This window comes from Mucilaginibacter sp. GW822-FHT03E02 (assembly GCF_058801545.1).
Genome location: NZ_JBXANJ010000001.1, coordinates 2824437 through 3055122, shown reverse-complemented (window position 1 = coordinate 3055122; position 230686 = coordinate 2824437). Strand labels below are relative to the sequence as shown.

Below are 230686 nucleotides of genomic sequence, written 5' to 3'. Positions count from 1 at the left end.
TAGGTACAGCAAAGCGGTTAACACCTTTGCTGTATTCCGGGTAATAGGTTTGGCTGGTATGGTCGGCTGTTATAACAAAAATAGTATTGGCAAACCAGGGTTGCGTTTTAGCATAGCTAAAAAATTCGCGCAGCGCATTATCCGAGTATTGCACGCATTTATCAATGGCAAGCGGCCCGCCTTTAAACCTGGCCTTATATTTTTCGGGCAGTTGATATGGGTCATGCGATGACAGGCTGAACAAAGTAGCCATAAAGGGCTGTTTTTGGGTGCTGAGGGTTTTGCCCATAAACTGAAAAAAGTGTTCATCCCAAATGCCCCAGATGCCGTCAAAATCCCGGTCGTTATTGTATTCTGTTCTGCCGTAGTAGTTTTTAAACCCTAAAATGCTGCCAAAGCCCTGGAAACCCATCGACCCATTTGCCGCGCCATGAAAAAATGAAGTTTGATATCCCATGTTGTTACATACTGATACCATAGATTCGATTTTTTGCTTGGCAAAAGGCGATGAAGTAAAAGCCGTTTGAAATGAAGGAATGCCAGCCAAAACTGACGACATAGCATGGATAGACTGACGGCCATTGGCGTAGGCGTTGGTAAATATCAAGCTATTATCTGAAAGCGAATCTAAAAACGGGGTGTACGATACAAAGCCGGGGATGTTGGCCCCCCTGTTCATGCTGCCCCAATACTCTTTGGCCATGCTTTCCAAAATAATAATTACAACGTTGGGTTTTGCAGCGGGCTTACTGTTGTACTGTTTTATAGGTTTAATGTTAGCGTTAATATAATCGGCAGTTGTCCAGTGCTGAATTTTGAAGTTGTTGCTGCTGATTGTGCGGATAATGGCGAAGGGGGTATTTAATACCACATCGCCCTGGTTGGGCACAGTAACGTGTTTATAGGCATCAACCATGTTGATGGGCCTGGTACTGTGCGCAAAATCGCCCCGGATACCGCCTATAACCAGCGCCACGGCAACAAGCAGCGAAACTACAGATGTTATAAAGTAGGGTTGCAAATGCTTTACAGGTCGCGGCTTAACTTTTACGCGGTAATACAGCCAAACCCAGCACAAGCAGCACAATATAAATATTGCCAGGATATACCAATAGGCCCAGGTAAAATGCTCGAGCAGCGCTTTTTTATTGGTTTCATCGGCCAATACATCAAGCACTGCTTTGGTTGAGCGTACCTGGCTGAAGCGATAGTAAATGATATCGACGAAATTGGTGGCGTACGCCAAAAAATTGGTAATAAAATATAAAATGGTGATGCCCTTTTGGTATCCCGGCCGGGTATTGATGGTTAAGGGCAGTATGCTTAATAAAATAAACAGGCTGTTAAGGTATAGCAGGGCAGTGGTATCAAAGGCCATCCCGTAATAGCAAAGTTTTAACAGCGTGGAAAGATTATCAACGGCCAACAGGTGCGTGTTATAAGCAAAAAATAAAACCCGGGCTATAAAATAGAACAGGTAGCCTAAAAACATTCGATATATAAGAACCTTATACTCGGATAACCTAAATTTATCTTCCATGAAAGTGTTGTTTTGGCTACCCCCAAATTGTGTAAGGCGAAAGGTGATTGTCCCCGGTTAAGGAACAATGGTAAATTTATCGTCGTTTAAATGCAGGGGTGCTTGTAAAAGCAACGAATGTAATAAATAAGCAAAAATCTTATTTTAATTTTTTGTCATAATTTAAAATAACTTGTGGGTTTAGTTAATGTTATAAAATTATGAATTTTTATGGTAACCTGTGTCCTCACCGGAAGCTATTCTGGCGGCTTATGGGATGTCGAAAATATTTGAGGAAGGCGTCTGTGGGGACACAGACGCCGGAGGTGCTCAATCTAAAAAAACTTTTCCGCTGCCTGTGTCCTCACAGGCAGCTATTCCGGCGGCTATTCAAACAGTTCCATGTAATGCGATAACCATTTAAATTCCATATCGTCTTCCTCGTAAAACGAGCAAGATGAAAAATAATATTTATTGGGATCGTCGGTTAAATTCCAATGCGCTTGTAAAGGGTTCAAATGAATGTAATCCAATTTTTGCTCTAGCATTTTCCGGTCAATAATTCTTATTGGCAACGAGTTGCGTTGCCAAAATTGGTGGCTCCGGTTGTTAATGTCTGTTTTAAACCGGGCCAACAATGCTTCATCAGTATTGCGTAACTCATCTAAAAACTGGTGCCCTGTGAATTTCATAAAGCTGGCGGATGGGCTTTCCTTACCATTCATAGTCAACGGTGACCAAATTAAATGGATATGGTTAGGCATGATAACAAAGCCGTACACTTTCAGTTTCTTATGCTCAATAAGATATGCTAAACTGTTTACGATGATCATTTTAAATTTGTCTGGTCTTAGTAACGGTATCCAATCGGTTATGGTAGCAGTAAAAAAATAAACTTCGTTTAATTCCATTTATGAAAATAGCAAAAAGGCATAAATTATTTAAGTGGTGGTAATAATATTGTGTTGGGTTTAGGAATTAGTGAGCGAAAGGGTAGGTCATGGGCGACCGACAATGTTTGTGAAAGGTGCCTGTGGGGACACAGGCACTGGAAGAGAGTTTTTTTTCTTTGTTTTCCGCGGTCTGTGTCCTCACAGATAGCTATTCCGGGTTGCTTATGAGATGGCGACAATGTTTGCGGATAGGTGCCTGTGTCTCCACAGGCACCGGAAGGCGCGTAAAACAAAAAAGCCGCGGTTAGCGGCTTTTCCAATATTGTCAGTCGTTCGTTATTCCTCAACCATTTCGCTGTTGGGGCTTGCTGCCTCTGGTACTTCATGTTTGAAGTAGCGCTTTTGATATAAAAGTATCATGATAACGCCCACGCATATGGCAGAGTCGGCGAGGTTAAAGATGGGCCTGAAAAACTCAAATGACTCTTTGCCCCAAAAAGGAAACCATGACGGGTAGGTGCCTCTGAGCAGGGGGAAGTAAAACATATCAACTACCCGGCCATGAAATAGCTTGCCGTGTTGAAACCAGATACCGTAAAAAGTAGAATCAATGATATTACCAACAGCGCCTGCTAAAATAAGCGCCACGTTCATGACCAGCCCGCGGTGATATTTATGTTTGATGAGATATATCAAGCTGTAAATAATACCTGCAACCGCTGCAATACGGAACAGGGTTAATGCCAGTTTGCCGGCTTCGCCCCCCCACTCCATACCAAAGGCCATGCCGTTATTTTCAGTGTAACGCAGCATGCCGTAGCTACCCAGAAAGTGAATCTCCTCGCTCGTAAACATATGTTTCCATACCCAGATTTTAATAAGCTGGTCGGCAAGGATAATGATAAGAGCGGTAAAAAAAGGTTTGGTGTAAGCAGCCTTCATTTATTGCCTCAATTTTGCTTCCATGGTCATGGTCGTGTGCGGCACCGCGCGCAAACGTTCCTTAGGTATCAGTTTACCGGTTTCGCGGCAAATACCATAAGTTTTGTTTTCAATGCGTACCAATGCAGCTTCCAGCTGATCGATAAATTTTTTCTGGCGGGCAGCTAACTGGTTAATTTGTTCTTTTTCCAGTGTGGCCGAGCCATCTTCCAATGTTTTATAGGTGCCTGCAGTATCATCGGTTCCGTTCGCGTTTGGCGAGCTTAAGGATGTTGCAAGCGAGTTTAATTCTTCTTTAGCAATACGCAGTTTATCCAGGATTAGCGCTTTAAATTCCTGCAGGTCTGACTCAGAATATCTGGTTTTTTCGTTTTCTACTTTCATTTATATTTTACTAATTACAATCAAAATTTCATGTCCGTCAATGGTTATTAAATCGCCTTCATTTAGCTGGTTATCAAGCACTATATCCACGGCCAAAACTTCGGCGCAAATATAAGCTAAATTGTTTTTCACCGCTTCGCTGATGTAAGGGTGATCAAACAGCTTAATATCGATTTTATCCGTTACTTCAAACCCTTTATCCTTACGCAGGTTTTGGATACGGTTAATCAACTCTCTTGCTATACCCTCCTGTTTTAACTCGTTGGTTATGGTAACATCCAAAGCAACAGTTAGTTTGCCCTGGTTTGCAACCTGCCAGCCGGGTACGTCTTCGGCGATAATCTCTACGTCGGTGGTGAGTAGTGAGTAGTGAGTAGTGAGTGCGTTGGCGCCAGCTACTTCTAAATCAATGCTGCCATTCGCTTCCAGCTCAGCTATCTGCTCATTTGTAAAGTTATTTATCGCCTCGGCTACTGCCTTCATGTCCTTACCTACCTTTTGGCCAAGGGCTTTAAAGTTTGGCTTTATCTTCTTTTTGATGAAGCCTGCGGTGTCGGTAATATACTCAATATCCTTAATGTTGGTTTCAGATAATATCAATTCTTTAACCAGCTCCACGTGTGCTTTAAAGTCCTTATCTAATATAGGTAAAAGGATTTTACTTAGTGGCTGCCTTACATTAATTCCTATTTTTTTACGTAATGATAGCACCAAAGATGAAATGTCCTGGGCCAGTTTCATACGCTCTTCCAGGTCGGTATCAACCAGGTTGGCGTTATACTCAGGGAAGTAAGCCAGGTGAACAGATTCATAAGCTTCTTTGCCCGTAACACTGTTTAAATCGCTGTATAACCTATCGGCAAAAAACGGCGCTATAGGCGACATTAGCTTACTGATGGTGATTAAACAGGTATATAACGTTTGATATGCCGATAACTTATCATCCGAATTATCTGACCTCCAGAAACGGCGGCGGCTTAAGCGGATAAACCAGTTACTGAAATGGGCATCTACAAATTCCTGTATGGCGCGGGCTGCTTTGGTTGGTTCAAAGTCGGCATAAAAACCGTCAACCTCCTGGGTTAAGGTGTTTAGCAACGAAATGATCCAGCGGTCGATCTCCGGCCGTTTGCTGATCTCTATTTCGACCTCGCTGTAAGTGAATTTATCAATGTTGGCATACAGCACAAAGAATGAGTAGGTATTGTAAAGCGTACCGAAAAACTTACGGCGGACTTCGTCAATGCCCTCTACATTAAATTTCAGGTTGTCCCACGGTGATGCATTGCTAATCATGTACCAGCGCGGCGCGTCGGCACCAAACTGCTCGATGGTTTCAAACGGATCGACACCGTTGCCCAAACGCTTAGACATTTTGTTGCCGTTTTTATCAAGCACCAAACCGTTCGAGATCACGTTTTTAAAGGCTACGCCGCCGTTGCCAACTTTCTGGTTTACTGTCTTTATCTCATCGCTGCACTCGCTTAGCATCACGGCTATGGCATGCAGGGTAAAAAACCAGCCGCGGGTTTGGTCAACCCCTTCGGCAATAAAATCGGCAGGATAGGCCTTCGCAAATTCTTCCTGATTTTCGAACGGGAAATGCCATTGCGCGTAAGGCATGGCACCGCTATCAAACCATACGTCAATCAGGTCGGGTTCGCGGAACATCTTGTTGCTTGTTGATGAGGTTAATATCACATCATCAACATAAGGGCGGTGCATGTCTTCCAGTGCGAAACCAGCAGGCATAAAGCCAGCAGCTATCGATTTTTCAATCTCAGCATTTAACTCAGCTATTGATCCGATGCATTTTTCTTCACCGCCATTTTCCTCGCGCCAGATAGGCAGCGGGGTGCCCCAGTAACGGGAGCGGGAAAGGTTCCAGTCAACTAAATTTTCAAGCCAGTTACCAAAACGGCCGGTACCGGTCGATTCTGGTTTCCAGTTGATGGTTTTGTTGAGCGCTACCATCTTATCCTTAACGGCAGTTGTTTTGATGAACCAGCTATCCAGCGGATAATAAAGAATAGGCTCATCAGAACGCCAGGAGTGCGGGTAGCTGTGCTCGTATTTTTTTACGTCGAAGGCTTTGTTCTCGGTTTTTAGTTTAATCGAGATCTGTACGTCGGTGGCCCTGAAACCTTCTACGGCGCGCTCTTCGGCTGAATAATATTCTTCTTTAACGTATTGGCCTGCAAAATCGGTAACCTCGTCAACAAAACGGCCCTGCTTGTCTACCAAAGGAACCTCCTTGCCATTCTCGTCTTTCACCATTACCGATGGTACGTTGTTTTCTTTACAGGCCCTAAAGTCATCCGCGCCAAAAACTGATGCGGTGTGTACGATGCCTGTACCATCCTCGGTAGTAACAAAATCAGCAGGGATAACGCGGAAAGCGTTTTTCTCCAGGTCGTCATTGGTTACGTAAGGCATTAGCTGTTCGTAGTGAATGCCTAACAGATTGCTGCCTTTAAATTCGGCGGCTAATGTCCATGGGATAATTTTATCGCCGCCTTTGTAATCTTCAAAAGATGCGTTTTCGCCTTCGGCCTTGAAGTATTTTTTTACCAGGTCCTTTGCTAAAACAACGCAGATTGGTTCAAAAGTGTAAGGATTGAACGTGTTTATTTTAACGTAGGTGATATTTTCGCCTACGGCAAGGGCACAGTTTGAAGGCAGTGTCCACGGTGTAGTGGTCCAGGCCAGGATAAACACATCGGTATTTACACCCTCAAACAAAAAGGCCGAATCCTGGTCGCGTTTTACTTTAAACTGAGCAACAATGGTGGTATCTTTCACCATTTTGTAAGTGCCCGGCTGGTTAAGTTCATGCGAGCTTAAACCGGTACCCGATTTTGGTGAATAAGGTTGTACAGTGTACCCTTTGTATAAATAGCCGGCTTTATAAAACTCCTTCAGTATCCACCAAAGGCTTTCAATATATTCGTTTTTGTAGGTGATGTACGGATCTTCCAGGTCGACCCAGTAACCCATTTTTTCGGTCAGGTCGTTCCATACATCGGTATAGCGCATTACCTCCTTACGGCAGGCATCGTTGTACTCTTTAACGGTGATTTTTTTGCCGATATCGTCTTTGGTTATTCCCAAAGCTTTTTCAACGGCCAACTCAATGGGCAGGCCATGAGTATCCCAGCCGCCTTTACGTTTAACCTGGTAACCTTTTAAAGTTTTATAGCGGCAAAAAATATCCTTGATAGACCGTGCCATTACGTGGTGAATACCGGGCATACCATTGGCGCTCGGTGGCCCTTCGTAAAAAGTGTAAGGGTTATCTTCCGGGCGATTGCTGATACTTTTTTCGAAAATGTTGTTCTTTTTCCAAAATTTAAGTACTTCTTTGCCTGTTTGCGATAAATTTAACTGCTTATATTCCTTATACATGTATATCTTTTACCTTTTATCACCTCTTTTTTAAGAGGTTGCAAAAATACGGAATTTATAAATCATTTTTTTAATTTAGACGGGTGAAAAATAATAAAGTAAAGCGCACGATATTAATGTTGTTGGTAGCCGTGATGCTGTTTTCGGCTACTATGGTTATCCCGGCTTTACAAGGCTCCAATTGGAAAGTTTACATGCAGGGTGCCGCCACCGGTTTAATTATGGCCGCGATAGTGAGTATTATTACTTTGATTATTGATTATTTGAAGGATAGCAGGAAGTAAGCACGATTTTCAGGATTAGACAGGATTTACAGGATTTTGATTGTACGCTTTTAGTCTGAACTCGGATTAAGCGGATTTATCAGATTTTTTGGATTTTGATTGCAAATTGGTGAACTTGAATCAGATTATTCCGCTCCGGACAATCAAAAAAATCATGTATAATCCCATAAATCCGCTTAATCCGAGTTCAGAAAAAAAAAGAAAAAATCCTTTAAATCCTGTTAAAAGATAGCCCTGTTCGCCCCGCCATCAACCTGTATAGTAGTCCCGCTAATGTAAGCTGCCTGTTCCGATGCTAAAAATGTAACCAACGCCGCAAGCTCTTCAGGTTTGCCTATTCTTCCTAACGGGATGGTTTTTGCTTTGTCTTTTATAGCTTGTTCCGGGTCAACATCTTTAGGGAGTGTGTGCTTAATGCGGTCGGTAAGGATTAAGCCGGGAGCCACATTGTTTACCGTGATATTGTATGGGCCAAATTCATCGGCCATGAATTTGGCCATACCCACAACGCCCATGCGCATGGTGGTAGATAGTACGGAATTACCCAATACTGCTTTTACCGAGCCACTGATGATGTTGATGATTCTGCCGCTACCCGTTTTTTGCATATAGGGCAATACCAGTCTGCTAAAGCGGGCAACGCTAAGCAGGTTAAGCTCAAATGCTTTTTGCCATTGCTCATCGTCAAAGTTTTCAAACTTATCAAAAGGTGGCCCGCCGGCGTTGTTCAGTAAAATATCTATCTGCCCGAATGTGGCCGCGGCTTGGGCAACAAAGGTTTCTATTTCATCGGTTTTGGAAACATCAACAGGTATAGCCACAACTTCGTTGCCGGTTAGCTGCCTTATTTCTTCGGCAGTTTTACTTAGTTCCGCCTCATCGCGCGAGCCGATAATTACTTTGGCGCCTTCGGCAGATAGCGCGGTGGCTATTGCTTTGCCTAATCCTTTACTGGCTGCCAGCACCAGGGCTACTTTGTTGTTGAGTTTAAGATCCATGTCGATGTTATTCGTTTGCAAATTAAAAGAAAGTTGTCATTTCGAATGAGCCGGGCAGGCCAAAGTGGAGTGGCGCGAAGAGAAATCTTATACGCCCTGCATCCCACGATGCAAAGTTCGAAATGCAGGTTGTAAAAGATTTCTCCTCACCCCATGCTCAATCCCTGCCCCGGTTCGTCGAAATGACATTTTTCATTATAAGTACTTACATAGTCAAGACAGAGGCCAACTACTCTTCTATATCCGGTCCCTTTAATTTATTCCTGTCTGTCCCTTTTTCCAAAGTCAATAAAAATGCCGGCAACAAGGTAAGGTTGCTGATCATCGCCACCAATAATGTAATAGATAGCAGGATGCCCAGGGCTTGTGTACCGCCAAATTTTGATACCACAAACACACCAAAGCCAAAAAATAGTACTGTTGCTATAAATATCATGCTCACCCCCGTTTCGCGGATGGTATCGGATACAATTACCGATATGCTTTTGCCGGTGTTGCGCAGCTCGTGGCGGTAACGGGTGATGAAATAAATGGTCTGGTCGGATGAGATACCCATGGCTATACTGAAAATGAGGATAGTTGATGGTTTAAGCGGAATGCCAAAAAAACCCATGATGCCGGCTGTAATAATCAGCGGCACCAGGTTGGGTACTAATGATACAGCTATCATTTTAACGCCCCGGAACAGTATCCACATCACTATAGCAATCAGGAAAATAGCCCAGGCCAAACTTTCATACAGGTTGGTAAGCAGGTAGTTGGTGCCTTTAATGAATATGATGCTGCTGCCGGTAAGCTCTACATGGAATTTTTTGGGGTTGAAGATAGAATCGATGCGCGGTTGCAATTCGGCCAGCACTACATTCATTTTTTTTGACCCTGCATCAATCATTTCAAACGTTACGCGGGTTACCTGTTTGGTGCTATCTACATAACTGTTTAACGCGCTGGTGCCTTTCCCCGTAGAGTTACCTGCATAGTTCAGGATGAAATTTTGTTCCAATCCATCGGGCAGCCGGTAATATTCTGGTGCGCCGCCGTAAAATGCCTGGGTGCTGAATTTTAAAACCTGGATAAGCGATATCGACCGGCTAAACTGCGGGTACGACGAAATTAATTTTTCCAGCTTCTCAACCTTGCGGATTACGCCAAGGTTTACCACACCGTTTTTACGTTTGGTATCAATACTTACCTCTAAGGGCAGTACGCCGTTAAAGTTGGCCTCAAAAAATTTAAGGTCTTCAAGCGTGTTGTTATGCTGGGGCAGGTCATCAACCACAAACCCGTTAATATTTATTTGATAAATGCCCACGCACGATATGGCAATTAATGCCAACGTGCCTATGTAAATAGTTTTGCGCCGGGTATGCACCAGTTTATCAAGGCCGCTTAGTAAGCTCGCCATCAGCTTGCTATCCTTAATGCCGGCCTTTTGTGGTTTGGGCGATGGCAGGTAGCTGAAAATAATGGGCACTAAAATTAAGCTTAATGCAAAAGTAGCAATAATGCTGATGGAGGCTACCAGGCCAAACTGTGTAAGCAGCTCGCTGTTGGTAAAGCATAATACGCCGAAACCTATGGCGGTTGTAATATTGGCAATAAAGGTAGTTATGCCGGCTTTTTCAATAGCCAGGTGCAACGCTTTCATTTTATCGCCGCACAGCTCATATTCGTGGTAGTATTTGTTAAGGATGAAGATGGTATTAGGAATGCCGATAACCACAATAAGCGGCGGAATGATGCCGGTGAGGATAGTCATTTCGTAATGCATCAGTACCAGTGTGCCCAGGCTCCAAACTACCCCAAGTACAACAATGATAATGGGAAACACCACCGGGAAAAACGAGCGGAAAAATGCCAGCAGAATGATAGCAGTAATTAACACCGATAGGCTCAGGAACATGGAAAACTCATGCGCCACCAAATCGCCAACTACGGTACGGATAAGTGGCAGACCCGAGTAGTGCACTTTAATACCATGCTTTTGTTCAAATGCTGCACCCAGCTTTTTTATTTTGTTGATAATGGGTACACGGTATGGGGTGTTGATGATCTTATCGTCAAAAGTGATAGCCATCAGGGTAGATTTGCCATCATTGCTCAATACCACCCCTTTATAAAAAGGCAGGCTGGCCAGCTTTTGTTTTATACTATCAACCGCCTGCGCTGTTGGCAATATGCCGGTAACCAATGGTTTGATGATAAAACGGTGTTTGGCGGTATCCTTTTGCAGGTTATAAACATTGGCTACCGAAATAACCGCTTTAACACCTTTTACCTGCCTCAAATCGTTCCCTATCTGGTACCAATCGTTAAATACATCCTTGTCAAAAATTTTATCCGATTTGATGCCGATAACCATGGACGAGGCATCCTGGCCAAACATTTTTTTAAACTGGTTATACCTGATGTAGGCCGAATCGGTAACGGGCAGTACCTTACCGCCGTTAAAGGTTATTTTTACTTTGGATGCTTCATAGCTCATAAAAACACTCAACGCCACAACGCTTATCAACACAAGAAGCCTGTTTTTAAGAATAAATGATGCCGTTTTTTTCCAGAACATGAACAGTAAATTATGACCGCCGCTAAACTACGAATTTAGATTTAACCACCCATTGAAGATATTGACTTTGTGACAATTGGAGGTCGCCGCAAAATAAGTCGTAAGAAATATCAATCTGGCAGATGAAAGCCTGCTAATGAGGTTGCCATAAGCTGTATATAACCGCAATTTGTTAACTTTTATTTAATACTTCGGCGCATATAAAATGGGCTATCGCAAAATACCGGGTTAATTATCCGTACCTTTAAAGAAATTCTTTAAGCTCATGATCCTTTTTTCGAAGCGAAACCTGCATTATACCGATTACAAATGGACGAATTATACCCAAAACGATCCACGCGTAAACGGCAAACCAGATGCAACCCCGTTTGCAAAAGATGAAGGCAACGAAGTTGTTTACCTGATAAACAAACTGATGATATTGTGGGATTACCGTTTTGCGAATACGGGCAACAAAATGGAGAAACTTATTCACGATAAACTGCCCGCCGAAATATTTACCCAGGAAGATGTACAGGTTTGGCTTAAGTCGAATTTGAAGTTTTAAGTGAGTGGTGAATAGTTGATTGGGTGAGTGGTTGATTAAGTGATTGAATTTGCTATTCAAGCCGGTTAATATCTTCCGATCTGATCCAACCTTGAGTACTGTGGTTATTTACGTCGGTAAAGGTGCAATGAACCCAATTGTTCTTTTCCTCATCGATGTAAATAATATTCCCTTTTACTAAATATGCTTTTCTTTTGGTTTCCAATCGGGCATCCGTATAAAAGAATGCTTTGGTGGCGGTGATATATTTAATAGCTATCCAGTTTTGTTTTTTACTAATAGCAAAAATCACCGGCTCATCTTTAAAATGTTGCACCATAGCGCAGCCACCGTGCTCTTCGTCTAACTTTAAGGATAGTTTATTATTGGCGATTGGAATAAGCGTGCCCGCTATCAAGTCGTTATTATCAGCTGGAAAACTATCCAACGGAGAAAATGACTTGACTTTTGCCTGTTTATCTGTCAGTTTTCCTTCGATATAAAAAATACAAGAAAATTGTGGGCTCCCGCTGGCAGCATCTTCACCGGTACCACTTTCAAAGTAGCCGGTTACCTGGTTGTCTACTGGGTTGAAAGCTATTTTCAACTCATCATATTCGCCGGATAAAACAAGAGGGTCATTAAAACTCGATTTTTTAGGGCCTTGTTGGCAAGCTGTAAAAATTACTACGATACCGGTAACCAATAATGCTTTTTTCATTGTGAAGATTCAGGATCGAAAGATATAAAAATCTACACCCAATCACCTCACTCCTTCTTAAAATCATAAGGATTATACTCTACAAAATCGGCTACTTTAACCCGTACGCCGGTTACCCGGCCGTTTTGAACGGTGAAGGGGAACACTGCCTTGCCTAAAGTAGGATCTGAAAAGGTTACGTAGTAACGGTTGCCACCTAAAGGTTGCAATTTGGCAAACATTTTAGGGTGGTGTTCAAAACGCATCTCCAGGTCGTTATTCTCGCCCTGGGTTACAGTCATGCTGCCATAAAGGCTATTGGTATATTTGCCGGTGTAGTTTTGGGCGGGTAGGGCCGGGCGCAAGTTTAGCAGTACCGAATCGCGCAGTTTTTTATCTGTGGCCTGGTCGGCAGTGGCGCGGGTTTTGTAATTAGCCAGGTAAGCGTCACTATAATTTCGGTATCCCTGGCCAAAATAAGCATCTAATATTTCCCAGCGCAGGGCTTCAAAAAACTGATTCTGATCGGTATTGGTTAAGATGATAATACCCAGGTGATCTTGCGGAGATAAGGTTACCGATGATAAATAGCCATTTACCCCGCCATCGTGCATGACCAGCCGGTGGCCCGAGTAGTCCTGTAAAAACCAGCCCAGCCCGTATAACTCAAAGTTGTTTTCGCCGTTCAGGTGGTGGATGCTGCCTACAATATCCTGTGGCTGGCGGGTAGCCTGTATGGCTGCCGCGGGAATTACCTGCCTGTTGCCAACTTTGCCGTCATTAAGTAACGCCATCACCCACTTGCTCATGTCATTTACCGACGAGCTGATAGCCCCGGCAGGCGCAAGCCCATCAATCTGGCAATAAGGTATAGCTGTTAGCCTGCCATCATTTAAGGTATGTGGTACGGTACGGTTTATTGATTTGGGCATTTCGGCCGTAAGGGCCAATGTGTTGCTCATGCCCAGGGGGGCAAAAATGTTTTCTTTCACGTAAGCTTCCCATGACCTGCCGGTAACCTTCGGGATAATCTGGCCAGCCGTTAAAAATGCCGAATTGGTATAACCCCATTTGGTGCGGAAAGCATAAGGCGCTTTAATTTGCCCCAGCTTTTGAATAATTTCTTCGCGGCTAAGGTTGGTATTGTAAAATGTAAAATCGCCCTGGAAGGTTTGCAGCCCCAGCCGGTGGCACAATAAATCGCGCACAATGGCCTGCTCGCCCGCAAGTTTATTATCAAGCTTAAACTCCGGGATGTATTTGGTCACCTTATCATCTAACGAAAGTTTGCCGCTGCTTTGCAGCATAGCCAAGGCAGTAGCCGTGAAAGCTTTGGTGTTGCTGCCTATCATAAACAAGGTGTTTACATCCACCAGATTTGGCAGGCCAAGTTCCTTAATGCCGTAGCCTTTCATTAATACTATCTTATTGTCTTTAACAATACAAACAGCTACGCCCGGGATGCGCCAGTTGGTGAGGGCTCGGCTTACATATAGGTCAAGGCTATCGCTTATAAACTTGCTCCGGTTGGCGCGTTGGGCCTGGGTAACAGTAACTAATGAAACAAAAAGGATAATAAGTAGAAGTATTTTTTTCATTACACTGGTTTTATGCTTGGCGAATGTGCTAATTTAACGCAAAATTTACGGCGGCATTGCTTATTTTTTAAATAATGCCGCATTCATTATTCAAAGCATTTTATATGAAATTTTACCGTTCAGGCTGGTCGTTCCTGTTAATCGTTCTGTTTATTTTAAACAATAACCCGGCTAAAGCGCAACGCGCACCTACACACTGGGCCAATGATGGCTATCAGTATTATAAAACAACGGGCGGCGAAATTACCGTTTACGACACCCGCGATAGCAGCAAAAAAACAGTTTGGATAAGCGCAGCCATGCTTACACCCAAAGGCAAAACACCTATTGGTGTAAAAAGGTTTACCATATCTGACGATGGAAAAAAAGTGCTCATTAACACCAATACCAAAAAAGTATGGCGCTATGATACCCGTGGCGATTATTGGGTGTTTGATACCGGTACGCAAAAGCTATGGCAATTAGGCAAAAATCTGCCCGAATCGTCATTGATGTTTGCCAAACTATCGCCCGATGCAACTAAAGCTGCTTATGTAAGCGGCCATAATATTTATGTTGAGGACCTGGCCAGCGGCGATGTTAAGCAGTTGACTACCGATGGTAGTACCCACGTTATTAACGGTACTTTTGATTGGGCGTACGAAGAAGAGTTTGGCTGCCGCGATGGTTTTCGCTGGTCGCCCGATAGCCGCAATATAGCTTATTGGAAGATAGACGCTACCAAAATTAAAAGCTATTATATGCTGAACACAACCGACTCGATATATCCGTTTGTGGTACCGGTTGAGTATCCTGTTGCGGGCGAAGACCCGAGTTCGGCAAAAATTGGGGTGGTTGATGTCAGCACCGCTGCTACCAAATGGATGGATATCCCCGGCGATAACGTGCAACACTATATCCCCCGTATGGAATGGACTTTAAGCCCTAACGAACTTATTGTTGAGCAACTGAACCGCGCCCAAACAGAAAGCCGCGTATTTATCGGCAATATATCAAACGGCACAACCCGCCTTATCCGTGAGGAAAAAAGCAACTCATGGATTGACGGCAAAGAGCGCTGGAACAATGGCGACCCGATTGGATGGGAGTGGATAAATAAAGGAAAGGACTTTTTATGGGTGAGCGAAAAAGATGGGTGGAAACACGTCTATCGTGTAAGCCGCGAGGGCAAAGAAACCCTGCTTACCAAGGGCGATTATGATGTAATTACCGTAAGCCTTATTGACGAGGCAGGAGGCTACATTTATTTTATGGCTTCGCCGGATAATGCTACCCAGAAATATTTATACCGCATAAAACTGGCAGGTGGCAAAGCCGAGCGTGTTTCGCCTGCTGATCAGCCGGGTACCCATGGTTACGATATTTCGCCTAACGGAAAAGTGGCGCTGCACAATTTCAGCAATAGCTATACCCCGCCTGCAAGCGAGGTGGTAAGCCTGCCCAATCACAAGCATATTGGCGGTGAAATTATTGCCGTTAATAAGAATGCTAAAAACAAGCCCGAGTTTTTCAAGGTAAAAACAGTTGACGGTATTGAAATGGACGGCTGGATGATGAAGCCAACCAACTTTGACCCGAACAAAAAATACCCTGTTGTATTTACCGTTTATGGCGAACCCGCCGGCCAAACCGTAACAGATACCTGGGGCACAGGTCGTAATGGCTTATATGTAGGCAGCATGGCCGACGATGGCTACATTTATATGTCTGTTGAGGGGCGTGGCGCACCGGCCCCCAAAGGTACAGCCTGGCGCAAGGCTATCTATAAAAATATTGGCATCATCAACATTCGCGACCAGGCTATGGCAGCCAAAGAGATCCTGAAATGGCCTTTTGTTGATTCCTCCCGCATAGCAGTACACGGCTGGAGCGGCGGCGGTTCATCAACTCTTAACCTGATGTTCCAATACCCCGACATTTACAAAACAGGGATAGCTGTAGCTGCCGTAGGCGATCAGTTAACTTATGATAACATTTACCAGGAACGCTACATGGGCGTGCCGGTTAATGACGAAGGCAGGGCGGCATTTATCAAAGGATCGCCAATTACCTACGCCAAAAATCTGCGCGGTAACCTGCTATACATACATGGCACAGGCGATGATAACGTACACTACAAAAACGCCGAAGAATTGATTAACGAGCTGGTTAAATACAACCGCCAGTTTGAACTAATGGCATACCCCAACCGTACCCACGGTATTTTTGAAGGCCCGGGCACCAGCCTGCACCTGCATACCATGTTCACCAAATATTTGAAAGAACATTGCCCGCCGGGTGGGAGATAGGATTTAAGTTTGATAATAGATAGGCCTCTCGTGAAAATGAGGGGCCTTTTTTAATTTGCGCGTGTGGTGTTTTGCCCCTCTGGGGCAGATGAGTTGTGTGGCGTGGTTCTACAAAGCTTTTGTCCCTCTGGGACAGGATACGCCAGAATTCATGTAGGGGAATTTTATTTAAATTAAGAAAACAACAAAACACAAGTGTGTCATTACAAACCACGAACGACTGAAGTCCTCTCCCTCTGGGCAACTTGTGCGCCTGAAATCAATCTTAGCGGGAATCCTATTTAAGAAAACAACAAAAATCAATTCTACCGTTATAAACCAAGAACCATCGCCGCACCTGTCCCAGGGGGACAAAAGCTTTGCCCCCCTGGGACAAGACATACGCCAGAATTCATGTAGGGGAATTTTATTAAAATTAAGAAAACAACAAAATGCAAGTGTGTCATTACAACGACTAAAGTCCTCTCCCTCTGGGCAACTTGCGCGCCTGAAATCAATCTTCGCGGGAATCTATTTAAGAAAACAACAAAAACCAATTCTATCATTATAAACCAAGAACCATCGCCGCACCTGTCCCAGGGGGACAAAAGCTTTGCCCCTGGGACAAGACATACGCCAGAATTCATGGAGTGGAATTTATTAAAATTAAGAAAACAACAAAATGCAATTTTGTCATTAGAACGACTTAGGTCGTCTCCCTCTGGGCAACTTGTGCGCCTGAAATCAATCTTAGCGGGAATCTATTTAAGAAAACAACAAAAATCAATTCTACCATTATAAACCAAGAACCACCGGCGCACTTGTCCCAGAGGGACAAAAGCTTTGTAGCAACCCCACGTGTGTCCTTTTTTTTGCCCCAGAGGGGCAAAACTTAGCTAAGCAGTTATTCAGGAAGTTTGAAAATGTATTGCTCATCATACGGAATATCAAAATGCTTTAATAATTGCCGGTATTCTGTTAAGAACGTTTTCTCTTGATGATGCTCCTTTTGATTTAATATGTATTTGACCACCTTATCAACCTCCGGTTTGCTATGGCTAAAAGCGCCATACCCATCCTGCCATTGAAATTTGCCGACGGTTAAATTCTCTTTGTTTACCCATTCAGAAGAGTCGCTTTTTAACACCCGTATCAGGTCGGCGATTGCTTGTTTGGGATTTAAACCGATAAGCAAATGAATATGATCTGGCATGTTGTTAATGGCGATCATTTTATGGCCGTTGTTTTGAACAATTGCGGTCATATACAAACGCAACCGCTCGTCCCACTTTTCGGAAATTAATGCTGCACGATATTTCACTGCAAATACAAAATGGATATATAACTGGGTGTAGGTATTGTTTGTAGCCATAGCTTGTTCGGTAAGGAGTGGTCAAAAAGTTGAGTCCCCCTGGGACTCTAAAACAGGTGTATATTTATTTCTACAAAGCTTTTGTCCCTCTGGGACATAATACGCGCGTGTAGGGTTGTAGGTGGAATTTTAATATTATATAATTTCTTCTTTAGATAGTTAGTATAGAAAAAGAACTTTCCTTACTGCCTCGTCAGTAACATCCCATCCACATTAACGGTACTCACTTTACCCAGTTCATCAATGTTAAACGTAGCGCCAAGTTTGCCGTACTCCTTGCGGGCGTATGGCCCAACAAAAGTGTCATAATTCCAGCAGGTTGCCTCGGCGGTTATAAAATTGTTGATGTTGAAGCTTAGTTTATCGCCGGCTACGGTTATTATTACTGTTCCGTAAAGCGGATCGGTGTAGGTACCTGCATAAGCTTTAAGGTCCAATGTAGGATGGGTGCCCATAACCCGTTTAGCTTCATATTCTTTGGTTGATTTTTGCCGTTTGGCAAGGATATCTCCATAAAGTGTTAAAAACTCCTTGCTCCAGTCGCGGTTGCCGCCTAATGCAAAAAAATCAAAGGCTTTAAACATCAGGGCGTGGCGTAGTTCGGCGTGGTCAAGGTTGGCCAGTATGTATACGCCTACCTTTTTATCTACAATCATCCCGTTTATGGCAATCAGGCCTGTTAAACTGCCTGTATGGAAATCAATTTTTTGTCCCTGGTAATCCTGCTGAAACCAGCCCAGCCCGTAAGTTATCCAGTGCGGTTTGGTAATGCGGGCGGTAGGGTAAAATTCGCTTTCGGGTACAAATGTTTGCGGTTTGAGCAGCATGGCCCAGCTTTCGGGTTTAAGCAGGCGCTGGTTGCCGTTATACTTAGTGCTATCCAGCATGCAATTAACCCATTTGGCCATATCCTCTGCGCTCGACCATACGCCGCCCGCCGGGCCAATGGCATCCGTAACATCCTTTTGGGCCACAACAATACTGCTATCAACCTTAATGTGTGCTGATGATTGATTAGGTACCCCTTTGATTTTGCTGAAGGTAGGAACAGAGCGCGTCATTTTTAGCGGAGTGAAAATCCTTTTCTGCACAAAGTCTTCCCAGGGCATGCCGCAGGCTTTTTCAATTACTTTACCGGCGGTTACATAAAATAAGTTCTGGTAAACAAAGCCTGCCCTGAAACCATATTCTGGTTTTACCAGGCGCAAACGGCGAAGCATGTCATCAGCCGGAATGCTCATGAAGGCCCATAAATAATCTGTATTGCCTACGCCGGTATCGTGCAAAAATAAATCGCGTACGGTTAGTTCGCGGGTTACGTAGGGGTCATATAGCTGAAAACCGGGCAGGTAATCTGTTACCTTATCATCCCAGTGCAGTTTGCCTTCGTCAACCAGTATGGCGGCACAGGCGGCGGTCATGGCCTTGGTTGTTGATGCAATGGCAAAAACAGTTTGTGCATCAACCTTATCGGGCTTGCCCAGTTCACGTACGCCATAGCCTTTGGCAAATACTACCTTGCCATCTTTAACTACTGCTATGGCCAGGCCCGGTACATGCCAGTCGGTAACGGCCTGTTGTACGTAGTTGTCAAACTCCTGAATATTCGGGTTGGTTTGGGCTAACGCTATGGCGGGGGTAAGGCATATAAATAGCAGGCATTTTAAAAGTTTCATGATTTTGGGCTAAAGGTTTTCTGCACTCAATATAGCGATAAAATATAACTTGGCCCCGGCGCTGCTATCTAAATAAAAGGCACAAAAAATACCCCTTGCTTTAAGTGCAAAGGGTAGTGATTATAATTTGGCTAAAATGTTGATTTTAGTATGCAGCTGGCAGGTCGTCGCCGTCTACGTAAGTTACCTGTTCGCCCTGTTTTATAGGCTTTGGCCCCTCGGCCTCAAAATCACTTTTACGGCCAAGCATAGTAAAATTTTCGGCAACCACTTCGGTAGTGTATTTCTTGATGCCGTCTTTATCTTCAAATGACCGGGTGCGCAGTTTGCCTTCTATATAAACCAGCTTTCCTTTTTGTAAAAATTTTGCGGCCATATCTGCAAGGCCGCGCCACATTACAATATTGTGCCACTCGGTTTGCTCTATCTTACGGCCATCCTTGTTAAATGTTTCAGAAGTGGCTAACGGAAAGCTTGTTACCGATACTCCGCCATCTAATGTACGCAATTCAGGGTCCTTGCCTAAATGGCCAACAAGGATAACTTTATTAATTCCAGACATGCCATAAAATAACGGAAATTATTTTATAAATTAAAAATATTTTTTATTAATATAAAAACGATCTTCGGAAGTGCCAGTTCAGGTAGGTTGTCAATGGAGATAAACGTCCAGTTTTCTTTCAAAATAAGTGGAGTATTGGTGGTTTTAACCATCCGCACAAATAGCCGTTGATGGGTAAGGATGTGTTTTATTACGGCGGTATCTTCTATAATGTTTAGTTCGTTCCCAAAAATGGCAGTTACTTCAGGGTGTTTTGCCAATTCATGCGCCGGTAGCATCCTATGGGTTTCAACCACTGGTAAGTCATACATATTGGCCCAGATGTCTTTATCTCCCCTTTTATTCATTAAAACGGTGTCCCCATCCGTAACTAAAAAGTAATTAAAAAAGCGTTCGCGCACTTTTACAGTTTTTAATTTTACGGGCAACGCGGTTGTTGCATTGTTTAAAAAAGCAGCACAACCTACATGTACCGGGCAAATACCGCATGCCGGATTTTTAGGTTTACAAAGCATCGCCCCAAATTCCATCATGGCCTGATTATGCAATGCTGCATTTTGCCTATTAAGCAAATTTGTTGCGAGTGATTGGAAGGTCTTTTTGCCCGTGGTGGAATTAATGGCGTCATAAATTCCAAAATATCGAGCCAACACCCTGTACACGTTACCATCAACAACGGCTCTTGCTTCGTTTGACGAGAAAGATGAAATGGCAGCCGCTGTGTATTCGCCAATACCTTTAAGTTTAATCAATTCGTCATAGCTTTCGGGGAATACGCCGTTGTACATTTGCTGCACCAGTCGCGCGGTTTTAAGCATATTGCGCCCGCGGGAATAATAGCCAAGCCCCTGCCAAAGTTTAAGCACTTCGTCTTCATGTGCGGCTGCAAAATCGCTCACTATTGGGTATTTTTCAACAAAGCGGTTAAAATATGGCAGCCCCTGTTCAACGCGGGTTTGCTGTAAAATAATTTCTGACAACCATATCGTATAAGCATCGGTAGTATTGCGCCAGGGCAGGTCGCGTTTGTTGGCAAGGTACCATTGTACCAGTTCGTCGGTAAAGTTCATTGGGAGTAAAGGTAGCGAGGTAAATGGTAAAAGGTTGCATCAGTGGCCTGAAGTTTATTAAGCGGCACTTTAATAAATAGCGGCTTAATTTATGCCCGATTCCTCAAACATGCGGAATAGGCTTGTTTGCCAAGGCAGTCAACGAATGTTTATTATCGCATCTCCGCATCCTTTTATATATTTGGGGTAAATGCAACACCTCTCTATCGGCCAGCATATTATCCAGGGCATTAAACAAACTAGCTACCTGGAGTGGGTTGGGGCCGTTACTACTGTTGCCTGCGTTTACCTGGCTGCGCGGCAAAACATTTGGAACTGGCTGGCCGGCATCATTGCAGTAATAGCCTACATGGTGGTGTTTTTTGAAAGTGGTTTATTTGGCGATGCCTATTTGCAAATTTACTTCCTGGGTACAGGCATTTACGGGTGGTATTTTTGGCTCCGTAAAAAAGAGCGGGATGAAAAACCGGTAGTTAGCCTCAACAGCAAGGCGTATGCTGTGGTAATATTGGCTACTCTTGCCCTATCTGGATTGCTTGGTCTTTATCTTCAATATTTTACATCAAGTACGGTGCCTTATATCGATGGTTTTTGCACTGCGGTAAGTTTTATGGCCCAATTGCTAATGACCCGGAAAATTCTGCAAAACTGGGCGCTTTGGGTATTTGTAGATATTTGCTATGTACCGTTATATATCTACAAAAACCTGTACGTTACTGCCGTTTTATATGCCATCTTGCTGGTTTTAGCTACTATAGGATACATTGACTGGTATAAAGAATATAGAGGTAAGTCTCGAGCCAAAAGTTTTAAGTTCTAAGTCAGGGAAATCGCATTTACATTAAAACAAGAGGGGCACCTACCGGGAAAAAAAGGACTTGGGGCTTCCGGCTTAAGACTTTCGACTTAACTGAATACCATTTCGTCATCAGCCCAGCCGTCTAACTCCTGTGGATTGTGGCTTACTATGATGGTGGTTATATTTAATTCTTTCAGCAAAACTTTCAATTCGGCTATCAATTCCGTTTTCATTTTTGTATCGAGAGCCGAAAAGGGCTCGTCCATCAAAAGTAACCGGGGTTTGGTAGCCAATGCGCGCAAAATGGCCAGGCGCTGTTGCTGGCCGCCCGATAGGTAATCGGGTTTATGCGTTTGCAGCGATTCTAATTTGCCCAGCAATAGGAGTTTGTTTATCCATTTTTCATCGTCGGTAGCATATTTAAGGTGCTGCCTCACCGTCATATTAGGGAACAGTGCGTATTGTTGGAATACAAAACCAATATTTCTTTTTTGTGTTGATAGGCTGATCTTTGTGTCTGAATTAAACCATGTTTCGTTATCTGCTTTAATAAAGCCTTTTTCGGGGTTAATGAGCCCCGCAATTACCTTTAAAAAAGTTGTTTTACCCGAACCCGACGGTCCATGTATTTTGGTGACACTGCCCGTGGTAAATTGTTTATCAATGCGTAGCACCTGCTGCCCGTGATAGGCCTTTAGCTTCTTTTCGATATTGATGCTGATCATCCTAAGGGGCTTTTGGCTTGATATTTATTAAACACAAAAACAGCTATAACCATCACAAACGTTATGGAAAATAAAATGAGCGAGTAGTTGTTGGCCGACGCGTAATCCATTTTTTCCACGGCATCATAAACCGCGATGGAAGCTACGCGGGTAACGCCGGGGATATTGCCACCTATCATCAGCACCACTCCAAATTCGCCCAGGGTATGCGCAAAGCTAAGTACAACGGCGGTTAACAGTGATGGTTTGATATTGGGCAGTAACACACTTTTAAATGTTTGCCAACGCGATTTTCCTAAAGTGTAAGAAGCCTCGGCCAAAGCAGCGGGCAGCTGTTGCAATGCCGATTTTACCGGGCCAACCATAAAAGGCAAGCTATAAATTACGGATGCCAATACTAAACCAGGGAACGAAAACACCAACTGTACGTCAAAGCGATCATGCAGCCATTTGCCCAGCCCGTGCTGCGGGCTAAAAGCCAGTAACAGATAAAAACCCAATACCGATGGCGGCAACACTAATGGCATGGTAATGATGGCTTCCACCACGATTTTGAAAAATGACCTCCCTCCAGATAGCCACCAGGCAAAAGGCACCCCTACAATAAACAACAACGCTGTGGTAACGCCTGCCAGTTTTAAAGTAAGCCATATCGGAGATAAGTCCATCAACAAAAATAGTGGTTATTGTATACGGTAACCATAGCTTGCAAAAATACTTTTGGCTGCCGGGCTTAATATATACTGGTAAAATCTTTCGGCGCCGGGGTTATTTACACCATGTTTCAATAGCACCATGCCCTGCAAAATAGGTTTATAATATTTAGGGTCGATAACCTTGTAGTATAGATCTGTTTTAGAGCCGGCATCTTTTACCAGCGATTGGGTGGTAAAACCAATATCGGCCACGCCGGTAGTGATATAGGTGTTTACCTGCGATATGCTTTCGCCATAAACTGTTTTAGATTTTACTTCGTCTAAAATACCTTTGTGTTTCAAAAGCTCTTCGGCGGCTTTACCATAAGGAGCAATTGCCGGGTTGGCTATAGCTATTTTTTTTACGCGTGCGGTCAACAACATCCGTTCCCAATTCTCGAACCCAATGTTTTGCGAACTACAAATGATAAGACTTCCCCTTGCATATTCCACCGGCTGTTTGATAGCAAAGCCACTCTTAAAAAGCGTTTCAGGGAAGCTCATATCGGCAGATAAAAATACATCAAAGGGGGCTCCGTTGCTTATTTGCGCCACGAGCTTACCCGATGAACCAACTACCGGTTCAATGCTTATTCCCGTTCTCTGCTTAAAATCTTTTTGTAAAACTTCAATAACCGATTGGAGGTTGGCCGCAGCCGCAACCCTCACATTTTGTGCAAAAGCAGGTAAATGTACCATAATGCAAATGGCCATAAAAACAATTTTAAATGGCTTGCTATTGTATTTTTTATGCTTCATTTGTATCTGTTTTATTTGTCAGGTAAAGCCCAGGTGCATTAGCATTTTTTATAGGTTAACCGTGTTGTCGGGCCTCCTAAACACTGCAAATATAAACTTGTTACTCGGTTAATTGATTGATGCCGGCCGAATGAAAATTTACAAAGCGTATGGTTGCCGCGGAGGTGATTTTTATATATGTTAGGTAAGTTTGTTTACTTTATAAAAAACTATAAAAAGATGGGCAATAATGACGTTTAAACCTGATAAAAATCACATTAAATAACTGTATTATATACCTTTAATAGGATTATAAATAGAAATGTACTATCATTGTATCCGGCCTGACGCTAACCAAATTAAACAGCTTTCGTGCCCGCAAAACCAAGCTGCGGGTACGAAAGATACTTACCCCTTTTACCTGCGTATGTGTAAACTTTTAACGAGATTTTTTTTCGCCGTTATACTATCTTTTTTTTCCTTAATTATCCCTGTTTCCGCCCAAACTATTGTCCGGTTGGATGACCATGTTAAGCAGCATATATTTGAATACAAACAGGTTTATTATTTTGAAGATACTACCGGCCGCCTGCAGTTTACCGGCAATGGCCTGCCCGCTTTTGATAACCGTTTTAAAGTAAACCCCGAGCCAACTCCTGTTACCCGGAACGTAAATTCCACCTATTGGTACCGGGTTAAAATTGGCGGGAACCCCGGCACCAAAAATAGCTGGCTGCTGGAATTTTTTGATCAAACTATTGATAGTATTACCGTTTATTCGCCTATCGGCGCTAATAAATATGTACCCATTCTTTTGGGGAGCAGCCGCCCGTTTTCTGAACGGTTTTATCACCATAAAAACTTCAGCCTTAATTTAAATAACCCAGGAAGGGGCTATGCAATTTATTACGTCCGTATCAGGTCGCACCACTCAGTTAACGTAATTATGGTCTTGCGCACTGTTAGCTGGTTTATTAGTTACGCGTTGGATGAGTATTTCTTTTTCGGTGTTTTTTATGGGATGATATTGGTTTTTGGCCTGTATAACCTTATGATGTTTATTGCCATGCGCAAGGTGCAATACCTGTATTACATTGCCTACAACCTTAGCATTGGCCTTTATGAAATGTGTGCTGATGGAATTGCCTACCAATACATATGGCCTAACAACCCGGGGTGGAACCAGTATGCTTACGGTATAGCTTTATTTGCCGCCAGTGTTTTTGCGGTGCTGTTTACCCAAAGCTTGCTTAATTTAAAAGTGAACGCACCCCGTTTATATAAAGCTACCAGCTGGGTTATCGCCCTGCGCTGCCTGTTTTTTATGGCCTGTATCACCATCAACAACAGTTGGTTTAATTACAAGATCATTGAGTTTATACCGTTGCTGCTGGCATTTTATGCGGGTTGTTATACCTGGGCCAAAGGGTACAAGCCGGCTCGTTTTTTTGTTATCGGGTATTTGTTTTTACTCACGGGGTTTATCATCAAAAGCTGCATCGCTTTAAACATGTGGTGGCTGCCGGTTACCGAGTTTGACTATTACAGCCTTAGCGTTTGCTTTATTACCGAAATGCTGTTCATCTCTTTTGCTATTGGCGACAAAGTACGCATCCTGAAAAAAGAAAAGGACGACGCTCAGGTGGCAATGATTAAGCAAATGAAGCAGAACGAGGAGTTGAAAGACGTGCTGAACAAACGCCTGGAAGAACAGGTGCAGGAACGGACCAAAGAACTGGTTGAAAAATCATCGATGATAGCCGATCAGAACGAGGAACTGCGATCTGTAAACGAATTACTGCAGCAACAGGCCGAAGAAATTTCGCGCATGAATGTGTTGCTGGAGAAAGATAATGTTACGCTGCATAACGATATTGAGAAGGTAACGCACGATAGGGTAATGTCGGCCGAGGTTGATTTTGAGGAGTTCAGTAAGATCTATCCCGACCGGGAAACCTGTTTTAAATTCCTGAGCGACCTGAAATGGGAAAATGGCTATGCCTGCCGCAAATGTGGCGGTACGCATTACGGGGGCGGGCATTTGCCGTACAGCCGCCGCTGCTCCAAATGCGGCTACGAAGAATCGGTGATTGCCTACACCATTTTACAAAATACCCGCATTCCCATCAACAAAGCTTTTTACATGATTTTTTTGATGTATTCCACAAAAGGAAAAATATCGTCCCATAAATTATCCGAAATCCTCTCCATCCGCCAAAGTACCTGCTGGGCCTACAGCACCCGTATTAAAAAAGCCATGGAGGCCCGGAAAAAGGAAATAAAAAACGCCGGCTCAAAGGGCTGGAGTAAGTTGGTGATTGATAACTCGCCAGAATAAATATCTTTACCTCATGAAATCACCAGACGAAAAAGAGAAACGCAGGGAACTGCAGCTTCAATTTCAGCAACAACAAAAGCAAACGTTTATAACCTCACTTCCAATGGAAGCGGTAGCCTTTACCAATCTTTTTGATTACCTGGATAATAAGCTGGAAGAAGAAGGGTGCGATCATTCGTTAAGATTTACCGAAGAATATTTACAGCAATTCAACCTCCCTAAACAACAAACAATTGCATGGTTAAATGCAAACGGTGGCTTTTGCGATTGCGAGGTATTGGCTAATGTGGAAGATCATTTTGAAGGATTGTAGCGTAAATGAAATTATACCTCGGAGAATTGATAGATAAAATCACCCCATAAATACAAAAGCCCGGCAATCACCGGGCTTTTGTATTATAATCTGCATATCTGAAATCTGCACATCTGCATATCATCCAGCTTACTGCACCTGGAACATGTTGTTAAAGTTTGTGCCATCCGGATAGTAGCCCGATATCACGAGGTTACCATTGCGCAGATTGGTGATCACTTTATCAATATCAGCTACGCTGTTTATTGGCGATTTATTGATACTGGTAATGATAGAGCCCACAGGAATTTCGAAACTATCAAACACCCTGCCTTCACGTACCTGGGTTACCACAACACCCGAGTTTACATGGAATTTGGCTTTTTGGGCCGGGCTTAATGGCTGGAAGCTTGCGCCCAGTTTGTTAAACAATTCCTCGGCCGATTTTGATACGGCCGCTGTACGTGGCGCTACCGGTGTGGCATCCGCCTTAAGCGTTACGGCAACGTTTTTCTCCTTACCATCGCGCAACACAGTCATGTTTACCTTATCGCCGGGTTGTAAGCGGCCCACGTGCTCCTGTAGGTCAGATGATTCATACACAGGTATGCCTTCCACTTTCTCAATAATATCACCTTTTTGAATACCGGCAGCTTCTGCACCGCCGCCCTCAACCAGGTCATTAACATATAAGCCGGTTGTATTGTTAATATTCAATTTTTGCGCTACATCGGGATTAAGCTCGGTAAAGCTTACACCAATAAAGCCACGTTTCACGGTACCGTATTTTTTAATATCGTTCAGTACCTTTTTTGCCAGGTTAACCGGAATAGCAAAGCCATAGCCTTCATATGAGCCGGTGTGCGATGCTATCGCAGCGTTGATGCCTATCAGCTCGCCTTTGGTATTTACAAGGGCCCCGCCGCTGTTGCCTGGGTTAATGGCAGCATCTGTTTGAATGAACGATTCAATTGCCTTGTTTAACTTAGGCGTGGTTTGCTGGTTGCGGGTACGGCCAAACGGATTGCTTTGGTCCTGGTTGTCCTCGCTGCCAATAATGCCTATGTTACGGCCCTTGGCGCTGATAATACCGGCTGTAACGGTTGAATTAAGGTTAAAAGGGTTACCTACCGCCAACACCCACTCGCCAACACGGGCATCATCTGAGTTGCCCAATTTTACAATTGGCAGGTCGGTAGCGCTTATCTTGATCAGCGCAAGGTCGGTACTTGGATCGGTACCAATCACTTTAGCCTGGAAAGTGCGGTGATCATTGGTAGCAACCGTAATTTTATCGGCTTTTTCAACCACGTGGTTGTTGGTTACAATGTAGCCATCATTGGAAATGATTACACCCGATCCTGATGCCATTTGCGGGCCCTGGGGGCGTACACGCTGGCCAAACATATCGCCAAACATCTGTTCAAACTGGTCTTGCCCGCTGCCGCCCGATTGGCTGCTGTAGGTAGTACGAATGTAAACCACGGCAGGCGTTACCGCTGCGGCAGCTTCTGTAAAATCAAGCGCACCGGTTGAAGATACTACCGGGGCCGACGGATTACTGGTAAAATAAACTTTCTGTTTGTCTTCGAAGCTCAGGTTGTCGGCATACTTGCTCTCGATAATCTTGTAAGTGCCTAAAGCCATGGCTCCTCCAACAAAAGCGGTTAATAATGTTAAACCAATCTTTTTCATCTTTATATTTGCCTTTCTTTATTTTGTTTATAATTAACAAATCAAATTTAATACCATTAAGACGACATAAGCAACGATAAGTTATTAGGTTTTTTGTTAAAATTTGTTAAAATGATTTTACTTAATCACAACCATACTTAATAACTATTTGTTCGAGGTAAGTAATTGATACTAAATGACATTATTGTGAAGATACGATTTTATAAATACCAGGGTGCCGGTAACGATTTTATACTGGTTGATAACCGCGAAAATATAGTTGATCATAACAATCCTAAGCTGATTGCCGGGCTGTGCGACCGCCGTTTTGGGATTGGCGGCGATGGTATGATGTTTTTGCAAAACAAAGAAGGCTTTGATTTTGAGATGGTTTATTATAATGCCGATGGCCAGCCCAGCAGCATGTGCGGCAACGGTGGCCGCTGCATTGTAGCCTTTGCAAAATTTTTAGGAGTGATTGACACCGAAACTGAATTTTTGGCGGTAGATGGCCCTCATTATGCCAAAATTTCATCGGAAGGGGATTGGGTAAGCCTGCAAATGATAGATGTAAAAGAGCTAAAAACCGACCTGGATGCCTATGTACTCAACACCGGATCGCCGCATTACGTTAAATTGGTTGATGACCTGGCCCACCGCGATGTTTTTCATGAAGGTAAAGCCATCCGTAACAACGCTACCTACCGCGAAAAAGGCATCAACGTAAATTTTGTTGAACCAACCGATGACGGGTACTTTGTACGCACTTTTGAACGGGGGGTAGAGGATGAAACCTTTGCCTGCGGAACAGGTGTTACCGCGGTAGCGCTCGCTATGGCAAGCCACAACCAGCAAACCGGGCATATTGATACCCCGATAAAAGTATTGGGCGGCAACCTTAATATTCGTTTTGATTACGATGGCAAGGTTTTTACCGATATATTTTTAGAAGGCCCCGCAGTGCAGGTATTTGATGGAGTGGTAGAGGTATAGCTTTAATTGGATGGCTCCGGGCTTACTGACAAGCTGTTTTGTTTTTAGGAAACTCATTTTGCCAAAAACTCATCTATCGCCTTTACTGCGCTTTCATACCTATCAGCTCCGGTGCCTGATATCAGCACATAATTGGCATTTAAGGCTTGCAGTTCTTTATGCCAAACATCCATAAAATACTCCCGCTTGGTAGGGAAGTTCCGCAACGGATCGTCTTGCCAGGGCAGATCGATGTTGAGCAGGAGGTATAAATCGTAAGGGTGCCGGGGCAATTCGTCCAATACTTCCTGGGGCGAGCGGCCAAACATTTCTTCGCTCCATATTTTTACGGTGATAAAGGTGGTATCGCAGATTAGGATTTTGTTGGCCATAGGCAGCAACTGTTCTTCCAAAGCCAGTTGGCCGTAAAACATATTAATCTCATCCTGCCAGGTGCAAGGCTCCGTCAGCTTTTCGCAATAACCACGCGCGTACTCAGGTACGGCAATGGTTTGATAATGCGCTGCCAGGTAATCAGACATGGTCGATTTTCCTGTCGATTCGGGACCTACTATCGCTATTTTGAATACGTGGGACATTGTGGAACCTAAATATTGAAGCTAAATTCCCTCCCTGGGGAGAGGCGCTGCGATTTGTGCGGTGGCAGGGAGGGGTTTCGCCGCCTTACTTATCAGTGGGCTAAACCCCTTCCTCCCCCTTCCCCGAGGAAGGAATCGCACAGGCCTTTTTTTCTTGATTGTTTGCGAAATCTACTACCTCTCCAGCTTTGCTATCCTTGTTGGGGTATCTGTACCGGCAACAATACTGCGCGAGCTTAGCGCAATTGCCCTGATGGTTGAAGTAATATTACTTACATCTAACGAGCTAAATTCGTCTTTTACGGTATGGTATAACTTGTCGATATCTATCTGATCGGTTGATATGGTGTGCGCCGGTACGCCAAGCCTGGCCAGTGTTGCATTATCGCTCCGGTAAAACAAATCCTGCTCAGGATATGGGTCCGGGTAAAATTTAAAAGCGGTGCCATCCAGGTTTTTTTGCAGGATTTTGCCAAAATCCGAACGCTCATAGCCGGTTATAAATGCCGAATTTTGGCCGAATTTTGATGCCTTGCCAATCATTTCGATATTAAACATGGCTACTGTTTTATCTGGGTTTACCTGGCCCGAGAAGTATTGCGATCCATAACCGCCAATTTCTTCGGCACAAAAAGCAACAAAAATGAGGGTGCGGGCATTATTGTTTAGCTTTTTGTAATATTTGGCCAACGATATAACAGCAGTTGTACCCGATGCATCGTCGTCTGCGCCGTTTGCAATGCTGTCGCCTTCCATCGGTTTAAGGATACCCAGGTGGTCATAATGGCCCGAAAATACTACAAACTCATCCGGTTTGGTTTTACCGGGTAGCATGCCTGCAACATTAAACAACGGAAGTTTTTCACTTTTGATTTCGTAGCGCGCATCAAATGCGGTTACTTTATCAAAATTCCCCAGCACAAATACAACAGGCGGCGTTGTTTTACCTTTAAATATTACACTGCCCCTGCCGGCAAACCCGCGTACGCGGGTAAACAAATCTTTAAATTTAGGATCTACCAGCACCAGCGATTTTTTTCCGCTGCGTGTAATGGCACCGTACTCCTGCCTGAAATTTTTATCGCTGGTTACCTGTACCACCTGTACATCGGCGTTGGTGGCCCAGCTAAATGACTCGCTTCCGGTTGCAAAGGCGCTATCGGCCGCAATGCTTTTGCCGTTAATGCTCAGTGTTAATTTAACGGGGGTAGAACGAATCATTTTAAAATCCTGCCTGAAACCGCTGTTCCCTGCCAGTGGCGTTAGGCCAATGCTTTTAAATTCGCCTTCAATAAATTTGGCTGCTTTTTCGATGCCCGGCGTAAAGGTTGCACGGCCCTGCATATCATCGGCCGATAGGGTTTTAATAATACGGCCAACATTTTTTTCTTTAATCAGCTTATTTACATTTTGGGCAAAACCCAACGCGGTAATTGCTGATAATGCTACGGTTACTATAAAGATCTTCTTCATTTATTATTTAACTTTTGATTGCAACCAATTGCTGCGGAATGTTTCCTGTTCTTTTGATAACGGCCTGCCTGCTTTTTCAAAGGTAACTACTTCAAAATTAGGATTTGCCTCTAATACAATGGTTGTTTCGTGGCTGCCGGTGCGGCTTTTATAATTTACGGTAAGCTTGTCGCCCGGTTTTTTATCGTTAAGCTGGTCGTCAAAACCTTTCTGGTCTTTAATGTCAACGCCGTTTACCTTTAATATCACATCGCCTGCATCAAGACCGGCCTTGTATACGGGCGAGCCAATAATTGTGCTTGAAAGTATCGGTAAACCTTCGGCATTACCCGCGCGCGGCTGGCCCGCTCTGCCACGGCCGACAGTGGTTGCTAATGATCCTGCCCAGCCTTTTTCGGGGTTAATTTTGCGTAAAACCAAGCCCGCTTTGGCCAATAGTTCCTCGTAGTTGTTTTTCTCAATACCCGTAATGTATTTCCTGAAAAAGTCGGCAGCAAATTTCGGGTTGGTTACTTTGCCCAGGTCGGTTTGCAAATCGGGCACGGTATAGGGCTTCATTACCTTACCACGGCTTAGCCAAACCTGGCGCATGTAGTCGTCAAGCGTAATATTAAAATCGCTGCGCAGGCGCAAGTCAAGTGCAAGGGCTATAGCGCCGCCATAGGTGTAATAGCTGGTAAAATCGTTGGCGTTGTTGTTAGGATCGATAGAAACACCGGCATCGGCGTATACCGAATAACGGCTCATTTGGGTTGCAGGATATTTAGCGGCGGCAGGGGTGTTTAATACCTGGTTTACCAGGCCTGCTACTGTGCCGGTGTAATCGTCAAGATCAACAAATCCCGATCGTACCAGCAGCAGTTCGCCGTAGTATTGGGTAAAGCCTTCGGCAAACCAAAGCTCGCTGCTCATGTTGGCATGCTCAAAATTGAAAGGCTCCAATGATTTTGGGCGGATGCGTTTCACATTCCAGCTATGGAAGTATTCGTGCGCATAAACTCCTAACAGCCTTTTTTCCAAACCTTCAACCTTAGGGGCAGGTATGGTGATGCAGGTTGAGTTACGATGCTCCATCCCATCGCCTGATGTGGTTGGATGAATGTCGCTGATAAAAGTATATTCGCCATAATCGTAGGCCGGGAATTCGCCAAATACAGCTTTTTCTTCCTGTACCATCCGGGCAACCATTTTGCCAAAATTATCTATCACGGCCTGGCTGTCATCGGAGTGAACGGTAAGGTTTATCTTTTCTTTTTTATTATCATAATTAACCACGTCCCAGCTGGCAATTTTATAATCAGACAGTTCGGTTGGGCAATCCATCATGTATTGCAGGTTGGGGGCGCTGTACACGTTTTTATCCTCGTGTTTTAGCTGGGTAGCTACATGCCAGCCATAGTTATCCAAATCGTTAAACTGGAAGGTAAGCGGCCTTCTATCCTGCCCTACAACCCACATAAAAGTGGCGGGCATGTTCAGGTGGGCGTGGCTTGGGTCGATGCTGGCGTAAGTGCCATCTGTCCAGTTGCCAAAAAGGGTATAGCTTACTTTTACGGTAGCCGGGTGTTCTTCTATAGAGTACACATCACCTTCAACCTGCTTCAATTCAAGGGCCTTGCCGTTTACATCGGTAGCGGCAACGTTATAAATATTTTTACCAAACTCATGCGTGGCATAGCGGCCGGCAGATGAACGGCTCATCCTAACCAGCAAAGGGCCGGTTGGGGCCTGCGGAATGGTGATGGTAATTTCGGCCTCGTGGTGGGCGGCATTAGGGAACGATATGGAATAATAAATAGCTTTTGGTGCATCCTGCTGGGCCATAGCAGCTGCCGAAAACAGGGAGGCAAACGCGAGTAGTAATGTTTTTTTCATGTATTATGATTAGCAGCGATGAAATTACAACTAATCGGCCAATTGTAATATATCAATATCATTACAGATGTTGCAGGGCCCCACTATTGTATTTTAAAGCATAGAGGCAAAGCCGCCAGGAGTTAAGCCTTTTTACGCTGAGCCTTTTCTGGCTTTGCGTGAAAGAATCTTTAATATATCAGTTACACCAATTACACGTATTTTTGAATTATGAAAAGACTGATACGCAGTTTTGGTTTTGCTTTTAAAGGATTAAGGTATGCTGCGGCAACGCAACCTAATTTCAGGATACACCTGGTATTGGCTTTCATCGCGGTGATGCTGGGGTTTTCGCTCCATATCTCTTTTGCAGAATGGCAATGGATTATGCTGGCCATTGCCCTGGTACTGGTAATTGAGCTTTTAAATACAGGGATTGAAACATTAACCGACCTGGTATCGCCGGATTATAATGAAATGGCGGGCAGAGTTAAAGATGTTTGTGCCGGCGCAGTGGTAATTGCGGCCTTATTTGCGCTTTTAACAGGCATTGTAATATTTTTACCTAAACTTATTTTACTGGTAAGGCATGCTGCATAAAACCCGTGGTATAGTATTTAAAGCCACCGATTATGGCGAAAGCAGTGTAATTGTGCAAATTTTTACCGAGAAGTTCGGCTTGCAATCATACATCATTAATGGGGCCAAAAAGCCAAAGGCAAAAATAGGCCGCAATATGCTGCAACCCCTGCACCTGCTTGATTTGGTTGTTTATCATAAAAATACCGGTAGCGTACAGCGCATAGCCGAGCTTAAAAATTCGCCTGTATTACAAAGTATCCCTTATGATGTAATTAAAAGCTGCATCGCCATTTTTTTAAACGAGGTGCTATACAAATCCATCAAACAGCAATCGGCCGAAGAGAATATTTTTGATTTTGTTTTTAGCGCAATAGAGTGGCTCGATCATCAGACAGGCAATGTAGCCAACTTTCACCTGCTGTTTTTAGCCCGGCTTACACGCTACCTGGGCTTTTACCCTGATAGGGCGTTGATTGACCATGCAGACTATTTTGACCTGAAGAACGGCACGTTTAGCAAATATAAGCCGGATACGGTAATGTACCTTTCGCCGCCGCATACGCAAAACTTTAGCCGGCTGCTTAAAAGCAGTTTTGACAGCATGGATGAGCTGAAACTAACCAACGACGAGCGGCGTTACCTGATCCAAAAATTAATGGAGTATTATGCCCTACATATTGAGGGCTTTGGCAATATCCGGTCGGGCGATGTGCTGGAGGAGGTTCTTTCTTAAGCCTTGAGTCGGAAGTCTTAAGTTCTAAGTAAAAAAAAGACCTTCTTTATAAACCAATGCCGTTGAGTTGAAAGTTCTTTTCTCTCCTAAAAGATGGGTTATGATATGGCGTTGGTGAATATTATTATTGCTGGTTGGATGCTTTATTTAAGTATAAATACAGGCCTAAAATAAAAAAAGAGATAGCCAGGTGGCTCTCTCTTTTTTTTTAAGTTGACTGACCTCATTATTTACCATAAAGAACTAATTGGTTAGATCGATAATAACAATTAGGACAAATATAAGCACTATAGGGTTAGTAGACTAATTTTTGGCAAAAAAAGCTTCATTTTTATGAAAAAACGCCATATTTTGATTAAAAAAGCGTGTTTTTTGAAAAAAAGGCCCTTATTTTGCCATTTTTTCAATCAAAATGCTCAAAAAATGGCCCGATTTTTACCCGGGCTGGCCCGTGGTTCGCAGAGTAATACGTCCCATAATGCAATTAAGTCATGCGAAATATTAAAGTTTCAATTTCGTAAAATGGCCGCCAAAAGGCTAAGAAAAAATAAGTTAGCCAAGTCAGCTGCCGGATCGTTATGGAGGTTGTGTTAATAATGATTGATGTTCGGTTTACATAAACATCCTTTTGAACGCTGGTCACGACTCACCCCGGCTACGCTGCGCTGGCCGACCCTCTCTCCGGCTGCGCCGCATAGAGGGTTAAGCTCAATTTTTTATATCTTTTGCCCCTCTATGCGACGCAGTCGGAGAGAGGGCCAGACGGGCGTAGCCTCGTCGGGGTGAGTCAAATCGCCGCCCAATCACTTTGCAGCTCCACGATTTTTGCGCGAAAAACTTCGTAACATGCAAACACTTTTCAGAATTACATTGCTCCCAAAACCAACAAATCCGGCCTGTTTTGCAAGCCGGATTTGTTGTTATGATTTGGGCTGGTTATTTCAGTGAGTATACCCAGTTAACTATCTGTTTAATCTCGGCTGGCTTAAGATTAGGGTGCGCGGGCATATCCACATCGCCCCAAACGCCGTGGCCGCCGGTTGCTATCTTTTTAACCAGGTGATTGGTTGATGCCGGGGTTTTTGCATACTTTTTAGCAACATCGGTAAATGCCGGGCCTACAGACTTTTCGGCTACTTTGTGGCAAGCTTTGCAATCTAACGACATCATCAAGGTCATTCCCGCGGCGTTAGCCTTGATGTTTGCCATTTTTAGTTTCGTATCGGGCGAATCCTGGCCAGCTAATACCGGTGTAGTTTTACTTAACGTGGCTGCGCCTTCATCATCTTTAACCTCAACCGATACATTGTAGTTGCCTTTTTTGGTGTAGGTGTAAACCAGCTTTGGCAAGGCCGTTGTTTTTTTGACGCCATTGCCCAGGTTCCAGGTGTAGGTCATTGTGTTATTTTCCGGATCGGTTGCTGTTGCGGTAAAGGTTACCGCTAAAGGCAATTTACCAAAAGCTTTGTTTGCTGTAATGCTTTTTACTTCGGGCGCGCGGTTACCGGTGTTGTAATCAATACGGGCCAGGCCGGCATCTTTGTTTTTGGTAAACCAGCCCGAGCCATATTCAAGCACGTAAATTTTGCCATCGGGGCCGGTTTCCATATCAATAGGCGAGTTGAATTTGGCAGTGGCCATAAACGGTTCCATTTTGTCCAGGTCGCCGTTTGGTTGCAGGGTAAGTACCTTTATCCAGCCTCGGATCCAATCATAAAAAAATACCTTTTTGTTATAATAATCGGGCAGGCGTGTTGCCTTGGGGTACATATCGGAATAATAAATAGGGCCAGCCATAGTGGTACGCCCGCCAGAGCCAACTTGTGGAAAGTCTTTCGATTCGCCATAAGGATACCATATAAATGCAGGTTGCGCAGGCGGCAGTTCTCTTAAGCCTGTATTGTTCCTGGAATCGTTTAGCGGGTGCAGCGGATCAAAAGCGGGGCCCGATTCGCCGGTTTCATAGTTATAAGGGTGATACGGGATATTGGGGCCAATAAACAACGGCCATCCGAAGAAGCCTGCCGCCTTAGCCTGGTTAAATTCGTCATAGCCGCGGGGGCCGCGGGTGGCTAAGCTGTCGTTATTGGCATCAGGGCCAACTTCGCCCCAGTACAGGTAGTCGTTCTTTTTATCAACGGCTATACGGTATGGGTTCCTGTCGCCCATTACATAAATCTCCGGGCGGGTGCCTGCGGTGCCCGGTTTAAACAGGTTGCCATCGGGGATGGTATAAGTACCATCACTTTTTATTTTTATCCTCAGGATTTTGCCTCTTAAATCGTTGGTATTCCCGGCAGAGCGCCTGGAATCATGATTGATATGTTCCGGGCGATCATCCAATGGTGCAAATGCGTGCGTATCATGTGGCAGTTTTTTGCCTTCGTCAAATGGCGTAGTATTATCGCCGGTAGATACAAACAACAAATGATCTGGCCCAAACGCTATGGAGCCGCCTGTATGGCAGCAAATTTCGCGCTGGGAGTACAGCTGCAATACAACTTTTTCTGATTTGTTATCGATGGTGTCACCCGTAAGCGTAAAGCGAGATAAACGATTTACCGAAGTATCTGCCGGGCTGTAGTAAATATAAACGTAATGGTTGGTTTTAAAATCAGGGTCGGCCTGGATGCCTAAAACGCCCTCTTCGGCATTTACCCCTTTGGTGTGCAGCGTTTTAAAGTAGGCGTTCAGGAAACCAACCTGTTTAATAGTTTTGGTGGCGTTTTTAAAAAGCATAATTTCGCCGCGGCGCTGGGTTACTAATATATCCAGATTGGGTAAAATAGTCATTTCGGTGGGCTCGTAAAAAGTGCCCTGAATAAGGGATGTTCTTACAAAACGGTTTTCCTCGGGCACACGCAGCGTGGTGCATTTGGAGTAATCGAGTTTTTTATTGTCGCCAATGGCATATTTAATACCGCCCAGCAGGTGGCCTAAGTATACCGGGTCGGTGTACGATTCATCAGTATGACCAAGTTCGGTATAAAAAGAGCGCCCGTTTTCAAAATTGTGATACCAGGCCATTGGGTGGTTATCGCCGTTGGTGCCGCCTTTGTAGCTATTTTCGTCAATTTTAATAAGCACATGCAGGTTTTTGCTAATCTTTTTAAAGTTGTACCACTCATCTGTTCTTTTCCAGTCATCGGGTAAAGCGCGGGTTGAGGGATGGTTTTTATCCACCACTTTTAATATGGCCTCCTGCATAGCAGGGTGGCTGTCAAAGTAGGCGCCCACCAAACGGCCATACCATTGCCAGTCGTACTCGGCGTCGGCAGCAGCATGCACACCAACAAAATTGCCGCCTGCCTGCATATAGCGTTCCAGGTCGGCCTGCTGGTAATTATTAAGCATATAGCCGGTAGTGCTTAAAAATACAACCGCAGTGTATTGGCTAAGATTGGCTTCGCTGATTTTTGCAGCGTTGGATGTAGTATCAACCGAAAAATCATTTTCGGCGCCCAGTTTAATGATAGCTGCAGAGCCAGCAGCGATGGATGCATGGTGATAACCGGACGTTTTTGTAAATACCAGAATTTTGGGCTTAACAACTATTTTGCTGTAGTTAAATGCAAGCATAGCAAGTGCGAGCAGTAAAGTAATTTTTAATCGCATATGAAATTATTGATAGGTTTTGTTGGTTGTTTTGGCTTAATAGTTTTATGCTTAAGGCGGGCTAAATGTAAGCATTTCCATCGATTGCGTAACTTGGGTATCGCAAATATTACAAGCCTATAACAAGTTGTTTTGACGGGTAGAAAAATGAGTATTTACCTGCAGTTGTTTTAAAAAGAGAAGTATCTTCAGAGCCAAAAGAAAAGATGCTTTTTGAAGAATCAACCTTGCTTATTTCTCAACCAGGGCCAGCCAATCCAGCACTACTTTTCTTATCGCGGACTCTTTGCTTTTTAAATCATCCATATCCTTAATGTATACCAGGCGGCGGCCGTCTGTGTAATCGCCAGTTAACAAACCGCTGGTGTCATTAACTTTTGCCCCGCTGGGGAAAACGAGCAGAATGCGTTTATGCAGGTTCATCACAATGATATACCTTTTATATTCTTTAGGGTTAAAAGGCTTCATTTCGCCCTTGTATACAAAGCTGGGGGCGTTCCATTTTATCTCTTCGCCAATTTCAGGGTCTATGCTTAAAACCATTTGCCTGATAGCCTGTACAATTTGGGCAACCGGGGCATCCAGTTTTTCAATGTATTCGGTTACCAATTGGGTGTTTGTTTTGGGCGGTAATTTGGCCATGGTTGTTTGCAGGTTAATAAGGTTATACAAATATGTTGAATATCGGGGAGGATTATTAGCATTTAATTTACTTTGACGGAGCTAATGAGGGTTTCGCCGTTTAGTGGAGGCTTCTCCTTCATTTTTATTTCATACTGTATGTCAAAAAAACATATACCTTAGTTGTGTATTTTAAACCTTAGTTAAGCAAAATTCGCGGTGGTTTTCGTAACAATTACGCAGCCAGCTTGTCAATATATAAATACATTTTACAATGGCTATTAATCTTCAAAAAGGACAAAAAATAGATATCGGACTGTCGAAAATGACAGTTGGTTTGGGCTGGAACCCAAATGAAGGCACAGGTTATGATTTCGACCTGGATGTATCGGCTATCATGATAGATGGCAACAGATTTGTACCCGAAGACGAGTTCTTCGTTTTTTATAACAATGTAGATTCGCCGGATGGGGCGGTTCACCACACCGGCGACGATCCTTCGGGCGGCAACAGCGATGGTGGCGATGACGAATCCATCAATATTGATTTAACTAAAGTTGACGCTAAAATACAGGAGATATTGTTTGTGGTAACCATCCATGAAGCGCAACCCCGCAGGCAAAATTTTGGCCAGGTGCGCGATTCATATATCCGCATTATTGATGAGCAAACCGGCAGCGAAGTTTGCAAATATGAGTTGGGTGAGGATTTTTCTATCGAAACAGCTATTGAGTTTGGTCGCTTGTACCGCCGCAGCGGGGCCTGGAAGTTTGAGGCATCGGGCGTGGGCTATAAAGAAGACCTTGCCTTCTTTTTAAGCAAATATTTTAAAGGGCAAATCATTAAGTAAGCAAGGCTATGGCAATAAATTTGGTAAAAGGTCAAACAATTGACCTTCGTAAAAATGATAAAGGCGAAAGCTTCGATTTGTCGTCGGTAACCATTGGCTTAGGCTGGGATGTAAGGAAAAGTCATGGTGGCAGCGGTTTTTTAGGTAAACTATTTGGCGGCGGCGCCGAAGAGGTGGAATACGACCTGGATGCCATAGCTTTCCTGCTTGATAAAAACGGCCATGTGGCCAACAGGGGGCGCACTTTTCAAAAACCCAACGGCAATAAAATAAATTTATATGAGGGCGATGTGGTGTATTTTAACTCCATGCGCCATCCATCGAACCATATCTGGCTAACCGGCGATAACCGTACAGGTGCGGGCGACGGCGACGATGAGCAGATCATCGTAAAATTAGATTCGCTGGACCCAAAATACGACCGCATTTTGTTTATCGTAGCCATATACCAGGGCCAGCGGAAAAACCAGCATTTTGGCATGGTCGAGAACGCGTTTATTCGTGCAGTTGATAATCACGGTAAGGAGATAGCCAAATTCAGCTTATCCGGCGATGCCACCTACAACGGCATGTGCTCCATGAAATTTGCCGAAGTGTACCGCAAAGACGGCACCTGGAAATTCCGCGCCATTGGCGAACCGTTTGCAACGGATAATTTTTTAGAACTACTTAAACAATATTGAATTGGGTTGTAGGTTGTACGTGATACGTTGTACGTGCGTGTTGGATAAAAAACGTATAGCTTACAACATCATATCGCGTACAACCTTTATTTAGAACTGCTAACAATATTGAATTTTTGTTGTACCTGTATATTTGCCAATTCGGGCAAAACGTATAACTTACAACGTATCACGTACAACCTACACAGCCTGCAATGTACCAACACTACTCCTTCGACCTCTGGCTTACGCTGATTAAATCAAACCCTTATTTTAAAATAGAGCGTACCAAAATCTTCCACCGGGATTTTAACCCGATGGGTAAAAGTATTGACGAGGTGGCTAAAGCCTTCAGGCAGGTGGATTTGATGTGCAACGCTGTAAACGAAAGTACAGGCAAAAACATTGATGCCGACGAGATGTACCTGATGGTAATCAGCCTGATTAATGACAACCAGCTTAGCTTATCGGATATTGATACCGGCAAACTGTACCTGGATATGGAGAAGCTGTTGTTCTATTACATGCCGCTGGTATACTCGCCTGTAACAATTTCCACGTTGCAGCATCTAAAAAATAAAACAGGTAGTACATTTAGTTTGTTAAGCAATACCGGTTTTATAAAAGGGGCAACCTTAAGAAAGGTACTGCCGGAGTTAAAGATGAGCGATTACTTTGATTTTCAGCTATACTCGGATGAGGTGGGTTTGTCGAAACCAAACTCTGCCTTATTTAATTTAATGCTGCAAAATATCAAACAGGTCAATATAAATAAGGATATTCGTTTAAGCGATATCATTCATATAGGCGATAACCCTAAGGCTGATATTGAAGGCGCCCATGCAGCGGGCATAAAAAGTTTGCTTATCAACTCAAACAACCAATCTATTTTAGCCTTATTAAGTTAATGAACACTACCTACTCATTACATCATATCAGCAACGATAGTAACTTCGGCTTTTGCCCGGATGGCTACAGCCGTTTCAAATTTGGCGATGAAGCGGTAGCCCGTGAATTTGGCAGCGCTTTGGTTGATGGTTTTATAGCAGAAGTATTGTTGGTACAACCTATAACGCAACAAATTGTGGTGATATCGAGCCCTTATTCGTTTATCCCGACGGCTACTTTTGCCATGAAAACATGGTTTGTTTACGGGCTTAACCGCTGGCTGGCGCAACATGGCTACCCGGTAGTGCAGGAAACCAAGGTACACCGAACTATTACTTATAAAGAGGATTATGGCGAACTGGATGCTGAGCAAAGGATGAACCTGATAGGTAACGATTCGTTCCATATTGATAAGGATTTTTTGACCGGTAAAACGCTGATATTCTTGGATGATATTAAGATAACCGGCAGCCACGAGCGCATGATCATGAAAATGGTGAACGCATACGGCCTAAGCAATGATATTTACATGCTGTACTTTGCCGAACTGGTGAATAAAAACATACACCCCAACATCGAGAATTTTTTAAACTACCACCTGGTAAAAACTATATTCGACCTGGAGCCTATTATTCAAGGCGGCAGTTTTGCCATTAATACCCGTATAGTAAAATACATATTAAATTATAATCCCGATTGCTTTGGCATTTTTATACAAAACCAAACGATGGATTTTGTAAACTTGCTATATGATATGGCTTTGGGCAATGGTTACCATACTATTGATGCCTACGCCCAAAACCTTAATTTTATTACCCAAAACCTATTTATAAACAATAAAAATCTGATTAAACATGGCAATTAATTTGCAAAAAGGCCAGCGCGAAAGCATCCATGCCCCCAAATTCACCATCGGGCTGGGCTGGGATACCAATAGCTCATCAACAGGCAGCGCATTCGATTTAGACGCCTCTATTTTTATTTTGGGCGACAATAAAAGATTAGTCGCCGACGAGTATTTTGTTTTTTACAATAACCTGGTATCGCCTGACGGCGCAGTTGAGCATACCGGCGATAACCTTACCGGCGCCGGCGACGGCGACGATGAGCAGGTAAAGGTCGATCTATCAAAGGCTGATGCTAAAATCTCGGAAATTTGCATCGTGGTAACTATTCACGAGGCCGAGGCGCGCAAACAAAACTTTGGCCAGGTACGCAACTCCTTCATCAGGATATTTGATGCCGAAACAGGTGCCGATATTTTGAAGTATGAGCTGGAAGAAGATTTCTCGATAGAAACCGCTGTTGAGTTTGGCCGCATCTACAAAAAAGATAACAACTGGAAATTTGAAGCTGTTGGCGTTGGCATGAAAGGCGGCCTGCAGGATTATTTAAACAAATATCAATAACAGCTATGGCAATTAATCTTCAAAAGGGACAACGCATCAGTCTCGAGAAAAGTAACGGCAGCAAATTAGAAAGTGTTTGCGTGGGCATTAACTGGGGAGCCATTGAAAAAAAAGGCCTTTTTGGCTTTGGCGTAACCAAAGAAGCGGTTGATCTTGACGCCAGCTGCGCCTTGTTTGACGAAAGTAAACGCCTGATAGATGTGATCTATTTCGGTAACTTAAAATCAAAAGATGGTTCGGTAAAACATAGCGGCGACGACCTTACCGGCGATTTAAATGGCAACGACGGCATTGACAATGAAGTAATCACCGTAAATCTTCCGGGTTTGCCTGCATCTGTAACTTATGTGGCATTTATGCTTAACAGTTTCCGTGGGCAGGATTTTGGTACCATCCCGTTTGCATCTATCCGCATTTATGAAGGTACACCAACCCGCGTAAACGAAGTTTTTGCTACCTATGATATTGCACACAGCAAAGATTTTGCCGGCCACGTTGCCATGGTGATGGGCGTTTTTTACAAAAAGAACGGCGAATGGAAATTTAACGCCATTGGCGAACCCACCCGTGACCGCAAACTGGAAGAAACCGTTAAAACAGTTACCAATAATTATTTATAATATTCTGTGGCCGGTGATCTGAGGACTGTGGCCCGAGATCGGACCTCAGACCTCAGAAATCAGACCTCAGATTATAACTTAAAACTCAAGAAAATGGAAGGCGCACCAAATAATAACCCGATAAACATAACCCCGGTTACCCTGGATATAACTCCGGCACCGGGAACAACTACTCCTGTAAAATTGCTGGATAAGGAAGGTAATGTAGATTTAGCTAACATTACGCCTACCGAAGTTCAAAAATATAGTGAGGTGGCCAAAGCCCTCGACCCCAAAGATGTTAACTCCATCCTTAACTACGGCACCGATGTGCAGGCATCGATGGAGAAGTACAGTAATAACTTTTTAACTTCGGTACGTACCTATAACTCCGGCGAAGTTGGTTTACTGATAAACGACCTGCTTACCGAACTGAACTATATTGATGTAGATGAGCTGAACCAAAACGCGTTCACCTCATTTATTTCTCATATCCCTTTCATGAAAAAGCTGGTGTTTGATGCCAAAAAGCTTTTTCAGAAGTACGATACGGTGATCAACAACATCGATAAGATAACCAATAAGATCAAGGCTGGTCGTGTTAACTCGCTGAAAGATAACAGTTCGCTGCAAACCATGTTTGACAGCAATGTAACCTACATCCATCAAATGGAGGAATTGATCATCTCGGGCCAGTTAAAGTACAATGAACTAAACGAGCAGCTGGCGCAAATGGATGCCAACCCATCGGCCTACAATGATTACGAAATTGCCGACCTGCGCGATTTTGTGAATCGCTTGGATAAACGCCTTGCCGACTTGAAAGTAGTCAGGTTTATCATGATGCAATCATTGGCGCAAATTCGCGTGGTGCAAAGTAATAACACTACTATAGCCGAGAAAGCGCAATCCATCGTATCAACCACCATCCCGGTTTGGAAAAATCAGCTTACAATAGCTGTTGCCCTAAACCGCCAGAAGGAAAACGTGGAGATGCAGAAAAAAATCTCGGACACCACCAATACCATCCTCCAAAAAAATGCCGAGCTGCTTAAACAAAACAGTATCGACGTTGCCCGCGAGAATGAGAAAACGGTAGTATCCCTGGATACACTGAAACGCACAACTGCATCGCTGATTGAAACCCTTACCGAGGTAAAACGTATTCACGATGAAGGTACTGCCAACCGCAAAACGTTAAACACAGAATTGCAGAACCTGGAAACAGAGTTGAAAAAGCATGTGACTAACGCGTAAGCAAAGCCCCTCTAAATCTCCCCTGAAGGGGAGACTTTTAACGATCTTTCGAAAATCGCCTGCATGACACAGGCGATTTTCTTTTAAAGCCCGCCCCTTCAGGGGAGGGTTTGGGTGGGGTTTCTTTTTTCGTAAATTTGTACTTGATTCATGGACGAAAACAGGTTAAATATTTTAAATCAGAGTAACCGGATGCTCAGCAAGCTGCAACTGCTTTCTGTATTTTTTGGCGACGATATGATTTATAAAATTTACCTGCGTAGCCAGGTGATCCATAAACTGTTTGAGGCCAACCCCGAGCTGGACACCAATAAACTCGATCTGTTCCACCTCCAGTTTACCCAGAGCCTAATAGATTTACTCCGCAAGATCAAAAAGAACAATGAGACCAACGTAAGCTTGTTGTTTGACGAGATTCAGATTAACCGCGAAATGATTGAACGGCTGAACGACCCTACTTATACCCTGGCAAACTTCAACCTCGAAAAGCAAAGGCAGGCACTCAAGATCAATTTATCGTTGCGCAAGCTGTTCCAGGTATTGTCTGATAGTTCAACAGAAAACCCACTGTCTAAAAACATCAACGCATTTAGTTCGCGGTTTGCGGCTGATTTTTTTTACACTATTAGTACTGACCTGATGGAAGAAGTTACGGCCTTTAATCTTGCGGACGTTTACAAAAATGAATACGCCAAAATTCAGCGTAAGCTAATGGGGGTGTTGTGCAAATATGATTTTAAAACAGAATTTTATTGCGGTTTAAAGTCGGGCGCCCAGGTAATAGAGGTTTACAAGTTTATTGATACCGACAGGTATTTTATATATGCCCCCGGCGATAACCTGTTTGTGTTTTTTGACGTTGCAAAAATAGCCGGGCTGGATATGACTACCAACATGTCGAAAAAAGAGCGACTGATGTATGAACTGAAAGACAAGAACGACAGGCTTGAAGGCAATGCCGCCGCAATGAAAGCGCACATGCCGCCGGAAATTGCCGCCCTGCTTGCCGACAATTATAAAAAGATCTCGGATATCACCTTCCTGGATAATATCAGCAATATTGATGTGCAAGCCAATATTTTAAAAAGCATGCTCAATACCGATTTAATTTAGTTTATTTAACCTTAACAAAAATACATTACCTGTTTATATGGATTTACATACAATATTAGGCCCCGACATTAAAGCAGGCCTCCTCGTTATTTTAAACCTGATCCTGATAGAGAGTTTGCTATCGGTAGATAACGCCGCCGTGCTTGCAACTATGGTGCTTGATCTTCCGAAAGATCAGCGTAAAAAAGCTTTACGTTATGGTATCATTGGCGCGTACGTACTACGGGGTGTTTGCCTTTTCCTGGCCGCGTGGCTGGTAAAAATATGGTGGCTAAAACCCATTGGTGGCTTATACCTGTTATACCTTTGCTTTGATTATTTTAAAGGTAAAATTCAGGCAGCAAACGCGGGCGGCGAAGAGGAAGAAGTTGACAAAAGCAAAAACTGGTTATATAAATCGACAGTAGGCGTGTTTGGCGTGTTTTGGGCTACCGTGGCATTGGTTGAGTTGATGGACCTTGCCTTCTCTATCGATAACGTATTTGCGGCTGTAGCGTTTACAGATCATGTGGTTTTGATTTACATAGGTGTATTCATCGGCATACTGGCCATGCGTTTTGTTGCCCAGGCTTTTGTTAAGCTGATGGAGAAATTTACCTTCCTGGAAACCGTAGCATTTATTGTGATAGGGGTATTGGGCTTAAAATTATCAGCATCATTATATATCCACTTTTACCCCGAAACAGGTTTCTCTAAGATGATGGAAGGCGAAGGCGCCGATATAGTTACATCAATATTTACCGTAGCCATATTCATTATACCTGTATTAACATCGCTGTTATTCAACTTTCCCAAACGCCACACCATCGAACCGGAGGTAGCCGAGGCCGCGGAAGATGTTTTAGATAAGCAGTAGTTCAGTTGGCAGTGGGCGGTTTTCAGTTAGCAGTTGGCAAAAGTGGCAGGCAATAAGTTAGTCTAACAAACTACGCACCAATGAACAAATGAACCAGTGAACAAATGAACGAATACCAATGAACTTCAATAAAATAATAGCTTCCATATTCGGCATCGGTTTTTTAAAAGGTGGCGGCACTTACGCGGCCATAGTTACCTGCGGCGGCATTTGGCTGTTATGGCAATGTCCTGCTTTACAAAATCCGTTTTATTTACTGGCAATAACCATCGTTATCACCCTTTGGGGTGTATATGTGAGCAACAAGGTTGAACCTGATTGGGGCGAAGATAGTTCGCGCGTGGTGATAGATGAAGTTGCCGGTATGCTTATCTCGGTGTTGTTTTTACCACAAAACCTTTACATTTTATTGGGCGGGCTGGTACTGTTCCGCTTTTTTGATATTGTTAAACCGCTTGGTATCCGTAAAATGGAAGTCCTGCCCAGCGGTACCGGTGTAATGATGGACGATGTGCTGGCCGGCGTATATTCTAACGTGGTACTTTGGATAGGCTATTTTATATGGCTGAAGTTTGGTCGATAATTAAAAATACGTGTTAATGCAAAATGCCGCTTGTTAACAACTTGCGGCATTTTTATTATGATAAGAATTACAGTGGGTTATCCATTTTTATTCCCGCTTTCAGCCTTAAGCCTTCTGCTTTCAGCTTATTCGTATCGCAGGGCTTCAACCGGGTCTAACTTTGCGGCTTTTTTAGCCGGGTAGTAACCAGATATCAACCCGATGAATGTACATAGTACAACCGCGAATATTAGCCATCCCCATGGCACGGCAAAAGTTCCGCTTATCTGAACCGCGATAACATTTCCGGCAGCCATACCTAATACAATACCCGCGGCCCCGCCTATAAGGCATATTACTATGGCCTCGATTAAAAACTGTTTACGTATTACGGCAGGTGTGGCTCCGATGGCTTTACGCACTCCAATTTCGCGGGTGCGTTCGGTTACCGATACCAGCATAATATTCATGAGGCCTATGGCGGCACCAATCAGCGTGATGATACTAATGGCAAATCCGCCGGCAGTAATCCCGGCCAGCTGACCGGATAGTTCTTTCTGGATCGAATCGCTTCTCGAAATCTCAAAATTATCCTGGTTGGCCACGTTTAGGCTGCGCACATTTCTGAACAACGATGTTGCCTCGCCAATGGTAGCATCCAAAGCGCCAGGGCCTTTCACTTTAACAGTAACTGTGTAGGAAGCATTTTTATTGGTGTCAATTTGCTTGGCTTTTAATATCGGGATAATGCAAAACTTATCGCCACCAAATGAACTTGAACCTTTTGAGGCAATTACACCAACTATTTTATACTTGTTGCCGCCAATAAAAACGTTTTGGTTAACCGGGTCGGAGTGTTTAAAAAGCTTCTGCTTAATCTCGTCGCCAATAAGTACCACGTTTGAACCATGCTCCAACTCTGAAGTTGAAAAGTTACGGCCGAAGGATAATTTTTTACCACTGGTGGCCAGGTAGTTTTCGTTTGAGCCGGATATGGAAATATTCTGGTTTGTTTTTTCGCTGCCAAATTTTGCAACTGCGATGCCGGTAACATCGATATTTACGGCAATAATAACAGGCAGTTTAAAAGTTTTTTTAAAGCGATCGGCCTGGTCATAAGTAATGGGCGGGTACATCTTTCGGTGGCCGCCGTTACCAAAATTCAACCCTTCGCCACGGTTTTGAATGGTAAAGGAGTTGGCGCCCAAATCGGCAAAGGCATCATTGGTAAACTGCCGTATCCCCTCAATAGCCGTTAAAATACTAACCAGCGCCATTATACCAATAGCAATAATTAAAGCCGTAAGCGATGTACGCAACCTGTTACCGGCAATGGATTGTAACGCTATCGAAATATTTTCTCTGTAGGAGGTTTTTACCGGCATGGGCGTAATTATGTAATAAGCAGTTATATGACTAACAAGCCTACCGGTTTGTTACAGCAATATAAAAATAAGAGACAGTACGTGAAATGAGCTTAAGAATGAAAAGACAAAAGGATAAACAACGGTGTCGTGTATAAGGCCATCTCCGTTTTGGCACCATTGAAAAAGGCAGCCATTGGGCTGCCTGTATATCTACTTAATACGATATAAGTCTGTCTTGCGGCTTACTCCGGATAGATTTCTTCGTCTTAACTCTTGATTCTTAACTCCTGACTCTATTTACACCGAGAATGATGTTCCGCAACCGCAGCTGCTCGCTGCGTTAGGGTTGTTAAATGTAAAGCCACGGGCGTTTAAGCCATCCTGAAAATCAATCTGCATACCCATCAGGTACATACCATGGGCTTTGTGCATAAATACTTTTATACCATCTATAATGAATTCCTGGTCGCCATCCTTTTTCTGGTCAAAACCCAGTACATAGCTCATACCCGAGCAGCCACCACCCTCAACACCAACACGCAGACCAAATTCATCGCCAATCTCTTGCTGATCCTTCAACTTAAAAAGTTCCTTAACGGCGCCCGGTGTAAATGATACCGGTAAAATTTCAACAGCAGTACTCATCTTATTTTATATTTAACTATACAAATATAAGGTAAAATGTGGATTTTTACATCCACAGCTATTTTATGACCTCTGTATAACATTTTAATAACCATGCTTACAACCCAATATTTACTTGATATTTTAAAGTTTACCGTAGCCGGCGCCGGTGTTATATGGATAGCCTTTTACCTGGTGAAACCATATCTTGATAAACAAAACCAGGTGCAGCTGCTGGAGCTTAAGCGCAGTGTAAGCAGTCAAACCCTGCCTTTACGGTTACAGGCCTACGAGCGTGTTGTGTTATTTATTGATCGTATTAATCCGGCCAACATGCTCATTCGCCTTAATGCGGGCGGCCTTTCGGCTGCCGATTTGCATATCGTTATTGTTAACGAGATCCGTACCGAGTTTCAGCATAACGTTACCCAGCAAATTTATGTAAGCAGCCGGGTTTGGGCTGTGATGAAAAGAGTAAAGGACGACACCCTGAGCCTGGTAAACAACGCCGTAAAAGGCCTTCCCCAAAACGCCACCGCCATGGATCTGAGCAAAACCGTGCTCATCCACCTAAGTCAGTTGCAAGATGATCCGTATGAGATAGCCATTAACCTGGTGAGGCAGGATTTGGAAGAGTTATTTTAAACCATGATGGCTAAAAAATTCAGCACCACATCGGGTATCGAAATAAAGGAGGTTTACACCGAACCCTCCAAAATGGACGAGCTACCGGGCCAGTTCCCCTTTACGCGAGGCATTCAAAAAGACATGTACCGTGGTAAAGCCTGGACAATGCGCCAGTATGCCGGGTTTTCAACGGCTGAAGAATCAAACAAGCGGTATCACTATTTATTAAGCCAGGGAACAACAGGCCTTTCGGTAGCTTTTGACCTGCCTACGCAGATTGGTTATGATAGCGACCATGAGCTATCCGAGGGCGAAGTAGGCAAGGTTGGCGTCGCCATCGATTCGCTGGAGGATATTGAGATATTGTTTGATGGCATCCAGCTTAAGGATATTACCACCAGCATGACTATTAATGCAACCGCAGCTATTTTGCTGGCCATGTACATCGCGTTAGCAAAAAAACAGGGGGCAGACCTGAGCCAGATTTCGGGCACCATTCAAAACGATATATTAAAGGAGTATGCGGCGCGGGGTACCTATATATATCCGCCAACTCCATCAATGCGGTTAATTACCGATGTGTTTGAGTACTGCAGCAAGGAGGTGCCTAAATGGAATACCATATCCATTTCGGGCTACCACATCCGGGAAGCCGGTTCAACTGCGGTGCAGGAATTGGCTTTTACACTGGCCAATGGCAAAGCCTATTTAAAGGCTGCGCTTGAAAAAGGGCTGGACATAAATGTATTTGCCAAACGCCTTTCTTTCTTTTTTAACTGCCATAATAGCTTTTTCGAGGAGATAGCCAAGTTTAGGGCTGCAAGGCGAATGTGGGCGCATATTACCAAGGAATTGGGAGCAACCGATGCCGGGGCGCAGAAACTGCGTTTTCATACCCAAACCGGGGGATCAACCCTAACCGCACAGCAACCACTTAATAATATTATAAGAGTAAGTAACCAGGCCCTTGCGGCAGTATTAGGTGGCACACAATCGCTGCATACTAATGGTTATGACGAGGCATTATCCCTGCCAACGGAAGCTGCCGCTAAAATAGCCCTGCGCACCCAACAGATCATCGCTTTTGAAAGCGGTGTTACCGATACTGTAGACCCACTGGCAGGTTCATACTTTATAGAAGCCCTGACCGACGAGGTTGAAGCCGCCGCGCAATTATATCTGGATAAGATAGAAGCCATGGGCGGTGCTGTTAAGGCTATTGAACAGGATTACATCCAACAGGAGATAGCAGCATCAGCATATCAGTACCAAAATGATATTGAAAGTGGTGAAAAAATCCTCGTTGGCGTAAATAAGTTTACCCAGCATGAAGATGCCCCATCGGGTATGTTCAGGGTTGATGACTCCATCCGCAAAATGCAGATAGAAAAAATTAAAAAACTCAAAAACAAAAGAGATAACCAAGCTGTTGAAAGAACTTTACAACAATTAAGAATAGCAGCAAAAGGCACAGAAAATTTAATGCCTTTTATAGTATCTTCGGTTGAAAATTATGCTACCTTAGGAGAAATCGCGGATATACTGCGGGAGGTTTTTGGGGAATATTAGTATCGCGGGTGTGGCTTCAGGATTTGTGCGGGTATCGTGCCATAATTAACAAAAGAACAGCTTTTATTTTTAATAAGCATTAAACCAGTGCTTTAGTTTTTAGTGCAACGCAAAAGGCTAAAATGGCTAAACAATTGCCTTTATTTTACCATATAGCTGCAAAAAAAAACGGTGCTATTTAGGTGGTTTTTAACGGATTAATCAAAAAAGCCGAAAATTAATTTTTAAATAATTCAATTGCGTTTTTTATTACAAAACATTGCGTTATATACAAATTTTATACTTAAAAACAACTTTTGTTGATAACTTACAAAATGTTAAAAAAGTGAAAAATTAATTTTTTTATACACTTTTTTTGGACACATTTGATGTTCCGTAACAGTCCCGAAAGAAGTTGACTGAGGGGTTGGAAATCAAATAATTACTTATATTTACTATGGAAAAAACTTGTACTAACGTTTGGAATAGCTGTCTTCAGATCATAAAGGACAACATACCGGCACAGAGCTTTAAAACCTGGTTTGAGCCGATAAAAGCCTTAAGAATGGAAGGGAGTGTCTTGACGATACAAGTACCAAGTTTGTTTTTTTACGAATGGCTTGAAGAGCACTACGTAGGGTTATTGCGCAAAACAATTAAAAAACAATTGGGCGATGAAGGGCGTTTAGAGTACAATATTGTTGTTGAGCAATCATCATCAAGTAAACCCTATACAACGAATATGCCCTCGAACGGAAATGGAGCCGAGTCAAAAAATCAATCGATGCCGATCCCTATCTCTATAAATAAGGACATTAAAAATCCTTTTGTGATACCCGGCCTCAAAAAGTTAAATGTTGACCCGCAACTGAACAGAAACTACACCTTCGAAAATTTTGTTGAAGGCGACTGTAACCGCCTGGCACGGTCGGCAGGATACGCTGTGGCCGCGAAACCGGGTGGCACCTCATTTAACCCATTGATGATTTATGGCGGCGTTGGGTTAGGTAAAACACACCTTGCCCAGGCTATCGGTAACGAAATAAAACGTTCACTGCCCGATAAACTGGTACTTTATGTATCGTGCGAGAAATTTACACAGCAATTTGTAGACGCACTTAAACATAATAACATTAACGATTTTGTTAACTTTTACCAGGCTATTGATGTGCTCATTATGGATGATGTGCACAACTTTGCCGGTAAAGAAAAAACACAGGATTTTTTCTTCCACATTTTTAACCACCTGCATCAAAGCGGCAAACAACTGATCATTACATCAGATAAAGCGCCAAAAGATTTGGCTGGTTTAGAAGAGCGCCTGTTATCACGGTTTAAATGGGGCCTGTCGGCCGATTTGCAGATCCCTGATCTGGAAACCCGTATGGCTATCCTTAAAAATAAGATCTACCAGGATGGTATCGAACTATCAAACGATGTTATTGAGTATGTAGCCCATAATATTGATAACAATGTGCGTGAACTGGAAGGCGCCATGGTATCGTTACTGGCACAATCAACCCTTAACCGCAAGGAAATTGACCTGAACCTTGCTAAACAAATGTTGAAAAACTTTGTGAAGAACTCCTCAAAAGAAATTTCGATGGAGTATATACAAAGCCTGGTTTGCGAATACTTTGAAGTACCTATCGAAATGGTAAAATCGCAAACCCGCAAACGCGAAATTGTGCAGGCCCGCCAGATATCTATGTACCTGGCCAAAGCACATACTAAAAGTTCATTAAAATCAATAGGGAATTTCTTTGGTGGCCGCGATCACTCTACTGTGATTTATGCCTGCCAAACAGTAGAAGATTTGATTGATACCGATAAAAAGTTCAAAGGCTACGTTGCCGACATCCAAAAGAAGCTAAAAATGTCTTAACCGACCTGTTAATCATATTACTAAGAGCCTTGCATCAACATGCAGGGCTTTTTTTGCAATTGTTTTCTCCATCCACCCTTTCATTTACCGATTGAAATAGCCAGTTAATCGATACATCGAGGTAAATATGCCGTTGTTACAACATCTTTAGTACAGATTGGCTGCTTGCTTACTCAGCTGTGCATTGTTGCGCCAATTCACCCATAATTAATTGTGCTTATAGATGTTGTTTACTTTAAAGCCTGGCAAACTGCTTGCCCTTATCGCCTGTTTTCTGTTCACCCTGTTTTCATACCGCCAGGCTGGGGCGCAAAGTCTGGGCGATCCGGTTGTTAAAATAACCTTTGGCTCGGGCACTGCCTCAAGGGCCGGCGCGCTTTCGGCCGACTCGGGATACACCACTTATGTTTACAGCGCAAGCGGGCAAATAGGCGAAAACTATTACACCATAACCAACCAAAGCAACACCACTGTACACGGCGGCTTTGTAGCCAGTTATGATCACGACTACGAAACAACGGGCAATACCAACGGCTATATGATGGTGGTAAACGGCAACGTACAGGCCGGCACAGTTTATACCCGAACCGTACCCGGACTATGCGGCAATACCCAATACCAGTTTGGCGTTTGGATAAAAAACGTATTATCAACCGGCGGCATACTGCCTAATATGGTTTTTCATATTTACGCCGCTGACGGCGTAACCGAATTAGGTACCGGCGTATCAACCGGCGATGTTCCTACCGGTAATGTATGGCATAATTATACCGCAAACTTTACCTTACCAGCGGGCACAGGCGACGTAGTAATTAAACTGGTAAGTAATGCCAGCGGCACTCAGGGTAACGATTTTGCGGTAGATGATATTACCTTCAGCCCATACGGTTCAACCGTTTCGGCTGTTTTCAATGGTTCAACCGCAGGTACCGAAACCACCTGCGCGGGTTCGGCACAAACCTATACCATTAATGCCACCAGTACGCTGGCCAGCGGCTATGTACAAAAACTACAGATATATACCAATGGTGCATGGACAGACCTCAGTACCGCCGGCACAGCAACTACTTATACTATAACTGCCCCTACCACGGCGGGCACTTACTTGTACCGCCTGGTTTCGGCTATAACAGCAAATATCACATCGGCAAGCTGTGTTGTGGCATCCAATAGCCTGACACTGGTAGTTACGCCAGCGCCGGTGGCCGCATTTACCGTTGCCAATCAAACCTGCCTGGGCACAGCAAATGTATTTACCGATGCCTCGGTAACCAACGGATCAACCATACAATCATGGGCCTGGAACTTTGGCGACGGGCAAACGTCGGCGTTGCAAAGCCCTACACATACCTATGCTAAAACAGGTACTTATACGGTAACACTTACTGTAGCCGGCAACACCGGGTGCACACCATCGGTTGCTACCAAAACGGTAATCATCAATGCATTGCCTGTAGCGGCATTCGGCTTTACCACGCCCGATTGCTTAACCCAGGCGGTTACCATTACCGATCAATCAACAACAGGCACGGGCACAATTACCTCCTGGCTTTGGGATTACGGTGACGGCACAACCGAAACCAAAACCACCAATAGCGCCTTCACTCACCTGTATGCCAGCGCCGGTACATATAGCTTAAAGCTTACCGTCACCAATTCGGGCGGGTGTACAGGAACGCTCACCAAAAGCCTTGCGGTAAGCCCGCTGCCGGTTGCCGCTTTCAGCATGCCCGATGTTTGCCTGGCCGATGCATCTGCCACCTTTACGGATAACAGCACTATTGCCGACAATACCACAGGGAATTTTACCTATTTGTGGAATTTTGGTGATGCCAACGCAACCAGCGCAAATCCCAATACATCCACCCTGAAAAATCCATCGCATAAATATACCCAGGCAGCCGTGTACCAGGTTACGCTTACCGTAACATCGGCAAGTGGCTGTACATCTACTATTACCCAAAGCTTTACAGTAAATGGATCTATACCCGTAGCATCATTTACCGTAGCCAATACCTCAGCACTGTGCAGCGATCAGCAGGTAAGCTTCACCAATACGTCTACAGTTGATTTTGGCAGCATCACCAAAGTAGAGTGGTACTATGATTATGGTAATAACCCGGGTGCAGTTGAAACCGACGAAAGCCCAAGCTATGGCAAAATATATTACCATACCTACACGGCTTTCCATACGCCGGCCTCGCAAAACTACCAGGTGCGCATGGTTGCTTATTCCGGTGGTAGCTGCGTATCCATTATGGATAAAACCATTACGCTGCTTGCCGTACCCGAAATAACTTTTACTGCGCCATCGGCAGTATGTGTTAATGGCGGCACTGTACAATTAGCGGCCCAGGAAACCGCAGGGGTAGCTGGTACGGGTGTATATTCCGGCACTGGGGTAAGCAGCACCGGTTTGTTTGACCCAACTGTATCAGGAGCCGGTACTTTTACTATAAACTATGTTTACACGGCAACAAATTCCTGCCCGGTTTCGGCAAGTCAAAGTATTACCGTAAATCCCATCCCCGTTATTACCACTGGTCCAGATATTACGGTATTATCGGGCGGAACCGCCAGGCTGCCGGCTACTGCAACGGGTACAGGGCTTACATATTTATGGTCGCCGGCAACTTACCTTGATGATGCTACCTTGTTAAACCCAACAGTTACACCTACCGACGATATTACCTATACACTCACGGTAACCAACAGCTCGGGTTGCCCGGTAAGCGGGCAGGTGAATGTTTCGGTATTGCAGGGGCCGGTTGTACCTAATGCTTTCTCGCCCAATGGGGATGGCGTTAACGATCAATGGAACATCAAATATTTGAATACCTACACTAACTGCACAGTCGAAGTTTATAACCGTTATGGTGCCAGGCTATTTGCCTCTGTAGGCTACGCGGTTCCATGGGATGGCACTTACAATGGTACCGCCGTGCCTGGCGGTGTATACTACTACATCATCAACCCTAAACATGGGCGGAGTACCATGTCGGGGGCGTTAACAATAATCAGGTGATTTGTGTACAAAGCGTTCGCTTTTTACATACACTGTTCGGGTGTTCGGGGGTTAATAGCTATTGTGTTTGTAATCAGGTGTTTAAGTGTTCGGGTCTTGTTTTTTGTTGAACGCCTGCCGTCGATCATAATTTATTTCTTCCTAACTCTTTTTGCCGTACCTGCTACGAGATCAGAGTTGGACTGGAAATAGAAATATTAATTTTAAAAAAAGACAATAACAGCGGGGCGCGTGCCATTCTCCCCGCTGTTTGAGCAATTTACCCCCTTTTGCCGATGCTAAAAATGAATGATATTTGAAGTCCGGGAATAGGCAACGGAGTAGTATTGCTATAGTGCGCTCTGGGTACTATAAGCTCTGCAAGCCATAACCCCTAATAAAAGCAACTTAATTAAATATGTATAACTACAAATCGAGTAAAAACTTCTTTATCACGCTGCTATTAATAGTACTAAGTGGGTTATGTTATGCGCAGCAGCCGGGGGGTAATCCGGTTATCCCGGATTACTCGGCAGATCCATCGGTAGTTACGTTCAATGGTGTATATTATCTTTACGGAACGTCGGACATTGACCAGAAGCTTGACAGGATGGGCCCGCCGGTGGTATGGAAATCGCCCGACCTGATTAATTGGAACTACAACGGGAATATATTACCGGTTATTGACTGGAGCAAGCCTTATCCTTACAAAGACCGGAATGGCACGGATAAAACCGGTTACTTTCGTTTTTGGGCGCCAGGGAAGGTATTTAAAAAGGATGGTGCATACCAAATGTTTGCTACCATTGTTAAACCCGACGGGCAGGTGGGTACCTACCTGCTGGCAGCTACGGTACCCGAGGGGCCGTTTCATTTTACTAATGGCACGGGTGTTTACTTTAACGAACCCGAAAAAGCCGGCAAAGAGACTAAACCCGTAGCGAATGATATTGACGGCGACCCGTTTGTTGACGATGACGGGTCGGCCTACCTGGTGTGGAGGAAAAGAAATATATCGAAACTTAGCCCCGACTGGAAAACCCTGGCAGGAGATAAAATAGTTATACAAACCTCACGGTCCGGCTACTCTGAAGGCCCGTTCCTGTTCAAGCGCAAAGGGATTTATTATTATGTTTATACGCTAAGCGGCGGCTCCAACTATGTGTATGCTTATATGATGAGCAAAACCGGCCCCCTGGGGCCGTATTCGGCCCCTTCCGGTCCTGATATTATACTACAGTCAGCTATCGCCGCCAACGTTTGGGGGCCGGGTCATGGCAACGTATTTGAAATGCCGGGCACCGGGCAATACGTTTTCTTTTACCTGGAATATGGTAATGGTTATACAACCCGGCAGGTTTTTGCCAATAAACTGGAATTTAATGCTGATGGCACGATTAAACCCGTGAAGGTAAATCGCGCCGGCATCGGCGTGCTGTTGAAAAACAGCTACCCCGCGGCCATAAAGCCAGTGGCTGTTAAGGCATCGGGCTTCAAGCCAGATTCTTTAATCAAGTCTATTATCGATACCGCGATATCCGGTATTGCAGGCATTGCTCCCCGCGATAAGGGCGAAGGCGTTGTTGCTGTTGAGCGCACGATGAATGGTAAGCCCGAAAATGCGGCGGATGGCAACTACGGAACTTTTTGGATGGCATCCGGGAAAGATAGCCAGCCCTGGCTTGAAGCCGACCTGGGATCGCCTAAAAAGATTAACAGGTGCGAGTTGTATTTTGTGGCCTCCGCCTTAGGGCATACCTGGAAGCTGGAGAAATCAACTGACGGAAAAAAGTGGCTCACGGTTAAAATAAATACCGAACCAGCAGTGCGGTCGCCGGAGGTTGCCGCTAAAATAGGATCGGCAAGGTATCTTAGGGTAACCGTGCTGTCTGGTGTGCCGGGCCTGTGGGAAATGAAGATATATTAATGCCATCGTGCTGAAAAGATGAACCAACATATAAAAGATTATATTTTACAAATATTCAAGACCGTCGCCCTCGTTTCCAGCCTGGTGCTATTAACTATATTTTGGGGATGCGGCAACTTGCGTGCACAGAACCGGCAAAAAGCACAATACACCATATGTAACCCGCTGGACCTGAACTATAGGTTTTGTCTTGACACACCTTCGCGCAGAGAGGCTGCAGACCCTGCCGTCATCGTTTTTAAAGGCGAGTACTATCTTTTTGCTTCCAAATCGGGAGGATATTGGCACTCGTCCGACTTGAAGCACTGGAAACTTATAAAAACGGATGATTTGCCGTTAGAGGATTATGCGCCAACCGCCGTGGTGATAGGAGATACGGTTTTGTTTATGGCATCTACCGGAAAGGATGGAGGCAAGATCTACAAAACGGGTAATCCGCAAAGCGGAAAGTGGACAATTGCCAATCCGGCGTTTCCGATTAGCCTGGTAGACCCGGATTTGTTTTTTGATGATGATAACCGGCTTTATCTTTATTATGGCTGCTCAAATATCAATCCCATTTTTGTTGTAGAGCTCGACATGAAAACCCTGATGCCGAAAACACCGCCGGTTCCGCTTATCAACAGCGACCGCGCTTTTAATGGCTGGGAACGCTCGGGCGAGCGTAACGAGATGACCGCACGGCCATGGATTGAGGGGGCGTGGATGACAAAAATTAAGGGGAAATATTACCTGCAATATGCTTGTCCCGAAACAGAATTTAAAAGCTACTCGGATGGGCTTTACACAGGCGATTCGCCCGTAGGCCCTTTCCGCCTTGCCCCGAATAATCCGTTTTCTGCCAGGCAGGGGGGCTTTATAGGCAGCGTGGGCCATAGCAGTACCTTCCAGGACAAGTATGGTAATTATTGGAGAATCTCGACAATGACCATATCGGTGCATCACCGGTATGAGCGCCGGCTGGGAATCTTTCCGGCTTTCTTCCGGTCCCCGGAGGATGCTTATACCTACACCGGTTATGGCGACTATCCTTTTTTTGTACCTGATAGCCGGATAAGCGGCCCCTCAGATCTCTCTACAGGATGGGCGCTGCTATCTTATAACAAGCCGGTTTCGGTTTCGTCCCAAATCAAGGGGCATGAGGCCTCATTGGCGGCAGATGAGGATATCAGGACATACTGGAGTGCGGCAACCGGCGGGGATAAGGAATGGATAAGTATGGATTTGAAAGCCAAGTGCCGAATTAATGCGATACAAATAAACTTTGCCGATCATAATGCCGGGATATACGGCCGGAAGCCCAATGCTGCTTATGATTATTTATTAGAAGTATCGGCCGACAATGCCCATTGGAAATTAATAAACAATACATGGCTAACAGCGCAGGATAACCCACACCCCTATATTGAATTGACTAAACCCGTATATGCAAGGTATTTGCGTATCAGGAACGTGAGCCTTCCCGGCGGCACTTTCGCATTATGGGGACTGCGGGTATTCGGGAAGCAATTACAGCAACTGGCCAAAGAAAAAATTACATTTACTGCAGTAAGGGACAGCACCGACCGCTGCCGTATCCGTTTAAAATGGCCTGCCAGTCAATCTTCAACGGGTTATAATATCAGGTATGGTATAGCACCCGGCAAATTGTATCAGAACTACCAGGTAAATGGAAAAAACGGCGCCGAAATTGGAAATTTAAATAGCAAACAAAGCTATTACTTTACTGTAGAGCGTTTTAACGAAAACGGCATCGTCAAAAGCGGTCATGTCTTATTCATTAAATGACACCATGGGCAAAGGCGGATTTATCCTGAACGATGTTGCCGCCGGGTAACAACACAAAATAACTGTATTGACAGATTTTAACCAACAATAAAAATGATGAAAAAAACGGTACTTATTCAACTGATCGCCTTGCTGACAGTGTGCGCTGGCATAGCTAATGCGCAAACAAAACTTGATACCAACGCAAAGCAATTTTTCCTTTTTTCGTATTTTGTTGAGCAGGACGTCGGTGTTAACCTTGCTATAAGCACAAATGGTATCAATTGGCTGCCCGTTAACCACGGAAAGGTTGTAGCAACACCACAGGTGGGCGAAAAGCTGATCAGGGACCCCAGCATCAACCTGGGAACAGATGGAATTTTCCGGATGGTATGGACCACCGGCTGGAAGGGAAAAAACATTGGTTATGCCGAATCCAAAGATCCAGCAAAATGGGGAGATGAAAAAGCCATTCCTGTAGGTTCAGGTATAGATAGTACCAACAATTGCTGGGCGCCCGAAATATTTTTTAACCCTCAAAAGAAAAACTACATGATCTATTGGTCGTCAAATATCGGTCCGTGGAAAAAAGAAGGAGAAGGCAGGATATATTTTGTAACTACAAAGGATTTCAAGGTATTTAGCAAACCCGCTGTTCTTTTCCGTAACGGATCGCCGGCGGGCGGTGCAGCCGGCAACCAGGGGCCGATAGATGCTTTTATTTATAAGGATAACAAACGCTATCTTTTATTTTATAAAAAGGACGATAACACCCATATCCCTAATATTTATTATCGGGCCAGCCAAAGCCCGGAAGGGCCCTGGGGCGATGAACATGGGCCGGTGACCCCATCAACAGGCGATGAAGGCCCGTCGATAGTAAAAATAGGCCCAAACTATTGCATGTTTACAGATCCATTCGAAAGCGATTTTGCTTACATGTTTGTATCTAAGGATCTGAAAACATGGAAACGCCAGGCAACTGATCTTAAAATGGCCCACGGAACGGTCATTGAAATTTCTAAACAAACAGCACTTAAGTTATTGAATGAGTAAATCCTTGTTGTTTAATATAATTGTCAAAATAACAATAATAAACCTCCAAAGTGTCTTAATTACACTTCAAGTGTAGAATTAAATAAAGATTGAAAGGTTTTTATTTATCATAAAAAGCTATATATTTGTTAATAATTGTTCTTTACACAATTATTAATTGTAAACCTCAAAAAATTAAACCTGATGTCTGTTAAGCATGTTTGGCCTGGGCTATGCCTGGCCCTGTTGTTTGTTGTTGATTTGGCCAGTGGCCAGGGTACCGCTTCTTTAGGTGCGCAAAAAACTAAAATTCCGGGTGCCAAACCCATTAGTAAGGATCTGTTTGGAGTGTTTTTTGAAGACCTGAGCTATGCGGCCGACGGCGGCCTGTATGCTGAGCTTATCCAGAACAGGTCATTTGAGTATAGCGCCAGCGACAGGAAAACATGGAACCCGCTAACCGCCTGGGAGTACACTACCGAGGGCTATGGTTACGGTACCATATCTGTAGAAACAGCTAAACCCCTGCATCCCAATAACCCGCACTATGTGCAGCTGAATATCGACGACGCCGGGCAGCAGGGTGTGGGCATTACCAATGCCGGGTACGATGGCATCAACATCATAGCCGGTCAGAAATATGATTTCTCTATCTACGTTCGGCAAATATCGGCCAACCCTGTTGATATGCAGGTACAGCTGCGCGGAGACAAGGGCGCTATATATGGTACATTTTCGTTCCAAACCGAGGCTGGCCGGTGGAAAAAATACACCGGAACCATTGTTGCCACAGCAAGCGCCGATTCGGCAGGCCTCACGGTACTTGCCCGGCAGCGTTCGGTATTGGCTATCGACGAAGTTTCCCTGTTTCCGCACAATACTTTTAGACATGAGCCGAATGGATTGCGGGCCGATCTTGCCCAGGCCGTTGCCAATCTTCAGCCTAAGTTTCTCCGTTTTCCGGGTGGCTGCCTGGTGCATGGCGATGGCCTCAATAACATTTACCGCTGGAAAAATACCATTGGCCCTGTAGAGCAGCGCATACAGCAGCGCAACATCTGGAATTATCACCAAAGCACAGGCCTGGGCTTTTACGAATATTTTAGATTTTGCGAGGACATTGGCGCCAAACCGCTGCCGGTGGTGGCGGCCGGTGTAAGCTGCCAAAATTCGGGCGGTACCTGGCGCATAGGAGGCACGGGCCAAAAAGGTATCCCTTTACCCGAAATGAAAAGTTATATCCAGGACATCCTCGACCTGGTAGAATACGCCAACGGCCCCGTTACCTCGGTTTGGGGCTCCAAACGGGCGGCAGCCGGCCACCCAAAACCTTTTAACCTGCAGTATGTAGGCATTGGCAACGAGGACAAGCAAACCAACGATTTCAGGGACCGATTTAAAATGATATATGACGCCGTACGCGCAAAACATCCCGAAATTACCATCGTGGGCACGGTAGGCCCCGCACCCTCGGGCGAAGATTACGACCTTGGGTGGAAGTTTGCCGACCAGCTTTCGGTACCAGTTGTTGACGAACACTTTTACGAAAAACCCGAATGGTTCCTGAAAAACAATAACCGGTATGACAGCTATCGCCGCCCGAAATCGAAGGTATACATCGGCGAATATGCATCATGGGGCAATACCCTCATCAACGCGCTTTCGGAAGCCGCCTTTATGACCAGCCTTGAACGTAACGGCGATATTGTGCAAATGGCATCCTACGCGCCGCTGCTGGCCAATCTTAAACATACCTCGTGGAACCCCAATCTCATTTATTTTAATAACAAAACCCTGGCGCCCACGGTAAATTACTATGTACAGCAGTTATTCTCGGTTAACCAGGGCGATGCGTACATTCCCGATGTAATATCACTTAACCAGGCCGGTGCCCGTGCCGATTCGACCCTGGTTGCATCATGCGTACAAAACAGCAAAACCGGCGATATTATTTTAAAAATAGTGAACGCCGGCCCGCAGGCTGCAACCGCCCGGGCAAACCTTTCGGGTTTGGGTATAGTAACCGCTAAGGCCACAATAGAGGTGCTGCAGGGGCAGCCATCTGACAAAAACACCATCGATCAGCCCAAGAATATCGTCCCGTCACACGCCGAAATCAGCGTAGCGCAACTCGGCAGTTACACCGTACCGCCTTATTCATTAAGTGTGATACGTATTAGTTTAAAGGGGAATTAAAGTATGGTTGAAATTTATGCGAGAGGCCATAAACTTAGGAAGGTTTATTTTTTTAGAGAGGCACGGTAGAAGGGGGGCTTAACTTTGTGCTTATACTGTATCGGGCTTAGCCACAGGGGCAGATATATTCGGGGTACAATTGCATTAAAAAAGAATCGGGTGCCCTCAAAATAAGTTCTTACTGTTGTAATTAGTGTTACGGATCATAACTGGAAGATATGTTGTAATGCACAGGCCGCCTATCTCCGGCCCCTCTGGGCGACCGGTGCTAAATTACATGATATACGGCTTGGCAGTAGCCATTGGTGTGAGATCATGTAAAAGGAACATGATGGCAATAATTGTGAATGTGCTTGCTCAAAAAAATAGCCACCCGAAAGGGTGGCTATTGGGTTAGATAGGTTTAGGAAATAATATTATGGCCATACAATGCCCGATTGGCTGTCGCTTAGCCATGGCTTACCGTCGCAGCTGGTGCCGGGGTGTGCTGCAAGGCAGGCTTTAACAAATTGAGCGCCTACGGTATGGCTTTTTAGTTTTTTGGAACTGCAATAGGTGTTGCCGGCGTTATCTTTATAAAGCTGATAGGCAGGGTAACCTAATTTTGCTGCTATCTCGAAATTGTTTGGCGTTGCACCAGGGTAGCTGGTTTCTACACCAAGGATCCAGCCGGTTGAGCTTTCGTTGGTTCCGGCTATCATGGATGCAGGCGGATCAAGTGTAATAGTGACCGTTGATGTAGAACTGTTGGAGGTAGCGTTGTGCGAATAAGTAGACTCGGACCCGCCGCCCAGCGAGATACCCAGGAAGGAAACACCTACCGATACCGACTGCTCTATGGTAGTCTGAATGCTTTGGAATGACTCGCTGGTTACCGTGATCTGGATAGATGGGTAGTTACTGATAGCAACGCCAGTTGTAAAGCCAAAGGGGCCGGCATCAGAAAAATCGATACCTGGTTCTGGCGAGAATACAAAGCCCGAAACATCTGATGAGCCGTTGGCAATGGCTTCGGTAATTGGCTGCATCCAGTACCAGTTCAAACCGGTGGCCAAATCAAATATTATCGGGCCGTAGTTTACCAGGGTAATACCGGTAAAGGTCATGTTAACGGTAATGCTATTTGATGATGTGGCTATGCTGTCGCGAAAATAGCTGGCGCTGGCATCAACAGATACGGTTAAAAAATCATCTACAGGGATTTCAAAGCTGGTTTCGCCGTTGACGCTTATAGTTAACTCGCTTTCGCTGGTGCGGGTAACGGTCATGCTTAAATCGATACTGTTGCTGGTTGTGGCCAGGCCGTTAATGATTTGTGATAGCGGGGTGCTTACCGCGTAAGCCGGGTTGTAAACGGTAGTGCTGTTATCCAGCAACATACCGCCATTTGTACCCGAAGCCGATTGTACGTTACCTAACACTGTAGTAAGGTAGCCGGCATTCATGGTAACCGCGTTTTGTAACGATACGCTGCTGCCCAGCGCGTTCAGGTAGTTGGCCAATATTGGTAAAACAGGCTGACCGCTGGCCGGCGTGTTATTGAGTAAACCGTGCAGGTTTTTGCTTTGCGAAATAGCATACAGGTTGGTAGCAGGCTGTGCCCAGGTAGTGGCAATAGTGCTCATGATAATATCAATTGGCTGCTGGGTAGCTGTAGCAGGAGGCAGCTTAGTGTAAATGGTTTTCCAAATGTTTAGCAGTGCCATTTGCTGGTTAGTAGCAGCTGTTTGGGCATTGTTAAGTGCAATTTGATCAGCGCTTGATAATTTGTACTGTACTTTTGAAATAGCTTCGATGTAATAGTTAATAAATGAGGCATCCAGTTGTACCGGGGTTGCGCCGGCAGCCAGGTTTGACGATATCCAGCTGTAAGTGTTGGCGTTAAACTGGAGGTTGCTTGGGTTTTGAAAATAGTAGGGGAAATTGCCCGGGCTGGTTACGGTAAAATCGGTAAGCGGCTCGGTTAATACCGATGATAGAATGCTTACTGCCTGTCCTCTCAAATAATCGATGATTTGGGTTGCTTCTGATTCAGAAGTTACTAATTCTGTACTCATGGTTGTAGATTTTTTTGATTGTGCTAAGTTTACCTACTCTGTTTAGGCTTTTCGGTATCGGCCTTTTTGTCATCCAGGATTGAAAGCGCTTTCAGTGTTTCGACAATTCAAAGTAACGGGATACTTATGGGCGGCTCAAGCGCAGTAATGCGGCTAATATAAATCAGGTAGTAATACGGGGTATTAAAGTAATTGTACGTATGCGGGGGTTACATCACCTCTATAAGCTGGTGCTTTACGGCGTACAATACAAGGCCTGCGGTATTGCGGCTTTGGGTTTTAAGGAGCAGGTTGTTGCGATGGCCTTCTACAGTGCGGATGCTTAAAAATAATTTTTCGGCAATTTCGGAGCTGGCATATTCTTTACAAATAAGCTCAAGCACTTCTTTTTCGTGGTTGGTAAGCTCAAAAGGCGAGGTGCTGAAAACGTTTGTGGTTTTATTACGCCGGGCCGCAGCATTTTGTATGGCGGCCAGGGTTTGCCGGTTAATGTAAAAGCCGGTATGATGCACGGTTTGGATTGCCGTTATTAATTCTTCCTTATCGCAGTTTTTAAAAAGATAGGCGGAAGCGCCTGCCGAAACCATTTTGGCGATAAGCCTTTCCTGCGAGTGTACAGATAGTACCATCACTTTTATTTGGGGGTACTGTTCCTGTAGCAGCTGGTTAAGTTCGATGCCGTTCATGCCGGGCATATTCATATCCAGCAACAGCACCTCGGGAAGCGAAGGGATGGTTTTTAAGATGCCGAGCAGGTCTGCTGCGCTTCCGGCATCGGCAACCAGCTCAAAATTGGGTACGCTGTTGATGAGTACTGCCAGGCTTTGCCTGAAAATATTCTGATCGTCTACAATGGCTACCCTTATTAGCTCCATTTTATATGTTATCTGTTTTGAGCCGGATGTTCATGTTAAATCCTTTGCGGTCAGGGAAATCAGTTTCGTAAGCTGCGCCTATAATGCTCAGCCTGCTTTCGATGTTTTGCCTGCCCATTCCTTTTTTTGTTTTATCGGCATCAGCAATACCTTGCCCATCGTCCTGGTAGCTCATCAGCAGGTAATTGTCTGCTATATCAAAATTAATATTTACCTGGCTGGCATTGGCATGTTTAATAGTATTGTTTAGTAATTCTTCAAAAACCCGGTATAAGGATAGGGACACATCGGTGCCAAGCTGGTCGGTTAAGGAGTTGGTGTTATCGGTAATGTTTACCTTTAGTTTGCCGGTGGCGGTGATAAACTCGGCCAGTTCTTCTAAAGTTCCCATAAAACCGTACAGTTCGAGCCCCGGCGGCGATAGGTTATGAGAGATATGCCTTACGTCCTGTACAATTTTATCTATCTGGCGCTTACAGGTGCCCGAAAACTCGCCGCCCGCGGCTGTAGCTACATTATTAAACATTTCGATAGTGATGCGCAGGTTTGACAAGGCCGTGCCAACATCGTCATGCAAATCCTGGCCAATGCGTTTGCGCTCCGCCTCCTGCGATACGATAATTGTTTTTAACAGATCCTGTTGATGTCTGAGTTCTGCCTGTTGTAATTCGCCTTGCTTTTTTAACAGGTTGTTTTGGTTGCGGATAAAAACAAGCACAAACGATACTACCAGCATGAACACGCCGCCCATGCTGATCAGTAATAAAACGTAAATATTATCCTTCATTTTTTTACCTGTAAAAAGCCAACTGCTACCATTAGGTACATTAGTAATACAAGTGTAGCATGGACCCCGCCGAAAATGAAATAGAGATTGTCACTCGCTTTTTGAGTAATAAGATTTAAAAAAGCAAAATAAGCGAATGAACTGGAAAAGTATATTAATAAGCCGGTTACAATCCAGTTTGCGGGTATTGTTGTCCAGTGCGTTTTGTTTTCTTGATTACTGTAATTTAAAAAATAATACATGCACAAGCCAATTATAATTAGAGCAGAAATTGGCCTGGGATAAGAATTGTATTCGTATATGTTTTGTATAAAAAGAAAATCAAGCACACTCAACAGCGGGAATAAAATAAATAAGGCCCAAATTATCCAGGAGACTCGGCGTTTACGTATGGACAGTTGAAAGAATCTAAGTATAAATAAATATTCTGCAATAGTATAAAAGTGCAGTAGCGGTAAATTATTGATGTTATGCAACCCCATTATTCGTTCAGCAACATCTGTTACACCTGCAAATAGCAGGTATAACAGTATTACTTTTGATGGGTGGTTTTTGTAAACAGTTTTTGCAAAACCAGTGCTTATAGGAATTAAGACAGCCGCGGGTACTATCACCGATTCAAATACGTGTTTCATTTACAGAACATAACTTATTATGAAACGGGTAAATACAATTCGCTGCTTTGGTCGCAATATTTGGGGCAAGGCGTAGTAAAATCATAAACATTGGTATCGTTCGGGTTAGGATTGCTTGCGTCTTTATGTACAGCATCGGTATGCGGAGCCGAAGGATGAACCTTTAAAACAGGTACCACAAGACCGCGCATATCGTCGGGCGTTGCCGAGATCGGCATCGTTTCGCCCGCTATTCCGAAATATACCCTGATGCCAACCAAAGTGTCTTTTGAATAGTATTGCTCACATTCTTTTTTTAATGCGTCAATGTCATCAAAAGAGATGTAAATAGCTCGCGGAATGGAATCTGGATTCTTTTTAAAGCCAGGTATTTGCAGCATGGCATTCAGCCACCTGTCGATACGGATTTTGGCAAGCTCAAGGCTGATGGTTGTTTTTGAGGGTTCTTTTTTGTGTTCGGTTTTGTGTGTCATGGTACTTAGGTTGAAATTGTTATTGATATTATTCGATAGAAAAATCAGGTAATAAATAACTGGCTTTTATGTAATAAAAAGGTGGATTATTGCATATGATATCTGGGCTAAATTAATATATATATTCATATAATTATTAAGGTAGATGATATTAAAATCCAGGGCTGCTCATGTTAAAACTAAATTATTTATAAGTTATCAAATCTGTTCGCTCTAAGTTTTACGAATCCTTGTTTTTAACTTTAAGTAGAATTTTGGGCATTGGTTTTCGTGCCGATTTTTGTTAACAGAAAATTTTATGAAAAGGAATTTTAGCTTAGTTATTACCGGGCTTTTGTTGGTTTGCTTAAACTCCTGTAAAAAGGATAATTCGGCTAAACCTGTAACCGGTGCTCAGGGTACAAGTGCTACCACAGGCAGTACCTATTCGGTAACCGGCAAATGGTATATCACTAAAGATAGTGTTCAAACGCTCGATTTAAAAACCGTTTTACCCAACCTGGTAGCGCCCAATAGTTTTACCCAAAACGATTTTGTTGTATTTAACAGCGACAGCACCGCAGCAATTTCAAATACGCATGCCTTTAACGCCTTTTATACCGATTATGAGGCTTCAAATACCGATAGTAAGCTGCGGGTAAATACCAATATCATACCCAACCTGGGGTTTAAATACCATGTTAGTTTTGAGGGTTATTCCATTACAGCGGCTGCATCGCAAAATTTGCCGCAGCCGGTTTATGCTTTAGAAGCCGAAAACCTGGTGGCGGTAAAAAGCATTGGCTACAACATTTATATGCCTTCGGCAACTACAATGATATTAAAGCACGACCTGGAAATTCCAACGCTGCAGCATGATTACCGGATAAAAGAATATGTTTATCTGAAAAAGTAGGTATTCATTGCATGGTTTTTGGAAATGCAGATGCAATCCCTCCGGTTGGTAAATTGCCCCTGGCTGGTTACCATGGCAATCAATCTTAGCGCTTGTTGTTCAACCTCATACCGCCAACCTTTCACCTTTCACCTTTCGCCTTTTACCTTTTTCAAAAAACACTTTCCAGTTATGGTATTTTTCCATACATTTGCGGGCTAATTGTTGCTCATTGAAATCGCTTAGAACATATTCGATTCCTTTTACGGGATTAAAACTGGGGAAACACCGGTTTGATTTTACTGTTGATGATGCTTTTTTTGACGAATTTGAATATTCGCTGGTTAAAAAGGCTAACTTGCAGTGCGTTGTTGAATTGGATAAACAGGAGACAATGATTATCCTGAACTTTGACATTAAAGGCACCGTTGATGCAAGCTGCGACAGGTGTTTGGCCCAATATCCGCAAACGCTGGATATAACCGAACAGCAAATTGCCAAGTTTAGCGAGGAACCGGTTGATGAAGATGACGAAATTATTACCCTGAGCAAAAATGATCATGAGATTAATATTGCCGGGCTGATATATGAATACATAAACGTTGCCATGCCATTTATATCGGTGTGCAGCGATGAGGGTAACACTTCATATTGTGATAAAGAAATGCTTGACAGGTTAAACAGCCTGGCCGGAAACGAAGAACAAACTGAGGATACAGACCCACGGTGGGATGTACTCAAAAAAATAAATAAATAATAAAATAGCAGGATCATGCCACATCCAAAACGTAAAATATCCAAATCAAGAAGAGATAAGCGCAGAACACATTACAAAGCTGAAGCTCCAACTTTAACCACTTGCCAAACTACCGGCGCTATACACTTGCCGCACAGAGCTTATACTGTTGATGGTAACGTTTACTATAACGGTAAAGTACTTATCGAGAAAGCAGCAGTAGCCTAAGTTTATTTTCTGAAAATGAAGATTGGCTTAGATATTATGGGCGGTGATTATGCTCCCAAAGCAACTGTTTTAGGAGCAATCGAAGCTTATAAGGCTTTATCTGCCGACCAAAAACTGGTACTTATAGGAGATAAAGACACTGCGGTTACTATTCTTCAGGAAAACAATGTTAGCCCCGATCATTTCGAGTTTGTGCATACAACCGAAGTGATTGGCATGGGCGAACATCCTACCAAAGCAATTGTACAAAAACCAAATTCGAGCATTTCGGTTGGCTTTCAGTTGCTTAAGGAAGGTAAAATTCAGGCATTTTCATCGGCAGGAAACACCGGCGCCATGCTGGTGGGTTCTATGTTTAGTGTAAAAACTATTCCGGGCGTTGTGCGCCCGGCCATGACTACCATTGTACCCAAACTTAAAGGAGGTTTGGGTATTTTGTTGGATGTAGGCGCCAATGCCGATTGCAAACCCGAGGTGTTGCTTCAATTTGGCATACTGGGCAGTTTATTTGCCCAATCGGTATATGCTATCCAAAACCCAAGGGTAGCCCTCATGAACATAGGTGAGGAGGAAGAGAAAGGCAATATCCTTTGCCAGGCTACCTATCCTTTAATGAAAGAAACCAAGCTGTTTAATTTTGTTGGTAATGTTGAAGGCCGCGACCTGTTTAGCGAAGGGGCCGATGTTTTTGTATGCGATGGTTTTACAGGTAATGTAATATTAAAGCTTGCCGAAACGTTTTATGTTATTACACGCAAAAAACAGTTTAAAGACGAGTTTTTTGATAGGTTTAACTATGAGCAATATGGCGGCAGCCCCATCCTTGGTGTAAATGCCCCCGTAGTTGTTGGCCATGGGATATCAAGTCCCGAGGCTATAAAAAACATGGTGCTTTTATCAAAAAACATGGTGGAGAGCGGCCTGGTTGATAAAATTAAACAAGCTTTTCAGTAAAAATATAAAGATGAGTAAAATTCATGCCGCTATTACTGCTGTACATGGTTACGTGCCCGACTATGTATTAACCAACCAGGAACTGGAAACATTGGTTGATACAAATGACGAGTGGATAGTAAGCCGTACCGGCATTAAGGAGCGCCGTATATTAAAAGGCGAAGGTTTGGGTACATCTGATCTGGCCGTTCCGGCGGTACAGGCGCTGCTAAAAAAACGCGGCATAGGTGCCGAGGAAATTGACCTGATTATTTTTTGTACTACTACACCCGATTATGTTTTCCCGGCTACGGCAAATATTTTAGCTAATAAAATAGGTGCTAAAAATGCCTGGGGATATGATCTTTCTGCCGCTTGCTCGGGTTTTATTTTTGGCCTGGCTACCGGCTCACAGTTTATCGAGAGTGGTAAACACAAAAAGGTATTAGTGGTTGGCGGCGATAAAATGTCGTCGATAACCAATTACCAGGATCGTGCTACCTGTATTATTTTTGGCGATGGCTGCGGCGCCGTATTGCTTGAGCCAAACGATGAAGGTAACGGTATCATGGATTCTATATTAAAAAGCGATGGCTCGGGAGTTACTTACCTGCACCAAAAGGCAGGCGGTTCTGTAAAACCCGCATCGCATGAAACAGTTGACGCCCGCGAGCATTTTGCTTACCAGGAAGGGCAGGCTGTTTTTAAATTTGCTGTTACCAACATGGCCGACGTAGCCCACGAGGTAATGGAACGCAATGGCCTTACCGGCGAGGACGTTGCCTGGCTGGTACCACACCAGGCCAACAAGCGTATTATCGACGCTACCGCAAGGCGCACAGGCTTAAGCGATGATAAAGTAATCATTAACATTGAACGTTACGGCAATACAACAAACGGCACCATCCCATTATGCTTATGGGAGTGGGAAAGTAAATTTAAAAAAGGTGATACCCTGATACTGGCAGCCTTTGGTGGCGGCTTTACCTGGGGCAGCATCTATTTAAGATGGGCGTATTAATTAGATGTGCAGATGAAAAAGGAATGTGCAGATATGCGGATTTCAGATGTGCAGATGAAAAAACGAATTGCCGGTTTTAACGGTGTAGGCGACGAAATAGCAAGTCGAAAAAATTAAAACATCTATCTGATAATAAACGTTAATTTTACCATAAGATAAATAATAGTAAATAAGAATCTGCACATCTTGAATTTGCATATCTGCACATCAAAACCGCATATTTGCACATCTGAAATCTGCACATTTGTATAACTTTAGATATAAAATTTGTCCCCAACCAATTAATCCCAACTATGGATATTAAACAAATTCAGGACCTTATTCGCTTTGTGTCGAAATCTGGCGTAAACGAAGTGTCAATTGAGCAAAAGGATTTTAAGATTACGATAAAAACCAACGAAACACAGCCGCAGGTTATCCATGCCAGCATACCGGCGCAAACTGCGCCTGCCGCATTGCCACCCGCACCGGTTGCAGCTGAACCCGTTGCCCCGGCAGCACCTGCCGGCCCTGATACATCTAAGTATCTGACAATCAAATCGCCAATGATTGGTACTTTTTACCGCTCGGCAAGCCCTGATAAGCCATTGTTTGTAAACGTTGGCGACGAAATTAAAAACGGCAGCGTGGTTTGTATCATTGAAGCCATGAAGCTTTTCAACGAAATCGAGTCGGAAATTTCTGGCCGTATTGTTAAAGTATTGGTTGATAACGCATCACCTGTAGAGTACGACCAGCCTTTATTTTTAGTAGAACCAGTTTAATTGATTTGAAAATTTGAGAATTTGAAGATTTGAAAATACGCCTCTTAAGTAGGTGGCTATTTAATAATTTTAAAATCCTCAAATTGAAAAGATGTTAAAGAAAATATTATTTGAAAATTTGAAGATCTGAAAATGCACCTCTTAAATGGGTAGTGATTTAATAATTTTCAAATTTTCAAATCCTCAAATCTTCAAATTGAAAAGATGTTTAAAAAAATATTAATAGCTAACCGGGGCGAGATCGCTCTGCGAATTATCCGTACCTGTAAAGAGATGGGTATTAAAACCATAGCTGTATATTCAACTGCCGACCGAGATAGCCTTCATGTACGTTTTGCTGATGAAGCTGTTTGCATAGGCCCCCCACCAAGCCGCGATTCGTACTTAAATATCCCAAACATTATTTCGGCTGCCGAGCTAACCAATGCTGATGCGATACATCCTGGCTATGGTTTCCTTTCGGAAAATGCCAAATTTTCGGCCATTTGCGCGGAGTACGGTATTAAATTTATTGGCGCTACAGCCGATCAGATCAACTCCATGGGCGATAAAGCTTCGGCTAAGGAAACTATGAAGAAGGCGGGCGTGCCTATCGTGCCTGGCTCAGATGGTTTGTTAACCGATATTAAATCGGGCATCGCGATAGCTAATAAAATAGGCTACCCTGTAATATTAAAGGCAACTGCCGGTGGCGGTGGCCGCGGTATGCGCATTGTTTGGAAAGACGAAGAATTTGAAAATGCCTGGGATTCGGCCCGTGCCGAGTCGGGTGCTGCTTTTGGTAACGATGGCTTGTACCTTGAAAAATACGTTCAGGACCCACGCCATATCGAAATACAGGTAGTAGGCGATCAGTATGGCAAAGTTTGCCACCTGTCTGAACGTGATTGCTCTATCCAGCGCCGTCACCAGAAACTGGTTGAGGAATCGCCATCGCCTTTCATGACCGAGAAACTGCGTAAAAAAATGGGCGAGGCCGCTATTAAAGGTGCCAAAGCTGTTAAATACGAAGGCGCCGGTACGGTAGAGTTTTTGGTTGATAAAGACCGCAACTTTTACTTCATGGAAATGAATACCCGCATACAGGTAGAGCACCCGGTTACCGAAGAGGTAATTAATTTTGATTTGATTAAAGAACAGATTAAAGTGGCTGCCGGTATCCCAATTTCGGGTAAAAATTACGAGCCAACCATGCATGCCATTGAGTGCCGTATCAACGCCGAAGATCCTTACAATAACTTTCGCCCATCACCGGGTAAAATCACCAACTTTCACTCGCCGGGTGGCCATGGTGTGCGCATAGATACCCATGTATACACAGGATATGTGATACCGCCAAACTACGATTCGATGATTGCCAAAGTAATTTGCTGCGCCCAAACCCGCGACGAAGCTTTAAGCACCATGGAGCGTGCCTTAAGCGAATTTGTGATTGAAGGTGTAAAAACAACCATCCCGTTCCATTTAAAATTGTTAAAAGATCCAAACTTCAGGGCCGGTAATTTTACCACCAAGTTTATGGAAACGTTTGAAATGTAAAATAAATTCAAACTATCTTCATTCAATAAAACGTACTTAGCACAATAGCGTTTATACAGCGGTATTTAACATACAATGAGCGACAATAAATTAATTAAAGCCATAAAAGATAAAGGTAAAACGATGGAGGCCGAAATGTCCTTCTTCGACCACCTGGAAGCTTTAAGATGGCATTTGATACGATCGGCTTTAGCCATTGTAGTAATTACCAGCGTTGTGTTTTATTTTTATGATTGGATTTTTGACACCATTATCATGGGGCCAAGCAAACCAACCTTCTGGACATACCGGATGCTTTGCGCATTGGGCGACCTTTTGCACCGCCCGGGTTTTTGCATCGATAAAATAAATATCCAATTAATTAATACCGAGATGGCCGGGCAGTTTACCCTGCAAATCAACTCGTCATTAATTATTGGCCTTACATTGGGTTTTCCGTACTTATTGTTTGAAGTATGGCGTTTTGTACGCCCGGCCTTGCATGAGAAGGAACGTAAAGCCGCATCGGGTTTTGTGTTTTATGCAACCGCTTTATTTATTATCGGTGTTTTGTTTGGCTATTACGTTATTACGCCCGAGTCGATTAATTTTCTTTCGGGTTACACGGTAAGTGCAACTATCAAGAATTTATTTGATATCGATTCGTACTTGTCATCTGTATCCACCTTAACGTTGGCAACAGGTATCGTGTTTGAGCTGCCAATTTTGGTATATATCCTATCAAACCTGGGTATCCTTACCGCTAAATTTATGCGCGAAACCAGGCGGTATGCTATCATCGTTATTATGGTTGTTGCTGCGGTTGTTACACCAACACCAGATATGATGACTATGACCGTAGTAAGTATCCCGTTGTTTGCTTTATACGAAGTAGGTATCCTGGTATCGGCCGTAGTTGAAAAACGGAAACTGAAACGCGCACAGGAAGACGGGTTAGTGTAGATTAATTAGCTGAAAGCTATTAATCTACACTAATATAACTTAGCTGAAAGATATGCTAATTGACTTGACCCGGTCGTTTACTATAACGGCTGGGTTTTTATGCAAATTAAATATTCTTGATGTGTCCTTAGTTAATTTAAATTATTCTCCACTGTTTTTATTATTAATAATAATTATTATCATTGAGAAAATATGGTTTTGAAAGAATATATTGATACTTTAAGAAACGATTCTATCTATATCAAATTGCAATCCGAACAGAAATTTGGTGGTGCAGTGGATATAAATAGTCTTGTTAAGGCTTTAAATTCACTTAATCAATCGTATAAAAACTTTTTGTCAATTGAATTGTGTAAAAATTCAAATGTAAAAAGTGCTACCAAAAAAGGAAAGAAAGAGCTCAATGATTTTATTGCTGACTCCGAATTACTTATAGTAGACTTGGATTTTGCCAGTTTTGGCGCGGCGATTACGCCCAATATTATTACATCTCATCACTATAGCACTATTAAGGATAGTTTAGATCTGAAGAAGAAATCTTTTGAGGAGTATAAACAAGATGTTTTTTATGCTGATTATACAGATGAGGCTTTTTTGGAACGTATTACGACTAAATATACAGAAGAGGAAAGATTGGAAATATATAAGCCGATCATAGATAATTTAATCAGTACAGAGAAATTCAAGTTTTTTTATGGTTCGAATAAAGAGCACTTAAAAAGCATGTCTAAAAATGTTTTAAAAAATAAAGCAATAGATAAATTTATACCAAAGCTTCTGCTTGAAGAGAACGTAAAGGACGAAGGTATGTATGTGATTTACGTTACAAGCAGTGATGAAATGGATTTATTTGGAAGAAAACCCAAATTCTCGAAAATACTTGCAACTACTAAGCTTGAAAAGCCGACTTATCCGTATCAATTACACGAAATAAAAACTGATAAAGCAGTTTATGTTTTTAAAAAAACAGTAAGCGCTAATGTATCCTTTGATGAGGGAATGTTTTTTATTGAATATCCGGATTTGAATATTGAGGTTTGGGGTGATAATAGAGCAGAGGCGGAAGACGCTTTCAATTTTGCGTTGAAGTCAATTATCAAAAATATTTATCTGGCGGAAGATGCGAGTTTAACAGATAAGGCTATAAATTTAAAGTCACATCTTCATACAATAATTAAATAATGCGACCAAGAAAACCTTTAGATATCGAGAAAGCACTTTAAAAAAAAGGTTTTATCAAAGAAAGCGATTCACATCATAATTATTATTTTTTAACTATAGATGGTAAAAAGACTGATTTGTATACTTATTTAAGCCACGGTAAAAACTCAACAGACTATGGTCCAAATCTTATGAATAAAGTAAAGAAGCAGTTGCGATTTCTTGATACTCAAAAAGCAGAACGTTTTTTAGATTGCCCTATGACGGAATCTCAATACATAGAAATGCTAAGAGAACTTGACGTTATATAACTTTCAAAATCTTAGTTTCTTCAGTCAACTTTATATCCGACAAACAAATTTCTGTAGTTAATATAATTTACTAACTTTCTTGGGGTCTGGTGATTTTTTCTGAATTTTACCATATGACCAACCTCCCACCATTAGCCGAACGGATGCGCCCAAAATCGCTTGATGATTATGTGGGGCAAAAACACCTGGTTGGCCCGGGGGCGGTGTTGCGTAAAGCCATCGAATCGGGCGCATTGCCGTCTATGTTGTTTTGGGGGCCGCCAGGGGTAGGTAAAACTACATTGGCTTATATTATATCACAATCCTTAAATCGCCCTTTTTTTGCGCTCAGTGCCATTAACTCGGGGGTGAAGGATGTGCGGGAGGTTATTGAAAAAGCATCCCTGTTAAAACAAGGCGGCCAAACGCTGCCGATTTTGTTTATTGATGAGATCCATCGCTTCTCTAAATCGCAGCAGGACTCGTTGCTGGGTGCTGTTGAGCGCGGCATTGTTACGCTGATTGGCGCCACTACCGAGAATCCATCCTTCGAGGTTATTTCGGCTTTGTTGTCGCGATGCCAGGTTTATATTTTACAACCCCTTGCCGAAGAAGATTTGCTGAACCTGCTGGAGAAATCGATGCAGGAAGATGTGGTGTTGAAAGAAAAGCATATCACCATAAAAGATCATGAAGCTATTATGCGCCTCTCCGGCGGCGATGCCCGCAAGCTGCTCAATATTTTCGAGCTGCTGGTAAACGCCTTTGACAGCCCTGAAATAGTTTTAACCGACGAAATTGTGCTGGAACACGTACAGCAAAATATGGCGCTGTATGATAAAACCGGCGAGCAGCATTATGATATCATTTCGGCCTTTATCAAATCCATGCGCGGCAGCGATCCTAACGGAGCAGTGTACTGGCTGGCGCGGATGATTGCAGGAGGGGAAGATCCATTGTTCATTGCCCGCCGTATGCTCATCCTGTCATCAGAGGATATTGGCAACGCCAACCCCAATGCCCTGTTATTGGCCCAAAGCTGTTTTGAGGCAGTGAACAAGATAGGCATGCCCGAATCGCAGCTGATATTATCACAAACGGCAATTTACCTGGCCACATCGCCCAAAAGCAATTCGGCCACAACGGCTATTGGTGCTGCCATGGCATTGGTAAAGCAAACCGGCGATTTGCCCGTACCCCTGCACCTGCGTAACGCGCCCACCAAATTCATGAAAAACATTGGCTACGGTAAAGATTATAAATACGCCCACAGCTACGAAGGCAATTTTACCGACCTTGACTTTTTACCCGACGCCCTCCGTGGTACAAAAATTTATGAGCCCGGTAACAATGCCCGCGAAAACGAATCAAAAGAGAAGTTGAGAAAACTTTGGGGCGATAGGTATAAGTATTGAAGAAGAGTCAAGAATTAAGAGTCAAGAATCAAGATGGATTTTGATTTCGAATAACCGATTAACTTTCTTGAAACAAAATTCCCGGTTTAAGTACTTTAAATTTTATCTTGCCTCACAATCTTTTTACAACACTTTAAGCATTTGTCTTAATTCTTGATTCTTAACTCTTGATTCTATTTCTATGGTTACATCCTTTATCGGTCATGAATTAAAAGCTTTCTGGCGATCAAAAAATACAGGGAAAAGTATTGCCATCCGGGTGGTAATGGGCGTTTTGATCCTTTACCTGTTCATAAACGTGCTTTTCATCGGTTTTTTACTGGATAAATTTTTGGAGCATGCCTACCCTAATGAGGAGCTGGTGATTCCCTTTTGCGGTATCATCCTCATTTATTTCCTGTTTGATTTATTGACCCGGCTGCAGTTTCAGGAATTGCCAACGCTTAGGGTACAGCCTTATCTGCATTTGCCCATAAAAAGAAATTTTCTGGTAAAATACCTTGCGATAAGTGCAACGCTATCGGTATTTAACTTATGGCCCTTTGTGCTGTTTTTGCCCTTTATAATAAAAGTGCTGGCGCCCGATTCGGGAGCGGTTATTGTTTTGGCTTTTATAATCGCGATAGCTGGTTTTACGGTATTTAATAATTATTTGGCCCTGTATCTTAAAAGGCGATCAAATATCAATGGCTGGGTATTCCTGGTTTCGGCGGCTGTCTTGATCCTCATCATTGCCTGCGATTTTTTATGGCATCTCATTTCGTTGCGCGCTATCTCGTTTGCTTTCTTTGGTAAGCTGCTTACCATGCCTGCTTTGGCCTTGTTACCTGTTGTTTTGGGCGGGGCTATGTATTATTTAAACTTTGCATATCTTAAGCAAAACCTCTACCTCGAAGATCTCACAGCGCATAAAGTAAGTTCCTATAAGAGTAGTACCGATATCCCTTTCCTATCAAGGTTTGGCGCGGTTGGCGATTTAACTGCCAACGAGATCAAACTGGTTTTACGTAATAAGCGGTCGCGCTCGGCATTGGTTATGGGCTTGTTTTTTATTTTTTACGGGCTGCTATTTTATCCATACCCTCGTTATGGCGAGGGTTTTAAGGTTTTTGCGGGCATGTTTATGACCGGTATCTTTATTATCAATTACGGGCAGTTTATGTTTGGCTGGCAGGCATCACACTTTGATGGTTTGCTGGTAAGCAAAGTTAACTTTGCCGATTTTATTAAAGCCAAATACCTGCTGTTTACAACCATATCAACGGTATTTTTCGTCCTTACTATGCCTTACGTTTATTTTGGATGGCGTGTGCTGATAATTCATTTTGTGATGTACCTGTGGAATATTGGCGTAAATACCACCATGGTACTCTATTTTGCCAATCGCAATTTTAAACGACTCGATCTGTCAAAAGGGGCGGCCTTTAACTGGGAGGGCGTTGGCGCTTCGCAATGGATACTGTCGCTACCACTAATCATTACGCCGTTTATTATTTACGGTCCGTTCGCATTATTGAAACATGCAGATATCGGGATTGCTTTGATAGCGGTAATTGGCATAACCGGCTTACTAACCCGTAATTACTGGATAAAAGTGCTTGAAATGGATTATCACACAAAAAGATACCAAATAGCCGAAGGCTTCAGAAATAAATAACCATGATTGAGATAAAAAACCTGAAAAAGATATATAACGGCGTAACTGTGGTTGATGTACCGCACCTGATAATTAACAAAGGCGAAAGCGTTGGCCTGGTTGGTAATAATGGCGCGGGCAAAACCACCCTGTTCCGGATGATACTTGATCTCATCCGGCCCGAAACCGGCGAAGTATTATCTAATGGCGAAGTTGTGGCCGGGCATGAAAACTGGAAAAATTATACCGCATCATACCTTGATGAAGGTTTCCTGATAGATTACCTTACCCCCGAAGAATACCTGTACTTTATAGGCGGCCTGCACCAGCAAAGTAAAGCCACTGTTGACGAAACCCTGGTAAAGCTATCTGATTTTTTTAACGGCGAGATCCTGAAAAAAGGCAAATACATCCGCGATTTATCCAAAGGGAACCAATGCAAGGTAGGTGTAGCTTCCTGTGTGCTGCAAAACCCCGAATTGCTGATGCTTGACGAGCCCTTTGCCAACATAGACCCCAGTACCCAGTTCAGGCTAAAAAACATGCTGAAGGAGCTGAATAGGAACAATAACGTAACCAACTTCGTATCCAGCCATGACCTTAACCACATCACCGACGTATGCGACCGTATCCTGCTGATGGAAAAGGGGGTGATCATAAAAGATATCGCCACCAATTCATCAACCCTTAAAGAACTGGAAAATTATTTTGGCGTAGGCCAGGAAGCAGACGAGCTGGCTAAGGATATTTAGACGGCCTTTTTTTACCTTTGGGCATGTCATTTACCCTCATACTAAACAACATTGCCAAACATATTCATTTAACCGCCGATGAGCAGACCATTTTTACCGGTATGCTGCGGCCGCAAACCATAAAGCGCAAGCAATTTTGGTTGAGCGATGGCGATATATGCAAACACTCGGCCTTTGTAACCAGCGGGTGCCTGCGTGGCTTTACAGTTGATAAAAACGGTATTGAGCATGTGCTGAGCTTTGCCCCGGTAGATTGGTGGATGGCCGATATGTACAGCCTGATAAGCCAGAAACCCGGCATGCTGAACGTAGAGGCGCTGGAAGATACAGAGGTGCTGTTGCTGAGTAAAACTAACCAGGAGGCATTATATAAACAGATACCCAAGTTTGAGCACTTTTTTCGGGTATTGGTCGAGAATTCGCTGGTTGCAAGCCAGCAGCGCCTTATAGACGGCCTTAGCCTTACGGCTGAAGACCGCTACAACAATTTTTGCAAACGTTACCCCACACTGATATATACCCTGCCCCAAAAGCAAATAGCATCATACATTGGCGTTACGCCGGAGTTTTTTAGCAGGATGAGAAGTAGGAAGTAGTTGGCTGCAGGCAGGTTTCAGTTTGCAGTTTAACCGTGACTTTATAGATTTATCTACGCCACGATTCGTGAAATTCGAAACAATTCGTGAAATTCGTGTGAATCTTAATCTACATCAACTTCCCCTTGCCAATCCCGCTGTACCTTTACATCAACAAAACAGAGGAAACAACATCATGGCACAAACCATTTTACATAAAGCCGAAACACGGGGGCACGCCAACCACGGCTGGCTGAACAGTTACCATTCTTTCAGCTTTGGCAGTTATTATAATCCCGAAAGAATGAACTTTGGCGCACTGCGCGTTTTAAACGACGATACTGTGGACGCCGGGATGGGCTTTGGCAAACATCCGCATGATAACATGGAGATCATCAGCATACCGCTGGAAGGCAACCTGGAGCACGAGGACAGCATGAACAACGTGGCCGTTATTAAAAATGGCGACATCCAGGCGATGAGCGCCGGTACCGGTATTTACCATAGCGAGTATAACCAGGATCCCGACAAACGGGTAAAATTCCTGCAGATCTGGATTTATCCTAACCAGCGTAACGTGGAACCCCGGTATGACCAGCTTACCCTGAACCTTGACGACCGCCATAATAAATTGCAACAGGTGCTATCGCCCAATCCAGATGATTCTGGTGTGTGGATTCACCAGGACGCATGGTTTAATTTAGGTAAATTTGATGCGGGCGTAAGTACTGATTATACTATCCACAAACCCGGCAACGGCGTATACGCATTTGTATTAAGCGGAGAAGTGCAGATTGACGGCCAAACCGTTGGCACCCGCGATGCATTGGGCATTTGGGACACCGAAGGTTTTACCATCACCGCAAGTACCGATGCAGAATTTTTGCTGATGGAAGTGCCGATGAGCTTTTGATGTGCAGATTTTAAATGTGCAGATATGCAAATTAACTTCGTTTATGGCTTTGCTGTTTAAGATGTGTAGATGATGCATGAAATGGATTAAAACTATGTCATTGCGAGCGTAGCGTGGCAACCTCGTCGCCTGCTAAGCGGATTTGCTCAGTTCGGAGATTGCTTCGTACCTCGCAATGACGGATATGTGGTATTGATAATCAATGACAGTAAAATATAACAACTATGAATCAAGATAATCAAAAGTCCTCCCCTTCAGGGGAGGATTTAGGTGGGGCTTCAGCTCCCGCTGTTCCTATCCTCGTCATCGGCCGCCACCCCGAAATTTTGGCAACTGTAGTGCGCCTGGTGAACAACAATCCGGCCTGGAATGCCACCGGCTGCCAAACCGACGATGAAGCTATCCAGGCTTTTGATGCGCAGAGGTTTACCCTGGTACTCCTCGGTGGCGGCATCCCGCCCGAATCAGAATCCCGACTTAGCCAATACTTTCGTAATTGTAACCCCGGTATCCGCATTGTACAACACTACGGTGGCGGCAGTGGCTTACTTGCTGCCGAGATATATGAGGCGCTCCGGTCTATTGGTTAGTTCTGTTTCAAATATCGGAGTTTCATTTAATTCAGCGAGTTCAGTTCAAACGGGCCGTATAATATACGAGTCTCTTTATATCAATACTTTACTCAGCGGCGGCTATTTATTTTCTATCACCGACTGGGTGTAGTCGATCCAGTCGGTTTCGCTAATGGAGTCGTCGATAAAATAATCTGGCTGAATACCTACACCATCTATCATAAAGCCGGGAATCCGGAAACTTTTACTCATGCAATAACCCAACTGAAATTTCTTATCGGGGAAATCGACATAATTCATATTCGAAATATCCAGCTCACCAAATGTCGAGCGGCCAAATACTTTTACTTTAGCGCTTTGTTTTGCCGCCAGCAGGAATTGCTCGTCGGTGCTGCCGTTGTTCTGATTGCAAATAACCGCCACTTTTTGGGGATATGGTAAAACTTCTTTCAGGGTGTCATTATCGGCTATATGATCAGACATGGTTATGAAAGCTCCCAGATGCTCTCGCATCTTTTTGGCAATGTGTAAACAGTAGTTCCTGTTGGTGGTATCATCATACTGCTTTGCATAGTTCTCGTGTGCTGCGGCGTTCAATTCCGTTGCCAGCAATTGCACGCCAACCTCCCTTATAGGGGATGTATAAAGATATGGGATGATCTTTTCATAAGATGCATCTGAGCCGCCTGTACCATTCCGGATTTCGATGATAAGATTAGGCGCAGATTTGATCATGGCATCATATTTCAACAAAGAGCTGTCGATGATCCGTTTTTGATCGGCCCGGAACGAGGGAATACGCAGGTACACGGTTTTATCGCTCAGCTTTTCGATGAATGGCACCGGCGATCTTGAAAAGGATGTTAGTATCGATTCCTTTTTTGTGGGCGGATTTTCGGGATGTACCCTGGTCCAGTAGGCGTTATACAATACCAACAAATTATTGGTTCCGGTTACCAGGTTGGCCTGGGTGGGCCGCGTTGAATGGTTTTGCATATAGTAGCTGGCCGTAAATCCTTTTTTATCGGGATTTAGTGTCATGTCAACTTTAATTTGTTTGGGCATCCAGAAAACACTGTCGGCTTTAATGATAAAGCCTGTATATTTCATCGCGTCTTTGTTATCGCCAATAATACCTATCACGTACCGCCCATCTGTCCAGATACCTTCAACCGGGTTCTTGTTTTTTTTCTTCGCTAAAACGGAAATAAACTGCCCTTCGGTGAGGTCTATGGTCTTTGTATTCTTGTACACCTGCCGAACAGAATCGACATTAAATTTTGTGTTGTTAGCCGATTGTGGCTGATTTATAACCGATATGCCGATATGCCCTGGCCTGAAATACTTGAGCCAGTTATACAACGCGGCCTGACAGTCGAATACTTTCGTAATGTTTTTTACTTTCTGCCTAAACGTTGCGTTATGCTTTTGATAATCGTCCACCCCTTTCTTATCTATTACGTATTGAAAACCGGCGTCGTTCTTCTCGAAGGTTGTTACCATCCACTCAAAGTTGGTGACGCAATTACAATCTTGTGCCGGCGATGCAATCGGACAGCAAAGTATCAAACCGGTTACTAATAAAAATGCAGCGATAAAACTGAAAGATGAGGGCTTTTTTTTCATGTGATCAATTGTTTTGGGTGTTGGGTAAGTATAAGTCGAAATTGGCCCCGAAAAAGTTGCGCGCAAAGGTTAATAAATAATTCGAATCAAATTTAAACAGCTTCTTAGATTAGTCTGCCGGTTCGTTGGTAATTAGTTTGCATCGTAGGGCGCTTTAGTTTATATATTTGTTCCCCGGTTCTAAATTTATTTATTGGTCGCCTCGTGCATGGCACTGTTTGCAAACAAAGCAAGCCGCGTATATGGAAGCGATGAGTATCAAACTATTCACCAATGAACTAATGAACCAGTGAACTAATGAACCAACATGAAAGTTATTATAGCCGAAAAGCCGTCCGTTGCCCGCGAAATTGCCAAAGTATTTGGCGCTACCACCAAAAAAGACGGCTATATGGAGGGTAAAGGCTATACTTTTACCTGGGCATTTGGTCACCTGTTGCAGCTGGCGGCACCGCAGGAGTACGGCTATTACGGCTGGAGCGTTCAAAACCTGCCTATGCTGCCGCCCAAATTCAAACTCTCTATCCGCAAGGTGAAATCAAAGGATGGTATGATTGACGATCCATCTGTTAAAAAGCAGCTGGATATTATTAAAAGCCTGTTTGATGAAGCTACCGAAATTATTGTAGCCACGGATGCCGGGCGTGAGGGTGAACTCATCTTTCGCTATATTTATTATTATTTAAAATGCAAAAAGCCTTTTAAAAGGCTGTGGATCTCGTCGCAAACTGATGAAGCAATTAAAGAAGGTTTCCGCAACCTGAAACCAGGCAGCGATTACGACACACTGTTCAATTCTGCGCATTGCAGGTCGCAGTCGGATTGGCTGGTTGGGATGAATGCCACGCAGGCCTTAAGCCTGTCGTCGGGCAATAGGGGCGTACTGTCGCTGGGGCGGGTGCAGACGCCTACACTGGCCATGATTTGCTCGCGCTATCTGGATAATAAAAACTTTGTGCCCCAGTTGTACTATCAGGTAAGCATACAACCCGATAAGGATGGGCAGGTGTTTAAAGCCATCTCGGTGAATAACTTTAAAACTAAAGAGGAAGCGCAGCTTATTTTTGATAAGGTACAGGATGTGGCATCAGGCTTTCCGCAGGGTGCTCATATTATTAATGTGGAGGCCAAGCCCCGTAAAGAACCACCGCCCTTATTGCACGACCTGAGCAGCCTGCAGCAGGAAGCCAACAAGCGCAAAGGCTTCACTGCCGACCAAACCCTTAACATATTGCAAAACCTGTACGAGGGCAAGCTGGTAACCTACCCGCGTACCGGCAGCCGGTACATTGGCGATGATGTATTTGCAGGCGTACCCGATTTGATTGAAAAACTAAAGGAGCATCCCGATTTCGGCAAACAGGCCACCCTGTTATCGGGCGCCAAGCTGAGCAAGCGCAGTGTAAACGCCAAAAAGGTAACCGATCACCATGCCATATTAACCACTGGCGAACCTCCTTACCAGCTAACGCCCGATAAACAGGCCGTTTACGATATGGTTGCCGGCCGCATGCTGGAAGCCTTTCACCAGGATTGTATTAAGGAGATCACCAAGATCACCATCGAATCGGGTTCGTTGTTTATGGCCAGCGGTACGGTTATACAAACACCAGGCTGGCGCGCCGTATTTAACGATACCGACGAGGAAAAAAAGGACGAGGAAAACCCAACCCTGCCCAAAGTACAGCAAGGCGAAACGTTGCCTATTACGGATAAGGCTTTGTTAGAGAAACAAACCAAGCCCAAGCCCCTGTATAACGAAGCCAGCCTGCTTAAAGCTTTAGAAACAGCAGGGAAAGAAATTGACGACGAAGAATTGCGCTACGCCATGAAGGATAGCGGCCTGGGCACTCCGGCTACCCGTGCCTCCATTATCGAAACATTGCTGAAACGCAATTACATCCTCCGCGAAAAAAAGAACCTGGTACCTACCCCAACCGGGCTGGCGGTATATCAGGTAGTAAAAAACCAGCAAATAGCCCAGGCCGAACTGACGGGTAACTGGGAAAAACGCCTGGAAGAGATCCGTACCGGTGCATCCGTAGCCGATTTCCAGGAAGAGATCAAAACGTATACCCGTGCTATTACCCAGGAGCTGCTGCGCGAAGGAAAGGCATTGAAGATAGAGCCGGTTGCGGCGGGAGCCTCATTAAGTTAGAGGGCCGGGTTTGACTAAAATTCGAATAATGATTTGCGAACTTTCTGTTGGCCCAGGACAAACGCATCTAATTGGGTTAACATAACTTAACATATTTTAGGCATTGTATTTATAAATATTTGATAATCAATTTTTTATATTTATCATGGTTAACACTAAACTGATAAGGATGGCAGGGAAATTGGACATGTCATCCTGAGTTATAAAATCCGGGAACTATGAAATGGAAAATGGCAAAAGAGAATATTTATAGTACATGCTAATGGTAAGCAAGAAAGCATAACATTTTTCTAATTTGAACCTCATTCTCCTTCCTAAGCCAGCCCCTCAACCATTCTTAAAATATTCTTCAATATAGGGCTGTGGTCGTCGGTTCGCCAGTGAACAAACAGGTTGCTTTCAAAAGGAAGTTCAATAAACCGGATGCCCTGGTAGCCCTGGTTGGCGTAGGAGTAAGGCATTATGCTGATGCCGAATTGCCTGGTGATGAGCGAAATGATGGTTGATCCAAAATCGGATGTATAAGAAGACTCGGGCGATATGCCGTAGTGTTCAAACACCTGGTGGGTAAGCTGGCTGTAGCTGCTGCTGCTGTTGGAACGCGGCATAATAAATTTTTGCGTTTGTAATGATTCATCGGTAATATCGGCCAGTTCCTTAAACGCATGATCCTGGGGCAATACCAGGGCCAGGTGATCTGTCTGTACTTTCATCGAGCTGATATTATCCAGCCGGTTCATGTCGCGGCTGAATTTGAGATCGATTTTGTATTTGGTTAAAAACTCCTGTTCGTCTTCATAAGCCAGCTGTATCATTTCAATCTTTAGTTCGGGATAGCGGATGGAGATATCAAGTATCAGCTGCGGGAGGGTAGAAAACGAAATAGAATCCGGGTGCGCTATCCGGATGGACCCGGTTTCGCCAAGCTCGATTTTTTTGGCAAACTGGTGGATGAAATTAAACTCATCTACAATACCAGCCCATTTGGTTTTCAGGAACTCGCCGGCGGGGGTTAGCTTAACACTCCGCTTGGTGCGCTCAAATAGCTGCACATCCAACTCATCCTCCAACGATTTAATTTGCCTGCTTAATGCCGATTGGGTAATGTTTTGTTTGGCCGATGTATTCCAAAAATGAAGTTCGTCTGCAAGGGCCAAAAAGTTTTTTATCTGCTGTAAATCCATATTTATTAATGCGTAAAAATCATTAATTAATCTAAAATAAGCATTTTTTAGCATTTATAGATAGGCTACTTTTACAGCAAATAAAAATCCGCTTGACTTTTTTTAAAAAATATAAAACCCATTACAGCGCTACCATGCGTTTGGCGTACCCGGTAATGATATCGCAGGTGGGGCATCCGTTAGTGGGCTTTTCGGCGTCCATTATATTGGGCCACTTTGCCGGTACGGTACCGCTTGCAGCGCTGGCTATTGCCAATGGGTTTTTTAACCTGATGCTTATTATTGCCATCGGTATATCCTATGGCATAACCCCGCTGGTTGCACGCGAAAACGGGGCCGGTAACTACCTGGAATGCGGCCGGCTGTTGTCGCACAGCGTGGTAGTTAATATCCTGACGGGGCTAATGCTGTTAATTATCACATGGCTTGGCGGGCAATACTTAATAGCACATATTGGCTTGGATAAGGCAGTGGTGGGACAGGCCAAACCCTTGCTGGTATTGCTGGGATTATCTATTATCCCTTTGATGTTGTTTTTATCGTTTAAGCAGTTTGCCGAAGGTTTGGGTTTTACCAGGCTGGCTATGCAGGTGAGCATCTGGGGAAATGTAATCAATATTGTAGTTGGTATTATATTGGTAAAAGGCTTGTTTGGCATGCCGGCCATGGGCGCCAAAAGCATAGGTTACAGCGCTATTATCGATAGAGGGCTGATGGCCATAATTATGGCTGCGTTTGTGCTTAAAAAACAGCGGTTTAATAAGTTCCTGCAAGGCTGCCGCCCTTTTCAGTTTGATGTGGGGCGGTTCAAAAAAATTCTGGCCACCAGCGTTCCCATTGTGTTGCAAAACATTTTCGAGATAAGCGCATTTAGCGCGGCGGTTTTTATAGTAGGGATAATAGGGGCCAGGCAGCTGGCAGCATACCAGATAGCCATGAATTATCTGTCGTTTATTTATTACGCGGTTAACGGTATAGGCACGGCGGCGGCCATTCAAACCGGCTACTTTTTGGGGCAGGCAAAGTTTTATTTACTGCGTGCATCGGCGTTGGCGAGCTATCACCTTACTATTGTATTTCACCTGGTTACCGGGGTGCTGTTGTTGGTTTTAAAAGGTATTTTGCCTAAAGTTATCTCGGTTGATCCGCTGGTGGTGAGTATAGTGGGCAACCTGTTTGTTATAGCTGCCGGGTTAGAAGTTTTCGATGGCCTGCAGGTGGTAAGCCTGGGCATACTAAGGGGCCTGGGCGATTTAAAATACCCGGTATTAATTAACCTGGCCGCTTACTGGGGCGTTGCCTTGCCGGTAGCTTTTTTACTGGGCCTGCATACCCCTATGGGCTTAACAGGCGTTTGGCTTGGGCTTTACAGTGGCCTGCTGGTAGCATCGGCGCTGCTTTACCTGCGTTTCAGACATCTGGCCAATGCCCAGTGTGCTGCTAATTACGTGCCGGCAGAACAGGAGAATTTATTTAACAACGTATTACAACTTGAATCTCAATAATATCATCATGACCGATACAATGACCATGAACAGCGCCGGCATCCGGTTTATTAAAGTGGATATGCAAAACATCCAGGCTTTAAAAGCAATTGGTATCGAAACCTTTAACGAAGCCTTCGCGCACTTAAACACGCCCGAAAATATGCAGGATTACCTGACGACTGCTTTTGCCGACGAGAAGCTGGCCACCGAGGTTAATAACCCTTATTCGGAATTTTACATGGCACAGGTTGATGGTAATATAGTTGGTTACGTAAAAATTAACCACGGGCCGGCACAAACCGACGTAAAGGACGATAATGCTTTAGAAGTAGAAAGAATTTACGTGCTGAAAGCTTTCCATGGCAAAAAGGTTGGCCAGTTACTTTTTGATAAGGCGCTTGATATTGCCGTGCAGATGAAGAAAGCCTACATATGGCTTGGTGTTTGGGAGCACAACGCCAAGGCGCTGGCTTTTTATAAAAAGAACGGTTTTGAGGTGTTTGGCTCGCATCCTTTTTGGCTGGGTGATGATTTGCAGACCGATTTGATGATGAAACGGTATTTAGGGTAGAATGAAGATTGCAAAATGAATGCGGTTGAGCCGATACAGATATGGGATCTTAGTTTAAAGTGCCGAAGCCAAGGCCATTGTGAGTTTTGTTAAATTTAAAATCTACGAACGGGGTACCAGAGGGCGTAAATCAAATTGTCGCTAAACGAATATTGCCGAAGGTTGCCGATTATATCCGTTAATTGGGCTAAAGCCCTATTTTTGTTGGATCTTTGTCCGTTGGCTTCAGCCAACGGCAATGAATTAAATCATTCATTGCCGTCCCTTTTAAGGGGCGGGTAAGCATAAATTGGAAGCTAAGGGCTTTAGCCCAAATAGTCCGTTAGCGACAATTTGATTTACACCCGGTACCAGATAGAGCTAAACGATATGATAATTTGTACCTGGCCCATTTCCTTCTGCTTTAATAAAATTGAATGTCAATAGTTTACTTAGGGCTCGTTTGATGGTAGGAGCGGATAAATTTAATTTCTTAGCAATTTCGCCAGATTTTATTCCTGGATTTGCACTAATTATTGTTAATATCATTTTTCCTCTTCTTGTTAACTGTTGCTCCACCCCATGGATTTTCAATTTTTCCATGAGTGAATCCTGTACGTTCTTCAAACAATCAAGAAAAAAAACAATCCATTCCGTTACATCTTCGCCAGGCCGCTGTGCCTGGCAACTTCTAAGTACTCTATAGTATTCTGTCTTTCGGTATTCTATTTCGTGCTCTAAACTAACGTATTGTATCCATTGGTAGCCTGCCTTTTGCAAAAGCAACGTAGACAGGAGGCGGCTTAAGCGACCGTTTCCATCCTGAAAAGGGTGGATAGTTACAAACTCGTAACTAAAAACGGCGCATTTAACTAATATGTCAATTACATTATCCTGATGAAACCAATCAATCATTGTACGCATGGCATCCACCGTGGCAAAACCGGGTTCAGTAGTTCTGAAAATTATTTGTGAAGATCCATCTGGCATTTGAGCTTGTACCGCATTGGTGTGTTGCTTATAATCACCTTTATGCCATTGGTCTTTTTCACTATATTTCATTAAAATATTATGTAGGTTTTTTAGTCCGCTTTCTGTAATTGGGATGTCCTCATAAGATTCATTTATTATATCCAGCACCTCGAAGTAGCCTACAACCTCCTGTTGATCTCTTTCCTGTAATTTCGAAATGTCAATATCTTTTAAAAGTACATCAACCTCTTCATCACTTAACTTTGACCCTTCAATGCGGGTAGATGCACCTACGCTTCGAACAGTCGCTATGGATTTTAGTTCTTTCAGGCTTTGTCCTTCTCTGCGCTCTATAGATTTCCATTCTGCATCGAAACGATTGATATCACTAATTAATGCAATAAGCTTCCAGTCAAGCTTCAGTGTTAACAGGCCAATATTAACTTTACTCATATACAAATATAAACATTAATAATCTTTTTGAGCCGATATGAGCCGATAAGAGCTAATGTTGATCCGATAGAATATACCTACTGCAAATAGGTTTTGTACTATCCAAGAACTAAATTTTGAGCCGATATGAGCCGATAAGAATTGATGTTGATCCGATCGGATAAATAGGTTTGTGATATTCAATAACCGCACCCTGGCCTATTATGTGCCAAGGTGATCTGGCTGATATACGGATTTAACCGCTATATCCATGTACACAAAGCGTGCTACGTTGTTATCTAACGGGAAGACGCTTGATTAAGTCAAAAAGTTAAAACCTATTGGGAAACCTTTTTACGATACCGTTATCTCGCCCCTTAAATCCGTTTCCATATAATGTTTTACCAGGGCCGGGTCGTCAAATTTGCCCAGCAGGTACATCATTTTGGTTACTGCCGATTCAAAAGTCATGTCGTAACCGTTGGCTACGCCCATATCTTTAAGTTGCTTGCTGGTTTCGTAACGGCCAAGTTCAACCGTACCTACTTTGCATTGCGAGATATCTACAATCACTTTACCGTCTTTAATGGCTTTCTCCAGCAGGTTGATAAACCATGCGTCGGTTGTGGTATTGCCCGCCCCAAAAGTTTCCATTACAACGCCTCGTACATCGGCATTTAAAATGGCCTCAACTACTTTTGTGCCTATGCCAGGGTAAAGTTTTAATACACCTACATCGCTGATAAGGTTGTTGTGGATGATAAGCTCGTCGCCGTCGTGTGGGTGCCTGATATCGTTGGCACTGAATTTAAGGTGCACGCCACTCTCGGCCAGGATGGGATAATTTGGCGAGCGGAAGGCCTCAAACTTTGATGAATTATATTTAAAGGCGCGGTTACCACGGAATAGTTTGTAATCAAAATAGATACATACCTCGGGTACGCGGGCGCGGTCGTTCTTCTTGGCCTTTGCAATTTCAATGGCGGTCATCAAGTTTTCCTTGGCATCAGTACGGATAGCGCTGATTGGCAATTGCGAGCCGGTAAAAATGATGGGCTTGCCTAAATTTTCGAGCATAAAACTCAACGCCGAGGCGGTATAAGCCATGGTGTCTGAACCGTGGAGGATCACAAAACCATCATTATCATGATAATTGGATTCGATAAGGCCGGCCAGGTCGCTCCAGATGGCCGGGTTCATATTTGATGAATCAATGATCTCTTCGAAAGAATGTACTTTAATCCGGCAGTTTAGTTTCTCCAACTCGGGCACATTATCCATTATTTGCTCAAAGTTGATAGGCTTAAGCACCTTGGTTACAGGATCGCTCATCATACCTATGGTACCGCCGGTGTAAATGATCAGTATCTGGCTCATTAATTAAGTATTATGCTGTATAAACATTTCAATTATTATATTCCAAATATCAGCCTAGAATTTTCGGTTGTTACGCGCGCAACCTCCTCCACACTGGTTTGGTGCAGGTCCGCCACTTTTTGGGCAATATAAATCAAGTACGAGCTTTCATTAGGTTTACCCCGGAACGGAACGGGCGTAAGGTACGGAGAATCTGTTTCTAAAACTATATGCTTTAAATCAATTTCGGCCACAACTTTGTCGAGCCCCGAATTTTTATAGGTAACAACGCCGCCTATACCCAGGTAAAATCCTAAATCAATCACCTGTTGGGCTTGCTCCACAGTGCCACCAAAACAATGGAATATGCCGCGTAGCTTATCGTCATTTTCCTGCTGTAATACTTCATAAACTTCGTTGTAAGCATCCCTGCAATGAATTACGATGGGCAAATCAAGACTTTTTGCCCAGTTAATTTGCTGTTTGAATGCTTCAACCTGTTCGGTTAAAAAAGTTTTGTCCCAATAGAGGTCGATACCAATTTCGCCTATGGCGTAAATTGGATGTTGCCCCTGCGCCGCTTTAATGCTTGCCAGTTCCTGCTCCCAATCTGCCTTTACCGAGCATGGGTGCAGGCCCAGCATAGGGTAACATAAACCGGGATAAGCCTGTACCAGGTCATAAACCAGGGGTACCGATGCCGTATCTACGTTGGGCAAAAACAGGCGGCTGATATTATTGTCGATACAACGCTGCACAAGGGCGGCGCGTTTACCGGGAATAGTTTCGTAGTATAAATGGGTATGTGTGTCTGTTAATACCATGTTGCAAAAGTAAAAAGCCTCCCCGGTTTATCAGGAAGGCTTTTAAGCTTAATTTTTCTTTTTAGCTGCAGTTGTTTTTTTCTTTACCGTGTGCTTAACGCATGGCTTGGCAGCAACGGGTGTATGTTTGCCGGGTTTTACCTTTACAATCTCAAGATCGAACACCAGTGTGGCATAAGGCGGGATAGCGCCGTTACCCATACCTTGCTCGCCATAGCCCAATTTTGATGGGATAATGAATTTGGCTTTTGATCCTTCGCGCAGTAAAGCCAGGCCTTCTTCCCAGCCCGGTATTACGCGATGCTCGCCTAAAACTACCGGAAGCGGCTCGTAAGGGCGTCCCTGCTGATAAACGCCGCCTGCCTTTGCATCTGCTTCGATACTGGAATCAAATGTTTGGCCATTGAGCAGCCTGCCGGTATAATTAACCATTACCGTATCGCCATCCAACGGCTTGCGCAGGGCAGATGCCTTGGTTACAATATACTTTAAGCCGGATGCTGTTGTAACAGGGTTTAGTTTATTGGCCGTTATGTAGGTGTTGGTTTCAGTAACTTCCTGTGATTTCATCTTCTCAATAGCAGCGGTACGTTCGGCCATGGCTTCCTGTAACGATTGTACTTTGATTATTTTAAGGATAAACACCAGCTTGCTGCCTTTAGGGAAAAACGGCGGGCGCGCTTCTTCATGCCCCTTAAAAATAGAATCGGTTGGTACTTTCACCATTGCGCTGTCATTCAGGGCAAGCAGCGGGAAAATATCCATTAAATCGGCTACATTTTGCGATGGGCGGATTTGTGCCGGTTGAGGCTTACCTGTTTTAAATGAGCTGTATAAAACCGAATCCTTATCTGTCATCTGGATATAATTAAAATAAACGATGTCGTTCAGTTTAATTTTTTCGCCGGTGTTATGAGTAAATATCTGGTATTGGGCGCCGGCAGGTGTGGTTTGCATACCGTTTTGTGCACGGGCGGCTAGCGTAGCTATGCCAAACAGGGCCGTTAATAGATAAAAAATGTTTTTCATAAAAATAGAAAAAGCCTTCCTGACGCGTGTCAGGAAGGCTGTAAAAGCGTTATAAATTATCTTTGAGTAGGTTGCGACTGGCTTGGCGCCTGTTGCATTTGCATTTGCGGCATAACCGGTTTTGGTGCATTTGGATTAGGTTTCACAATTTCAACCATTTCCATTTCGAAAATAATTGGTGTGAATGGGCCGATAGGGCCAACACCCTGATCTCTGTAGGCAATAGCCGAAGGGATAACCAAGGTGATTTTCGAACCTTTGTTCATCAATTGCAAACCTTCGTCCCAGCCTGGTATTACTTTAGCCTGGCCAACCGGGATGCGGAGAGGTGCAAACGGACGACCTGGTTCAATGGGTTGTTTTTCTTTTATGGCTATTTCTTTAACACTGGTTTCAAATATTTTACCATTTGGAAGCCTGCCGGTGTAGTTAACAACAGCGGTATCGCCAACTGCCGGAGTTGGGCCTGTACCTGGTGTAGTAATAACGTAGTTTAAGCCCGATGCGGTAGTTGTAACTTTAAGGTTATGATCGGCAATGTACTTTTTGATTTTGCCTGGCTCCTGTGCTTTCATCGCTTCGGTAAGGGTTTTTAAGTAATCCTGTACCCTGCCACGGAAAACCTGCTCGGTAAGTGAACCTTTTGCCAATACTTTATTGATATTAACCTGGAATATTAAAAATTTGCCTTTCAGGTTTGGCGGACGTTGCTGGCCACCTTTAAATATCGAATCGGTTGGTACTTTAAAAGTTGCGCTATCACCTTCGCCAAGCAATTCAAGGCCGGCATAAATATCACCTTTAGCCTGTGGTTTAGGCATTGGCATAATGATGATAGGGTGACCCATATCATAAGTATTGCTCAATACCGAATCACCATCGGTTTTTACAATCATATTTACGCTCACGAAGTCGCCGTCTTTAATATGGGTACCGCCTTTAGATGTGTGGATGTTATAAAGTAACCCAGCATCTCCTTTTTTAAAGCCTCCGTTGCAACTTGAAAATCCAATTGCAGCAATGGCCAGGAACATTAATTTTTGTTTCATTTTATTGATTTAATAGTTTTTTATATTCGGGTAAAATGGTTTTGAATTGTTGTACAACCTGTTCAAGGGTGTTACTTGAATGACCGCCGGCCGCATTGCGGTGACCGCCGCCATCAAAATATTTTTTGCAAATTTCGTTTGCCGGAAATTCGCCTTTTGACCGTAACGAAAGTTTTACCCTGTCGCTACGTTCCACTATAAAAGCGGCCAGTTTTATATCCGCCATTGATAGTGCATAGTTTACAATGCCTTCGGTATCGCCGGTATCAACATCGTACTTATGCAAGTCGGTATTATTAACGGCAATAATTGCGGTATGGTATTCGGGCAGCACTTCAAGGCAATTTGCCAGGCAATGTCCTAAAAATCTTAACCGGTTTTCGGTTGCACTATTGTACACCAGTTCGTGAATACGCCAGTTAACCGCGCCCAAATCAATCAAGTCGGCAACAATGCGGTGCACGGTTGATGTGGTATTGGGCAGGCGGAACGATGCTGAATCGGTCATGATGCCAGTGTATAAGCAGGTTGCTACATCGGCATTAATCAATTCGCGATGGTGCAGCTCGTTAACAATAAAATCATAAATAAGCTGGGCCGTTGCACAGGCATTAATGTTCCAGTGGCGGTAGTCATCAAAATCCTGCGGCTCCAGGTGATGATCTATCATGATTTTGTAAGCCTTGCTTTCGCCTACCAAGACACCCATTTCATTGATGCGGCTTAAGGCATTAAAATCAAGACAAAATATAAGCTCGGCATCGGCAATTAACGTTGCCGACTTTTCGATCTGCTCTGTATATATGATAACATCGCCATTGCGGGGCAGCCAGCTTAAAAAAGCAGGGTAATCTGTAGGGGCAATAACCGTGGCATGATGGCCTTGCTGTATCAAATAATTGTACAAACCCAATGACGAGCCCATAGCATCACCATCAGGTTTATGATGGGTAGTGATCACTATTTTTCTGGGGCTTGCTAAAAGTTCTGTAAGCGCGGCTAAATCTAACATCAATTTTAAAAAAGAGTTGCAAAGCTAAATAAATAAATTAAATACAAACCATCTATTTTAACACAAAAAGCTTTATCTTACAGATGTAAAAAGCTACTTTTGCGGCAAAATATTAAATATAAAGCAACCATTGGCGGCCGGGGCAAGCAACCGGCAGTCTACTTTATCGCATTTCAATCACAACCAAAAAATAATTAATATAATGACCACAAACAGAACTTTTACCATGATTAAGCCAGATGCCGTTGCAAACGGACATATTGGTGCTATAATAGACAAGATAACCAAAAGCGGTTTTAAAATAATCGCCCTTAAATACACAGCATTAAGCGCCGAAAAGGCAGGCCAGTTTTATGAAGTGCATAAAGAACGTCCTTTTTATAATGCCCTGGTAACATTCATGTCGTCGGGCCCGATAGTAGCGGCTATTTTGGAAAAAGATAACGCTATTGAAGATTTTCGTAAACTAATTGGCGCTACCGATCCTGCTAAAGCAGAGGAAGGTACTATCCGTAATCTGTTTGCTAAATCAATTGACGCAAATGCTGTTCATGGATCCGATTCGGACGAAAATGCCGCAATTGAAGGCAGTTTCTTTTTCTCGGCGTTCGAGCGGTTTTAATAATCAGGTATTTATGGATGTAATGCAAACGTTACATCCATAAATAAATTTGGTGCGGGTTTTGTGTTGTTAAATATAAATTTGTAAGTTTACAAAACGGGGTTGAATTTTTTGTTAACCTAAACAATATTATAAACCGGGGCAAAATCCCAATAACTCATTTAAATATGAAATTGTTTTTGAAGGTTGTTATATATACACTGATTGTTGTATGTTTATGTACATGCACAATATTGCTTTATAAAAGCCACCCCGAAGTTCAATTAGCTTTTGTTATCCCCGGATTGTTTATTTTAATATACTCCATGATTACTGATGACCTTGGCATCAGGCAACATATCCGCGCACGTCAGCTTCGTATCTCAAGAGAGAGGTAATATTCTATTTACGCTTTTGGTTTGGTGCAATTATTACCCGGTTTTCCCAATCAGGGTATTTTTTTGCAGGTGAGTTTATAGGAATACAATCTCCTCAACCAAAATTCCTCTTGCTTCAGCATTAATTTTATCTATAATCTGGCTGCGCATCAGCATCAATTCGTGTTTTATCACCGATGATTCAATCCGAAGAAATAATTTTTTATCGCGGATAAATAATTCTTTGGTACGGTTTGCTACCGATTTACCCACCAGCTCGGGCCATGCCGCGACCACGCCGGTTTCATCATATCTACGCTTAATTTTGTATACATTAAGCATTTGCTCAATGGCTTCCTTTAATGATTTATCGTTTGTTTTACGCATCAATAGCTCCTTTGCTCACATTAAATAATTTAACCTCCACAGCAATTTTATCAAATATTTCACTTACCCGCTTTATGCTGGTATCAGTAATAAATACTTGTCCAAAATCATTGTTGCTCACCATTTTCATTAGTTTGGTAACGCGTTCATCATCCAGCTTATCAAAAATATCATCCAGTAACAACAAAGGCTTAAATCCTTTTTGCTGGTATAAAAAAGTATACTGCGCCAGTTTAAGTGCTATTAAAAATGATTTCTGCTGTCCCTGCGACCCGAATTTTTTCATGGCCATGCCGTGAATGCCAAATTGCAGGTCGTCTTTGTGGATACCGGCGGTAGTACGTTCAAGAGCCCTGTCGCGCTCCACCGTTTTTTTTAGCAAGCCGGCAAAATCATCCTGTAATAACTGCGATTCGTAAGCCAGTTCAACCAGTTCGGCATCGTCGCTTAAAAAGCTGTAGTGTTTGTTAAATATTTCGGTAAAGCCTTCCATAAAAGCCTTGCGGCGTTCAAATATACGGTTGCCCGACTGTACCAGCTGCTCATCCATTACCTCCAGCAGGCTTGGGTCATACCGGCCCGTATCAGCTATCAGCTTCAGCAGGGCGTTGCGGTTGGCCAGTACCTTGTTGTAGGTTATCAGCTCATCAAGGTAATGGTTATCTGTTTGCGATATTACATTATCAATAAACTTGCGGCGTTCCTCGCTTCCTTCGGTTATAATGCTGGTATCATAGGGCGATATCATCACCAATGGCAGCAAGCCAATATGATCGGCCAGGCGCTGGTAATCTTTTTTATTACGCTTAAACTGTTTTTTTTGGTTCCGTTTTACCGAGCAAGCTACGGCCTCGGTTTGCTGGCTTTTGTTAAAAACACCGGTTATGATAAAAAAATCGGAGCCTTGTTTTATCTGCTGACTATCTATCGGGTTAAAATAACTTTTACAAAGCGACAGGTAATGTATAGCATCAAGCAAATTGGTTTTGCCCGCGCCATTATTACCCGTAAAGGCATTAACACCCTTGCTGAAAACAAGTTCGGCCTCCTCGTAATTTTTAAAATTGATAACTGATAGCTGCTGCAGATACATGGGGTTGTAAAGGTAAGGTTTTTGGTTGGATGGGATTGATTTGAGGATTTGAAAATTTGAGAATTTGAAAATGACTAATAGCATTGCGCTACGCTTGCCGATAAAGCCTAACCGTTCATTGAACAAAAAGGCAAACACGTTAAAAATAAAACTGCAACCGTTGAAATGATTTTTATTGCCGGAGCCGAAAACGCAGCTTTGATTAAATAAATAGAATTAACCACCCTTGCCGGCCCATTAAATTACCATGAAAACGGAACATATAGTTGAAAAAATAATAGCCATTACCGTTACTTTATTGTTGCTGACTGCGCATTGCCCCAAGGTAATGGCGCAAACAGATACTATTCGTTTAAAAGATAAACGCCTTGTTATAGCCAACCTTAAACCGGGGTTGCGGCAATACCTGGTGTACTTTCAAAATCTTAAGGACGATAGGAGGTTGCGCATGTCTGTCTGGCTACGCGATGTAGAAACAGGCAATCGTAACGGCGAGGAGATAGTCACCGTAACCCAGCATTGGTATGCAGCCGACAGCGCATCGTACCGGTCGACATTCTCGGCAAACAGGGCGGCGGATTTTACGCCGGTTTATCATTCAGAAACCATAGGCACAAAAACCAAAGCATTCAATTGGGGCGCTGCTAAAATTGCCGGTGCCGATACCGTGAAAAATAACCTGGCGAAGGATTTTTTGCTAAATGTTAAAGAGCCTTATTTTAACTGGAACCTGGATATAGAAACTTTTGAGATGCTGCCTCTTGCGGCCGGCAAAACATTTGCCATCAATTTTTATGATGTGGTGAGCAACACTCCGGAATACGCGGTTTACAAAGTAACCGGCAGTGAAGAGCTGGCCACATTGGACAACGAAAAAGTTGATTGCTGGAAGCTGTTTACCGAAGCCGATTTTAAAGGCCAGCACTATACCCAAACCTTTTGGATAAGTAAAAATACCCACGAGTTTTTACGCGAAGAAGATTTTTTTAACGGCGGCTATCGCTATAAAATTAAACTTGCAGGTGCCGCACCCGATGTGGTAAAGCGGTTTGGGAAGTAAGTAGCCGAATGGCTAACAATATTGAAGCAGTAACTTGAGTTTTTGAAAATGGTTATTAAACCTTTTCCGGATGTTATAGTCAAATTCGGAAACCTGCTTCATCATGAAAAAACTTATCGTCATCCTGTTATCCATTGCTTTTAGCGGTACTGCATTTGCCCAGCAAACAGCAATATTTAACACCAACGACCTTGCAGTGTATAATGCTGTAAAATCAAGTAAAGACAGTTCGTACAATTTTACCTTTGTTTACCCAGACGGTAAACTGGCTACTATAATTAAAAACGGGAAAACAGCTACCATAGTAAATCCCGATGGTACAAATACGGTAGTATCGCAAACAGGGCAAACAACTACTGCTACCAATTCAGATGGTACACATTCGTTGTGGATAGATAATGGGGCAACCATCACTGTTGTTAATCCAAACGGGACACATTCTACAATAATAAAAAATGGATCATCCTCAACAATCGTTAACCCCGATGGTACACACACTACCATGATAGATAACGGGCAAACCCTGGTTATTGTAAATCCTGATGGCACGCATTCAGTTGCGGTTAAAGCAACCAGCAACACAACTATCGTGGTAAATCCTGATGGTTCGCATACGGTGGTAACAACGCCTTGAACGGAAAATAGTTAGATTATCTTTTTAATTGAACTCTCCAATCATACAACCCATTCTTATCGTATAATCCACCAATTAGGAATCTTCTGAGAAACTCGACAAAAGAATTTGTCAAAACGATGTTGTCGTTGGTGTTGTCTATTGTGGTTATTTTATAGTCATTATTGCTATCCGGGTTTACTATCAACTCCCATGTGTCACAATAAATCATAAACTCGGCTATGTACAACTCTTTATAATTGCGTTGTTCCTTATTCTCTATTATATCGTTTAGTGGAATGATGCTAAACATATCCTCATCAGATATAAAACCGTCTGTGAATTCATAAAACTGCCGGATGTCGTCCGGTAATTTTATGTTGTAGGCGTTTTCTACAGCTTCTATCTGATTTTGGCTTGCTCCCTTATTAAGGGTTATATCGGTATCGCCTAAATGGGTTTTCAGATAATTAATAACGTCCGCAATGGATTTGAAAAGAAGCATGATGCTAATTTATTAATAAATCGGCATCATGCTAAGTTACCGGTGTCAAGCTTAATTATTTCTTCCACTCATTATCTACCAGCCTCCAAATTCCCAAAGGATTCGCATTTTGCAACGCCAAAGGCAATAAACCATCAGGGCAGTTTTGGTAGCATACCGGGCGAACCCAGCGTTTTACGGCGTTGGTGCCCACTGCGGTAAAGCGGCTATCGGTAGTAGCCGGGAAAGGGCCGCCATGAACCATACTATGGCAAACTTCAACCCCGGTTGGTACGCCGTTAAACAATACACGGCCGGCAATTGATGGCAGTAATTGTAGTAAAGCTTTATGCCCTGCAAAATCCTCGTCGGTACCCATTACGGTGGTGGTTAACTGGCCCGATACCGATTTTAATACTTTAAGCAGTTCCTGCTCGTCTTTACAGTTTACCATCAGTGAGTATGGTCCAAAAACCTCTTCGTGCAGTAATGGGTTGGCTAAAAAAGTTTCGCCGCTTACCAGGGCTACGGTTGGTAACGCCTCAATATCGTATGCTTCGGTAGCCGATTTCTGGATCACCTTAACACCATCCTGCGTTAACGCTTCATGGCTCTTTTTTTCATAAGCAGTATGGATACCCGCATGCAGCATTTTGGCGGGCTTTATAGCTTCAATGCCTTTGCCAAGGCTATCCAGGAAACTGTAAAGTCCGTCGCCTTCAATAGCCAGCATCAGGCCCGGGTTGGTACAAAACTGGCCCATGCCCAAAGTTATTGAGCCGGCATATTGTGCGGCCAGGTCGGCGGCGTTTTTGTTTAAAGTATCAGGCAAAAATACAACCGGGTTTATACTTCCCATTTCAGAAAAAACAGGGATGGGTTTTTTGCGTTGCGATGAGTATTGCAGCAATGCCAAACCGCCAACGGTTGATCCGGTAAAGCCAACTGCCGCTGTTTCATCAGCCTGCACCAAAGCTTTGCCACTTTCAAACGAGGTGCCATGTACATGCTGAAAAATATGTTCAGGCATATTGCTGCTTAAAATGGCTTTTTTAATAGCGCTGTACACCATCTCCGAAGTTTCGGCATGGGCCGGGTGCGCTTTTACTACTACGGGGCAGCCTGCTGCTAAAGCGCTCGCGGTATCGCCGCCTGCGGTTGAGTAAGCGAAAGGGAAATTACTTGCCCCAAAAACAACTACCGGGCCAAGCGGTGTAAGCACTTTACGAACATCGGGTTTCGGCAATGGTGCCCTGTCCGGATTAGCAGTATCAATACTGGCTTCTACCCAGCTGCCTTCGCGTAGCATGGTGGCAAACATGCGTAGCTGGCCCGTGGTGCGGGCGCGCTCGCCGGTTAAGCGGGGAATAGGCAGGTTGGTTTCTTCGGATGCCTTTTGCAGCAAGGCATCGCCTAAAGCTTCAATTTCGGTAGCGATAGCCTCTAAAAACAGGCTTTTTTGCTCTATGCTGGTTTGCTGGTAAGCTTCAAATGCAGTTTGCGCTTGTTGCATTACCTGGTTTATTTCGTCAACGCTTGCTTCTTTAAAATTATTTGCCATGGCAGATGTAAGTTTGAATGAACAACGGTTTGCACCGCATGTATGTTTAGGCAAATATATTTAAAGCGGGACAAAAGCGGTGGGTGTTTTCTAACAGGTACTAACAGTATTTTGTCGTTTTTTGGAATGGTTACAAAGTTGTTTTTTGTAGCCGACGATGTTTTCGCGGCAACCATTTTTCTGAGGAAGCATAAACTTCGGTAGGCGAAGATCCATTTTTTGACCTGCAGGGGGCTTTGATTTCCCCGCCTTTTAATTAATATTTAATAAATGCAATTTTCTGGTAAATTATAGCTATCTTTCAGCAATTCCTTCCTTAATATACTACATAACTTAGGCGTTGCCATTTTCTGATACGGTGATAGTTAAGCTTTAACATAATACCAGCCCCTAAGGGGCTGCAATACCGTAAAAATAATCATATGACAGTTGCTGCCGAAAAATCTATTGAAACCGAAACCCGCATGTACATGTACGACCTGCTGAACACCGCTAAAGAATTTGGCTTTAAGGCCGAAGACAGCTGGGAGTTGAGCATGGTAACCAATACCGACAGGATAAGGATCCAAAAAGATTATTACCCTACCATCGCCGCCAAAGTTGGCCCCGAAATTTTGTTACAGGTATTTCATACCGTAAAAACGCGTCTAAATCAAACGTTCAACAAAGAGCCACAAAAAATTGACGAGCGTAACCCGCCGGTTGAAGATTTGAATTACCTGGTAGCCTTTAATCCGAAAAGGCCGAGGACATAAGGAATGCGTTTCCGCATTGTAAAAAATTGTAAAGGCGCATCACATGCGTCTTTTTTTGTGAGGTTTTAGCATGTAGCATCACCAGGTACAAAAGTTGAGGCTAAGATTATTTGTTATGATATATTTGTACCATGTTCAACACTGATTTTTTGTAACATGCACAAGGAATTAAATTTAAACGGACGCATCTGGTTTGAAACTGCCGACGGAAAGCTAATGGGCCATGGCAGGGTTGAGCTGCTGGAGCGTATACAGCAATCAGGCTCATTAAGACAGGCCGCGTTGCAAATGAAAATGTCGTACAGGCAAGCCTGGGATATAATAAATTATATGAATGAGCACTTTGGCTCGCCGGTGGTTATTTCGCACCGGGGCGGTAAGGGGGGCGGCAGCGCCGAAGTTACCGAAAAAGGAGTTAAAGCAATTGAGCAGTTTAAGCTGTTCCAGGCTAAGTTCAAGGAATTTTTGAAGGAAAATAGCCCGCTTATCCAGGTATAAAATCAACAGTAAAAATAAATCAGCGCGCCGGTTTACATAACCGGTTTATTTTTTACTTTCGTTATATAAATAAAAGCATATCGAAATTTAATCAACCGCATGAGAAAAAGCTACTTTTTATTATTAATGATATTATTTACCGTGAGCGTATTTGCCCAAAGCAACAAAAAGACGAAAGACCCTATCGCCCCAAAAAGTGATACTACACAAATTAAAAAGCAGGAGCTTGGGGAGGTAGTGGTATCCGCATCGCGCATTAGTGAAAGTATTTTACGGTCACCGGTAAGTATCGAAAAAATTACTGCAGCCGATTTTCGGAGATCTGCCGCACCCTCATTTTTTGACGCGCTGGAAAATGTGAAAGGTGTACAGCTGATAACCCCCAGCCTTGGCTTCAGAATCATCAATACCCGTGGTTTTGCCAATACCACCAACGTGCGTTTTACCCAACTGGTTGATGGAGTAGATAACCAGGCCCCCCACATTGGCGCCCCAATTGGCGACGCGATGGGCCCAAGCGATCTGGATATTGAAAGTGTGGAAATTATCCCCGGCACAGCATCGGCTTTATATGGCTTAAACGCCATCAACGGGCTGGCCAATTTTATCACCAAAGATCCTTTTACCAGCCAGGGCATCAGCATTCAGCAAAAAACAGGTATTAATCATCTTGGTGATTCGGAGACATCTGCAAAGCTGTTTTCCGAAACCAGTTTCAGGCTGGCCAGGGCTATCTCCAAAAAGTTCGCCTTTAAAATAAACGGCACCTATACCACCGGGTACGATTGGATTGCCGATAGCCGCACTGATTTGAATACTACTGCCAACACTAAATTAGGTATTGCCGGCGGTCCCGATAACCCTGGTTACGATCCGGTGAATGGCTATGGTAATGAATCATCTGACAGGAAAACCGTAACACTTGGCGGTAAACAATATTCCATTGCCCGTACCGGTTATGCAGAAAAGGATGTAACCAGCTACAACCTGCACAACGTAAAGGTTGATGTTGGCCTGGCTTATAAGATTAATGATAATACCCGCTTAACTTACACCTACCGCTTTGCCGATCTGGATAATATTTACCAGCGTGCCAACCGTTTCAGACTTTCAGGTTATGTTTTGCAGCAACACGCGCTTGAACTGAAGAACAATATTTACCAGGTACGGGCCTACTGGACCAACGAAAATACCGGCAAATCATACAACCTGCGTTCGGCTGGCGAAAATATCGACCGTAATTATAAAGATGATAATACCTGGTATGCCGATTTTACCAAAGGTTTTAATACGGCCACATCTGCAGGCGCTACCGTACCACAGGCTTTACAACAGGCACGGCAGTTGGCTGATGCCGGCCGCTACCAGCCCGGAACCGCTGCATTTAAAGCTACGCTTGATAAACTGGCCGATATCAATAACTGGGATGTAGGTGCGGCACTGCGGGTTAAGGATGATATGTGGCATGCTGAAGGCCAGGTAGATATCTCGAACGCTATTTCATCAACATTTAAAAAACAAACAGGCCTTGATCTGATGGCCGGCTTTGATCATCGTACCTACATCATCCACCCGGATGGTAACTACTTTATTAATTATGTAAAAGGGCAGGAATACAGCAATCTTGATTACAGTAAAACCGGTGGCTTTGTGCAGGTTGCCAAATCACTTTTTGATGACGAGTTAAAGCTGTCGGCCACCCTGCGTGCTGATAAAAACGACTACTTTAGCCTGAAACTGAACCCACGTTTTACTGCAGTATTTTCGCCGGTACCAGAGCAAAACTTCAGGGTATCGTTCCAGAGCGGTTATCGTTTCCCAAGCATTTTTGAAGCATTTAGTAATGTGAACAGCGGTGGCGTAAAACGGGTTGGTGGCTTGCGGGTTGTATCAAACGGCGTTTTTGAAAACTCCTATGTGCGTACCTCGATAGATGCTTTCCAGGCGGCGGTTAAAAATGATTTTAACGCGGGAATGTCAACCAGCGCCGCCATCGAAAAAGAAAAAGGCTTGCTTAAAAAGAATACCTATACCTACCTGCAACCCGAGCATATCAACTCGTTTGAGGCTGGTTATAAGTCGTTGTTTTTTAATGGTGATTTGAGTGTTGATGCTGATTTTTACTACAACCGCTACAATAATTTTATAGGGCAGATTGAACTAAACGTACCCGGAACCACCAAACCAGATTCTATCCCTTACTACCTGAACGATAAAACCAAACAAGCCCGCTACCGGGTGTGGACAAACTCGCAAAGCGTAGTTTATAACATTGGCGGCAGCCTGGGGCTATCCTATCGCCTGTGGCAAAAATATATTTTAACGGGTAATGTGTCATACGCCAAACTACAGCGCACCGCTAACGAGGATGCACTTGAAGATGGTTTTAACACGCCGCAATGGATCGCCAATTACTCTTTTGGCGGCAACCATGTGATAGGCAATTTTGGCTTTAATGCCACCTATAAATGGCAAAGCGGTTTTTACTGGCAATCGTTTTTGGTTAATGGCAATGTAGCATCATACGGTACTATTGATGCCCAGGTTAATTACGATTTTGTGAAAACAGGCCTTAATGTTAAAATTGGGGCCAGTAACCTTACCAATCAATATTACTATTCGTTTTTAGGCGGCCCGGCTATTGGCGGCTTTTATTATACCACGCTCACGCTGAATATAAAATAAGGAGAGAGGGAAAAATAAAAGAGCAAAGGGATGTGTGATTCCTTCCTTGGGGAAGGGAAGGTAGGGGTTAAATCAGGCGTTCAAGTAGGTCTATGATAGGTCGCTCAAATAACCCCTCCCTGCCTTTGCGCTCATACCTAACGCGCGCCCTCCCAAGGGAGGGAATCAAAAAAATGACATAATATTTGAATAACATAGTTTCAACCCCATCTTTATTAGCCACACCACCAGTGCCGGCAATCGCCATATTGCAGGCATTTTTTATTCGAGCTAAAACAAACGGACTATTTTATTGATTAACACTTTGTTTATCTAATTTTAATCCGAAACCTTGTTTCGCTGTATCTTGTATGAAGAAATTTCTGCTAATCCTTTTTATAAGCGTTTACTCACCGCATGTTAATGCCCAAAATGCCAGTCAGCAATACCGGCTGGTTGGGAAAAACTATACCGAGATCAAAAATTATTACCTGCTAAACTTGCTCCAAAACTACGCACCGGCCACTAAGCTTATTGGCAGCGATGCTGTTTTGGTACGCATGGTACAGGCTAAGCTTAAAAATATACAGGATTCGTTAAAGGCGAATAAAGGTTTTCGTAGCATTATACAACCGTTAAAATTTTCGGAGCAGGAAATAAAAACGGCCGGCGACAGGCTTTTTGCTTTATACAAACCTAATAATGCGTTGGGCCTGCTGGTTAAAAGCCATTTAATCCCTTCTGGCTGTTATATCAAATACGATTCGCTGGCGCCGGCCGCAATGCTGGTAAAGGCCTGGGAACAGGATGCCCTGGCCATAAACCATACCATTGAGATTTATGCCGAAGGTAAAAAGCCCAACTTTCCGGATGTTGATTCTATCAACTTTAATGTATACCGCAATACTTATCCCCAATTAGTTGCCGATGGGGCCAAATCCATCCTGAAGCAATGTGGCGCCACAAAGCTTTTTTATTTACCATCACTTAATTATGCCCTGCATAGTTTGGATGTTAACGGCCGCAACGATGCCGCCAACGACGAACCGCTGGAACAAAAGGCTAACAAAGCGGCTTACAACCGGCTAAAAACCATCAACTGGAAAAAATATCAATACACCTTGATACTGGTGCCCGGCGAAGGGCCCGATAAGCCGGGGGTATCCATAAGTAAGGGAAGTATTGAGCGCTGCAAAATAGCCGCCTTAAAATTTGCCCAGGGTTTAACGCCGTTCATTATGGTATCGGGTGGCAGGGTACACCCTTTTAAAACCAGGTTTGCCGAGGCCGAGGAAATGAAAAAATTCCTGGTTAACCAGCTGAAAATTCCCGAAAACGCCATTTTTATTGAACCCCAGGCACGCCATACCACCACCAACCTGCGCAATTGCGCACGCCTGATATTCAGGTACGGGATGCCTTTTAATAAACCCTTTATAACGTCGACCAATAAAATACAGAGCTATTATATTTCGTACATGGATAAGCGCTGCATGGCCGACCTTGGTTATATGCCCTATTCCCTTGGCAGGCGGTTATCAAATACCGAGCAGGAGTTTTACCCCAATATCGCATCGCTACAAATAAATCCGCTTGAGCCGCTGGATCCATAAGTCTAAGTCTGAAGTCCCAAGTCCGAGGTCGAAAGTCCAAAGTCGAAAGTTAAGACTTCTGACTTGGGACTTCAGACTTTCGACTTAACTGTTATTCTTAGGCTTCGGTTTGTTTTTGTTAAAACGCCTGTTTGGCCTTTTGGGGTTTCGTTTATCGTCAGATTGGGCCGATTGTGGCGCCGGTTGTATGGAGGCTAATTCATCGGGCAGGCCAACTACGCGGATAGCGCGGTCCATTAATTGCTCAATGTTTTTTAGTTTACGCTCGTCGCGGTGGTTTACAAAGGTGATGGCGGTGCCGGTTGTGGCGGCGCGTGCGGTACGGCCAATGCGGTGGATATAATCTTCTGGGTCGCCCGGAACATCGTAGTTAACCACCAGGTCGATACCTTCTACATCAATACCACGCGAAAGGGCATCGGTACCAATAATAACCGGCAACTGCCTGTTTTTGAATTTCAGCAGGATCTCTTCACGCTCTTTTTGCTCCAAATCGGAGTGGAAGGCCATGGCGTTTATTTTGGCTGCTTTTAATTCTTTGTATAACGATTTTACAATCTCCTTGCGGGATGCGAAGATGATGGTGCTGGTATAAGCGGCATCGCGCAGGATCAATTGCAGCAAGGGCGTTTTTTGCTGATCGTGCATCCGGTAGATTTGCTGATCGATACCTACGGCAGGCTGCGAAATGGCAATATTAATCTGCTCCGGATCTTTCAAAATAGCCTTAGCCAATGAACGGATGCGCCCCGGCATGGTGGCCGAAAACAACAGCGTTTGCCTTTCTTTAGGCAGGTAGCTGATGATTTTCATGATGTCGTCGCTAAAGCCCATGTCCAACATGCGGTCGGCCTCATCCAATATCAGGTGGGTTAAGTGGTTAAGCTTTAGTACGCCCGATGTAAGGTGCGCAATAAGGCGGCCCGGCGTTGCAATAATAATGTTTACATTGTTTTGGATGCCGCGGCGTTGCTGCTCGTAAGCCATGCCATCGCCACCGCCAAATATAGCTATGGAGCTAACGCCGGTAAAATAGGCCAGGCCTTCTACCTGTTGGTCTATCTGTTGGGCAAGCTCGCGGGTTGGTGCCAAAATAAGCACGCTGGTTTGGTGTTTGGCCGTACCGGTAATATGATTGAGGGTTGGCAATAAGTAGGCGCCGGTTTTACCGGTACCAGTTTGGGCGCAGGCAATAAGGTCTTTACCCTGCATAATTGCGGGGATAGCCATTTCCTGTATGGGGGTAGGGGTGGTAAAACCCATACTCTCTATGCCTTCAAATAATTGCTCGTTGAAATTAAAATCCTGAAAATTCACTATATCTTATAAGTAAATTATGCAAGGTATGAAAATTTAATTGGATATAGAGGTTTATAGTAAATCGATTAGCACAAGGCGAATGCCTGCCGCACAATTGTTATGGACAGAATACCAATGGTGGTAATAATTGAATAAATTCCGAAATCGAAAATCCCAATTCCGCAATCAGGAATGTATATACCCCCTCAGCTGCTCAATAGTTTCCTGCTGAGATAGGATGGTTTCCTTCACCAAATCGTTACTGGAGATGATGCCGATCAGGGTATCGTCCTTAAACACGGGCAGGTAGCGGATATTGCTTTCGCTCATGATATGCATGCAGGTTTCAATGGAGTTTTCGGGTACTATGCGGGGCAGGCCGGTGCTCATGATTTCGCGCACCAGGGTTTCATGCGATGATTTGCCTTTCAGGATCACTTTGCGGGCGTAATCGCGCTCGGTGAGCAGGCCAAGGTATTCGCCGTCTTCGGTTATCACCACCGAGCCGATGTTTTTAGAGGCCATCAGTTCCAATGCTTCCAAAACAGATGTATCGGCATCAATGCTGATAGCACCGCCACCCTTACGGGCCAGTATGTTCGAAACTTTTATCATGATACTCAGGTTAAAATTAGGGATTGGCTTATATCCAAATATAACAATTCCCGATTAAAAGCAAATGGATTTTAAATTATATCTATCAACAATTTAAGGGGTTATACAAGGTGAACTGCTGTTGTAAAGTTCATCTCCGGATTAAAGCAGTGCTGATTTACGATAAAATGTGGTTAATTGACGAAATATCGTGAGTCTTTTCAACGGAAATTAGATGTCTAAACGGCTTTTTTGCCAATTTCATTATCCAAAATCAACCTTCAACTGTAATGCTACTGTAAAAACCGGAAACAGTAATATGCCGTATTTACGCTTAAAAGGGCATTTTGGCCAAGCTTTACCCTTTCCTGACAGAGGCCCGTTTACCCAAAAATGATTAATAATTAATATTGCGGCATGATATTTAACTATAGGATGCATCACATTAGTTAAGCCTCATTTTATTAAATTTTATATCGGTCTATTCAAAAGTACTACTCCATTGAACAATTTTACACTTATTAAGGTGTCAGCCAGTAAAGCTGCTTCAACCTGTCAACATAAATTTAAACGGGCTTCTTTAAAAATCATTTTCGCCCTTGTATTCGTATTTTTTCAAAGCCTGACAACCGGGGCTGTTACATTAAGCAATGATACCAGCCGAGCCGATTCACTACGTTTATCGCACCATATTATAAACCACGCGTTTGATAATATTTTTGAAGAAAATATGCGGCTTTCGCTGGCCGGTAATGAATATTTTCAACCGGATAAAACACAGTTGGTCGCCGATCTTTCGCCAAATTTTATCCTGTTTAGTACGCCAAAGTCTCGTTTCTTTTTTGAGTTTACCTCAAGGGTTAAAATCCGTTTGCTGAATACGCGCGATGCACCTGTAAAGTCGCCCAGTTATATGCCCAACGCCAATGTGTTTTACAGGCTAAATGAAGATACTTACAGGCCAAAATTTTTATCGTTAGGCTACTCGCACCATTCCAACGGCGTTAGGGGGCCATCGCTAAATAAGGATGGTACCTTTAATGTTGATAGCGGCAAGTTTACTACCAACTTTTACACCCTTACCTATTATACAGGCAAGCGGGTTGACAAGCCTGGGCTTACCATTAACCGTTACGATAATATAGCATTGGAGGTGCACGCCGGATTATTCAACCTTGGCCTTTCGCAGGGTTTAAAAGATCACTATGGCTTTGTACGTATTAATGGCAGCCGTATGTACAACTTTGTAAAGGCTTACGACGATCCGTTGGAACAGGGCCGTAAAACGTACGAAAACTGGCAGCGTATTCAATTTGATTTTACCTACATAGCCGACAAGTACGATAACTACTCGACTTTTGATGTGAAAAAACGACTGAACGTGAGCCTCAAATATTACTACTCGTTTCCGTTTATGCAGGGAACAGCCTTTATGGTTGGCGCAGGTTACCGCGGTCAGGACGACTATAATCAAAGCTTCCAGGATAGCTATGGTTACGGCATGATTGGTATTGCCGCCAATTTATCATTTGGCTTTCATAAACACGCTGAATAAGGCTGAAAGCAAAAAGCTTAAGGCCGAAAGCAAAAAACGTTACTTGTTTTCGACCTTAAGCTTTTTGCCTTTCGCTTTTATAGCACCTTGAATAAGTTTTGAACAAAAGGCAAAAAAGCCTCCCCAGCTTTTTGCTTTCAGCCTTCGGCTTACTGTATATCCACATTTTTACACACCCTTCACGGCTGTTTGTAATTTATTTTTCCGATAATCGTTTTAGCATTAACAAAAAGCAGATATATTTAGCCATCCAAACGGTACTATATCTCCAGTTAAATTATAAAACACTATCGATGAAAAAGATCTTACTAAGCCTGATGGCTGTTTCTGCCCTGCATTTTGCCGCATCGGCCCAAACTAAATCGTTATTTGACGGTAAAACAACGGCCGGCTGGCACACCTATTTAAAAACCGATACCAAAGCCTGGAAGGTTGTTGACGGCACCCTGCAGCTTGACCCCAAAGCCGAAGACCAGGGCGACCTGGTTACCAATGACGAGTACGGAAATTATGAACTGACACTGGAGTGGAACATTACTAAGGAAGGTAACAGCGGTATTATTTTTGGCGTACATGAAGATCCTAAATTTGAAGCCACTTATCAAACCGGTATCGAAATGCAGGTTTTAGATAATAAAGATGCCAGCGACAATAAAAAAGCCAACCACCTTGCCGGCTCGTTGTACGATATGAAAGCACCATCAGCAGATGTTGCAAAACCTGCAGGCGAGTGGAACAAAGTAAAATTACGTAAAAAAGATGGGCATCTTACTTTTTGGCTCAACGGTACCCAAATAGTTGATGTACAAATGGGCAGCGAAGAATGGAAAACATTGCTTGCCAACAGCAAATTTAAAACCTGGGCCGATTTTGCAGCATATCCAAAAGGCCACATCGCTTTGCAGGATCATGGGCACGTGGTGTCGTTCCGCAAAATATCGATTAAGCAACTATAATTTTTTTACAAAGTATATTTTACCTATAGCGTTCAATATATTTATACCGATAATCCAATTTAACCAATGCATGCCGGGCGTGCATTTTTCCTGTTTTAAAACAAAGGATATTTTTGAGATAATATGAGCGATCTACAAATTAAAAAATCATCTGAAACTTATGATGTAGTAATTGTTGGTTCGGGTGCAGGTGGCGGTATGGCCGGTTACGTATTGGCCAATGCCGGCATCAAAGTGCTGATGCTGGAAGCCGGTGCTTACTTCGATCCGCAAAAAGACTCGGCCCAGTTAAAATGGCCCTGGGAGTCGCCGCGCCGTGGTGCCGGAACAACACGCCCTTTTGGCGATTTTGACGCCGCTTTTGGTGGCTGGCAAATTGATGGCGAGCCTTATACTACTAAAGATAAAACTGAATTTTTCTGGTTCCGCTCGCGGATGCTGGGCGGCCGTACCAATCACTGGGGCCGTATATCTTTACGTATGGGGCCAAAGGATTTCCAGGCTAAAGATGGTCTTACGGATGACTGGCCAATAACTTACGATGATGTAAAACCTTACTATGATAAGGTTGACCGCATGATAGGCATTTACGGCACCAAAGAAGGCCTGGAAAACGAGCCCGATGGCATTTACCTGCCCCCGCCGAAGCCAAGGCTTAATGAATTGTACATTGTAAAAGGCGCTAAAAAAGCCGGCGTTACCATTATCCCTGGCCGTGGTTCGGTGTTAACCGAAGCTTTGCCGGGTAATAAAGATCGCGGTGCTTGTTTCTTTTGCGGTCAGTGTGGCCGTAGTTGTAAAGTTTATGGCGATTTCTCGGCATCCTCCTGTTTGGTTATCCCGGCTGTTAAAACCGGCAACTTAAAAGTAATTACCAACGCCATGGTGCGCGAGGTGTTAACCAACAAAGAAGGATTAGCAACAGGCGTATCCTACGTAAACCGCGAAGATTTGCAGGAGTACCAGGTAAACGCCAAAACGGTTATCCTTGGCGCCAGCGCCGGCGAATCGGCCCGTATCCTGCTTAACTCCAAATCCGCACAGCATCCGGGAGGTTTGGCAAACAGCAGTGGTGTTGTTGGCCATTACCTGCATGATTCAACAGGTTCAAGTGCCGGCGGTTTCCTGCCCGAACTGATGGATCGTAAACGCTACAATGAAGATGGTGTAGGCAGCGTACACATCTACTCGCCGTGGTGGCTTGATAATAAAAAACTTGATTTTCCGCGTGGTTATCACATCGAATATGGTGGCGGTATGCATATGCCATCATACGGTTTTGGCGGCGGTATTCATAATATGAATGGTGCCGTACCAGGCCGCGATGGTAAAATGAAAGATGCCGGTGGCTACGGTGCATCGTTAAAAGACGATTACCGCCGTTTTTATGGCACACAGTTTGGAATGGCTGGCCGCGGTACTGCTATTGCCCGTTACGATAACTATTGCGAGATTGACCCTAACGTGGTTGATAAATATGGTATCCCGGTATTGCGTTTCCATTACAAATGGGCTGATGACGAGATTAAGCAAGCCAAGCACATGCAGGAAACCTTCCAGGAAATTATGCACAATATGGGCGGCGCAATTTATGGTCCGCCTCAAGGCCCGGAAACCAATTACGGCCTGGAAGCGCCAGGCAAAATTATTCACGAAGTTGGAACCATCCGTATGGGTAACGATCCTAAAAAATCGGCCCTGAACAAATGGTGCCAGGCTCATGATTGTAAAAACCTGTTTGTAGTTGATGCCGCGCCGTTTGTTCAGCAGGGCGATAAAAACGCCACCTGGACAATCCTGGCCATGAGCATGCGTACCGCAGAATATATATTACAGCAACGAAAAGCACTAAACGTTTAACAAGTTAATCCAACAAAATATTATGAACAGACGTGATTCCCTTAAAGCATTAGGCTTTACCACACTTTCGGCAGGATTAATACTGGAAGCTTGTAAACCCGGTGCCCCAAAAACAGAAGAAGCGGCCCCGGCAGCCACTGGAGCCGAAGCCGGCCGCCAGCCTTTTGAGGTTGAGCGCGATAAAAAACTGAATGCTGATAAATTTTTTACCGCTGCCGAAATGGCAACCATTACCGTTTTAGGTGATATTATTATCCCTAAAGACGAAAAATCGGGCAGTGCATCAGATGCCAAAGTTCCGGATTTTATCGAGTTTATTGTAAAGGACATACCTGATCATCAAACCCCCATGCGTGGTGGTTTGCGCTGGCTGGATTTGCAATGCCTTAACCGCTTTGGCAAAGTATTTACCGACTGCAGCCATGCTCAGCAGATAGAGCTGGTAGATATGATAGCCTACCCCGCCAAAGCCAAACCGGAAATGGCCCAGGGCGTGGCCTTTTTTAACCGCATGCGCGATTTAACCGCATCGGGTTTTTATACTACCAAAATGGGTATTGATGATATTGGCTTTGCCGGCAATAACATAAACAAATGGACCGGTGTACCCGATGATGTACTAAAACATTATAACATGCAGGATGTAAAAGCCGGTGTGTAACACATAACAAACAAGGAGCTGCAAGGCTCCTTGTTTGTTAAAATATAGCGGGTAGGACTCTAAATTCTCCATCCTGGCCAATGAACTAATGAACCAGTGAACCAATGGGCAATCCTATTCCGACCGAAGGCTCTTCACCGGGTTCATCAACGCAGCCTTAATACTTTGGTAGCTTACAGTAAGCAGGGTAATTGTGATAGAACCAATAGCCGTGGCCCCAAAAATCCACCAGGAAAGTTCGGCGTGGTATTTGTAATCCTTTATCCAGCCTTGCATAAAGTAGTAGGCAGTTGGTATAGCTATAAGTAATGATATAGAAACAAGCACCACGAAATCTATCGACATTAAGCGCCACAAGCCAAATACTGAGGCACCCAATACTTTGCGCACGCCAATTTCTTTAGTGCGTTGCTCGGCCATAAATGATGCCATACCAAACAGGCCCATACAACTAATGAAAATAGCCAACAGGGTAAAGAAACCAGCCAGCTTACCTATCCGCTCCTCGTTGGCAAACTTTTGAGCATATTGATCATCTGTGAATTTATAATCGAAAGGGCTGGCCGGGTCATATTGTTTAAATACAGCTTCAATTTTACGTAATGCTTCGCTGGCGCTTTTGCCGGTGTTCAGCCTGATATCAACTATCCCGGGAGCATACGGAACCATATAAAATATAGTTGGTTTTACAGGCTCATAGGGTGATGACATAACCATATCCTTCACTACGCCTATAACTTTAAAAGTTTTGTACCATTTAATGGTTTCGCCAACCGGGTGTTTAAAGTTCATGAACTTTACGGCGGCTTCGTTCAATACTATTCCCGATGAATCTGTTAAAATATCCCTTGAAAAATCGCGTCCGTCGGTAAGTTTCCAGCCAGCCGTTTTTCCAAATTCGGGGCCCACCGCAATAGTGCCAAAATCATCCTGTAAATTGGGGTCCTTATCTCGCCAGGTAAGGCCACTATTATTGGAATATACCCCAGTTAACGGACTATCAGACTCGGCCATTTCAACTATTGCTCCCGACTGCAACAGGTCATTCCTTACTGCCGTAAAGTGCTGATGAATAGCATCCGTTTTCATTTCTATCTGTATAAGACCGGTGCGATCATAACCTATTGGCCTGTTCTTGGTGAATTGCACCTGTCTGAAAACAATAATAGTACCTATGATTAAAGTAACGGAAACCGTAAACTGTAAAACCACCAGTACTTTACGGGGTAATGCAGCCATTCGCCCGGCCTTAAATGTTCCTTTTAAAACTTTCACCGGCTTAAATGACGACAGGTAAAAAGCAGGATAGCTACCAGCTATGAGCCCTGTTATGAGGCTAAAACCAATTCCCAATATCCAAAACATCGGGTTGGCCCATAATACCTGCATGGTTTTATTGGCTACCTGGTTAAACCAGGGTAAAATAAGCTGTACAAGAAGTATGGAAAATAGGAAGGCAAAGGCCGAGATCAGCACCGACTCAACCAAAAACTGACCAATAAGCTGGCCTCGCAACGATCCTACCGTTTTGCGTATACCTACTTCTTTGGCCCGTTTTTCTGACCGGGCTGTGCTTAGGTTCATGAAATTGATACAAGCCAGCAGCAATACAAATACGCCAATAATACCAAACATCCATACAAATTGTACAGCCCCGCCGGTATTAATACCATTTTTAAACTCCGAATATAAATGCCATTTGCTTATCGGGTGCAAAAACACAGTTGGCTTAAAAGATAAACCCAGCTTATTACCCTCAGCGGCAAAAGCATTTAGTTTCAAATCTTTTATCCTGGCCGATACCTTGTTTATATCTGCATTGGGGCTTAGCTGTGCAAATAGCTGCCATGAATTATTACCCCATTGTGTAATGTTTGTTTTTACATGAGTAGTCATGTATAAATCCCACGGTGCAATAAATGCCACTTCAGCTAAGCTGTTATTATGCGGCAAATCTTCGTAAACGCCGGTAACCTTAACGTTCCATTTATTGTCGATCTTTAAGGCTTTAAACATGGGATCAGTGTCGCCAAAAAGTGCTTTAGCCAGCGATGCAGATAGAATGATAGACGATGGATCTTTTAGACCGGATCGTGTGCCTTTAATCATTTTTAAACTGAACAGGTCGGGTGCTTCGGCCTGCATATAATTTCCCTGTTGGGTTAGTTTTTTATCACCGAATGCTATGATGTGTGCGTATGTCCAGGTTGATAGCACCACATACTTAAAATCATTCTGATAGTCACCCCGCAGTTTGTAACCCAATGGCATAGGTATATCAGATTGTGTGCCTACGTTACCATTAAAGGTTTGATGCTGCATAACCTGTACCAGCCGGTCGTAGTTTTTAAAATACTTGTCGTATGACAGCTCGTCCCATATCCACAAGCCAATAAGCATAGCTACTGCCATACCCACCGATAGGCCGGTTATATTAATAAAAGTATGCGCCCTGTTACGCGTAAGGTTTCGCCAGGCGATTTTGATATAATTCTTGAACATGTTGTACGTTTTAAGTTGTATGTGATACGTTTTTATTTTATTAATGACAGCGTAGCGAAATGACCAATGACTAATTCCGTCTTGCCTCTATTCCGACCGAAGGCTTTTTACCGGGTTCATCAACGCGGCTTTAATACTTTGGTAGCTAACAGTGAGCAGGGTAATTGTGATAGAACCGATAGCCGTGGCCCCAAAAATCCACCAGGAAAGTTCGGCGTGGTATTTGTAATCCTTTATCCAGCCTTGCATAAAGTAGTAAGCGGTTGGTATAGCTATTAGTAATGATATAGAAACCAGCACTACAAAATCTATCGACATTAGGCGCCACAGGCCAAATACTGATGCCCCTAATACCTTGCGTACGCCAATTTCTTTGGTGCGCTGCTCGGCCATAAATGATGCCATACCGAACAACCCCATACAGCTGATAAAGATGGCCAGCAGGGTAAAGAAACCGGCCAGTTTGCCCACACGCTCTTCGTTGGCAAATTTTTGTGCATATTCTTCGTCGGTGAATTTGTATTCAAAGGGGCTGCCGGGGGCATATTGTTTCCAGGCGGCCTCGATTTTACCCAGCGTTTCATGCGGGCTCACTTTAGGGTTAATGCGGATATTAATGAGGCCGCCGCTGTTTTTTGTAAGATAGAAAACGGTTGGCTGTATTGGCTCGTAAGGCGATGACATCACCATGTCCTTTACTACACCAATGATCTGGAATTTTTTATACCATTCCAGCGTTTCGCCTACCGGATTTTTTAAATGCATAAATTTAACTGCTGCCTCATTTACCACCATGGCCGATGAATCGGCTACGTTGTTTTTGTCAAAATCGCGACCATCCAATACTTTCCACTGGGCGGTTTTGCCAAATTCTGCGCTTATGGATATCGTGCCAAAATCATCCTGGAGAGTTGGGTCTTTGTCGCGCCATTTAAAGCCGCTGTTATCAGAGTATATATCCGTTAGTGGGCTGTCAGATTCAGACATGTCAACGATGGCGCCCGATTGGATGAGATCGTTGCGTACCGCATCAAAATGATTATGGATCTCGTCGGTACGCATATCAACCTGGATCAGCCCGGTACGGTCATAGCCTACCGGCCGGTTCTTGGTATACTGCACTTGCCTGAAAACAATGATGGTGCCGATAATGAGGGTAACCGAAACAGTGAACTGTAATACTACTAATATTTTACGCGGCAGGGCAGCAAAGCGGCCCGCCTTGAAGGTGCCCTTTAGCACTTTTACCGGCTGGAATGACGACAGGTAAAACGCCGGATAGCTGCCTGCTATGATACCCGTAAAAATACTAAAGCCAATACCCATAATCCAGAACAGGGGATTAAACCATAGTATAGTAACGGTTTTATCGGCAACCTGGTTAAACCACGGCAATATCAGCTGCACTAAAACTAACGACAGGAAGAAGGCGAAAATGGTTATCAGCATCGATTCCATAAAAAACTGCCCAATGAGCTGGCTACGTAGCGAACCAACTGTTTTGCGGATGCCTACTTCTTTGGCGCGTTTCTCGCTGCGGGCGGTGCTCAGGTTCATGAAATTAATACAAGCCAGCAGCAGTACAAACACGCCGATAAGGCCAAACATCCAAACAAATTTAATATCGCCGCCTGTATTGATACCGTTTTTAAACTCCGAGTATAAGTGCCATTTACTCATGGGATGTAGAAAAATAGCGGCCTTAAAGGTTAAGCCAATTTTGTCGTTATTAAGCTTTAACCCCTCCATTTTCAGGTTTTTTATTTTGGCAGATACCCTGTCCGGATCGGCATTGGGTTGTAGTTGGGCAAACAATTGCCAGGAGTTATTGCCCCAGGTTGTGCGCGCCTGTTTCAGGTAAGGCTGGGTTGTCATAAACAAGTCCCACGGTGCAATAAAGCCAAGTTCTTTAAAGCTGGTATTATGGGGCAAATCCTCATACACCCCTGTCACCTTTACGTTCCATTTATTATCTATTTTTATAGGCTTAAACATGGGGTCGGCATTGCCAAAAATGGCTTTGGCCAGGGATACCGAAAGCATGATAGAGGATTGATCTTTTAATGCCGACCGCGTCCCCTTCAGCATTTTAAGGGTAAGCAGGTCAGGTGCTTCGGCCTGCATATAGGAGCCCGCGTAGGATAATTTTTTGTCCCCCGATGCAATTATATGCTTAAAATTCCAGGTAGAGAGCACCACGTATTTAAAGTCGCTTTTATATTCATCCCTTAACTTATAACCCAGTGGCAGGGGAATAGAGTTTTGTGTCCCAACTTCGCCGTTAAAGGTTTGGTGCTGCATTACCCGTACAATACGATCGTAGTTATTATGATACTTATCATAGGATAATTCGTTCCAGATCCAAAGCCCTATCAGCACAGCTACCGCCATACCAACCGACAACCCGGTAACGTTGATAAAAGTGTGCGCCTTATTTTTAATAAGGTTGCGCCAGGCAATTTTGATATAATTCTTGAACATGTTGTACGTTTTAAGTTGTACGTAATACGTTTTTAATTTTAACCTTTTTTCAATGACTAATGACAGCGCAGCGAAATGACCAATGACTAACCTACTCCGATCTCAGGCTTTTAACCGGGTTCGTCAGTGCTGCTTTGATGGCCTGGAAACTTACTGTAATTAATGTAATGGCAATAGCCCCTGTACCCGATAGTGCAAATATCCACCAGGTTATTGGCGACCGGTACTGGTATTGATGAAGCCAGCCATTCATAAAATAATAAGCCACAGGGATTGCAATAAGTAATGATATAATTACCAGCACCACAAACTCGGTTGATAGTAATCGCCACAGGTTTGCCACCGATGCGCCAAGCACTTTGCGTACGCCAATCTCTTTCACCCGTTGTTCGGCAACAAACGATGCCAGGCCAAACAAGCCAAGGCAGCTGATAAAGATAGCCAGCACAGCAAATACGGTAGCCAGGTTACCAATGCGCTGCTCATCGCTAAATTTGTGGGCGTATTCATCGTCATTAAATTTAAACTGAAAGGGGCTGCCGGGATTGTATTTTTTAAATACGAGATCAATTTTACCCAAGGCTTCGCGCATTGGTACTTTAGGGTTTACGCGCAGGGTAATCAGGTTAACCCAACCGGGGTCCATATGAAAAACGGTAGCGATGGTAGGTTTGTATGGCGACTCCATTACCATATCTTTTACCACACCTGTTATAACGTGATTTTTACCTGCCCAATGCATAATTTTACCAACAGGGTTTTTAAGTCCGCTTAGTTTTACCGCCGATTCATTTAATATAAACGCCCCGGTATCTGTAGGGAAGCTTCTCGAAAAATCGCGGCCTTCAATTATCTTCCAACCAACGGTTTTACCATAATCATAAGTTACGGCTATATTACCGAATAGCGGGTCGAAACCAGGGGCTTTTCCAGCCCAGTCGAAGCCATTATTGTTTGCCCATACCTGCGTTGTTGAACTGTTTGATTCTGTCATATCGGCCACTGCACCAGTTTGAATCAGGTCGCTCCGCATGGCTTCATAATGGCCATAAATTTCGGGGGTATTCATGTCAATCGTAATTAGCCCCTCGCGGGTATAACCGATGGGCCTGCTGCGCGCAAACTGAATTTGCCTGAAAACGATAATGGTGCCGATAATGAGCACAATAGATACCGTGAACTGGACCACCACCAAAACCCTACGCGGCAGCGAAGCAAAACGCCCAACACGGAAAGTCCCTTTTAATACTTTAATTGGCTCAAAGGCCGAAAGATAAAATGCCGGATAACTACCTGCTATGATTCCGGTAAAAAATGTGAAGCTCAAAGCGGCTACCCAGAACCAGGCATTAGTAAACGGCAGCGAAATTTGCTTATCGGCAATGTTATTAAAATACGGCAGGGCCACCAAAACCATTATAAGCGTAACTGTCAAAGCCAAAAATGCAAACATCAGCGATTCGCTCAAAAACTGTTTTATCAGTTGCGAGCGTACGGAACCTATCGCTTTACGGATGCCCACTTCTTTCGCGCGTTTTTCGCTGCGGGCGGTGCTTAGGTTCATAAAATTGATACAGGCCAGCAGCAATACAAACATACCGATGATGCCGAACAGCCATACCAACTCAATGCGGCCGCCAACTGATTTGCCGTTTTTAAAATCGCTGTACAGGTGCCATTTGGCCATGGGTTGTATTTGCATCACCTCGTCATTTGTCTTAAAATGCGGCTTGGTAATGTTCCTGATTTTGGCTGATACTTTATCAAAGTCGGTTTGTGCGTTCATCAGTGCGAATAAATGGCAGCCATGGTTATCCCACGCACCGCTTTGCGTGTTCCACCAGTTTGCGGGGCTGCTCCAGGGCAGCATAAATTTAGTTGGATAAAAGCTGGTATTATAAGGCAGATCCTGGTAAACTCCGGCTACCTTCATATCGGTTTTGTTATCAATCCGTACTACCTTATTTATGGGGTCGGCGTTGCCAAAAAGGGCGATAGCTACAGATTGTGACAGTACAAAAGATGAAGGATCCTTAAAGTTGGCGTAACTACCTTTTATCATTTTTAATGAAAGTATAGAAGGCAGACCAGGCTCGGCCCACATGCCGTTTTGGGAGATCTTTTTATCGCCAACAGCCAGTATATGTGTACTCTCCCAGGTAAGGGCCGTTAATTTAAAATCACTGCTGTATTTGGTTCGCAGTTCTGCACTAAGCGGCACCACGGTCGACCCGAAAGTTATGGTCTCGCCGTTGGCCGTTTGGGTGGTCATCACCTGGGCCACATGATCGTAATTTTGGTGATACTTGTCAAAGGATAGTTCATCCCATATCCACAGCCCGATAAGCATGGCCACCGCCATACCAACCGAAAGCCCCGCTACATTAATAAATGTATGTGCCTTGTTTTTGACGATGTTACGCCATGCTATTTTTAAATAGTTTTTGATCATTGCTATATGTTTAAAGCTAAAGGCACAAAGCCTAAAGCATTTTATTATCTGTTTTTTGCTTTCTGCTTTCTGCTTTAAGCTCCTTACTCGCTTCTCAAACTCCTGATAGGATTAATCAGCGCTGCTTTTATGGCCTGGAAACTTACGGTTGCAAGGGCAATCAATATGATCGCTCCTCCCGCCAGGCCAAACATCCACCAGTGTATAGGGGTGTGGTAAGCAAAATCCTGCAGCCATTTATTCATGGCATACCAGGCTATGGGTGATGCAATAAATAAAGCAATAATTACCAGTACCAAAAACTCTGATGACAATAACGCAAACAGCGACCCTATGCCGGCACCCAATATTTTACGGATACCTATTTCTTTAATACGCTGCTCGGCAGTAAACATGGCCAAACCAAGCAAGCCAAGGCACGAAATAAAAATAGCCAGCAGCGCGAATGCATTGGCAAGCTTGCCTACTATCTGCTCGTTTTTATAAAGATTTTGGTACTCTTCGTCGGAAAAAGAATAATTGAACGGGAACGCCGGGTTTATTTGTTTACACAAAGTTTCAAGGCCGACCAGTGCCTCTTTGGTTTTACCAGCTTTTGTCCGGACCAGCACATTGCCATTGTTGTCGCCTCTGTTTAGCCAGATAATCAGCGGGTTAATCTGCTCATGCATAGAATTGATGTGAAAATCCTTTACTATGCCAATGATCTTGCCTTTCTGGTCCCAAAGCGTTAAGGGCTGCCCAATGGGGTTTGTGTAACCCATTCTTTTTGCGGCTGTTTCATTAATAATGTAACCGGCCGTATCTGTCGGGAAATCTTTGGAAAAATCGCGCCCGGCCAGCAGGTTTAGTTTCAGGGTGTTTATGAAATCATAGCCAACCGCAGTTTGTATAAACCTGATTCTTAAATTGGGGTCTTTTCCTGTCCATTCCACACCAACCGTACCGTTATCAATTAAAGTTGGGCTTGAGTTTGATATTGTTATTGACTGTATTCCCGGCTTTTTTAAGGCTTCGGTTTTAAAAACCTCATACTGCGATTTAAGCTGCCCATCTACAGGTACATAGATCAGGTTTTCACGGTCGTAGCCCAGGTTCCTGGATTGTATAAAATTCATTTGCCTGGCAACAATGATAGTTCCGATAATCATGATTACCGAAAGCACGAACTGAAATACCACCAGCCCTTTACGAAATAATGTATTGCCCGAATCTAATTTAAGTGTACCTTTTAAAACTTTAACCGGGTTAAATGATGAAAGGAACAGGGCCGGATAGCTGCCCGATATCAAACCGGTTACCAGCGTAATACACCCCAGTTTTATCCAGAAATCAACATGGTTAAACGGTAACTCAATCTGTTTTTGGGTAACCTGGTTAAACAAAGGCAACAGCAATACCAGCAATACCAATGAAAGAATGACAGCTAATGAAGTTATCAGTAACGATTCGCCGATAAACTGTTTGATTAAAACCGAACGTACTGCCCCAACAACTTTTCGCACACCAATTTCACGTGCCCGTTTAACAGAGCGCGCGGTGGTAAGGTTCATGAAGTTTATACAGGCTATCAGTAAAATAAAAACAGCAACTATGCTAAACATGCGCACATATTCAATGCGGCCTTTGTCAAATTTAGTACCGGCAAAATTACCGTGCAGGTACTTTTCGTCAAATGGTTGTATATCAAGCTGGGTAGTAAAAACGCCTTTTTTTTGGTAGCTGTTATAGCTTTCTAAAAAGTGAGTTATCTTTTTCCCAAACAATACAGGGTTGGCGTTTGCCTGTAACATTACGGTAGTGCGGGGCCAGTTGTTACCCCAGTCTTTTGCTCCCGGGTTTTCTATCAAAAAAGCATCCCAGTTAATAACATATTCAAATTTTTCTGAAGTGTTGGCCGGCAGATTTTCAAATACGGCACTTATTGTAAAATCCTTTTTGTTTTCAAAACGGATGGTTTTACCCATGGCTGCCTGCGGACTGCCAAAAAAATTCTCGGCCATTTTGCGCGAAACGACTAAGCTAAGTGGCGAATTTAACGCAGTTTGTGCATTGCCTTGCAAAAGCCGGTAGCTGAACATCTTAAAAAAATCTGCACCGGCTGCGGCTCCACCACATTTTAATATCTTATCCCTTGCTCTGAAGGTATTCTCTTCTTTGTATACCGCGTTTACAGCATACACTATCTCTGGAAACACCTTTTTCATCTCTGCGGCCAGTACCCCTGGTGTGCTATATTGGCCCGAAATTTTATGATCAAAATACCGCCGCTCATATACATTATACAAACGGGATTTATTTTTATGAAAAGCATCAACACTTAACTCATTTTGCACCCATAGCATAATGAGCAGGCTGCAGGCCAGGCCAACTGAAAGCCCTGCCATATTGATAACTGTATGGGCCTTATTATTAATAAGGTTGCGCCACGCGATTTTTAAATAGCTTTTTAACATGTGGTACGTTTTAAGTTGTACGTGATACGTTTTTAATTTTTACTAATGACAGCACAGCGAATGACCAATGACTAATTCTATCTTGACTCTTAATTCTTGAATCTTCTTCCTATTCCGTTTTTAAACTCTTCACCGGGTTCAGTAAGGCTGCCCTGATGCTTTGATAACTTACCGTTAATAAAGTAATTACCATGGCTCCTGTGGCAGCGGCGGCAAATATCCACCAGGTTATGCCTGCGTGATATTGGTAGCCTTGCAGCCAGTTGTGCATAAAGTAATAAGATACAGGGGTGGCAACCAGTATGGATATAACCACCAGTACCACAAAATCAACCGACATTAAGCGCCACAGGCTGAACACAGATGCGCCAAGTACTTTACGTACCCCAATCTCTTTAATACGCTGCTCGGCCAGGAACGATGCCATACCAAACAAGCCCAGGCAACTGATAAATATGGCCAGGCCGGCAAAGCATGCAGCCAGTTTGCCAATACGCTGTTCGTTGCCAAATTTTTTGGCGTATTCGTCATCCACAAAATGGTACTCAAATGGCTGCGACGGGTTGTATACTTTAAAAACGGATTCTATTTTGGCAAGCGCGGCGGCAGCACTCATTTTAGGGTTAATTTTGAGCAGGATAGTGGATTCGGAATTTTTGGAGAGGTAATAAATAAACGGCCTGATCTCTTCATAAGGCGAGCTGATGATCATGTCCTTTATCACCCCTATCACCTTTAATGGCTCACCATTCCATTTAATGGTTTCACCAACGGCATTATCATTAAAGCCCATAAAGCGGGCTGCGGTTTCATTGATCACCAAACCAGATGAATCTGTGAGGAACGACCGGGAAAATCCCCTGCCCTGTTTAAAATTCCAGCCGATTGTTTTTTCAAAATCATAGGACACACCTTCATTAGGAAAATCCACGCTCATGTTGGGGTCTTTGCCTTTCCACTCAAAACCACTGCTGCTTGAGCTGTACTCTGTTGGTGCAGCACCGGCTTCGGCTACAGATACCACGGCCTGGCTTTTTAACAGTTCGGTTTTAACTACATCAAGGTGTTTATGAATATCATCGTTAAGTACAGGTACCGAAACCAATCCATCACGACTGTAGCCAATAGGCCGGTCTTTAGCAAACTGGATCTGCCGGAAAACAATAATAGTACCAATGATAAGGGTGATAGATACTGTAAATTGTATTACCACCAGTACTTTGCGCGGCAAGGCGGCAAAACGCCCAACTTTGAATGATCCTTTTAAAACTTTGATAGGCTCAAATGACGACAGGTACAGCGCCGGGTAGCTTCCGGCTATTAACCCGGTAAATAAACTGAAGCCAACAACCATTAACCAAAACAATGGGCTACCCCATAAAACAGACATGTTTTTATCAGAAACAGCATTGAAAAATGGCAGGCTCAACTGTACCAGTAATATGGATAATGCCAGCGCCAATACCACAAACAATAACGATTCGCTAAAAAACTGGTAAACGAGTTGGCTGCGTAAAGAGCCTATTGCCTTGCGGATACCCACTTCTTTGGCCCGTTTTTCGCTACGGGCTGTACTTAAATTCATAAAATTGATGCAGGCCAGCAGCAATACAAACACACCGATTATACCAAACAGCCAAACGTATTTAATACGACCGCCTACATTTACACCATTTTTAAAATCGCTGTATAAGTGCCATTTGCTCATGGGGTGTAAAAACAGCTGCGGTTTCTTTTTAGCCAGCTCGGTATTGAGGTTACGCAGTTTGGCATCTTTTATTTTTACAGATACATTGGCAAAGCTGGTATTATCAATCAACTGAACAAAGATCTGGAAGGCATTTGGCCGCCAGGGATCAGCAGCTGTGCGTATCCATTCGGTATTATTAAAATAGAGCTGCCATGGTGCAATAAACGAAATATCTGCAAAGGTTGAATTGCGGGGCAAATCTTCATAAACCCCTGTTACTTTAACATCCAGTTTATTATCAATCTTTAAAACCTTGTTCATTGGGTCGGCATCACCAAAATAAGCTTTGGCATTTGATGCGGATATTAAAACCGAGTAAGGATCTTTTAAGCCATCGCGCGTGCCCTTCAGCATTTTAAGCGTAAACATTTCTGGCGCCTGGGGCTCAAAATATACGCCCTTTTTGTTTAGCTTTTTATCGCCCAAACTTAACAGGTGGTTGCCCATTCCTGCAGCCATCACTACAGCTTTAAAACTGCTGCCATAGTTTTTACGCAACTCGTTAGCCAGCGGATAAGGCGTTGCCGCCCAGGTATCAATTTCGCCGTTGTTTTTCAAGTTCTGTTCAACCAGTGCAATGCGGTTGTAGTTGTCATGGTACTGATCAAACGAAAGCTCGTCCCAGATCCAAAGCCCTATCAGCATAGCTACCGCCATGCCCACCGAAAGCCCGGCTATATTAATAAAGGAGTTGGCCTTGTTTTTAACAAGGTTACGCCACGCTGTTTTGAAATAATGTTGGTTCATCTTTTTTGTTCATTAGTTCACTGGTTCATTAGTTCATTTGGAGTATCAAGTAGTAAGTATCAAGTAGCAAGATTTTTGATTTTCGGATTAAGTTCATTGCAGCTGTCTTGATTCTTGACCCTAACTCGCCGCAACGGTCTTGATACTTACTACTTGATACTATTCCGCTTTTAGGCTTTTCACCGGGTTCATCAATGCCGCTTTTATAGCCTGGAAACTTACGGTAAGCAGGGCTACTACTACCGCCAATATGCCGGCCAGGGCAAACATCCACCAGCTAATGGTTACGCGGTATTCAAAATCCTGCAGCCATTTGCTCATGCCCCACCAGGCCAAAGGCGTGGCTATTACAAAGGCGATGATCACCAGCTTTAAAAAATCGGTTGACAGCAATTGCACAATCCCGGTTACGCTTGCGCCTAATACTTTACGGATGCCTATTTCTTTGCTGCGTTGCTCGGCGCTAAAGGCAGCCAGGCCGAAGAGGCCAAGACATGATATCACAATAGCTACCATCGTAAATGAATTGATGATTTGCGATAGCATTATCTCGGTTTCGTATTGTTTTTGGACTTCGGTATCCAGGAAAGTATATTCAAATGGTACCTCGGGGAAATCTTTACGCCAAACTGCTGATATCTTATCAAGCAGGGCCTTATAGTTACTGCTGCCTACCGATACCAGCATACAATTAAAATAGCCGGGATCGTTTTGGTATACCATCATAAAGGGACGTACTTCGCTGTGCAGGGAATTGTAATTAAAGTTTTTCATTACGCCGGCTATTTCAACAAAGGTGGCAGGTTTGCCATCATATTGGGAGTACAGCCTGGTGCCGGGTGCTTTTTGCACATCCAGGCCAAGGCGTTTGGCCAAAGTTTCATTGATCAATACACGGTTGGTATCGTTCAGCCTGAAATCGCGGCCGCTTATTAAATTTACCCCATTGGCTTTTACAAAGTGTTCGTCGGTATTAATGTTTTGGGCATCAACCGCGGCAGCCATGTTGCCACCTGCCAGGAAAACACCATGGTCATGCGGTACAAATTGCCCTAAATAGTTATCCGCATTATTTACTGCTTTTACTTCTGAGAGTTCCTTCAGATCATTAGTAAAAGCAGCCATTTTTTTCTGCGACGCTTCGGTGTAAAAATTGAAGATGAGCTTTTGGTTTTTATCAAAACCAAGGTCCTTATTCTTGATGTAGTTTAGTTGGCTATAGATAACAATGATACCCGTAACCAAAACTATAGATAAAACAAATTGGAAAACAACCAGCGATTTACGAATTCCGGCTGCCGAAACCTGATTGGTGAAATTCCCCTTGATCACCTTAATTGCTTCGAAAGCCGACAGGTAAAATGCGGGATAGCTGCCAGCAACCAGGCCGGTAACAGCTACAAGGCTCAACAGCATTATCCAGATTTTGTAATTGCTAAAAAAATCTAATTGGATATCTGCCCTGGTAACCTGGTTAAGGTAAGGCATCAATAAGATTAGCATTGGCAATGCAATGGCAACACCTATAAATGCCAGCAGGAACGATTCGCCTAAAAACTGTTTGATCAAATCGCCTTTGCCTGCGCCTATCACTTTGCGTACACCAACTTCCTTGGCGCGTTTTGAGGCGCGGGCGGTAGATAGGTTCATAAAGTTGATACAGGCAATTACCTGGATCATTACGGCAATTAATATCAGGAGGAATAAAAACGAAGGGTCGAGGGATTTACTCAGTTCGTTTTCAAAACCTGACGTGGTGTGAATGCTGTTTACCGGCTGCAGGCGTAATACCTTTTTCATGCCGATAGCTTTTAGTTGTTGGGCAGCATATTTATTCAAAAATTCGGGCAGCTTTTTTTCCAGGGCTGCAGCGCTGGCATCGGGTCTTAATTTGATGTAGGCGTAAAGGAAGTTGTTGCCGGCCCAGGCATCATTCCTCCGTACCGATTCGCCAAATCCACCGCTGTTCATCGCTATGTACATATTGCCATGAATGTGCGATTTGCCCAGGCTTTCATCAACCACACCCATAACCTTATAATCGTGTTTGCCGAAGGAGTTATCAATAGATATCATTTTGCCAACTGCATTCTCACTGCCAAAAAGCTTATCGGCCACGGGCTTAAACAGCACTATTGAATATGGCTCGGTTAAAGCGTTGGTAGCGCTGCCATTCACAAAGTGGTAGCTGAATATGTCGAAAAATGTAGAGTCTACAAACAGCGCGTCCTTCTCATAAAACGACTTTTCTTTGTAGCGCAGCAGGTGTTGTTTGGCGCCAAACTTTTCGGTAGTTACCACGCGGGTAAATTGCTTTACCTCGGCAAAGTCATTCCGCATAGCCGGGGTTATCGGCGGCGAGCTTGCTCCGCTATGGTGTTTATCGCCGGTCAGCTCCAGGTCGGTTGTTACCCGGTAAATATTTTCGACACCGCTATGCTGTTTATCATAACTATACTGGTCCTGCACATACAACAAAATATACAGGCAACACAAAGTTCCTGTAGCCAGGCCTATAATGTTGATGAAACTAAAGGTTTTGTTTTTTAACAAAAAACGCCACGCTGTTTTTAAATAACTCTTAATCATTGTTCATTGGTTCATTAGTTCATTAGTGCATTGTCATTAGTCACTGGTCATTAGTCATTAGTGCGTCTGGCAGCCAATGACTAATGACAGCGAAGCGAAATGACCAATGACTGATCTATTCCGCTTTTAAACTCTTCACCGGGTTCATTAACGCGGCTTTAATGCTTTGGTAGCTTACGGTACAAATAGCAATTACAATGGCCATTAGTCCCGCCAGGGCAAACATCCACCAGCTGATAGCGATACGATTGCTGGGGTTAAAATCCTGCAGCCACTTGTTCATGGCCCACCAGGATATAGGCGATGCTATCAGGATGGCTATAAATACCAGCTTAACAAAATCGAGTGAGAGCAGGCGGGTAATGTTGGCTATACTTGCGCCAACTACCTTGCGGATGCCTATTTCACGGCTGCGCTGCTCGGCCATAAAGGCGGCCAGGGCAAACAGGCCAAGGCAGGCTATAATAATAGCCAGTACAGCAAAGCTGGTAAATATGCTGCCCATGCGCTGCACATCGGCATACATGTTGGCAAATTGCTCATCCATAAAAGTGTAGCGGATGGGCTGGTTTGGCGAAAAGTTTTTCCAAACGGTGGTGATCTGCGCCAGGGTGGCTTTTATATCGGTAGATTTTATTTTTACCGATACAATTGTAGGACTATTACCCAGGTGCATTACCAATGGTTCCAGGCTACCCTTTAGCGATTCAAAATTAAAATCCTTTACCACACCAATTATGGGCACAGGAGCGCCGTAATTGCTTATTCTTTTGCCAACCGGGTTTTTAAGTCCTAATTTTTGTGCCATGGTCTGGTTAATGATCACCGCCTGCGAATCGGTTTTTAGTTTAGGGTTAAAATCCCGGCCGGCCACTATAGTCATGCCCAGGGTTTTAATATAGTCGGCATCAACGTCCCAAAACTGGCCACCGGTACCGGCTTCCAATTTCTGTTTACCCTCGTTATGAAACTCATTGCCGTTACGCTTGGTTCCCGATACTGGTAAAAAATCGCTCACTGTGGCGCTTTTTACTGCCGATAGCTTCAGTAACTCGTTTTTGAAGTTTTGCACTTCGCCTTCCAGCGTGTGTGTGCCCTGTATCATCAGCACCTGGTCTTTTTCAAACCCTACCTTTTTAGTCAATATGTAATGCATCTGGTTATAAATAACCACCGTGCTGATAATTAATATAATGGATGTGGTAAACTGAAAAACCACCAGCCCATTGCGTAAAAACGAGCTTTTGCTGCCGGTAGCCAGCTTGCCCTTCAGCACTTCAACCGGTTTAAAGCCAGAGAGGTAGAATGCGGGATAAACGCCGGCCAGTATACCAACCACTACTGCGGCAGCCAATATAGTGGGCATAAACCACCAGTGCAGCCATGGTATGGTCAATGTTTTTGCTGCAAGCGTATTAAAATAAGGCATTAACAATGCCGCCAAAATAATGGCTATAATAAAGGAGATGAAGCTATAAATCAATGATTCGGTTAAAAACTGGATGATCAGCCAGCTGCGTTGCGAACCTACCACTTTGCGCAAGCCCACCTCCTTTGCCCTGTTGGCAGATTTTGCCGTGGCCAGGTTAATAAAATTAATACAGGCTATAATCAATATAAAGCCCGCCACCGCGCCAAACAACCACACAAAACGGATATCGCCGTGCGAAAGGCCGTCGCGGATATCATAAGAGTATAGGTTAATATCTTTAATATTTTGCAAAAACATGGTTAAAGCACCGGCAATCCTATCGGCGTTTTTATCACCGCCCCTTCTCATATCGGGTATGTAATAGCCTTGTATTATGCCATCGGTTATCTTTTTATTTAATGCTTTAACATCGGCCCCCGGTTTAAGTAACACGTAAACATCGTAATTGCTGGCTCCCCAGGTTTCCTGTTCGCCATCCCAAAACTTAATGCCGGTAAGGGTAAGCAAAAAGTTATAATGCAGATGTGTTGTTGGGGGGAAATCCTGCATTACCGCACCAATTTTATAGGGCCTGCTTTTATTATTATTGAGGTACATTACCTTACCAACCGGGTTTTGGCCAGGAAAATATTTATCGGCTTTGCTTTTTGATATCACCATGGTTAGCGGCTCGGTAAGCGCATGCGCCAGGTCGCCATATACCATGGGGATTTTTAGCATTTCCAGCAGCGACTGATCTGCGTAAGCAAAACCATCCTCATGGGTATTTTCCACGCCATCGGCACGCTTCAGCTCGTTGCTACCGGCACCCCAAAACAAGGAGTTGTTCATTATTCGGCCAGATTTTTCGACCTCCGGATAGTCGTTTTTTAACGTCTTGGCCATAACTGCAGGCCAGGAAGTACCTTTTTCGTGTATGGCATCTATATTATAGGCTCCCACAACCCGGTAAATCCTATCGGCATCGGGGTAGTTTTTATCAAAACTAACTTCGTCGCGGATGTATAAGGCTATCAGCAAACAGGCGGCAATACTAAACGCAAAGCCGCCAATTTTTATGGCCGCGTACATTTTTTGCTTTTGCAATTGCCTTAAAGCAACTTTTAAATAATTTTTAATCATACCGGCATTAATTAAAATTAAACTTCTTTTATCCGATTTATGGTGCTCTTTATAGGCAGGCAAATAGGGCGGCACCACCCTGGTGTTTTCTTCGGCCATCGTATCTGCGGGCTTTATATTTTGCAGTATCCTTTCAAATAACAAGGAGCTGTTGGTTTCTGTATCCTCTTTTTCATCCTGCCACCAGTCAAAAATTAGCATCAATGAGGTTTTTAGTTCGGGGTTTTCCATTAACAGCTTATCCAGCTCAAGCAATTCATTTGCCGATGCCTCGTTAGCCAGTTTTTTTGTCGCCAGTTGCCAAACGTGTTCCTCTATATCCATAGCTTACAGGTAGATAAATTATGATACCAGGGCATACCCTACTAATTACATAGAATAAAATATGTGCCATTTATTTAAATAACAGACAATCAGGTGTTTATGTTGACATGAATGTGCGGGGTGTTCGAATACGTACATCTGGTGTTCGGTTTTATGCGGAAGTTCTGAAGTAGCCACACAGATTTAGGTAAAATAATTATAAATTAGCTTAAGTATCAGTAAGCTATCTTTATATGCAAAAAATAATCCTTTTTATTTTCCTTCTTTTTGCGCAAACCGCATTCGCTCAGAAAACTTATATACAATGCGGAAAACTGATCGACGGAACCTCGTCGGCAGCACAAACACAAATAACAGTAGTTGTTGAAGGCAAAACCATTGTCGATATTCAAAAAGGGTATACATCTGGAACCGGAGCGGACAAGATTGTTAACCTTCAGAACAAAACGGTAATGCCGGGGCTAATTGACTGCCATGTACATCTTGAATCTCAATTCAATAAAAATTCTGCTATTCAGGGTTTTACATTAACTGATGCCGATATTGCCTACCAGGCATCGGTATTTGCCAAACGCACACTCATTGCGGGCTTTACTACCGTGCGCGACCTTGGTGGCTCAGGCGTAAACATAAGCCTGCGCAAGGCAATAAGGCAGGGTTTGGTTGATGGCCCCAGGGTAATAACTGCCGGCAGGGCAATATCAGCCAGCGGCGGCCATATGGATCCGTCTGATGGGTTCAGGGACGATGCTTTTAACCACCGCCCGGGACCCGATGAAGGTGTGGCTGATGGTAAGGACGAACTGATAAAAGCGGTTAGGCTTCAATTTAAACGCGGATCTGACGTTATCAAAATAGCATCTACCGGCGGTGTATTGGATTTAAGCGAGGATGGGTCGGGTGCGCAATTCAGCATCGACGAAATAAAGGCCGTTGTGGAAACAGCCAAAGATTATGGCCTTAAAGTGGCCTGCCATGCCCATGGCGCCGAAGGTATACGAAGGGCTATACTGGGTGGCGTAACCTCGATAGAGCACGGCACCTTTATGGATGATGAAGATATTAAACTGGCCAAACAATACGGCACCTGGTACGTACCCACCATTATCGCCGGAAAATCGGTTGCCGATTCTGCCCGTATCCCTGGGTTCTTTCCGCCGGTAATTGCCCGTAAAGCCCTGGAAATTGGCCCCCAGATACAACAAACTTTTACCAAAGCTTATAAAGCCGGGGTGAAAATTGCCTTTGGCACCGATGCCGGAGTATACGCGCACGGTAAAAACTATATTGAATTTCAGTACATGGTTGAGGGAGGCATGACACCCATGGAAGCCATAAAATCGGCAACAAGCAGCGCTGCCGATCTGCTGGGCATGAGCTCAAAAATTGGGAGTATAGCCAGCGGGAAATTGGCCGATATTGTTGCGGTTGACGGCGACCCCTTACTTGATATAAAAGCGATGAAAAACGTAAGCTTTATCATGAAAGAGGGAAAAATATACAGCTTATAACGGTAAATAAATTCTTGTAACGGTAACATTAATGTTTGCCGCGCGTCTTACGTGCGTTAAAGGTCAAAACCTTTTGCCCCCGGGCGGGTGTATTCGTTTTATAACATGCCCGCTGCTGTTTGTTTACCATTTTTCTTATATGACTGATTTGAAACTATTATCTACACTACTGCTTTCTGCGGCTTTGTCTGCCACGTTTACATCATCCCAAGCCCAGCAAACGGCCCAACCCGAAGATCCAGCCCTTAAAATTTACCGCGAAACACCCCGTAAGGTTAACGATTTGGTGCACACCAAACTGGATGTCCGGTTCGATTACAAAAAACGTTATATGTACGGCAAGGAATGGGTTACGTTAAAACCACATTTTTATCCTACAGATACACTCCGTTTAGATGCCAAAGGCATGGACTTAAAAACCATTGCTGTTGTAAAAAACGGGAAAAACGTACCACTGAAATTTACTTATCAGGATAGCATGAGCGTGGCCATTAAACTGGATAAAGTTTACCGCACTAATGAAAGCTATACTGTTTACATTGACTACACTGCCAAACCCAATGAGCTTAAAGTAAAAGGCAGCGCGGCTATCAACGATGCTAAGGGTTTATATTTTATAAATCCCGATGGTATAGAAAAAGATAAGCCAACCCAGATATGGACACAGGGCGAAACTGAAGGCTCATCGGCATGGTTCCCAACTATTGACAGGCCAAATCAGAAAACTACCGAAGAGATTAGCATGACCGTGCTATCCAAATACGTTACCCTATCAAACGGCAAACTGGTTTCTCAAAAAAACAATGCCGATGGTAGCCGTACCGATACCTGGAAACAGGATTTGCCGCACTCGCCATATTTGTTTATGATGGCCGTTGGCGATTTTAAGATTTATAAAGATAAATGGCGCAACAAAGAGGTAAACTATTACCTGGAGCCTAAGTATGCACCATACGCGAAGGAGATTTTTGGGATGACACCCGAGGCCATCGAGTTTTACTCCAAAACCTTAGGGGTAGATTATCCCTGGTATAAATACTCGCAAATTGTGGTTCGCGATTATGTGAGCGGTGCGATGGAAAATACCTCGGCCACGCTGCACGGTGCTTATGTGCAAGGTACCCACCGCGAGCTGTTAGATGCCTACTATGACGATGGCCGCAGCACTATTGTACACGAACTTTTTCACCAATGGTTTGGCGATTATGTGACTGCAGAAAGCTGGAGCAACCTAACGGTAAACGAATCATTTGCCAACTTTAGCGAAACCCTTTGGGCCGAGCATAAATATGGTAAAGATGTAGCCGACGAGCATAACTATATTGATATGCAAAACTACTTCCGGTCGCCAGATGCACGTACCAAAGACCTGGTGCGCTTTCATTACGCCGATAAGGAGGATGTTTTTGATGTGGTTACCTATCAAAAAGGCGGTCGCATTTTAAATATGCTGCGCAACTATTTAGGCAACGAAGCTTTTTATAAAGGCCTGAATATTTACCTGACCACCAATGCCTTTAAAAACGGCGAAGCCCAGCAATTGCGCTTAGCCCTTAAACAAGCCAGCGGGCTCGATTTGAATTGGTTTTTTAACCAATGGTATTATGGGGCCGGCCACCCCATACTGGACATCAGCTATAAATGGGACGATGCTACCAAAACTCAAACGGTTTACCTGCAGCAAAGCCAGGACGGGCAGATATTTAAACTGCCAATGGCCATTGATATTTACATAGGCGGCAAAAAAACACGCCATAAGGTTTGGATGAACAATCAAAACGATACCCTTACCTTCAAGCTGGCATCAAAGCCCGACCTGGTAAATGTTGACGGTGATAAAATACTACTGGTTAAAAAGACTGACCATAAAGCTTTACAGGAATTTGCTTTCCAGTATTTTAACGCGCCGCTTTACCTGGATAGGCTGGAAGCCATTAATGCAGTTGCCGATAAGCAAGGCGAAAAAGACGCGCAAAAAGTTCTGATTGCAGCTTTGAATGATAAGTATTACGGTTTGCGCGATAAAGCCATAAGGACGATAAAACTGGATAATGATGCTGTCCGCAATGCGGCGCAGCCTATCCTGGCCAAGCTGGCGCAAACAGATGATAATACACTGGTACAGGCACAGGCCATCGCTGCGTTGGGCAGCCTTAAAGCATCCGGTAATATGAATTTGTTTAAGCAGGCATTAAGCAGCCAGTCATATGCTGTACAAGGTGCTGCGTTAAATGCCATTAACTTGCTCGACCCGGCATTGGCCATGAACCTGGCAAAAAATTATGAAGCCGATAACAAGGGCGGCCTTACTGTAGCCATGATGGATGTTTACGCCACCAGCGGAACCGATGCCCAATGGAAATTTGTATACAAGCAATTTGACGAAGCCGCACCGCAGGCAAAGTATAACGCCCTCGATAAATTTAGCGCCATGGCGGGCCGTGTTCAAAAACCTGAGTACGCCCAGGATGGAATCAGTCAGATTAAAGATTTTGGCATAAAATATAAACCACAGGGAGCAGGCGGTGCCGCTATTAAATTTATAACCGACATTAAAGAAAAGCGTGAGCAGATGCATGATGACGCAACTGTTAAAGTGGCTGACGATGCAATTAAACAGATCAACGACGCTAAATAGATGTGCAGATGAAGAGAATTTGAAAATTTGGTAATTTGAAGATTTGAAAATGAAAAAAGACAAATTTCAGATGTGCAGATTTCAGATTTCAAATGTGCAGATGAAAAAAAGCCCCGGAGTTATTTAAACCCGGGGCTTTGTTATTATGAATGTGTTGGCTTTAAGTTTTATGCCTTTGGCCTTCAGCTTAATTAGCAGTATTGCTCAAAAGCGCCAATCAGGTTATCGGCAATCATTTGGGCAGGGCGGCCTTCAATCTGGTAACGCTCAATAATGTGTACCAGTTTGCCATCTTTAAATAAAGCCATAGCCGGAGACGACGGAGGGTAAGGCAACATATAGTTACGTGCAGTATCTACAGCTTCTTTTTCCATACCTGCAAAAACGGTAACTAATTTATCGGGATGTTTTCCATTTGCGGCGGCAATCCTGGCGGCAGGGCGTGCATTTGCGGCAGCGCAACCACATACCGAATTTACCATAACAAATACAGTACCTTCGCTTTCAATAGCGTTTTTTACTGCCTCGGCATCTTTCAACTCCTCAAAACCAACCCTGGTTAAATCTTCCCGCATGGGGGCAACTAAATATTCTGGATACATGGTATGTTTATTTTTTTTGAATTTTTATCAACTGCAAAAATAAGAAATGATTAACACTATACGTTTAAAAAACGCAATAATAACAATATGCTGACGATATAGCTTTATTATAACCATCAGGTCGTAAGGGCTTTGTTTATAATGGCTATTGATTTATTCAATGTTATCGTTATATTGCCAACCCTAATTTATGATTTTGATGAAACAAAAGACATCTGATATCAGTACCGTTGTTGTTATTAATAAAAACCAGCAGCCTACACGGTCTTTACAAATTAAAACAAAACACCTTAACAATCTTAAACATTACGCGCTTGGCATCCTGTCGGTTGTACTGGTTTTGGTGGGCGGTATTATTTATTTAAGATGGCAAAACCAGCAGCAGGAAGTTGAAAAACAGGCGCTGATGGCCCAGATAGTAAAATTAAAAGGGGCAGTACCTGCTCAGGTGGCAGCGCCGGCCGAGGCTAAACAAGGCAGCGCGCAAAGTTACATTCAATCGATTGAAGGTAAGCTTAAAACAATCAACGATTACCTGCGCCGCAGGGGCTTAAAAGGGTTTAGCACCAACGGTATTGGCGGTGATAACAATACAGAAGGTAAGAAGCTAAATGATGGCGAAGTATACTCGCTGTACAATGACTACCTCAACCACCTGATGGGTACCATAGCATTTACCCCGATGGGTTACCCGCGCATTAGTTCATTCACCTCTTTTTTTGGGTACCGCAGCGACCCTTTCGACAGTTCAAGCGCCGAATTTCATCCCGGTATTGATTTTAAAGGCAAACGTGGCGACGAGGTAAAATGTACCGCAAGCGGCAAGGTTGTTTTTGCAGGCTGGGCCGGTGGTTATGGCAACTGCATCCGCATTCAGCATATTAACGATATCCAGACTGTTTATGGGCACCTATCTAAAATAAAAGTAAAAGTAGGGCAGGAAGTAAACCTTGGCGATGAGATTGGCCTTGTTGGTTCAACCGGCCACTCAACCGGCGCACACCTGCACTACGAAGTACGCAGGCACGGCAAAGCCGTAAACCCGGTTAATTTTTTAACACTTAATAAGTAGTAGCAAGTATCAAGTAGTAAGTATCAAGACAGTGTTGTCGTACTTGCTATTTAATACTAAACAATAAATAACAGTGGAAGGCAGCAAAGTAAAAATGCTGCAGTCTTGATACTTGCTACTAACTACTTGATACTAAAAACTATGGCTATTTTCGGTAAAAAAGATAAAGTATCGCTCGATTTGCAATCCATATCAACCCTGATAAGCGAAGGTTGCGAAATTGGAGGCAATTTTAAAGCTCCGGCATTTGCCCGCATTGACGGACAGGTAACCGGCGATGTTACAGTTGACGAAGGCCTTATCCTTGGCGAAAAAGGCGTTATCAATGGTAATATTATTACCAAAGAGATTGTAGTTTACGGTACGGTAACCGGCGATATCCAAACCTCATCCCTTGAAATAAGGGCCACCGGCAAAATAACCGGCACCATAACCACCCAAACCCTATTGGTTGAAACCGGCGGTGTTTATAATGGATTGCTGAGTATGGGGGTAGTGGAGAAGTAATCTTACACAAGCTGAATGCCCGGAATGAACTGAAAATGCTTTTTATTGTAAGTATAAAGCGGCAGTTGATAGTATAGCGCCGTTGCGGCAATTAAGGTATCTGCAATCCCCGGTCTGTGACTTAATGTTAGCGTTCTGAATAGATCAAGAAAAATCTCCGAGATATCAGTATTGATTGGAATTACAGTGTATTTGTTTAACTGCTTTTCTATTCTTTTAAGATCGGCCTTGTCTTTTGCACCTACCAGAAATTCAGCAACGGTAATACTACTGATATAAAATACATTACTACCCAGTAATTCTATTTCTTCCTTTACCTTAACGTTACCTCGATAAAGTTCTATCAGAATGTTGGTATCAAATATTACCACTTGGATGACCAGGCTTTGGTTCGTATTTCATCAATGTTTGGAAAATTTGGTGCGGCACCAAATTTTTCAAACAACTCGTTTACATTTACCTTCTTTCCTTTGGGGGGATGGGGGTGATCTTTTAAGGTGGACTCGCCTACTTCCACAACAATTACTTCAACTTTTTTGCCAAAAAACTTTTTAGGCATCTCAAAGGTGTGGTTCTTTTCGTCGGGAACTAATACTTGCTTGTACATGGCATTGTTTATCTATTCAAAGATACAAATTCATTTTTAATCAGATGCCGGTGGGGGTACTAAAACCCTTTTCGGTAATGAATTTTCGCGTTAGTGATGGAAGTGGATACCGGCCACGTGGTTAAAGCCCTGTGTAGTATGAACGTACAGCACGGGCCACAGGCAACGCCATAATGAACATCAGATTTGAGATGTGGTAGCCCCGCGTGCAACGACCCCGCAACCCGACCCTCGCAACCCGACCCCCATCCCCCAACTTGCCCTATGGCAACAAATCGCCCCTCATCCAAACCCTATTTCATTTTAACGGGGATATGATTTAAATTTGCTGCACAAAATTGAAAACGATATGTCATCAGTAGAAACTGCTTTTGTTAAATACAAGGTAAAAGACCTTTCACTGGCCGAATGGGGCCGCAAGGAGATTGAACTGGCCGAGGCCGAAATGCCGGGCCTGATGGCTTTGCGCCAGGAGTATGGCCCCAGTCAGCCTTTAAAAGGTGCCCGTATTGCCGGCTGCCTGCACATGACCATCCAAACCGCCGTTTTAATTGAAACTTTAATTGAGCTTGGCGCCGAAGTTACCTGGTCGTCATGTAATATATTCTCAACCCAGGATCATGCCGCTGCTGCTATTGCTGCTGCCGGTATTTCTGTTTACGCCTGGAAAGGTATGAACGCCGAAGAGTTTGACTGGTGTATTGAGCAAACCCTTTGGTTTGGTGAAGACCGCAAACCATTAAACATGATATTGGACGATGGCGGCGATTTAACCAACATGGTTTTAGATCGTTTCCCTGAACTGATTGCTGATATTAAAGGTTTATCTGAAGAAACTACTACAGGTGTACATCGTTTATATGAGCGTATGAAAGCCGGTACATTGCCAATGCCTGCAATTAACGTTAATGACTCGGTTACCAAATCGAAATTTGATAACAAATACGGTTGCCGCGAATCGTTGGTTGATGCCATCCGCCGTGCTACCGATGTAATGATGGCCGGTAAAGTAGCCGTTGTTTGCGGTTATGGCGACGTAGGTAAAGGTTCGGCAGATTCATTGCGTAACTCTGGTGTACGTGTAATTGTCACCGAAATTGATCCTATCTGCGCATTACAGGCAGCTATGGAAGGTTTCGAGGTTAAAAAATTAGGTACTGCTATTAAAGAGGCCGATATTGTTGTTACCGCAACAGGTAACAAAAACATCGTTCGCGAAGAGCACTTCCGCGCGTTGAAAGACAAGGCTATTGTTTGTAACATCGGTCACTTTGATAATGAGATTGACATGGCCTGGTTAAACGGCGCTTATGGCAACACCAAAATCGAGATTAAACCACAGGTTGATAAATATACCATTGATGGCAGCGATGTTATCGTTTTAGCAGAAGGCCGTTTGGTAAACTTAGGTTGCGCAACAGGCCACCCAAGCTTTGTGATGAGTAACTCGTTCACCAACCAAACTTTGGCTCAATTAGAGCTTTGGACCAACGGTGCAGCTTACAAAAATGAAGTTTACACTTTACCAAAACACCTTGACGAAAAAGTTGCCCGCTTACACCTTGCCAAAATTGGCGTTGAGCTGGAAGTTTTAGATCAGGACCAGGCGGAATACATTGGTGTAACAGTTGAAGGTCCGTTTAAACCGGAATACTATCGTTACTAAGTCAAAACTGCGTAGCATTCTTGAACACCTTTAAAAATAAAATTATAGGTGAAAAATTAAAAATTCAAAAGTCAAAATTGAAAAAGGCATGGTTTTAGGACTGTGCCTTTTTTGTTTGAGCGAGGTATTTGCTAACGATCCTATTCTGCCTTCGTTATGCCACCTGTACATTAAATTCCCATCCTAAAACTTATATGCTAATTTTGATAACAGAACGCCATCACTCATCAATCCTGACATCATGCGATTCAAAAAAATCCACATCAGTTTAATTTTTCTCGTCTTTGCTTTTTGGTCAACGGCCGCATTAGCAACCGAAATTAAAATCAGCAATCCCAAAATGACTATGGTGCTTAATTATAGCGGTAGGGCAAGTATCACCTCGCTGGTGGTTAATGGGCAAAAAGTAATAGGCAGTGCCGATGGGGTATTTACATCGGTGAATATAAATGGTATAACGTATTCATCCCTGCATTTAAAAAAAACGCCGGTATTGGTAAAAACCGGCAATGTTTACAAGCTCAGTAACATCAGCTATGGCGATAAAAGCTTCACCATAACCGAAAACTGGACTTTTACCATTAACGATAAAGCCATCAGGTGGACAATTGAACGGAGTTCAAACAAGCCATTGCAGGTAAATGAATCTGCCGCGCCTGTATTTAATTTTGATAACATAAACACATGGGAAGGCGCCTACCAGGGTTACGGCGGGTTGGCCTGGTTTTACCTTTTTAACGAAAAGCTGTGTACCTACGGCGTGCACACCCGTTCGTCTGATTTTTGGAACAGTAAAACCGGCAACGGTTTAAATATTACCGTGGCCGCCCCGGGCAAAAATGTGGCTATGAAATATAGCCGTACTGCCGATGACAAACTGGCTTACACCATAAGTGTAAGCAATAAGCAAATGGCATTAAAGCAGGATAGTGATACCCAAAGGCGCAGGTTTTTAAGAGGGCGCACCGATGTTTGGGCGCCATTTAGCCTTGCGGCCGGGGCAAGCAGCCAAAGCATTACCCTTAGCTATTTTAATTTTGATGAAAAGTATGGCCGGGGCAAATTTAATGGTGTGGATGGTACCAAAGTTGGGGCAGTACTGAATACCATTGCGCGGATAGGGGTAATCGATTCGCTGCATTTTGGCGGCAACAGCTGGGCTACTCCTTACGGCCCCATATGCCTGCACGAGCAATATATAGCACAGCTTGGCCTGGCCATAAACGACGGGAAATATTTAAAGGGCGATGAAACCTGCCTTGATTATTACCGCGATCATGCCATAAAACCCGATGGCAGGGTGTTTTCGCGTTGGGCTTATAACAATGAGGATGCCGGCCCCAACCAGTTTAACAGCGACGGCTTTTACGAGGCGCAATGGGGTACCCTCATGGACTCGAACCCGGACCTGGTGACCAACATTGCCGAGCTGTATGATATGACGGGGGATAAAACCTGGGTGAAAGGGCACCAGCTATCCTGCGAAGAGGTTTTAGACTGGATACTGAAACGCGACGATAACAACAACGGACTGGTTGAAATGATGAACGATAACCGTGCTCAAAAACGGAGCAGCGATTGGATTGATATTGTTTGGGCATCGTACGAAAACGCTTTTGTAAACGCCAAGCTTTACCACGCGCTGGTAAAATGGGCCGATATTGAGCAGCAACTAAATAACCAGGCCAAAGCAACTTACTATAAAAACTTTGCAGCTAAACTAAAGGAAAGCTTTAATAAGCCAACTGCCGAAGGTGGTTTTTGGGACCAGGAAAAAGGCTGTTATGCTTATTGGATTGACAAGGACAAAAGTGTGCATGGCCGCAACATGGTAACACCGGTAAATTTTATGGCCATTGCCTATGATATTTGCGATAACGATGCCCGCAAGCAAACCATATTGGACAATATTGAAACACAAATGCAGCAGGAAAAGCTTTTCTTTTGGCCGTTATGTATGACAACATACCTGCCGGGCGAGGCCAAGGATTCACAATATCCTTTCCCAAGTTATGAAAATGGCGACCTGTTTTTATCATGGGGATCCATTGCGGTAAAAGCTTACGCCGAATATAAACCGGCCCTCGCCCTTAAATATGTGCGCAACGTGTTGGAGCAATATGGTAAAGATGGGTTGGCTTTTCAGCGTTATGGCAGGATAAAGCAAGATGGCCTTGGCGACGATATCCTATCGGGCAACAGCCTGGCCATAGTTGGCTTGTACCAGGCCATTTATGGTATCAATCCTTTGTACAATCGTTTTTACCTCAACCCGCATATTACCCCCGAACTTGGGGGCACCGTTTTGAATTACAGGTTCAGGGATAAAAAGCTAACCATTAACCTCGACAATGATAACTATGCCGTTGCCGACGGGAAATTTAAGGTAACCGCCAAACAAAGCTTCGGTTTTGATAGTACCAGTACCCAATTATCATACTTTAATGGCAGCAGCCCGGCTGTTGCTTTGAATGCTGCTTCGGCAGGTAATTTAAGCATTGATATAAAAAACTGGGATGGCGATAAAATGGAATGGCATCAGCAGGCAGCCAAACCGGTTACCTATGTTTTGCATCAATTAAGCCCGAATACGGATTATAAATTTGCAGCTAACGGGAAACAGGCCGAAGTTTTAAAAAGTGATGTGAACGGTGAATTAAAGATAGCCTATAAATCCGCCGCGGCTAATGACGATATGACGCTTAGTAAGGCGAATTAAGAAGACACCTTTAACGCAAAAAGCAGCGGAATTTCTCCCGCTGCTTTTTTCATTTGTATCGCTTATCGCTATTTAACAGGGATAATATCTATAATAACGGTTCGGTTGTAAAACCGCTCTTCAACTAAATTATTTTCAAATGGTGCGTTGCCTGCATCTTCGCCAAATCCTATGGTTTCGAATTTAACATTGGTTTTGCCGGCTTTAGTTAGGGCTTGCTCCAATGTGTGCTGAACATCCATAGCGCGGGCTTTGGATAGTTTCATGTTATGATCTTCTTCGCCGATGTTATCGGTATGGCCATGAATAATTACCGTTGATCCATCAGTAATTGAAGCTGATACAACATCGGTTAAAAACTTGTCATAGGATACAATGGCGTTTGACCTGTCAAAGTCATACAGGATGCTGTAGCGCAGGCCTTTGGTTGGTGTTTCGTCCTGGCGTATCAAATGTACGGTGCTTTCTTTCCTTACAGGCATACCGGCGCGGGTTTCGCCTGTCATTACAATTTTGTAATCGCCAGAAGGGTTGCTGCCTAAGATAGTTGTACCCGGAATGCTGGCCTGGTCATCAATAAATGGTCCGAAGTGCTGAACGGTACCTTTATCATCAGTAACATCTACCGACCATGATTTAAGCAACTGTTTGGCGCTATCGATGTTTAAAATTACGTGGCTATCAAGCGGGTTGGCCTGTGTGGCGTTTATTTGAACAGGCTTCATCATATCGCCACCTACTTCGGTCAATAATTCCGGCGAAGTGCTGGTTATATCTACCCGACGGTCACCTGCACGCAGCAATACCAATTCTTTAGTGCCGCCCGGTTGTTCCGACGGGATAAGCGGCCTGTTACGGCCGGCAATGGTTATTCTTGACGCATCAACAGCAAATTCGGTAACCAGGTATAGTTTTACAGCTTGTGCCAGTTCTTTACCATCTGCCGGGCCCTGCGCCGATGCGCCGGTTAGTACAATTACAGCGCCTGGGTTTGCCCTTAACCTATCGCCCAAAATATTCAGGATGTTGTGGTAAACATTCAGCTGCCTTGCAGACCGACCGGCCATGTTATCGGCCTGCTCATTTTGCAGTTGCTGCTCTTTGAAAGTAATTGCCTGATCTGTTGATAACGTAATATACCTTGCAGGGATCTGGGCCGATCCTTCATCAAAAAACACCGAATTACGCAAAGGCAGCGTTTCGCTCACCTGGCGTTTTAAAGGTACTGCTGTTGGTGCGGTTACCGTAAAAACAAATTCATGCATAGGTGCCGGTACGCTGGTTACCGTTTTAGGTGCAATTTTTGAAGCTTTACCAAATTTAAGCGCTATCCCGGCGCGCAATGTGGTAACCGACCAGCTTTCGATACTACGCGGCTCCTGCCCAAAATATGGATGAAAAGAGACAAATGGCGAGATGCTCACCTTGGTAGTACTGCTTGCCGGCGAAACCATAATATCATAACCCGCGCCAACCTGGCCCGAGATGAGGGTTTTACGCATGGCGCTTAACTGGCCATTTGTATTAGGTTGCCTAAGCTGGGTGTACTCAAAATCTTTACTGATGTTAAAAGCAACCCTTGGGCCGGCAAAAAAGTACAAGCCGGTTGAGGGCACTGTTAAACGCAGGCTTGGTTCAACAGCAATATAGCTGGTGTTGGTTTCTAAAGTAGCGGGGCAATTACAGGGGGCCACCACATCTTTAAATTTGCCACCGCGGCCATCATAAGCTACGTTAAGCATAACACCCAAAACACTTGCCGGGCGGTATTCCATCAAAATAGACCCATAAGGGCGTACATCATGGCCCTTATGAAAAGCAGTAGGCGCTATTAACGAATTGTTTAGCCGCTGGGTGGTGCCATCGTAAAAGTTAAAATTGGCAGCGCCGGATACACCAAACCACCAGGTTGGTACAGTAGTGGTTTGTGCTTTAACCGTTATGCCGGCCATAGCAACCATCAAACAGCAGATGATGGTTGTTTTAATTGTTTTATTGATTGGTAACATGAGATGTTTCTTTAAATATGTTGTTGACAGATAGTATTCAATCCCCCAAAAAGGGATTGAATACTGTTGATACTGATGTTGGCTTATTGTGGTACGTTAACAGTGGTATTTACCATAGTAACCGAAGCTACAAGGGATATAGCCCTGCCATTTAATACCGTTTGCACCGAGTTGCCGGCAGTTGAAAAGGTGATGCCTGCACTGGATATGATAGTACCTGTCATGATGCCGCCACCCGCGCCGTTAATTACAGCCGAACTGCCTACATACCAGTAAACGTTTTTAGCAAGGCCGCCATTTTTCATAATAACACTCCTGGCACCTGCCGGGCCTGCTGTACCTACGGTAAGGCCGGCAGCTGTCTGGAATATCCACACTGCGTTCGGATCACCTTTGGCATCCAGCGTTAGGTCGCCATTGGTTACTTTGAAGGTGCCGCTTGCGGCTTTATATACGCCGGGGGCTAAAGTTAAACCGCCTAATTCGCCTGCGCCGGGGTCGATACCACCTGGTTTCGAGGCCGGGGATATACTGTTGTAGGCTATGGTAGCATCAAGCAATCCTTGTGTGGCAACTGCGAATGATGTTGCTGTACCTGGCGCCGGGGGCGCTGTAAATATGCCACCTTTTACGTTACCCTTGTTTAAAGGCGTTTCGGTGTAAATATCGGCAGTTAAGCCATCGTGGAAACCGGTAACCAGGGTTGATGCGGCCGTTGTGCCTATCGCTCCGTTATTGATTACTGTGTTTAGGCCCTGGTTGGTTACGCCTGCATTACCGCCGAAAGCGCCAAATTTTGCAGCATCACCCAAAAGCGGTGGTATAATGATTACGTTGAGCGTAAAGTTGGCTGTTACATGTTTGTTGGCACTCATAACAATAGTTAACGGGTTATTGGTGCTTGTTGCATCGCCGCTCCACGAGGTAAAGGTGTAGCCGGGGTTTGCCGTTGCCGTTGCACTTGCCGATGAACCTGCAGCGTATGCGCCTGAGCCGGTTGTTGAGCCGCCTGCTGCCGGGCTTGATTTTAATACCAGTGCAAATTGCGATGCCGGTATAGCTTTAAAGTTGGCCACTAATTTACGGTTGGCTGCAAGTGTAAACTGGTAACTTGAGCTGGTGGAAGCCACGTTACCGTTATCCGTCCAGTTTACAAAGGTAAAGCCGTTATTAGGGTCGGCGGTTACGGTTACAGCGGTGCCTGCATTGTAGGCGCCCGACCCGCTGGTTGTACCACCAATAGCCGGGCTCGAGGTAAGTACTACCGCAAATTGCGATGCCGGTATCAGTTTAAAGTTGGCCACCAATGCCTTGTTCCCCGCCATGGTAAACTGATAGCTGGAACTGGTTGAAACAATAACTCCATTATCCGTCCAGTTGGTAAATATGTAGCCGGTATTGGGCGTTGCACTAACCGTTACTGCAGATGCTTGTGCAAATGTGCCTTCACCATCAGTAACACCGCCGAGGGTAGGGGTTGCTGTTAACGTAACCTGCGGAATAGTGGTAAACGTCCAGGTGTAATCGCTCACCATCGCGGTGCGCAAAGTGTCGGTTACCGCAGCCTTTATAGTGCCCGTATAAATAGCAAAAGGCAGCAGGGGCTGGCTTGGCGTAAACGTAAATACGGTACCGTTGGTGGCGTTTGTTATGGTACCTGTAACAACAGTAGCGCCTTGTTGTATTATAAATGTTTTGCCGGTAATGGTTGAGGGTGCCATGCTGGTATTAAAAGTTACTGATATGGCCTTGTTTAAAACAACGTCAACAGTTTTATCAGCCGGGTCGGTTGAAACCACAACCGGGCATTCGCCTTTGATTTCGCCCTTGTAATTATCTTTTTTACACCCTGGAGTTAAAATAGTAAGGAGTAAAAGTAGCGACAAAATTGCGCCGAAAGTTTTGGAATAACCGCTGCGCTGACGCATGCAGATGACTTCCATTGGCATAGTAAATGTTTTTTTCATGAATATAGTATTGAAATGTAAATTGTAAAGTCCCTGGGGGTCCTATTGGGTCAGATTGCAGGATGGTACAAACTTATGGCAACTTTATAGCAGGCATGTTATATAACTTTTTGAATAAGTTATATAATTCACACATTAGCAAAATTGCTTTGGTTTTGAGAATCAAAATGTTTAAACTGCGAGGGTGTCAAGCCGGTAACTTTTTTAAACTGGGCAGATAGGTGCGCTACACTGCTGTAATGGAGTTTCCACGAAATTTCGGTAAGGCTTAATTCATTCTGCCAAATCAGCTGTTTTACCAGTTGAATTTTGTTCATGATGATAAACTGTTCGATGGTTATGCCCTGTACTTCCGAGAATGTATTGGCCAGGTAAGTATAATCACGGTTAAGCTTATTACTCAGGTAATCGGAGAAATTGGTTTTCAAGGGGATTTCTGAATGGAAGATCAAATCGATAACTACCTGCTTTATTTTTTCAACCAGGATGTTTTTTTTGTTGTCCATTAATACCAGGCCATATTTTAATAAAGCGATACCGGCTTGTTGAATTTGAGCTGTTACCACATTCCCTGTAACAATTACCCTTCCCTGGTCAATAGAGGTACATTTGAGCCCCGCCCTCCTCAATTCGAATTCGACGATAATTTTGCAGCGGCTGCTCACCATGTTTTTTATAAAGAGGTTCATTGTACCCCCGTATTACAAAACAAGTGCCCCTGTGATTTTTTTTGCAGTTGCGCCTTGTCTAAATAAAATCATCGCTATATATTTTAAATAGATAGTGCCCCGCGGATGCGAAAAAGGCATTTATACCGGCGTTGAATAATGGCGATTAAATTTGGTAGTGAGTACGATTGGTAAAACCGGAGGTTGTAATTTATGGCAATAATGAGTAGAATACAGGATTTTTTTAGTCGTTTAACGAAAAGATGGTCTTGTGAGCCAAATCTCATACGCTGCTATTGAATAATGATATACCGGCTTGTTTAAATGCTGGTACATCATTATTAACATGATGTTGGTAATCAAAACTCATCGGTGGGCACCTTCAGGTTCTTTCGGTATCCATCAAGCCGTTTTTGCAAATCGGCGGTAAGTTTTTCATACCCGGGTTTGCCAAAAAGGTTATGAAGTTCCTGCGGGTCGGTTTTCAAATCGTAAAGTTCATTACAGTCAATATCGGCATCATTGGTTACATAGCCCGCATTGTTGAGCAGCTTAAGAATAGTATATTCCCTGTAGCCGGGAGTTGTTTGGTATTTGGTGGTTGCGCCACGCATGCCGCCCTTGCCGTAAAAATGAATCAGTTTATAGCGTTCGGTACGTACGCCATCGTGCTTGCGCACCATATGAAATGCCGGATAATCATAGTAGTGATAATATAAATCACTGCGCCACCCCGCAGGCTTAGGCCCCTTGAATGTTGGCTCCAGCGAAGTGCCACTCATTTGTTCTGGCTTTTTAATGCCCGCGAGCGATAAAAATGTTGGTGCATAATCAATGTTTTGTACCAGGGCATCGCTTTGCGTTCCTGGTTTTATAGCCCCCGGATATCTGATCAACAGGGGCGTCCGGAATGATTCCTCGTACATAAACCGCTTGTCAAACCAGTTGTGCTCGCCTATATAAAATCCCTGGTCTGATGTATAAACAACCATGGTATTGTTTTCCAGGTTATTATCCTTCAGGTATTTTAAAATTGCACCAACGCCGTCATCTACCGACTTAATGCAGCGCAGGTAATCCTTTAAAAACTCCTGGTATTTCCATAATGCAAGCGCCTTCCCGGTCAGCTTTGCGTTGATGAACTGCTGGTTTCTCAACTTATAATGCTTATCCCACGCGGCACGCTGCTCTGGTGTTAAACGCCCAAGTTCGCCCATTAAAAATGTGTACGAAAGCTTATCGTAGGGACTTACCAACTGATCTTTCAGCTCTTCCACTTTCAAATCCTGAACCAGTTCCATATCATTGCTTATTGACATTTTTTGTGTTTTGGCAGCATCGCACCGCGATTGGTAATCATCAAAAAAAGTTTCAGGCACAGGAAAATTCACATCGTTGTACAAATCAAGGTATTTGCCGGGAGGCATCCAATTGCGGTGGGGGGCTTTATGGTGTATCATTAAGCAAAAGGGTTTGCCCTTATCCCGTTTTTTCAAAAAATCGAGTGCATGTTCGGTAATAAGGTCTGTAGCATAACCTTGTTCCTGTACAAATTTATACCCTGTTTCGGTGCCTTTAAAAGTGGGATTATAGTATTTGCCCTGATCGTCAAGTATATGGTAGTAATTAAATCCCTTAGGGCTTGTAGACATATGCCATTTGCCAACAATGGCCGTTTGATATCCCGCCTGTTGGAGCAACTCGCTAAAGAATACTTTCGATGAGTCGATGCCCTCGGCAAGCTGGCGCTGGCCATTTTGGTGGCTGTACAAGCCTGTCATTAGGCAGGCCCTGCTGGGAGTGCAAAGCGAGTTTTCAACAAAGGCTTTTTTGTAAATGATGCCCCCCTTTGCAATCTTATCAATATTAGGGGTGGGTGCAAGTTTAGAAAGCATCCCCCCGTATGCACTGATGGCCTGGTAGGAATGGTCATCGCTCATAATAAAAACTATGTTGGGTTTTCTGGCAGCATTTTTTTTGTTCTGCCTAACTTGCGCTTGTACAAAAGCGCTTGTAAGGGCTACGGTAAACATTGCTGCCAGGCAAAACTTGGCCAAAAAATACCGCTCCAAAAACTTCTCAAATTTCATAGGTCAACAATTTAGGTTATTATCAAATTTTGTTACATTCAATAATCTATAGCCGTTGTGCAACTAAATATACGGGTATGTTTAGTTAATTAGCAGGTAATTTACGGTTGTTTTTATTAAAACCATGTATGCCGAAAGCGATAACAAATATTAATAAACTTTGGGCAAACTGTGATTATTTGAAAATTAAATTTAAACAGGTAGTGAGAAGTATATTTAGGCACCAGTCCCTGTCAAAAAAATAAAATTTCCAAAATAATTGTGTTTTTGACACTTTTAAATTAATATTGACATCGGATTCGCCGGGCGTATAAAATTGCCCCGGTCTGATATCAAACACCATTATAACCTGTATATTTTTAAAGAAAAGACTTATTACGTATGAAGACCCTGAAATGCACGCGGCTTTTTTTAATTGTATTTTCAACAATATTTGCACATGCGTCAGGCGTTGTTGCTCAGTCGGCCGGTAACAAGCCCGTTAAAAAGGCCGCTAAAGCCGACGCCTGTTCGGCGTATTTGTTTACCTATTTTACCGGCAGCAAAAAAGGCGAAGCTATCCGGTTTGCCTTAAGTAATGATGGTTACCACTACCGCGCTCTTAATAATAACCAGCCGGTTTTGAACTCGGCTACCATAAGTACGACCGGCGGCGTGCGCGATCCGCATATCCTAAGGGGGGCCGACGGGAAAACATTTTACATGGTGGCTACCGATATGAATACCGATAAGTACGGCTGGGGACCGGATACGGCTATGGTGCTCATGCAATCAACCGATTTGATCAACTGGACATCGCATACAGTTGTTGTGCCGGAGGTATTTAAGGAGTTTAAAGGTGTAAACCGGGTGTGGGCCCCGCAGACCATTTACGATCTTAAACTGCACAAGTATATGATATATTGGTCGATGCGTTTTGGTAACGAGCCGGATAAAATTTATTACGCTTATGCCAAAAATGATTTTTCGGGGCTGGAAACAACACCCAAACAACTGTTTTTTAAACCTGACAATGGAGCCTGTATTGACGGGGATATTGTTTATAAAGACGGCAAATATCACTTGTTTTTTAAAACAGAAGGCTCGGGAGCCGGAATTAAAATTGCCGTATCAGATAAGCTGACCGAAGGCTATGTGTTGATAGATAAATACATACAGCAAACCAAATCGCCGGTAGAAGGTGCCGGGACTTTTAAACTAAACAATAGTAACGCCTATATACTGATGTACGACAGGTACACCGAAGGTAAATACCAGTTTACCCGCACTACCGACCTGGAACATTTTACTGCTATTGATAACGAGGTAACCATGAATTTTCACCCGCGGCACGGCACCATTATGCCCATAACCGCGCAGGAAGCAGCCCGCTTAACCGCCAAATGGGGAAGCACAGATGATGCAATGTTGTCGCCCCGGTCGGGCCAGGTGAAAAAGATTAACATTGTGTTAGATTCTGCCACTCACACCCTTACGCTGCCGGTATTGCCTGGCACCAATTTAAAGGTATTTAATCCGGCGTTCAACGCATTGCCCGGCATTACAGTAATACCCACTGCGGCACAAAATTTTACCAAAGGCCCGGTAAAATATACAGTGACCATCAAAGGGAAAAAGCCCGAAACCTATAATGTACAAGTACAGGAAAATCACAACCCGGCAATTGAAGGTTACTATGCCGACCCCGAAATATTGTATGCCGAAAAGACGGGTAAATTTTATTTGTACCCTACCAGCGATGGTTTCGACGGCTGGAGCGGCAACTATTTTAAAGCCTTTTCATCGGCCAACCTGGTTAACTGGAAGGATGAAGGTGTGATACTTGATTTACCCAAAGATGTAAGCTGGGCAAAACGGAATGCCTGGGCGCCCTGCATTATCGAAAAAAAGATAAACGGCAGCTATAAATATTTCTACTATTTTGCTGCCGCGCAAAAAATTGGCGTAGCTGTGGCAAATGATCCGGCTGGCCCGTTTGTTGATTCTGGGAAACCACTGCTTGATAGTTTGCCTGCTGGTGTAAAAGGTGGCCAGCAAATAGATGCCGATGTTTTTACCGACCCGCAAACAGGCAAGAGCTATTTATACTGGGGCAACGGTTACATGGCCTGCGCCGAGTTGAATGACGATATGACCTCTTTAAAAACCGGCACCACAAAAATATTAACACCCGACAGACATTATAACGAAGGTACTTATGTAGCTTACCGGAAAGGTATCTATTATTTTATGTGGTCGCAAAACGATACGCGCAGCCCCGATTACACGGTGCATTATGGCACATCCAATTCGCCCGTTGGGCCAATAACGGTACCGGCAAACAATGTGGTAATTACCAAAAATGCTAAAGAAGGCATTTACGGAACCGGGCATAATTCGGTTATTCAGATTCCCGGCCGCGACGAATGGTATATGGTATACCACCGTTTTAATTACCCCAAGGGTATTACCATGGGCGATGCCGCAGGCTACAACCGAGAAGTTTGTATAGACAAGCTTGAATTTAATAGTGATGGCAGTATAAAGGAGGTAACCCCTACGCATAAGGGCATCAAGGCGGTTTTACTAAATAAGTAGCGGTTGGTTTGCCATCGGTGCGCACGCATTTCACACTATTGGACACTTTTGGTACAACTTGCAAATGGCGCATTAATAATCAGTTAAATGTGCTGATACTTAAACTAAGTAAGGTTAATTAGGGGAGGGAAGGTTTGAGTCATGTTGGCCTTCCCATAATTAATCGCTATACAGAAACCTACAACGCAAGACTAACGCAAAAGTGCGCCGAGGCCATCATTGGCTCATTTACTTATATTTTAAGTATTTTAAAGTGGCTTTTGTCTTTTGTTATTACGCGCTTTTAATAACCAAAATTGATTGGTTAATATGCATGCTAATACTATTAATATGGCATAGAAACCAATATTTTGCCATAAACTTCCGACACTCAGGTAATCATTTGTTCTTGAGGAGGTAGTACCAGTCATTGTTTTTATTAATATATGATTAAATTAAATTTCCTGTTAAAATATATATTGCTTTTAGCGGTAAAAATAACGATTTAGTTAACTTAAATGACACAAAACAGTCAGTCGAAAAGTGACACTTATCAGGTTTATACCATACTTATATCATGCTTATATAATACTTGGTTTCTGTAGTTTTGCGCATGAGCTTAAACAGGATTTTTCCGATAGAGAAATGGCGCTTTATTACAGCCTCTGCTTTAAGGTTGTTGACAGTAGATGACTACAACCGTTTACTTATAAATAGTCCTTCTCATATTTATAAGAAAGGAGAAATCATTTTCAGAGAAAATACTTTACCTGCCGGAGTTTTCCTGATGCTTAGTGGTAAAGTAAAAAAATACAAGGTTGACCATGCCGGAAAAAGGCAGACTATATATGTTGCAGGTAAGGGAGAATTGCTGGGCTACCATGCCGTACTTTCAAGAGGACGTTATTCCGATTCGGCAGCAGCGCTGGAAACCAGTCAGATATATTTTATTCCAGTCGAAGACTTTATGTTTACGATAAAAAATAGTCCTTCCTTTGCACAGCAACTGCTAAGTGCTTTAAGCCATGAGGTTATGGTTTTGGCCAATACTGTGTTGGTATTTGCTAAAAGGAATGCAGCCGAGCGGCTCGCAATAACTTTAATTGTGCTCAGGGAGAAATACAAGGAAGATGTTGCTGTTAAGTCAACCGTTGCCTTGACGGTTTCGAGAGCCGATTTGGCCGATATAGCAGGCATTGCCGAGGAAAATGTAACGCGCCTGCTTAAGGAATTCAAAGAAGAGGGCTTGTTAACAAAGGTGGGTCGGCAGATTGCTGTTGCAGATATCAAAGGGTTGGTAAAAAGAGCCAATTATAGATAGTACTATCCACCTTAAAAAACAATATTTTAATATCCTGCAGTTACCTGTTTTCAAGCCAGCTTAAAAAGCCGCTTGTTTTTTCTTTGCCTATCAGCAACTTATCAGGGCTGGGTATTACAAGTTTCACAAAAAGTTTCCTCGAAAAATAGTGCTCTACCTCTTTAACCGCGCTAAAGTTGATGAGGTATTGCCTGTTGAGCCTGAAAAACTGTTTGGCCGAAAGTAGCTCCTGCACCTGGTCTAACGATTGGGTGATGGCGTATTCCTGCTGCTGAAACGTCATGATGGTTGGCGTATCGTTGCGGATATAGATAAAAGCTATCTGCTCGGTTTGTATGGTGCTGTATTTATTGTTTTTAAAAACCAGGAAGCTCTTTTTACCCTCATCAATTCCAATCTTTTTTAATAACACATCCAGGTTGGGCTGTGCATGCTGCTGAAAAAAGTTTTTTAAATTATCAACCTTTTCAAACGCTTCCTGCAGCTCGTCTTTTGAAAAAGGTTTTAATAGATAATCAATACCATTGGCCTTGATGGCGTCCATAGCGTATTCGCCGTAGGCCGTGCAAAAAACTACAGGGCAGTTTATTTTTACCGATTTAAATATCTCAAAGCACAAGCCGTCAGACAACTGGATGTCCATAAAGATAAGATCGGGCTGTGCCATTTGGGTAAGATAATCTATGGCGCTTTCAATACTTTGCAATTTTGCAACGATATTGGCCGCCGGCCTTAGTTTTAAAATAAGATCGGCAAGTGATTTTGCCGCTTTAAGCTCGTCTTCAATGATGATAATATTCATGAGATGACCGGAAGTTTAATAGTGAATAAAGTTTCGCTGGCTTCAATATTAATGGTTTTATTAAGCAGGTGAATATAACGCTGGTTAATGTTTTCGAGCCCCATGCCCGTCGAGGCTTCGGGTGTTCTTTTAAGCTGAACCTCGTTTTCAACAGCAATATAGCCATCGGCCGAATACAGGCGGATTTGCAGGGGGCGTGTTACCGATACTACATTATGCTTTATACAGTTTTCTACCAGGAGCTGCAAGGTAAAAGGAGGGATAAGTGATTGATAGTAATCGGGATTGATATTAACCGAAAGATGGATACCATCTTCAAATCGCGCTTTTAATAAAAACACGTAAGCATCAAGTATCTCCAGTTCATCGGCAAGTTTTATCAGGTCGAGCTTGCGGCTTTCGAGGGTAAAGCGGTAAAAATTCGAAAGCTTTAAAATAAAATCTACCGAATGATCATCATTGCTCTCCACCATATATTTTAACGTATTCAAACTGTTAAATAAAAAGTGAGGGTTTACCTGCTGTTTAAGTAATTCATATTGTGCACCCAGGTTGTCTGATTTGGTACGCTCCAGTTCGATACCCACCTGCTGGTTTAGATAGCTTTGGTAGGCCATGTTTAAAAACATATAAAACATAATGTTCACCAGGATACCCCTTACCTCGAACATGAGCATTACCGGGCCAAAATTTAGTCGCGAGAGTAAAAATTGTTGAATACAAGCTAAAATAAACATTACCGCTATCCCCCAAAACAAGCCTTTAACCAAACGTAGTACCGAAAACCCGTTGGTAACATCGCGCGAGGTGTATGCTGGTAGCGTAACAATATTATAATACCATATAAAAACCGCGAACAGGAAAGTTACCGTTGAATCTACAAGTGCTTCGTAAGGGTTAAAATGATGCTCGGCAATTTTTGGGACCGAAGTAAGCACGCCCAGGAAAAGCGAGCTTAACCAGATTATTTTGTTAGATATTTTAAATGTTGTTTTATTCATGTTGGCTAATTAAATGTAGCATTTAACACGTGCAGCTCTTTTATAAGGCTATGTGCTAACTCCTGTGAGCACATCATCCCGCTAAGTTAAAATATAATGCAGATTGATACCGCATGCCAAATAGCCCAATCAGCCAATATTGTACCCGGCATAGGCATTTTGCACCCTCACGCAGACATGTAAAAGCAACACCTTTATTGCACCTGCTGCCATACCTTTTGCGCCTTATAAAGCCTCTTGCTAACAAAGGTTTTGGCGGTTTGTGCCGCAAATCCATCGGTTGACCAATTCGGCGTTTCATTTAACCAACTCGCCCCAAATTATGCCTAATCCGGCTGGTTTTAACTAAAGGGCCACCAGGTTTGCCAATAGGTTTGCATAAAAAATAACAAGTATCATGAAATCATTAAAAGTTTTAGTACTAATTGCCGGCCTTATCGTCAGCGCCCTATCGGTTTACGCATTGATGAGCGGGGGCAAAACACCCGCAAAAAAAGATATAGCAAAAGCAGGCGGAAAAGGTTTTGTTGTATTGGAGTTGTTTACCTCCGAGGGGTGTTCAAGCTGCCCGCCGGCCGATGAGTTGCTGGCAAAAATACAACAGCAAACACAAGGCAAAGCGGTTTACCTGCTGGCCTATCACGTTGACTACTGGAACCGCTTGGGTTGGAAAGATATTTTCAGCAACGCCGGTTTCTCGGCCAGGCAACGGCAATATGGGCAATGGCTTGGCGGTACACAAATTTATACGCCACAGGTTATCGTAAATGGCAAAGCCGAGTATGTAGGATCGGATGAGGCTGCACTTAATAGTGCAATTGCCGATGGCCTGGCAACCAACCCGGTGGCCACAGTTATACTCCGGGCGCAACAGGATGGCAGTAAACTGAAACTGCAATACCAAACCGCAGGTGCGCCTGGTGGCAGCAATGTATTGATTGCCCTTGTACAAAAAAATGCCCAAAGTAAAGTAGAACGTGGCGAAAATGCCGGGCACATATTATCGCACATACAAATAGTACGCAAAATACAAACGGAGCAGCTAAGCAACAACGGCGCAGGCAACACAACTATTGACTTGCCTGAAAATTTTAGCGCGCAAAACTGGGAAGTGCTATGCCTGGTGCAAAATCAAAACAGCGGCGAAATTTTAGCGGCCTCAAAAACCGGCCTCAAATAAGCATCATGAACAAGCCGGGCAAATACAAACAAACCGGGCTGATTGCGGGGTTGGTGCCGCTGTTGTCTTTATCATTATTGGCAAGCGCCCCATTCGAAAGGAATCTGCAGGATTGCCAAATGGTGAGCATCACCATAAAAAGAAAAAGGATACCAGCCAGCCGCAGCCAGATTAAAGGGCATCAGGCCATAAATTCATAAGCGAACAATATCATCAAATCAAATAACAATATCATGAACAATTTAAGCACATCAAAAACAGCAAAAATTATTTATTGGGTAGGCGTTGTACTGCTGTCATTGCTTTTTTTAGCAAGCGGCTATTTCGAGATCACCAAAAATCCGCTCACTTATACCAAAACATTAAAAATGGGTTATCCCCCATATTTTATTACCCTGTTGGGGATCTCGAAAATTCTTGGCATAACCGTACTCCTTGTACCCCACAAGCTACGGTGGCTTAAAGACTGGGTTTTTGCCGGCCTTGTTTTCGATGTCATCTTTGCGTTTGCGTCAGGGTACGCCATCAGCAACAATGCCGATCTTATTAAATCAGCTACAGCCTTTGTGGTTATCATTATTACTTACATACAGTTCCGTAAGCTTAATTCCCATAAAACGCAGTTAACCGTAGCCGGAAACTGAGACCATCCCGGCTTTTAAAATGACTAACTCAAGGTCAAATCTGTCCAACTCCCTGTTTAATGGTCGTTAAAAAATCAAAGCGAGGGTACTTTTGACTCAACAAAAAAACAATTTTAAAAATAAAATAATGGAAAATAATCAAACAGGCAGTTCAGTAACAACCGCCATAGCAGTATCTCAAAACGTATTATACACAGGTAAAACCCATACCACAGGTGGCCGCGATGGAGGCTCGTCAAGAAGCGCCGATGGTAACCTCGATATTAAATTGTCTGTCCCTGGCAGCGAAACAATTGGTACCAATCCCGAGCAGTTGTTTGCTGCAGGCTGGTCGGCTTGTTTTATCGGCGCCATGAAAATTGCTGCCGGCCAAATGAAGGTAAGAATCCCCGCCGATGTAGCTGTTGATGCTGAAGTTGACTTATGTAACACCGATGGTGCGTACTTTTTACAGGCCCGTCTTAACGTAAGCCTGCCAGGGTTATCAACAGAAGTTGCGCGGGCACTGGTAGATGCCGCACACCAAACATGTCCGTACTCTAAACTTACCAGGGGCAATATCAACGTGCAAATTAACTTAATCTAACAACACCGTTTTACTGCCCGGGGCGCCGTTAAACGCGGGCCCGGGCAGCGAAACGATAACAATTAATAATATGTCGCAAAACCTCAAATTTGATCGCCGCCGTTTTTTAAGTGCTGCCGCTATTTCACTTGCTGCCGGCCCGCTTGCTATGCTTGGTTCTGCAAAAGCCAGCCCTGCGCATGCGCCGGCAACCAATAAAGCTAAACAGGCCGATGCCTCCTTTGGCACATTAAAACAAATTGATGCAGGACTATTAAACGTTGGATACGCCGAAGCCGGCCCGGCCAATGGCCCGGTGGTGATTTTGCTGCATGGCTGGCCTTATGATATTCATAGTTTTGCAGATGTTGCCCCACTGCTGGCAGCAAAAGGTTACAGGGTTATTGTGCCGCACCTGCGCGGCCATGGTACAACGCGTTTCCTGTCGGCTACAACATCCCGCAACGGGCAACAGGCGGCCGTGGCTTTGGATATTATTGCTTTAATGGATGCGCTGCATATCGGCAAGGCCATATTTGGCGGGTACGATTGGGGAGCACGCACTGCAGGCATTATTGCTGCTCTTTGGCCCAACCGCTGCAAGGCCATCGTATCCGTTAATGGCTACCTTATTAATAACCTTGAACGTAACAAGTTGCCATTACCGCCAAAAGCCGAATGGGGATGGTGGTATCAGTATTATTTTGCTACCGAACGCGGCCTCGCCGGTTACGAAGCCAACAGGCACGATTTTAACAAGCTCATCTGGAAAAACGTTTCGCCTAAGTGGGACTTTGATGATGCCACTTTTGAGCGCACAGCCGCATCTTTCAACAATCCAGACTATGTGGGCATTGTGATACATAACTACCGCTGGCGTTTAAGCCTGGCTGATGGCGAAGCACGATATGATGATATTGAAAAACTACTGGCCCAAAGCCCGGTTATTACTATACCCGCCATTACATTGGATGGCGACTCTGATGGTGTTGCGCCCGCCACCGACGGCGCCTCATATGCCAAAAAATTCTCAGGGAAACACACGCATCGCATTATCAAAGGCGCGGGCCATAATTTGCCCCAGGAGGCCCCTCAGGCTTTTGCAGATGCCATTGTTGAGGTAGACGGTTATTGAGGCTAACTTGGTGTAAAAGCAGGCAATTATTGCTATTAAAAAAAGTAACCAACGTGCAGCAAAGCGGCAAATTTAGTGCCGGCGGTAAAAGCAATCCCATCAACAGGGGCCTGATTTTTTAGCTTGGTAATGGTTTCAAACTGGGTTTCTTTCCACCGCACGTTAAACAGGTTATTGATGGTTAGGCCAATTTCGTATTTGGGCCGGGTATAATTTAATAACAGGTCATTTATAAAATAACCTTTAGCGGCAAGGCTATAGTCGGCATTTGCGGGGCGGTCGCCAAGGTAGCGGTAGCGCATGCTGCCGTTGAATCCGTTTTTAAGCGTGTAGGTTATACCTCCTGTGCTGCTCCAAACCGGCGCCAGCGGAATATAATTTGCTCCGGCCGGGTCGTCAATCGAGCGGCCGTGTGCATAATTTATATCCGCATCAAAATATAGGGATTTAAGCGGCTGGTAACGGCCGGATAGGTCGAAACCAATGCGGCGGGTTCGGCCACTAAACTCTACCGAACCGCCATCGCCTGCATATACATATTCCTTCTGTAGGTAACTATACCACAAGGCTGCGTTAAACAACAGGTTTTTGGCCGGTTTAAAAACAGTACCGGCATCGGCACCGTAAGCAGCGGGGAGCGTTTGCAAACCGCCTTGCGCTACTACCACCCGCGTATCATTGGAGTGGAAGCCCTTGCCGGTTAATAAATAAAATTGCGTTTTATCATTAGCACGATAGTAAAAGTTGAGTTTGGGGCTAATTGTGTTGTTATTGGCAGTATACACACCAACGCCATTAAGTGTAGTGTCGGTAGCCAGTTTATTGTTATACCGGTAATAAAACTGATCAAACCTTAGTCCGGCAATCACTGAAAATTTTGAGCTGAACCGGAATGCTTCGCCCAGGTAAGCCCCGGCGCTCAGTTCGGTAATGTCGCCCAGTTTAATTGGGTTGATGACCACGAAGTTATTTACCGTGTGGGATAATTCCGAACCTTTGGTCATATCCAGCCGGGTGTTGATACCCGCCTCCGTTGTCAGTTTGATATTGCCAATATAACCTTCGTGCAGGTAGCTGCCGTTATAGCCGTACAAATTGCGGGCTTCCCGTTGCCGTATCTCATCGCCGTTAACGGTATCTGCCAGGTAAAACGTAAAGTTGGTATGCAAATCAAATTTATAACGCGAATAGTAAAGCTGGTTTTTGACGATATCGTGATTAGGAAGGATGGTTAAAAGCTGGGCGTTTACGTTGGTACGTGATGTTACCCCGCCCTCGTTGGTGTCAAGCGCGCCGTAAAAGCCAATGGTTCCATCGTTTACCGCGCTTTCCGGGATCTGGCCCGATGCTTTCCATTTGCTGTATAAAGTGGATGCACTGATGCTGAGCCAGTTGTTGGCGTTCAATCTCCCGTGGTATTTGGTAAAAAAGTTAAATCGTTTAAAATGCTGCGGGTTGTCAAAATAACCGTCGCTGTACCGGTATTCAGAAGCCGCATACCACGACTGGTTATTGGCTTTGGCTTTTTGGCCAAGCAGGTTAACCATGCCCAACACCCGGTAGGTATTAAACTGTCCGCCCTCTACCTTAAACTGGTCGGCGGCAACGGTGTTGGCTGTGTTAAAGTTTACAAAGCCGGTCACGGCCAGGTCGCCTTTCTCCATATTATACATCCCTTTTTGATAGTTTGTACTTTCTATCGTTTCGGGGATAATAAAATGGCTGTCGGCATAACCCTGGCCATGTGCCTGCGAAACCATATTTACCGGCATATCATCAACGCTCAAATTGATATCGGTACCATGGTCATTATCAAAACCGCGCAAAAAAATCTGCTCGGCCTTACCGCCGCCCTGGTGCTGGCCAATAAACAGGCCCGGCACTATACGCAGCACTTCCTGCGAATTGGACACCCCGCGGAGCTTAATATCGGTTTCGCTGATCGCCTTATAAGGGTTCGGGTTATCAGCGGTTATTACTACATCGGTTAACTGCGTAAGCCTGGGGCTCAGGTCAATCAGCGGGCTCAGCTTAAGGTCGGTTAATAACACAATTTTTTTTTGATAGCCAACGGCGGTAATTGTAACAGATTGCGCCGCAGGTCCAACGTTCCTGTAAGCAAAGCGCCCTGTTTCGTCAGTGATATTCGTTTTGTTTACGGGATTTAAAATCACAGTAACACCATTAACCGGCATCCGGGTAGCGCTGTCGATGATGGTGCCTGAAATGTTTTTTTGCTGCGCGTATAACCTGCTGCTCATTAACAAAATGCTTATGCCGAATATTTTAAATTTCATATTACAAATCGTGTACAGATAAGGCAAAGGCTTTTTATCAACTAAAAAAACTTGAAGCAGCATCAGGCCAATTATATTCCCTTGCTTTTCAGGTATGCGCCTTAACAACCAGATCACATTTTTTTAAACCCCATGTAAACGTAGCGGCAATCCTCAGTTTAAAACAGGGGGTATGGATGAATGCCCTTTTTTTAGTGGTGAAAGGCTTATCGCCGTTCCTACGCAGTTTTTTTAAGATGTGATGTGCGTTTTACCGGTATTTACCCACGCTGTAAATAGCATATTTGCCATTTCATCTATACATTTAAGTCAGTCACCGATGTTTTCACTTCCTTGCGGCGGCTATTGTGTTACTTTATGCTATGTCACGAATTAAAGCTATTTCTATCATCCTGCATGTTGCCGGTTGGGTTACACTCATGGCCATCCCGCTTATTTTTTTGCATCGCGGCGGCAGTTTTGACGGTGACATCACCCTGGTACAAAGCCCCGACTATTGGTTATTCGGACTTACTTTTATAGTGGTTTTTTACAGCAACGCCTACTTTTTTGTTCCGCGCCTGTTGCTCCGTAAAAAACATTGGTTGTTTGGCGTCGCTGTTTTTTTCCTGTTCTTTGGTGTTTATTGTATCCGGCCGTTTGACCGCTTACTGCACATCAGGGAAAGAGAAGACGATAGCCGGCCGCCCTCCAACCGGCCACCTTTAGATGCGCCCGGCAGCGAACATTTTCAGCCCGGAAGACCGCCTGGGCCTGGGCAAAGTCCCAATTTGTCAACCTTTCGCGATAGGCCTTTAAGCCGGTCGCCGTTTGGGCAGCCGCTGGATATTACCAGTTTTTTTATCTTTTTTACGGTAATTGCCCTTAGTACGGCCATTAAAACCATAAGGGAGTGGCTGCTTACCGAGCAAAGGGCAGCCCGCGCCGAAGCGGATAAAGCAACCGCCGAACTCTCTTTTTTAAAAGCGCAAATCAACCCGCACTTTTTGTTCAACACCATGAACAATATTTATACGCTGGTTTTAACGCGTGATGATCATGCAGCCGACAGCGTTATGCGGCTTTCCAAAATAATGCGCTACGTTACCGAAGACATAACCGGGAATTTTGCCCCCCTGCAACGCGAAGTTGATTGCATAGCCAGCTATATTGAACTGCAGCGTTTGCGCACCGGCAACCTCACCGTTGTTAATTTTGAGATAGAAGGCAATATAGACCGAAAACAAATAGCGCCCCTGCTGCTCATGACTTTTATCGAAAATGTTTTCAAATACGGTGTTAGCAAACACGAAAGCACAACCATCCAAATCAAATTGGTTATCAGCGAAACTACCCTGCACTTTTATTGTAAAAACCGGATATTCGGTTTAAGCAACAGCGATAACCACAGCACCGGGATAGGCATCAAAAACACCTGCAAACGTTTAGATCATTTATATCCCGGCAGGTATGTATTAAATATCAGCAACGATAGCCAGGAGTACATTGTTCAGCTAACCTTACCAAATAACCATGATGCTTAAATGTATAGCCATTGATGATGAACCTTTAGCTTTACGGCTTATCACCGAATATGTATCGCGGTTTCCCACGCTGCAACTCGTGCGCACATTTGAAGACGCAATTTCGGCGGCCGAATTCCTGAAAAACACAACCATCGACCTCCTTTTCCTGGATATCAATATGCCCGACATATCGGGCATCGACCTCATGAGGTCATTAACTGTAAAGCCCATGGTTATTTTCACAACCTCGTACCGGAAATATGCCTACGACGGCTTTCAGCTGGAGGCGGTTGATTTTGTTGAAAAACCGTTGGAATTGGAACGCTTTACCCGTGCTGTAGAAAAAGCGCTGGCCTATTACCAGTATAAGAACCGGGCAAATGATAAGCCGGGCAATCCAGACGAAAGCCTGTACGTAAACTCCGAATACCGGGTGGTAAAGATAGACCTAAGCACCATCGAATACATCGAGAGCATGGAAAACTACATCCGCATCCATTTAACCAACGACAAACCCATACTTACCCAAATGCCATTAAAGGAGGTGCTAAAAAAACTGCCCCCCGATAAATTTCAGCGCATTCACCGCAGCTATATCGTTCCGGTACATAAAATAAAATCCATCCAAAACCGCAAAGCCCAGCTAACAGCTATCGAGCTGCCCGTGAGCGACGCTTACTATGAAACTATCCGTGGTTTGGTTAATTAGGTGTTTGTGCAAGCCAACATGCAGGAATCCCATTTGTAGGTTTCAGATGTTTTATTTTGGTTTATACACCTGCACCGGCAGTAAATTTTTTGCCTTTGCATTTTTACTTTTGACTTAACCATGGCGTACGCCGCCGGTAGAAGCGGCGCCAGGCTTTCTGTTAATACTACACTGGCCTTAGTCACCTGGCCGGTATACACGCCAATTCTTTACGCGAGCCGCCGTTAAATGTAAACACCCGGATGCAATTAAACATCCGGGTGTTGCATATTCATTACTTAGCATGGCGTTTACCTGTCAGCGGGCCACCCCGATTAACCATCTGTGCGGTAGCGAAAAACGCTTGCTGTAGCTGAGGGCAAAAAAACTGGCGGTAGCATGAGCTTTGGTCGCAACTATACGTTAGCGTGATTACAATGTCCATTACAAGACAATTCAAGAGAAACTTATATCATATTTGGCAATTGTTAAATAATCTGTTGCCCTAACATTCATGTAATCATGGTACTTCAATACCAACTACACCTTTTATTTTGTTTGCCGATGGCCCCCTCCATCCAAAGCTATTTAGTTAATATAACATAAGCGCCCAATGTGTTTTTATCACTACCTGCCTTGGCTATCTTTGTTAAAGTTAACGTGTATTTTTCGTCTTTATAACTAAACACATAAGGCCGTTTTAAACTAATATTTAATTTTTCATTGATCACATTTTCACATCTATAGGCTGTTGATGTTTGGCATAATTTAATCGATACCGTTCCGGCTCCATTATTCAATTCGTTTAACTCAATAAGTATGCTGCCAATTTGTAATGAGTAGCCTACTTTAAACCATTGTTCCACACCCAAAGGCTTTATACTAGGGTCGCCGGTCGCCTGATCTGGCCGCGATGTTTGAGGTAATTTGACAACACGTGTCAGCTGCTCAAAAGCAGATACAAATTGGTATAATTTGCCAGCATCTAACCCATTAAGCGGAGTATTAAAAAAACTCAGATAGATTCCCGAGTCGGTCATTTTTAAACAAATTACTGATTGAAATCTATTTGATGAATAACACAAGTAACACCGGTTTTTACTGTCATAATATATATATGTCAAATCAAGTTCGGTGGTGCCGGTGCTTGATATTATGGTATATTTAGTAGGGGTGATTTCTATACTTGCACTGAGCAAACTCGGTCGTTGCCAGCTTCCCAAAAAACGCTTATCAGAAATAGATTTTATCCGCTTATAATTTTTAAGATCAAACAATTGGTAATATTGGTAATTTTTATCAGATGCAAGCAAATTAAGGTTGTTGTCTTTAAATGATAAATAAATACTATCCCGCTTTTTCCTGGTGGCATCATGCAAATAGAACGTATAATTTTCGCCGCAATATTTTATATCCTTCTCCAGTGGATACGTATTTTTATTTACAGTATTAAACCTGATGCTATCCCGGTATAATATAATATTACTACTCATACGGGAGTTGAAATATTTATAACCCGAAACCACGTTTGGAATAGAATCAAAAGTTACTGTTTTACATTCCGATGTGCTGCTTATCCATATTTCAAGCTTTGTTGTATCGTTAAACAAGGTATCTGGTTTGCCGGTAAGTGCCACAAGTTGAGTAGTGAATTTTGTACGCAGGCATCTTTCCGCTACTGTTGCCAATGCTTCGGCATAACTCTTCATCGATGGCCTTAAATACCGCACCACATTAACAAATTTATAATTCCGTTGCCCGGTACCTTCGGCAACATAACCATTTAATGAAATACACTGTCTGAAAAGCTCGGCGGTGGATGAAGAGATTGCAGTATCATATTGGATATATACTTCGGGTAATTTTGCATTGTTACACGCGCTGCCCGAAACGGAAAGAAGATATTTGGTATACCTTAACGGGAGTTGACCGTCAAGTATTTTTTTATGCGAGGTATATAAGGCAATGCGATTATTTCCATTTACCTTTACCTTTTTAAAAACAATTTCATTAACATGCTGTGTAGGTAGCGCGCTGAGTACGCCCGGATCCAAATAAAGTTGCTGACGATAACTTGTATCTGGTGTTTTTAATTCAATATAAAGTAACGAATCGTTTTGTTTGGCCGTCAATTGGCGCAAACAAATACCAGTGTCTATTTTGATCGTAATATCTATATTCGGAGGATCGTGACTTTCGGCGATAGGCCAAACGCCCTTGGTGATGTTGTTCGGAAAGCCGCCAGGGTCATTTCCGAAAGCAAACAATTCGCACAAAAAAAATGCCGACCACAATGCCAACAGCACTATTAGGATGTTTTTTAAATTAAGGCCAGGCGGCTTATCTAAATATAGCGTATTACTGCCTGCAGGAAGTTTATTGTTCTTTAGTGTTTTTAATGGTGGAGATTGCTTATCGTCCTGATTTTTCAGATAGATTTTTAAGGGTACGTCCACAATGCGATTTTCCCTCCATAAAGCCAAAAATGCATCCGCATCAGCTTTCAGACCAATGTTGGCCACCGGATCGTAAGTGTACAAAATAAAACTATCGGTATAGACCTGAACCTGCTTTTCAAGAAAGCTAAAACTCTCGACACTTATTAATCCGTCAGATTCTTTGAGCATCGATAACATCTTACGCCGTGCCGTTATCTCATTTGAATTTGTAAGTTCTTTTAGCAAGTCCAGGCGTAATTCTGTCGGAAATACGCCGTCTTTGATCCAGGGGATTCGGGCTATTTTAAGTAAATTACTATAATTGAGCTTGCCCGATACTCCCAATGCACTTAATATTTCGGTTCCAATGCCTACTATCAATTCCCATCTGATACGATGATGTATTGCAAGGCTGCATATCCATTGAAAAACATCATCATCATTAATATATTTCTTAAGTTCGTCAATGTCTTCAAGCTCGATATTATTAACGTTGTAATTTTTCCACTCTCGGTAAACAGATGTGGCTGAACCTTCTTCTATTAATTGAACAAGCTTTACCCACCCCTCAAGGTCAGCAGGCAATAATATGAACCGTTGTGCTAATATCAATTCATTTGTACGCCAGTCTTGTTGTAGCACGGGTGTTACTAATAACCTGTTATCCCAAAGTTCAAAATAAAGATCAAAGTCCTTTTTTATCTTTGGCAGGGCGCTGTCCAATAAGCTGTAACCGGTACCCACTATAATCAGTACCGCGTCCGGATGATCTGTTTTTAATTTTTTAAGGGAATAATTTTGGGTCTGTTTTGCATTTTTAAAAATGCCAGGTTCGCTATAATCATAATAGGTAATCCGGATATTTTGATGTATGAATTTATTAGCCAGGTAAATAAATAATGACAGCTGCAGATGGTAACCTATATCCTTCTCTATCAGTAATATGTAGTCGTAATTTTTTTTATGCTGTTTATAAACCGGGCTAACTAACCCGTGGTTTTGTATCGTGTTACGAATGGTTTTCGGGATATCTAAAAATCGAAAAAGTGTTATTCTCGTTTTTTGTAACTCATTGTAAACTCCAAAAAGTTTGTTCTCCGGTTGAATGTACTGATCGTTGTTATTAAAAGGAATATCAAACGGAGGCTTAACGGCTTTATTTTTGCCGGATTTTGAAAGAGCATTAGTTTTTAACCGGGGTTTTAGCTTGCTTTTAGGTGGAGATACTTTATAAAGTATAAATCTTAAAATAAAAAAGATCAAAGTGCCTGGTATACTTAGTAAAAGTGCAAGTATTAAACTATTACCGGCCAAAAAATAATACTGTTCATCGGGCTTGCCCTGTGTAACAATGTTTAAATCATAACCACCAACCGGTGTTACCGCGAATGAATACTCGGCCAAAGAACAGTTTTTGTTACTGCTGTCTTTTAACGCAATTTGAAAAGTACCTGAACTAAGCAACTTATAATTTAGAACAGGGGCGGTGTAAGGTATTATAGTATCTAAATCATTAGATGGATTACTAATTTCCCAATATGCCAACCTGGTTGTGGCGGGCTTATATTGTGAAAGTTGTATTTTTACAATTGTATTTGAATCAGGCCGCACAGGGCTGATTGTCAGTTTTTCTAATTTAGGGCACACAATTACCTTAACCGTATCCCGGGCGGTGTCTTGTTTGAAAACAGTTTTCAAGTAAACTGAAAATTCGCCAACGGTTGTATAAACATGCGTTGCGGAATTCCCCTCCATTTCGTTTCCTTCACCTAAGTTCCAGCTGTAAATTGTATCAGCGCTATTAGTACGGTTTACAGGCCCGCATTTTTCATCAAAAGTAACGGTGTCACCTACACGAACATTAACCACACTTGCCAAAGCCCCATTGACACAAATTTTATGCGGCTTAATAGGTTTATTAATATATTGGTATACAACCAACCCAACTGCTATTGTTATAGCAAGTAAAGCAAGAAAATAATATTTGTTAACCCTTAGCCACTGACGTATAAGCAGTGTCCATTTTTTTTTTGGTGTGTGGTTACGGGCAATTGTTACGCACCATTGATCAAACACATTGTAAAACGTTTGCTGGTCTGCTGGGTTTTTGCAAATTACAGGGGCCAGGTAATATTTAAGCCCTTTGAGGTCTTCATTTTTAAAATTTTCAAAAATGGCGTAAAATTCAATCAAATCTCTTACTCCAATACGGAATCCTGCGCTTTTCAATAAACTGAAAAGGGTTTCAAACGGCATTTTTTCCTGCTGTTCGTTTAAGCTGTTTCCTGTACCGATAGAGAATAACATTTCAAAATTTTACGAAGTTTTACCAAGTACCAGCTGTAAATCATCAGCCTTTTTCACCAAAATAGAGAAGTAGTCTTTTAAAGGCGATTCATTTAAACTTTTTCCCTGTTTAAATAAAGATTCTTTTAATAAACCGGCATCAATTATTGCCCTTATCCAATCTATGCATTCTGATGTAGATGGTTTTTTTTGCAGGGCATAATTTCGAACTTTAAAAAACTCTTCTACTTTTTGTTTAATTAGCGGGTGGTCAATTGCATTTACAGTTAATCTGCTTTTTATAATGTCAGCGAGTGCTTCCGGTTTAGGAAAATCAATGTTAAAATATATACACCGCCTTAAAAAAGCTTCCGGTAAGCTTTTCTCCAGGTTACTTGTCAAAATAATAATTATACGTTCCCTTTGCTTCGCATCTTTAAGTTGTATTTTTGAATTTAACTCCTTTACCTCAAATTCATAATCTTCGAGCTCATTGAGCAAGTCATTCGGAAAATCACGCGATGCCTTATCTATTTCGTCTATAAGCACTACCGTGGATGAAGGCTCTTCCGGTACGCCGCTCTTCCTAAACAAGTCCTGAAACTTTCCAGCATATTTAGATCCTATAGCCCTGGCATATGCTAAGCCTAAAGCCTTTAATTCTATAAAATCCTCAATATTAATCACAGGATTTGAATGGCCCTCACTTAATTCTACGCCCGCTTTTTTTTCAATAGAAATATTTTGCTGAAAATGAGGTTGGTTTTCCCGAAAATGCGACACCGCGTCGTAAAAATAAAACAGATCTTGTGATATACTCGATGATTTGGTTGGGTATTTTAAAGGTTCTATCAGGAAGCCGCGGTCAGCCAGCGAATAAGCTACCCATTTGGCAAAATCTGTTTTTCCGGTTCCTGGTTCCCCGGATAGCAAAAGAGGGCGCTTTAAAGTGTAAGCAATCTCCAGTGCCTTTATTAACTCGTTTGAGGGAATGTAATTTGGGGGGGAGTTGTCGAAGTCGATAGTTTTTAATATAATTTCTTTCATAATGTCATTTAATTTAGATAGGAATTAATTTCATTTACTTTCGCAAGAAAATCGCTCATATTATACTCCGCCTTTTCTGCAAAAAAATAATTTTTTATATTGTTAATTTTTATTTCGCTATCAGTTACATATGTTTCTAACCAGTTACCCAATTCTATATCGTCTATTGGCGTTATCGGAGAAAGTGATACAATCCGAAGATTTTCATTGGGCCTGATCTTATTGATATCTAAACGCTCAACCGGGGTTGAATTTTTAAATTGAACAATGAATGTGAGATAGAAAGAGTAGTTCTTTTCATTACAGGCTTGTTCAAGTTCTGTTAAAATAAGCCTTATCGATGTCATCGTATTTTCATCTGCTACGTCCTGCGGATACAAAAAGAAGTGAAGAAAAATCTCGCCAATTCCGTTTTGCTTTAGTTGTTCCAGGCTTTCCGCTATATTCAGGTCGAAACTTAGCATAGCGGGAGGCATTATATGGCGTATAAAATTCATCTTTTGCTCTTCAATGTCCGGCGAAACCGCTATTATACCAGCAGTTTTCATTGGCGATACGATACATTCTTTTTTTAGTCCGAATTCTATATTCGCCATCCTTCGCATAAAACTATCAGGCTTGTCAAACTCATTGCATAATATTGAAAATACATTGAGCCGGTTTTTTTTTTGAGTATAGGTGCTGTACATGCTTGAAAAAGGTATCTTTCTGTCGCATCTCAATATCATTTCGTTAGTTAAAATCCACTTTTTTTCAGAAAAAGGATAAAGGGCCTGGGTTAACTGCAAGGCCATGTGATCTGGAGTTTTGAAATTTTTTATAAAGGTTTGATGTTTCGTGGTTACCATTGTCACAAAAGCCCTGAACTTGGCGGCATTATCTACAAGGGTATTTTCCAATCCCTCGGCTGTTGCTTCGGCTATAAGCGGAATAATGGTTTTGCCAGTAGATACAGCATAATTGTATTCGTGCTCTGTAAACGATAAACTTGTACCCAGGGCAATAGAACCATATCGCTTCCCTATTATCAAAATATAAATATCACAGGAGTTTACATCGGCAATACAGTTTGTCAACGGCGGCTGATCAGAACCAGGCATCATATATTCCATAATTCTGACCAGGTCGAAATAGTCTTTCAAAAACCCAAGTGCATCCTGTGCTTTTGTCCGGTATAATTCCAGGTCGCGGAATGTTGACGATATGTAGATCTTTTTGGGCATTTAGTAAAATAGAACGGAGTTTAGGTGTATCATTATTCGTTGATTTCCAAGCTTGTGTTTGGGTTATAAAAGGGGTAGAGCGCCTGAATTAGTTGCGTAGCCATGTGATCCGGATTTTTGAATTTGTTTATGAAAACGGGATGGCTATTAGTCACCTTTGTAACAAAGGCCTGGAATTTTACCGGGTCATCTACCGGTACGTTTCCCAGGCCCTCCGCTAAAGTATCGGCAATTAACGGTATAATAATCTTGTTATTGACTTTGGCGAAATTGTATTCGCATTCTGTATATGATAAATTTGTGCCAGGGGCAATTGCCCCATATTGCCTGCCTATTATCAACATATAAATATCGCAGGAGTTTACATCTGCTATGCAGTTTTGCAAGGGTGGCTGATTGGAACCTGGCATCATATATTCCATAATTCTGACCAGGTCGAAATAGTTTTGCAAAAAAACAAACACTTCTTGTGCTTTAGCCCTGTATTGTTCCAGGCCATGGAACGTTGAAGAGATATAGATCTTTAAACCCATTTAATTAAAGGTTAGGTATAATTTAATAACGATAACAGCACGATGGCGCATTAACGAATTAAAATTATCAATAATGTTTTGACTAACAAATATTTACAACAAAAAATTGGTTATTATTTATTTTTTTTGATTTTAATATTTTAACTTTATAAAAGTTACTTATACCGTATGTTTTAAGGCCTTGGTAACTAAACGTCATTTAATAGTTACAATTCCACCGAATTAATTTTGCATGGTTTGAAATTATGTAAAAAGCGATATTATATTTACTAAGTGCAAGCGCGTTATGCCGGCGCCGTTTATTATTACACAACCTAAACCTTTCGTTTATGACAATCAAAAGTATACTGATTCCGGAAAATTCGCTGAAAACGCCAGAAATAAACTCCTTTATGGGAGTTTTGTTCAGTAGTTTATTATCCGCTCAATATTTGTATTGCTATAAACAAAACAGCTATACGCCGGGGTTGGTGAGTATGCCCACCCTAAAATTAACTCGAAGAAATTATGAAGATCAGAACCTCAGTTTATCAAAAGACGGTCTCGCTAAAAGTATAATTGTCACCGCAGAGACCAATATAAAGCAAATATATTCATACATAAATACTTCATTAACACATTTTAAATTAGCTAAATAACGAATTAAATCCGAACCATGGCACCAGTAATTACCGCTCAGAAGATAAACGCAGAAGAAAGAACTATTGATATATTTCTGGTTCAACCAAATGAAGAGAATGCCAAAATTGTAGAGGCTATTAACATTATTGCGCCCAGAAATACTGTGCTGTTATTTGGCGGTGCCAATAACCTCGAAACGGGGCAGGTGCAAGCCATCGGGCGGGCATTTCGCGACGGACTTATTCCTGGGGCAGTTGCAGGTAATGCCGTAATTATTGACGGTGGTACCAGAGTCGGCATTATGGAGATTGTGGGTGCCATTAATGCCGAACAAGGCCATCAGTTACCTTTAATAGGAGTTGCACCAGAGAGGCTGGTAAGCTATGGCGACAAACAGGGAGACGGTCTTGTGCCATTAGACGTAAACCACTCCTGTTTTGTACTTGTAAGCGGAGTAAAAAAATGGGGGGCTGAAACATCTACGATATTTGCATTGGCTGCCGGGTTGGCTGGATCAGGAAAAGGAGAGCAAAAATGTAGCGTTATTGCACTTGTGGCCGGCGGCGGAGAAATAACCGGGGAAGAGTTAATTAAAGCTGTTGATAATCAAATACCCATAATAATTTTGGCAGGTAGCGGGGGGCTGGCTGATAAGATCTATGCGGCAAAACAAGCTGCTACACCACCGGTAGCGGATTCTTTGGAAGCTAAGATCCTCACACGGGGCGAACTTTTCTTTTATCCGGTAGACGGCGACCCTGAAAATATTAAAACAGAAATTGTCCGCCAGCTTGGTAAAGATGAAGTACTCCGGTCGGCCTGGGAAAACTTTGCAAATTTTGATCATAATGCCAACATTCAGCAAATCCGTCACAAAGATTTTCAACGCTGGATTTTACGATTAGGCATAATTATTGGTTTTATGGGCATATTATGGTCTGTGTGTTTCCCTTCAAAAACAGATTACAAGGATTATGGTTGCGTGCAATGGGTATTTTATGGCTTAATAGTTATTGCTCCAATTACATTGACCGTGCTTATAGCTGCGGCAAATAAGTTTAAAAACGGGATGAAATGGATCTTTTTCAGGTCAGGTGCAGAAGATATGAAGAGAGAAATATATAGTTACAGGGCGCGGATAGGGCCATACCAAATTGCTCCTGCGGCGTTACTATCCGAACGTATCTCTGAAATTTATCAAAAGGCAATGAAAACCGACGTTAGTCACACACACATATCTCAATATGATAAAACAAAGGGTTTTCCTCCGTATATGACAGATGGTGAAAAAGGTGACGATGGCTTTAGCCGCCTTTCGGCCGAAAAATATATTGAATATCGTTTGAAAAACCAGGAGAACTATTATATCGGCAAAACCAAGACGATAAATTTTAACCTTAGTTTACATAATTGGCTGGTATACATTTTTACAGGTGCGGGTACATTACTGGCCGTAATTAAACTGCAGGTATGGGTAGCGCTCTCTACAGCCCTGGTGGCAGCCATCGGGAATTGGTTAGGTCAACAGCAATGGGATAATACCCTTAACAAATACAACCAAGTAGCAGCGGACCTTAATTCAATAAATGGCTGGTGGCAGGGGCTTTCGGATACGAATAAGCTACTTGCAGAAAATAGAGACAAGTTGGTTACGCGAACGGAACAAGCGTTAAAGAACGAGTACGATGGCTGGGCCCAACAGATGCAGCAAACACTTGAAGAACTTATTAAGAGACAGGATAGCGACAAACAAAAAAAATAAACACCACAATAAATGCCAAATAATTTGATGGGTATTTTTGCGGAGAAAATGGAGTTGATTATTCGCTTTTTTAACTAAAATTGAGGAAATACATATCTTACCTTTGCCATTTTTACTTAAAACTTATACCATTAGGCCACCCGCTGTCTCCCCTTTAAATAATTAACAATAAGCTATTGCCAGAAATTTTGAAAACCGTAACTTTGCAAACTTAATTTTGTTATAACAATGTCAAAAACCCAGGCGAATACCAAAGTTGCTGCACCGGATACTACTTTCGGACAGAGTGGCAACTTCGTACGCGAGAATCAAAAAAGCTTGCTTTTTATAGGCGGTGCTGTAGTGGCCCTTATTGTAATTTACTTTTTATACCTTAAAGTGTACTTAGGTCCGCTGGAAACCAAGGCGGCCAACCAAATGTATGTTGCGCAGGATTTTTGGGCTAAAAAAGACTGGGACAAAGCCATTAACGGTGATGCCAGCTACCCTGGCTTTAAAAAGATAATTACCGATTACAGCAATACCAAGGCTGCAAACCTGGCTTATTTTTACCTGGGCACCGCCTACCTTAACAAAGGCGAATACCATAAAGCGATAGAAAACCTGACCAATTACCGTGGCGACGACAGCATGGTTGCTGCCGAGGCTTACGGAAGCGCGGGTGATGCTTATGTTGAACTGAAAGATTACAGCAATGCCGTAACTTATTTTAACAAAGCTGTTGATAAGGCAAAAAACAAATTCCTGTCGCCGCTTTACCTAAAAAAATTAGGTTTGGTTTACGAAGAAACCAAAGACAATAAATCGGCCAGCGAAGCTTACAACAGGATTAAAACAGAATATCCTGAAAGCGCCGAAGCACAAAATATTGACGAGTACATTGCTCGTGTAGACGCGAAACTTTAATTTTTGATTTCGGATTTCGGATGTTCGATTTCGGATTTATTTGGCGGCGATAATTGCAGGCCTGGTAAATCAGGGATCGAACATTTTTTATATAATAAGCACCCTGTCATGCTGAGGAACGAAGCATCTATTCGCGAACTTTTCTATCGGTCACGCACAGCTGATAGATCCTTCGTACCTCAGGATGACAGGTTAAAGAAAATAACGACAATAAAACAATGGCCTCGCAATTAAAAAACCTTTCAGATTTTTCGCATACCACCATACCGTCTGCCGCGCCGTATCGGTTTGGCATTGTGGTGGCCGAGTGGAACGCCGAAATTACCAACGCGCTATACCAGGGCGCTTACAACAGCCTGGTTGCTAACGGAGCTTTGGAGGCTAATATCATGAGCTACACAGTACCCGGCAGCTTCGAGCTTACATCGGGCGCCGACCTGCTGCTAAAAACCGGCAAGCTTGATGCCGTAATTTGTTTGGGCTGCGTAATACAGGGCGAAACCCGCCATTTTGATTTTATTTGTAACGCGGTTGCAAATGGTGTAAGTAATGTTGCCATAAAATACGCAAAACCTGTTATATTTGGGGTATTAACTACTGATAATCAGCAACAGGCCATTGACCGCGCAGGCGGCAAACATGGCAATAAAGGTGACGAGGCCGCAATTACCGCCATAAAAATGGCAGCGCTGGCCGAAACATTGAAGGGCTGATTTACGTTATACTGTTAAGCACAAAATACAATGAAAAAACTTATTTACATAGCTATTATAGCTCTTGCGGTTGGCAGCATATCGTCATGCTCCAACAAATTATGCCCTGCTTACGGTTCATACCCTAAGAGCGGCCGCTAACAGGCAAATGTCATTTTTGTAATCTGCCGGTCGCTATCGGCAGATTTTGTGTTATAATTACGTTTGTGAAGAAGATTTAAGAATCAAGAGTCAGGAATCAAGACAAAAAAGCAAGCCGGGTAATTCCGGTATACTTCAAACTTAAAAGAGTGATTTTGCCTTGTTAATTGACCGCTCTATTGCAGCTCTCTTGATTCTTAACTCTTAATTCTTGACTCTAATATAAAAATATGAACTGGATATTGCTTACGTCGGCCGATCAGTTGCACGAGATAAAGAACCGTGAGGGTTACAGCCTGATTTTTAAACATAGCACGCGCTGCTCTATCAGCATGATGGCCAAGCGCCGTTTTGAGCTGGATTGGGAAGACCTTCCCGAAGATATGCCCCTTTACTTTTTAGACCTGATTAATTACCGCGAGTTATCGGCCCAGGTGGCCCAGCTTTTCCAGGTTCACCACGAGTCGCCGCAATTGCTGCTGATAAAAGACGGCGAGTGCGTGCTTGATCAATCGCACGGAGCCATTTCGGTAGAAGAAGCGCTGAGCGTTTTAAGCTAAAAAATTTCCGGTTTACCCGCTATTTGCAATGCAGGTGTTTGAAAAGTGCCGCTACGGTTATGCAAGGGTATTATTTGGGTGCATATAAAGATTGGTGGAGGGTATCGGGAGGTGAGTGGTAGGAGAGGATGGTTTTAAATCACATATGCCCTGTAATAAGCTGTTTGTAATTTCAGCAAAAATACCCGAACGCCTAATTGTCTGACAGTCAAATCAATAAGTGTTCGCCCTCGAACACCCGAACAGTCTCATTAAAAAGCGAACACCCAAAGCATCTGCGCATCTGAAATCTGGAATCTGCACATCCGCAGTATTTGCACATCAGTATTCTGTAATAATTCTTACAACCTGCGTGTAACCTTATAATTGGTTATACGGTTTTTAACTACATTTGTACCATGATTGAATTGCCGGTAGTTCCTGCTGCGAGCCAGATCCAACGTAAGCCCGATTGGCTTAGGGTGAAGCTCCCCATCGGAAAAGAATACGCTCATGTGCGCGGCCTGGTTGACGAGCACAAACTACACACCATTTGCGAAAGTGGTAACTGCCCCAACATGGGCGAGTGCTGGGGTGCCGGAACGGCCACCTTTATGATATTGGGTAACATTTGTACCCGCTCATGCTCGTTTTGCGCCGTAGCCACCGGCAGGCCCCTGGCTGTTGATGTTGATGAGCCTAACCGCGTAGCTACTTCGGTTAAACTGATGCAGGTAAAACACTGTGTTATAACCTCTGTAGATAGGGATGACCTTAAAGATGGCGGCTCCATTATATGGGCCGAAACCATCAATGCCATCCGCCGCGAAAGCCCCGAAACTACGTTAGAAACCTTATTGCCCGATTTTCGTGGCAACTGGGATAACCTTGCCCGCGTTTTGGAAACCCGCCCCGAGGTGGTATCCCATAACCTGGAAACCGTGAGACGCCTTACTAAGGAAGTGCGTATCCAGGCTAAATACGACCGTAGTTTAGAGGCATTAAAACATGTATCGGCTGCCGGTTTGCGTACCAAATCGGGCATTATGCTTGGCCTGGGCGAAACTGAAGATGATTTGCTGGAGGCTATGGACGATTTATTGGCCGCCGGTGTGCATGTATTAACCCTGGGCCAATACCTGCAGCCAACCCGTAACCATCACCCTGTTTTGGATTGGATTCATCCGGATCAGTTTGCGCGGTTAAAACAAATTGGCCTGGATAAGGGTTTTAAATATGTGGAAAGCGGTCCGCTTGTAAGATCATCATATCATGCTGAAAAACACTTATTTGAATTATAACATTTCCTTTATATATTCACCTCATTGAGCAAGAAACACAAAATATCGCTTTCGGAAGATGAGTTGGTGCTTGCATTAAGAAACCATGAAAAAATTGCTGTTGAGGCACTTTATGACATGTATTCGGCATCTTTATATGGTGTAATATCCCGCATTGTTATTGATACCGCCGTAGCAGAAGATATTTTGCAGGAAACTTTCGTAAAAATCTGGCATTCCTTTTCGAGTTACAGTGCCGAAAAAGGCCGTTTATTTACCTGGATGGTTAACATTGCCCGCAACCTGGCAATTGACAAAATCAGATCAAAAGATTTTAAAAACCAAAACAAAAACCAGGAGATTGAAAATAACGTAACTTTTATTGACGAACAAAGGAGCACAGTTTACAAGCCTGAGTTAATGGGTGTTAAAGATTTAGTTCAGACGTTGAAGCCTGATCAGAAATCAATTATCGATCTGGTTTATTTTAAAGGGTACACACACGTGGAGGCTGCCGAAGAGCTGGGTATCCCGCTGGGGACTATTAAAACAAGGTTGAGAATGGGCATACAGGAACTCAGAAAACATTTTAATTGAGAGTGAAAGATTTAAAAGCATATATAGAGACAGGGATACTGGAACTTTACGTTTTGGGGGATGTAACCCCCGACGAAAAGCGCCAGGTGGAAGAGATGGCTTCAAAATATCCGGAGATAAAAGCCGAACTGGATGAAATTGAACGCTCGATGGAATTATATGCACAGGAAAACGCAGTTGAACCATCAGAAAATTTACGCGACCGCGTATTAGGCAGCCTGCTTACCAACCTGGGCGATGACAGGAATTTTAGTAAAGCGCATCCCCAAAAGGATAATGATGCGGACGGGGAGGATGAAGATAATGACGATAATATTGTAACCCTGCCTGTTCAAAAAAAGGACAGTGGTTTTTATAAATATGCTTTTGCGGCCAGCCTTGCGCTTTTGATAGCAAGTACCATTGCCCTGGTGAATGTTTACAGCAAGCTGCAAGCCTCAAACGAGCAATTGGTTGCCCTGCAATCAGATAAACAGCATTTTGCCAACCAGGTTAAGCTGATGGACGGCGAGTTGACGCTTTACCGCGACACTACCTACAAATTGCTAAGATTAAAAGGTACCGCCAAAACACCAGGTTCAGTATTAACTGTGGCGTTTAGCCCGGTACATAAAAAAGTGGTTATCGATATGGCCAACATGAAAATGCCGGTAAATGATAAAGCACATCAATACCAGCTTTGGGCCCTTGTAGGCGGCAAGCCCGTTGACCTGGGCGTATTTGATTCGGCGGCTGATACGCTGACCAATATTAAAGAGATGAAGTCGCTGGCTTCGGCAGATGCATTTGCGGTAACACTTGAGCCGCGTGGCGGCAGTGTTAACCCAACAATGGACCAAATGATGGTTATTGGTAAATTTTAAAAACACACACTCTTTTCCTGAAAATTATAAGTTAAAGCATGCAATACGGGGTGTTGCGCGCTTTTTTATATTCAAAAATTGTCATTTTCGGGCAATTTTGGGCGTATTTGTTAAGCTACTGCCTGTTTTGTAAATTATTTAATGCTTATTTAACAATAAGCCAAACCATTTATTCGTTTTTTTGTAACTATTAGGATGTCACCGACGTCTTATAACCAGTTAGATTAAACAGAGCCTGTGAAGTAACGAAAATGAAAGTGATAGATCTAACTCATAAACATGAGTATTTAGTTCTTTATAAGATCAGTTAATAGTTAATAAAAAAGGATGTATGATACTTGCATCCTTTTTTTATGCCATCAACTTTGCCATGGTAGCCGGCAGTTGAGTAATAAGTTTACCCGGCAATACCACATTAAGCCGGCTTGGCAAGGCAAGTTCGTCCCCGGCTTTTCCGTGTATATAAACTCCTGCCAAACAAGCTTCTAAAGGAGTATATTTTTGAGCAAGCAAGGCGGTAATTATGCCGGTAAGTACATCGCCCATGCCTCCTGTTGCCATCGCTGCATTCCCTGTGGGGTTAAAATAACATTTGCCTTCGGGTGTTATAGTTATAGTATAGTTGTTCTTCAATACAATATAAATATTCAGTTCCCTGGCTTGTTCAAGGCCGGTTTCAAGTCTTTTCCACCAACTGGTATGCTCGCCAAACAGGCGGTCAAACTCTTTCATGTGGGGCGTTAAAATGCTTCCTGCGGGCAGTTTTGTTAACAACTCTTTATCTCCCGCCAATAAATTAAGAGCATCGGCATCAATAACCAATGGTTTTTTATAATTTTTGATGAGGGCTGTTAATAGTTTTATGGCATCATCGCCCTGGCCCAAACCGGGCCCAATGGCTGCGGCATTAAATTTCGCCCATTCAACTTCCGGTAATTCACGCTCATTACGTACTATTACCATAATTTCGGGCAGGTAGCTATTTAAAGCGGTTAGCCCGCTCGCGGGCACACAGGCCGTTGTTAAGCCGGCGCCGGCATGTGCCGCGGCTGATGCGCTAAGTAAGGCCGCCCCCATGGTTTTTTCCTGCCCGGCAATGATAAGCACATGCCCGTAAGTGCCTTTGTTGCTAAAAGCACGGCGGGGTTTCAGTATTTTACGAATGTCTTTCTCTTCAATAAACTGGTATTCGGCGTTTAACGATTGTACAAAACTTTCATTGATGCCAATATTTACCGCTTCCCAGCAATTGATATAAGATGCAGATTCGGGCAGCAAGAAATTGATTTTAGGCTGTTGAAAGGTAATCACCAGGTCGGCTTTTATAGCTACCGCGTTAGGTAATATCTCGCGTTCCGAAAAAAAGCCGGTTGGCACGTCTACAGCAACTACTGTTCTGTCAAGGTTGTTGATGTAGCTTACCAGGCGCTCATAGTCGCCACTGAGCGGTTTGTTTAACCCGGTGCCAAGCAGGGCATCAATTAGTATAATGCCTTCGTCTAATGGCAGTGCTGCGCCTTTGTTTAATTTGACAATATTGATTCCGGTTTGTTTTAATCTTTGCAGGTTGACATTAAATTCGTCGGTCTGCCGTTCGCTGAAGTAAGCTATTTTAACGCTTAGTTTTTTATATTGATGATCGTTTAGCAGCCGGGCAATAGCCAGTCCGTCGCCGCCATTATTACCGGTGCCGCAGTAAAAGGATATGCTTGTGTTTTTATCCGGAAAATGATTGATGAACCAGCCTACAAATGCTTTCGAGGCCCGTTCCATCAATTCGATAGAAGCTATCGGCTCGTTGGCGATGGTAAAGGCGTCGGCCTGGCGTATTTGTTGGGAGAGGAGTAAAGGCAGCATATAACTTTAAAGTTAAGAATTATATGTTTTGTTTGGGCTTAAATGATAATTGAAAACTAATTACACATAGCCCGCGTGTAAATGGTGCAATAACCAGAAAGCACGAGCCAGGTTATTTGACGGACTAAAAAACAACAGATGCTTTAAGTGAAATCAAATAACAATCCTTGCTTCAAAAACCTTATAATCCGGATATATTTTTAATTACCTTTACTCTCAGTCTTCCTCCCCTGCTTAAGGTACTATTACATTTTAACACATTGTATAGCTATGAAAATCAAAAAAAAGCTTTTGTTAGGATTTGGCCTCTTGTTTGTTGTTGTGGTTATTTTTGGCATTGTTTCTATCTATTACATTAAAGTAATATCCGAAACTGCCAGCGTAACCTTAAAAAACAACTACGCTACTTTAACTTATACCCGCCAGATGCGTGCTGTTTTGGATGAAAACGACCTGCCGCTAAAGCCTGCAGTAGCCGAAACATTTGACAAGTCGCTAAAAAAGCAGGAAAACAATATCACCGAACCCGGCGAAAGCGCGGCAACGGCCCAATTGCGCAAAGCCTTTGTTTTGTTGAGTACGCCTTCGCTGCCTTTAAATCAGCAGCAACAGGCCGAGCGCGATGCGCGCCTGCAGCTGAAAGATATCGAAGGCCTGAACATGCATGCTATCGAGCTTAAAAATAATTACACCCACTCCACCGTCAACAAATCAACCCTGTACCTTGGGGGGATGGTATTTATTACCTTTTTGATCCTTTTTATATTAATTGTCAATTTCCCGGGATTTATACTCAACCCGTTAGAGGAGCTGACCGATGGCCTGGAGCAAATCAGTATAAAAAACTACGATACCCGGCTGCATTTTAAAACAAGCGATGAGTTTGCCCGCCTGGCCGAAGCTTTTAATAGCATGGCAACCAAACTTGGCGAACAGGAGAATGCCAGCCTAACCAAACTTATAGCAGCCGAATTGCGGATAAAAACACTGGCCGAAGAAATGCCCGATGCCGTGATTGGCATCAGCGAAAACCATGAAATTCTGTTTGTAAACCAGGAGGCAAAAAAAATGTTAAACCTGGGCGATAAGCCCGTTACTGGCCAGTCTGTTATAATTTTAGCCGAAACCAATAAACTGCTGAAAATATTGGTAGACGACACTGAAAACCCTTTAAAAGCCGCCCATTTTCAGCAAAAAACGCTTAAAGTTATGGTGCCCAATTTAAAGCCCGATCTTGACGCGCTTACTGTTGCAAGCTACCCGGCAGGCACAATTCATGTTTTTAAAGCAGTGGGAGTTTAGATTGCAAAAGGTTGCGTATAATTCTCAGGATACTTATATATCGCTAAAACATAGAAGCTTACGTTTTAAGGCTGTCTTCCTAATTTTCTGCGCGGAGCTTTTCGGGCCGGAGTAATTTCAGATTGAAAATATCGGTTGATTTTATTTGCAATAGCTGGTAGCCCGGTTTTAATCCAGGTCTTTTTTATTGCGTAAGATTGAACTGTGGTGATTACGTTGTCCTCTATCCTAACTAATAAGGTTGGCACTCTCATACCGTCATACAACTCTATAACCTTGAATGTACTTATAAATTCGTTAATGTGTTCCAGATTTTTTTGATAAACACCTTTTATAGTTGCAGGTTCAACATAATGTCCGCCCTCCAATACTCTTTGCCCAACCCTTGCAATACAATCATTTACCTTATCGAGACAAAGGTAGTTCAGCTGAATTTGGTATGCATTATTTTCAAACAAATCGATATAGCGCCAATAATCTGGATGAGATAAAGGTGTTTCTAATACGAAATGTTTTCTTTCCTTTATTGCGGCTTTCATTTCCTCCACAAGTCGTTCTTCCATCATTCGGGTTGCTTTTGCGGTGATCCCGGTTGCCGGTGTACCTGTATCAATCAATTGCTTCTCAAACATTGTCCGGGTTTTGTCCCGGTCAAATGATAATATCTCCTCGAACTCAACAGGAAGCATGGTTTGAATGTGCGTAGACTTGCCTGCACCATTTGGGCCGGAGATAACCAGTAAGGTTGGTTTAGAATAATCCATTTTCCTCACGTACCTTATTGGCGTCAGACGCCGACAGTACCCGGATCAAATTATAAGTGTAATTAGAACCAGCAAAAAAAACCTGCTGTAACTCTATGTGTCCATCTGGAAACTCCCGGTAGACCTGCCCATCGGGCAATTTGTCGGAGAGAATCAGGAAAGGCAGGTTATTGCTGAAATTCTTTGAACGCAATTCTCTAATTGTAAGCAGGTATTTTTCGTTTTTTGTAGTAACTTCTAAATCAATAATTCCCATGTCCATATTTTTAACATTTTGTTAACCGGATGGTCTTACGTAAAAATACAAAAATATGGTCATATATACAATGCGTAGGGCCATATGCTTCACTAACATCGGCAATTAGGCATTACTTGCCTACCAGACTTTTGTGTTTGGGGGCAATATAGCGGCTGACCTGTGACTTTTTAGAAAATCACAAGTCATCTGCCCGCATTTCAGGCACACAAGCGCCAAGAGGGAGTTTAGGTTTGGAAATTAACAAGGCTATAGGTAAAATGTGCAATGGGGGCAATGGTTATAAATAGTGGCCTCTTAATGAATAAACCTTGATTACCTCGCCCTGGACATCGTAAATCATGCGATGTTCTTCATTAATTCTTCTGGACTACTTTCCGGAAAGATCATATTTTAAGGCCTCTGGTTTGCCAATTCCTTCAAATGGATTTGCAATTGTTGCAGCAAAGAGTTGCTGTATTTTTTTCTGTACAGCTATATTTCCCGACTTCTTCCAAAATGAAAATCCTTGACGGCATCCCCGTAAAGTTCTATTTCCATAGATTATTAACATCAACCTTCACTCCTTTGCCGGCTTTAGACGCTTTCTCGCCCCTTTTAATTTTTGCGACAAAATCAGGATTATAAGGGCTTGCGGGCTCTTTTTTGAAAGAAACATCCAATGCCTTTAAAAACGCTTTAATCGCTATTAATTGCTTCTGATCTTTAGGATGTACAATTAAAGTTTCCATAAATCAAAAATAATAATAATTCAACATACCTGCATCTGTATGCATCAACCTTTTTTCCCGTAACCCGCGCGGGTAGTGAGGGGCGATTCAACCGTAAATAACACCCGTAACTTTTTCGCTGAACTGCCATAATGCAGTCGCCTGGTCAGGGTCGATGGCGAAGGAACGCACGCCGTAGCCTGCCTGCAAATCGTCGGGCACCAGTTCTGCGATATCGCAATCCTCGCAATAAACGCCTCCTATACCGTCAAGCTGATGGCTTAGGGCACACCAGACGGAGGTAGCTGCGCCCTGTTGCGTGGTTTTAATGCCTTTTACCCGCTGAGTCCAGGCTTGTATTTCTTGCTCCGTCATATAACGGAAGGCATCTGTAAGTATGGCGCCGGGATGTACGGCAAAGGCCCTTATATGATGTTGCTGCCCAAGCTTGTCCAGTTCGACAGCAAAAAGTGAGGTGGCGGTTTTGGATTGTCCGTAAGCTTTCGATTTATCAAAAGGATGTTTTTCAAAATTCGGGTCATCCAGCTGCAGGCCCATATACCGGTGGCCTATAGAAGATAATGCAACCACCCGTGCCCCGCCGGCATTTTTCAGGGCTGGCCATAGCCGCCCGGTAAGTTGAAAGTGCCCCAGGTAGTTTACGCCAAACTGAAGTTCGTAGCCCCGCTTGTCTGTAAGGAATTGTGGCGGACGATACAATCCTGCATTGTTAATGAGTAAATGCAGGCTGTTATATTCAGCCAGGAAACGTTTGGCAAAGGCATCCACAGAAGCGGGATCGGCCAGGTCAAGCGAGATAAAGGATACATTTTTAAGACCGGCAAGCCTCTCTTTTGATTTTTCCGCATCCCTGGCGCCCACTACAACATGCGCCCCTGTATCGGCCAGTGTTTTAACGGTTTCATAACCTATTCCTGAATTTCCGCCGGTTACTACAGCTATTTTCCCGGTTAAATTGTGGCCTGCGGCAACTTCGGCCGCTGTGCTGGTTGCATTAAATCCCGAATGAATTGGTTTTTGCGCTGTTTTCATATCAAATGATAAAATTAACAGAACAAATTAAATGAACGCTTTTTTTCTAAAAAGGTGCGCGGCTCAAATCAATAATTATGCTGTGGGAGGCAGCGATCACAGGTGCCTTTACCATTGTAAAGTCCCGGCAAATTACCTATCTTTCCTTCGAGCATGCATGAACCTATTCCGGTTAAATCATTATGAAATGGCCTGTTAAACGCATCGTGGCGTTTGCTTTTATAGCTTTACTGGGCCTGCTGCCCTGGGAGGCGTTATTATCCATCCAAATTATGAATGGCGTTTTAAGGCTGCTTACCGGTACAACCTTAGGTTTGTTTGGACTGGCTGGGCTGTTATTTACTTTGCTTATCAGTTTTATGCTGTATAAGCCGCGTTTTGCCTTGCCGGCCGCCATATTGTTAAGCATTGCGATATTGCCGGTAAGTGCCATTTTTGCCGCGAGTTTGGTACTGCCGGATTTTGAATGGAAAGATACCGTGGTTTACCAGAATGGTAACGATTACCTGGTAGTACAGGAGCAGGAAGCCTTTGTAACCACCAGTGGGCAAAAGCCGCGGGCGCTGCGCACAACATCGCCTTATGGCATGGTAAGGCGGGTTGAGGAATGGGTTGCGCCAAAGGATGTTGATTTGTTTAACGGCACCGTAGTACTTTATGAAGGGAAGCGCTGGGATAGACAAAAAACGCAGGACCCGTAAATAATCGAATCTTCAACCGACTCTAATTCCTTGTTTTTAACGATACGAAGAGCTATTTCGTAGTAATTGTACCCATTTTGGCATATTCAACATCGTTGGGTTCCCAAAGCTCAATCTTATTGCCTTCCGGGTCCATCAGGTGGACAAAACTGCCATAACTGACCCTTTCTACCGAATCTGTTGGTAAGATGCCCGAGGCTTTTAGTTTGATAAGCAACGCATCCAGCTGTTCTACCCGGTAATTGATCATGAATTGTTTTTCTGAAGGCTGAAAATATTTGGTGGTTTCCTTAAACGGCGCCCATAAGGTAAAGCCTTTTTTGGTACTGTCCATACCCTGGTGCCATTCAAAGTTGGTGCCACTCCCTACCATACGCATACCCAGGTTTTTTTCGTACCAGGCCTTTAATGCCGCCGGGTTTTTGGCCTTAAAGAATATTCCGCCGAGCGCTGTTACTCTTGGGCCGGGGATAGGTTTGCGGGTTAATTGACTAAAGCCGTAGCCCAACAAAAAAGCAACCAACAATAAGACAATGAGCGTGATTTTTTTCATCAGCAATAATTTTATTGTTAAAGATAGCTAAATAATGCGCCGGATTAAGCAGGCTATTTTGCCAAATTAAACCGGCAGCAGCTTTCGTGAATACTATGCCATGTGCGCTTTGATACGAAGCTGATGGAGGGCGATCATATCTTTTAGCATAAAGATATGAAGTGGGTACAGTAGTTGCAAACTACAGATATAATCGTCCGTCGGATCCGTCAAACAGCGGGAATTTTCCGTTTGGTTTTGTGATTTTTTGTTATAACTTTATATAGTAAACCTATTTGAATTGCCATGCCTAAATTAAGCCTGACGATAATTGCAATTTCATTGCTTTTCGTTGCCACCTCATGTAAAAAACTTCATGTTAAACCGGATAAGGGTAATAATACCGATACAACAAAAGTAGATACAACCAAAGAAGATACGACAAAAGTAGAGTCGAAGGGATGGGTTCAGTTAAAAGATTACCCGGGTACCGCACTTCGCTGGACGTTTGGATTTTCCGAGGGTAATAAAGGATATGTAATTGGTGGACAATATGAGGAGCCTTCCGGCCATAGCACCGCCAATGTATTTCAGTATGATCCTTCGGTTGATAAATGGCATCAGCTAAATGACTATCCCGGGAAAGGAATGGGGCTGATGGCCGGATTCTCGATAAACAACAAAACGTATATGGGTACCGGGTTTAACTATAGTACCAATCTTTTATACAGCGATTTTTGGGAATACAATCCTTCCAACGATACATGGATACAAAAAGCAGATTTTCCCGGCGGCAAAAGACAAGGCTCAATTTCTTTTTCAATAGGTGGTTATGGATATTTACTTGGCGGCCTTTTGCGAACAAAACAAGATCTGTGGAAATATACTCCTGCTACCGATCAATGGATCCAGATGGCAGATTATCCCGGAACGGGCATTGCCGAAATGATCAGTGCTTCTGTTAATGGCAAGGCTTATGTGGGGGGTGGTACCAGCATGGACGAGGTTGTGAGTGATTTTTGGGTATACGACCCATCTTTAGACAAATGGACAAAAAAGGCCGACGTTATTGAGCCGCTTTATAACCCGGTTACCTTTGCTATGGGCACCAAGATTTATGTTGTTGGCGGAATTGGCCAAAATCTGAAATTCCGTAAAGCTGTACTGATATATGATACAGCGACGGATCAATGGACTAAAGCCGAAGATTTTAAAGGGCAGGAAAGGTCGGCAGCTGTTGGATTCGTAATTGGCAACACCGCATATTTCGGCCTTGGAGCAGGTAGTAAAATAGCGGGCGGAGCCACGTATCCGGCGTACTTCAGCGATTTCTGGAAATTTAATCCATAAGCTGGAAAGCCCGGGTAGCATAAATAATGCGCCGGATTAAGCAGGTATTTTGCGATTACGCTGTTTTGCCTCCGCTGTACGAAATCTTCCGCTGTACGAAGTCTGAGACTTCGTACTACTATGTTTGTAGTCTCCAGACTATAAGGGAGTTTTTTTAACAGGATATCGTTTATCATAAAAATAGGGTTACTGTAGTTGCAAACTACAGGCATAATCAACCGAAGTCGGAGACTTCGGACAGCGGAGCAGTATGCCCGTCACTCCTTAAGCTCATCTATTTTTTTCTGAATGATATTTTTATCTGCCGGGGTCCTGGCAATAGCCAGGGCGTTTTGAAAGTTTGTTTTTGCTTTCAGATCATCGATACCGGTATAAAGCTGGCCCAGCAACGCAAAATAAAATTGATTGCCCGTCAGGTTCAATTTCTCGGCTTCAACAATAGCTTCCTCTTTACTGTTTGCTTTAGCCAGGGCATAGGTACGGTTAAGTGCCGCCACAGGCGAGTAAGCAACCTGCAAATAGCGATTGTAAAGCTGTAGTATGTTTTCCCATTTCTCCTTGGTGTCAGCCCTCTGCGTGCTCCAATAGGCTATGGAGGCCTCCAGGTGGTATTTTGAAAGTGTGCTGCCAACGGCCGACCTGTTTAAATAATATCCGCCTTTGAGTATCATATCCGCATTCCACAGGCTTGTGTCCTGATCGTCATATAAAATGATCCCGCCGTTTTCGTTTACCCGCGCATCAAAGCGCGAGGCGTGAAAATACATCAGCGCAAGCAAGGCATCAACCGGGGGCTTATGGGTATGCTCGTTGTCGGCAAGCATTTGGCAAAGCCTGATGGCCTCAAAACAGAAGTCTTGCCGAAGCACCTGGTTTTGGCTAATGGAATAGTACCCCTCGTTAAACAGCAGGTAAATGGTTGTTAATACAACATCCAGCCGCTTATCTATCTCAGCCGGAGCGGGAAGTTCTATTTTGATTTGCTCCTCCCGTAACTTTTCCCGGGCCCGGTATAAACGCTTGTTTATGGTTTCTTTGTTACTCAGAAAAGCCTCGGATATCTCGTCAATGCCAAACCCGCAAAGGATCCTGAGCGATAAGCCAACCTGCGCCTCGGGAGGGATACACGGGTGGCAAATGGCGAACATCATTTGTAACTGACTATCGCTGATGTTTTGCGGCGATAAATCTATGTCGGTTTCATAATGTTCTGAAAAATCGCTTTCGACTTGCGGCACAACTTTAGTTTCGAAGGTTAAATTGCGCTGCAGATAATTTTTTGCCTTGTTTTGGGCAACGCGATACAACCAGGCTACAGGGTTTTGGGGCAGGCCGTTAAAACCCCAGGTTTGCGCAGCGGTAAGGAAGGTTTCGCTGGCAATATCTTCGGCTGTCTCCATTTCATCAAACCCAAAGCGCCTGTACAATACTGAGACGATTTTCCGGTATTCCGATCTGAATAAATGTGGTATTAACTCCTGTTGTTCCATAAAAAGTGGAAAAGCCTCCGTAAATGTACAGAGGCTTTTTAAAACTTTTAGTGTGCCCCATCATTTTTGGCAATACGGCGCACTTCCATCGTATTACCTTCGCCTTGCAATACCGGGCAGCCTTTTGCAAATTCAGCAGCCTCGTCGGCAGATTCGGCCCTCACCACAATAAACCCGCCTATAGTTTCCTTAATCTCGCCAAAGGGGCCATTGGTAACCATTTTGTTGGAGTGTACCACACGGGCATCATCAAAAGGCAGGCCCGTGCCGCTCACAAATTTGTTTTGGGCGGCAATACTGCCTATCCAGTCCATGGTTTGTTTCATCCATATTTGCATTTGCTCCGGCGAGGCTATCTTTGTGCCATCCTCGTGTCTCATAATTAATGCGTACTCGTTCATTTTGTTAAGCTTTAATTGTTATTGAATTTATGAATTATAACCCGATAACAATTGAGGTTTTTGGAATTGGACAAGTGTTGAGAAAATGTGTTCTCTCATTTGATCGGCAAGGTTTAAGCCAGGTATTACCAGCCATTCTTTAAGGTACATAATAGCTCTAAACCACCGCATATCGCCGCAAAACACCTTGATATTGGCGCAATTACCCCACATACATTTACTTCCTTCATTTTAATTTTATATAATAATTTTAACCGTTTAATTTGAAATATCATGAAGCTGCTTCTCACGTCTGCAGGTATAAGCAATACGAGCATCCATAACGCGCTTATTGAATTACTGGGGAAACCCGTTGCCGAAGCCCACGCCCTTTTTATCCCTACCGCCATATACGCCATAGCCGGCGGTGCCGATATAGCACGCAAGGTAATTTGCGGGCAGTTAGGCGACCCTTTTTGTGACCTGGGTTGGAAATCATTAGGGATACTGGAGCTTACTGCACTACCAAGTATCAAACAAGAGCTTTGGTTGCCCATGTTGCAGGAAACTGATGCCTTGCTGGTTGGCGGGGGCGATTGCCAGTATTTGTGTTACTGGATGCAGCAATCGGGCCTGGCAAAACTTTTGCCTTCGTTGTTGCAAAGGATAGTGTATGTGGGCTTAAGCGCCGGAAGCATGATCATGACCCGTTTTGGAACCACCTACGGCAACCATAATTTGCCGGCCGGAAGCGATAAGTCGCTGAAACTGGTTGATTTTGCGATACACCCCCATTTAGATCATGAATGGTTTCCGAGGAATTCTATGGACAATATTAAAAAACTGGCCGCTACGATAGCGGTGCCATCATACGCGATTGACGATCAGACAGCCATAAAAGTGACCGATGACAGCATTGAGGTTATTAGCGAAGGACATTGGAAGCTGTTTAATCCATGAAGCCGGGAGGTGCGGCAAATTCGCCCGTTGTCATTTTGATTTTGTCGATTGGTGGAGTTAATTTATGTTTCGATCAAAATAAATACTCATCATGCCAATAGCCCGCTTTTTGATAGTACTGGCCGGGAGGCAATAAATCAAAAGGCACAGTTTTTTTCATGACCTCGGGAGCATTCGCTAAATTTAGGCAAAAAATGGACTATGAGCTGGACCTGTCCGAAATGTGAGCGCGAACTGCCGAAGCCTGAACAGCGGCATTATTGCGCGCGGGTTAGCCTTGACAGTTTGCTTGGAGGCCGCCCGCCGGAACTTGTACTGGTATTTGATAAAATACTGGCCGAGGTAGCCGGCTGGGAGGATGTGCTGGTTGGCACTACGCCTAATTGTATCGTTTTTACCCGGCGGTTAACCTTCCTGGTAATCCGCCCGATGAAAAAGGAGTTGGATATTAAGTTTTACTCGAAAGGCCCCCATCCTGAAAAGCCGGTGCTCAAAAGTGTGGCCGCGGGTAATAAGTTTGAGAACCATATCCGTATTGCGTTGCTGGATGACCTGCACCCCAAATTGTTTACTTATCTGCGAGAATCATATGAGTTTTTATAGTAGTGTTAAGCCTATAAAGTTTTAAATTATTTTTTGACATAGCGCTTAAGGCCTACGGCTAAAGACCACAATTTTTTTTAGATTAGGTTTTTCAAATTCAAATGATGAAACAACTGATTTTACCTGCATGGCTGCTGCTGTTTTGCATAATACAGCCTAACGACTGCAGTCGTTTCAGAAACGGGAAATTTAGGGCAACAATTAAAGGTGCGCCCTACTTTATAGAGCGTAATGGGGATTTGCAGCGCGAATGGGTATTGGGCACCACTGATTCCCGGAGGTCGACGTTGCATGTAAAATGGCTTGGCGACTGTACCTATACACTTGTGCCTACCGAAGAAACCCTTAAGAAGGCTCCGCACATCCCAAAGTACGCTGTATTGACATCCGAGATTATTAAAACGACAGACAGTTCTTACACCACTAAAGTAACAGCTAACTTTTCAAGGCTTATTGACACCATAACGTTCATCAGGGTGAATTAGGATAACCTTATAAGTTATTAAAACATGTATTTGAAAATTACGCTGGTATTAGCTTCGTTTTTTTAATGGGCTACGTGCCTGCTAACAACTCATTCGGGCAAAATAAAAGGCAGCATGTTATGATTACGGATTCGTGAAATTTCAGACACCACCTTTTGGGGAAGTAAAATTGGTGAGACCAAGGTATTTTTTGTACGAACAAAACAACCAGGTTTATGCGATAGCTTCAAGGAATTTCGGTGCATATATTCCTGGCATAATAACAGAGTTTGGTATTTACAAACTTCATTTTTATGATGTTCCCATCAATGTTAGTGAAAGATAGCGTTTGCTGTTGCAACTTAATAAAGAAATCTATCAATCTGTTTTGAAATCCAAGGCCTTAGATAATGAACATAATAATTTGTTATTTTTACCAAGGGTAAGCAGGTTGTATAATAAAATAACACTCAGACCATGAGTAACTTTTTTTACAATAATGCTTGCATTGCCATTGCATTTGCCGTTTCTTTTCATCCTCATAAAGTTCATGAAATTCACAAATTTCAGCAGAAACCTCTTGTCGGCAAATCGCATAAAACACAGATCAATGTTAAAAAGAACATTTTTGTAAAAAAGATAAATGGATATGATATTGAATACGACTTATATTATCCTTACCAGGATCCGCAACATGGAGTTGACAGTATCGTATTGTATGCAAAAAAAGGAAAGTCAAGAACCACGCTATTATCCACAGAAATCGGGGAAAATTATTTAGACGAGGTGTCAATAAAATATTTCTTAAGCCATCCATTTATATACATAGCTTCGGGCGATTCGCATGGCGATGTTTATGGTGAAATGTATTCATTAAGCTTATCTCCGGTTAGGCTGGATCGGGTTAATGAACTCCCATTGCGATTCCCGGCTAAAGTGCCTGAAGGATATTATCTAAATAAAAATTATGGGATAAGGATAGAAGAAACCGATAGGATATTTGACGGCATAATTTATCGAAACGACACCACAGCCGACTTAGGTTATACTATCGATGTTGAGTATAAAATGTTAAAAATAGGTGATAGATATAAGCTAAAACCTATTAAACAAACGGTTATGAATTACAAATAAGATAGCTTCAAAATATGGACAAGAACTCTTCTATTTTTGGTGTTTCCAAAACCTGCCTTTTCCTTCGGCTATCCATTCTAAAGCTTCATTTATTCTTTTTTGTCGTGTTTCGTCGGTTTTGGCATCGGTAATCCAAATAATATATTCCTTGCGGAAAGAGTTGGATTTGCTTTCAAAAACTTCCTTTGCTTTGGGGTTAGCTACTAATGCAGCCAGCAAATAATCGGGCGTTATCAGTACCTTGGGTTTATCAGCTTCGGGCTTGTCTCTTTTTATCTTGACGCCCATTTCGTTTAACTGCATGGCTTCTTTAAGCATGGCTATAAATTCATCGTCGGGCGGCAGGGCGCTTATTTGGCTGATCTTGCCTAAAAATCGTTGAATTGGTTTAAGGTCCTTACTTGCCTTCAAACGTGGGTCGGTCATCAGTTCGGCCTTCAGGAATGTAAAAGAGCAATGATTTTTATAGGATGCCACTACACACATGTTATCACCGTTGTACTCAAAATGGGGCAGGCTCCATTTTATCGCCTCTTCGGCATCAGGGCAATGTTCATGAATAAGGCGGCGCCAGTGCTCAAGAATAGGTTTTGCAAAATCTTCCGACTTATCTATATAAGCATCCACAGCAGGGTTGTAGTTCATAATGTTATTTAATTTACGGTGACAAAAAAACTTAAACTTACGCAGAAGATTTGGTCGAAAACTTGGATAAACAGGTCAATTTAATTACCTGCGCTGGTTCCGGAACTCCGAAGGCGATAAACCTACATGCTTTTTAAAGAATTTGCCAAAGTTTGCCGGGTCCGAAAAGTTGAGTTGATAGGCAATCTCGGCTACCGTAAAATCGGTGTATTGTAGGAGTGATCGGGCTTCGCCGGCCAGGCGTTCGGCAATAAAAGCAAGCGCGTTTTTGCCCGAAACCTGTTTGATGGATTGGGAGAGGTAATTAGCAGTAACCGAAAGCAGATCTGCGTATTCCTGCACGGTGCGCTTATTGATATAATGATTATCAATTAACTGCATAAATTTACGCAACAGAATTTGCTGCGCTGTAGCCATCGGGATATCCGCTTTCTTTTCCAATGCAAAATCTTCCAGGTAATACAGCAGGCCAAGTAATTTTATTCTGGCTTCGATATGCTGTGCTTTGGCCGACCTTTCATAGCTGGTAAATACAGTTTCAAAATGTGGCGCTAACCGTTTAAATGTGTCATGGTCAAACTTAAACAGATTGGTATGTAATACATTAAAAAGGGGGAATTGCTGATGAAAGTCTGGTTTAAAAAAGGAGAAGCATTTGGGCTTAAAATAAATTACATAACCCTCCAGGGCATTGTTATGTGCAAAGCTATATACAAGATTGGGCGAATGAAAAACAAGATAAGAGTCAGGATCGTGAATGGTTTGATCGCCGTAGTTAACCTCGATTTTGCCGGAATTGAATAGTAAGGCAAAAAAATAAAATGAACGTTTAAAAGGTGGGCGGTATATCTGCAGGTCCTGATCGAGCGGCTTTAGCCTCAGGCAGTAAAAATCCGGATCGGTTGTTCGGCCCGGCCATGGGATAGAGGCCAGGAAGTCGTTGATTTCTGTGTAATAAGAAAGCGCATTTTTTATTTTCGCCATAAAATACACCCCATAAGGGCCGATCCTAAAATAGAAAAAGAAAACCTGTTGGCCTACTGATAACAAAAAATCACCGGGGGGAGCAAATCCAACATCTTCGCCCCAACCTCAGCGTTAGGGATTGTACCGGATACCGGCCGCGCGGGGCATAAGTGTTGGCCGTGGCTAAGGCCCTGTGCGCGTATGAGGGGAAAGCCCGGCCCGCTTCTACCAGCGGGAAACGCCCATATTTAGATATGAGATGTTAGATATGAGATTTGAGACTTTTGAATTATTTGTGTAATGGATGCTTTTTAACTTTCCGACTTTCCGGACTTCCGGACTTCCGGACTTTCTGGACTTTCCGACTCAACCCAGCAAACAATTTACCCCTACCACCTATTACTAACTTATGATTACAGTAATAGGCATTTTTGAAGATGTTAACCTTGCCGACGATGTGTGCGAGTACCTGTTGGCCAACGAGTTTGACGCCGATAGTTTAGACCAGCACACCCACAAAGCCCTGGCAGGCCATGAAGTGCACGAGCCCGGCACCATTGACCGTATTGCCGCGTTTTTTAACCACCTGTTTGATAACCAACGCGAGGCCGAAGCCCATGCCACGGCAGGCCGCAACGGCACCATTGTAACGGTGCACGCCCCATCGGCCAGGCTGGCCCAGGAGGCTGTTGACGCCCTTAACAATTACGGCGCCATAGATGTAAATGCTTTTGACGAAAATACCACCGGTACACGCAGTATTATGGTGGAGCGGATTGTGGCGGATGAGGTGAGGTTGAGGGGGGTAGTAAGTAGTAAGTAGTAAGTAGTAAGTAGTAAGTAGTAAGTAGTAAGTAGTAAGTAGTAAGTAGTAAGTAGTAAGTAGTGAGTAGGGTTGGCGGCGAAGACTCACCCGCCCGACGCTGCGCTGGGGCACCCTCTCTCTCACCTTCGTTGGAAAGAGGGGCTTGAAAACGATTGAATATCTAATAATATCTATCCGAACACCTATAAACCCTTTTCAAGCCCCTCTTTCCGGCGAAGCCGAGAGAGAGGGTGGCGGGCGTAGCCTCGCCGGGTGAGTATTAACCAGCGTTCCCGCCGGCCAATTCTATCTCAAATCTCAGGTCTCATATCTCAAATCTAACCCTAAAACGTTCCTCTTTTCCTTATCCTCAGCAAGCCATTGGCCGTGGTAACATAAATAACTCCTTTGGAATCCTGCACCACCTGGTAAATTTTAAAGCCGGGGGCGGGCGAGTTGGCGTTGTTGTAGTTTTCCCAGCTGTTTTTTAAATCGTACCGCACCAGGCCCGATTGATCGGTGCCCAGCCATAGTACGTGTTCAAACTTATCGTACATAATGCTGGTTACGTGGTTTGATGGCATGCCCGAGTTTTTGTCGGTTAAGTGCAGCCACGTGCCATCGGGGCGTAGTACCGCTATACCTTCGTTATCATCGTCGGCAGCGGCTTTGGCGGTGCTTATTAGCGAGAAATAGAGGTTGCCCTGCTCATCTTCGGCGGCGCCCGATATGCTGGCGTTTTTCAACGGCGAATCAGATGTGGTAAAGGTGGTTGGCAGCAGGTCTTTCTCGATGAGGATGGTGCCCTTTGATGTACCAATCCACAGGCGTTTGCGGTTATCCACATAAGCAAAAGTTACGTTGCTTGAGGGCAGCAGCGGGATGGTTTTTTTGTTAAGCACCACCACTTTATCTTTACGTACCACCACCATGCCATCTTTGGTGGTAAACAGCAGTTCGCCGTTGCGGCTTTTTATAATACTGGTGACCGGGCTTTTTATAAACTTTTTAAAATCGTACACCTGCCAGCCGGCATCGGTGCATTTGTATATGCCGTTATCAATATATGCCCATTTGGCGTTCTCCTTATCAACAGTAATTTCCTGCACAGCCGTTTCGGATGTAAAGGGCGAGTTGTATTCGTTAACCGGGTTAAAGGTAGTACCATCAAAACGGGTAAGGCCGTGGGCGGTGGCGTACCAAAGCACGTCGGTGGCATCAACCGCGCTTGATTGGCTCACGTTATCGGGCAGCGGCGAATCGTAGCGCGTCCACTTTGTAAATTCGTAGCTGTTGAGCGAGGGGTTGGTATACCGGGTACTGGTATTGTAAATAGTTGGCGGGCCTGCTGGCTTCATCTGCTCCAGGTCCATCCGCAGCATCTGGGCCGAAATACGGCCAAAAGCTATCTTAAACTGCACATTTACCGACGATGCCACACGTTTGCCATGGTCAACAGCTGCTTTCCACAGGCTGCCGTTTAGCAGGCGGATGATATCGGCCGTAAGCGGACTATTGGTTACATCGGTATGGCTTAGCACGCAGCTAAAGCCCGACGGCTCAACCAGTACCTGGAAAGTGAGCGAGCCATTGGCATCTTTAAACGAATATTTGCGGTTAATACGATCGCACAGCTGGTCGAGCGTAAACTGGCTGCAGGTAGCTTTGGGGCTGCCGCAGTCGATACAGTAATTTTCGGCGCTGCACAACTCAATCTTTTGCAAAAAAAGATTTTGCGCGCAAATTACCGCGGGAAACACGAAAACTAAAAAGCATGTAAGCAGCAATAGCTTACCGGTTTTGGATGAGTATAACAATGTCAGCATTAATTTCATAAAATAAAGAAAGCAAACGCAAACCACCAAACTTATAATAGTTAAATTAGGTTAAAGTTTTGTTACAAAGGGAACGCCGGCGAAGACTCACCCGGCCGGCGCTGCGCCGGGCCACCTCTCTCCGGCTGAGGCCGCAAAAAGGGTTGAGGAAAGAAGCGCAAGGACCCCGAGGGGACAAAAGCTCCCCGACCCTATAGCGAAGCCAAAAAAGTCTTGCTACTTACTACTTGATACTAAAATGGGCATGTCCCCCGCCGGTAGAAGCGGGGGCCGGGCTTTCCGTTCATACTGCGCAAGGCATTAGCCACAGGCCGGTACCCACTTCAATCCCTCATGCGGAAGTTGGGGTAGCGTTTGGCTTTCGTGGGTTACTAAAATATTGTGATTTGGATGGGGGACCCCCCCCCCGGTATTACCGGGACGGCAGCGGGAAATACTTACGGTAGCGATGGGTTAATCTGTTTTTTGTAACGTAGCATATACCTCCAGTAATTTATCCAGCTCGGCCTTTGATTTGCAGTTGCCAAAGGCGTGAATGTATGCAGGCCAGTCGGTGCCGCTGTTACTGTTGGTAATTAGTTGAACCTGGTATTTACCGTTACAATCATTAAGCGTCCAATTCTCATTGTTGCCAAACAAGTAAGCCTTGGTTTTCTGCTCTTTACAACTGTCATTTGCGGCAGGGAACATGGCGGGGCTGTTACCCATATAAAAGCCGCCCTCAAACCCTGTTGTGTTGGTAGTATCTGCAGGATAAAAGTAATAAACCGAAAAATCGGGACCCTTACTTTTTTTAATGATATAACCACCCGGCAACCCAATGCTGTATTTTAATCCGGGTATTTGTTTCGTGGTCAACGTTTTTTTAAAGGCACTGTCGGGCAATTTATGAGCGCCGGGTTTGCAGGCAATTAATGTAAATAACAGGTAAACAATTGTGATTTGGTATGGCTTCATTTTGTTTAGGTATCCAAAGCCAAGTTAATGTAAATTATTGACAGCCTGGTAGCGAGGGGGGCAATTTGATTTACAAATATCGAACGCTTTTATTTCGGACGTGAATAAAATTGTAACTTTAAGACAACAATAAAGCTGATACTCAATCATGGGGCAAGCAGTTTTATACCATTAAGGCATATTTAACTACTTTGATTAATGAAGCTGATTTGTTTTCAAGCGAATTAAATCGGATACTTTTATGATAAAATACGAATATCAAATTTTAAGATATGTGCATGACCAGGCTTCGGGCGAGTTTGTGAATGTTGGTATTGTCATTTTTGAGCCGCAAAGCAAAATTTTAAAAGCAAGGGTGCTCAATAAGTTTAGTAGGATATCTACCTTTTTTGAAGAAATTAACGGGTACTATTTACTAAGTACCTTAAAGCATTTTCAAAAAGAGGTGGAAAGTATTAATGACGACTTCGCGTTTTTTAACTCAAGTGAGTTTTTACTGGAAAAGGAAAAGCCCGGTTTAAGTATAATTACGGGCAAGGTTGTGTTAAACGACGACAGCGCATTAAAATTGACCGAAGTAAAAAAAGGCTTAGACCTTGATTTAGACAGCGCCCTCGACGATCTGTTTGAAAGGCTGGTAGATAAATACAGCCCCGAAAAAAATAAAGAAGCACATACAGATGCCTATGCCTGGGCCAAAGTATACAAATTCCATTTCGATAGGTACGGTATTACACCAAGGTTAAAAGACCATACTATTAAAACCCCCAATGACGAGATTAAGTTTGATAAATCGTGGAAAAACGGTGTTTGGAACTGCTACCAAAGCCTGTCCTTTGATTTAAAAAAAGACGATGCCATTAAAAATAAGGTTTACAAATGGTCGGGCATTATTAAGGAACTGCAATTGGCCAACCAAAAAATGAACCTGTTTTTTTTGACAACATCCCCTAAATCAAATGAGCATTTGAACAATTTTATCAAAGATACCCTATCTCAAAAAGGCAGCGAGGTTAAGGTAACTATCGTTACCGAAGATGAAGCCGAGCAATTTGCAAAAAAAGTAAAAACTGCAATAGAAAGCGCTTTTTAGGATCGTTGCTAAGAAGCGTGCCAAATGGATCCGTGCGTGGCGTTTAACTTCAGCGGGGCAGACGAGGAACTCCTACGCCATTAGGTTGCTAATACGGTTTAGTGCCGGTGTTGAGCAAAGGTTTGAGAGTTGACTCACCTGCACAATGATCGGTATTTGTTTAAAGGAAGTGATTATATACGCTAACTGCGCAATCATAAATTTGGATACTGTTACAAAGCCCATTTATATGCTAAAGTTATTATAAACTGGCTGTAATTACCATATAAGTTATACTCATACTGCGCACGCGGCTCCATGCGTATTTGGTAAGTAAGGGCAAGGTCTAAACCCTTTTTCTTTTCACGACCCAGCCTAAAAGCATACCCTATAGCAGGCGATACCACTACAGCAAGAGCGTGGTTGGTATATTTAACCGTGTTAGAATTTATATTAAAAGAGGTACCGACCTCAGCCTCAACATAAAGCTTTCCTGCGTATAGTCGTGCCCCTATTTTTACAGGTATAAACGAAGCTACTGAAGTCTCGCTTGTACCATCCCCAAAAGGGCCAAAAGATATGCTTTCATTTGAAACAAAAAAATTATAGGCAACCGACCCGATCAGGCTCATGGAGGATGATTTGATGGGGTGCTCAAATTTTACCCCTATTATACCTCCAAAGAGGTAATTGCCCGAATGTACCCCTATGGCTACACCAGGCCCGGCAAACACCCCCAACCGTGAGGAGAGACTGTTATCGGTTTGAGCTCTCGCGTTAGTTGCTGCCAGGATCAGTAAAGAAAAAATTACGTTTTTAAGATGACTATAATTTCGCTGCCGGATGTTCATAAACTAAAAGTAAATAAAGTTTGCGGTTTTATGGATATGTTTAATAACGAAAGAAACAAGAAAACCTAACTAATAAATACCGGAGTTTTCTGCAAAACGTTGGGTGAAAAGTATCACTATTTTGGGCTTTTCTCCTGTTTAAGTGTGAAAATAACAATTAATAATCTGCTAAAAACGAGCCATTTTTTAAGAAAATTACCTGTGTGAATTTGTATACTATTTGTATAACATTTGTTGTGTGTTTTTGATGCTTTTGTGTGCTTTTTTGCAGCATTATTATATAATTTTTATCCTCTTTTTGGATATAAATTGTTGAATTTTAAATTCATGACAATTTTTGCGTTTTTGAAGCCACCGCCGGTATTGCCCGGCTATTTTGTTATATTAGCACGACAACCATTTTAACTATTGCCATTGAAAAACAAACTTATTTTGGCGCTGATGCTTCTGCTGGCATCGGCTGCTGTCCGGGCGGCAGAGCCCCCTGCCGATACGGTGAAAACGGGGGTGTATATTACCAGTATCCACGATATTAATTTTAAGGATAAGGAATATACCATTGACCTTTGGCTATGGCTGAAGTACAAAAACCGCAAGTTTGATTTTGTGCAAAACCTGGAAGTGCCACAAGCCAAAACGGTTACTAAATCGTTTTCTACCATCGATTCTTCGGGTACCAAGGTGTACCTGCTCATGAAGCTGCAATGTGTAATGAAAGACACCTGGGCCATTAATAATTTCCCCTTTGATAAGCAAAAATTGCGCTTCTCGATAGAGAATTCGCAGTTTGATTCGCACTCGCTGGTGTTTGTGCCCGACACGCTGGGCAAACATTTCGACCCCCGTTTTACCCTGCGCGGCTGGCGTGTTGACAGCCTGGGCATAGCTGCCGGCACCAAAAAATACGAAACCGGCTTTGGCGATACCACCCTGGCCAAACCCCATACCGAATACAGCAACTTTAAGGTAACCCTAAAAATTGCCCGCGACGCGATGGGCCTGTTCTGGAAGATGTTCCTGGGCATGTATGTGGCCTTCCTGATAGCGTATATGTGTTTTTATATCCACACCGATAGCATCGACTCGCGGTTTGGGCTGAGTGTGGGCGCACTGTTTGCGGTAATTGGTAACAAATACATCATCGATTCGTCGCTGCCCGAGTCGACTACCTTTACGCTGGTGGATACGCTGCATGCCACAACGCTGTTTTTTATACTCTGCATTATGATATGCACCGCGTACTCGTTGCGGCTGATTAAAAAAGAACAGGAAGCCAAAGCCAAACGCTTTGATTTTATATGTGCACAAGTGCTGCTGGCGGTTTACCTGCTATTGAACGGCTGGTTTATATACGGCGCGGTTAATTGAAGTTCTAAGTCTTGAGTCCTAAGTCCTAAACCTGGAAGGCTCTTTTTCGACTTAGAACTTTGGACTTCAGACTTAGGACTCAAGACTTCAGACTCAGAACTACCAGGTTAACTTCAACAGTGCTACACCTTGCCGGGGCAGGGTGATTGTGGTATTTAAAAGCCCGGCTTTAACCTGCAATTTTAGGGGTTTGCCAAGGGTTTGCAGTTGCCCGGCCTGCTCCAGTTGTTTCACCTGGTCGGGCGTAGGGCTTTGCGGCGATCCCATTTTTTTCCATACCTCGTAGGAGTTACTGTGCTGGTTATCAATTTGGTATTGTACAAGGGTTGCGGTGCGTGCGGGCAGGTTGCTGAGCGTTATTGCTACGGGTTGCCCTGCAGCGTGGATATCATCGTCGTGGTAATTCCATACCATTACGGTTGCCTGTTTTTTGCCTTTGGCGGCCAGCGCGCCAATATCGGTGTTGGCTCCCCTCAGGCCCGAGTCGATAACGGCGGTAAGCGGGTGCATTTGGCTGGCATTAACCTTAAGCCGTTTGCCCTGCATCATCCCAAACATCCGGAACACGTTAAGTACCGGCTTATCAACCCCGTTGGTAGCCAAATCCCTAAACCCATAAAACCAGGGCTGGTTTTCAAACTCAAACGACCAGGATACCGCCCCCATAAAGTTAACGCCCAACGAGTCGGCCAGTAAGTATTTGCGTGCAAAGGATGCTGCCGTATAGCTGGAATACATGGTGCCGTTGCGGTATGCGTTGGATGGGTTGGTGGCCATACCGCATGCCGCGCAGCCTTCCGGGTCAGATTCGCCGATAACGATGGGGATGTTTTTGGTTTGCGGGTACGACGCTACTATTTTAAAACCCTCGCGGATATCGCGCATTTGCGGGGCCATATTCATGCGTACGTGGCCATTAACCAGCGTAGGCTGCCCTTTGGCATGAAAGGAGATAACATCCAGCGGCGAGCCTGTTTTGCCGGTGGCATAGTTGGTGCCGGTGAGGCAATGTTCAATAAATGCCCTCAAAAACTTCATCCCGCTCTGGCTGGAGCCGCCAGCTATTTCGGGGCCGCCAATTTTGGCTGTTGGCAATGCCCTGTGCAGCCCCTGGGCGGCGTAATCATACATTTTAAAAAACTCGGGCATAGTGCCTTTCCAATAGCTAATGTTGGGCTCGTTCCATACTTCCCAGTACCAGCTTTCTACTTCTTTTTTGCCATAACGGGCAATGGAATGTTTTGCCCATTGGTATATCAGTTCTTCCCATTTGTTATAGTCTTTAGGGGGATAGGCCCAGCCGGTGTAAATATCATTATAGTCGTCGCCAGGTTTCCAGTGGTGGCGGTACGGCTCGGGGTGGGTAGATAGGGCCTGTGGCATAAAGCCTATCTGGGCATAGGGTTTCATACCCAGTTTAATATAGGTATCAAATATGCTGTCAACCAGGTGCCAGTTGTATATGGGTTTGCCGTTGGCATCTTCCGTATACGCATTGGTCGATCCCCATTTGAGGGCGGCCTCGCCATCGCCGGTGGTAAGCAGGTTATGTACCCGCATGTGTACCGGCGTGGGGCTTAAAGCGGCCAGGTGGGCAAGCAGTTTGCGGCCATCTTTCATGTAGGTGTAGTTGGGCTCGTCGTGCCCAAACCAGGCCCAGGCCGGGTACATTTCGCCGGTTTCGGCATTTAAATCTACGTTGATAGTGGCGGTTTGCTGCTGTGCGCAAATGCACTGGCTTTTTAGCAGCAATGTAAGTAAGCTTAACAGCGCAAATCCTGTTTTGATATTCATGGTCTGGATGTATTAGGTTTATTAGCGGGAATAACAAACATAGCACATTACTTGTAATTTACACACTTAATTAACAAAAGTTTTACGTTGATTAAATTTTAGCTATTGCGCAGATATTCATGGCTTTACGGGTTGTAAAACCCAATTTTTGATATACATTGATTGCATTTGTGTTGCTTTGCAGCACATGTAAAAACGGGATGCCGCCTGCTGCTTTAATCAGCCTTAGCTGGTGCATAATCAGCCGGCTGGCGTAACCTTTCCCTAAGTGATCGGGGTGGTTGCAAACAGCGCTTACCTCCATATAGGGCAAAGGCTGTAACCTGCGCCCCGCCATAGCCACCAATTCACCGCCAATAAAAATGCCAAAATAGTTGCCAAAATCGATGGTTCGGTTAAAGAAGGGACCCGGATTTGTTAGTTTGGTGAGTGCCAGCATAGCCGGTATATGCTCATCAGTTAACGGAGTAAATGCAATGTCGATAATAGCCGGCGGCGCAGGGTTTTCATATACCATCTGCAGGCATTTCATGGGGTTTACTACTTTCCAGGGTTCAGGTATTTCGACGCCTCCGGGGCTGAAAACCGCTATAGTGCGTTTGGGTTGTACAATGTCATAAAGGGCAGCGAAGTTTTCGGGTGTGTTTTGTATCATTCCGGCAAAAGGGGATACATCAGGCAAAAAGCATTTAACTGTATCCGTACCTTCCGCAAGGTTTTTATTGCCGGTTACAGATGCATTCCAGGCAGGGTTGTCAAGAGGGTGTTCCATTTGTTTAAATGTAGTTATTGGCAATAAACATATATTTATCGGAAATTAAAAGGCACGCCACTTACATGAATCAGTTTAACATAAAATTTCAGGACAGAATAAACAACTTTTTTGATTCAGCAACATCTGCCGGGCAAAATGCCGGGCTGTTAACCGACGTGCTTGACTATGCCAATGCCGATCCCCGCCGTTTTAAAAAAGAGATAAAAGAACTGCAATTTGGCTCCATGTTATCGTCCCCATTACCTGTTGTTTTAGAGGCCCTTGCCGTTGATACCGCGACCTGGGGCGAATTTTACGTAGATGTTTTAAAGGAGATATTTGAAAAGGCACGTGAAGTTAAAAAACCTAAGAAGGTATTGGGTTATTTAATGGAGTTTGGCTTTATCGAAAAAGATCTGTTGCCCTTTAATCAAAAAATTGTAGACATATTGATGCGGGAGGTAGAAACTGAAATTGTGGAAGTAAAAATTGCCGCTATCAATACATTGGCGAACTATATTTTAAATCCATCTATTAAGAACAAAGAACTAATTAACGCCGCCTTCATTTCCAAATTGAATGACCCAAGCTGGAAGGTTAGATGTTTTACTTATGAGCTTCTAAGGATGGAAAACATCTTACCCCAGGGGCAAAGTTTATCAATTAAGGACCAATTATTAAAACTTGTTTTCGGCTCACCATCTGCCATTTAAACATTCCTGTCATTCTGTGTGAAAAAGATGCAGCTTTTTTTACAGATGTACAGAAAGCCAAACAATCGTTACCCAACTATCCATATTTCAAATTAAAAAATATAACTAATTGATTAATAATGTATTTTTCATCGATTTGGTTTAATTTTTGTTGCATACAACGTAACAAAACACTCATTTTTTACGTCTACTTACTATAAAAACGATCTATCATGAAAAACAATAAAATAAAGCTCAATAATGCACTAACCAGCCGGGTGATAGACCTGCACGACCAGGGTTATACCGACGACTTTTTGCCCGTAAAAAATGAATTTTTTTGCCTCCAGAACAGTGAAAATTTTTCGCTTGCTGATTTAAACATACAGGTAGTTGACCAGTGTTTTGATCAGTTTAGCAACACCTATAAATACATCCATACTATCGAAACAGCTAACGGCAACAAAGGTCTGTTAATGGCCGATTTGATGTTTGCCGATATGGAAGCGGTTAGCTAATGGTTTAAAAGTGCTATGCGATATTTGCTCCAATTACATCTGTACATTCCTTTTAACGAATACCACCCGGCTTAAGCTCCATTGATAAATGATAGGGCGCGGTTTTCCTGTGCTCATAACAGGGGTATAAATTACCACACCCACCTCGATACTATTCCGATCTCAAACTTTTTACCGGGTTGGCCAACGCGGCTTTGATAGCCTGGAAGCCTACGGTAAGCAGGGTGATAATAATAACCGACATAGCCGCAATAGCAAAAACTACCGGGCCAATATCAATGCGATAAACAAAACCCTGCAGCCACCGGCTCATGGCGTACCAGGATATGGGGAAGGCGATAATTACCGCAATGGCCACCAACTTCAAAAAATCCTGCGTAAGCATAATCATGATACTGTTTACCGACGCCCCAATTACCTTGCGGATGCCTATTTCTTTTTGCCTTTTTTGCGCGGTAAAGGCCACAAGGCCAAACAGCCCCAGGCAGGAAATTAAAATAGCCAGGAACGAAAAATATTGTGCCAGTGCAGATACCCTTACTTCGGTTTCATATTGTTTCTGGTAAGCTTCATCCAAAAAGCTGTACACAAACGGGAACCCTGGGTTATAAGATTCATACAGTTGTTGAATTTTTGCAATGGTTTCTTTTTGATGATCGCCTTTGAGCCTGATCATCATTTTAAAATATGGGCTATTGCCTTGTGCCAGCAAGATAAACGATGGCCTTACCACCTCGTGTAACGATTCGAAATGATAATCTTTTACCACACCGATAACCTGGCAGGTATTACCTAAAACCTTAATGGTGTGCCCTACCGGATTTTGCAGCTGCATGGCTTTAACGGCGGTTTGGTTAAGTATAACCTTGTTGCCCTCGGCACCGTAACCCTTGTTAAACGAACGGCCGGCGGCCATTTGCATATCCATAGTCTCGATAAAGTTGAAACCGCCAAAAAAGCCTTCAAAATATACATCGCCGTTTGATTGTTTGCCATCCCAACTCAGGCCGGCGGTGCCAAAGTTGCGCCCAACCATATTGTGCTGCGTAAAGCTGGCATTTAAAACACCGGGAATACTTTTCAGTTCGGCGGCAAAGTTTTCTTCATTACCGGCAAGTTTACCTTCCGAGTCAATGCGAATCAGGTTGTCTTTGTTATAACCGGGCTTGGTATGCTGGATGTATTGAATTTGCCGGTAAACCACCAGCACCGCCACAATAAGTGCCACGGATAGGGTGAACTGAAATACTACCAGCCCCTTACGGGCGAGCAACTCGGTAAATGACGAGCTGAGCTTGCCCTTTAAAATAGCCAGCGGATTAAATTTAGATAAATACAACGCCGGGTAACTCCCCGATACCAAACCGGTAAACAGGGTAATACCTGCAAGCATCAGCACAAGCCGCGGGGTAAATCCAAGCTGTATTTGTTTACCGGTAAGCTGGTTAAACTGGGGCAGCAATGCCCAGGCTATACCTATGGCCAATATCATGGTAAATATGGCCATCAGCAACGATTCGGACAAGAACTGGGCAATCAGCTGGCCGCGTTTTGCACCTACTACTTTTTTAATGCCAACCTCTTTCATCCGGCCGGATGCCTTGGCGGTACTCAGGTTCATGAAATTGATACAGGCAATAAGTAAGATAAACACAGCAATAACCGAAAACAGTTTCACATATTCTTCGCGGCCGCCCACCCTGGCGCCATGATTAAACGTATTTTTAAGGTAGTTATCAGAAAAACGCATGGCTACGGCGCTACGCGTAGTATCACCGCTGTTCTTTTTTACAAGGGCAAATATCTTTTTGTTAAATGCAGCCAGGTTAACCCCTTTTTTCAGCATCACAAAATTATGCGGGCCGCCATTGTTCCAGGTTTTTACCCAGCCCTGCACATCGGCCAGGTAATCAAACGATAACACAAAATCAAATTGTTGGGACGAGTGTACGGGCAATTTTTCAAATACTCCCGTAACCGCAAACTCCCTGTCGTGCTGAAAACGGACGGACTTGCCTATGGCATTATCAACCGTGGTAAACAATTTTTTCGCCAGCTCGTCGGATATTACAATATTGTTTTTGGCTGCCAGCACTTTGCTGCGCTCGCCCTGCAGCATTTTAAAAGAGAAGATGTTAAAGTAATCTTTACCCACGTACTGCCCGCTGGCTTTAATGTTTTTATCACCAACCGTTAACGTGAATTTTTGCCACCAATCGGCGGGGGCCACGGCGGCGGCGTACTGCACGTCCTCGGGTACCTGGGTTTTCAGTACATCGCTTACCAGGCCCGATGATTCGTCGGTAATTTGCTGACTGCCGCCACCGGTGCGGTGTTCCATAATTTGATAAACCTGGTTATCGTTATCAAAAAATTTATCGTAACTCAATTCATCATGTACCCACAAATAAATTAACAGCGTACAAGCCAGCCCGGCCGAAAGACCAAGCACATTTAAAAAAGTAAACTGTTTATCCTTTTTTAGATTGCGGAAGGCAATCTTGATGTAGTTTTTAAACATGGTGCCGTGCTTTAGGAGTTAACAAACAGACGTTATCACCCAAATTAGCGTAAATACTATGCCTTTGTTTCAACTGTATGACTATCAGTGTTTTTTGATTTTATTTAAAGCTTTTCACTGTATCAAAAACGGACAATCTGCGTACGTTTTTGGTATGGCGTTAAAGCGGCTATTGGGCCCTTCAATTGCTGCAAAACGAGTTCATCTTAAGCCTGATAGCCACACCGTTTTTACAGCCTTAAAATTTATTTCAAATTCTTTTAGGAAAATCGCGGTTGACTGGTGTCCTTACATCAGATCGACTAAATTATGGGAAAATCAAGGTTTATTGAGCTGATGGCTAAAAGTATGGACGGATCGGCCAATAAGGAAGAGTTGGATGAACTTGAACTGTTTTTAAATCAACACCCCGGATATAAAAAAATTCAGCAGGTAACAGACGCCTTAACAGGTACACTTAATAACAACGGCGAGGTTTTGCCCACTACTATAAACAGTAAGCTGGATGAGTTATGGGTTAAAATAAAAGACACTGAAGGGACAGAGCCCGAAATTTTTGCCGACAACGTACGGTCATTTAACTGGAGGTGGATTGGCGCGGCTGCGGCTGTCGCTGTACTTGGTTTGCTGGGCTTTTTGTTTTATAACCAACAAGCCAACCAACAACTTAACTCCGCTGTAACAAAAAGAATTGATGTGCCTTTTGGTAAAATAATGCAGGTTACTTTATCAGATGGTACCCGGGTAAAGCTTAATGCGGGTAGTCATTTCGCTTATCCCTCGGTTTTTTCGGTTGGACAGCGTGAGGTTAATTTAGAAGGAGAAGGCTTTTTTGAAGTAACCAAAAATCCGAAGAAGCCATTTTTGGTGCACACCGCCGGCTTTACCGTAAAAGTTTTAGGTACCGTATTTAACGTTAGGGCTTACCGCAATGACAAAACAACCGAAACCACTTTGTTGAAAGGTAAAGTACAGGTTGAACTGGCCGACGATCCTGAAAAGAAAATCATTTTATCGCCTCACGAGAAACTGACTATTAACAGCCCTGTACAATATGCCGCCAACAAGCCGGCCAAAGCGGCTGTTGCCAAGATAAAATATGAAGTAGCCACGTTACCGGTTGTCAGCAATGATGTGTATGCAGAAAATGCCTGGATAGACCACAAAATTATGTTTGCCAATAATGATTTTGAAGACGTTGCCCGGCAAATGGAACGCAAATACAACGTAAAAATAGTGTTTGAAGAAGAGGCCCTTAAAAAGGAGCAGATAAGCGGTGTGCTTGAGAATGAAAGCCTGGATACCGCCCTGAATTTCCTGAGGCAAATTGTGCCGTTGCAATCAAAAATTGATGGCAGTACGGTTTACCTATCCTACAAGAGTAAAAAATAACAACAACCAACTAATATTAACTTAACAGCAGCACATGAAGAAAAACAATTACCTAACAGACTCCTGAAACCCATAAATAAACAAGGGAAGAGGTGCAACTCTTCCCCGCAAAAATCTGGGATTTATCATTGTGAGTAAGCGAGTTGGAACCGAGCTTACTCTATCCATTAATTTTCAAAACAAATGTAATGAAAAAAACAAGAAGGGCATTTGCCATTCCGGGTGCCCCCGTATGCCTTAAAGTTATTTTGCTAATGAAAGCAGTTTTCTTGCTAATCCTGGTTACCTGCATGCAGGTTTCGGCCAGTGTTTATTCACAACAGAAATTTACACTCAGCATTAAGCAAACCGAGGTAAGTACCATACTTGCCAAAATTCAAAAACAAAGCGATTACCGTTTCTTTTACAACTATGCCGCCATAAAAAAACTGGGCAAGGTTGATTTGGACGTTAAAAACGCTTCTATCGAACAAGTGTTGAGTTCGCTTATGGACAATAAGCTGCCCTACAAAATGGCCGATGACCACGTAGTGATCATCTCAACAGCCGAAACAACCAATGCCCTGTTGCTTGTTAAAGGTAAAGTGGTTGATGGCAAAGGCGAACCGCTCATTGGCGTAAACATCAGGCTGCAGGGTACCAACCTTGGGGTAACAACCGATATTAACGGTAACTTCGTAATAAACGCCCCGGTTAACGGTGTATTGGAGTTTAGTTATATAGGTTTCGAGAAAAAAATAGTAACCGTAACCGGCGATCAGGCCCTGTCTATCTCTCTTGTTGCTTTACCATCAGCTTTAACAGAAGTTGTTGTAGTAGGTTATGGTACCAGTAAAAAAGTAGATGTAACCGGTTCTGTAGCCAGTATTAAAGGCACCGATATTCAAAACCTGCCGGTAGCATCTGCCGCCCAGGCCTTAGATGGCCGTGCCAGTGGCGTAAATATTGTACGTAACGACGGTTCGCCGGGCGCAGCACCAAGTATCAGGATACGTGGTACGGGTACCATTAATGATGCCAATCCGCTTGTGGTTATTGATGGTGTACCTACCACTAATCCTGATGCCTTAAGTGATATTAATCCTAACGATATAGCGTCTATCGACATTTTAAAGGATGCATCTTCCAGTGCTATTTATGGTACAAGGGCTGCAAATGGTGTGGTTTTGGTGACTACCAAAAAGGGTACTTACAATCAAAAACTATCAACATCGGTTAATTTTTACAACGGTTTTCAAAATACAACCAAATACATCAAGCTGCTTACCGCTCCTGATTTGTACAAATTGAAAAGAGAGCGTTATACCAATGATGGCGCAACTATAGATGCACCGTGGACTGATACCTACTACGCCACACAACGCACCGATTGGCAACGCGCCATTATGGGTACGGGCCATGTAACCAATGGCGACGTTACTATACAGGGAGGAAACGATGCCTCCAACTATTATTTTTCACAGTCGATTTATAATGAGGATGGCATCATCGACAAAACCAATTTTAAGCGTTACAGCACCCGGGTTAATTCGGAGCATAAAATAACCTCGTGGTTAAAGCTGGGCGAAAACATTCAATTAACTTATGGCAATCAGAACGGGTTTAATAATAACGATTCGCAGACAGGGCTTATATTTTCGGCGCTCCGTTTTAACCCGGCTATACCGCTGGTAAATCCAGATGGTACTTTTGGTACATCAAAAGCTTTTGGTAATCAGTTAGGCGATATTAATAGCCCTTATGCTACTATACAGGAAACCGATAAGTACACTAAAAAGTATAGGGCGCTTGCTAATGCCTTTGCAGAGATTTCATTTTTAAAAGAATTGAAACTGCGCGTTAACTACGCGTTTGACGGCTCGTTAATACGCAACTACAACTTTAATGTTGCCGACGTTAACCAGGCCAGGCAAAACACAACATCTACCTTAACACAAAGTGAAGAGGAAATATCGTCGCAGCTGTTGGAATCTTTCCTTACTTATGATAAGGTATTCGGCAAAAGTCATATCACTTTTACTGGCGGTTATTCTTATCAGAATTTTAAAGATTATGGCTTTACCGCTAAAAGAGTTGGCTATGATGATACCGACCCCGATCAAAGAGTACTTAACCAGGGTGCCCTTCAGCTCAACTCAAATATAATACCGCAACCAACATCTCTTCAGTCGGGTTTCGCAAGGCTGTTTTATGATTACGATAGCAGGTTTTTGGCCACTGTAACTTTCCGTGCAGATGGATCTTCAAAATTTGCCCCTGGCAAACAATGGGGTTATTTCCCGGCCTTTTCATTGGGCTGGAGGTTGTCTAACGAACAATTTATTAAAAATATAACCTGGATAAGCAATCTTAAATTAACGGGAGGTTATGGTGAACTCGGGAATCAAAACGTCGATCCGTATCAATACCTAAGCTTAATTAAGATTAACAATACTTATGAAAACAATGGTTACGTTTTTGGTGGCGCGGGCGTAAGTGGCGCCGCGGTAAGCAGCATTGCCAATCCGGATATTACCTGGGAACGCACTGCCATGACCAATATAAGTCTTGATGCGGGCTTCCTGAATAACAGGTTAAACACAACTTTAACCTATTTTAATAAGGATACTAAAAAGATGCTCGTTCCGTCTTCAGAAGTAGCTACCGTAGGTAGCGTAAAAATTCCTGATAAAAACATAGCCAATATGAATAATCACGGTATTGAAGTTGATATAAATTACCAGGGTGGCGATAAAGTGAAGTATACAATTGGTGCAAACGCTTCGTTCATTAAAAACAAAGTGACCAAACTTTATGGCGCCGGCGCCTATATTGGTTCTGTTGTTTACGGACGCTCAAGCCAGGATATTTCAAGAACCTATGAAGGGCAGCCAATAGCTTCATTTTACGGATTTAAAACCAATGGGCTATACCAAACCCAGGCCGACATTGACAACGATCCGGCCCTTAAGAACGATTCGAGGAAAGGAAGTATTAAGCCGGGCGATGTTCGTTTTCTTGATATAAATGGTGATGGTTTAATTGACGGTAACGACCGTACCAACCTGGGTAACCCTAATCCAAACGTTACTGCAGGTATACAAGGTAGCTTATCGTATAAAGGCTTTGATCTGTCTGCAAGCTTTACAGGTGTATTTGGCGTAAGCTTATATAATGCCGACAGGATGCAGGGGATCGACCCGACTTATCCGTTTAACCTGTATGCCGAAGATTTGGGCCGTTGGACAGCTGCGGGTACAAGCAACACTATTCCAAGAATGTCGCTTGATCGTGCGAATGACAACTACCGCACCTCCGATCTGTTTGTGGAAAGCGGCAACTATTTCAGCCTTAAAAATGCCACGTTAGGTTATACTTTGCCGTTAACATGGTCTAAAAAAGCTGCGTTAAAAAGTGTAAGGCTGTACGCCTCTGGTCAAAATGTTTTTATCATAACCAAATACAAAGGCTATACGCCGGAATTAGGTTATACAGATGGCAACAAACAAAGAGGGGTTGATGTGGCCCAATACCCATCAGTAAGGACAATCACATTCGGTTTAACAGTTAAATTATAAGATCATGAAATCGAACAAAATATTATATATAGTAATCACACTGGCTTTATTCAGCAGCGCCTGTAAGAAAGCGCTTGATCTGAAGCAGCAAGGAGTTTATACTTCCGATAACTATTTCAGGAACGAGGTTGACGCGGTTAACGCCGTTAATGGAATATACAGCCTTTTAGAAGAAGAAGATTACATTGGACACGCCGAAGCAACGTTCGATACCCCATCTGACGATTACTGGCGCTCTGGTGATCATGGTGAAGACGAAGGTATAGAAAATTTAACGTACGATGCTTCAAACGCGGCTATCAGGTATCCTTATAAATGGAGGTACGAAGAGATTAACCGCTCTACCAATTGTATCATCAATATCCCTAAAATCACTGCAATTTCTGCCGATGTTAAAAACCGCAGCATGGGCGAGGCCTATTTTTTAAGAGCCTTTGGTTACTGGCGAATGATGATCATTCATGGCGATGCGCCAATCATCACCGATGAAGATTATGCTAAACAATTATTTAACGTGCCTAAATCGCCGATTGAAGAAGTTCGTAAACAAATAGAAAGCGATTTACTAAAAGCTGTTAACCTGTTGCCCGAAAGTTACGATCCCTCAAATCGTGGCAGAGTAAGCAAAGGCGCCGCGTTGGGCCTGCTAACCAAACTGTACATGTACTGGGAAAAGCTCCCCGAAGCAATTGCAACGGGCCAAAAGGTAATTTCAAACCCGCATTATGCATTGGCTGCCAATTATGCCGATAACTTTACCCGTGCAAATGAAAACAGTACCGAGTTGCTGTTCTCTATCCAGGCTTTGCAAAACGTGGTACAAAACGACTTTACGGTTTATTATATCCCAAGGCCTTGGGGTGGTTACGGCTTTAGCCAGCCATTACAGGGCCTTGCAAACGAGTTTGAGTCCAATGACCCGCGTAAGGCAGCAACATTATTAACTGTTGGCGATAAGGTTGATCTGGGCGATGGTAATGGTTTAACTACTTTTACTGCCGATCTGTCGGCAACCGGGTTTGCTTTTAAAAAGTATGCCGTATTTAATACCGCAGCCGATGGTGGTGGTGTAGATCATACCTTCGCGGTGCCGTTAATGCGGTCGGCAGATATTTACCTGTTGGTTGCCGAAGCGCTTATCCGTACGCAGGGTGCCGGTGCAGGTGATGCGTTGATAAACCAGGTGCGCCGCCGGGCATCAACATTGTTGCCGCCGGTTGTAGGTGCAGGCATGACACAACTTATTCACGAGCGCCGTGTTGAACTTGCCGGCGAAGACCAGCGTCACCAGGATTTGATGCGCTGGGACAAGAAAAACATTGTTGATATTGCAGCCATATACAACAAGGCAGTTTCAAAAGCGCCTATCGACCAATCTAAAACAGTTACGTTTGTTCGCCCTAAAAATTATTATTTCCCGCTGCCACAGGTAGAAATTGATAAGAGTAAAGGCGTTTTGGTACAAAATCCAAACTTTAAGTAAAATGATCTATTAAATGCCGGTAGCCAGCAATAATTTGTTAAGTCAATTTGTGTTGGTCACCGGCATTTTTATTTATTTAAACAGAGTACGATTTAAACAGAGTACGATGCGTACCGCTCTTTTTAAAACAAAAAAATGTCATTTCGATTGAGCGGCGCAGGAATGGGCAATGGGGCGAAAGAGAAATCTTATACGCCCTGCATAGATTGATTTGTCGGATTGCAAGGCGTACAAGATTTCTCCTCGTACCTCGTTCGAAATGACAATAGTTTTATGAAATTAGAATTTAGAAGACGTGTACAGTAATCGTTTTAAGAAAGCTTGAAAGGGCTTATTTATTTTAGAAAGCAAGGCATATCAATGAGAAAGTGGTTGTTTATTTTTATAGGAGTCGCATGCGGCTTAAATGCCAATGCGCAGGTTGATCAGCAGGCATCCATCAGCTTTATAAACCGGGTAATTCCAGGCAGGGCAAGCGCTTTTGTAATTGAAGCTATCCCGCAGGATAACAATAAAGATGCGTTTGAGCTGGATAGCCGCGATGGTAAAATAGTTTTACGTGGTAACAATGGGCTATCTGTAGCTGCAGCTTTAAATTATTACCTTAAAACCTATTGCTTTTGCGATATAGGCTGGAATGGTACCAATTTAAACCTGCCTGCAAATTTGCCTGCGGTTACAGCCAAAATACATAAAACCACGCCGTATCAATACCGCTATTACCTTAACTATTGCACATTTAACTATACCATGGCCTGGTGGGACTGGGCCCGCTGGCAAAAGGAAATTGACTGGATGGCACTCAACGGTATCAACATGCCGCTGGCCATTACCGGCGAAGAAGCCGTTTGGCAGGATGTATACAAAAGCATGGGCTTTACCGATAAAGAACTGGACGCATTTTTTTGCGGACCGGCTTATTTCTCCTGGTTTTGGATGGGCAACATTGATGCCTGGGGTGGCCCGCTGCCGCAGCACTGGATGGATAGCCACCGCGCTTTGCAAAAAAAGGTACTGGAACGCGAACGTTCATTCGGGATGAAACCCGTATTGTCGTCATTTACCGGGCATGTGCCTCCATCGTTTAAAGACAGGTTTCCGAAGGCAAAAGTTAAAAAAACCAACTGGGATGCCGGTTTTCCGGATGTATATATCCTCGACCCCGATGATGAACTTTTTGAAACCATCGGCAAAAAATATATCGAAGCGCAAACCAAAGAGTTTGGTACCGATCACCTGTACTCGGCCGATACTTTTAACGAGAATGTGCCGCCTACCAATGATTCAACCTACCTGGATGGCATGAGCAAAAAAGTATTCCGCTCCATGACCGCTGCCGACCCAAAAGCGGTTTGGGTGATGCAGGGCTGGATGTTTCATTACAACAATAAATTCTGGCAGCCGCAACAAATAAAAGCCTTGCTAAACGCGGTACCTAACGACCAGATGATTGTACTTGATTTGTACAGCGATTCGCACCCGGTATGGAACCGTACCGAAGCCTACTATGGTAAGCCCTGGATTTGGAGTATGCTGCAAAACTTTGGAGGTAACATCAGCCTGTTTGGCCGCATGCGCCACGTAGCTGCCGACCCTGCCATTGCCCTGCACGATCCTGAGTCAAAAAACATGATAGGCATAGGGGTTACCCCGGAAGGCATTGAGCAAAACCCGGCGCTGTTTGCATTAATGCTGGAGAATGTTTGGCGCGATACACCGATTGATGCCGATGCCTGGGTAAATAATTATGCCCACAGGCGCTACGGGCAAACCAATGCCAACGCATCCGAAGCGTGGCATATATTACTGAACACGGTTTACAGCAGCGGCCTGAGCGAGGGCGGTCCCGAATCAATCATTGTGGCCAGGCCAACCATGCAGAAAACTATCGACAGGGTTTTAACCAAACTGAGCTATGATCCCCTAAAGCTGGCCAAAGCCTGGCAGCTATTGGTAAACGCCGCCGATAGCCTGAAACAAAGCGATGGCTATCAGTACGATGTAATTGATGTAACCCGGCAGGTGCTGGCTAACTACGCATCGCCATTGCAGCAAAAAATGGCATCGGCCTATAAAAGCGGCGATAAGGAAGCCTTTACAAAATACAGTACCGCCTTTTTACAGCTCATGGATGATATGGACGATTTGCTGAGCACCCGTAAAGATTTTTTACTGGGTAAATGGATTAACGAAGCCAGGGCCAATGGTATTACCGATAAAGAACGGAACCTGTATGAACTGAACGCCCGCGACCTGGTAACCCTTTGGGGCGATAAAGAAAGCGGATTGAGTGAGTACTCCAACCGGCAATGGGCAGGCTTAATAAAAGGCTATTACAAACAACGCTGGGAGCTATACTTTAGCCAGCTAAACAAAGCCATGACCACAGGCGCCGCCTTTGATGCCAAAGCGTTTGATACCCAGGTAAAAAACTGGGAATGGCAATGGGTAAACAAACACGATAACGCTTATACCGATGTTGCCAAAGGCGATGGGGTACAAAAGGCGAAAGCGCTGTTTGCAAAGTATAATAATTTGGTGTTGCAGGCGACGTATTAACGTGCCCCCTCTAAATCTCCCCCGGTAGGGGAGACTTTTTCACCGCGGTCTGTGTCCTCACAGACCGCGGTTCCGAATGTTTTCGGTTAGGGGTGGCCCAACGATGTATTGGGAAAATGCCTGTGAGGAAACAGGCATTGGGGAAAGGGCATGACGGCGACGACTCACCCCGACGAGGCTACGCCCGTCTGCCCCTCTCTCCGACTGCGTCGCATAGAGGGGCGAGAAAATAAAAAATTGGGGTTTACCCTCTATGCGGCGTAAGCCGGAGAGAGGGTCGGCCAGCGCAGCGTAGCCGGGGTGAGTCTTAGCCAGCGTTCAAAGCCGAGCGTACCAACGAAAATGCCTGTGGGGACACAGTCATCGGGAAAAGAAATGAAAACTGTCATCCTGAGGGACGAAGGATCTATTCGCGAACTTTTCTATCGGTCATGCACAGCTGATAGATCCTTCGTTCCTCAGGATGACAGGAAAATAGGATATGTCATGGGCGTTACGAAGGATCTATTCGCAAACTGTTCTATTAGTCATGCAGGGCGGTAAATAGATCCTTCGTTCCTCAGGATGACAGAAAGGAAAATCGTAGTCACAACAACAAAATACATTGAATCATAAACACATGATCAAAAGCACATACCTCTTTATAACAAGCCTGATTTGCTTTGCATTCGGTACAACTATAAAAGCCCAGGATAGTAACGACCACATCTTCCCTCCATCCACCTCCGCCAAACCTTATATCGACTTTGACAGGAAGGGATTTTTGATAAATGGCAAACGCACGTTCATCGTATCAGCAGGGTTAGAGTATGCCCGCATTCCTCACCAGCTTTGGCACGACAGGTTGCTGCGCATCAAACGTGCGGGTTTTAACTGTATCGAGATATACACCATCTGGAATTTTCATGAAGCCCAGGAAGGCAAATTTGATTTCACCGGCGACCGTGACCTTAACCAATTTTTAAAGGAAGTAAACGCCCTGGGCCTATACGCCATTGTACGCGTAGGCCCGTATTACTGTGCCGAATGGGATAACGGAGGCTACCCCATCTGGCTTAAGTTTAAAAAAGGTTTGAGGGTAAGGGAAAATAATCCGCAGTTTGAAAAATATGTCGACAGGTTTTTTGATCGCCTGTTACCTATCGTATTCAGCCAGCAAATTAATAAGGGCGGCCCGGTAATACTGGTGCAGCTGGAAAACGAGCACCCAAAAGGCTGGGGAACTATTATGCCCGATGGCTATTTTAAACATTTGCAAACCAAGGCGCTGAGTATGGGCCTGCAGGTGCCTTACTTTTTTAGCGGCCTGCACCACGCCAGCGATCCGGCAGGAGATGGCAAACTGGACGACGCTGCAAGGCCAAATCCTTGGTTTTCTACCGAGTTTTGGAGCGTATGGTATTCGCAATACGGCGCCAAGCCGGGCGACGACCAGCTTTATGATAGGCGCACCTGGAAAATCATCGCCAACGGCGGCAATGGGTATAACTATTACATGGCACACGGCGGATCGAACTTTGGGTACACTAATAACGACGAAGACGCGGCATCATACGATTACGGCGCAGCTATTGGCCAGGCAGGCGATTTAAGGCCAATATACTATGCCTTTAAACGGGCTGCCTGGTTTAGCCGTAGTTTTGAAGAGGTGCTGGAAAATAGCGTAAACAACAGTGACGCTTACAGCAATATAGTTTCGGAGCCTGCCTTAAAAGTGAGCGCACGTAGAAGCCCAGCCGGTGCGATTATATTTTTGGATAACACGGGACAGCAACCCATAACCACATCATTGGATATTGCTGATAAAAACCTGACTGATAAAAAGGTAAGCGTTTTGCCCGGCGAGATATATCCCTTAGTCCATAACTATAAACTGACAGATGAGGCTACCCTCAATTGGGCGCTGACAAGGGTGTTTGCCATTGTAAGACAGGGTAATACCACTACGGTTATTACGGATGCCGAAGTCGGATCGCCCTTGTCTTTATATTTTAAAACCCAGGGCAAGGCATCAACAGAAAACCCAAATGTAAAAATCAATGGCGAAAATGTAAGCATCAACCTAACTATGCCCTCCATTACCCAGCCATTAGCGTATAGCTTTAAAGCCGGTACGCAAACCATCCGTGTGCTGGCCATGAACAGGCAGCTAACAGATAAAACCTATATCGATAAACCGCACAATACCCCCTACATTATATGTGGTGCGGATTATGTAGGAAAAATTGATATTAATGATCAGCCTTTTACCGCTGATATAGAGCAGCCATTATTAAAAGATAAAAAAGACCCGGTTTGGATTTACGCGGCTCAAAAAACGGTGCTTTTAAACCAGATTCCATCAATAACAGTCAATCAACCCAAAACAATAGCACTCAGCAATTGGGAATTTAAAAATGCATCGGGTGCGTCTGCCGTAAATTATAACGCGGATAAATGGCTATCCTCAAAGAACCCTGTACCGATGGGTGCCGACGGCGATGTAACGGCCGATGCCTGGTACCGTACTACAATTACCACCCCGGTTTCTGGCAAATATACCTTGCAGGTAAAAGGCGGCGGCAGGGGGCAGGCTTTTGTTGATGGTAAGCCTGCTGCCCAATGGAAACTGAAAGATGGAGAGCTAACCCTCGACCTAAAAAAAGGCAAACATACCCTCGCCATTTTTGCGGCACACGATGGAAGGGACAAACTGGCCGCTTACCTTGGGCCGATTGACGAGGTAGATAGTAAAGGGGTGTTTGGTCCGGCGCTGATTAAAAAAGGAGGTCCGTTTATCAGCGAGTTAAGCAACTGGTATTTTGCCAGGGCCAATAAAATAAGCGATGTTAAACAAGGACCACCAACGTTTGATACCACTGTATTTAAACCCTATAAAATAAACACCGATGTTTTTAATTTAAAGGAGGGATACGGCTGGTTTACCACAATTATACCGCAACAGCCCGCAGGCACATCAAAAATAACGCTGCAGTTTAAAAGTGTGGATGAAAATGCGACCATATTCATCAATGGCAAACAGGTGTTTAAACACGATGGCTGGAACCAACCTTTTGAAGTGAATATAACCGATGCCAGTACTTTAACAGCACCTATACGGCTTGTTGTATTTATAGAAAACTACTCCAACGAAGGCGGCATCGATCAGCCTGTAAAAATTAATGCCATTGGCGATGCGCCGGCCGTAACCGGCTGGAAAATGAAAGGCGGCCCCGGCGATGCCTTGGCAGTAAAGGGCTGGCAAAAATTTACCGGCAAGGTTAAAACCAATGCCCCCTCGTTTTATCGATCTACGTTTACTATACCACAGGCAAAAGGAAAAACCTTTATCTGGCGGTTTGAGCCAAAGGGGCTGGGGCATGGCTCGGTATGGGTTAACGGGCATAACATTGGGCGGTACCCGGAGAAGATACCCATTATCAGTTTATACATTCCCGAATGCTGGCTAAAAACAGGCCCGAATCAATTGGTGATTTATGACGAGGAGGGCAAGCAGCCCGGTGATACACTGATAGTGGCCGAACAGGAAGCAGGCCGCACTATAACACAAACAAATACAGATATTAAATAATCAATGAGTATTCGTTATTTGGTTTTAAATTCCCCTCTTGAGAGCTACTGTGTGTACACATCTTTAAAACAAAAGAAAATGTCATTTCGAACGAGGTACGAGGAGAAATCCTATACGCCATGCATTCAACCACGCAAATTTGCAAGCATGACGTATAGGATTTCTCCTCACGCCAACACTCAAAGCCCACCCCAGTTCGTTCGAAATGACATTTTTCTATTTATTGATAAGTTTCCGAAAGATGTGTACACACAGTAGCTCTTGAGAGGGGGCGGGCAGGAATGGTGTAATGGCAGGGGTGTGTTTGAACGCGCGATAACACACCCCTGCCCCTCTCGAGAGGGGAACCCATTGCACCGGGCCTTTTTGAACCAAATAACGTATAGTCAATAAACGTATAGTCAATAAATAATAAAACATGGCAATAACTACCGAAAGGTTTACAGCATTAGATATTTTTAGGGGGATGACCATCTGTTTCATGATCATCGTAAACGCCCCCGGTTCGGGCGCGGATGTATGGACACCGCTCGACCACGCCCCATGGATAGGTTTCACACCAACCGACCTTGTTTTTCCGTCGTTCCTGTTTGCGGTGGGCAACGCCTTAAGTTTCTCTAAAAAGAAATTTGAGTCGGACACCGCCTTTATCAGCAAAATATTTAAACGTACGGTTATCATCTTTTTATTGGGTTACCTCATGTACTGGTTCCCGTTCTTCCATCGCGTTGCCGATGGCTGGGCTTTTAACCCGCTAAGCCATACCCGCATCATGGGCGTGTTGCAGCGCATAGCCTTATGTTACTTTTTTGGCGCATTGATTGTGCATTATTGCTCTCAAAAAACAGCGGTTATCATATCGGGTTTATTGCTGATTGGCTACTGGCTGTTTTTAATGCTATTTGGCGAGGCAGGAAAGGAGTATACCATGCTGGGCAATGCCGGTACCAAACTGGACATTGTGTTATTAGGCAACGATCACTTATACCACGACAAAGGCGGCCCCATAGCTTTTGATCCCGAAGGTTTACTAAGCACACTAACCGGGATAGTAAATGTGATAGGCGGCTTTTTAGCCGGCGCGTTCATCCAGCGTAAAGGTAAAACTTACGAAACCGTGGCCAAGCTCATGATGCTTGGCGGGTTGCTTATTGTATCGGCTTTGTTCCTTGGCCAGTTTTTCCCGATAGCCAAAAAACTGTGGACAAGCACATTTTCGCTCCTCACCATCGGTATCGACCTTACCATATTAGGCCTGCTGATATTTGTTATCGAAATAGAAAAAGTAAAACGCGGCACCAACTTTTTCCTTATCCTGGGCCGTAATTCCTTAGCCATTTACCTGCTGTCGGAATTGCTGCTTACCGTTTTTCAAACCATATGGGTAGCCCCCAAACTGAGTTTTTACGATTGGATAAACCAGGTTTTTTACCAGCGGATATTCCCCGGCGCACTGGGCACACTGGTATTTGCCATTTGCTACATGATGCTGTGCTGGCTGGTAGCTTATGTATTGGATAAAAGGAAGATATACATTAAAATATAATAATGTTAAAAGTCTTAGGATCTTATTGGAGAATGGTATTATACGTGGATAGAATGTCTATTCTACCGTCATTGCGAGGCACGAGGCAATCCCGGACTTTACAGGACTCGCTTGCAAATCCGTTTCGCATATTGGGGATTAGGCGTTACTTTTCAATGAACTTTGTTGTTATACACAAATTTCTGCTTGAACGCTGGCCACGACTCACCCCGGCTACGCTGCGCTGGCCGACCCTCTCTCCGGCTGAAGCCGCAAAGAGGGTGCATCTCATTTTTTTATTTTTTTTCGCCCCTCTATGCGACGCAGTCGGAGAGAGGGGCAGACGGGCGCAGCCTCGTCGGGGTGAGTCGACTCGCCGCCGTGCTTTTAGCAACATCATTTCCCATTTCAGCGTTCTGCGAATTTTACAACTCGTAACTTTCATTTTAACGCTCTTCCTTACCCAAACCACCTCAGCCCAACACACCAACCACCTGCCCTATGTAAACCCTTTTATCGGCACTGCCCAAAGCAATGTGCTCACTAAATGGGGCAGCGAAGGAGGTACTTATCCCGGAGCTGTTGCACCATCCGGCTTTATACAGTTAAGCCCCGAAACCAGGTTTGGAAAGGGCTACAATTATGGTGACAGCACCATTTGTTATTTCAGTTGTTTCAGGCATATGAGCGGCTTTCCACAGGGTTCAGGCGGCGGGTTTTATGTGATGCCCGTTAACGCGGCAGGTGAGTTTGAGCCGCAGAAATACAGCCGGAAGTTTTCGCATAACCACGAAACCGCAAGTCCCGGCTACTACAAGGTGATGTTTGACGATGACCATAGCACCGCTGAAGCCATAGCGACAACCAGGGCAGGGATGTTCCGGTTTACGTTTACCGCAGGTTCATCTCCGCAGATATTCATCGGCGAAGCCGGGGAGATCGGTATCATATCCCCAAATGTAATCCGGGCCTCAAACGGTAATATGGTCATCAACTTTACCGAAGCGTTAACCTCAAAAAAGCAGGTTAAAGGCGGTTGGGTATTCAGTTTTGCAGCTGCGGTAGACGGGCCCAAAACTATCGGGCTTAAACTAAGCGCTTCGGCCGTTGGTTATGCAAGTGCCCAAAAAAATATCGATAAGGAAATTGGTGCATCGTCTTTTGATCAGCTGCGTAAACTTACTGCTGATGAGTGGCAGAAAAAACTGGCTGTTGTTGACGTAACCGACAGCAACCAACAAAATAAAACCGTTTTTTATACGGCCCTGTATCATTCGCTTTTAATCCCCTGGGTTATTGACGATGCGGATGGTAATTATCGGGGTTATGATGATAAAATCCATCAAAAAACAGGTGCTCACCAATATGGCGCTTTTTCGCCCTGGGATACTTTCCGCTCATTGCACCCTTTGCTTACGCTGCTTTACCCGGATAAGCAGCAGGATGTAATTTTATCTATGCTGGATATTTATAAACAAACCGGACACCTGCCAACCGAATCGATGACGGGTAACCATGCTATACCCATTATTGTGGATAGCTACCTGAAAGGGATTACCGGTTTTGATAAGCAACTGGCTTATACGGCCATGAAGAAAAGCGTATTGGAACCGCCCTTCATTCAGCCTGACATGGAGATCTATCATCAAAAAGGTTATATCCCCTTTACCCGGTCCGAGTCGGTTACCCGCACGGTTGAGTATGCTTATGACGATTGGGCTTTATCGCAATTTGCCAAAAATGTTGTTCATAGTGACGAAGACTACCGGCTTTTGGCAAACCGCGGCTACAGCTACCGCAATCTTTTAAATAACGATCAGCTATTGCTATTGCCCCGCAACGATAATGAGTTTAAGCTGCAGCCGGGCATGTCGGGCTATAAAGAAGGGGATAAGTGGGTGTATTCCTACTTCGTTCCGCATAACACTAAGGATCTTATTAACCTTACCGGTGGTAACAAACAGTTTGCGAGCCGGCTTGATTCGGCGCTTAGCAATAATGTGATCCTGTTTGATAACGAAACCGTATTTCATTTGCCTTACCTGTTTAACCAGGCAGGCAAACCAGCTTCAACCCAAAAATGGTTAAAGCAAATTATGCTGCATCGTTTTAGCAACAGCCCCGGCGGCCTGCCCGGTAATGACGACCTGGGCTCAACATCCAGTTGGTATGTTTTTAGCGCTATGGGCATTTACCCGGTTTGCCCCGGCAGGCCTTACTACGCTATCGGCATGCCCTTGTTTAAATCTGTTACGCTGCATTTGCCAAACGGAAAACAGTTTACTGTAAATAGCAATGTTTCAGATGCAAAAGGTTACGTAAAGGCCTTAACCGTTAACAGCAAACCCTGGCAACAGCTAATCCTGCCGCATTCGGTATTAACAGCCGGTGGTTCGATGGTTTTTGATTTAACGGATAAGGCAGGCAATTGGCCAAAGGATAACAACCCCATTGAGTTATCGGAAACAAAAGAGGGCCCTGGCTTTAAAATAATGAGTTGCTCAGTTTCAAAAAACAGGGTTGCGCCCGATGAGCCTTTTACCGTTCATTTTTCAATCAGCAACAAAGGGACTACCGGCGTTAAAATTGTTTCGCTACTGGTAAATGGCAAACCGTATGCTCACAAAAACTGTATGGTAGTTTTGGACGGTATCCAAAAAGATTCGCTGGTATGCCGGCTTTACCCTATCGGGAAAACGGAACTTAAATTGGAGGGGCTGCCTCCGGTTATGGTTGATGTAAAACTGCCGCCAAATCCCCCGGTGCATCCCTTTAAAATTACCGGGCTTACCGCCACCCTAATGCTTAAGGTAAATGAGCCGCAGCAACTCGCTTATACCATCAAGAATATTGGCGGCGTAAAACAAACTTTTAATGTCCCCATAACCAAAAACGACTCCTTAATTTTTACCGATACCATTGTTTTGCAACCCGGCGAAAAAAAGGTGATCGGGCATGTACTGGCGGGTGCATCAAAAGGGTTCCAAAGGGTATCCGCAGGTGATCAAAAGGTGCTTTACAAGGTGTATCAGGACAACACAGAATCACTTTTGCTTGATCTTTCTCCCATAGATTATTCGGACGGTAGTTCGGTAAAAGACAACTCCGGATTTCAGCATAACGGGCAAATAGTTATTGCCGGAAAGGCAAAAATCGTTGGCAGGCTCGGGTTTAATGAGCATACTTTTGTTGAGGTTCCCAGCACTCCCGCCCTTGATAATATGGGCGAATCCATCACCATGATGGGCTGGGTATACCCCACCGGGAACGAAAAAGGATTGGTTGATATGATAACCAAAGGCGATAGTCATGTGCTACAGGTAGCTGACCATCAAGCGCTTACTTTTTTTGCCGGCGGCTGGGGGCGTGGCGATTGCACCGTTAACCTGCCCGCCAGCTGGAATAACCAATGGCATCACATTGCCGGGGTTTGCACCGGTAAAACGCTCTACCTGTATATTGACGGCGTGCTGGCGGGCACTACCGTAGTGGAAACGGCTGTAAACCTGTCGGTTAGTAACAGGTGGACTTTAGGCAGAAATGAGGAGTTTCCCTCTGAAAGGATTTTTCATGGATATATGGATAAGGTAAAAGTATACCAGGCCGCCTTAAGCGCTGATGAAGTGTTGCAGATAGTAAAAAATGAAAAACCAGCGGAAGGGGGCAATTGATTATGTTGCCAACAGGCACAAATACTTGGATGCGCCTAAATTGCGCTATAAGTTTAGTGTTAACCATGATTAAATATAAAATATTGACTATCAAATACTTGTAAATATTTATCTGAAATGTGTTAAGTTATGTTAACCCAATCAGATGCGTTTGCCTTGGTTAGGCCCCCTTGCAACCGTTAGATAAGAGCAATCGGGGGCGTTTTGACTCAAGAAAAGGCTGATAACAAATTGATAAGTAAAAGCATCACACGCCAAAACTAAACTTACCCATTAACACACTGGGATTATTGCCCATAGCAATAGGTTCGCCGCACAAAGCCTCATTCCCAAGTAGGGCAAATAATATTGCTTCCTTGGCATCAGGGTCAATACCGAGGCTGTTTGTATCCTTAATATCTTCAAAAACCAGCTTCAGTTGGGCTATCACAAACGGGTTCCTGGCTCCGCCGCCGCTCACAAATATTTTCAGGTTATCGGCCTTTATATTGACCCTGATAAAATTGATGATGGATACGGCTGTGAATGCGCTTAAGGTACTTACCAAATCTTCAGGCGGCAGCTCCTTTGTTTGTGATTGTTGCTGCGCATTTTCAATAAATGCCAGGTTAAACAATTCCGGCCCGGTAGTTTTTGGCGCGGCCTCGTCAAAAAACGGGTGGCTAAGCAGGGTACCAAGCAAATCGTGGTTTACTTTGCCGCTGTTGGCAATGGCCGAATCCTCGTCAAAAGCCTTGTTAAAATACTGGCGGCAGGCGGCGTCTATCAGCGTATTGCCCGGTCCAACATCTGTACATAAGACGTTGGCTGGATCATTATTGGCGGGCAGATAGGTAAGATTTGCAATACCGCCGATGTTCAGCAAAATCCTTTCTTCGCCGGGTTTACTGCCCAATAGCACGTCGCCATATAAGGCCAAAGGTGCGCCTTCGCCACCGGCTGCAATATGTTTTTGCCTGAAATCGCTTATGGTCAATATGCCGGTTTTTACCGCCAGGTGATCTCCGTCGCCAATTTGCAGTGTGGCATTTGGATAGTTTGCCTGTTTATGTAACCTCTTTGGCGCATGGTAAATTGTTTGACCATGACTGGCTATAAAATCAACTGCATCGGGGGCAATATCCCACTTTGAAAGGGCTTGCAGTACCAATTCGCCATGGTAGCTGCCAATGTAGGCATTTAGTAAGGTGAGTTTTTCCAGGTCGACCGTTTTTTTTGCAAATACCTGCAGTACTCCGCTTTTAAAGCTTTCGGGATATGGGATGGTAATAAATTGCAGTAGTTTGTATTTAGTTTGCAGGCCATGGCCGCTAAAGCTGCATAAGGCAATATCTAATCCATCTAATGACGTGCCCGACATTAAGCCGATAACGGTTTTAACAGGTTTTTGGGCGACATCAAAAAGCTTTTGCAGATTTTGGTTTAACGGTAACATGCGGTTAAATTACTATTTGTTTGGTCGTTTACAAAAGTTAAAATAATGGGCACGGTCAATAAATATCTGATATATTTGTTTTCAACCAAATTCAACCCAATCCCATGGCCCGATTAAATTTATTGGAAGAGACCCGGTACGAGAAGCTGCCGGTAAGCGTTTATGGCAACCAGCAGGAGGCATCCCTTGCCGTAGCAGGCAGGATAGCCAAACTTATCCGCGATAAACAGGCAAAAGGCGAACAGGCAGTGCTTGGCCTGGCAACAGGTGTTACCCCCATCCGTGTTTATGCCGAACTGGTACGCTTACACAAGGAAGAAGGCTTGTCGTTTAAAGATGTCATCACCTTTAATTTGGATGAGTACTATCCCATGAAGCCCGATGCCGCCCAAAGCTATGTTACTTTCATGTATGAAAACCTTTTCAGCCATGTTGATATCGAACCGGCCAATGTGCACATACCCGATGGTACGTTGGATAAAGAAGACGTGGTAGCTTTCTGCCTGGATTATGAAAAACAGATTGAAGAATTAGGCGGCCTGGATTTACAGATATTAGGTATCGGCCGTACCGGCCACATCGGTTTTAACGAGCCTGGCTCGGCACCAAATTCGGGCACCCGACTGGTTACCCTGGATGACCTTACCCGCAGCGATGCTGCCCGCGATTTTGGCGGTAAGGCCAATGTGCCTACCAAAGCCATTACCATGGGTATTGGTACCATTTTTAAAGCCCGCGAAATTATCCTGATGGCCTGGAGCGCCAAAAAAGCGCCCATTGTTAAAAAAGCCGTGGAAGGTGAAATATCCGGTGAAGTACCTGCTACCTACCTGCAATTATCAGATCATGTTGAATTTGTGCTGGATGAAGCCGCTGCCTCTGAGCTAACCCGTTTTGACACCCCGTGGCTGGTTAAAGATTGTTCATGGGATGATAATACGCTGAAAAAGAAAGCCGTGATCTGGCTGGCCGATACCATTGGCAAACCGGTACTTAAACTTACCGAAGAAGATTATAATAACCACGGTATGGCTCAATTAGCGGTAGAGCAGGGCCCGGTATACAACATCAATATTGATATTTTTAACCAGATACAACATACCATTACCGGCTGGCCGGGTGGCAAACCCAATGCGGATGACTCACAACGGCCTGAAAGGGCATTGCCGGCAAAAAAAAGCTCGGTTATCTTCTCCCCGCACCCGGATGACGATGTAATCTCGATGGGGGGTACCTTCATCCGCCTGGTTGACCAGGGGCATGATGTGCATGTTGCCTACCAAACATCGGGCAATACTGCCGTATGGGATGATGACGTGCTGCGTTACATGGAGTTCGCTATCGACTTTACCAATAGCATTGGTGAAGACGGCACCCATCTGACCAAATTATACGAAGAGATGCGTGCCTTTTTTCCGCAAAAACAACCCAACCAGATTGATACCCGCGAGATTAGGAATGTGAAAGGTTTCATCCGTAAAACAGAAGCCATCTCGGGAGCCCGTTATGCAGGTTTGGAAGACGACCATATCCACTTTATGGCCCTGCCTTTTTACGAAACAGGTAAAACCAAAAAGAACACCGTTGGCGAAGAAGATATCCAGTTAACCATCGACCTGTTACAAAAAATAAAGCCACACCAGATCTTCGCTGCCGGTGATTTTGCCGACCCGAACGGAACCCACCTGGTGTGTTTCAACATTATCCTTGCCGCCCTTGACCGTTTGAAGGCAACCGAAGAATGGGTAAAAGACTGCTGGTTATGGATGTACCGTGGCGCATGGCACGAGTTTGAAACCTATGAAATTGAGATGGCTGTGCCACTTTCACCGCAGGAGGTCATCCGCAAGCGCAATGCCATCTTCAAACACCAATCGCAAAAAGACAGGCCTGTTTTCCCTGGTGATGATGCGAGGGAGTTTTGGGTACGCGCCGAAGACAGGACGCGTGATACTGCGAAGAAGTACGACCGCTTGGGTCTAGCTGAATATGAGGCTATGGAAGGATTTAAGAGGTTTATCTTTTAAGATTTTACAGAACTATGTCTTGTATACTTAGAATAACAGGCAAGAATTTTGATGTAGATGATTTTATTTTTCAAAGTAAAATATCACCGTTTACCATATATTATAAAGGCTCGCCGGAATATAAATCTAAGCCCAATGGTAAAAAAAATGAGCACTCTGGTTGTCATATAAAAGTTAGTAATGCTGATTTTTCCGAGTTTAACAAGCAGGCAACCGATGCTATTAAATATTGCAAGAGCATCAGGAAGAATTACAACATATAGCACTCACCCATGGAATTGAGTACGCTACTTTGGATTTTGGTGTTGTATATGATCCTGATAAATTCGTACAATCAAAGTATTTCCCAAAGGATTTGATAAAGCTAAGCGGAGAGCTGGGTATAGGCATCGAAATCTCCATTTATCAACCGAGTGAATAATTGAACGTACCATAGCGATGGGTTTCAAATCCATCGCTATATTTATAAAATAACAACAGTATTTAAATGAGCGAAACCAATACTCAAAAACCAGCACGACTCCTTTCCCTCGACGTAATGCGCGGCGCTACCATTGCCGCCATGATATTGGTGAATGATCCCGGCGATTGGGGGCATATCTATGCACCGCTGGAGCATTCCAAATGGAATGGATGTACGCCTACAGACCTGGTGTTTCCATTTTTTTTGTTTATGGTTGGCGTATCGGTTACCTATGCTATGGAAAGCAGGAAAGCAACTGTTTCTCATTCCAAATTAATTCTGAAAGCCCTGCAACGCACCGTTATCTTAATTGCCATCCCCTGGATAACGCAATTGATATTTCATTGGGATCGGGGGTTTTCGCATTTAAGGTTTCCCGGCGTATTGCCACGTATCGCTTTGGTTTATTTTATTTGTACCATCATCTATCTAAAAACATCACAAAAGACACGCGATTGGATTTTTGCAGGCGCGTTAATTGGTTATTTTATCATCATGACATTTATCCCCGTCCCGGGTGTAGGTTATGCCAACCTGGAGCCGGCCACTAACATGGGGGCCTGGATAGACAGGTTGGTTTTTACCCCCGATCACCTCTGGAGCGAATCGCGCACCTGGGATCCCGAAGGCTTATTGGGCACCTTGCCTGCAGTAGCAACCGGGTTGCTCGGTATCAGGATTGGCACCTGGCTGAAGCGGAAAGATGTGGACGATAATGTCAAGGTAAGCTGGATGTTTACCTATGGCGCTATCGCCGTTGTTGCAGGGCTGGTTTGGGATTTGTTTTTCCCAATTAATAAGGCCTTGTGGACAAGCCCTTTTGTGCTTTATACCGGCGGGCTGGCCACCATTGCGCTTGCACTAAGCTACTGGCTTATCGATGTGCAGGGGCGTAAACGGTTTACCTATCCTTTTGTGGTATTTGGTACAAATGCTATTGCGGCGTACGTGTTATCGGGCTTCATCCCCCATTATATGGGGATGATAAAAATTGGCGGTTCATCAATTTATCAAACATTTTTTGAACCAAATTTCTCCCCGGTGAATGCCTCGTTGGCAAGCGCCATATTTACAGTTATTATATTATGGCTGGTGATGTGGATATTGTATCTTAGAAAAATTTTTATCAAAATATAGTAAATGAAATTTAAACCAACCCTTATCGCCTTAATGGGTATTTTGCTCTTTAGCATCACAAATTCAAAGGCACAAACTACCACACCATCCTTCAGCGCATCGCAATTAAAAGCGGCCGAACAACTTTTAATAGCTACCGGCATAAATAATCAATTTGGAGGAATTGTTGACAATATGATAAACGCATCAAGCGCACAAATTCCCGAAGCACAACGAGGCGAGTTTATAAATGTCATGAAGCGCTTCATGGCCAAATATTATTCGTGGGATGCATTGAAAGTGGAATTTGCAAAAATGTATGCTGCCGAATATACCGAAGGCGAACTCAATAAATTAACGGCTTTTTACAATTCGCCGCTTGGCAAAAAGGTAGCTGCGAAAACTCCTGTTTTAATGCAAAAGGGTATGGCATTGGGACAAAAAACAATAGCAGATCACCGGCCTGAACTGGAGCAAATGATGCAGGATGCTTTTGCGAAAAAAGAAACGCCCGCCAAACAATAATTAAGCACCCACAATTTGTAACTAATAGTTTCGTTTAGCATCTTAGCATAAAATATTCCCTATAATAATATGAATTTAAATAAACAGCTTTCTGTAGCCGCTTTAGCTTTCCTTATAGCTTCAGGAAGTGCTTTTGCACAAGTTAAAAAAAAGCCGGCACCATCGCCTAAAAGCAAACCGGTAGCATCACAATTGCTTGCAAAAGCAGATGTATTGCCCATAGATAATAAGGTAATTATTGGCAAACTGCCTAATGGCCTTACTTATTACATCAGGCAAAATGTTGAACCTAAAAACAAGGCAGAACTTTACCTGGTAAACAAGGCAGGATCTGTTTT

At 43.7% G+C, this 230686-nt stretch carries 182 protein-coding genes and 1 pseudogene (2 of these 183 only partly in view); 102 read left to right on the top strand and 81 right to left on the bottom strand.

The features are described 5' to 3' along the window. The 5 genes from AC1RM2_RS12800 to ileS all read right to left on the bottom strand — a co-directional run. A protein-coding gene (locus AC1RM2_RS12800; RefSeq protein WP_492985465.1) for an LTA synthase family protein crosses the window boundary here: on the bottom strand, positions 1-1540 show its 5' portion. It extends 389 nt beyond the left edge of the window; 1540 of the gene's 1929 nt are visible here — the first part of the coding sequence; its start codon is at positions 1538-1540; its stop codon lies off the left edge, out of view. 365 nt (positions 1541-1905) lie between these two features. Then, entirely contained in the window at positions 1906-2430 is a 525-nt protein-coding gene (locus tag AC1RM2_RS12795) for a transposase (RefSeq protein ID WP_492985464.1), read from the bottom strand. A gap of 318 nt (positions 2431-2748) precedes the next feature. Beyond that, entirely contained in the window at positions 2749-3354 is a 606-nt protein-coding gene (locus AC1RM2_RS12790; protein ID WP_492985463.1) for a lipoprotein signal peptidase, read from the bottom strand. Further along, on the bottom strand, positions 3355-3738 hold the full coding sequence (locus AC1RM2_RS12785) for a TraR/DksA family transcriptional regulator (RefSeq protein WP_091149429.1): 384 nt from the start codon (positions 3736-3738) through the stop codon (positions 3355-3357). After that, positions 3739-7143 (bottom strand): isoleucine--tRNA ligase, encoded by a 3405-nt coding sequence (gene ileS, locus AC1RM2_RS12780; RefSeq protein WP_492985462.1) that lies wholly within the window; start codon positions 7141-7143, stop codon positions 3739-3741. Positions 7144-7226: 83 nt separating this feature from the next. On the opposite strand from ileS, the gene AC1RM2_RS12775 reads away from it, so the two are divergent. Beyond that, entirely contained in the window at positions 7227-7427 is a 201-nt protein-coding gene (locus tag AC1RM2_RS12775) for a hypothetical protein (RefSeq protein WP_492985461.1), read from the top strand. Between the two features lie 221 nt (positions 7428-7648). Here the strand turns inward: AC1RM2_RS12775 and AC1RM2_RS12770 are convergent, their stop codons facing one another. Continuing rightward, on the bottom strand, positions 7649-8425 hold the full coding sequence (locus AC1RM2_RS12770) for an SDR family oxidoreductase (protein ID WP_492985460.1): 777 nt from the start codon (positions 8423-8425) through the stop codon (positions 7649-7651). A 229-nt stretch (positions 8426-8654) separates the two neighbouring features. Then, positions 8655-10991, bottom strand: coding sequence for an efflux RND transporter permease subunit (locus AC1RM2_RS12765; protein WP_492985459.1), 2337 nt, complete (start codon positions 10989-10991; stop codon positions 8655-8657). 265 nt (positions 10992-11256) lie between these two features. Here AC1RM2_RS12765 and AC1RM2_RS12760 point away from each other — a divergent pair, with 265 nt between their 5' ends. Then, complete coding sequence (locus AC1RM2_RS12760) at positions 11257-11538, top strand: hypothetical protein (RefSeq protein ID WP_090651582.1); 282 nt, start codon at positions 11257-11259, stop codon at positions 11536-11538. A 52-nt stretch (positions 11539-11590) separates the two neighbouring features. Here AC1RM2_RS12760 and AC1RM2_RS12755 read toward each other — a convergent pair whose 3' ends face one another. Next, complete coding sequence (locus AC1RM2_RS12755) at positions 11591-12238, bottom strand: hypothetical protein (RefSeq protein ID WP_492985458.1); 648 nt, start codon at positions 12236-12238, stop codon at positions 11591-11593. 47 nt (positions 12239-12285) lie between these two features. After that, positions 12286-13815 carry a serine hydrolase gene (locus tag AC1RM2_RS12750; RefSeq protein ID WP_492985457.1) on the bottom strand — a complete coding sequence of 510 codons (1530 nt, stop codon included), beginning with the start codon at positions 13813-13815 and terminating at the stop codon, positions 12286-12288. 104 nt (positions 13816-13919) lie between these two features. Between AC1RM2_RS12750 and AC1RM2_RS12745 the strand changes: the two genes are divergently transcribed. Beyond that, positions 13920-16103, top strand: a complete 2184-nt coding sequence (locus AC1RM2_RS12745) for a S9 family peptidase (protein ID WP_492985456.1) — start codon at positions 13920-13922, stop codon at positions 16101-16103. 883 nt (positions 16104-16986) lie between these two features. On the opposite strand, the gene tnpA is transcribed toward AC1RM2_RS12745, so the two are convergent. From tnpA to mutY, 4 genes are all read right to left on the bottom strand, one after another. After that, positions 16987-17454 (bottom strand): IS200/IS605 family transposase, encoded by a 468-nt coding sequence (gene tnpA, locus AC1RM2_RS12740; protein WP_492985455.1) that lies wholly within the window; start codon positions 17452-17454, stop codon positions 16987-16989. 182 nt (positions 17455-17636) lie between these two features. Continuing rightward, positions 17637-19130: a serine hydrolase gene (locus AC1RM2_RS12735; protein ID WP_492985454.1), complete on the bottom strand. Its 1494-nt coding sequence runs from the start codon at positions 19128-19130 to the stop codon at positions 17637-17639. Between the two features lie 145 nt (positions 19131-19275). Then, positions 19276-19692, bottom strand: a complete 417-nt coding sequence (locus AC1RM2_RS12730; protein WP_492985453.1) for a single-stranded DNA-binding protein — start codon at positions 19690-19692, stop codon at positions 19276-19278. Positions 19693-19715: 23 nt separating this feature from the next. Next, the gene (mutY, locus tag AC1RM2_RS12725; protein WP_492985452.1) at positions 19716-20762 is read right to left on the bottom strand and encodes an A/G-specific adenine glycosylase; all 1047 of its coding nucleotides are present in this window, start codon (positions 20760-20762) and stop codon (positions 19716-19718) included. A gap of 190 nt (positions 20763-20952) precedes the next feature. Here mutY and pnuC point away from each other — a divergent pair, with 190 nt between their 5' ends. After that, positions 20953-21582 carry a nicotinamide riboside transporter PnuC gene (gene pnuC, locus AC1RM2_RS12720; RefSeq protein WP_492985451.1) on the top strand — a complete coding sequence of 210 codons (630 nt, stop codon included), beginning with the start codon at positions 20953-20955 and terminating at the stop codon, positions 21580-21582. An 86-nt stretch (positions 21583-21668) separates the two neighbouring features. Here the strand turns inward: pnuC and AC1RM2_RS12715 are convergent, their stop codons facing one another. Genes AC1RM2_RS12715 through modA form a run of 3 tightly spaced genes read right to left on the bottom strand, consistent with a single transcriptional unit; the run spans position 21669 to position 23740 of the window. After that, positions 21669-22286, bottom strand: coding sequence for an ATP-binding cassette domain-containing protein (locus tag AC1RM2_RS12715; protein WP_492985450.1), 618 nt, complete (start codon positions 22284-22286; stop codon positions 21669-21671). Next, positions 22283-22954, bottom strand: a complete 672-nt coding sequence (gene modB / locus AC1RM2_RS12710; RefSeq protein ID WP_492985449.1) for a molybdate ABC transporter permease subunit — start codon at positions 22952-22954, stop codon at positions 22283-22285. Before modB ends, AC1RM2_RS12715 begins: the two co-directional genes overlap by 4 nt. A gap of 15 nt (positions 22955-22969) precedes the next feature. Next, a complete protein-coding gene (gene modA, locus AC1RM2_RS12705) occupies positions 22970-23740 on the bottom strand; it encodes a molybdate ABC transporter substrate-binding protein (protein ID WP_492985448.1) in 771 nt (256 codons plus the stop codon). 406 nt (positions 23741-24146) lie between these two features. Here modA and AC1RM2_RS12700 point away from each other — a divergent pair, with 406 nt between their 5' ends. Together AC1RM2_RS12700 and AC1RM2_RS12695 are read left to right on the top strand one after the other, a co-directional pair. Continuing rightward, positions 24147-26057: a 7TM diverse intracellular signaling domain-containing protein gene (locus AC1RM2_RS12700; RefSeq protein WP_492985447.1), complete on the top strand. Its 1911-nt coding sequence runs from the start codon at positions 24147-24149 to the stop codon at positions 26055-26057. 13 nt (positions 26058-26070) lie between these two features. Further along, a complete protein-coding gene (locus AC1RM2_RS12695) occupies positions 26071-26370 on the top strand; it encodes a DUF2695 domain-containing protein (protein ID WP_492985446.1) in 300 nt (99 codons plus the stop codon). Between the two features lie 129 nt (positions 26371-26499). Here AC1RM2_RS12695 and AC1RM2_RS12690 read toward each other — a convergent pair whose 3' ends face one another. Further along, positions 26500-28044, bottom strand: a complete 1545-nt coding sequence (locus AC1RM2_RS12690) for a Do family serine endopeptidase (protein WP_492985445.1) — start codon at positions 28042-28044, stop codon at positions 26500-26502. 186 nt (positions 28045-28230) lie between these two features. On the opposite strand from AC1RM2_RS12690, the gene dapF reads away from it, so the two are divergent. Beyond that, complete coding sequence (dapF, locus tag AC1RM2_RS12685; protein ID WP_492985444.1) at positions 28231-29016, top strand: diaminopimelate epimerase; 786 nt, start codon at positions 28231-28233, stop codon at positions 29014-29016. A 53-nt stretch (positions 29017-29069) separates the two neighbouring features. Here dapF and AC1RM2_RS12680 read toward each other — a convergent pair whose 3' ends face one another. The 3 genes from AC1RM2_RS12680 to AC1RM2_RS12670 all read right to left on the bottom strand — a co-directional run bounded on the left by AC1RM2_RS12680 (position 29070) and on the right by AC1RM2_RS12670 (position 32942). After that, the gene (locus tag AC1RM2_RS12680) at positions 29070-29594 is read right to left on the bottom strand and encodes an AAA family ATPase (protein ID WP_492985443.1); all 525 of its coding nucleotides are present in this window, start codon (positions 29592-29594) and stop codon (positions 29070-29072) included. Between the two features lie 174 nt (positions 29595-29768). Next, the gene (locus AC1RM2_RS12675) at positions 29769-31067 is read right to left on the bottom strand and encodes a M20/M25/M40 family metallo-hydrolase (RefSeq protein WP_492985442.1); all 1299 of its coding nucleotides are present in this window, start codon (positions 31065-31067) and stop codon (positions 29769-29771) included. A 3-nt stretch (positions 31068-31070) separates the two neighbouring features. Then, positions 31071-32942 carry a M61 family metallopeptidase gene (locus tag AC1RM2_RS12670; protein ID WP_492985441.1) on the bottom strand — a complete coding sequence of 624 codons (1872 nt, stop codon included), beginning with the start codon at positions 32940-32942 and terminating at the stop codon, positions 31071-31073. A 210-nt stretch (positions 32943-33152) separates the two neighbouring features. Here AC1RM2_RS12670 and AC1RM2_RS12665 point away from each other — a divergent pair, with 210 nt between their 5' ends. Further along, complete coding sequence (locus tag AC1RM2_RS12665) at positions 33153-33521, top strand: diacylglycerol kinase (RefSeq protein WP_492985440.1); 369 nt, start codon at positions 33153-33155, stop codon at positions 33519-33521. Then, positions 33511-34236: a DNA repair protein RecO gene (gene recO, locus AC1RM2_RS12660; RefSeq protein WP_492985439.1), complete on the top strand. Its 726-nt coding sequence runs from the start codon at positions 33511-33513 to the stop codon at positions 34234-34236. Before AC1RM2_RS12665 ends, recO begins: the two co-directional genes overlap by 11 nt. A 936-nt stretch (positions 34237-35172) precedes the next feature. Here the strand turns inward: recO and AC1RM2_RS12655 are convergent. Both AC1RM2_RS12655 and AC1RM2_RS12650 read right to left on the bottom strand, forming a co-directional pair. Beyond that, a complete protein-coding gene (locus AC1RM2_RS12655) occupies positions 35173-37851 on the bottom strand; it encodes a ThuA domain-containing protein (protein WP_492985438.1) in 2679 nt (892 codons plus the stop codon). A gap of 231 nt (positions 37852-38082) precedes the next feature. Next, the gene (locus tag AC1RM2_RS12650; RefSeq protein WP_492985437.1) at positions 38083-38493 is read right to left on the bottom strand and encodes a DUF1801 domain-containing protein; all 411 of its coding nucleotides are present in this window, start codon (positions 38491-38493) and stop codon (positions 38083-38085) included. 253 nt (positions 38494-38746) lie between these two features. On the opposite strand from AC1RM2_RS12650, the gene AC1RM2_RS12645 reads away from it, so the two are divergent. The 10 genes from AC1RM2_RS12645 (at position 38747) to AC1RM2_RS12600 (ending at position 46689) form a co-directional block, all read left to right on the top strand. Continuing rightward, on the top strand, positions 38747-39322 hold the full coding sequence (locus AC1RM2_RS12645; protein ID WP_492985436.1) for a TerD family protein: 576 nt from the start codon (positions 38747-38749) through the stop codon (positions 39320-39322). An 8-nt stretch (positions 39323-39330) separates the two neighbouring features. Continuing rightward, the gene (locus AC1RM2_RS12640) at positions 39331-40005 is read left to right on the top strand and encodes a TerD family protein (protein ID WP_492985435.1); all 675 of its coding nucleotides are present in this window, start codon (positions 39331-39333) and stop codon (positions 40003-40005) included. A 194-nt stretch (positions 40006-40199) separates the two neighbouring features. Then, the gene (locus tag AC1RM2_RS12635) at positions 40200-40892 is read left to right on the top strand and encodes an HAD family hydrolase (RefSeq protein ID WP_492985434.1); all 693 of its coding nucleotides are present in this window, start codon (positions 40200-40202) and stop codon (positions 40890-40892) included. Beyond that, positions 40892-41737, top strand: coding sequence for a phosphoribosyltransferase family protein (locus tag AC1RM2_RS12630; protein ID WP_492985433.1), 846 nt, complete (start codon positions 40892-40894; stop codon positions 41735-41737). The genes AC1RM2_RS12635 and AC1RM2_RS12630 overlap by 1 nt, the downstream gene beginning before the upstream one ends. Continuing rightward, positions 41727-42281: a TerD family protein gene (locus AC1RM2_RS12625; RefSeq protein WP_492985432.1), complete on the top strand. Its 555-nt coding sequence runs from the start codon at positions 41727-41729 to the stop codon at positions 42279-42281. The genes AC1RM2_RS12630 and AC1RM2_RS12625 overlap by 11 nt, the downstream gene beginning before the upstream one ends. Before the next feature lie 5 nt (positions 42282-42286). Then, entirely contained in the window at positions 42287-42901 is a 615-nt protein-coding gene (locus AC1RM2_RS12620) for a TerD family protein (protein ID WP_492985431.1), read from the top strand. Between the two features lie 93 nt (positions 42902-42994). Then, positions 42995-44137, top strand: a complete 1143-nt coding sequence (locus AC1RM2_RS12615; RefSeq protein ID WP_439695136.1) for a toxic anion resistance protein — start codon at positions 42995-42997, stop codon at positions 44135-44137. A gap of 150 nt (positions 44138-44287) precedes the next feature. Then, the gene (locus AC1RM2_RS12610) at positions 44288-45250 is read left to right on the top strand and encodes a hypothetical protein (RefSeq protein WP_492985430.1); all 963 of its coding nucleotides are present in this window, start codon (positions 44288-44290) and stop codon (positions 45248-45250) included. 37 nt (positions 45251-45287) lie between these two features. After that, complete coding sequence (locus AC1RM2_RS12605) at positions 45288-46106, top strand: TerC family protein (protein ID WP_492985429.1); 819 nt, start codon at positions 45288-45290, stop codon at positions 46104-46106. A 118-nt stretch (positions 46107-46224) separates the two neighbouring features. Beyond that, positions 46225-46689, top strand: a complete 465-nt coding sequence (locus tag AC1RM2_RS12600) for a phosphatidylglycerophosphatase A family protein (protein ID WP_492985428.1) — start codon at positions 46225-46227, stop codon at positions 46687-46689. 125 nt (positions 46690-46814) lie between these two features. Here the strand turns inward: AC1RM2_RS12600 and AC1RM2_RS12595 are convergent, their stop codons facing one another. Then, a complete protein-coding gene (locus tag AC1RM2_RS12595; protein ID WP_492985427.1) occupies positions 46815-48053 on the bottom strand; it encodes an ABC transporter permease in 1239 nt (412 codons plus the stop codon). A 279-nt stretch (positions 48054-48332) separates the two neighbouring features. After that, positions 48333-48680, bottom strand: a complete 348-nt coding sequence (locus AC1RM2_RS12590) for a HesB/IscA family protein (protein WP_147055353.1) — start codon at positions 48678-48680, stop codon at positions 48333-48335. Between the two features lie 93 nt (positions 48681-48773). Between AC1RM2_RS12590 and AC1RM2_RS12585 the strand changes: the two genes are divergently transcribed. The 8 genes from AC1RM2_RS12585 to AC1RM2_RS12550 all read left to right on the top strand — a co-directional run bounded on the left by AC1RM2_RS12585 (position 48774) and on the right by AC1RM2_RS12550 (position 62648). Further along, entirely contained in the window at positions 48774-49304 is a 531-nt protein-coding gene (locus AC1RM2_RS12585) for a DUF7935 family protein (protein ID WP_492985426.1), read from the top strand. 3 nt (positions 49305-49307) lie between these two features. After that, positions 49308-50855: an acyl-CoA mutase large subunit family protein gene (locus AC1RM2_RS12580; protein ID WP_492985425.1), complete on the top strand. Its 1548-nt coding sequence runs from the start codon at positions 49308-49310 to the stop codon at positions 50853-50855. 436 nt (positions 50856-51291) lie between these two features. Continuing rightward, the gene (gene dnaA, locus AC1RM2_RS12575) at positions 51292-52719 is read left to right on the top strand and encodes a chromosomal replication initiator protein DnaA (RefSeq protein ID WP_090651550.1); all 1428 of its coding nucleotides are present in this window, start codon (positions 51292-51294) and stop codon (positions 52717-52719) included. Positions 52720-52942: 223 nt separating this feature from the next. Further along, the gene (locus AC1RM2_RS12570) at positions 52943-55744 is read left to right on the top strand and encodes a PKD domain-containing protein (protein ID WP_492985424.1); all 2802 of its coding nucleotides are present in this window, start codon (positions 52943-52945) and stop codon (positions 55742-55744) included. A 397-nt stretch (positions 55745-56141) separates the two neighbouring features. Next, positions 56142-57650, top strand: coding sequence for a family 43 glycosylhydrolase (locus AC1RM2_RS12565; protein WP_492985423.1), 1509 nt, complete (start codon positions 56142-56144; stop codon positions 57648-57650). A gap of 18 nt (positions 57651-57668) precedes the next feature. Beyond that, positions 57669-59438 (top strand): family 43 glycosylhydrolase, encoded by a 1770-nt coding sequence (locus tag AC1RM2_RS12560; protein ID WP_492985422.1) that lies wholly within the window; start codon positions 57669-57671, stop codon positions 59436-59438. Positions 59439-59531: 93 nt separating this feature from the next. Then, on the top strand, positions 59532-60473 hold the full coding sequence (locus AC1RM2_RS12555; protein WP_492985421.1) for a glycoside hydrolase family 43 protein: 942 nt from the start codon (positions 59532-59534) through the stop codon (positions 60471-60473). 183 nt (positions 60474-60656) lie between these two features. Continuing rightward, entirely contained in the window at positions 60657-62648 is a 1992-nt protein-coding gene (locus tag AC1RM2_RS12550; protein WP_492985420.1) for an alpha-L-arabinofuranosidase family protein, read from the top strand. 416 nt (positions 62649-63064) lie between these two features. Here AC1RM2_RS12550 and AC1RM2_RS12545 read toward each other — a convergent pair whose 3' ends face one another. The 4 genes from AC1RM2_RS12545 to AC1RM2_RS12530 form a co-directional block, all read right to left on the bottom strand. Next, positions 63065-64705 carry a hypothetical protein gene (locus AC1RM2_RS12545; RefSeq protein ID WP_492985419.1) on the bottom strand — a complete coding sequence of 547 codons (1641 nt, stop codon included), beginning with the start codon at positions 64703-64705 and terminating at the stop codon, positions 63065-63067. Positions 64706-64914: 209 nt separating this feature from the next. Beyond that, positions 64915-65580, bottom strand: a complete 666-nt coding sequence (locus AC1RM2_RS12540; protein WP_492985418.1) for a response regulator — start codon at positions 65578-65580, stop codon at positions 64915-64917. Between the two features lies 1 nt (position 65581). After that, the gene (locus AC1RM2_RS12535) at positions 65582-66367 is read right to left on the bottom strand and encodes a sensor histidine kinase (protein WP_492985417.1); all 786 of its coding nucleotides are present in this window, start codon (positions 66365-66367) and stop codon (positions 65582-65584) included. A gap of 652 nt (positions 66368-67019) precedes the next feature. Further along, positions 67020-67475 (bottom strand): hypothetical protein, encoded by a 456-nt coding sequence (locus tag AC1RM2_RS12530; protein WP_492985416.1) that lies wholly within the window; start codon positions 67473-67475, stop codon positions 67020-67022. A gap of 298 nt (positions 67476-67773) precedes the next feature. Between AC1RM2_RS12530 and AC1RM2_RS12525 the strand changes: the two genes are divergently transcribed. The 15 genes from AC1RM2_RS12525 to AC1RM2_RS12455 all read left to right on the top strand — a co-directional run bounded on the left by AC1RM2_RS12525 (position 67774) and on the right by AC1RM2_RS12455 (position 81844). Next, the gene (locus AC1RM2_RS12525; protein ID WP_492985415.1) at positions 67774-68370 is read left to right on the top strand and encodes a hypothetical protein; all 597 of its coding nucleotides are present in this window, start codon (positions 67774-67776) and stop codon (positions 68368-68370) included. Positions 68371-68581: 211 nt separating this feature from the next. Continuing rightward, on the top strand, positions 68582-69106 hold the full coding sequence (locus AC1RM2_RS12520; RefSeq protein WP_492985414.1) for a YceD family protein: 525 nt from the start codon (positions 68582-68584) through the stop codon (positions 69104-69106). A 15-nt stretch (positions 69107-69121) separates the two neighbouring features. Further along, positions 69122-69313 carry a 50S ribosomal protein L32 gene (gene rpmF, locus AC1RM2_RS12515; RefSeq protein ID WP_090652090.1) on the top strand — a complete coding sequence of 64 codons (192 nt, stop codon included), beginning with the start codon at positions 69122-69124 and terminating at the stop codon, positions 69311-69313. A gap of 15 nt (positions 69314-69328) precedes the next feature. Next, positions 69329-70267: a phosphate acyltransferase PlsX gene (plsX, locus tag AC1RM2_RS12510; protein WP_492985413.1), complete on the top strand. Its 939-nt coding sequence runs from the start codon at positions 69329-69331 to the stop codon at positions 70265-70267. A gap of 10 nt (positions 70268-70277) precedes the next feature. Then, positions 70278-71267 (top strand): beta-ketoacyl-ACP synthase III, encoded by a 990-nt coding sequence (locus AC1RM2_RS12505; protein WP_477383027.1) that lies wholly within the window; start codon positions 70278-70280, stop codon positions 71265-71267. A 293-nt stretch (positions 71268-71560) separates the two neighbouring features. Further along, complete coding sequence (accB, locus tag AC1RM2_RS12500) at positions 71561-72031, top strand: acetyl-CoA carboxylase biotin carboxyl carrier protein (protein WP_492985412.1); 471 nt, start codon at positions 71561-71563, stop codon at positions 72029-72031. A gap of 204 nt (positions 72032-72235) precedes the next feature. Continuing rightward, positions 72236-73570 (top strand): acetyl-CoA carboxylase biotin carboxylase subunit, encoded by a 1335-nt coding sequence (gene accC, locus AC1RM2_RS12495; RefSeq protein ID WP_090652093.1) that lies wholly within the window; start codon positions 72236-72238, stop codon positions 73568-73570. A gap of 75 nt (positions 73571-73645) precedes the next feature. Beyond that, positions 73646-74512 carry a twin-arginine translocase subunit TatC gene (tatC, locus tag AC1RM2_RS12490; RefSeq protein ID WP_492985411.1) on the top strand — a complete coding sequence of 289 codons (867 nt, stop codon included), beginning with the start codon at positions 73646-73648 and terminating at the stop codon, positions 74510-74512. Between the two features lie 192 nt (positions 74513-74704). After that, complete coding sequence (locus AC1RM2_RS12485; protein WP_492985410.1) at positions 74705-75694, top strand: hypothetical protein; 990 nt, start codon at positions 74705-74707, stop codon at positions 75692-75694. A 403-nt stretch (positions 75695-76097) separates the two neighbouring features. Continuing rightward, positions 76098-77378 carry a replication-associated recombination protein A gene (locus AC1RM2_RS12480; RefSeq protein ID WP_492985409.1) on the top strand — a complete coding sequence of 427 codons (1281 nt, stop codon included), beginning with the start codon at positions 76098-76100 and terminating at the stop codon, positions 77376-77378. Between the two features lie 181 nt (positions 77379-77559). Continuing rightward, a complete protein-coding gene (locus AC1RM2_RS12475; RefSeq protein ID WP_492985408.1) occupies positions 77560-79035 on the top strand; it encodes a DUF5687 family protein in 1476 nt (491 codons plus the stop codon). Positions 79036-79037: 2 nt separating this feature from the next. Next, complete coding sequence (locus AC1RM2_RS12470) at positions 79038-79766, top strand: ABC transporter ATP-binding protein (protein ID WP_492985407.1); 729 nt, start codon at positions 79038-79040, stop codon at positions 79764-79766. Positions 79767-79789: 23 nt separating this feature from the next. Beyond that, a complete protein-coding gene (locus AC1RM2_RS12465) occupies positions 79790-80362 on the top strand; it encodes a Crp/Fnr family transcriptional regulator (RefSeq protein ID WP_492985406.1) in 573 nt (190 codons plus the stop codon). 175 nt (positions 80363-80537) lie between these two features. Next, positions 80538-81254: a pirin family protein gene (locus AC1RM2_RS12460; RefSeq protein ID WP_492985405.1), complete on the top strand. Its 717-nt coding sequence runs from the start codon at positions 80538-80540 to the stop codon at positions 81252-81254. A gap of 224 nt (positions 81255-81478) precedes the next feature. Then, positions 81479-81844 carry a hypothetical protein gene (locus AC1RM2_RS12455; protein ID WP_492985404.1) on the top strand — a complete coding sequence of 122 codons (366 nt, stop codon included), beginning with the start codon at positions 81479-81481 and terminating at the stop codon, positions 81842-81844. Positions 81845-81946: 102 nt separating this feature from the next. On the opposite strand, the gene AC1RM2_RS12450 is transcribed toward AC1RM2_RS12455, so the two are convergent. Continuing rightward, positions 81947-83452: a S41 family peptidase gene (locus tag AC1RM2_RS12450; RefSeq protein ID WP_492985403.1), complete on the bottom strand. Its 1506-nt coding sequence runs from the start codon at positions 83450-83452 to the stop codon at positions 81947-81949. Between the two features lie 307 nt (positions 83453-83759). Between AC1RM2_RS12450 and AC1RM2_RS12445 the strand changes: the two genes are divergently transcribed. Next, entirely contained in the window at positions 83760-85610 is a 1851-nt protein-coding gene (locus tag AC1RM2_RS12445) for a DNA topoisomerase 3 (RefSeq protein WP_492985402.1), read from the top strand. Positions 85611-85924: 314 nt separating this feature from the next. Here AC1RM2_RS12445 and AC1RM2_RS12440 read toward each other — a convergent pair whose 3' ends face one another. Continuing rightward, complete coding sequence (locus AC1RM2_RS12440) at positions 85925-86794, bottom strand: LysR family transcriptional regulator (RefSeq protein WP_492985401.1); 870 nt, start codon at positions 86792-86794, stop codon at positions 85925-85927. A gap of 92 nt (positions 86795-86886) precedes the next feature. Between AC1RM2_RS12440 and AC1RM2_RS12435 the strand changes: the two genes are divergently transcribed. Beyond that, a complete protein-coding gene (locus tag AC1RM2_RS12435; protein ID WP_492985400.1) occupies positions 86887-88299 on the top strand; it encodes an MATE family efflux transporter in 1413 nt (470 codons plus the stop codon). A gap of 7 nt (positions 88300-88306) precedes the next feature. After that, positions 88307-88852: a GNAT family N-acetyltransferase gene (locus tag AC1RM2_RS12430; protein ID WP_492985399.1), complete on the top strand. Its 546-nt coding sequence runs from the start codon at positions 88307-88309 to the stop codon at positions 88850-88852. 360 nt (positions 88853-89212) lie between these two features. Here the strand turns inward: AC1RM2_RS12430 and AC1RM2_RS12425 are convergent, their stop codons facing one another. The 6 genes from AC1RM2_RS12425 to AC1RM2_RS12400 all read right to left on the bottom strand — a co-directional run bounded on the left by AC1RM2_RS12425 (position 89213) and on the right by AC1RM2_RS12400 (position 95505). After that, on the bottom strand, positions 89213-90256 hold the full coding sequence (locus tag AC1RM2_RS12425; RefSeq protein ID WP_492985398.1) for a Fic family protein: 1044 nt from the start codon (positions 90254-90256) through the stop codon (positions 89213-89215). A gap of 333 nt (positions 90257-90589) precedes the next feature. After that, a complete protein-coding gene (locus tag AC1RM2_RS12420) occupies positions 90590-91612 on the bottom strand; it encodes an asparaginase (RefSeq protein WP_492985397.1) in 1023 nt (340 codons plus the stop codon). A 35-nt stretch (positions 91613-91647) separates the two neighbouring features. Further along, on the bottom strand, positions 91648-92415 hold the full coding sequence (locus tag AC1RM2_RS12415) for a TatD family hydrolase (protein ID WP_492985396.1): 768 nt from the start codon (positions 92413-92415) through the stop codon (positions 91648-91650). A 48-nt stretch (positions 92416-92463) separates the two neighbouring features. Then, positions 92464-93444, bottom strand: a complete 981-nt coding sequence (locus tag AC1RM2_RS12410; RefSeq protein WP_492985395.1) for an FKBP-type peptidyl-prolyl cis-trans isomerase — start codon at positions 93442-93444, stop codon at positions 92464-92466. Between the two features lie 56 nt (positions 93445-93500). Then, positions 93501-94493 carry an FKBP-type peptidyl-prolyl cis-trans isomerase gene (locus tag AC1RM2_RS12405; protein WP_492985394.1) on the bottom strand — a complete coding sequence of 331 codons (993 nt, stop codon included), beginning with the start codon at positions 94491-94493 and terminating at the stop codon, positions 93501-93503. A 1-nt stretch (position 94494) separates the two neighbouring features. Further along, positions 94495-95505, bottom strand: coding sequence for a DHH family phosphoesterase (locus tag AC1RM2_RS12400; RefSeq protein ID WP_492985393.1), 1011 nt, complete (start codon positions 95503-95505; stop codon positions 94495-94497). 202 nt (positions 95506-95707) lie between these two features. Between AC1RM2_RS12400 and AC1RM2_RS12395 the strand changes: the two genes are divergently transcribed. Then, positions 95708-96127 (top strand): nucleoside-diphosphate kinase, encoded by a 420-nt coding sequence (locus AC1RM2_RS12395; RefSeq protein ID WP_492985392.1) that lies wholly within the window; start codon positions 95708-95710, stop codon positions 96125-96127. A gap of 452 nt (positions 96128-96579) precedes the next feature. On the opposite strand, the gene AC1RM2_RS12390 is transcribed toward AC1RM2_RS12395, so the two are convergent. Beyond that, the gene (locus tag AC1RM2_RS12390; protein WP_477358752.1) at positions 96580-96870 is read right to left on the bottom strand and encodes a DciA family protein; all 291 of its coding nucleotides are present in this window, start codon (positions 96868-96870) and stop codon (positions 96580-96582) included. Further along, positions 96863-97963 (bottom strand): DNA replication/repair protein RecF, encoded by a 1101-nt coding sequence (gene recF / locus AC1RM2_RS12385; protein WP_492985391.1) that lies wholly within the window; start codon positions 97961-97963, stop codon positions 96863-96865. The genes AC1RM2_RS12390 and recF overlap by 8 nt, the downstream gene beginning before the upstream one ends. A 247-nt stretch (positions 97964-98210) precedes the next feature. Between recF and AC1RM2_RS12380 the strand changes: the two genes are divergently transcribed. Both AC1RM2_RS12380 and AC1RM2_RS12375 read left to right on the top strand, forming a co-directional pair. Then, positions 98211-99023 (top strand): DUF3108 domain-containing protein, encoded by an 813-nt coding sequence (locus AC1RM2_RS12380; protein ID WP_492985390.1) that lies wholly within the window; start codon positions 98211-98213, stop codon positions 99021-99023. A 103-nt stretch (positions 99024-99126) separates the two neighbouring features. Then, complete coding sequence (locus AC1RM2_RS12375; RefSeq protein WP_492985389.1) at positions 99127-99657, top strand: hypothetical protein; 531 nt, start codon at positions 99127-99129, stop codon at positions 99655-99657. A 16-nt stretch (positions 99658-99673) separates the two neighbouring features. Here AC1RM2_RS12375 and AC1RM2_RS12370 read toward each other — a convergent pair whose 3' ends face one another. Continuing rightward, positions 99674-100141, bottom strand: coding sequence for an SMI1/KNR4 family protein (locus AC1RM2_RS12370; RefSeq protein WP_492985388.1), 468 nt, complete (start codon positions 100139-100141; stop codon positions 99674-99676). Positions 100142-100196: 55 nt separating this feature from the next. Next, positions 100197-101681, bottom strand: a complete 1485-nt coding sequence (locus AC1RM2_RS12365; protein ID WP_492985387.1) for an aldehyde dehydrogenase (NADP(+)) — start codon at positions 101679-101681, stop codon at positions 100197-100199. A 422-nt stretch (positions 101682-102103) separates the two neighbouring features. On the opposite strand from AC1RM2_RS12365, the gene AC1RM2_RS12360 reads away from it, so the two are divergent. From AC1RM2_RS12360 to AC1RM2_RS12345, 4 genes are all read left to right on the top strand, one after another. Further along, positions 102104-102436, top strand: a complete 333-nt coding sequence (locus AC1RM2_RS12360) for a hypothetical protein (protein WP_492985386.1) — start codon at positions 102104-102106, stop codon at positions 102434-102436. A gap of 156 nt (positions 102437-102592) precedes the next feature. Next, positions 102593-102934, top strand: coding sequence for a winged helix-turn-helix domain-containing protein (locus AC1RM2_RS12355; RefSeq protein ID WP_492985385.1), 342 nt, complete (start codon positions 102593-102595; stop codon positions 102932-102934). A gap of 99 nt (positions 102935-103033) precedes the next feature. Further along, the gene (locus AC1RM2_RS12350; RefSeq protein ID WP_492985384.1) at positions 103034-105619 is read left to right on the top strand and encodes a TonB-dependent receptor; all 2586 of its coding nucleotides are present in this window, start codon (positions 103034-103036) and stop codon (positions 105617-105619) included. A gap of 350 nt (positions 105620-105969) precedes the next feature. Then, complete coding sequence (locus tag AC1RM2_RS12345; RefSeq protein WP_492985383.1) at positions 105970-107211, top strand: YdcF family protein; 1242 nt, start codon at positions 105970-105972, stop codon at positions 107209-107211. Between the two features lie 84 nt (positions 107212-107295). Here the strand turns inward: AC1RM2_RS12345 and AC1RM2_RS12340 are convergent, their stop codons facing one another. After that, the gene (locus AC1RM2_RS12340; protein WP_492985382.1) at positions 107296-108528 is read right to left on the bottom strand and encodes a DEAD/DEAH box helicase; all 1233 of its coding nucleotides are present in this window, start codon (positions 108526-108528) and stop codon (positions 107296-107298) included. A 168-nt stretch (positions 108529-108696) separates the two neighbouring features. Continuing rightward, positions 108697-109125, bottom strand: coding sequence for a CBS domain-containing protein (locus tag AC1RM2_RS12335; RefSeq protein WP_477448884.1), 429 nt, complete (start codon positions 109123-109125; stop codon positions 108697-108699). A 505-nt stretch (positions 109126-109630) separates the two neighbouring features. Between AC1RM2_RS12335 and AC1RM2_RS12330 the strand changes: the two genes are divergently transcribed. The 4 genes from AC1RM2_RS12330 (at position 109631) to AC1RM2_RS12315 (ending at position 114136) form a co-directional block, all read left to right on the top strand. Continuing rightward, on the top strand, positions 109631-110659 hold the full coding sequence (locus AC1RM2_RS12330; protein ID WP_492985381.1) for a hypothetical protein: 1029 nt from the start codon (positions 109631-109633) through the stop codon (positions 110657-110659). A 293-nt stretch (positions 110660-110952) separates the two neighbouring features. Next, positions 110953-111615: a 3-keto-disaccharide hydrolase gene (locus tag AC1RM2_RS12325; RefSeq protein ID WP_492985380.1), complete on the top strand. Its 663-nt coding sequence runs from the start codon at positions 110953-110955 to the stop codon at positions 111613-111615. A 123-nt stretch (positions 111616-111738) separates the two neighbouring features. Then, positions 111739-113475 (top strand): GMC family oxidoreductase, encoded by a 1737-nt coding sequence (locus AC1RM2_RS12320; protein WP_492985379.1) that lies wholly within the window; start codon positions 111739-111741, stop codon positions 113473-113475. A gap of 22 nt (positions 113476-113497) precedes the next feature. Next, positions 113498-114136: a gluconate 2-dehydrogenase subunit 3 family protein gene (locus tag AC1RM2_RS12315; protein WP_492985378.1), complete on the top strand. Its 639-nt coding sequence runs from the start codon at positions 113498-113500 to the stop codon at positions 114134-114136. Positions 114137-114250: 114 nt separating this feature from the next. Here AC1RM2_RS12315 and AC1RM2_RS12310 read toward each other — a convergent pair whose 3' ends face one another. From AC1RM2_RS12310 to AC1RM2_RS12280, 7 genes are all read right to left on the bottom strand, one after another. Then, positions 114251-116638, bottom strand: coding sequence for an ABC transporter permease (locus AC1RM2_RS12310; RefSeq protein WP_492985377.1), 2388 nt, complete (start codon positions 116636-116638; stop codon positions 114251-114253). An 87-nt stretch (positions 116639-116725) separates the two neighbouring features. Then, positions 116726-119119, bottom strand: coding sequence for an ABC transporter permease (locus tag AC1RM2_RS12305; protein WP_492985376.1), 2394 nt, complete (start codon positions 119117-119119; stop codon positions 116726-116728). 91 nt (positions 119120-119210) lie between these two features. Then, entirely contained in the window at positions 119211-121571 is a 2361-nt protein-coding gene (locus AC1RM2_RS12300) for an ABC transporter permease (RefSeq protein ID WP_492985375.1), read from the bottom strand. Between the two features lie 83 nt (positions 121572-121654). Continuing rightward, complete coding sequence (locus AC1RM2_RS12295) at positions 121655-124027, bottom strand: ABC transporter permease (RefSeq protein ID WP_492985374.1); 2373 nt, start codon at positions 124025-124027, stop codon at positions 121655-121657. Between the two features lie 109 nt (positions 124028-124136). Next, positions 124137-126524: an ABC transporter permease gene (locus tag AC1RM2_RS12290; protein ID WP_492985373.1), complete on the bottom strand. Its 2388-nt coding sequence runs from the start codon at positions 126522-126524 to the stop codon at positions 124137-124139. Positions 126525-126683: 159 nt separating this feature from the next. Continuing rightward, positions 126684-129113, bottom strand: a complete 2430-nt coding sequence (locus AC1RM2_RS12285; protein ID WP_492985372.1) for an ABC transporter permease — start codon at positions 129111-129113, stop codon at positions 126684-126686. A gap of 115 nt (positions 129114-129228) precedes the next feature. After that, positions 129229-131991, bottom strand: coding sequence for an ABC transporter permease (locus AC1RM2_RS12280; protein WP_492985371.1), 2763 nt, complete (start codon positions 131989-131991; stop codon positions 129229-129231). Between the two features lie 233 nt (positions 131992-132224). Here AC1RM2_RS12280 and AC1RM2_RS12275 point away from each other — a divergent pair, with 233 nt between their 5' ends. Then, on the top strand, positions 132225-133502 hold the full coding sequence (locus AC1RM2_RS12275) for a metal-dependent hydrolase family protein (protein ID WP_492985370.1): 1278 nt from the start codon (positions 132225-132227) through the stop codon (positions 133500-133502). Between the two features lie 139 nt (positions 133503-133641). Then, positions 133642-136140, top strand: coding sequence for a M1 family metallopeptidase (locus AC1RM2_RS12270; protein WP_492985369.1), 2499 nt, complete (start codon positions 133642-133644; stop codon positions 136138-136140). Between the two features lie 191 nt (positions 136141-136331). Here the strand turns inward: AC1RM2_RS12270 and AC1RM2_RS12265 are convergent, their stop codons facing one another. After that, a complete protein-coding gene (locus AC1RM2_RS12265) occupies positions 136332-136742 on the bottom strand; it encodes a BrxA/BrxB family bacilliredoxin (RefSeq protein WP_492985368.1) in 411 nt (136 codons plus the stop codon). A gap of 199 nt (positions 136743-136941) precedes the next feature. Between AC1RM2_RS12265 and AC1RM2_RS12260 the strand changes: the two genes are divergently transcribed. Continuing rightward, a complete protein-coding gene (locus tag AC1RM2_RS12260; protein ID WP_492985367.1) occupies positions 136942-137814 on the top strand; it encodes a M23 family metallopeptidase in 873 nt (290 codons plus the stop codon). A gap of 141 nt (positions 137815-137955) precedes the next feature. After that, on the top strand, positions 137956-138321 hold the full coding sequence (locus AC1RM2_RS12255; RefSeq protein WP_492985366.1) for a bactofilin family protein: 366 nt from the start codon (positions 137956-137958) through the stop codon (positions 138319-138321). Between the two features lie 2 nt (positions 138322-138323). On the opposite strand, the gene AC1RM2_RS12250 is transcribed toward AC1RM2_RS12255, so the two are convergent. Together AC1RM2_RS12250 and AC1RM2_RS12245 are read right to left on the bottom strand one after the other, a co-directional pair. Further along, positions 138324-138692 (bottom strand): type II toxin-antitoxin system VapC family toxin, encoded by a 369-nt coding sequence (locus tag AC1RM2_RS12250; protein WP_492985365.1) that lies wholly within the window; start codon positions 138690-138692, stop codon positions 138324-138326. Then, positions 138686-138928, bottom strand: a complete 243-nt coding sequence (locus AC1RM2_RS12245; protein ID WP_492985364.1) for a hypothetical protein — start codon at positions 138926-138928, stop codon at positions 138686-138688. The genes AC1RM2_RS12250 and AC1RM2_RS12245 overlap by 7 nt, the downstream gene beginning before the upstream one ends. A 349-nt stretch (positions 138929-139277) precedes the next feature. On the opposite strand from AC1RM2_RS12245, the gene ahcY reads away from it, so the two are divergent. After that, positions 139278-140594: an adenosylhomocysteinase gene (gene ahcY, locus AC1RM2_RS12240; RefSeq protein ID WP_492985363.1), complete on the top strand. Its 1317-nt coding sequence runs from the start codon at positions 139278-139280 to the stop codon at positions 140592-140594. Positions 140595-140835: 241 nt separating this feature from the next. Beyond that, the gene (locus tag AC1RM2_RS12235; RefSeq protein WP_492985362.1) at positions 140836-143313 is read left to right on the top strand and encodes an alpha-L-rhamnosidase-related protein; all 2478 of its coding nucleotides are present in this window, start codon (positions 140836-140838) and stop codon (positions 143311-143313) included. 68 nt (positions 143314-143381) lie between these two features. Here AC1RM2_RS12235 and AC1RM2_RS12230 read toward each other — a convergent pair whose 3' ends face one another. The 4 genes from AC1RM2_RS12230 to AC1RM2_RS12215 form a co-directional block, all read right to left on the bottom strand. Beyond that, complete coding sequence (locus tag AC1RM2_RS12230) at positions 143382-145322, bottom strand: OmpA family protein (RefSeq protein ID WP_492985361.1); 1941 nt, start codon at positions 145320-145322, stop codon at positions 143382-143384. Between the two features lie 83 nt (positions 145323-145405). Continuing rightward, the gene (locus tag AC1RM2_RS12225; RefSeq protein WP_492985360.1) at positions 145406-147289 is read right to left on the bottom strand and encodes an ice-binding family protein; all 1884 of its coding nucleotides are present in this window, start codon (positions 147287-147289) and stop codon (positions 145406-145408) included. Between the two features lie 128 nt (positions 147290-147417). Then, the gene (locus AC1RM2_RS12220; protein WP_492985359.1) at positions 147418-147978 is read right to left on the bottom strand and encodes a helix-turn-helix domain-containing protein; all 561 of its coding nucleotides are present in this window, start codon (positions 147976-147978) and stop codon (positions 147418-147420) included. A 338-nt stretch (positions 147979-148316) separates the two neighbouring features. Continuing rightward, positions 148317-150047 carry a sulfatase family protein gene (locus AC1RM2_RS12215; protein ID WP_492985358.1) on the bottom strand — a complete coding sequence of 577 codons (1731 nt, stop codon included), beginning with the start codon at positions 150045-150047 and terminating at the stop codon, positions 148317-148319. A 381-nt stretch (positions 150048-150428) separates the two neighbouring features. Here AC1RM2_RS12215 and AC1RM2_RS12210 point away from each other — a divergent pair, with 381 nt between their 5' ends. Continuing rightward, entirely contained in the window at positions 150429-152624 is a 2196-nt protein-coding gene (locus AC1RM2_RS12210; protein WP_492985357.1) for a glycoside hydrolase family 43 protein, read from the top strand. Between the two features lie 592 nt (positions 152625-153216). Then, positions 153217-153924 carry a Crp/Fnr family transcriptional regulator gene (locus tag AC1RM2_RS12205; protein ID WP_492985356.1) on the top strand — a complete coding sequence of 236 codons (708 nt, stop codon included), beginning with the start codon at positions 153217-153219 and terminating at the stop codon, positions 153922-153924. A gap of 40 nt (positions 153925-153964) precedes the next feature. Here AC1RM2_RS12205 and AC1RM2_RS12200 read toward each other — a convergent pair whose 3' ends face one another. After that, positions 153965-154726, bottom strand: a complete 762-nt coding sequence (locus tag AC1RM2_RS12200) for a LytR/AlgR family response regulator transcription factor (protein WP_492985355.1) — start codon at positions 154724-154726, stop codon at positions 153965-153967. Beyond that, positions 154723-155727, bottom strand: a complete 1005-nt coding sequence (locus AC1RM2_RS12195; protein WP_492985354.1) for a sensor histidine kinase — start codon at positions 155725-155727, stop codon at positions 154723-154725. The genes AC1RM2_RS12200 and AC1RM2_RS12195 overlap by 4 nt, the downstream gene beginning before the upstream one ends. Before the next feature lie 397 nt (positions 155728-156124). On the opposite strand from AC1RM2_RS12195, the gene AC1RM2_RS12190 reads away from it, so the two are divergent. The 5 genes from AC1RM2_RS12190 (at position 156125) to AC1RM2_RS12170 (ending at position 159251) form a co-directional block, all read left to right on the top strand. Then, positions 156125-156907, top strand: coding sequence for a DUF1223 domain-containing protein (locus tag AC1RM2_RS12190; RefSeq protein WP_492985353.1), 783 nt, complete (start codon positions 156125-156127; stop codon positions 156905-156907). 5 nt (positions 156908-156912) lie between these two features. Continuing rightward, positions 156913-157107: a hypothetical protein gene (locus AC1RM2_RS12185; protein WP_492985352.1), complete on the top strand. Its 195-nt coding sequence runs from the start codon at positions 156913-156915 to the stop codon at positions 157105-157107. Positions 157108-157140: 33 nt separating this feature from the next. Next, positions 157141-157551 (top strand): DoxX family protein, encoded by a 411-nt coding sequence (locus AC1RM2_RS12180; RefSeq protein ID WP_492985351.1) that lies wholly within the window; start codon positions 157141-157143, stop codon positions 157549-157551. 127 nt (positions 157552-157678) lie between these two features. After that, entirely contained in the window at positions 157679-158137 is a 459-nt protein-coding gene (locus AC1RM2_RS12175) for an organic hydroperoxide resistance protein (protein WP_492985350.1), read from the top strand. Between the two features lie 70 nt (positions 158138-158207). Next, complete coding sequence (locus AC1RM2_RS12170) at positions 158208-159251, top strand: alpha/beta fold hydrolase (RefSeq protein ID WP_492985349.1); 1044 nt, start codon at positions 158208-158210, stop codon at positions 159249-159251. A gap of 35 nt (positions 159252-159286) precedes the next feature. Here the strand turns inward: AC1RM2_RS12170 and AC1RM2_RS12165 are convergent, their stop codons facing one another. Beyond that, positions 159287-161548, bottom strand: a complete 2262-nt coding sequence (locus tag AC1RM2_RS12165) for a TonB-dependent receptor (protein WP_492985348.1) — start codon at positions 161546-161548, stop codon at positions 159287-159289. A 362-nt stretch (positions 161549-161910) separates the two neighbouring features. On the opposite strand from AC1RM2_RS12165, the gene AC1RM2_RS12160 reads away from it, so the two are divergent. Both AC1RM2_RS12160 and AC1RM2_RS12155 read left to right on the top strand, forming a co-directional pair. Beyond that, positions 161911-163071: a sensor histidine kinase gene (locus tag AC1RM2_RS12160; RefSeq protein WP_492985347.1), complete on the top strand. Its 1161-nt coding sequence runs from the start codon at positions 161911-161913 to the stop codon at positions 163069-163071. Beyond that, positions 163061-163762 carry a LytR/AlgR family response regulator transcription factor gene (locus AC1RM2_RS12155; RefSeq protein ID WP_492985346.1) on the top strand — a complete coding sequence of 234 codons (702 nt, stop codon included), beginning with the start codon at positions 163061-163063 and terminating at the stop codon, positions 163760-163762. The genes AC1RM2_RS12160 and AC1RM2_RS12155 overlap by 11 nt, the downstream gene beginning before the upstream one ends. 563 nt (positions 163763-164325) lie before the next feature. On the opposite strand, the gene AC1RM2_RS12150 is transcribed toward AC1RM2_RS12155, so the two are convergent. From AC1RM2_RS12150 to AC1RM2_RS12135, 4 genes are all read right to left on the bottom strand, one after another. Continuing rightward, the gene (locus AC1RM2_RS12150; RefSeq protein ID WP_492985345.1) at positions 164326-168486 is read right to left on the bottom strand and encodes a PKD domain-containing protein; all 4161 of its coding nucleotides are present in this window, start codon (positions 168484-168486) and stop codon (positions 164326-164328) included. Positions 168487-168495: 9 nt separating this feature from the next. Continuing rightward, positions 168496-169248: an AAA family ATPase gene (locus tag AC1RM2_RS12145; RefSeq protein WP_492985344.1), complete on the bottom strand. Its 753-nt coding sequence runs from the start codon at positions 169246-169248 to the stop codon at positions 168496-168498. A gap of 272 nt (positions 169249-169520) precedes the next feature. Further along, a complete protein-coding gene (locus AC1RM2_RS12140; protein ID WP_492985343.1) occupies positions 169521-170735 on the bottom strand; it encodes a DUF4062 domain-containing protein in 1215 nt (404 codons plus the stop codon). Between the two features lie 32 nt (positions 170736-170767). Continuing rightward, positions 170768-171268, bottom strand: coding sequence for a DUF4062 domain-containing protein (locus AC1RM2_RS12135; RefSeq protein ID WP_492985342.1), 501 nt, complete (start codon positions 171266-171268; stop codon positions 170768-170770). Between the two features lie 655 nt (positions 171269-171923). On the opposite strand from AC1RM2_RS12135, the gene AC1RM2_RS12130 reads away from it, so the two are divergent. The 7 genes from AC1RM2_RS12130 (at position 171924) to AC1RM2_RS12100 (ending at position 178690) form a co-directional block, all read left to right on the top strand. Next, the gene (locus tag AC1RM2_RS12130; RefSeq protein ID WP_492985341.1) at positions 171924-173651 is read left to right on the top strand and encodes an SLATT domain-containing protein; all 1728 of its coding nucleotides are present in this window, start codon (positions 171924-171926) and stop codon (positions 173649-173651) included. Between the two features lie 228 nt (positions 173652-173879). Then, positions 173880-174557: a tetratricopeptide repeat protein gene (locus AC1RM2_RS12125; protein WP_492985340.1), complete on the top strand. Its 678-nt coding sequence runs from the start codon at positions 173880-173882 to the stop codon at positions 174555-174557. A 218-nt stretch (positions 174558-174775) separates the two neighbouring features. Next, entirely contained in the window at positions 174776-175270 is a 495-nt protein-coding gene (ribH, locus tag AC1RM2_RS12120; protein WP_492985339.1) for a 6,7-dimethyl-8-ribityllumazine synthase, read from the top strand. A gap of 371 nt (positions 175271-175641) precedes the next feature. Further along, a complete protein-coding gene (gene ytxJ, locus AC1RM2_RS12115) occupies positions 175642-175971 on the top strand; it encodes a bacillithiol system redox-active protein YtxJ (protein WP_492985338.1) in 330 nt (109 codons plus the stop codon). Positions 175972-176369: 398 nt separating this feature from the next. After that, positions 176370-177251, top strand: coding sequence for a lipoyl synthase (gene lipA, locus AC1RM2_RS12110; protein ID WP_492985337.1), 882 nt, complete (start codon positions 176370-176372; stop codon positions 177249-177251). Positions 177252-177275: 24 nt separating this feature from the next. Further along, positions 177276-177827 carry an RNA polymerase sigma factor gene (locus tag AC1RM2_RS12105; protein WP_477353575.1) on the top strand — a complete coding sequence of 184 codons (552 nt, stop codon included), beginning with the start codon at positions 177276-177278 and terminating at the stop codon, positions 177825-177827. A 2-nt stretch (positions 177828-177829) separates the two neighbouring features. Then, entirely contained in the window at positions 177830-178690 is an 861-nt protein-coding gene (locus tag AC1RM2_RS12100; RefSeq protein WP_492985336.1) for an anti-sigma factor, read from the top strand. A gap of 351 nt (positions 178691-179041) precedes the next feature. Here AC1RM2_RS12100 and AC1RM2_RS12095 read toward each other — a convergent pair whose 3' ends face one another. Next, the gene (locus tag AC1RM2_RS12095; RefSeq protein WP_492985335.1) at positions 179042-180547 is read right to left on the bottom strand and encodes an NAD(P)H-hydrate dehydratase; all 1506 of its coding nucleotides are present in this window, start codon (positions 180545-180547) and stop codon (positions 179042-179044) included. Positions 180548-180817: 270 nt separating this feature from the next. Here AC1RM2_RS12095 and AC1RM2_RS12090 point away from each other — a divergent pair, with 270 nt between their 5' ends. Continuing rightward, the gene (locus tag AC1RM2_RS12090; protein ID WP_492985334.1) at positions 180818-181849 is read left to right on the top strand and encodes a HAMP domain-containing protein; all 1032 of its coding nucleotides are present in this window, start codon (positions 180818-180820) and stop codon (positions 181847-181849) included. 65 nt (positions 181850-181914) lie between these two features. Here the strand turns inward: AC1RM2_RS12090 and AC1RM2_RS12085 are convergent, their stop codons facing one another. From AC1RM2_RS12085 to AC1RM2_RS12065, 5 genes and pseudogenes are all read right to left on the bottom strand, one after another. Continuing rightward, positions 181915-182613, bottom strand: a complete 699-nt coding sequence (locus tag AC1RM2_RS12085; protein WP_492985333.1) for a zeta toxin family protein — start codon at positions 182611-182613, stop codon at positions 181915-181917. Further along, positions 182600-182875: a hypothetical protein gene (locus AC1RM2_RS12080; RefSeq protein WP_492985332.1), complete on the bottom strand. Its 276-nt coding sequence runs from the start codon at positions 182873-182875 to the stop codon at positions 182600-182602. The genes AC1RM2_RS12085 and AC1RM2_RS12080 overlap by 14 nt, the downstream gene beginning before the upstream one ends. Before the next feature lie 274 nt (positions 182876-183149). Then, positions 183150-183422: pseudogene (locus AC1RM2_RS12075) on the bottom strand (Txe/YoeB family addiction module toxin). Next, positions 183400-183600, bottom strand: coding sequence for a DUF2683 family protein (locus AC1RM2_RS12070; RefSeq protein ID WP_492985331.1), 201 nt, complete (start codon positions 183598-183600; stop codon positions 183400-183402). Before AC1RM2_RS12070 ends, AC1RM2_RS12075 begins: the two are co-directional and overlap by 23 nt. 87 nt (positions 183601-183687) lie before the next feature. Continuing rightward, entirely contained in the window at positions 183688-184632 is a 945-nt protein-coding gene (locus AC1RM2_RS12065; protein WP_492985330.1) for an SDR family NAD(P)-dependent oxidoreductase, read from the bottom strand. A gap of 182 nt (positions 184633-184814) precedes the next feature. Here AC1RM2_RS12065 and AC1RM2_RS12060 point away from each other — a divergent pair, with 182 nt between their 5' ends. Continuing rightward, positions 184815-185333: a hypothetical protein gene (locus AC1RM2_RS12060; RefSeq protein ID WP_492985329.1), complete on the top strand. Its 519-nt coding sequence runs from the start codon at positions 184815-184817 to the stop codon at positions 185331-185333. A gap of 52 nt (positions 185334-185385) precedes the next feature. On the opposite strand, the gene AC1RM2_RS12055 is transcribed toward AC1RM2_RS12060, so the two are convergent. Beyond that, positions 185386-185886: a VOC family protein gene (locus AC1RM2_RS12055; RefSeq protein WP_492985328.1), complete on the bottom strand. Its 501-nt coding sequence runs from the start codon at positions 185884-185886 to the stop codon at positions 185386-185388. A 285-nt stretch (positions 185887-186171) separates the two neighbouring features. Between AC1RM2_RS12055 and AC1RM2_RS12050 the strand changes: the two genes are divergently transcribed. Beyond that, the gene (locus AC1RM2_RS12050; RefSeq protein ID WP_492985327.1) at positions 186172-187215 is read left to right on the top strand and encodes a Kelch repeat-containing protein; all 1044 of its coding nucleotides are present in this window, start codon (positions 186172-186174) and stop codon (positions 187213-187215) included. 257 nt (positions 187216-187472) lie between these two features. On the opposite strand, the gene AC1RM2_RS12045 is transcribed toward AC1RM2_RS12050, so the two are convergent. Then, positions 187473-188705, bottom strand: a complete 1233-nt coding sequence (locus AC1RM2_RS12045) for an RNA polymerase sigma factor (protein WP_492985326.1) — start codon at positions 188703-188705, stop codon at positions 187473-187475. Positions 188706-188752: 47 nt separating this feature from the next. Then, entirely contained in the window at positions 188753-189106 is a 354-nt protein-coding gene (locus tag AC1RM2_RS12040; protein WP_147055852.1) for a YciI family protein, read from the bottom strand. A gap of 273 nt (positions 189107-189379) precedes the next feature. On the opposite strand from AC1RM2_RS12040, the gene AC1RM2_RS12035 reads away from it, so the two are divergent. The 4 genes from AC1RM2_RS12035 to AC1RM2_RS12020 all read left to right on the top strand — a co-directional run bounded on the left by AC1RM2_RS12035 (position 189380) and on the right by AC1RM2_RS12020 (position 192246). Beyond that, positions 189380-190045 (top strand): Type 1 glutamine amidotransferase-like domain-containing protein, encoded by a 666-nt coding sequence (locus AC1RM2_RS12035; protein WP_492985325.1) that lies wholly within the window; start codon positions 189380-189382, stop codon positions 190043-190045. 201 nt (positions 190046-190246) lie between these two features. Continuing rightward, positions 190247-190648: a DUF5655 domain-containing protein gene (locus AC1RM2_RS12030; RefSeq protein ID WP_492985324.1), complete on the top strand. Its 402-nt coding sequence runs from the start codon at positions 190247-190249 to the stop codon at positions 190646-190648. Between the two features lie 101 nt (positions 190649-190749). Continuing rightward, a complete protein-coding gene (locus AC1RM2_RS12025) occupies positions 190750-191133 on the top strand; it encodes a hypothetical protein (protein ID WP_492985323.1) in 384 nt (127 codons plus the stop codon). Between the two features lie 456 nt (positions 191134-191589). After that, positions 191590-192246 carry a hypothetical protein gene (locus tag AC1RM2_RS12020; RefSeq protein ID WP_492985322.1) on the top strand — a complete coding sequence of 219 codons (657 nt, stop codon included), beginning with the start codon at positions 191590-191592 and terminating at the stop codon, positions 192244-192246. 30 nt (positions 192247-192276) lie between these two features. On the opposite strand, the gene AC1RM2_RS12015 is transcribed toward AC1RM2_RS12020, so the two are convergent. Together AC1RM2_RS12015 and AC1RM2_RS12010 are read right to left on the bottom strand one after the other, a co-directional pair. After that, positions 192277-192891, bottom strand: a complete 615-nt coding sequence (locus AC1RM2_RS12015) for a YdeI/OmpD-associated family protein (RefSeq protein WP_492985321.1) — start codon at positions 192889-192891, stop codon at positions 192277-192279. A gap of 84 nt (positions 192892-192975) precedes the next feature. Then, entirely contained in the window at positions 192976-193875 is a 900-nt protein-coding gene (locus AC1RM2_RS12010; RefSeq protein WP_492985320.1) for a helix-turn-helix domain-containing protein, read from the bottom strand. Between the two features lie 391 nt (positions 193876-194266). On the opposite strand from AC1RM2_RS12010, the gene AC1RM2_RS12005 reads away from it, so the two are divergent. Continuing rightward, positions 194267-194680, top strand: a complete 414-nt coding sequence (locus tag AC1RM2_RS12005) for a hypothetical protein (RefSeq protein WP_492985319.1) — start codon at positions 194267-194269, stop codon at positions 194678-194680. 326 nt (positions 194681-195006) lie between these two features. On the opposite strand, the gene AC1RM2_RS12000 is transcribed toward AC1RM2_RS12005, so the two are convergent. After that, positions 195007-196497, bottom strand: coding sequence for a ligand-binding sensor domain-containing protein (locus tag AC1RM2_RS12000; RefSeq protein WP_492985318.1), 1491 nt, complete (start codon positions 196495-196497; stop codon positions 195007-195009). A 453-nt stretch (positions 196498-196950) separates the two neighbouring features. Further along, entirely contained in the window at positions 196951-197454 is a 504-nt protein-coding gene (locus AC1RM2_RS11995; RefSeq protein WP_492985317.1) for a hypothetical protein, read from the bottom strand. Positions 197455-197695: 241 nt separating this feature from the next. Between AC1RM2_RS11995 and AC1RM2_RS11990 the strand changes: the two genes are divergently transcribed. Then, on the top strand, positions 197696-198547 hold the full coding sequence (locus AC1RM2_RS11990; protein WP_492985316.1) for a DUF3037 domain-containing protein: 852 nt from the start codon (positions 197696-197698) through the stop codon (positions 198545-198547). A 212-nt stretch (positions 198548-198759) separates the two neighbouring features. Here the strand turns inward: AC1RM2_RS11990 and AC1RM2_RS11985 are convergent, their stop codons facing one another. Further along, positions 198760-199377 carry a hypothetical protein gene (locus AC1RM2_RS11985; RefSeq protein ID WP_492985315.1) on the bottom strand — a complete coding sequence of 206 codons (618 nt, stop codon included), beginning with the start codon at positions 199375-199377 and terminating at the stop codon, positions 198760-198762. Positions 199378-199791: 414 nt separating this feature from the next. Between AC1RM2_RS11985 and AC1RM2_RS11980 the strand changes: the two genes are divergently transcribed. Further along, positions 199792-200745 carry a ligand-gated ion channel gene (locus tag AC1RM2_RS11980; RefSeq protein ID WP_492985314.1) on the top strand — a complete coding sequence of 318 codons (954 nt, stop codon included), beginning with the start codon at positions 199792-199794 and terminating at the stop codon, positions 200743-200745. Between the two features lie 99 nt (positions 200746-200844). Here AC1RM2_RS11980 and AC1RM2_RS11975 read toward each other — a convergent pair whose 3' ends face one another. Together AC1RM2_RS11975 and AC1RM2_RS11970 are read right to left on the bottom strand one after the other, a co-directional pair. Continuing rightward, on the bottom strand, positions 200845-202539 hold the full coding sequence (locus AC1RM2_RS11975) for a GH39 family glycosyl hydrolase (RefSeq protein ID WP_492985313.1): 1695 nt from the start codon (positions 202537-202539) through the stop codon (positions 200845-200847). A 91-nt stretch (positions 202540-202630) separates the two neighbouring features. Further along, a complete protein-coding gene (locus AC1RM2_RS11970; protein ID WP_492985312.1) occupies positions 202631-203311 on the bottom strand; it encodes a GNAT family N-acetyltransferase in 681 nt (226 codons plus the stop codon). Between the two features lie 65 nt (positions 203312-203376). Between AC1RM2_RS11970 and AC1RM2_RS11965 the strand changes: the two genes are divergently transcribed. Both AC1RM2_RS11965 and AC1RM2_RS11960 read left to right on the top strand, forming a co-directional pair. Further along, on the top strand, positions 203377-204006 hold the full coding sequence (locus AC1RM2_RS11965; protein ID WP_492985311.1) for a hypothetical protein: 630 nt from the start codon (positions 203377-203379) through the stop codon (positions 204004-204006). Positions 204007-204218: 212 nt separating this feature from the next. Beyond that, positions 204219-204503, top strand: a complete 285-nt coding sequence (locus AC1RM2_RS11960) for a hypothetical protein (RefSeq protein WP_492985310.1) — start codon at positions 204219-204221, stop codon at positions 204501-204503. 151 nt (positions 204504-204654) lie between these two features. Here AC1RM2_RS11960 and AC1RM2_RS11955 read toward each other — a convergent pair whose 3' ends face one another. Next, positions 204655-207024: an ABC transporter permease gene (locus tag AC1RM2_RS11955; RefSeq protein ID WP_492985309.1), complete on the bottom strand. Its 2370-nt coding sequence runs from the start codon at positions 207022-207024 to the stop codon at positions 204655-204657. A gap of 309 nt (positions 207025-207333) precedes the next feature. Between AC1RM2_RS11955 and AC1RM2_RS11950 the strand changes: the two genes are divergently transcribed. The 7 genes from AC1RM2_RS11950 (at position 207334) to AC1RM2_RS11920 (ending at position 224782) form a co-directional block, all read left to right on the top strand. After that, complete coding sequence (locus AC1RM2_RS11950) at positions 207334-208416, top strand: FecR family protein (protein WP_492985308.1); 1083 nt, start codon at positions 207334-207336, stop codon at positions 208414-208416. Between the two features lie 188 nt (positions 208417-208604). Then, positions 208605-211973, top strand: a complete 3369-nt coding sequence (locus tag AC1RM2_RS11945) for a TonB-dependent receptor (RefSeq protein ID WP_492985307.1) — start codon at positions 208605-208607, stop codon at positions 211971-211973. A 4-nt stretch (positions 211974-211977) separates the two neighbouring features. Next, positions 211978-213456: a RagB/SusD family nutrient uptake outer membrane protein gene (locus tag AC1RM2_RS11940; RefSeq protein ID WP_492985306.1), complete on the top strand. Its 1479-nt coding sequence runs from the start codon at positions 211978-211980 to the stop codon at positions 213454-213456. Positions 213457-213816: 360 nt separating this feature from the next. Next, positions 213817-216015, top strand: coding sequence for an alpha-N-acetylglucosaminidase (locus AC1RM2_RS11935; RefSeq protein WP_492985305.1), 2199 nt, complete (start codon positions 213817-213819; stop codon positions 216013-216015). A gap of 619 nt (positions 216016-216634) precedes the next feature. Further along, positions 216635-219586, top strand: a complete 2952-nt coding sequence (locus AC1RM2_RS11930) for a beta-galactosidase (RefSeq protein WP_492985304.1) — start codon at positions 216635-216637, stop codon at positions 219584-219586. Positions 219587-220004: 418 nt separating this feature from the next. Beyond that, positions 220005-221132 carry an acyltransferase family protein gene (locus tag AC1RM2_RS11925; RefSeq protein WP_492985303.1) on the top strand — a complete coding sequence of 376 codons (1128 nt, stop codon included), beginning with the start codon at positions 220005-220007 and terminating at the stop codon, positions 221130-221132. Positions 221133-221134: 2 nt separating this feature from the next. Then, on the top strand, positions 221135-224782 hold the full coding sequence (locus AC1RM2_RS11920; protein WP_492985302.1) for a GH92 family glycosyl hydrolase: 3648 nt from the start codon (positions 221135-221137) through the stop codon (positions 224780-224782). A gap of 247 nt (positions 224783-225029) precedes the next feature. On the opposite strand, the gene AC1RM2_RS11915 is transcribed toward AC1RM2_RS11920, so the two are convergent. Then, entirely contained in the window at positions 225030-226217 is a 1188-nt protein-coding gene (locus tag AC1RM2_RS11915) for an anhydro-N-acetylmuramic acid kinase (protein ID WP_492985301.1), read from the bottom strand. A 104-nt stretch (positions 226218-226321) separates the two neighbouring features. Here AC1RM2_RS11915 and nagB point away from each other — a divergent pair, with 104 nt between their 5' ends. The 5 genes from nagB to AC1RM2_RS11890 form a co-directional block, all read left to right on the top strand. After that, positions 226322-228244: a glucosamine-6-phosphate deaminase gene (gene nagB / locus AC1RM2_RS11910; RefSeq protein ID WP_492985300.1), complete on the top strand. Its 1923-nt coding sequence runs from the start codon at positions 226322-226324 to the stop codon at positions 228242-228244. A gap of 229 nt (positions 228245-228473) precedes the next feature. Continuing rightward, positions 228474-228665, top strand: a complete 192-nt coding sequence (locus AC1RM2_RS11905; protein WP_492985299.1) for a hypothetical protein — start codon at positions 228474-228476, stop codon at positions 228663-228665. Positions 228666-228731: 66 nt separating this feature from the next. After that, the gene (locus AC1RM2_RS11900) at positions 228732-229844 is read left to right on the top strand and encodes an acyltransferase family protein (protein ID WP_492985298.1); all 1113 of its coding nucleotides are present in this window, start codon (positions 228732-228734) and stop codon (positions 229842-229844) included. A gap of 3 nt (positions 229845-229847) precedes the next feature. Continuing rightward, the gene (locus AC1RM2_RS11895) at positions 229848-230348 is read left to right on the top strand and encodes a DUF2059 domain-containing protein (RefSeq protein ID WP_492985297.1); all 501 of its coding nucleotides are present in this window, start codon (positions 229848-229850) and stop codon (positions 230346-230348) included. A gap of 69 nt (positions 230349-230417) precedes the next feature. Continuing rightward, on the top strand, positions 230418-230686 hold the start of the coding sequence (locus AC1RM2_RS11890; RefSeq protein WP_492985296.1) for a M16 family metallopeptidase. Its footprint extends 2596 nt past the window's final position; only the first 269 of its 2865 coding nucleotides appear in the window; the start codon lies at positions 230418-230420; its stop codon lies off the right edge, out of view.

Excerpts from the sequence above, each read along its gene's own strand:
- AC1RM2_RS12765 (WP_492985459.1), bottom strand. The coding sequence starts at position 10,991 with ATGTTCTGGAAAAAAACGGCATCATTTATTCTTAAAAACAGGCTTCTT.
- AC1RM2_RS12440 (WP_492985401.1), bottom strand. The coding sequence starts at position 86,794 with ATGGATTTACAGCAGATAAAAAACTTTTTGGCCCTTGCAGACGAACTT.
- AC1RM2_RS12230 (WP_492985361.1), bottom strand. The coding sequence starts at position 145,322 with ATGTTACCAATCAATAAAACAATTAAAACAACCATCATCTGCTGTTTG.
- AC1RM2_RS12295 (WP_492985374.1), bottom strand. The coding sequence starts at position 124,027 with ATGTTAAAAAGCTATTTAAAAATCGCGTGGCGCAACCTTATTAATAAT.
- AC1RM2_RS12505 (WP_477383027.1), top strand. The coding sequence starts at position 70,278 with ATGAGTAAAATTCATGCCGCTATTACTGCTGTACATGGTTACGTGCCC.
- AC1RM2_RS12455 (WP_492985404.1), top strand. The coding sequence starts at position 81,479 with ATGAATCAAGATAATCAAAAGTCCTCCCCTTCAGGGGAGGATTTAGGT.
- AC1RM2_RS12135 (WP_492985342.1), bottom strand. The coding sequence starts at position 171,268 with ATGGGTTTAAAGATCTATATCTCTTCAACGTTCCATGGCCTGGAACAA.
- AC1RM2_RS12170 (WP_492985349.1), top strand. The coding sequence starts at position 158,208 with ATGTCGCAAAACCTCAAATTTGATCGCCGCCGTTTTTTAAGTGCTGCC.
- ileS (WP_492985462.1), bottom strand. The coding sequence starts at position 7,143 with ATGTATAAGGAATATAAGCAGTTAAATTTATCGCAAACAGGCAAAGAA.
- AC1RM2_RS12305 (WP_492985376.1), bottom strand. The coding sequence starts at position 119,119 with ATGTTCAAGAATTATATCAAAATTGCCTGGCGCAACCTTATTAAAAAT.
- AC1RM2_RS12595 (WP_492985427.1), bottom strand. The coding sequence starts at position 48,053 with ATGCCGGTAAAAACCTCCTACAGAGAAAATATTTCGATAGCGTTACAA.
- AC1RM2_RS12205 (WP_492985356.1), top strand. The coding sequence starts at position 153,217 with ATGAGCTTAAACAGGATTTTTCCGATAGAGAAATGGCGCTTTATTACA.
- ytxJ (WP_492985338.1), top strand. The coding sequence starts at position 175,642 with ATGAACTGGATATTGCTTACGTCGGCCGATCAGTTGCACGAGATAAAG.
- AC1RM2_RS12445 (WP_492985402.1), top strand. The coding sequence starts at position 83,760 with ATGAAAGTTATTATAGCCGAAAAGCCGTCCGTTGCCCGCGAAATTGCC.
- AC1RM2_RS12535 (WP_492985417.1), bottom strand. The coding sequence starts at position 66,367 with ATGAAGGATAATATTTACGTTTTATTACTGATCAGCATGGGCGGCGTG.
- AC1RM2_RS12125 (WP_492985340.1), top strand. The coding sequence starts at position 173,880 with ATGTCAAAAACCCAGGCGAATACCAAAGTTGCTGCACCGGATACTACT.
- AC1RM2_RS12190 (WP_492985353.1), top strand. The coding sequence starts at position 156,125 with ATGAAATCATTAAAAGTTTTAGTACTAATTGCCGGCCTTATCGTCAGC.
- AC1RM2_RS12580 (WP_492985425.1), top strand. The coding sequence starts at position 49,308 with ATGATGGCTAAAAAATTCAGCACCACATCGGGTATCGAAATAAAGGAG.
- AC1RM2_RS12045 (WP_492985326.1), bottom strand. The coding sequence starts at position 188,705 with ATGGAACAACAGGAGTTAATACCACATTTATTCAGATCGGAATACCGG.
- AC1RM2_RS11970 (WP_492985312.1), bottom strand. The coding sequence starts at position 203,311 with ATGGAACACCCTCTTGACAACCCTGCCTGGAATGCATCTGTAACCGGC.
- AC1RM2_RS12655 (WP_492985438.1), bottom strand. The coding sequence starts at position 37,851 with ATGCGATTAAAAATTACTTTACTGCTCGCACTTGCTATGCTTGCATTT.
- AC1RM2_RS12180 (WP_492985351.1), top strand. The coding sequence starts at position 157,141 with ATGAACAATTTAAGCACATCAAAAACAGCAAAAATTATTTATTGGGTA.
- AC1RM2_RS11975 (WP_492985313.1), bottom strand. The coding sequence starts at position 202,539 with ATGAATATCAAAACAGGATTTGCGCTGTTAAGCTTACTTACATTGCTG.
- AC1RM2_RS12460 (WP_492985405.1), top strand. The coding sequence starts at position 80,538 with ATGGCACAAACCATTTTACATAAAGCCGAAACACGGGGGCACGCCAAC.
- AC1RM2_RS12215 (WP_492985358.1), bottom strand. The coding sequence starts at position 150,047 with ATGAAATTTGAGAAGTTTTTGGAGCGGTATTTTTTGGCCAAGTTTTGC.
- AC1RM2_RS12020 (WP_492985322.1), top strand. The coding sequence starts at position 191,590 with ATGAGTAACTTTTTTTACAATAATGCTTGCATTGCCATTGCATTTGCC.
- AC1RM2_RS12605 (WP_492985429.1), top strand. The coding sequence starts at position 45,288 with ATGGATTTACATACAATATTAGGCCCCGACATTAAAGCAGGCCTCCTC.
- rpmF (WP_090652090.1), top strand. The coding sequence starts at position 69,122 with ATGCCACATCCAAAACGTAAAATATCCAAATCAAGAAGAGATAAGCGC.
- AC1RM2_RS12630 (WP_492985433.1), top strand. The coding sequence starts at position 40,892 with ATGAACACTACCTACTCATTACATCATATCAGCAACGATAGTAACTTC.
- AC1RM2_RS12550 (WP_492985420.1), top strand. The coding sequence starts at position 60,657 with ATGTCTGTTAAGCATGTTTGGCCTGGGCTATGCCTGGCCCTGTTGTTT.
- AC1RM2_RS12265 (WP_492985368.1), bottom strand. The coding sequence starts at position 136,742 with ATGTATCCAGAATATTTAGTTGCCCCCATGCGGGAAGATTTAACCAGG.
- AC1RM2_RS12345 (WP_492985383.1), top strand. The coding sequence starts at position 105,970 with ATGAAGAAATTTCTGCTAATCCTTTTTATAAGCGTTTACTCACCGCAT.
- AC1RM2_RS12000 (WP_492985318.1), bottom strand. The coding sequence starts at position 196,497 with ATGAAATTAATGCTGACATTGTTATACTCATCCAAAACCGGTAAGCTA.
- AC1RM2_RS12005 (WP_492985319.1), top strand. The coding sequence starts at position 194,267 with ATGATTACAGTAATAGGCATTTTTGAAGATGTTAACCTTGCCGACGAT.
- AC1RM2_RS12220 (WP_492985359.1), bottom strand. The coding sequence starts at position 147,978 with ATGAACCTCTTTATAAAAAACATGGTGAGCAGCCGCTGCAAAATTATC.
- AC1RM2_RS12140 (WP_492985343.1), bottom strand. The coding sequence starts at position 170,735 with ATGCCCAAAAAGATCTACATATCGTCAACATTCCGCGACCTGGAATTA.
- AC1RM2_RS11950 (WP_492985308.1), top strand. The coding sequence starts at position 207,334 with ATGGGAAAATCAAGGTTTATTGAGCTGATGGCTAAAAGTATGGACGGA.
- AC1RM2_RS12695 (WP_492985446.1), top strand. The coding sequence starts at position 26,071 with ATGAAATCACCAGACGAAAAAGAGAAACGCAGGGAACTGCAGCTTCAA.
- AC1RM2_RS11960 (WP_492985310.1), top strand. The coding sequence starts at position 204,219 with ATGAAAAACAATAAAATAAAGCTCAATAATGCACTAACCAGCCGGGTG.
- AC1RM2_RS11955 (WP_492985309.1), bottom strand. The coding sequence starts at position 207,024 with ATGTTTAAAAACTACATCAAGATTGCCTTCCGCAATCTAAAAAAGGAT.
- AC1RM2_RS12425 (WP_492985398.1), bottom strand. The coding sequence starts at position 90,256 with ATGAGTAAAGTTAATATTGGCCTGTTAACACTGAAGCTTGACTGGAAG.
- AC1RM2_RS12530 (WP_492985416.1), bottom strand. The coding sequence starts at position 67,475 with ATGACACACAAAACCGAACACAAAAAAGAACCCTCAAAAACAACCATC.
- tatC (WP_492985411.1), top strand. The coding sequence starts at position 73,646 with ATGAGCGACAATAAATTAATTAAAGCCATAAAAGATAAAGGTAAAACG.
- AC1RM2_RS12015 (WP_492985321.1), bottom strand. The coding sequence starts at position 192,891 with ATGAACTACAACCCTGCTGTGGATGCTTATATAGATAAGTCGGAAGAT.
- AC1RM2_RS12665 (WP_492985440.1), top strand. The coding sequence starts at position 33,153 with ATGAAAAGACTGATACGCAGTTTTGGTTTTGCTTTTAAAGGATTAAGG.
- AC1RM2_RS12570 (WP_492985424.1), top strand. The coding sequence starts at position 52,943 with ATGTTGTTTACTTTAAAGCCTGGCAAACTGCTTGCCCTTATCGCCTGT.
- AC1RM2_RS12325 (WP_492985380.1), top strand. The coding sequence starts at position 110,953 with ATGAAAAAGATCTTACTAAGCCTGATGGCTGTTTCTGCCCTGCATTTT.
- AC1RM2_RS11940 (WP_492985306.1), top strand. The coding sequence starts at position 211,978 with ATGAAATCGAACAAAATATTATATATAGTAATCACACTGGCTTTATTC.
- AC1RM2_RS12470 (WP_492985407.1), top strand. The coding sequence starts at position 79,038 with ATGATTGAGATAAAAAACCTGAAAAAGATATATAACGGCGTAACTGTG.
- AC1RM2_RS12760 (WP_090651582.1), top strand. The coding sequence starts at position 11,257 with ATGATCCTTTTTTCGAAGCGAAACCTGCATTATACCGATTACAAATGG.
- AC1RM2_RS12700 (WP_492985447.1), top strand. The coding sequence starts at position 24,147 with ATGTGTAAACTTTTAACGAGATTTTTTTTCGCCGTTATACTATCTTTT.
- AC1RM2_RS11945 (WP_492985307.1), top strand. The coding sequence starts at position 208,605 with ATGAAAAAAACAAGAAGGGCATTTGCCATTCCGGGTGCCCCCGTATGC.
- AC1RM2_RS12645 (WP_492985436.1), top strand. The coding sequence starts at position 38,747 with ATGGCTATTAATCTTCAAAAAGGACAAAAAATAGATATCGGACTGTCG.
- AC1RM2_RS12565 (WP_492985423.1), top strand. The coding sequence starts at position 56,142 with ATGTATAACTACAAATCGAGTAAAAACTTCTTTATCACGCTGCTATTA.
- AC1RM2_RS12070 (WP_492985331.1), bottom strand. The coding sequence starts at position 183,600 with ATGGAAACTTTAATTGTACATCCTAAAGATCAGAAGCAATTAATAGCG.
- AC1RM2_RS12755 (WP_492985458.1), bottom strand. The coding sequence starts at position 12,238 with ATGAAAAAAGCATTATTGGTTACCGGTATCGTAGTAATTTTTACAGCT.
- AC1RM2_RS12475 (WP_492985408.1), top strand. The coding sequence starts at position 77,560 with ATGGTTACATCCTTTATCGGTCATGAATTAAAAGCTTTCTGGCGATCA.
- AC1RM2_RS12300 (WP_492985375.1), bottom strand. The coding sequence starts at position 121,571 with ATGATCAAAAACTATTTAAAAATAGCATGGCGTAACATCGTCAAAAAC.
- AC1RM2_RS12640 (WP_492985435.1), top strand. The coding sequence starts at position 39,331 with ATGGCAATAAATTTGGTAAAAGGTCAAACAATTGACCTTCGTAAAAAT.
- AC1RM2_RS12130 (WP_492985341.1), top strand. The coding sequence starts at position 171,924 with ATGGCACCAGTAATTACCGCTCAGAAGATAAACGCAGAAGAAAGAACT.
- AC1RM2_RS12085 (WP_492985333.1), bottom strand. The coding sequence starts at position 182,613 with ATGGATTATTCTAAACCAACCTTACTGGTTATCTCCGGCCCAAATGGT.
- AC1RM2_RS12275 (WP_492985370.1), top strand. The coding sequence starts at position 132,225 with ATGCAAAAAATAATCCTTTTTATTTTCCTTCTTTTTGCGCAAACCGCA.
- lipA (WP_492985337.1), top strand. The coding sequence starts at position 176,370 with ATGATTGAATTGCCGGTAGTTCCTGCTGCGAGCCAGATCCAACGTAAG.
- AC1RM2_RS12225 (WP_492985360.1), bottom strand. The coding sequence starts at position 147,289 with ATGAAAAAAACATTTACTATGCCAATGGAAGTCATCTGCATGCGTCAG.
- AC1RM2_RS12050 (WP_492985327.1), top strand. The coding sequence starts at position 186,172 with ATGCCTAAATTAAGCCTGACGATAATTGCAATTTCATTGCTTTTCGTT.
- tnpA (WP_492985455.1), bottom strand. The coding sequence starts at position 17,454 with ATGGCTACAAACAATACCTACACCCAGTTATATATCCATTTTGTATTT.
- AC1RM2_RS12485 (WP_492985410.1), top strand. The coding sequence starts at position 74,705 with ATGGTTTTGAAAGAATATATTGATACTTTAAGAAACGATTCTATCTAT.
- AC1RM2_RS12560 (WP_492985422.1), top strand. The coding sequence starts at position 57,669 with ATGAACCAACATATAAAAGATTATATTTTACAAATATTCAAGACCGTC.
- AC1RM2_RS12090 (WP_492985334.1), top strand. The coding sequence starts at position 180,818 with ATGAAAATCAAAAAAAAGCTTTTGTTAGGATTTGGCCTCTTGTTTGTT.
- AC1RM2_RS12355 (WP_492985385.1), top strand. The coding sequence starts at position 102,593 with ATGCACAAGGAATTAAATTTAAACGGACGCATCTGGTTTGAAACTGCC.
- recO (WP_492985439.1), top strand. The coding sequence starts at position 33,511 with ATGCTGCATAAAACCCGTGGTATAGTATTTAAAGCCACCGATTATGGC.
- dnaA (WP_090651550.1), top strand. The coding sequence starts at position 51,292 with ATGGAAAAAACTTGTACTAACGTTTGGAATAGCTGTCTTCAGATCATA.
- AC1RM2_RS12040 (WP_147055852.1), bottom strand. The coding sequence starts at position 189,106 with ATGAACGAGTACGCATTAATTATGAGACACGAGGATGGCACAAAGATA.
- AC1RM2_RS12315 (WP_492985378.1), top strand. The coding sequence starts at position 113,498 with ATGAACAGACGTGATTCCCTTAAAGCATTAGGCTTTACCACACTTTCG.
- recF (WP_492985391.1), bottom strand. The coding sequence starts at position 97,963 with ATGTATCTGCAGCAGCTATCAGTTATCAATTTTAAAAATTACGAGGAG.
- AC1RM2_RS12420 (WP_492985397.1), bottom strand. The coding sequence starts at position 91,612 with ATGAGCCAGATACTGATCATTTACACCGGCGGTACCATAGGTATGATG.
- AC1RM2_RS12200 (WP_492985355.1), bottom strand. The coding sequence starts at position 154,726 with ATGAATATTATCATCATTGAAGACGAGCTTAAAGCGGCAAAATCACTT.
- AC1RM2_RS12375 (WP_492985389.1), top strand. The coding sequence starts at position 99,127 with ATGAAAAAACTTATCGTCATCCTGTTATCCATTGCTTTTAGCGGTACT.
- AC1RM2_RS12255 (WP_492985366.1), top strand. The coding sequence starts at position 137,956 with ATGGCTATTTTCGGTAAAAAAGATAAAGTATCGCTCGATTTGCAATCC.
- AC1RM2_RS12210 (WP_492985357.1), top strand. The coding sequence starts at position 150,429 with ATGAAGACCCTGAAATGCACGCGGCTTTTTTTAATTGTATTTTCAACA.
- AC1RM2_RS12035 (WP_492985325.1), top strand. The coding sequence starts at position 189,380 with ATGAAGCTGCTTCTCACGTCTGCAGGTATAAGCAATACGAGCATCCAT.
- AC1RM2_RS11925 (WP_492985303.1), top strand. The coding sequence starts at position 220,005 with ATGGCAATAACTACCGAAAGGTTTACAGCATTAGATATTTTTAGGGGG.
- AC1RM2_RS12030 (WP_492985324.1), top strand. The coding sequence starts at position 190,247 with ATGAGCTGGACCTGTCCGAAATGTGAGCGCGAACTGCCGAAGCCTGAA.
- AC1RM2_RS12365 (WP_492985387.1), bottom strand. The coding sequence starts at position 101,681 with ATGGCAAATAATTTTAAAGAAGCAAGCGTTGACGAAATAAACCAGGTA.
- AC1RM2_RS12410 (WP_492985395.1), bottom strand. The coding sequence starts at position 93,444 with ATGAAAAACATTTTTTATCTATTAACGGCCCTGTTTGGCATAGCTACG.
- AC1RM2_RS12675 (WP_492985442.1), bottom strand. The coding sequence starts at position 31,067 with ATGAAGAAGATCTTTATAGTAACCGTAGCATTATCAGCAATTACCGCG.
- AC1RM2_RS12600 (WP_492985428.1), top strand. The coding sequence starts at position 46,225 with ATGAACTTCAATAAAATAATAGCTTCCATATTCGGCATCGGTTTTTTA.
- AC1RM2_RS12450 (WP_492985403.1), bottom strand. The coding sequence starts at position 83,452 with ATGAAAAAAAAGCCCTCATCTTTCAGTTTTATCGCTGCATTTTTATTA.
- AC1RM2_RS12625 (WP_492985432.1), top strand. The coding sequence starts at position 41,727 with ATGGCAATTAATTTGCAAAAAGGCCAGCGCGAAAGCATCCATGCCCCC.
- AC1RM2_RS12785 (WP_091149429.1), bottom strand. The coding sequence starts at position 3,738 with ATGAAAGTAGAAAACGAAAAAACCAGATATTCTGAGTCAGACCTGCAG.
- AC1RM2_RS12280 (WP_492985371.1), bottom strand. The coding sequence starts at position 131,991 with ATGGATATAGAGGAACACGTTTGGCAACTGGCGACAAAAAAACTGGCT.
- AC1RM2_RS12320 (WP_492985379.1), top strand. The coding sequence starts at position 111,739 with ATGAGCGATCTACAAATTAAAAAATCATCTGAAACTTATGATGTAGTA.
- AC1RM2_RS12555 (WP_492985421.1), top strand. The coding sequence starts at position 59,532 with ATGATGAAAAAAACGGTACTTATTCAACTGATCGCCTTGCTGACAGTG.
- AC1RM2_RS12290 (WP_492985373.1), bottom strand. The coding sequence starts at position 126,524 with ATGAACCAACATTATTTCAAAACAGCGTGGCGTAACCTTGTTAAAAAC.
- AC1RM2_RS12415 (WP_492985396.1), bottom strand. The coding sequence starts at position 92,415 with ATGGTATTAACAGACACACATACCCATTTATACTACGAAACTATTCCC.
- AC1RM2_RS12480 (WP_492985409.1), top strand. The coding sequence starts at position 76,098 with ATGACCAACCTCCCACCATTAGCCGAACGGATGCGCCCAAAATCGCTT.
- accB (WP_492985412.1), top strand. The coding sequence starts at position 71,561 with ATGGATATTAAACAAATTCAGGACCTTATTCGCTTTGTGTCGAAATCT.
- AC1RM2_RS12065 (WP_492985330.1), bottom strand. The coding sequence starts at position 184,632 with ATGAAAACAGCGCAAAAACCAATTCATTCGGGATTTAATGCAACCAGC.
- AC1RM2_RS12620 (WP_492985431.1), top strand. The coding sequence starts at position 42,287 with ATGGCAATTAATCTTCAAAAGGGACAACGCATCAGTCTCGAGAAAAGT.
- AC1RM2_RS12380 (WP_492985390.1), top strand. The coding sequence starts at position 98,211 with ATGAAAACGGAACATATAGTTGAAAAAATAATAGCCATTACCGTTACT.
- AC1RM2_RS12335 (WP_477448884.1), bottom strand. The coding sequence starts at position 109,125 with ATGATAAAAGTTTCGAACATACTGGCCCGTAAGGGTGGCGGTGCTATC.
- nagB (WP_492985300.1), top strand. The coding sequence starts at position 226,322 with ATGGCCCGATTAAATTTATTGGAAGAGACCCGGTACGAGAAGCTGCCG.
- AC1RM2_RS12690 (WP_492985445.1), bottom strand. The coding sequence starts at position 28,044 with ATGAAAAAGATTGGTTTAACATTATTAACCGCTTTTGTTGGAGGAGCC.
- AC1RM2_RS12060 (WP_492985329.1), top strand. The coding sequence starts at position 184,815 with ATGAAATGGCCTGTTAAACGCATCGTGGCGTTTGCTTTTATAGCTTTA.
- AC1RM2_RS12615 (WP_439695136.1), top strand. The coding sequence starts at position 42,995 with ATGGAAGGCGCACCAAATAATAACCCGATAAACATAACCCCGGTTACC.
- AC1RM2_RS12310 (WP_492985377.1), bottom strand. The coding sequence starts at position 116,638 with ATGTTCAAGAATTATATCAAAATCGCCTGGCGAAACCTTACGCGTAAC.
- AC1RM2_RS12650 (WP_492985437.1), bottom strand. The coding sequence starts at position 38,493 with ATGGCCAAATTACCGCCCAAAACAAACACCCAATTGGTAACCGAATAC.
- AC1RM2_RS12185 (WP_492985352.1), top strand. The coding sequence starts at position 156,913 with ATGAACAAGCCGGGCAAATACAAACAAACCGGGCTGATTGCGGGGTTG.
- AC1RM2_RS12285 (WP_492985372.1), bottom strand. The coding sequence starts at position 129,113 with ATGATTAAGAGTTATTTAAAAACAGCGTGGCGTTTTTTGTTAAAAAAC.
- AC1RM2_RS12545 (WP_492985419.1), bottom strand. The coding sequence starts at position 64,705 with ATGAGTACAGAATTAGTAACTTCTGAATCAGAAGCAACCCAAATCATC.
- AC1RM2_RS12165 (WP_492985348.1), bottom strand. The coding sequence starts at position 161,548 with ATGAAATTTAAAATATTCGGCATAAGCATTTTGTTAATGAGCAGCAGG.
- AC1RM2_RS11915 (WP_492985301.1), bottom strand. The coding sequence starts at position 226,217 with ATGTTACCGTTAAACCAAAATCTGCAAAAGCTTTTTGATGTCGCCCAA.
- AC1RM2_RS12360 (WP_492985386.1), top strand. The coding sequence starts at position 102,104 with ATGACAGTTGCTGCCGAAAAATCTATTGAAACCGAAACCCGCATGTAC.
- AC1RM2_RS12400 (WP_492985393.1), bottom strand. The coding sequence starts at position 95,505 with ATGTTAGATTTAGCCGCGCTTACAGAACTTTTAGCAAGCCCCAGAAAA.
- AC1RM2_RS12245 (WP_492985364.1), bottom strand. The coding sequence starts at position 138,928 with ATGTACAAGCAAGTATTAGTTCCCGACGAAAAGAACCACACCTTTGAG.
- AC1RM2_RS12590 (WP_147055353.1), bottom strand. The coding sequence starts at position 48,680 with ATGAGTACTGCTGTTGAAATTTTACCGGTATCATTTACACCGGGCGCC.
- accC (WP_090652093.1), top strand. The coding sequence starts at position 72,236 with ATGTTTAAAAAAATATTAATAGCTAACCGGGGCGAGATCGCTCTGCGA.
- AC1RM2_RS12610 (WP_492985430.1), top strand. The coding sequence starts at position 44,288 with ATGGACGAAAACAGGTTAAATATTTTAAATCAGAGTAACCGGATGCTC.
- AC1RM2_RS12540 (WP_492985418.1), bottom strand. The coding sequence starts at position 65,580 with ATGGAGCTAATAAGGGTAGCCATTGTAGACGATCAGAATATTTTCAGG.
- AC1RM2_RS12155 (WP_492985346.1), top strand. The coding sequence starts at position 163,061 with ATGATGCTTAAATGTATAGCCATTGATGATGAACCTTTAGCTTTACGG.
- ribH (WP_492985339.1), top strand. The coding sequence starts at position 174,776 with ATGGCCTCGCAATTAAAAAACCTTTCAGATTTTTCGCATACCACCATA.
- AC1RM2_RS12525 (WP_492985415.1), top strand. The coding sequence starts at position 67,774 with ATGAAAAGGAATTTTAGCTTAGTTATTACCGGGCTTTTGTTGGTTTGC.
- AC1RM2_RS12235 (WP_492985362.1), top strand. The coding sequence starts at position 140,836 with ATGCGATTCAAAAAAATCCACATCAGTTTAATTTTTCTCGTCTTTGCT.
- AC1RM2_RS12350 (WP_492985384.1), top strand. The coding sequence starts at position 103,034 with ATGAGAAAAAGCTACTTTTTATTATTAATGATATTATTTACCGTGAGC.
- AC1RM2_RS12790 (WP_492985463.1), bottom strand. The coding sequence starts at position 3,354 with ATGAAGGCTGCTTACACCAAACCTTTTTTTACCGCTCTTATCATTATC.
- modB (WP_492985449.1), bottom strand. The coding sequence starts at position 22,954 with ATGGACTTATCTCCGATATGGCTTACTTTAAAACTGGCAGGCGTTACC.
- AC1RM2_RS12735 (WP_492985454.1), bottom strand. The coding sequence starts at position 19,130 with ATGAAACTTTTAAAATGCCTGCTATTTATATGCCTTACCCCCGCCATA.
- plsX (WP_492985413.1), top strand. The coding sequence starts at position 69,329 with ATGAAGATTGGCTTAGATATTATGGGCGGTGATTATGCTCCCAAAGCA.
- AC1RM2_RS12010 (WP_492985320.1), bottom strand. The coding sequence starts at position 193,875 with ATGGCGAAAATAAAAAATGCGCTTTCTTATTACACAGAAATCAACGAC.
- AC1RM2_RS12750 (WP_492985457.1), bottom strand. The coding sequence starts at position 13,815 with ATGAAAAAAATACTTCTACTTATTATCCTTTTTGTTTCATTAGTTACT.
- AC1RM2_RS12395 (WP_492985392.1), top strand. The coding sequence starts at position 95,708 with ATGACCACAAACAGAACTTTTACCATGATTAAGCCAGATGCCGTTGCA.
- AC1RM2_RS12175 (WP_492985350.1), top strand. The coding sequence starts at position 157,679 with ATGGAAAATAATCAAACAGGCAGTTCAGTAACAACCGCCATAGCAGTA.
- AC1RM2_RS12055 (WP_492985328.1), bottom strand. The coding sequence starts at position 185,886 with ATGAAAAAAATCACGCTCATTGTCTTATTGTTGGTTGCTTTTTTGTTG.
- pnuC (WP_492985451.1), top strand. The coding sequence starts at position 20,953 with ATGCAACACCTCTCTATCGGCCAGCATATTATCCAGGGCATTAAACAA.
- AC1RM2_RS12795 (WP_492985464.1), bottom strand. The coding sequence starts at position 2,430 with ATGGAATTAAACGAAGTTTATTTTTTTACTGCTACCATAACCGATTGG.
- AC1RM2_RS12465 (WP_492985406.1), top strand. The coding sequence starts at position 79,790 with ATGTCATTTACCCTCATACTAAACAACATTGCCAAACATATTCATTTA.
- AC1RM2_RS12715 (WP_492985450.1), bottom strand. The coding sequence starts at position 22,286 with ATGATCAGCATCAATATCGAAAAGAAGCTAAAGGCCTATCACGGGCAG.
- AC1RM2_RS11990 (WP_492985316.1), top strand. The coding sequence starts at position 197,696 with ATGATAAAATACGAATATCAAATTTTAAGATATGTGCATGACCAGGCT.
- AC1RM2_RS11920 (WP_492985302.1), top strand. The coding sequence starts at position 221,135 with ATGTTAAAAGTCTTAGGATCTTATTGGAGAATGGTATTATACGTGGAT.
- AC1RM2_RS12585 (WP_492985426.1), top strand. The coding sequence starts at position 48,774 with ATGCTTACAACCCAATATTTACTTGATATTTTAAAGTTTACCGTAGCC.
- AC1RM2_RS11995 (WP_492985317.1), bottom strand. The coding sequence starts at position 197,454 with ATGAAGCCATACCAAATCACAATTGTTTACCTGTTATTTACATTAATT.
- AC1RM2_RS12095 (WP_492985335.1), bottom strand. The coding sequence starts at position 180,547 with ATGCTGCCTTTACTCCTCTCCCAACAAATACGCCAGGCCGACGCCTTT.
- AC1RM2_RS11985 (WP_492985315.1), bottom strand. The coding sequence starts at position 199,377 with ATGAACATCCGGCAGCGAAATTATAGTCATCTTAAAAACGTAATTTTT.
- ahcY (WP_492985363.1), top strand. The coding sequence starts at position 139,278 with ATGTCATCAGTAGAAACTGCTTTTGTTAAATACAAGGTAAAAGACCTT.
- AC1RM2_RS12270 (WP_492985369.1), top strand. The coding sequence starts at position 133,642 with ATGACTGATTTGAAACTATTATCTACACTACTGCTTTCTGCGGCTTTG.
- AC1RM2_RS11895 (WP_492985297.1), top strand. The coding sequence starts at position 229,848 with ATGAAATTTAAACCAACCCTTATCGCCTTAATGGGTATTTTGCTCTTT.
- AC1RM2_RS12680 (WP_492985443.1), bottom strand. The coding sequence starts at position 29,594 with ATGTCCCACGTATTCAAAATAGCGATAGTAGGTCCCGAATCGACAGGA.
- AC1RM2_RS12770 (WP_492985460.1), bottom strand. The coding sequence starts at position 8,425 with ATGGATCTTAAACTCAACAACAAAGTAGCCCTGGTGCTGGCAGCCAGT.
- AC1RM2_RS12195 (WP_492985354.1), bottom strand. The coding sequence starts at position 155,727 with ATGAATAAAACAACATTTAAAATATCTAACAAAATAATCTGGTTAAGC.
- AC1RM2_RS12670 (WP_492985441.1), bottom strand. The coding sequence starts at position 32,942 with ATGAAAAAAACATTACTACTCGCGTTTGCCTCCCTGTTTTCGGCAGCT.
- AC1RM2_RS12405 (WP_492985394.1), bottom strand. The coding sequence starts at position 94,493 with ATGAAACAAAAATTAATGTTCCTGGCCATTGCTGCAATTGGATTTTCA.
- AC1RM2_RS12635 (WP_492985434.1), top strand. The coding sequence starts at position 40,200 with ATGTACCAACACTACTCCTTCGACCTCTGGCTTACGCTGATTAAATCA.
- AC1RM2_RS11930 (WP_492985304.1), top strand. The coding sequence starts at position 216,635 with ATGATCAAAAGCACATACCTCTTTATAACAAGCCTGATTTGCTTTGCA.
- AC1RM2_RS12430 (WP_492985399.1), top strand. The coding sequence starts at position 88,307 with ATGACCGATACAATGACCATGAACAGCGCCGGCATCCGGTTTATTAAA.
- AC1RM2_RS12025 (WP_492985323.1), top strand. The coding sequence starts at position 190,750 with ATGATGAAACAACTGATTTTACCTGCATGGCTGCTGCTGTTTTGCATA.
- AC1RM2_RS12730 (WP_492985453.1), bottom strand. The coding sequence starts at position 19,692 with ATGTCTGGAATTAATAAAGTTATCCTTGTTGGCCATTTAGGCAAGGAC.
- AC1RM2_RS11935 (WP_492985305.1), top strand. The coding sequence starts at position 213,817 with ATGAGAAAGTGGTTGTTTATTTTTATAGGAGTCGCATGCGGCTTAAAT.
- AC1RM2_RS11965 (WP_492985311.1), top strand. The coding sequence starts at position 203,377 with ATGAATCAGTTTAACATAAAATTTCAGGACAGAATAAACAACTTTTTT.
- AC1RM2_RS12260 (WP_492985367.1), top strand. The coding sequence starts at position 136,942 with ATGAAACAAAAGACATCTGATATCAGTACCGTTGTTGTTATTAATAAA.
- AC1RM2_RS12080 (WP_492985332.1), bottom strand. The coding sequence starts at position 182,875 with ATGGACATGGGAATTATTGATTTAGAAGTTACTACAAAAAACGAAAAA.
- AC1RM2_RS12390 (WP_477358752.1), bottom strand. The coding sequence starts at position 96,870 with ATGCGTAAAACAAACGATAAATCATTAAAGGAAGCCATTGAGCAAATG.
- AC1RM2_RS12160 (WP_492985347.1), top strand. The coding sequence starts at position 161,911 with ATGTCACGAATTAAAGCTATTTCTATCATCCTGCATGTTGCCGGTTGG.
- mutY (WP_492985452.1), bottom strand. The coding sequence starts at position 20,762 with ATGAACTTTACCGACGAACTGGTACAATGGTACCTTGCCAACAAACGC.
- AC1RM2_RS12150 (WP_492985345.1), bottom strand. The coding sequence starts at position 168,486 with ATGTTATTCTCTATCGGTACAGGAAACAGCTTAAACGAACAGCAGGAA.
- AC1RM2_RS12745 (WP_492985456.1), top strand. The coding sequence starts at position 13,920 with ATGAAATTTTACCGTTCAGGCTGGTCGTTCCTGTTAATCGTTCTGTTT.
- AC1RM2_RS11900 (WP_492985298.1), top strand. The coding sequence starts at position 228,732 with ATGAGCGAAACCAATACTCAAAAACCAGCACGACTCCTTTCCCTCGAC.
- AC1RM2_RS12370 (WP_492985388.1), bottom strand. The coding sequence starts at position 100,141 with ATGCTTCTTTTCAAATCCATTGCGGACGTTATTAATTATCTGAAAACC.
- modA (WP_492985448.1), bottom strand. The coding sequence starts at position 23,740 with ATGAAGCATAAAAAATACAATAGCAAGCCATTTAAAATTGTTTTTATG.